The following is a 230,686-nucleotide window of genomic DNA, read 5'->3' as shown; positions in this document are numbered from 1 at the left end:
CGCTATCTACCGGAATATAAAGCCACGCGCGCCGAGGCGGGCGATTTTATGGCGCTGTGCAAAAACGCCGAGCTGGCCTGCGAAGTGACGCTGCAGCCGCTGCGTCGCTACAAGCTCGATGCGGCGATCCTCTTCTCGGATATTTTGACTATTCCGGATGCAATGGGGCTTGGGCTGTACTTTGAGGCCGGGGAAGGCCCGCGCTTCACCTCACCGATTACCAGCAAGGCCGACGTTGAAAAACTGCCGATTCCGGACCCGGAAGGCGAGCTGGGCTACGTGATGAACGCGGTGCGCACCATTCGCCGTGAGCTGAAGGGCGAGGTGCCGCTGATAGGTTTCTCCGGCAGCCCGTGGACGCTGGCGACCTACATGGTGGAAGGCGGCAGCAGTAAAGCCTTCACCGTGATTAAAAAGATGATGTATGCCGACCCTAAAGCGCTGCATCTGCTGCTCGATAAGCTGGCGCAGAGTGTCACGCTGTACCTGAACGCGCAGATTAAAGCGGGCGCGCAATCGGTAATGATTTTTGATACCTGGGGTGGCGTGCTGACCGGGCGCGACTATCAGCAGTTCTCGTTGTACTACATGCATAAAATCGTTGATGGTCTGCTGCGTGAAAACGAAGGCCGTCGCGTACCGGTGACGCTGTTTACCAAAGGCGGCGGTCAGTGGCTGGAAGCGATGGCGGAAACCGGCTGTGATGCGTTAGGTCTCGACTGGACAACAGATATCGCCGATGCGCGTCGTCGCGTTGGCCATAAAGTGGCGCTGCAGGGCAATATGGACCCATCCATGCTGTATGCGCCGCCGGCACGGATCGAAGACGAGGTAGCGACTATACTTGCAGGTTTCGGCCAGGGTGAAGGCCACGTCTTCAACCTCGGTCACGGCATCCATCAGGATGTACCGCCGGAACATGCAGGGGTGTTTGTGGAGGCAGTGCATCGCCTGTCCGAACAATACCACCGCTAAGGAGTCATTATGGATCTCGCGTCGCTACGCGCTCAGCAGCTTGAACTGGCCTCTTCAGTGATCCGCGAGGATCGCCTCGACAAGGATCCGCCGGATCTGATCGGGGGAGCGGACGTCGGGTTTGAGCAGGGTGGCGAAGTGACGCGGGCCGCGATGGTTCTGCTGAAGTATCCCTCTCTGGAACTGGTTGAATACACGGTGGCGCGGGTCGCCACCACCATGCCGTATATTCCCGGCTTTCTCTCCTTTCGTGAAACCCCCGCGCTGATGGCCGCCTGGCAACAGCTGTCGCAAAAACCGGATCTGCTGTTCGTCGACGGGCATGGTATTTCCCACCCACGTCGCCTGGGGGTCGCCAGCCATTTTGGTCTGCTGGTAGATGTCCCGACCATTGGCGTGGCGAAAAAACGTCTGTGCGGCAAGTTTGAGCCGCTCTCTGCCGAACCCGGTGCGCTCGCGCCGCTGCTGGATAAAGGCGAACAGCTGGCATGGGTCTGGCGCAGCAAAGCGCGCTGTAATCCGTTGTTTATCTCTACGGGTCACCGCGTGGGCATGGACAACGCGCTGGCGTGGGTGCAGCGCTGTATGAACGGTTATCGTTTGCCGGAACCGACCCGCTGGGCGGATGCGGTGGCATCAGAACGTCCGTCTTTTACGCGGCTTGCAGCAAAAACGCCCCATATCGGGTAAACTGCGGCTAATTTCCGTATTTGAGAACTCATCATGTTACAAAACCCGATTCACCTGCGTCTGGAGAAGCTGGAAAGCTGGCAGCACGTCACGTTTATGGCCTGCCTCTGTGAGCGCATGTACCCAAACTACGCCATGTTCTGCAAGCAAACTGAATTTGGCGATGGGCAGATTTATCGCCGAATTTTAGATTTAATTTGGGAAACGCTGACGGTAAAAGACGCGAAAATCAATTTCGACAGCCAGTTGGAAAAGTTTGAAGAGGCCATTCCTTCTGCGGATGATTACGATCTGTACGGCGTTTACCCGGCGATTGATGCCTGCGTGGCATTAAGCGAACTGATGCATTCTCGTCTTAGCGGTGAAACGCTGGAGCATGCGATTGAGGTCAGCAAGGCATCGATTACGACGGTTGCGATGCTGGAAATGACCCAGGCTGGTCGCGAAATGACCGATGAAGAGCTGAAAGAGAACCCTGCCGTTGAGCAAGAATGGGATATTCAGTGGGAAATTTTCCGACTTTTAGCCGACTGTGAAGAACGCGATATTGAGCTGATAAAAGGGCTTCGTGCAGACCTGCGCGAGGCTGGTGAGAGCAATATTGGTATAAATTTTCAGCAATGACACCATAAAACGTGATTTAACGCCTGATTTGTCGTGCCTGAAGGCTTCCCATCCGCCCCCGGTCTGGTCTACATTTGGGGGGCGAAAAAAAGTGGCTATCGGTGCGTGTATGCAGGAGAGTGCTTTTCTGGCATTTCCGTCGCACTCGATGCTTAGCAAGCGATAAACACATTGTAAGGATAACTTATGAACAAGACTCAACTGATTGATGTAATTGCAGACAAAGCAGAACTGTCTAAAACACAGGCTAAAGCTGCTCTGGAATCCACTCTGGCTGCTATTACTGAGTCTCTGAAAGAAGGCGATGCTGTACAACTGGTTGGTTTCGGTACCTTCAAAGTGAACCACCGTGCTGAGCGCACTGGCCGCAACCCGCAGACCGGTAAAGAAATCAAAATCGCCGCAGCTAACGTACCGGCATTTGTTTCTGGTAAAGCACTGAAAGACGCGGTTAAGTAATTCGCGTGGCAGTGAACAGTTTTATCGAAGGGGCGGTTTCGCCCCTTTTGTCCATCTGGCGTCATTTGCTTTGGCTTTCAGGTGTTCTGTTACTGTCAGCCTGTGGTAGCCATTCTGAGCTTCCTCCCTTCACGGCCAGCGGCTATGTTGGCGATCAGGGGGCGGTACGCATCTGGCGTAAAGATTCCAGCGACGATGTTCACTTGCTCTCGGTATTTAGTCCGTGGCGTAAAGGCGATACCACCACCAGTGAATACCGCTGGCAGGGTGATTCGCTCTCTCTGATAGAACTCAACGTATACAGTAAACCGTCGGAACATGTTCGGATACGCTTCGATGACCGGGGCGAACTGAGTTTCATGCAGCGTGAAGTCGACGGGCAAAAACAACAGCTTTCCAGCGATCAAATCGCGCTTTACCGCTATCGCGCCGATCAAATCCGCCAGACCAGCGATGCGCTGCGTCAGGGACGGGTGATATTGCGTCAGGGACGCTGGCATGCGAATAACACGGTGACGACCTGTGAAGGTGAAACGCTAAAGCCCGATCTGGAATCGTGGGCGATAAACCATATTGAGCGCCGCCAGCGCCATTCATCCGTAGAGGTGAGCGTGGCATGGCTGGAAGCGCCCGAAGGATCGCAACTACTGCTGGTCGCCAATGAAGATTTTTGTCACTGGCAGCCGAAAGAGAAAACATTTTAACGCCGGATGGCGACGCAAATGCGTCTTATCCATCCGTAGTCCGATTAGCGTAGCGCGATCAGGCATTAAGTCCTTTACCAGTGTCCCATTCCCATATGACCGCCACCGCGATAGTTACCGCCACCGCCGCATCCGCCGTAGCCCATTCCGGCACCACGTGGCACGCCTGCCTGCGCCAGCGCGACATCACGCTTAACGCGCTGCTCATCCAGAGACTGATTCAGAGCCTCCATTTCTTTTGCCACGGCATTAATTTTTGCCGTGTCTGGCGAACTGGCTGTTAACAAGGCGTTGTACTCATAACGTTTGGAGACCAACTGTTGGCGTAACGCGCTGGTCTGGGAGTAGTAATCATCATAAATTTTCTGCGCGGTAGCCTGCTGCTCGGTGGTCATTGGTATGCCGCCCCGTTGCTGCATACCATCCCCATATCCCCAATGATGTTGCGCCAGCGCCGGGGTGGAGCCCAGAGTGATAAGAGAGAGTGCAATCAGCGCCAGTTTGTTGTTCCGTTTCATTGTTCGTTCTCCTGTTGGTTAGCTTATATTCCCTTTTGCATCTTCCGTGCCAAAGCGGCAATCCAGGCCTTGCGGAGGTTGTTCTCGCCGTCTCGGTAGGAAAGCGAGTAAAAATGACTCGCCAGAATTCGCCTGCGGGTCATTTTTACCCGCTACTTTGTGTCTGAGGGCAGGGTTCTCAGGGAGAAAAAATGGCATGATTTCTGCTGTATACCGGCAACGAAGAAAGGAAACGGTGGGTAAAGGGAGAAGGTATGCGTCTTTATAAGGACACGGTGGCAAAGTGGTTGAGCAGACTCTTGCTGGCGGCAATCCTGACGTTGGTCGGCTGGTTTTCGATTATGACCATACGGGACTATGGTCGGGAAAGTGATGCCGCCCGACAAACGCTCCTGGAAAAAGGCAGTGTGTTGATTCGCGCCCTGGAGTCCGGCACGCGGGTGGGTATGGGGATGCGCATGCATCATGCCCAGCAGCAGACGCTGCTGGAGGAAATGGCCGTACAACCGGGTGTGTTATGGTTTGCCGTCGTCGATGAGCATGGCGTCATTATTACCCACAGCAATTCGGCGATGGTGGGTAAATCACTTTATTCGCCCGATGTCCTGCAGCAGCTACACCCCGCGGAACAAGAACGCTGGCGGAAAATTGAGATACCAATGGGGGAGGGGGAAACAACGCCGGCTCTGGAAATTTACCGCCAGTTCCAGCCGATGTATGGGCCCGGACGCCATGGCATGGCGCGTTGCGCCAGCAATGACGGGCAGCTTATCACCCCAACGCAGACCATTTTTATCGCTTTCGATGCCAGCGACCTGGCCGCGACTCAGGCCAGAGAGTGGCGAAATACGCTGATTGTTTTGTCTGCGCTGGCGGCTGTGTTGCTGGCAACCGTGCTGACGTACTTCTGGTATCAGCGCTATCAGCGCTCGTATAAAGAACTACAGGATGCGATGAAGCGCAAAGAAAAACTGATGGCGCTCGGGCATCTGGCGGCTGGCGTTGCACATGAGATTCGTAACCCACTTTCATCCATCAAAGGTTTAGCAAAATATTTTGCCGAACGAACACCGGCAGGCGGTGAGTCTCACGAGCTGGCGCAGGTGATGGCGAAAGAGGCGGACCGTTTAAATCGGGTGGTGAGCGAACTGCTGGAACTGGTGAAACCTGCACATCTGACGCTACAACACGTGGATCTCAACCAGGTCATCACTCATTCACTCAACCTGGTGAGTCAGGATGCGGCAAGCCGGGAAATCCAGCTACGATTTGCAGCCAATGCCACGCTGCCTGCCATTGAGGCCGATCCCGATCGGCTCACCCAGGTTCTGCTGAATCTTTATCTGAACGCCATTCATGCAATAGGCCGTCAGGGCACGATTACGGTTGAAGCGAGTGAAAGCAGCGCCGATCGCGTTAAAATCGTGGTGACCGATAGCGGGAAGGGGATTGCGCCGGAACAGCTGGAGGCTATTTTTACGCCTTACTATACGACCAAAGCTGATGGTACTGGTCTGGGACTGGCGGTAGTGCAGAACATTATCGAACAGCACGGCGGCACTATCCAGGTGGCAAGTATTGAGGGCAAAGGTACGGTCTTTACTCTCTGGCTCCCGACGAAAGCGAAACGACAGGATTAACAAGGATGACGCGCGGAAAAATCGATATTCTGGTAGTGGATGACGATATCAGCCACTGCACTATTTTACAGGCGCTGCTGCGTGGCTGGGGTTATGACGTCGCACTGGCTTATAGCGGGCGAGCGGCGCTGGAACAGGTGCGTGAACGCGTATTTGATCTGGTGCTGTGTGATGTTCGCATGGCGGAGATGGACGGTATCGCAACGCTAAAAGAGATTAAAGCCCTGAATCCAGCCATTCCGGTACTGATTATGACGGCTTTCTCCAGCGTGGAGACCGCCGTAGAGGCGCTGAAAACCGGGGCGCTGGACTACTTAATCAAACCGCTGGATTTTGACCGTTTGCAGGAAACACTGGAAAAGGCGCTGGCGCATACGCGGGATACGAGCGCTGAAGTGTTGTCAGCGTCGGCTGCGCAGTTTGGCATGATTGGCAGCAGTCCGGCGATGCAGCAGTTGCTCAATGAAATTGCGATGGTAGCGCCCTCGGACGCCACGGTGCTTATCCACGGAGATTCCGGGACAGGGAAAGAGCTGGTTGCCCGCGCACTACACGCCAGCAGCGCGCGCAGTGATAAGCCGCTGGTGACGCTGAACTGCGCGGCGCTGAATGAGTCGCTGCTGGAGTCCGAACTTTTTGGCCACGAGAAAGGGGCGTTTACCGGGGCGGATAAACGGCGGGAAGGGCGTTTTGTCGAAGCGGACGGCGGCACGTTATTTCTTGATGAAATTGGCGATATCTCACCGCTGATGCAGGTGCGTCTGCTGCGGGCTATCCAGGAGCGAGAGGTACAACGGGTTGGCAGTAACCAGACAATTGATGTTGATGTCCGGCTGATCGCCGCCACGCACCGTAATCTGGCCGAGGAGGTCAGTGCCGGACGTTTTCGCCAGGATCTCTACTACCGTCTGAACGTGGTCACCATAGAAATGCCCGCATTATGTCAACGTCGGGAAGATATCCCGCTGCTGGCCGAACATTTTCTCCAGCGTTTTGCCGCGCGTAACCGTAAAGCGGTGAAAGGCTTTACTCCGCAGGCGATGGATCTGCTTATCCATTACGACTGGCCGGGCAATATCCGTGAACTGGAAAACGCGGTGGAGCGGGCGGTGGTGCTGCTGACGGGCGAGTATATTTCCGAGCGCGAGCTGCCGCTGGCTATTGCCGCGACGCCAATAAAAACGGAATACAGTGGCGAGATCCAGCCGCTGGTGGAAGTGGAGAAAGAGGTCATTCTGGCGGCGCTGGAAAAAACGGGCGGCAACAAAACGGAAGCCGCCCGTCAGTTAGGCATTACGCGTAAAACGCTGCTGGCGAAAATTTCGCGTTAGCGCTGTTCGCGTTCGATGGCGCGCCAGCCGATGTCGTTACGGCTGAAGCTACCGTTCCAGCGGATGTCGGCCATCAGGGCGTAAGCGCGTTTCTGCGCTTCGGCGACGGTGTGGCCCAGCGCGGTGGCGCACAGTACACGGCCGCCGCTGGTCAACACGCGGTCGTCATCGGCGAGTTTGGTGCCCGCGTGGAAAACCTTACCGTCAGCCACTTCTTCCAGCGGCAGACCGTGGATCTCGTCGCCGGTGCTGTAGCTGCCCGGATAACCGCCCGCGGCGATCACCACGCCTAATGAAGCGCGTTCGTCCCACTCGGAGGTTTTCTCATCCAGCTTGCCGTCGCAGGCGGCCAGGCACAGATCCACCAGATCCGACTTCATGCGCAGCATGATCGGCTGGGTTTCCGGATCGCCAAAGCGACAGTTGAACTCGATTACCTTCGGGTTGCCCTGCTTGTCGATCATCAGGCCCGCATACAGGAAGCCGGTGTAGGTATTCCCTTCCGCCGCCATGCCTTTCACGGTTGGCCAGATGATGCGTTCCATGGTGCGCTGGTGCACTTCATCAGTGACTACCGGCGCCGGGGAGTAAGCCCCCATCCCGCCGGTGTTCGGGCCGGTATCGCCGTTGCCCACGCGTTTGTGGTCCTGGCTGGTGGCCATCGGCAGCACGTGTTCGCCGTCGACCATCACGATAAAGCTCGCTTCTTCGCCGTCGAGGAACTCTTCAATCACGATGCGGTGGCCTGCATCGCCAAAGGCGTTACCCGCCAGCATGTCCTGCACGGCGGCTTCCGCTTCTTCGAGCGTCATCGCGACGATAACGCCTTTACCGGCGGCCAGACCGTCGGCTTTGATGACGATCGGTGCGCCTTTCTCGCGCAGGTAAGCCAGCGCTGGCTCAACCTCGGTAAAGTTCTGGTACTCCGCCGTCGGAATCTGGTGACGGGCGAGGAAATCTTTGGTGAAGGCTTTGGAGCCTTCCAACTGTGCGGCGCCTTCGGTTGGGCCAAAGATCTTCAGACCTGCGGCGCGAAACGCATCAACCACGCCAATCACCAGCGGCGCTTCCGGGCCAACGATGGTCAGGTCAATCTTCTCGTTCTGGGCAAAGCTCAGCAGCGCCGGGATATCGGTTACGCCGATAGCCACGTTTTGCAGCGCGGGTTCCAGCGCGGTGCCCGCGTTGCCCGGTGCGACAAAAACGGTATCAACCAGCGGCGACTGCGCCGCTTTCCACGCCAGCGCGTGCTCGCGCCCGCCGTTGCCAATCACTAATACTTTCATCGTCTGCTCCGTGGATTAATGGCGGAAGTGGCGCATGTCGGTAAAGATCATCGCGATACCGTGTTCATCGGCAGCGGCAATGACTTCATCATCACGGATAGAACCGCCAGGCTGGATCACACAGCTCACGCCCACGGCGGCAGCGGCATCGATACCGTCGCGGAACGGGAAGAAGGCGTCGGAGGCCATCGCGGAGCCTTTCACTTCCAGACCTTCGTCAGCCGCTTTAATCCCGGCGATTTTCGCGGAGTAGACACGGCTCATCTGGCCTGCGCCTATGCCGATGGTCATATTCTCTTTGGCATACACAATGGCGTTGGATTTCACGAATTTCGCCACTTTCCAGCAGAACAGCGCATCGCGCAGCTCCTGCTCGGTCGGCTGGCGTTTAGACACCACGCGCAGTTCACCTTCGCCTACCATACCCAGGTCGCGGTCCTGAACCAGCAGGCCGCCGTTAACGCGTTTGAAGTCCAGACCCGGCACACGCTGTGCCCACTGACCACAGGTCAGTACGCGCACATTCTGCTTGGCAGCCGTGATCTTCAGCGCTTCTTCGGTCGCGGATGGGGCGATAATCACTTCCACGAACTGGCGGGAGATGATGGCCTGAGCGGTTTCGGCATCCAGCTCGCGGTTGAAGGCGATGATGCCGCCGAACGCGGAGGTTGGGTCGGTTTTGTACGCACGGTCGTAAGCGTCGAGAATAGTGGAGCTCACCGCCACGCCACACGGGTTGGCATGCTTGACGATCACGCAGGCTGGCTCGTTGAACTCTTTCACGCATTCCAGTGCCGCATCGGTATCGGCGATGTTGTTGTAGGAGAGCGCTTTGCCCTGCACCTGCTGTGCGGTGGCAACGGACGCTTCTTTCACATTCTCTTCTATATAGAAGGCTGCCTGCTGGTGGCTGTTCTCGCCGTAGCGCATATCCTGCTTCTTAATGAAGTTCAGGTTCAGCGTACGCGGGAAGCGACCGGCGGCTTCTTTGCTTTCACCGTGGTAGGCCGGAACCATGCTGCCGAAGTAGTTGGCAATCATGCTGTCGTAGGCGGCGGTGTGTTCGAAAGCTTTAATCGCGAGATCGAAACGGGTGTCGAGAGTCAGAGAGCCTTCATTAGCATCCATCTCTTTAATAATGGCGTCGTAGTCACTGCTCTTCACCACGATGGCGACGTCTTTATGGTTCTTGGCAGCAGAGCGCACCATGGTCGGGCCGCCGATATCAATGTTCTCTACCGCATCTTCCAGCGAGCAGCCTTCACGGGCTACGGTTTCGGCGAAGGGGTACAGGTTAACGACCACCATATCGATAGGGGCGATGTGATGCTGTTCCATGATCGCATCGTCCTGGCCGCGACGGCCGAGGATGCCGCCGTGGACTTTTGGATGCAGGGTCTTCACGCGTCCATCCATCATTTCCGGGAAACCGGTGTAATCGGAAACTTCGGTCACTGCCAGGCCTTTTTCTGCTAACAGGCGGGCGGTACCCCCCGTAGACAGCAGCTCCACACCGCGTGCGGAAAGTGCCTGAGCGAATTCGATGATACCGGCCTTGTCAGAAACACTGAGCAGAGCGCGGCGGACTGGACGACGTTGTTGCATGGTAAATCCCCTGGATTTGACTATTACAGAGAGCGTTAGGTGAATTCTTGGCTAAAAACTCAGCTAACGCCCCTCACGGGGCATCCTTGTTGTGCGGTGGCATTGTAACGAAAACGTTTGCGCAACGCTCGCGAATTTTTCTCTTTCCTTTAATTCGATTATTTCAGCTTTATATGATGAGGGATGAATCGAAGTGATGATCGCAAGAGAACCTCATTTTTGTGGATAACTCTGTGTGTAAATGGGTATAAGACGGGGTTCTGCTGTGGAATGCAGCAGTCAGTCATTTTTCTGTCATTTAAGGGTTGCGGGCTGAAGGAAACTCCCTATAATGCGCCTCCATCGACACGGCGGATGTGAATCACTTCACACAAACAGCCCGGTCGGTTGAAGAGAAAAACCTGAAAATGAGGGTTGACTCTGAAAGAGGAAAGCGTAATATACGCCACCTCGCGACAGAGCGCTAAGGCGCGTCGCAACTGCTCTTTAACAATTTATCAGACAATCTGTGTGGGCACTCGAGGATACGGATTCTTAACGTCGCAAGACGAAAAATGAATACCAAGTCTCTGAGTGAACACGTAATTCATTACGAAGTTTAATTCACGAGCATCAAACTTAAATTGAAGAGTTTGATCATGGCTCAGATTGAACGCTGGCGGCAGGCCTAACACATGCAAGTCGAACGGTAGCACAGAGAGCTTGCTCTCGGGTGACGAGTGGCGGACGGGTGAGTAATGTCTGGGAAACTGCCCGATGGAGGGGGATAACTACTGGAAACGGTAGCTAATACCGCATAATGTCGCAAGACCAAAGAGGGGGACCTTCGGGCCTCTTGCCATCGGATGTGCCCAGATGGGATTAGCTTGTAGGTGGGGTAACGGCTCACCTAGGCGACGATCCCTAGCTGGTCTGAGAGGATGACCAGCCACACTGGAACTGAGACACGGTCCAGACTCCTACGGGAGGCAGCAGTGGGGAATATTGCACAATGGGCGCAAGCCTGATGCAGCCATGCCGCGTGTATGAAGAAGGCCTTCGGGTTGTAAAGTACTTTCAGCGAGGAGGAAGGCGTTGTGGTTAATAACCACAGCGATTGACGTTACTCGCAGAAGAAGCACCGGCTAACTCCGTGCCAGCAGCCGCGGTAATACGGAGGGTGCAAGCGTTAATCGGAATTACTGGGCGTAAAGCGCACGCAGGCGGTCTGTCAAGTCGGATGTGAAATCCCCGGGCTCAACCTGGGAACTGCATCCGAAACTGGCAGGCTAGAGTCTTGTAGAGGGGGGTAGAATTCCAGGTGTAGCGGTGAAATGCGTAGAGATCTGGAGGAATACCGGTGGCGAAGGCGGCCCCCTGGACAAAGACTGACGCTCAGGTGCGAAAGCGTGGGGAGCAAACAGGATTAGATACCCTGGTAGTCCACGCCGTAAACGATGTCGACTTGGAGGTTGTGCCCTTGAGGCGTGGCTTCCGGAGCTAACGCGTTAAGTCGACCGCCTGGGGAGTACGGCCGCAAGGTTAAAACTCAAATGAATTGACGGGGGCCCGCACAAGCGGTGGAGCATGTGGTTTAATTCGATGCAACGCGAAGAACCTTACCTACTCTTGACATCCAGAGAACTTAGCAGAGATGCTTTGGTGCCTTCGGGAACTCTGAGACAGGTGCTGCATGGCTGTCGTCAGCTCGTGTTGTGAAATGTTGGGTTAAGTCCCGCAACGAGCGCAACCCTTATCCTTTGTTGCCAGCGATTCGGTCGGGAACTCAAAGGAGACTGCCAGTGATAAACTGGAGGAAGGTGGGGATGACGTCAAGTCATCATGGCCCTTACGAGTAGGGCTACACACGTGCTACAATGGCATATACAAAGAGAAGCGACCTCGCGAGAGCAAGCGGACCTCATAAAGTATGTCGTAGTCCGGATTGGAGTCTGCAACTCGACTCCATGAAGTCGGAATCGCTAGTAATCGTGGATCAGAATGCCACGGTGAATACGTTCCCGGGCCTTGTACACACCGCCCGTCACACCATGGGAGTGGGTTGCAAAAGAAGTAGGTAGCTTAACCTTCGGGAGGGCGCTTACCACTTTGTGATTCATGACTGGGGTGAAGTCGTAACAAGGTAACCGTAGGGGAACCTGCGGTTGGATCACCTCCTTACCTTAAAGAACCGACCTTTGCAGTGCTCACACAGATTGTCTGATGAATGATGAACTTCTGAATGTACTTTCGAGTGCATTAAGAAGTTTTGCTCTTTAAAAATCTGGATCAAGCTGAAAATTGAAACGACACACTGTGTCTGTTCTCCGTAATAAGAACAGATAAAAGGTGTGTTCGAGTCTCTCAAATTTTCGCAATCAGAAGTGAAACATCTTCGGGTTGTGAGGTTAAGCGACTAAGCGTACACGGTGGATGCCCTGGCAGTCAGAGGCGATGAAGGACGTGCTAATCTGCGATAAGCGCCGGTAAGGTGATATGAACCGTTATAACCGGCGATTTCCGAATGGGGAAACCCAGTGTGATTCGTCACACTATCGTTAACTGAATACATAGGTTAACGAAGCGAACCGGGGGAACTGAAACATCTAAGTACCCCGAGGAAAAGAAATCAACCGAGATTCCCCCAGTAGCGGCGAGCGAACGGGGAGCAGCCCAGAGTCTGAATCAGCATGTGTGTTAGTGGAACGGTCTGGAAAGTCCGACGGTACAGGGTGATAGTCCCGTACACAAAAACGCATGTGCTGTGAACTCGAAGAGTAGGGCGGGACACGTGGTATCCTGTCTGAATATGGGGGGACCATCCTCCAAGGCTAAATACTCCTGACTGACCGATAGTGAACCAGTACCGTGAGGGAAAGGCGAAAAGAACCCCGGCGAGGGGAGTGAAAAAGAACCTGAAACCGTGTACGTACAAGCAGTGGGAGCACCTTCGGGTGTGACTGCGTACCTTTTGTATAATGGGTCAGCGACTTATATTCTGTAGCAAGGTTAACCGTATAGGGGAGCCGAAGGGAAACCGAGTCTTAACTGGGCGTTAAGTTGCAGGGTATAGACCCGAAACCCGGTGATCTAGCCATGGGCAGGTTGAAGGTTGGGTAACACTAACTGGAGGACCGAACCGACTAATGTTGAAAAATTAGCGGATGACTTGTGGCTGGGGGTGAAAGGCCAATCAAACCGGGAGATAGCTGGTTCTCCCCGAAAGCTATTTAGGTAGCGCCTCGTGAACTCATCTTCGGGGGTAGAGCACTGTTTCGGCTAGGGGGTCATCCCGACTTACCAACCCGATGCAAACTGCGAATACCGAAGAATGTTATCACGGGAGACACACGGCGGGTGCTAACGTCCGTCGTGAAGAGGGAAACAACCCAGACCGCCAGCTAAGGTCCCAAAGTCATGGTTAAGTGGGAAACGATGTGGGAAGGCACAGACAGCCAGGATGTTGGCTTAGAAGCAGCCATCATTTAAAGAAAGCGTAATAGCTCACTGGTCGAGTCGGCCTGCGCGGAAGATGTAACGGGGCTAAACCATGCACCGAAGCTGCGGCAGCGACACTATGTGTTGTTGGGTAGGGGAGCGTTCTGTAAGCCGTTGAAGGTGGCCTGTGAGGGCTGCTGGAGGTATCAGAAGTGCGAATGCTGACATAAGTAACGATAATGCGGGTGAAAAACCCGCACGCCGGAAGACCAAGGGTTCCTGTCCAACGTTAATCGGGGCAGGGTGAGTCGACCCCTAAGGCGAGGCCGAAAGGCGTAGTCGATGGGAAACAGGTTAATATTCCTGTACTTGGTGTTACTGCGAAGGGGGGACGGAGAAGGCTATGTTGGCCGGGCGACGGTTGTCCCGGTTTAAGCATGTAGGCGGAGGTTCCAGGTAAATCCGGTACCTTTTAACGCTGAGGTGTGATGACGAGGCACTACGGTGCTGAAGTGACAAATGCCCTGCTTCCAGGAAAAGCCTCTAAGCATCAGGTAACACGAAATCGTACCCCAAACCGACACAGGTGGTCAGGTAGAGAATACCAAGGCGCTTGAGAGAACTCGGGTGAAGGAACTAGGCAAAATGGTGCCGTAACTTCGGGAGAAGGCACGCTGATAGGTAGGTGAAGTGATTTACTCATGGAGCTGAAATCAGTCGAAGATACCAGCTGGCTGCAACTGTTTATTAAAAACACAGCACTGTGCAAACACGAAAGTGGACGTATACGGTGTGACGCCTGCCCGGTGCCGGAAGGTTAATTGATGGGGTTATCCGTAAGGAGAAGCTCTTGATCGAAGCCCCGGTAAACGGCGGCCGTAACTATAACGGTCCTAAGGTAGCGAAATTCCTTGTCGGGTAAGTTCCGACCTGCACGAATGGCGTAATGATGGCCAGGCTGTCTCCACCCGAGACTCAGTGAAATTGAACTCGCTGTGAAGATGCAGTGTACCCGCGGCAAGACGGAAAGACCCCGTGAACCTTTACTATAGCTTGACACTGAACACTGGTCCTTGATGTGTAGGATAGGTGGGAGGCTTTGAAGTGTGGACGCCAGTCTGCATGGAGCCGTCCTTGAAATACCACCCTTTAATGGCTGGTGTTCTAACGTGGGCCCGTAATCCGGGTTGCGGACAGTGTCTGGTGGGTAGTTTGACTGGGGCGGTCTCCTCCCAAAGAGTAACGGAGGAGCACGAAGGTTAGCTAATCCTGGTCGGACATCAGGAGGTTAGTGCAAAGGCATAAGCTAGCTTGACTGCGAGAGTGACGGCTCGAGCAGGTGCGAAAGCAGGTCTTAGTGATCCGGTGGTTCTGAATGGAAGGGCCATCGCTCAACGGATAAAAGGTACTCCGGGGATAACAGGCTGATACCGCCCAAGAGTTCATATCGACGGCGGTGTTTGGCACCTCGATGTCGGCTCATCACATCCTGGGGCTGAAGTAGGTCCCAAGGGTATGGCTGTTCGCCATTTAAAGTGGTACGCGAGCTGGGTTTAGAACGTCGTGAGACAGTTCGGTCCCTATCTGCCGTGGGCGCTGGAGAATTGAGGGGGGCTGCTCCTAGTACGAGAGGACCGGAGTGGACGCATCACTGGTGTTCGGGTTGTCATGCCAATGGCACTGCCCGGTAGCTAAATGCGGAAGAGATAAGTGCTGAAAGCATCTAAGCACGAAACTTGCCCCGAGATGAGTTCTCCCTGAGACCTAGAGTCTCCTGAAGGAACGTTGAAGACGACGACGTTGATAGGTCGGGTGTGTAAGCGTAGCGATACGTTGAGCTAACCGATACTAATGAACCGTGAGGCTTAACCTTACAACGCCGAAGCTGTTTTGGCGGATTTGAAAAGACAGATTTTCAGCCTGATACAGATGACATTAACCGGCGAAAAGCGGGTTAATAAACAGAATTTGCCTGGCGGCTGTAGCGCGGTGGTCCCACCTGACCCCATGCCGAACTCAGAAGTGAAACGCCGTAGCGCCGATGGTAGTGTGGGGTCTCCCCATGCGAGAGTAGGGAACTGCCAGGCATCAAATAAAAGCGGAAGGCCCGGTCGAAAGACCGGGCCTTTTGTTTTATCTGTTGTCTGTCGGTGAGGGCTCTCCTGAGGAGGACAAATCCGCCGGGAGCGGATTTGAACGTTGCGCCGCAACGGCCCGGAGGGTGGCGGGCAGGACGCCCGCCATAAACTGCCAGGCATTAATTAAAGTGAAGAAGCCCATCCTGCCGGATGGGCTTTTTTGCGTCTGTGTGAAATGAAACCTGCCGGATGCGGCATCCCGCCTTATCCGGCCTGCCAAAGCGCATCAGGCAATCCCGCACCACGTAAAAACTTGCCCTGCTACCCGCGCACGAGATTGAGCAACGGGTAGGGGCGCCCAAGATCGTCCACCTCTGTACGTCCCGTCACGCTAAATCCCATCTTCTTATAGAATCCAACCGCTTGTTCATTCTGTTCGTTAACGGTAGTTGTTAGCGTGGAACTCATTGATAAAGCATGTTCAATCAGCAGCTTACCAACGCCACTACCACGCTCATCCGGATCGACAAACAGGGCATCTATATGCTGATCGGTCAGGAGCATAAAGGCGACTGGCTCATCCTGCTTTGTCACTGCAACCCATAGAGGGGCTTCTGGTAAAAAAGAACGTACCAGCTGTTCCAGTTCAACCCGATAATCCGCAGAGAGGAAATGGTGCGTGGCATCCACTGAGCGACACCAAATAGAAACTAACTTGTCTCCTTCGTCCTGACGCGAACGGCGGATGGTAAAGGTCATAGCATTCTCCTTTTTTCTTTACTGCACTATTCTACAGCAAGGAACCGTGAAACTTTCTCAACTTGAGGATGTAGGCTCGACATTCTGCTGATTCCTGGGTATCTTCAGCTATCTGGATGTCTAAACGTTTAAACGTATGTAGTGAGGTTATCAGGTTATGCCAATTCGCGTGCAGGACGAACTACCCGCCGTCAATTTCTTGCGTGAGGAAAACGTCTTTGTCATGACGACATCCCGCGCTTCCGGTCAGGAAATCCGTCCACTGAAGGTACTTATCCTCAACCTGATGCCGAAGAAGATTGAAACGGAAAACCAGTTCCTGCGTTTATTGTCTAACTCACCGCTACAGGTAGATGTTCAGCTATTGCGCATCGATGCCCGCGAGTCACGCAACACCCCAACGGAGCATCTGAATAACTTTTACTGTAATTTCGAGGATATCTGCGATCAGAACTTTGATGGACTGATCGTTACAGGGGCGCCGCTGGGTCTGGTTGAGTTTAATGATGTGGCTTACTGGCCGCAGATAAAACAGGTTCTTGAGTGGGCTAAAGATCACGTTACCTCGACGCTGTTTGTCTGCTGGGCGGTACAGGCCGCATTGAATATCCTTTATGGCATTCCCAAGCAAACTCGCACGGATAAACTCTCCGGCGTCTATGAGCATCATATTCTGCATCCTCATGCGTTGCTGACGCGCGGATTTGATGATGCATTTTTGGCCCCTCATTCGCGCTATGCCGACTTCCCTGCCGCACTTATCCGCGACTATACCGATCTCGAGATTTTTGCCGAAACGGAAGAGGGCGATGCCTATCTGTTCGCCAGTAAAGATAAACGCATTGCCTTTGTGACGGGTCATCCCGAGTATGACGCGCACACGCTCGGTAGCGAATATTTTCGAGACGTTGAAGCGGGCTTATCCCCGGAAGTACCCTATAACTACTTCCCGAAAGATGACCCACAAAACAAACCGCGGGCAACCTGGCGTAGCCATGGCAATCTGTTGTTTACCAACTGGCTCAACTATTACGTCTACCAGATCACGCCATATGATCTGCGTCACATGAATCCAACGCTGGATTAATCTTCTGTAGCAGACGATCCTTAAGCGTTTCAGCATGTTGAATCAGGCACCTTCGGGTGCCTTTTTTATTTCCGAAACGCACCTCACTGTGTAATTAAATTTTATTTATATTGTTATCAATAAGTTAATTGATAATTAATTTAAAAATGGAAATTGTTTTTGATTTTGAAATTTAAATGAGTAGTCTTAGTTGTGCTGAACGAAAACCGCACAACGATCCTTCGTTCGCATTGGGGATGTGTTTGGATCACTGACGAGGAACTACGCAATGAATCAACAGGCAACGACAACCGATGAACTGGTCTTCACCAGGCCGCGTGGCGAACAGGAGCAGCAAATCCTGACCGGAGAAGCGGTGGAGTTTCTGACTGAACTGGTGACAAGATTTACGCCTAAGCGGAATAAGCTTCTGGCTGCGCGGATCCAGCAGCAGCAGGATATTGATAACGGTAAGTTGCCTGATTTTATTTCGGAAACAGCTTCCATTCGTGAGGGCGACTGGAAAATTCGCGGTATTCCTGATGATTTACTGGATCGCCGCGTAGAGATTACCGGACCGGTTGAGCGCAAGATGGTCATCAACGCGCTGAACGCGAACGTCAAAGTCTTTATGGCTGACTTTGAAGATTCGCTGGCCCCTGAGTGGAGCAAAGTTATCGACGGGCAGATCAACCTGCGCGATGCGGTCAATGGCACCATTAGTTACACCAACGAAGCGGGTAAAATTTATCAACTTAAACCCAATCCAGCTTTATTGGTGTGTCGTGTGCGTGGTCTGCATCTGCCGGAAAAACACGTCACCTGGCGTGGCGAATCCATCCCTGGCAGCCTGTTCGATTTTGCACTCTACTTCTTCCACAACTACAAAGCGTTGCTGGCAAAAGGTAGTGGCCCGTATTTCTATCTGCCAAAAACGCAGGCCTGGCAAGAAGCTGCCTGGTGGAGTGAAGTGTTCAGCTATACAGAGGACCGCTTTAATCTGCCGCGCGGCACCATCAAAGCGACCCTGCTGATTGAAACGTTGCCCGCTGTTTTCCAGATGGACGAAATTCTGCACGCGTTGCGTGATCACATTGTGGGCCTGAACTGTGGCCGCTGGGATTACATTTTCAGCTATATCAAAACCCTGAAGAACCACCCGGACCGCGTGCTGCCGGACCGTCAGGTGGTGACGATGGATAAGCCATTCCTTAGCGCCTACTCGCGTCTGTTGATTAAAACCTGTCATAAACGCGGCGCGTTCGCGATGGGCGGCATGGCTGCGTTCATTCCCAGTAAAGATGCCGAGCGTAACAACCAGGTTCTGACCAAGGTAAAAGCAGATAAAGCGCTGGAAGCGAATAACGGTCATGACGGTACATGGATTGCCCATCCGGGCCTGGCAGATACCGCAATGACGGTATTCAACGACGTGCTCGGAGAAAACAAAAATCAGCTGTTTGTGACGCGTGAAGAAGATGCGCCAATTACCGCCGAACAGCTGCTGGCGCCCTGTGAAGGTGAGCGTACCGAAGAGGGTATGCGCGCCAATATCCGTGTCGCGGTGCAGTATATCGAGGCGTGGATCTCCGGTAACGGCTGCGTGCCGATTTACGGTCTGATGGAAGATGCGGCCACCGCCGAAATCTCCCGCACCTCCATCTGGCAGTGGATCCACCACCAGAAAACGCTCAGCAATGGCAAGCCGGTGACCAAACCGCTGTTCCGCCAGATGCTGGCCGAAGAGATGCTGGTGATTCAGGACGAACTGGGCGAGCACCGCTACAGCAGCGGGCGTTTTGACGATGCCGCGCGTCTGATGGAGCAAATCACTACCTCTGATGAACTGATCGATTTCTTGACCCTGCCAGGTTACCGCCTGCTGGCTTAACTCACCACATAACAATATGGAGCATCTGCACATGAAAACCCGTAATCAACAAATCGAAGAATTACAGAAAGAGTGGACTCAACCGCGCTGGGAAGGCATCACCCGTCCATATAGCGCGGAGGATGTGGTGAAATTACGTGGCTCGGTCAACCCGGAATGCACGCTGGCGCAGCTTGGTGCGGCGAAAATGTGGCGTCTGCTGCACGGTGAGTCGAAGAAAGGGTATATCAACAGCCTCGGCGCGCTGACCGGCGGCCAGGCGCTGCAACAGGCGAAGGCCGGTATTGAAGCGGTTTACCTTTCTGGCTGGCAGGTGGCGGCAGATGCCAACCTGGCCTCCAGCATGTATCCGGATCAATCGCTGTATCCGGCGAACTCCGTCCCGGCAGTAGTGGATCGGATCAACAATACTTTCCGTCGTGCGGATCAGATCCAATGGTCAAGCGGTATTGAGCCGAACGATCCGCGCTACGTGGATTACTTCCTGCCGATCGTTGCCGATGCGGAAGCGGGCTTTGGCGGGGTTCTGAACGCGTTTGAACTGATGAAATCGATGATTGAGGCTGGTGCAGCAGCCGTTCACTTCGAAGATCAGCTCGCATCAGTGAAAAAATGCGGTCACATGGGCGGTAAGGTGCTGGTGCCGACTCAGGAAGCTATTCAGAAACTGGTGGCGGCCCGTCTGGCTGCCGACGTGATGGGCGTGCCGACGCTGGTGATTGCGCGTACCGATGCTGACGCAGCTGATTTGATTACCTCTGACTGCGACGCCTACGACAGCGAGTTCATTACTGGCGAACGTACCTGCGAAGGCTTCTTCCGTACACATGCTGGTATTGAGCAGGCGATCAGCCGCGGTCTGGCCTACGCGCCGTATGCGGATCTGGTGTGGTGTGAAACTTCCACACCAGACCTCGAACTGGCGAAGCGCTTTGCCGATGCCATTCATGCGAAATTCCCAGGTAAACTGCTGGCCTACAACTGTTCGCCGTCGTTTAACTGGCAGAAAAACCTGGATGATAAAACCATTGCCAGCTTCCAGCAGCAGTTGTCGGACATGGGCTATAAATACCAGTTCATTACCCTGGCAGGTATTCACAGCATGTGGTTCAACATGTTCGACCTCGCGCACTCCTATGCGCAGGGTGAAGGCATGCGCCACTATGTTGAGAAGGTGCAGCAGCCAGAATTTGCGGCGGCAAAAGACGGTTACACCTTCGTGTCCCACCAGCAGGAAGTGGGTACCGGCTACTTCGATAAAGTTACCACCATCATTCAGGGCGGCGCCTCTTCCGTTACCGCGTTAACGGGTTCCACCGAAGAATCGCAGTTCTGATCAATGCCCGGTGGCGCTGCGCTTGCCGGGCCTACGAAGGGATGTAGGCCGGAAAAGCGCATGCGCCATCCGGCATGACGTTGTGCCGGATGGGAGATATCGATGACGCGTGGCCTGGAATTACTGATTGCTCAGACAATTTTACAAGGTTTCGACGCCCAGTACGGGCGTTTTCTGGAAGTCACCTCCGGCGCGCAGCAGCGTTTTGAACATGCCGACTGGCATGCGGTTCAGCAGGCGATGAAAAGCCGTATTCACCTTTACGATCATCATGTGGGTCTGGTGGTGGAACAGCTGCGCTGCATTACTGACGGCAAAAGTACCGACGCGGATTTTTTGCTCCGCGTGAAAGATCATTACACCCGGCTCTTGCCGGATTATCCGCGCTTCGAGATTGCGGAGAGCTTCTTTAACTCCGTTTACTGCCGGTTATTTGACCACCGCTCGCTGACTCCCGAGCGGCTGTTTATTTTTAGCTCTCAGCCAGAGCGCCGTTTTCGCACGATCCCCCGCCCGCTGGCGAAAGACTTTTTTCCCGATACCGGCTGGGAGTGGCTGCTCACCCGCGTTCTCAGCGATCTGCCTCTGCGTCTACCGTGGCAGAACAAACATCGTGATATCCACTACATCATCGAACACCTCACCGAAACTCTGGGTGCGGATGTGTTGCCGCGCTGTCATTTACAGGTGGCGAACGAACTGTTTTATCGCAATAAGGCCGCCTGGCTGGTCGGTAAGCTGATTACCCCTTCCGGGACGCTGCCGTTTTTATTGCCAATCCATCGGACTGACGAAGGCGAACTGTTTGTCGATACCTGTCTGACCACGACGGCGGAAGCGAGCATTGTGTTTGGCTTTGCCCGCTCCTACTTTATGGTTTACGCTCCGCTGCCCGCGGCGTTAGTGGAGTGGTTGCGCGAGATCCTGCCCGGTAAAACCACCGCTGAATTGTATATGGCGATTGGTTGTCAGAAACACGCGAAGACCGAAAGCTACCGCGAGTATCTGCTTTATCTCGCTGATTGCGATGAGCAATTTATCGAAGCGCCGGGGATCCGCGGCATGGTGATGCTGGTGTTTACCCTACCGGGCTTCGACCGGGTGTTTAAAATCATCAAAGACAAATTTGCGCCGCAAAAGGAGATGTCCGCCGCGCACGTCCGCGCCTGCTACCAGCTGGTGAAAGAGCACGATCGCGTCGGGCGCATGGCCGATACCCAGGAGTTTGAAAACTTTGTGCTGGATAAACGGCAAATCGACCCGGCGCTGATGGCGCTGCTACTACAGGAAGCGCCGGAAAAAATTACCGATCTCGGCGATCAGATTGTTATTCGCCATCTGTATATCGAACGGCGCATGGTGCCGCTGAATATCTGGCTGGAGCAGGTCGAAGGCCAGCAGCTGCGCGACGCGATAGAAGAGTACGGCAACGCCATTCGTCAGTTGGCCGCCGCCAATATTTTCCCGGGAGATATGCTGTTTAAGAACTTCGGCGTGACCCGCCACGGGCGCGTGGTGTTCTACGACTACGATGAAATTTGCTATATGACGGAGGTGAATTTCCGCCATATCCCACCGCCGCGCTACCCGGAAGATGAGATGAGCGCTGAACCGTGGTACAGCGTGTCGCCGGGGGATGTCTTCCCGGAAGAGTTTCGTCACTGGCTATGTGCCGATCCGCGCATCGGACCGTTGTTTGAGGAGATGCACGCCGACCTGTTCAGCGCCGACTACTGGCGAGGGCTGCAAACGCGGATCCGGGAAGGTCACGTGGAAGATGTTTACGCTTACCGTCGTCGGCAGCGGTTTAGCGTACGTTATGAAACCGACCGTAGGCCGGATAAGGCCCTTGCGTCGCCATCCGGCAATGTACGCCGCGCCTGATGGCGCTGCGCTTATCAGGTCTACAAATCAGTCCCAACCCTTGCTTATCTAAACCCGCCGTACGCCAGCGTGACTTCTTTCGCTGCTTTGATCGCCATTGCGCCAAACTCGGTCACGCGATCATCGGTAATGCGTGAAATTGGCCCGGAAATGGAGATGGCGGCGAACGGCTCACGGTGTTCATCATAAATGCACGACGCCACGCAGCGCAGGCCCAGCGCGTGTTCTTCATCATCAAAGGAATAGCCGCGCTTACGTGTCTGCGCCAAATCCTCTTTCAGATGGACCGGCGACACCAGCGTGGCATGGGTATACGCGTGTAGCCCTTTGCGGTGCAGCAGACCGGTAACCTGTTCTTCACTCAATTGAGATAAAAATGCCTTGCCCGCACCGGAGGCGTGCATCGGCAGCTTGCCGCCGATAGGCGCAGACATGCGCATCAACTGGGTGCACTGCACCTGGTCGATAATAATGGCCTGATGGTCGCTTTGATCCAGCACGGCCAGGTTTACCGTCTCACCCGAATCTTCCATTAGTTTGCGCAGAATGGGGTGCACAATCGCCAGCAGATTGCGGCTTTGCAAAAAGCTGCTGCCGACGATAAACGCATGCGCACCCACGGCCCAGTGGCCTAATTCGCCCACCTGGCGGACAAAACCTTGCTGCTGCATGGTAGTCAACAGACGGTGGGTTGTTGAGTTCGGCAGACCGGCCTGCTGCGCCAGCTCGGTTAGTGCCACGCTGCCGTTGGATTCCGCAATCCACTCCAGTAGCTTCAGACCCCGGGTCAAAGACTGAACCTGCCCGGTTGCAGGCGTAGTGGCAGCGGCGGGTTTTCTACCGCGTTTCGCGGGGACAGGGGCAACCATGGCGGACTCCTTTTCTGTATCGTGGAAATCATTTTCGTTTTATTCGATTATAATGCAAGAATTCCTGTACTGATCGGATGAGTGAAGCTGAACATGTCTCATGTTGGCCGTTGTTCTCTTTTCCGCCTCTCAGGTTTGTGCCAGTATGGCCTGTTGAGTTTTTTTCGGTCTGGTTGAGCGTTGTCGGGAGCGAGTGTGAGCAGCAAAGTAGAACAATTACGTCAGCAGTTAAATGAACGTATTCTGGTGCTGGACGGCGGGATGGGCACCATGATCCAGGGATATCGTCTGAGCGAAGAGGATTTCCGCGGCGAGCGCTTCGCCGACTGGCCTTGCGACCTGAAGGGCAACAACGACCTGCTGGTGCTCAGCAAGCCGGAGGTGATTGCCGCGATCCATAACGCCTACTTTGAGGCGGGCGCGGATATCATCGAAACCAACACCTTTAACTCCACGACTATCGCCATGGCGGATTACCAGATGGAATCCCTGTCGGCGGAAATCAACTTTGCGGCGGCGAAGCTGGCGCGCGCTGCGGCAGACGAATGGACGGCGCGCACGCCGAACAAACCGCGCTATGTCGCGGGCGTGCTTGGTCCAACCAACCGTACGGCCTCTATCTCGCCCGACGTCAACGACCCGGCATACCGCAACATTACCTTTGACCAGCTGGTGGCTGCCTACCGCGAATCCACCAAAGCGCTGGTGGAAGGCGGCAGCGACCTGATCCTGATTGAAACCGTCTTCGATACCCTCAATGCTAAAGCCGCTATTTTCGCGGTAAAAACCGAGTTCGAAGCGCTGGGCGTCGAGCTGCCGATTATGCTTTCCGGTACCATTACCGACGCCTCCGGGCGTACGCTTTCCGGCCAGACCACCGAAGCGTTCTATAACTCATTGCGCCACGCCGATGCGCTGACCTTCGGTCTGAACTGCGCCTTAGGCCCGGACGAGCTGCGCCAGTACGTGCAGGAGCTGTCACGCATTGCCGAATGCTACGTCACCGCGCACCCGAACGCCGGGCTGCCGAACGCCTTCGGCGAGTACGACCTCGACGCCGACACCATGGCGACACAGATTCGCGAATGGGCCGAGGCCGGTTTCCTCAATATAGTTGGCGGTTGTTGCGGCACCACGCCGGAACATATCGCCGCGATGAGCCGGGCGGTAGAAGGTTTACCGCCGCGCAAGTTGCCAGAAATCCCGGTGGCCTGCCGACTGTCCGGCCTTGAACCGCTGAACATTGGCGACGATAGCCTGTTTGTTAACGTCGGCGAACGTACCAACGTTACCGGTTCAGCGAAATTTAAGCGTCTGATCAAAGAAGAGAAATACAGCGAAGCGCTGGACGTCGCCCGCCAGCAAGTGGAAAGCGGCGCGCAGATTATCGACATCAACATGGATGAGGGGATGCTCGACGCCGAAGCGGCGATGGTGCGCTTCCTCAACCTGATTGCCGGCGAGCCGGACATCGCCCGCGTGCCGATTATGATCGACTCCTCGAAATGGGAAGTCATCGAAAAAGGACTGAAGTGCATTCAGGGTAAAGGCATCGTTAACTCCATCTCGATGAAAGAGGGGGTGGAGACCTTTATCCATCACGCGAAGCTGCTGCGTCGCTACGGTGCTGCGGTGGTGGTGATGGCCTTTGACGAACAGGGCCAGGCGGATACCCGCGAACGTAAAATTGAGATTTGCCGCCGGGCGTACAAAATTCTCACCGAAGAAGTGGGCTTCCCGCCGGAAGACATCATCTTCGACCCAAACATTTTCGCCGTCGCAACCGGGATTGAAGAGCACAACAACTACGCGCAGGACTTTATCGGCGCCTGTGAAGATATTAAACGCGAGCTGCCGCACGCGCTGATTTCCGGCGGCGTCTCTAACGTTTCCTTCTCGTTCCGCGGCAACGACCCGGTGCGTGAGGCTATTCACGCGGTATTCCTCTACTATGCGATTCGCAACGGCATGGACATGGGCATCGTCAACGCCGGACAGCTGGCTATCTATGACGACCTCCCGACCGAACTGCGCGACGCGGTTGAAGATGTGATCCTCAACCGACGTGAAGATGGTACCGAGCGTCTGCTGGAGCTGGCCGAGAAATATCGCGGCAGTAAAACCGACGACACCGCGAATGCCCAGATGGCGGAGTGGCGTAGTTGGGACGTGAAAAAGCGCCTTGAATACTCGCTGGTGAAAGGCATTACCGAATTTATCGAGCTCGACACAGAAGAAGCGCGCCAGCAGGCCGAACGCCCGATTGAGGTGATCGAAGGGCCGCTGATGGACGGCATGAACGTGGTCGGCGACCTGTTCGGCGAGGGCAAAATGTTCCTGCCGCAGGTGGTGAAATCAGCCCGCGTGATGAAGCAGGCGGTGGCTTACCTCGAACCGTATATCGAAGCCAGTAAAGAGAAAGGCTCCAGCAACGGCAAGATGGTCATCGCCACCGTGAAGGGCGATGTGCACGACATTGGCAAAAACATCGTTGGCGTGGTGCTGCAATGTAACAACTACGAAATCGTCGATCTTGGCGTGATGGTGCCCGCGGAGAAAATCCTCAGAACGGCGCGTGAAGTGAATGCCGATCTGATTGGCCTTTCCGGGCTCATCACCCCGTCGCTGGACGAAATGGTCAACGTGGCGAAAGAGATGGAGCGTCAGGGCTTTACCATCCCACTATTGATTGGCGGGGCGACCACCTCCAAAGCACACACCGCGGTGAAAATTGAGCAGAACTACAGCGGCCCGACGGTTTATGTGCAGAACGCCTCGCGTACCGTGGGGGTTGTTGCCGCGCTGCTCTCCGACACCCAGCGCGATGACTTTGTTGCCCGTACCCGTAAAGAGTACGAAACCGTGCGCATCCAGCATGCGCGTAAGAAACCTCGCACGCCGCCGGTAACGTTACAGGCCGCACGTGATAACGATCTGGCCTTCGACTGGGAAAGCTACACGCCGCCGGTCGCGCATCGTTTAGGCGTGCAGGAAGTCGAGGCCAGCATCGAAACGCTGCGCAATTACATCGACTGGACGCCGTTCTTTATGACCTGGTCGCTGGCCGGGAAGTATCCGCGCATCCTCGAAGATGAAGTGGTGGGCGAAGAGGCGAAGCGCCTGTTCAAAGACGCCAACGACATGCTGGATAAACTCAGCGCTGAGAAAACCCTGAACCCGCGCGGCGTGGTGGGGTTGTTCCCGGCTAACCGCGTGGGTGACGACATCGAGATTTACCGTGACGAGACGCGTACGCACGTTATCAGCGTGAGTCATCACCTGCGCCAGCAGACGGAAAAAGTCGGCTTCGCCAACTACTGCCTGTCTGACTTTGTCGCGCCGAAACTGAGCGGCAAAGCGGATTACATCGGTGCTTTCGCGGTGACTGGCGGTCTGGAGGAGGATGCGCTGGCGGACGCCTTCGAAGCGCAGCATGACGACTACAACAAGATTATGGTGAAAGCCATCGCTGACCGTCTGGCGGAAGCATTCGCGGAATATCTGCATGAGCGCGTGCGTAAAGTCTACTGGGGCTATGCGGCGAATGAGAACCTCAGTAACGAAGAGCTGATCCGCGAAAACTACCAGGGCATTCGCCCGGCGCCGGGCTACCCGGCGTGCCCGGAACATACCGAAAAGGCCACCATCTGGGAGCTGCTGGACGTCGAAGCACATACCGGGATGAAGCTCACCGAATCCTTCGCCATGTGGCCAGGGGCCTCGGTTTCCGGTTGGTATTTCAGTCATCCTGACAGCAAGTATTACGCCGTAGCGCAAATTCAGCGTGATCAGGTTGAAGATTATGCCTTCCGCAAAGGTATGAGCGTGGCGGAAGTTGAACGTTGGTTAGCGCCTAATCTGGGCTACGACGCCGATTGATTCACAAAACTGTCATCTTTCTTTACAACAAACAGGGCACTCAATGAGTGCCCTGTCTCTTTCTTACGTTTAAACCCTTATACTGAAAGAACGTTCATCGGCATTGCTTGCTGGATGGCTCATTTTTGTAGGCCTGATAAGCGTAGCGCCCTCATGCGGTATGTCATTGCGATGAACCTCAGGAACATATAACGATAAGGAGAACCTGATTCCGTGCTAACTCTGTTACACCTGCTTTCTGCTGTCTCTATGCTGGTTTGGGGCACACATATTGTGCGTACCGGCGTGATGCGCGTCTTTGGCGCCCGTTTGCGTACCGTACTCAGCCGTAGCGTTGAAAAGAAGCCGCTCGCCTTTTGTGCGGGTATCGGCGTGACCGCGCTGGTGCAAAGCAGCAACGCCACCACTATGCTGGTGACCTCATTTGTCGCCCAGGACCTCGTGGCGCTTACCCCGGCGCTGGTCATTGTGCTGGGCGCCGACGTGGGGACCGCGCTGATGGCGCGTATCCTGACCTTCGATCTCTCATGGTTATCGCCACTGCTGATTTTCATCGGCGTGATCTTTTTTCTTGGACGTAAGCAGTCCCGCGTGGGGCAACTGGGGCGGGTTGGCATCGGGCTGGGGTTGATTTTACTGGCGCTGGAGCTGATTGTGCAGGCGGTCACGCCGATAACCCAGGCTAACGGCGTACAGGTTATTTTCGCCTCGCTGACCGGCGATATTATGCTGGATGCGCTGATTGGCGCCATGTTCGCGGTGATCAGTTACTCCAGCCTGGCGGCGGTTTTGCTGACGGCAACCCTGACCGCTGCCAGCATTATCTCGTTTCCTGTCGCGTTGTGCCTGGTGATTGGCGCCAACCTTGGCTCTGGCCTGCTGGCGATGCTCAACAATAGCGCGGCTAACGCTGCTGCCCGTCGCGTGGCGCTAGGCAGCTTGTTGTTTAAGCTGGTGGGGAGTCTGATTATCCTGCCGTTTGTTCATCCGTTGGCGAATCTGATGGATGAGCTGCCACTGCCGAAATCTGAGCTGGTCATTTATTTCCATGTTTTCTACAACCTGGTACGTTGCATAGCGATGGTGCCGTTCGCCGAACCGATGGCGCGTTTTTGCAAACGTATTATCCGTGATGAGCCGGAACTGGACGCCCACCTGAAGCCTAAGCATCTGGACATCAGCGCACTGGATACCCCAACCCTGGCTCTGGCCAATGCCGCCCGTGAGGCCCTGCGTATTGGCGATGCGATGGAGCAGATGATGGATGGGCTAAAGAAGGTGATGCACGGCGAACCGCGTGAAGAGAAAGAGTTGCGCAGGATGGCGGACGATATCAACGTACTGTACACGGCGATTAAGCTCTATCTGGCGAGGATGCCAAAGGATGAACTGGCAGAAGAAGAGTCGCGCCGTTGGGCTGAGATTATCGAAATGTCGCTCAACCTTGAACAGGCGTCGGATATTGTTGAGCGTATGGGCAGCGAGATTGCCGACAAGTCGCTGGCAGCGCGTCGGGCATTCTCTGTCGAAGGGCTGAAAGAACTTGATGCACTGTACGATCAACTGCTCAGTAATCTGCAACTGGCGATGTCGGTATTCTTCTCTGGCGACGTGACCAGCGCCCGTCGTCTGCGCCGCAGCAAGCACCGTTTCCGCATCCTTAACCGTCGTTATTCGCATGCGCACGTGGATCGTCTGCATCAGCAGAACGTGCAGAGCATTGAGACCAGTTCCCTGCACCTGGCGTTGCTGGGCGATATGCAGCGTCTGAACTCACTGTTTTGCTCTGTGGCTTACAGTGTGCTGGAACAGCCGGATGAAGACGACGAGCGTGAGTACTAACGAGGACAGATGAAAGGTTGTCCGGTGGCGCTGATGCTTACCGGGCCTACGGATAACCGTCAATGTTGTCGTCTACCTTGATGCCGGATAAGGCGAAGCTACCATCCGGCATCAGACAACAAACCAACTAAAAGCAGTGGCCCGCCTCAACGGCAACCGCTTCTTCACCCGCTTTAAAGATATAGGTGGTGTTCGGACCGCCAAGCACGGATTGACCGTTGCTCACCTTGATCCAGTTCCCTTCTGGCAGACCAATCACCGTCAGTTCCGGCGCCACAACCAACAGCTCGCGAATACGCTGTTCACGCGTTTCGCCTTTATGGCCTTCCGGTAGCGCGTTGGTGAAGTGCGGGTTAATCTGCAGCGGGAAAAGACCCAGCGCATCAAAGCCTTTTGGATCGACAATCGGCATGTCGTTGGTGGTGCGGATGGTCTGGCAGGCAAGGTTGGAACCTGCGCTCCAGCCGATGTACAGCGCGCCGCGTTTGACGACATCGACAATCGGCGTCAGCAGTCCACGCTCGCGGCTCTCTTTCAGCAACTGGAAGGTGTTACCCCCGCCGACAATCACCAGTTCGGCGTTTTCAATGGCTGCAATCGGATCGGCAACGGTATGAATGCCAGTAACGTTAACGCCCATTGGCGCAAAGATGGCTGCCGTTTTCGCCGTGTACTCATCCCAGGTTTGCGTCACGCCGGCAAATGGAATAAACACCGCCGTGCGGCGACCATTCAGTTGCTCTGCGATCAGCGGCAGCGCATGTTCCATCCAGCCTTTGCCCGGCAGCGTCGAGTTACTCAATAAAAGCAGTTCCATCATTTCTCCATGTAATCAGAAAATTACAAACCGCGGTCATGCTACCACTATCGATCTAACGCCTTCCTGATATGGCTCACGATGTTGGAAGAGGAGACAGATGCTGAGACTATTTTTTAAGCGTCAATTCAATACCGAGCGCCTTCATCACTGCAAGCGTAGTTTTCAGCGTTGGGTTACCTTTCTCACTAAAAGAGCGATAAAGTTGTTCGCGGGATAATCCCGTTTCTGCCGCGATGTTCGCCATTCCCTTAGCGCGAGCCACCACGCCCAATGCTTTTGCAATGTACGCTGCATCGCCTGTTTCGAGGGCATCGGCCATAAAAATGGCAATTTCTTCATCATCGACCAGCGCAGTTGCGGGATCGTACTGCGTAAGTTTATTCATGGTGGAAGATCTCTTGATAATCCAGTGAACGGGCGAGCATTCTCCAACAGGTTTGACATCACCAGCTAAACCATGAGCCAAACGAAAAAGGCGTGTAGCAATGAGCGTTTTAGCTCTCCTGTCCCGTAAGTTTTTCTCCCAACGCTGGAAAACCATTGTCTGAAGAATTTCCATGAGTACGTTCCATGTATTTTATAAACTACATTCTGAATTGACAAGTTGAGACTAGAGAATAAAAAATGGGGAGTAAGGGGAAATGTTGGATGGAGGAAACAGGAAAGCGCCTCGCAATAATACGTAGTTTTTCAGGACGCTGCGGTTGATACGAGAAACGATAACAGGGGATAGGGGCGGCTTTGTGCCAGGAGCGGAAGTTGAAGATCAGGACCAAGAAAGAAGTTAGGCGGAATTTTTTTGGAGAAAATCCGCTCAGTATGAGTTCTGAAGAAAAAAACAGTGCATACTTTGAGCAATACATTCTTAGGATACCGATCTTCATCTGCATGGATTTTTTGACGTGATTGATTTCATAAGTTTTAACGACCGCTATAAACAACTCAGAACTTTATTACCACTTGCTAAAAATGTAGCTGAATATTTGATAGCAGGACTAAACATTCGCATCTTTGAACCCGCAAGCGCAGTTGAGGATGTTCTTATCGTTTACCACGGTGGTGGAGTCAACTCAGATGCTGGTTACGATATCCTTGCTCATCAGATAAGTCATCGTGGAGCTATTTGTACATGCCTCATAGATATCCGTGGACACGGGCGCTCATTGGGTAACAAAGGTAGCGTTTCTAATCCTGAGCAGGTCTGGCAGGATATCGACACTGTTCTTGAACATGTTCGCGTAAAGTTCCCCTGGGCCAGAGTTCACTTGCTTGGCCATTCAAGCGGAGGGGGGATGTTGATCAATTATTTTACTCGATTCACCCCCTCTCAACAAAGTGACAGCCTGATTTTACTTGCGCCTGAGTTTGGGCCTTTTGCGCCAGCTAAAATTTGCAGAAGAACAATGGTTCCATTCGCGTCTGTGAGCAAGTGGCCTTTCGTACTAAATGCGCTCAGTGTGGGATTACTATGCGGTAACCGTTATGCAGTTACTCTTAATTTTCCCAATGAGATTATGCTATTAAGACCTGAATTTGTTCAGCGATACAGCGTGAATATGGCGAATGCTTTGACGCCGCGTCAACCTGCAAGGCAAATTGCAGCATTGCCATTACCTGTAACTGTTCTGATAGCTGAAAAGGATGAGCTATTTGATGCAAGACAAATGTCAGAGTTTGTAGAAGGATGTGGTAATCCGAATTTACATAGTAGAATTATTGAGCACAGTAAGCATTTAGACTGCATCTTTGATATTAGTGAAGAAATTCTTCAACATTTGAATAGATGTACATCAAATTAAAGCATATCTTAAGAATTTAGTTCTGCTCAATACGTACTGATTATTATTGAAAACTATTCCCGTGTCCGCTTCTCGCTCTCAGCAGACCTTCAGCGTCAGGAACGTGACTGCAGTGTGCCAGAAGCGGACGTTGTTTTTGATAGCTATTAAGCTATGAATCACTGTTAACCTGTAAATGATAAAATGTTTTGGATTGCATCTTACTATTTCCTATATCTGATTGGTAATCATATAAATTAAAGAATAATTTTTGCCAGGGCAAAACCGATTGGGACTGCAACTAATATAGAGATACAGCCCGGTAAAAAGAATGGATGATTAATTATCTTAGAACCATTCCACCGTTTACTTAAAAATGAGCCAGTATCATCAGTTGCAATTGCAAATGCCGTTGTTGGGTAAATGTTAGTGAGATAAAGTGCACTAACAGCGACGAAACTGGCCAAAATGGCATCAACGCTAATACCAATAGAGGCGGCAATAGGCATCAATAAAGCACATGTTGCGCCCTGACTGAATAACATTGCGCTGGTACAGAAAAAAACTACCGCCAGTAGTCCCGGATACATACGTAACATATCACTGGCTTGTATTTTTATCTCATCGATATGTGCGCCAATAAGCGTACTGCTTAACCACACAATACCTAACACCACAACCAGTGATTCAGCACCAGATTTAAATATAGGTGTGTTCTTCAGTTCTTTCATATCAAGTTTACAGATAAAAACAATTAACGTAGAAACAACAAACATGGTGATGATTATTAGATCACGAGAATTAATTGCATGCCCAACAACCGATTTAAACAGCAACATACAAACTACAAATATAACACCCACCAAAAAAATGACTACCGAGGATTTAGCCCTTGCGGGAACTTCGTTGTTGACATGTTTATTTATAACAATTTTATTTTCTTGCATAACTTTTTTGCAAATGGGGTCATCAGCCAAATTTTCACCTTGTCTGCTGGCGATAAAAGCTGCAACCAGCATAGCAAAAAAAGCTGTGGGAAAAACAATCAACATAGCATCACCAAAACTGACTCCCATTACCTCTACAGTACCATACATAATTGCTGTAGCTGCAGAGATCGGTGAGGCTGTAATTCCTAACTGCGAAGCAACAACAGCAGAACTTAATGGTTGGCTGGGTCTAATACCGTTATCTTTTGCAACTTCCTGAATCACATTCATGACTGACATAGCGGTATATCCCGTACCGGAAAGTACCGTCAGGAAAAAGGTCACTGTTGGCGCAAGAATATTAAGGTAACCTGGATTGTTACGTAATAATTTCTCTGTCAGAGTTACTAAATAATCCATTCCGCCAGCCTGTTGCATTGCAGAGAGCGCTACAATGGTGGACAGAATAATGAGCATGACGTCGACAGGCGGAGTCCCCACAGGAACATCAAAAATAAAAACTGAAATTGCTAATCCAACCCCACCAGCAAACCCTACTCCAATTCCCCCCCAACGGGCGGCAACCATGATAGTCCCCAGCAATAAAACGATATGAAACATTACCATATAATTATCCTGTTTTTATTTTTATTTCACGCAAAGTGGATGCCAAGGTAATGAATTTTTACATTCATTACCTCAAGTCAAAAATAATTATTTATTAAATCGGGTTCCTACAAAATATTCATTTCTTTTTGATACCGCTTAATCACTGCTGTACTTTTTTGTGGGTCAGTCATATTCATTGGATCAAGCAAGTAATCTGCCTGTTCTGGTGTTAACAGATTTTCTGCTAACACGACCTGCTTTACACTGGTCTGCTGCTGAAATGCAGCTTTGGCGATTCTAGATCCTACCTGATAGCCAAATAATGTGGAGATGATAGTCGCAAGCGCTGTACTTTCCTCTGCATAACGGGCGCTCACTTTTTCGTTGATCGCAATATCCTTCAGGCATTTATCAATAAATAACGGTATCCCTTTACTTAATAATGAGCAGGATTCAAAGAGAACTTTCAACAACACAGGTTCCCACACGTTCAGATCAAGCTCACCGCCCTCCACAGCCATCGTCACAGTTACGTCATTACCAATCACCTGATACGCAATTTGATTTATCAATTCAGGTATTACAGGATTAATTTTTCCCGGCATAATTGAAGAGCCCGGTTGGACAGCAGGGACAATAATTTCATTAAACCCCGCTCTTGGTCCTGAACCTTGTATACGAAAATCGGTAGCCATTTTGGAGAGAAACGCAGCTATTTTTTTTAGCTGTGCGGAAAATTCAATATAAAAATCACCGTGCTGAAGACCGTCAAAGAAATCCGATTCTGGCGTGTATTTATCCCCAGTAATGATTTCCAGCCACTGATAAACTGCCGGGATATATCCTTCGTGAGTGGACAGGCCTGTACCTATAGCTGTCGCGCCCAATGGTAAAAACAATGCTTCTTCGCTTACTTCAGCCATTTTTGCTCTAAGTTTGCTGACCTGCGTGCGATAAGCGCCAAACTGCTGGCCAAACGTCATCGGCACTGCATCTTGTAAGCAGGTTCTCCCCAACTTCACCTTGTCAGAAAACAGAAAACTTTTTTCTGACAACACCGCTTCAAGTTCTTCTAATTGAATTAACAATTGATTTATATTCATACGGCTGGTCATTTTCATCGCCGCAGGGATGACGTCATTCGTTGACTGCCCCATGTTAACATGGGTATTTGGGTGAATCTCATCATATCCGCGTTTGCCAGTGATTAGCTCACTGGCCCGGTTTGCGACTACTTCATTCATGTTCATATTGGTTGAAGTGCCGCCTCCCCCCTGAAAAATATCAATAGGGAAATGGGCATCAAAATCGCCGGCCATTACCTCTTTCAACGCAGTAACGATGGCTGACGCTTTCTGTTCATCCAGCGCACCAATTTGTCTGTTAGCCTCTGCTGCCGCTTGCTTGATTGCGGCGATAGACCATAAAAAGTGTGGAATTTCTCCTGCTGTTTTTCCTGACACGGAGAAATTCAGCACCGCACGTTGTGTTTGAATACCATAGTAGGCCTCATCTGGCACCATTAGAGTTCCTAATAGATCTTTTTCTTCACGCATATCTGTTTCTCTTGTGTATTAAGGTTGCCTATACATTAATTTAGCGATGTAACAGATAGTTTGAAGTAGCTCAAAGAAAAAATACCATTTAAAAGTTAAATAGATACTATTAAAAAATTTAATACTAAAGGGTGAAAATGAAGGATATTAACTTTGATTTTAAGCAATTGCAGGCATTTTTAGCCGTGATAGACACTGGCTCATTTACAGCCGCAGCGAGGAAACTGAATGTGACTCAGTCATCAATTTCGCAGCAGGTTGCAAACCTGGAGCTCGGATTAAATACTGCTCTAGTCAACCGTTCACAGCGACCAATCCAGATGACGATAGCCGGACAAGCACTCTACCCGTTAGGAAAAAAAATTATTGATAACGGTGTCCACCTGCAAGAACGTATCAATGCAATAAGCGACGGACATATTTCAAATCTGAAAATTGGGTTTGTGGATTCAATTAGTAAAACCGTTGGCCTGGATATCCTGAAATTCCTGCAACCACAGGTGAAGCATATTTTTCAGGTGACTGGCACAGCATCCGGATTACTCCAGGCACTTAATAATGGGAATATTAATATTGCTGTAACCATGCTGTATACTGAAATGCCACCCAATGTTAGAATGTATCCTTTGATTGAGGAAGAGTTTCTATGTATTTGCCCCAAATCGTGGCCGGAAACAGAGCTGGAAGAATTATGTAAACAGCGGAACTACATTGCTTATACCCAAAATACGCCAACGGGAATCCAGACACTTAACTGGCTGAAATGGCAAAACTTTTCTCCTACCATTCAGTTTGAAATGGACAATGCTGATGAAATATTGAAACTAATATCCTGTGGTTACGGGTGGACGTTAACGACGCCGTTGTTCATTACTACTATTCCTGCTTTTTCTAACTTGCTGAAGATTATCCGGATCAAAAAGCGTAAAGAGCGTCGTAAAATTGTTCTGCTGTGCAAGAATGATGAGTTCTCAGTTTTTTATAAAAATCTGGCGTTTGAGATTCGTTCGATATTGGAAACGAAACTGGAGCAGGAGTTTTACAACCAACTGGATTTGGATGATAATTTGCCATCATAGATATGCACACGAACATAACTGTTCTCAAATCCAATATCTGCTCCTCGCTTACAGCGGACCTTCATCTCAGTTAGCTCGTCCGCTTCGTGCCAGGAGCGGACGTTTGAGCTCAATAAGCAAGGACGTTATATTTTGTCCTGATTGACGCGGGATGAAAGCTCCTGATGGCTCTCTTTTCGCTCGCTGTAACGATCTGCAAGATAACCGGTTTGTCCCTTAAGCAGCAGCGTGATTTTAAACAGCTCCTCGGCTACATCGACGATACGGTCATACCAGGACGAAGGTTTCATTCGTCCGTTTTCGTCGAACTCTTGCCATGCCTTGGCTACAGAGGACTGGTTGGGGATAGTGAACATCCGCATCCAGCGACCCAGAATACGCATCTGGTTCACGGCATTGAAGGACTGTGAACCGCCGCAGACCTGCATTACCGCAAGTGTTTTGCCCTGCGAAGGACGAACCGCGCCTTCACTTAAGGGTATCCAGTCAATCTGCGCCTTCATCACCGCGCTCATAGCACCGTGCCGTTCCGGAGAACTCCACACCATCCCGTCACACCATCTGACCAGACCGCGCAGCTCGGTGACTTTGGGATGCGTGTCCGGCGCATCATCCGGCAGGGGTAAACCGGAGGGGTTAAAGAGTTTCACCTCCGCGCCCATCGCCGTCAGCAGGCGACCCACTTCCTCCGCGGCAAAGCGGCTGTAGGAGCGCTCTCTTACTGAACCATACAGGATCAGAATTCTTGGTGGCTCCTGCAGATGCAGGCGTTCAGCGATGTCTTGATCAAAGCATTCCGTATTCAGGGCAGGAAATTGTTCCATTTTTCTCCTCCAGAGAGAGCAGATGATTTCAAAGTTAATATATATGATTTATCATATATGTATTCTAAAGTGAACGGAGAGGAAAATGCTACAACCTGTTCAGCTTTTCAAAATCCTGTCGGATGAAACACGGCTCGCCATTGTCATGCTTCTGCGGGAGTCTGGAGAACTGTGCGTGTGCGATATCTGTGCAGCTACAGCCGAATCACAGCCCAAAATATCACGCCATATGGCTATTCTTCGCGAGTCTGGGCTAGTTCTGGATCGTCGGGAAGGCAAATGGATTCACTATCGTCTGTCACCTCATATTCCTGCGTGGGCCGCTGAGACAATCACGACGTCCTGGCAGTGCCTTCGGGAAGATGTGCGGGAATGGTTGGCAAAGTCGGCCTGCACCTCTTGCTGAGGAAGGAAAACATATTCACATAATCATATGTAACGGAGTTTGAAATGTTTTTGGCAGGGAGTATATTTTTACTGACGCTGGTACTGGTGATCTGGCAACCCAGAGGTCTGAGTATTGGCTGGAGCGCGAGTATCGGAGCTGCGCTGGCGCTGGGTACCGGAGTCATCCATATCGCTGATATTCCCGTTGTCTGGAATATCGTCTGGAACGCGACAGCGGCATTTATTGCGGTCATCATCATCAGCCTGCTGCTCGATGAGTCCGGCTTCTTTGAATGGGCCGCACTGCACGTCTCCCGCTGGGGTAACGGACGTGGCCGCCTTTTGTTTACCTGGATAGTCTTGCTTGGGGCCGCTGTTGCTGCGTTGTTTGCCAATGACGGCGCCGCACTGATCCTGACGCCGATTGTAATTGCGATGCTGCTCGCACTGGGATTCAGCCAGGGCACGACATTGGCCTTTGTCATGGCCGCAGGATTTATTGCAGATACGGCCAGCCTGCCGCTGATAGTTTCCAATCTGGTGAATATCGTCTCGGCGGACTTTTTCGGTCTGGGCTTTACGCAGTATGCCTCCGTTATGATCCCCGTAGATGTAGCCGCGATTGCGGCCACTCTGGTCATGCTGCATCTCTTCTTCCGCAAGGACATTCCGGAGACGTATGACGTTTCGCTGCTGAAGACGCCTGCCAGTGTGATAAAGGATCCGGCAACGTTCAGGGCGGGCTGGATTGTCCTGTTATTGCTGCTTGTCGGTTTCTTTGTGCTGGAACCTCTGGGGATCCCGGTCAGTGCGATAGCGGCTACTGGCGCAGCAGTACTGTTTATAGTGGCGAAAAGAGGTCATGCCATCAACACCGGAAAAGTCCTGCGCGGTGCGCCATGGCAGATTGTTATTTTTTCGCTGGGCATGTACCTGGTGGTCTATGGCCTGCGCAATGCAGGACTCACGGAGTATCTGTCTGACGTGCTGAACCTGCTGGCAGAAAAGGGGTTATGGGCAGCAACGTTCGGCACCGGTTTCCTGACCGCGTTCCTGTCATCGGTGATGAACAATATGCCGACGGTGCTGATTGGCGCACTGTCGATTGACGGGAGTACGGCGACTGGCGTCGTCAAAGAGGCTATGATTTATGCCAATGTGATTGGCTGCGATTTAGGCCCGAAAATCACCCCGATTGGCAGTCTGGCAACCTTGCTTTGGCTGCATGTGCTTGCCCAGAAAAATATAACGATTACATGGGGATATTACTTCCGCACTGGCATTATCATGACTCTGCCCGTGCTGTTTGTCACTCTGGCCGCGCTGGCGTTGCGGTTCTCCATCACTTTGTAATGAGATACAGATATGAGCAACATTACCATCTATCACAACCCTGCCTGCGGCACTTCTCGTAACACGCTGGAGATGATCCGTAACAGCGGCAACGAACCGACGATAATTTATTATCTCGATACGCCACCGACCCGTGATGAGCTGATTAAACTTATTTCAGATATGGGAATTACGGTGCGTGCATTACTGCGTAAGAATGTTGAGCCTTATGAACACCTGGGTCTTGATGAAGAGAAATTTAGTGATGAGCAGTTGATTGATTTCATGCTTCAACATCCGATCCTGATTAATCGGCCGGTAGTCGTTACGCCGCTTGGCACTCGTCTTTGCCGCCCTTCAGAAATAGTGTTGGATATTCTACCGGAAGGCCAGAAACGAGCGTTTATCAAAGAGGATGGCGAGAAGGTCATTGACGAAACGGGGAAGCGGGTTAAGTAATCTGCCCACTTCAAAATATTGGACGCCTGTTAACGTTATGCGGGCGTCCGACTCACCCAGTATGTCCGCTCTGTGCCATAAGCGGACGTCAGACAAAAGTCACATCTTCCGCCCGCAAAAGCTCGAGTTATTTCTCATTGCTGTAACTGGAGAGGCGGCGCTCAAGGTTAGTCCGAACCTGCGGCCACTCATCATCAATTATGCTATACCGTATGGAAGTACGTTTTCGGCCATCAGGCATAATTCGTTCATTTCTGATGATGCTTTCCTGGACTGCGCCAATACGGAGAATGGCAGCCTGGGAGCGCTCATTCAATACATCAGTCGTAAACTGAACGCGAACACACTTCAGTTGCTCAAAGGCGTATCGCAGTAGTAACAGTTTACTCTCGGTATTTGCAGCTGTTTTTTGCCAGCTTTGTGAATACCAGGTATGACCAATTTCGAGCTTTCGGTTTTCTCTATCAATCTTCCAGAAACGTGTTGACCCAATGACGCGTTGGTCTGATGAGAGCGTTACAGCAAACGGCATGACTGTGCCTTCAGTTTGCCCCTTCAGGGCTTTCTGAATGTACGAATCAGCTGTGTCAGCAGACGGAACTACCGTAAATGGCAGGGACCAGAGTTCCCCATCCGCAGCCGCATCAATCAATAGCTGAGCATCTGTCTTAAGCAGAGGACGGAGCGTGACAAGAGATCCTTGCAATGTAGGCGTCATATTTGTGACCTTACAGTTATTTTGTGTCGATGGATAGGACTGCATAATCCTGTACCGAATGACTTACTATGCTCCGTTTACATTTAATAATCGACTAATCAAGAGGTGATTATCTGCTTACTGCTCATGATGGCAGCTTGTCCGCTCCGTGCCTGGAGTGGACTTTCCTCTTTTGTAAAACAAAGATATTGAAACGAAACCGTTTCATGATAAATCTATAAATATAATAAGACGAAAAGGAAGAACAAATGAAAATCAGACTTGCAGTACCTGAAGAGGCAGAGGAATGCTGGAATATAAGGAATCTTTCTATTCGGGAAGGATGTAAGCCAAGTTATTGTGCCAGGGTGCTTGAGGCCTGGACGCCTGAAGCTATGCCTGAACATTACAGAGTGGTTATTACGGAAAATCCTTTCTTTGTTGTCGAGCTGCCTGATGCAGGATTGGTAGCAACGGGATATCTGGATCTTACCCAAGGTAGCGTAGAAGCTATTTTTACATTGCCGGATTATTTTGGTAAAGGTTTTGCTAGCCTGATTATTGAAACGATTAAAGCTGAAGCGATTAAAAGAGGGGTGAAACAGTTAACCTTGACCTCAACGCCAAACGCGCAAACTTTCTACGAAAAGCATGGTTTTATGTTTATCAAGGAAACTACATCCCCATCAAGACTTGCCCAAACAGATCTGCGTTGCATGGATATGTCCATCGCATTATCAGCCTGAGTTTTCTTTTGTTCTGGCAGGAAAGCTCACCAACGGAAATCTAACCGCTACGAGGTCAGTACAGCAGCTTCGAAGCCTTGGGCTGACATAACTCATATGTTCAATGTCCGTTCCCCGCTCTAAACAGACCTTCAGAAAACGATACATAATGCCGACCACTAGACTTCGATCCCTTTCTGCTTCAGCTCTTTTCTGATAATACGCTTAATCCATGCTGCCAACGATTCATCGCCATCCTGCCGCTGTGCTTCTTCCATCGCTTTGCGAAGTTCCGGATCCAGACGGAATTGAAACGGAGGATTGCCTCTTCTTTCGTTCATGTGTGTTGACACATTAATTACACAAGAGTGGTGTGAGTATGTGTGATGACACATTACTCTCACACACCCAAAATGACAACGCCCCGAAAGTGCGGGAACACGATCAGGGCGTCTAACCACAACATTATACGAGGTAATGCTATGGCTGATGCTAATAGTACCACTAACGCCTGTTTTGCGTCTTCTTCTCCCATTCCGCAAGCCGATCTGCTTTATTTTCCACTCGCCGAGGCGTTCCGCCATCTTGATTGTAGCCGTCTTACTAGCGAAGAAAATCTGGCGCTATCGTTTGGCTGCGAAGAGGCGCTGGCAGGGCTGTACCAGACGCTGAATTTTATGGGCGAAAGCCTGCTGACCATGGCGGGTGAAGGCCAGGAACATTTTGCGTATGAGAGCGTATGCCAGTTAGGACACAGTCTGGTCAACATCAGCCAGTTGATTCCCGCACTGGCGCAGCTGGAAGCAAAAGCTGACCAGCAACTGTTTGTCAGCGACTCCCTAAACTAATCTGGAAAGCGCCTCGCAGACTTCTTCTTCGGGGCGTGACAGACCTGAAAAAGCGGCATAGTTTCAATCGCACATTTACACACTGTTCTTTTTTATCGCCCACAAGGTAGGGTATATTTCGCTTTTAATACACAAAATCATTCAAGTTGTATCAAGGCGGCAAGGGAACGAATCCCTGGGAGCATAGATTGCTATGTGACCTGGGGGAGTGAGGGCAGCCAACGCAGAGACAGCTTGAAGGATGAAGTGTATACAGGAGAAACTATGCTGCCCGACTCATCCATCCGATTAAATAAATACATCAGTGAAAGCGGAATCTGCTCGCGTCGCGAGGCGGATCGCTTTATCGAACAAGGGAATGTCTTCCTGAATGGTAAACGCGCCACCATTGGCGATCAGGTAAAGCCTGGCGACGTCGTAAAAGTGAATGGTCGGTTGATTGAGCCGCGTGAAGCGGAAGATCTGGTTTTTATCGCGCTGAACAAGCCAGTAGGGATTGTCAGCACCACCGAAGACAGCGAGCGCGACAACATTGTTGATTTCGTGAATCACAGCAAGCGTGTGTTCCCAATCGGTCGTCTGGACAAAGATTCCCAGGGACTTATCTTTCTGACCAACCACGGCGACCTGGTGAATAAAATCCTGCGTGCCGGTAACGATCATGAAAAAGAGTATCTGGTGACGGTAGATAAGCCGGTCACTGATGACTTTATCCGTGGGATGGGGGCCGGTGTGCCAATCCTCGGCACCGTCACCAAGAAATGTAAGGTGAAGAAAGAAGCGCCGTTTGTGTTTCGCATCACGCTGATTCAGGGGCTGAACCGCCAGATCCGCCGCATGTGCGAGCACTTTGGCTATGAAGTTACCAAACTTGAGCGTACGCGTATCATGAACGTTGGTTTATCCGGCCTGCCGCTTGGCGAATGGCGCGACCTGACGGATGACGAACTGATCGAACTCTTTAAGCTGATCGAGAACTCGTCCTCGGAAGCCAAACCGAAGGCGAAAGCGAAGCCAAAAACCGCAGGCATTAAGCGCCCGGTAGTGAAAATCGAAAAATCTGCGGAGAAAGAGAAATCGCGCCCGGCAGCAAACGGCAAACGCTTTACCTCGCCGGGGCGTAAGAAGAAAGGGCGTTAACGTCTGCCGCGCGTTGGCGTATTCGCTGACCAGGAAAACGATGCTTCCGCATCCGGTTTATAAGCCTGCTTTTTCTTTAACTGGCGGGCTTTTTTTGCTTCCGCTTCGCGCAAGGCCATCAGTTTATCGATGTACTCTTTCTTGATGCTGTTGGTCTCTGCGTTGGTCAGCAGCCGACCATGCGCTATGCGTGCGCGGTCGAGCAGCGTTTTCAGTTCACGCTGCTCGCGCTCGGTCATCTCTTTTTGGGTAATGCGGGGGAGTGCCATAGGGGTGCCCTCTGTTAGCCGATATCCTCAGTGTACGGCAAAGTGCAGAGGCTGGGTAGGCCGGATAAGGCGTTAGCCGCCATCCGGCGACGTGCGCGTATTATGCCTGCTAGCGCTTACACTTATCAGGCCTACAGCCGACAATTAGCGGCGTGCTTTCTCTTTAATCGGTTTACCGGACCAGTAACCCGCCAATAGCGAACCAGAAAGGTTGTGCCAAACGGAGAACAGCGCGCCGGGCAGGGCGGCAAGCGGGCCGAAATAGATTTTGCCCAGCGCAGCGGCCAGGCCTGAATTCTGCATGCCGACTTCGATAGCTAAAGTACGGCAGGTCGACTCGTCGAAACCAAACAGTTTTCCGCCCCAGTAGCCGCCGAGCAGGCCAATGGTGTTATGCAGGATAACGGCGATAATCACCACAAAGCCAACGGACGCAATGTGCGAAGCGGAGCCTGCCACGACGGCGCTGATGATCGCCAGGATGCACACCATAGAAAACGCGGGCAGAAACGGCTCGACGGCTTTTACGACGCGTGGGAACAGATGGTGAATGACCAGTCCCAGGGCAATCGGAATGACCACGATCTGCAGAATACTCAGCAGCATACCCATCACATCCACCTGAATATGCGCATCGACATACAGCCGTGTCAGCAGCGGTGTGGCGACGACGCCGACCAACGTTGAAACGGATGAAATAGTCACGGAGAGCGCTACATCACCTTTTGCCAGATAGATCATGACGTTAGACGCTGTTCCACTGGCGACGCTACCGACCAGCACCATGCCTGCGGACAGTTCCGGCGGCATATTAAAAGCCAGCGCCAAAATCCAGGCGGCGAGCGGCATCACCAGATAATGCAGGAAAATACCCGCGGCGACCGGCGCAGGACGTGAGAGTACACGTTTAAAGTCATCCACCTTCAAATGGACGCCCATGCCGAACATAATCAGCATCAGTAACGACGGCACGAATGGCCCGACAGGTGTAAAAGTGGAGGGCGTGTAATACGCAATAACAGAGAGCAGCAGCGCCCATAATGGGAACAGCCGCGTCAGAGTAGCGAGCATGTTATATTCCTTGCGATTGAAATGTGTTGTGTTGTTATAAAAAAGCCGGGTTCGAGCCCGGCTATAGTTATTGTTTATCGCGTGATGAAATATTATTCAAACAAATTATGGTGCAGCTTCTGTACCACCTGTTCGGCTTCGGTACCTGGCACCAGGAAGCACAGGTTATGGCTGGACGCGCCGTAGCAAATCATGCGGATGTTGAACGGCTCCAGTACGCCGAACACCTCTTTACCCACGCCGCAGGCTTTGGACAGGTCGTTGCCAATCAGCGCTACCAGCGCCAGGTCTTCTTCCACTTCAACCCGACACAGGGCAGACAGTTCCATCAGCAGAGACTGTGTTAACAGCGTATCGCCAGTAGACGTTGAACCGGTGGTATCCAGCGTCAGCGCCACGCTGACTTCCGATGTGGTAATTAAATCTACCGAGATGTTGTGGCGCGCCAGGATGCCGAACACTTCCGCTAAAAAGCCGCGAGAGTGCAGCATATTCAGGCTATGCAGCGTTAGCAGCGTTTGCTTACGGCGTAGCGCCAGGGCACGGAACAACGGTGGATTTTGGGTTTTATTGCATACCAGCGTACCGCCTGCTTTTGGATCCTTACTGGAGCCAACAAACACCGGGATATCGCTACGTACGGCAGGTAACAGGGTTGCCGGGTGCAGCACTTTCGCGCCGAAGGTCGCCATTTCCGCGGCTTCTTCGAAGGCGATTTCATCAATACGTTTAGCGGCTGGAACAACGCGCGGATCGGTGGTGTAAATGCCGGGAACATCGGTCCAGATATCGACGCGCGTTGCGTGCAGCGCTTCAGCCAGCAGGGCGGCCGTATAATCACTGCCGCCGCGTCCCAGCGTGGTAGTGCGGCCTTTGCTTTCGCTGCCGATAAAGCCTTGGGTAATCACCAGACCTTCACTCAGACGTGGGGCTAACTGAAGCGTTGCCAGTTCGGCCAGCGCCGCGACGTCGGGTTCTGCACGACCGAAACGATCGTTAGTGCGCATCACTTTACGTACGTCAAACCATTGCGCCTGGACGTTGCGCTCACGCAGGATCTCAACAAACAGGAGGGTAGACATCAGCTCGCCGTGGCTGACCAGTTCGTCGGTCAGCGCGGTTGAGGTCGCCAGTGACGCCGCCTCTGCCAGCGTGGTGATGTTTTCCAGCAGGCGTTCGATCTCTTCACGAATCACGTTTGGATAACGCAGGCGTTCCAGAATATTGAACTGAATTTGACGAATGGCGTCGAGTTTTTCGAAGCGCTCGGTTGGCTCCAGCCCTTCCGCCAGAGCAACCAGCAGGTTGGTAATGCCTGCCGATGCGGAGAGCACCACTAACCGGACGTTCGCATCAGAAAGCACCACATCAGCGCTGCGATTCATGGCATCAAAGTCCGCCACGCTGGTACCGCCAAACTTGGAGACAACTACATCAGTCATAACTACCTCGTGTCAGGGAGTGAATAGAGCGACCATGGCACATAAGGCAGAACGGAAACCGGTGCAGGCGCAAATGCAAATACCGTATTTATAAATAAAATGTGTAGCTTGCACTGTCAACGCTGGGATTATGCGGATTTTTCATGCTGCAACTGCGTTGAGTAACGGTACTAATAACAACGCTGATAACGGCTATACTTTTTAGCCTCGTTTGGCGGATGCCCTGGCAATGGCATTAAAACAATCACACTTTTCTGTGACTGGCGTTACAATCGATCTCAGTCACAATTCTCAAAATCAGAAGAGTATTGCTAATGAAAAACATCAATCCAACGCAGACCTCAGCCTGGCAGGCACTACAAAAACACTTTGAAGAGATGAAAGACGTTACTATCGCCGATCTGTTCGCGAAAGATAGCGATCGTTTCACCAAATTTTCCGCGACATTTGACGATCTGATGCTGGTGGATTTCTCCAAAAACCGCATTACTGAAGAGACGCTGGCCAAACTGCAGGATCTGGCGAAAGAGACCGATTTGGCAGGCGCCGTCAAGTCCATGTTCTCCGGTGAGAAAATCAACCGTACCGAAGACCGTGCCGTGCTGCACGTGGCGCTGCGCAACCGTAGCAATACCCCAATCATCGTTGACGGCAAAGATGTGATGCCGGAAGTGAACGCGGTGCTGGAGAAGATGAAATCCTTCTCTGAAGCGATCATCTCCGGAAGCTGGAAAGGCTATACCGGCAAAGCCATTACTGATGTAGTGAACATCGGTATCGGTGGTTCCGACCTTGGTCCGTTCATGGTGACCGAAGCGCTGCGTCCGTATAAAAACCATCTGAACATGCACTTTGTGTCTAACGTCGATGGGACGCACATCGCTGAAGTGCTGAAGAAAGTGAACCCGGAAACCACGCTGTTCCTGGTCGCTTCTAAAACCTTCACCACCCAGGAAACTATGACTAACGCCCATAGCGCGCGCGACTGGTTCCTGAAAACCGCCGGTGATGAAAAACACGTTGCCAAGCACTTCGCAGCCCTTTCCACTAACGCGAAAGCGGTCGGCGAATTCGGTATTGATACCGCCAATATGTTCGAATTCTGGGATTGGGTTGGCGGCCGTTACTCCCTGTGGTCAGCGATTGGTCTGTCGATCATCCTGTCCGTCGGTTTCGACAACTTCGTAGAGCTGCTGTCCGGCGCGCACGCGATGGACAAACACTTCTCCACTACCCCGGCGGAGAAAAACCTGCCGGTGCTGCTGGCGCTGATCGGTATCTGGTACAACAATTTCTTTGGTGCTGAAACCGAAGCGATCCTGCCGTATGACCAGTATATGCACCGTTTCGCGGCCTACTTCCAGCAGGGCAATATGGAATCCAACGGTAAATACGTGGACCGTAACGGCAACGCGGTGGATTACCAGACCGGCCCAATCATTTGGGGTGAGCCGGGGACTAACGGCCAGCATGCGTTCTACCAGCTGATCCACCAGGGTACAAAAATGGTGCCGTGCGATTTCATCGCCCCGGCTATCACCCACAACCCGCTATCGGATCACCATCCGAAACTGTTGTCTAACTTCTTTGCTCAGACTGAAGCGCTGGCGTTCGGTAAATCTCGTGAAGTGGTTGAGCAGGAATACCGCGACCAGGGTAAAGATCCGGCAACGCTGGAACACGTGGTGCCGTTCAAAGTGTTCGAAGGCAACCGCCCGACCAACTCCATCCTGCTGCGTGAAATCACGCCGTTCAGCCTGGGGGCGCTAATTGCGCTGTATGAGCACAAAATCTTTACTCAGGGCGCAATCCTGAACATCTTCACTTTCGACCAGTGGGGTGTGGAGCTGGGCAAACAGCTGGCAAATCGCATCCTGCCTGAGCTGAATGATGATAAAGAGATTACCAGCCATGATTGCTCGACTAACGGTTTGATTAACCGTTATAAGTCCTGGCGCGCCTGATGACGCTGCGCTTATCCGGCCTACAGGCACACATTTGTAGGCCGGATAAGGCGTTTAGCCGCCATCCGGCATTAATGCAATAAAAAAGCCGATATTAATATCGGCTTTTTTTATAAGATTGCTCCAGGATCTCGACATTTTTGCTTCACACCTTAATTGAGTTTAATCCTAAAATAATTAACTTAACGGAATTTGATTTCTGTCCTTTTCAGAATTTACGGATATTGTATTTCTGGTGTGTATATTTTAACTGATTGATTTTACTGTTTAATGCTATTAATTAATAATAGCAATCTACTTTCTTTTCTCATTGTCCTAAATTCCCGCCAGGCGTAATTTGCACACTTTGGCTTGTGTATACTCGATCTCGCCCGAAATTCTTTTGGGTAAATCTCCATTCATTAAATGAAGGGAATTTGTGATGAAAAAAGTTCTGTATGGCCTTTGGGCTATATCTGCGCTTGCGGCGACCTCTGTCTATGCTGCTCCCGTTCAGGTGGGTGAGGCTGCAGGGTCGGCTGCCGCGTCGGTTTCGGCAGGAAGTTCCTCCGCTACCAGCGTGAGCACCGTAAGTTCTGCGGTGGGGGTGGCCCTTGCGGCAACCGGTGGTGGTGATGGTTCTAATACCGGAACGACAACCACGACAACCACCAGTACCCAGTAATACCGGTACGTAGCCCCTAAATAATTCGCGTTGCAGGAAGGCGGCAAGTGAGTGAGTCCCCGGGAGCATAGATAGCTATGTGACCGGGGTGAGTGAACGTAGCTAACGCATCTGCAACGTGAAGTATGACGGGGATTAATTCTAACCACACTTCGGTGTGGTTATTTTGAATTGCCAAAAGCCTGCGGGATTTGTAGGCCGGGTAAGCGTTGCGCACCCGGCAATAATGCGGAGAAGTGTCGTGAAGCGACCAGCGCTCATATTGGTTTGCCTGTTACTACAGGCGTGCTCGGCCACCACCGAAGGGCTGGGCCATTCGCTGTGGGATAGTGTGTTTGGTACTCCCGGCGTTCAGATGACGGATGATGAAATCCAAAACATGCCCTACGCCAGCCAGTATATGCAGCTCAATGGTGGTCCACAGCTGTTTGTCGTACTCGCGTTTGCAGAAAACGGACAACAGAAATGGGTGACTCAGGATCAGGCCATTCTCGTCACGCAGCATGGGCGCATTGTGAAAACGCAGCTCGGCGGTGACAACCTGATTGAGGTGAATAATCTGGCAGCGGACCCGCTCATCAAACCCAATCAGATAGCCGATGGCGCAACATGGACCCGCACGATGGGCTGGACTGAACATCAGCAGGTGCGCTATGCCACCGCCCGCTCTGTTTTCACATGGGATGGCACTGACAGTATTCAGGTCGGCAGCGATGAAACGCCAGTACGCATCCTTGATGAAGAGATAACGACCGATCAAACGCGCTGGCATAACCGCTACTGGATCGATAGCGAAGGGCAAATCCGTCAGTCGGAACAGTATCTGGGGGCTAATTTCTTCCCGGTGAAAACCACGCTGATTAAGGCGGCAAAGTCATGATGAAACGAGCCGTAATGGCGCTGGTTTTTAGCCTGAGCGCACCCTCTGTTTTTGCTGCGGGCAATGTCAAAGTCATGATTGCAGGCAGCGCTGAACCCAAAATATTGACCGGTGCGGAGCGTCTGATCGATCTGGTTGGACAGCCGCGGCTGAGTAATAGCTGGTGGCCCGGAGCGGTCATCAGCGAAGAGCGGGCAACGGCGGCGGCAGAACGCCAGCAGCAGACACTACTGGCTCGTCTGGCAGCGCTGAGTGCTGAAGAAAGCGGTGACGATGCGGCGGCTATCAACGCATTACGCCAGCAAATTCAGGCGCTGAAGGTGACCGGCAGACAGAACATTAACCTTGACCCGGATGTGGTGCGCGTCAGCGAGCGAGGCAACCCGCCGTTGCAGGGCAACTACACGCTATGGGTTGGATCGCAGCCAACGGATATCACATTGTTTGGTTTGCTAAGCCGTCCGGGTAAACAACCGTTTGTGCCCGGGCGTGATGTCGCCACCTATCTCGATGGGCAAAGTCGGCTCAGCGGAGCGGATCGCAGCTACGCGTGGGTCATCTATCCCGATGGACGCTCGCAAAAAGTTCCTATCGCTTACTGGAACAAACGTCACGTTGAGCCGATGCCCGGCAGCATCATTTTTGTCGGACTCTCTGATGCCTTCTGGAGCAGTACCCCGGATGAAATCAATGCCGATATTCTTCACACCCTGACCCAGCGGATACCTGAATAATGAGAAAAACTTATCTGCTCAGCTTACTGGCGCTGGGCGTAAGCGTTGCCTGTCACGGTGAAACATGGCCTGCGCCTATTGGTCCATCCCAGTCCGATTTTGGCGGCGTGGGCCTGCTGCAAACCCCGACTGCACGTATGGCGCGTGAAGGGGAAATGAGCCTCAACTACCGGGACAACGATCAGTACCGCTACTACTCTGCGTCGGTGCAACTGTTCCCCTGGCTGGAAACCACGCTGCGCTATACCGATGTGCGTACTAAAAAATACAGCAGCGTGGAGTCATTTTCTGGCGATCAGACATACAAGGATAAAGCGTTTGATCTCAAGCTGCGGCTGTGGGAAGAGAGCTACTGGATGCCGCAGGTGGCCGTTGGCGCGCGGGATATTGGCGGGACGGGTCTGTTTGATGCGGAGTATATTGTGGCGAATAAAGCCTGGGGCCCGTTTGATTTCTCGCTCGGTCTGGGCTGGGGGTATCTTGGCACCAGCGGCAACGTCAGCAATCCGTTTTGCTCATACAGCGATAAATTTTGTCATCGCGATAACAGCTACAAGCAGGCTGGTTCTATTGACGGCAGTCAGATGTTTCATGGTCCGGCATCGTTATTTGGCGGCGTGGAATATCAGACACCCTGGCAGCCGCTGCGCCTGAAACTGGAGTATGAAGGCAATAATTACCAGCAGGATTTTGCGGGCAAGCTGGATCAAAAGAGCAAGTTTAACGTCGGCGCTATCTATCGCGTCACCGATTGGGCCGACGTTAACCTCAGCTATGAGCGCGGGAACACCTTTATGTTTGGGTTTACGCTGCGGACTAACTTCAACGACTTGCGACCAAACTATAACGATAACGCCCGTCCGAAGTATCAACCACAGCCGCAGGATGCGATTCTGCAACATTCGGTAGTGGCGAATCAGTTAACGCTGCTGAAATATAACGCCGGGCTGGCGGATCCCAAAATCCAGGTGCAGGGCGATACGCTGTATGTGACCGGCGAACAGGTGAAATACCGTGATTCGCGAGAAGGGATCGAACGCGCCAATCGGATCGTGATGAACGATCTTCCCGACGGGATCCGCACGATCCGGATTACCGAAAATCGCCTTAACTTGCCGCAGGTGACGACCGAAACGGATGTTTCCAGCCTTAAGCGACACCTGGAAGGTGAGCCGCTGGGTCATGAAACACAACTGGCGCAAAAACGCGTTGAGCCCGTGGTGCCGAAAACGACCGAGCAGGGTTGGTATATTGATAAGTCTCGCTTTGATTTTCATATCGATCCGGTGCTCAATCAGTCGGTGGGCGGCCCGGAAAACTTCTATATGTACCAGTTGGGCGTAATGGGAACTGCGGATTGGTGGGTGACCGATCATATGCTGACCACCGGGAGTTTGTTCGCCAACCTCGCCAATAACTATGACAAATTTAACTACACCAACCCGCCGCAGGATTCGCATTTACCACGCGTGCGTACTCATGTGCGCGAGTATGTGCAAAACGATGTCTACGTGAATAACCTGCAGGCCAACTACTTCCAGTCACTCGGAAACGGGTTCTACGGACAGGTTTACGCTGGTTACCTGGAGACCATGTACGGCGGGGCGGGAGCCGAGGTGTTGTATCGTCCGTTAGACAGCAACTGGGCGTTTGGCATTGACGCCAACTATGTGAAACAGCGTGACTGGCGTAGCGCGCAGGATATGATGAAATTCACCGACTACAGCGTGAAGACCGGGCATTTGACGGCTTACTGGAATCCTTCATTCGCCCAGGATGTACTGGTGAAAGCCAGCGTCGGCCAGTATCTGGCGGGAGATAAGGGTGGCACGCTGGAAATTGCCAAACGCTTCGACAGCGGTGTGGTGGTGGGCGGCTATGCGACCATCACCGACGCCTCGCCGGATGAGTACGGAGAGGGCGATTTTACCAAAGGGGTGTACGTTTCCGTGCCGCTGGATCTCTTCTCTTCAGGTCCAACCCGCAGTCGTGCGGCGATTGGCTGGACGCCGTTGACGCGTGACGGTGGGCAGCAGTTGGGACGTAAGTTTGGTCTGTATGATATGACCAGCGACAGAAGTGAGAACTTCCGTTAATGTTTGATCAACCGGTGCGCTTATCCGGCCTACATTGTCGGTCGGATAAGGCATTTATGCCGCCATCCGGCAACTTACAAACGACGCAATAATTTTGCCGGGTTGCCCGCGTACACGCCTTTCTCGGTAATCGATTTTGTCACCACGCTTCCCGCGCCGATGACTGCGCCATCGCAGATTGTGACTGCCAGAATGGTCGCCCCACTGCCGATCGAGACATCATTACCAATCGTAATTCTTCCCCAACTGGTGCGGTCGGCATTGGGTTTTCCTTGCCGAAACATATCGTTGGCGAACATCACGCCATGACCGATAAAACAGCGGGAACCGATGGTGACATATTCGCAGATGAAGGTGTGCGACTGAATTTTGCTATCTGCGCCAATCTGCGTGTTGCCCTGGATTTCAACAAATGGTCCGACAAAAACGTTGTCTTCCAGTATGCAGTCGTACAGGTTCGCCGGTTCATAAACCACCACATTCTCACCGCACGTGACGTTGCGGACAGCGGATTGACGAATATTCATCATTTATATCCTCTTAAATCTGCTTTTCCATAACGTACAAAATACTGGTCTGGGAGGCGGTAGTGAAAGCAGTTTCCTTCACAAGCGTCATCCCTTGCCGTTCATAGAACTGCCGTGCCTTAGGATTATCAGCCAGTACTTCAAGCCAGAGCCATTTTTCATCCTGCTCTTTGGCCTGGCGAATAACTTCGGCAAAAAGCTGCTCACCGTACTGTTTGCCCGTTGCATCTGGCATCAGGTAGATCTTATGTAGCAATGCCCCTGAACGCCCTTCTGGATCAATAGAGTGGCGGAGACTGTATTTGGCAAAGCCAACCGGCGCGTCGGCAAAGGCGATAAGCCAGAAGGTTCCGGGCTCGGCCAAACTGCTGGATATCGCTGGTAAGGAATATTCCTGCTCAAGATAAGCGTCGAGCTCGCTCGGGTTTTTCCACAAAGGCGCAAAGTGATGTCGATAGCTGGTAAAGCCCATTGCGCTTAGCAAGCTGGCATCGTCGACGGTTGCCATTTCAATCTTAAGCATTTCTATTCCGTTCAAGAAGTTAGTGTCAGAAGCATTGTTACACTATTATTGAGCTGCACAAAACATAAACAAAAAATGTAGATCTATGTCACATTTCTGCGTTATACAGGAACCTTGTTACTGAACAGGAGGGGCCGTTATGACGTCGTTATCTCGTCCGCGCGTGGAGTTTATCTCCACCATCTTGCAGACCGTGTTGAATCTGGGGCTGTTGAGTCTGGGCCTGATCCTGGTTGTATTCCTTGGGAAAGAAACGCTACACCTGGCGGATGTACTGTTCGCGCCTGAACAGACCAGCAAGTATGAGCTGGTGGAAGGGCTGGTGGTTTACTTTCTCTATTTTGAATTTATCGCGCTGATTGTGAAGTACTTTCAGTCAGGATTTCACTTTCCGCTGCGCTACTTTGTTTATATCGGGATCACCGCAATTGTGCGGTTGATCATCGTCGATCATAAAGCGCCGATGGATGTATTGATCTATTCTGCGGCGATCCTGCTATTGGTGATTACGCTGTGGCTGTGTAACTCTAAACGGCTGAAGCGAGAGTAAAAGACAACACGCCGCAATCCGGCTGCGGCGTGTTGTATGTCAGGGTTACTGCGCAGAGGCTGGCTGGGTTTTCTCTGCTGCGGGTTCCCACAGTTCTTCAAGTTCTTCCAGCGTTTTGCCTTTGGTTTCCGGCACGAACTTCCACATAAACAGCGCCGCCAGAATCCCCATACAACCGTAAATCCAGTAGGAGAAACCGTTGTGGAAATGGGAAACCAGCCACGAATTTTTGTCCATCATCGGGAAGGTCCAGGAGACGAAGTAGTTCGCCAGCCACTGAGCGGCGACGGCAATGGCGAGCGCTTTGCCACGAATCGCGTTCGGGAAGATTTCTGCCAACAGCACCCAACAAACCGGTCCCCAGGACATGGCGAATGCGGCGACGTAAAACAGCATCGACAGCAGCGCTATCAGCCCGGAAGCCTGGGTGTAAAACGCGGTGCCAAGGCTGAACATCCCAAGAGCCATACCCAATGCGCCAATTATTTGCAGCGGTTTGCGACCAAATTTGTCCACCGTCATGATTGCCAGTACGGTGAAGCTCAGGTTGATTACGCCGACAATAATAGTCTGCAAGAGCGCCACGTCGGTGCTGGCCCCTAACGTTTTAAACACTTCCGGAGCGTAGTACAGCACGACGTTAATACCGACAAACTGCTGGAAGATGGAGAGCATCACGCCGATGACGATAACGCCCACACCAAACATCAACAGGCGTCCGCCGGTCTTACGGCCATGCTCCAGTGACTGATTGATCTCCTGCATGGCCTGGGTGGCGAGGCTGTTGCCCATAATTTTGCGCAGAATGCCCTCCGCCTGCTCGTGTCTGCCACGCGCCATCAGCCAGCGCGGGCTTTCCGGTACGGTGTACAGCAGCAGTAAAAACAGCAGGGCGGGAATACTTTCGGAAGCAAACATATATCGCCAGCCATCGGTATTCAGCCAGTCAGCGTCACCGGAACGGGCAATGAAATAGTTAACGCAATACACCAGCAGTTGACCAAAAATAATGGCGAACTGGTTAAAGGAAACCAGTTTCCCACGAATATGCGCTGGAGCCAGTTCTGCAATATACATCGGTGAGAGCATTGAGGCTAAACCAACGCCAATACCACCAATGATGCGATAAATAACAAATTCGGGGACGTATCCGGCCAAATAAACAGGCACGGCATTATCTGGGTTAATCGTGGTAAATCCTAATTCTGGCCACGCAGAACCAATACCGGAAATAAAGAACAGCAGGGCGGCGATTTTCAGCGAGTCCCGGCGACCGAAGCGGTTACTGCAATAACCGCCCAGCGCACCGCCGATGATGCAGCCAATCAACGCGCTGGCAACGCAAAAGCCTAACAGCGAGTTGGCGGCGGATTCACTTAAATGTTGCGGGGCGACAAACACGGTATTTAAGGATTCTACCGTTCCGGATATGACGGCGGTGTCATAGCCGAATAATAGCCCTCCTAATGTTGCTACTAATGTAATCGAAAAAATATAACTGGAATTATATTGGGTGTTCATTCAGACCTGCCTTAGAGGATACAGCTCTTTTGATCAGTGACGTGATGGTGGATTTAACAGGCAGGGAAGACAATTATCATTTTTTACATTGCAATTATGTTTTGTCTTTTCTGTGATCTTAATTCTGTTTAATTTGTCTGTTTTCAAGTGGTAAATATAATTGCAGTGATGGGGGCCACGAAAGGAAATAATCGTAACAACAATGCAAAATAACATAAAAAAGGGCGCTCCGTAGAGCGCCGAATAACAGTCACAGGTTGGGATAACATAAGTTGAGGGTTGCAGTGGCATTGCCCGTTGCCGGGCAGGTACTTCGATAAAACTTAACCTTTCACACCACCCGCCGTCAGGCCGTTGACCAGCCAGCGCTGTGCCAGCAGGAACACCAGAGTGATCGGAATAGCGGAAAGTACAGCTGCGGCGGCAAAGTCGCCCCACAAGTAGTTCTGTGGATTGAGGTACTGCTGCATACCAACCGCAAGGGTGTAGCTGTTCACATCACGCAGCAGTAGTGACGCGACCGGTACTTCGGTAATAGCGGCAATGAATGACAGAATAAACACGACCGCCAGAATTGGTACGGAAAGCGGCAGCAGTACCAGGCGGAATGCCTGCCACGGCGTGGCGCCATCCAGCGCGGCCGCTTCTTCCAGCGAACCGTCGATGGTTTCAAAATAGCCCTTAATTGTCCACACATGCAGCGCGATACCGCCGAGATAGGCGAAGATCACGCCGCCGTGAGTGTTCAGGCCGATAAACGGAATGTACTGACCCAGGCGGTCAAACAAAGCATACAACGCGACCAGAGACAGCACCGCCGGGAACATCTGGAAGATTAGCATCCCTTTCAGCAGGGTCGCTTTACCCGGGAAGCGCATACGGGCAAAGGCGTAAGCACAGGTGGTGGAAAGCGTCACAATACCAATCGCGGTAATGGTGGCGACTTTCACCGAGTTCCACAGCCACAGCAGCACCGGGAACGGCGGCGGAGTGACGCGGCCATCCGCATGTTCTACGCTAAAGCCCAGCGCCAGTTTCCAGTGTTCCCAGGAAATATTATCCGGGATCAGGCTGCCGGTAGCGAAGTTACCTTCACGCAGCGAAATGGCGATGACCATCAGCAGCGGGAACATGATCGCCGCGATAAAAATCAGCAGCCCTAAGTGCGTTGCGAATAAACGTAACTTTTGTGATTTCGGTTGGACCATAGCCATTGTCGTTATCTCCCTTAATCAAACTTCATACGTGTGGCTTTCAGGTTCACGATGGCCAGTGCGCCAACCAGCAGGAAGATCAGGGTGGCAATCGCCGCCGCCAGACCGAAGTCCTGACCGCCGCCGCCTTCAAAGGCGATACGGTAGGTGTAGCTGACGAGCAGGTCGGTGTAACCGGCAGGCGTAGTGGTGCCAAGACGGTCCGGACCGCCGTTGGTCAACAGTTGAATCAGCACAAAGTTATTAAAGTTAAAGGCGAAGCTGGCGATCATCAGCGGCGTCAGCGGCTTGATCAGCAGCGGTAATGTAATTTTAAAGAAGTTCTGGAACGGACCCGCGCCGTCCATTGCCGAGGCTTCATACAGATCGTCAGGAATCGCTTTCAGCAGCCCCATGCACAGGATCATCATGTACGGATAACCCAGCCAGGTGTTTACGATGATAATCATCGAACGCGCAGTGGTTGGATCGCTAAACCAGGCCGGCTTGATACCAAACAGCGCGCTGAGCATCATGTTGATTTCACCAAAACTCTGGTTGAACAGCCCTTTGAAAATCAGAATCGAGATAAACGACGGTACGGCGTAGGGCAGAATCAGCAGGACGCGGTAAATCGCTTTGCCCTTCAGAGATTCCCACTGCACCAGACAGGCCAGCACCATACCTACAGCCACGGTCAGAATCACCGTCAGGACTGAGAACACTACCGTCCAGACAAAGATGGCGAAGAACGGTTTCTGGATGCCCTCGTCGGTAAATACGCGGGTGAAATTGTCCCAGCCGATGGTGACGGTATAGCCCGGGCTGAGTTTTTCAGTACCCCAGCTACCGTCTGCGTTAATGGCCTGATAATAACCAATATCGTTATTAGCGCGGTACTTCACGCCGCTTTGGTTGTTGGTGAGCGTCCCATCATCGGCCAGGGAGTAGAGCGGCTGCGTACCGGAGAACTGACGCAGTGAACTCATGATGACTTTGCTTTCGTCCGGCAGAATGGCTGTTAGCTGAGTCAGCGCCTGACGATTCTGGGTGATGATGCGCAGCGTCGCACGTTCGCCCGCTGGTAGCGCCTCGGTTTCTTTTAACTGCAGCTTCTGTTCGCCGCCAAATTTAAAGGCGTCGGAAACATAATTTTTTCCCGTTTCACCGTCGGTGAGGGCCAGTTGCCACTCATCACCCGCCGGATACAGGCCAAAGTTGTAAGTTTTACCTGCCTGATAAGAACGATCCATCAGGACTTGTTGAGCACGTTCAAAGGTCAGTTGGTTGGTGCTGCTGTAGTTGGTAAAAGCAATGGCGATGGTACAAATGAGCGGAAACAGGACAAACAGCCCCATACCGGCCACGCCAGGATAAACATAGCGCCAGGCATAGGCTTTACGGTTAGCGAAAATATACAGGCCAACAGAGCTTAAAATTAGCGTCATGATGGCAAACAGATACTCCCCCTGAGCGTACATCAAAACAACAAGGTAACCGACCAGCAGACCAAGCAGACCCATTACTGACCATTTCAGCATGTCGCTTTGCCACCAGTGTTTCTTTTTAATGACATCCATGGGGTTCAATCCTCAACAACAATGAAAACCTGTTGGTCAGCGTGCCTGATGGCGCTGCGCTTATCAGGCCTACATACGTTGTAGGCCGGATAAGGCATGTATGCCGCCATCCGGCACGTTCACAACTGTATTACTTGGTGATACGACCCTGCGCGTCTTTCAGCGCGGCATCGACGGTCTGACGACCGCTGGCGGCGTTGATCACTGCGGTACGCACGGCATACCAGAATGCGGACATCTGCGGGATGTTCGGCATGATTTCGCCTTTCTGGGCGTTATCCATGGTGGCCGCGATACGCGGGTCTTTCGCTAACTGTTCCTGGAAGGATTTCAGCGCAACCGCGCCCAGTGGTTTGTCCTTGTTCACTTCATCCAGACCCTGGTCGGTCAACAGGTAGTTTTCGAGGAACTCTTTCGCCAGTTCTTTGTTCGGGCTGGCGGCGTTGATACCCGCGCTCAGTACGCCAACGAACGGTTTAGACGGCTTGCCTTTGAAGGTTGGCAGCAGCGTAACGCCGTAGTTCACCTTGCTCTTATCGATGTTGGACCACGCCCACGGACCGTTGATGGTCATCGCGGTATCGCCTTTGTTAAAGGCCGCTTCGGCGATGGAGTAGTCGGTATCCGCATTCATGTGTTTGTTTTTGATCAGGTCGACCAGGAAGGTCAGGCCCGCTTTCGCGCCAGCGCTATCCACGCCCACGTCTTTCACGTCGTACTTGCCGTTTTCAAACTTGAACGCGTAACCGCCGTCGGCGGCAATCAGCGGCCAGGTGAAGTACGGTTCTTGCAGGTTGAACATCAGCGCGGATTTACCTTTCGCTTTCAGCCCTTTATCCAGCGCGGGAATTTCTTCCCAGGTTTTCGGTGGGTTCGGAACGAGGTCTTTGTTGTAAATCAGCGACAGCGCTTCCACGGCGATCGGGTACGCAATCAGTTTGCCGTTATAGCGTACGGCATCCCAGGTGAACGGATAGAGCTTGTCCTGGAACGCTTTGTCTGGCGTGATTTCAGCCAGCAGGCCAGATTGTGCGTAGCCGCCAAAACGGTCATGCGCCCAGAAGATGATGTCCGGGCCGTCGCCAGTCGCGGCAACCTGCGGGAACTTCTCTTCCAGCTTGTCCGGGTGCTCAATGGTAACTTTGATACCCGTGTCTTTCTCGAATTTTTTACCCACTTCAGCGAGGCCGTTATAGCCTTTGTCGCCGTTAATCCAGATGACCAACTTACCTTCTTCAATCTTGGCGAGAGCCGAGGCGGAAAACATCATCGTCGTTAATGCAGACAATGCGAGGATGCGTGCGCCAGTTTTGATATTCATAGTTCCCATCCTGTTTGGTGATTTTGCAGAGGTGGCTTAACGGGTACTAGTTTCTTTATACGGCAACCTCTTTCCATCCTCCTTACACCTACGCCCCACCCGTTCTTTATGTGATCTGTGTTACATAAATGTGAGTATTGCGCACTGGCGCACATAAAACCCCACCCATTTTTGCAAGCTGCATCACGAAATTCCTCTGAGGCTGGTGGTCCGGGTCTCAGACGCTGCGCTCTCATCCTCCCGCCTCCTCCCCCATAAAAAAGCTGGGGGGTGGAGGATTCACGCCCGTGAGGGATAACGCATAGTCAGTCCATCATGAATGTTGCTGTCGATGACAGGTTGTAACGAAGGGAGAAGGGCATGGCGAGCGTACAGCTGCGAAATGTAACGAAAGCCTGGGGTGACGTGGTGGTATCGAAGGATATCAATCTCGACATTCACGAAGGGGAGTTCGTGGTGTTTGTCGGACCGTCAGGCTGTGGTAAGTCGACCTTGCTGCGTATGATCGCCGGACTTGAAACCATCACCAGCGGCGACCTGTTTATCGGGGAGACCCGGATGAACGATATTCCGCCCGCCGAACGCGGTGTGGGCATGGTCTTCCAGTCCTATGCGTTATACCCCCATTTATCCGTCGCGGAAAACATGTCGTTCGGCCTCAAACTGGCCGGTGCGAAAAAAGAGGTAATGAACCAGCGCGTTAATCAGGTAGCTGAAGTTCTGCAACTGGCGCACCTGCTGGACCGTAAACCGAAAGCGCTTTCCGGCGGCCAACGTCAGCGTGTGGCGATTGGCCGTACGTTGGTTGCCGAGCCGCGAGTATTCCTGCTGGACGAACCGTTGTCGAACCTTGACGCCGCGCTGCGCGTCCAGATGCGTATTGAAATCTCCCGCCTGCATAAACGTCTTGGCCGCACGATGATTTACGTCACCCACGATCAGGTCGAAGCGATGACCCTGGCAGACAAAATTGTGGTGTTGGATGCCGGTCGTGTGGCGCAGGTCGGTAAACCCCTGGAGCTGTACCACTATCCTGCCGACCGCTTTGTCGCGGGCTTTATCGGTTCGCCAAAGATGAACTTCCTGCCGGTGAAAGTTACCGCAACGGCAATTGATCAGGTGCAGGTTGAATTACCAAACCGCCAGCAAGTCTGGTTACCTGTCGACAGTGCCCGCGTTCAGGTGGGCGCCAATATGTCTTTAGGTATCCGCCCGGAACATCTGCTGCCCAGCGAAATCGCCGATGTCACCCTCGAAGGTGAAGTCCAGGTGGTCGAACAACTTGGTCACGAAACACAAATTCATATCCAGATCCCCGCCATCCGTCAAAACCTGGTTTACCGCCAGAACGACGTGGTGTTGGTAGAAGAGGGTGCCACATTCGCTATCGGCCTGCCGCCAGAGCGTTGCCATTTGTTCCGTGAGGATGGCACTGCATGTCGTCGGTTGCACCAGGAGCCGGGCGTTTAAGGTCCCCATAAAAAAACGAAACGCAAAACCATTCGCAGTTTCAGAAGGTGGCAGCGTTTAAAGAAAAGCAATGATCTCAGGAGATAGAACGATGATTACTCTGCGCAAACTTCCTCTGGCGGTTGCTGTGGCAGCAGGCATTATGTCTGTTCAGGCAATGGCTGTGGATTTCCATGGTTATGCTCGTTCCGGTATCGGTTGGACGGGTAGCGGCGGCGAACAACAATGTTTCCAGGCAACAGGTGCACAAAGTAAATACCGTCTCGGTAACGAATGTGAAACCTATGCGGAAATCAAATTAGGTCAGGAAGTGTGGAAAGAAGGCGATAAGAGCTTCTACTTCGACACCAACGTCGCCTACTCCGTAGCACAGCAGAATGACTGGGAAGGAACTGATCCAGCCTTCCGTGAAGCCAACGTGCAGGGTAAAAACCTGATTGAATGGCTGCCAGGCTCTACTATCTGGGCTGGTAAGCGCTTCTACCAACGTCATGACGTGCACATGATCGACTTCTACTACTGGGATATTTCAGGTCCTGGCGCCGGTATTGAAAACATCGATCTGGGCTTCGGTAAACTGTCTCTGGCCGCGAGCCGTTCTCAGGAAGCGGGGGGTTCATACGCGTTCAGTAGCCAGAATATCTATGATCGTACCAAAGACACCGCCAACGACGTATTTGACGTTCGTTTAGCGCAGTTGGCAACGAACACTGACGGTATGTTGGAACTGGGTGTTGACTACGGTCGTGCGAATACGACAGATGATTACAGCCTGGCAGACGGCGCATCAAAAGATGGCTGGATGTTCACCGCTGAACATACTCAGAGCATGCTGAAGGGCTACAACAAGTTTGTTGTTCAGTACGCGACAGACTCCATGACCACGCAGGGTAAAGGTTTGAACCAGGGTTCTTACGGTTCTTCTTCCTTCACCATTACTAATCCAGATGGTAGTAAAACCAATTACGCCAATAACGTGATTAATAACAACGGTAGCCTGGTGCGTATTCTCGACCACGGCGCCATTTCCCTGGGCGACAAATGGGATCTGATGTACGTCGGTATGTACCAGAACCTCGATATGGATAACGATCTGGGTACCGAATGGTACACCGTCGGTATCCGCCCGATGTACAAATGGACGCCAATCATGAGCACCCTGATGGAAGTCGGCTACGACAACGTCAAATCTCAGCAGACTGGCGATCGTAACAGCCAGTACAAAATCACCCTCGCGCAACAGTGGCAGGCTGGCGACAGCATCTGGTCCCGCCCGGCAATTCGTGTCTTCGCAACCTATGCCAAGTGGGATGAGGAGTGGGGCTACGTCAAAAATGGAAACGACGTAACCAAATACGCAGCTGCAACGAACTCTGGTATCAGCACCACCAGCCGTGGCGACAGCGATGAGTGGTCCTTCGGTGCTCAGATGGAAATCTGGTGGTAATTCAGCACTAACCTGACGTAAAGACCGAAAGAGGGGCGTAAGCCCCTCTTGATTACGGTTTAGCGCGCTATTGCCTGGCCACCGCTGAACCCATGCTATCTGAGGTGATAACAATGAAAATGAAGAAAAGTCTCGTTGCCCTTTGTTTATCTGCAGGGTTATTTGCCAGCGCGCCTGGCATCAGCCTGGCCGATGTGAATATTGTTCCGCAGAACACTACCGCGGCGCCTGCTATTCCCACTGCAGCGTTGCAACAGCTAACCTGGACGCCTGTTGATCAATCCAAAACTCAGTCCACGCAGCTTGCGAGCGCGGGCCAGCGTTTGGATGTTGCTGGAATTACCGGTCCGGTCGCGGCCTGGAGCGTACCGGCCAATATTGGCGAGTTAACTCTGACGCTAACCAGTGAAGTAAACAAACAAACCAGCGTATTTGCGCCAAACGTCTTAATTCTTGATCAGAACATGACGCCATCTGCGTTCTTCCCCAGCAGCTATTTCACCTACCAGGAGCCCGGCGTGATGAGTGCCGATCGCCTGGAAGGCGTAATGCGTCTGACGCCAGCGCTGGGCCAGCAAAAGCTCTATGTTCTGGTCTTTACGACGGATAAAGACCTCCAACAGACCACGACCCTGCTTGATCCGGCAAAAGCCTATGCCAAGGGCGTCGGTAACGCCGTTCCCGATATTCCGGACCCGATCGCGCGTCATACCACCGATGGTCTGTTGAAATTGAAAGTCAAAACCAGCTCGTCCTCCAGTGTGTTGGTGGGGCCGCTATTCGGTTCTTCCGGCCCTGGCCCTGTCACTGTCGGCAATACCGCAGCGCCTGCAGTGACTTATGCGGCTCCGGCAGCAGCGGTTGCAGCTCCTGCGCCGCAGCCGGTGAAGAAAAGTGAGCCGATGCTGAACGACACCGAAACCTATTTTAATCAGGCGATTAAGGATGCCGTGGCGAAAGGCGATGTCGATAAAGCGCTGAAGCTGCTTGATGAAGCTGAACGTCTGGGATCCAAATCAGCCCGATCCACCTTTATCAGCAGTGTAAAAGGCAAGGGGTAAACATCTCCCCACATTGTTGATTTTGCAACAACTGGTGCGTCTCCTGGCGCACCTTTTTTTATCCTTCAGTGCGAATTGTTACGCTTATGTTGCTCTGTCGATCACTTAATTGTGTTTGCTCACCCCGTAATGCCTTTTCTGCGATACAATGCCTTTAGGTTATAAATCGGAGAGTAAGGCATGCCACACCCTGCGTTAACGCAACTGCGTGCGCTGCGTTATTTTGATGCGATCCCGGCGCTGGACCCGCAACTGCTCGACTGGTTGTTACTGGAAGATTCCATGACCAAACGTTTTGAGCAGCAGGGCAAAGAAGTCACCGTCACGTTGATTCGCGAAGCGTTCGTTGGGCAAAATGAGGTGGCTGAAGAACTGACGCTGCTGCCTAAAGAGTCCCGCTATTGGTTACGCGAAATCCTGTTATGCGCGGATGGTGAACCCTGGCTTGCCGGGCGTACCGTGGTGCCTGAATCCACCCTGTGTGGCCCTGAACTGGCCTTACAAAACCTGGGGAAAACACCGCTCGGACGCTACCTGTTTACGTCATCGACATTGACCCGAGATTTTATTGAGATTGGCCGCGATGCAGCGCTGTGGGGGCGTCGTTCCCGCCTGCGGCTGAGCGGTAAGCCGTTGATGCTTACCGAGCTTTTTCTGCCTGCATCGCCGTTGTACTGAGAGGAAGATAAAGATGGAGTGGAGTCTGACGCAGAATAAGCTGCTGGCGTTTCACCGCTTGATGCGTACGGATAAGCCAATCGGCGCCTTACTGCTGCTCTGGCCTACGCTGTGGGCATTATGGGTAGCAACCCCTGGTATGCCGCAACTGTGGATCCTGGCGGTTTTTGTCGCCGGCGTATGGTTAATGCGCGCTGCCGGATGCGTGGTGAATGACTATGCCGACAGGAAGTTTGACGGCCACGTTAAGCGTACCGCGAATCGACCGCTGCCGAGCGGGGCTGTCACCGAGAAAGAAGCCCGAACGCTGTTTGTCGTACTGGTATTGCTGGCCTTCCTGCTGGTATTGACGCTCAATACGATGACCATTTTGTTGTCCGTTGCGGCACTAGCGCTGGCGTGGGTTTACCCGTTTATGAAGCGCTATACGCATCTGCCGCAGGTGGTGCTGGGGGCGGCGTTTGGCTGGTCGATCCCGATGGCGTTCGCCGCCGTGAGCGAGTCTGTACCGCTGAGCTGCTGGCTGATGTTCCTCGCCAATATCCTCTGGGCGGTGGCCTATGATACGCAGTATGCAATGGTTGACCGCGATGATGACCTGAAGATCGGTATTAAATCGACCGCGATTCTGTTCGGCCAGAACGACAAGCTGATTATTGGTATTCTGCAGGTGGGCGTGCTGGTGCTGATGGCGCTGGTGGGCTGGTTAAACGGGTTGGGGCTGGGCTATTACTGGTCTCTGTTAGTGGCTGGGGCGCTGTTTGTGTATCAGCAGAAACTGATCGTCAACCGTGAACGTGACGCCTGCTTTAAAGCGTTTATGAACAATAACTATGTTGGTCTGGTGCTGTTCTTAGGCCTGGCAATGAGCTACTGGCATTTTTGAGTTTGGCTTAGCCTGCAAAATAAAAACCGGTCATTTCGACCGGTTTTTTTATGCTTACTCGCCTTGTGTGGCGCTCTCGATGGTCAGACGCACATCCGACGTGACCAGTTCGGCCAGCATCTGATAGATCTTCATCGTCTCTTCCGGTTCGGCATCTCCGGTATCGCTGATATATCCTTCGTCACGCAGCGTCAGCACCAGAGAGCTGAACACGGCCTTGTCGAAGAATTCCGGCGCGTTAATGCCATGCAGGACGGAAAGACGCTGTGCCACGGTGCGGCTCTCTTTCTCCAGCGTACCACGGTTGATAGATGGGTTAGCGCTCAGCAGCCAGAAGGTAATAGCGTAGCGCTGCAACGTCTCACGAGCACCCGCCGCCAGCAGCTGTAGCGTACGGGAGCGGGCCGGATTGATATGCAGTTCGTCATCGTCCAGGGTGATGAGTCCCTGGCGCTGCATTTCGCTGGCCAGTTCGTCGATCACGCCAGCGAGTTCGTCACGCTCCCAGCGCAGGAACAGCTCCGCTTTCAGCATTGGGTATAGCGCTTCAATATGCTGCAGCAGCGCGGCGCGTGAAATATGACGATGCTGGGTTACGATGGCCGCCATTAACGAAGGCAGAACCAGCATATGCGCAATGTTGTTGCGGTAGTACGTCATCAATACCGCCTGCTCACGCGGCAGAATGATGATGTCGCCAATGGTGTCTTTCTCGACCTCAAACTTGTTCATCTGCAAGGCATGGTCAATCAGTTCACTGGCGCTCTGCGCAGGAACCGTCGCATCCGGGGCATACGGTACGTTGCGCAGTAGACTCAGATAGCAATCGAGTTGTTCAGTCAACTGCTCACGGGTCAGAGAGCGCTGGCGGGAAGCCAGTAACGCGGTACAGCACAGGTTCATGGCGTTGGCCGCGCCTGCGTTGTTAATGCGTACCATCAGATCGGCGGCAATGTTATTTACCGTCGGCGTCAGCCAGGCAGGACGGATAGACTCAATAGGATCGATAGATTCACGCCACTCCGGCACGTGCTGGTTGAGGTAAGTCATCAACGGCATCGGCTCGCCAAAGTTAACGTAACCCTGACCCAGATTACGCAGCTTGCTTAAGCCACGCAGCATTTGCGGCAGGCTCTCTTTCTCTTTCGTCGCGCCCCGCAGCTCTTTCGCATACGTGCCCACTTCCATGACGTGCTCGTAGCCGATGTAGATCGGTACGAGGGTAATCGGACGCGTACCGCCGCGCAGCATCGCCTGAATGGTCATCGACAGCGTGCCGGTTTTCGGGTCAAGCAAACGACCAGTACGTGAACGACCGCCTTCGACAAAGTACTCAACCGAGTAGCCGCGGCTGAACAACTCGCCCAGGTATTCGCGGAAAACGGTGGAATAAAGCTTGTTGCCCTTGAAGGTACGACGAATAAAGAACGCGCCCAGACGGCGGAAGATCGGACCTGCTGGCCAGAAATTCAGGTTGATGCCTGCCGCGATGTGCGGCGGAACCAGACCCTGATGATACAGCACGTACGACAGCAGCATATAGTCCATATGGCTGCGGTGGCACGGAACATAGACGATTTCGTGGCCATCGTGCGCCAACTGGCGTACACGCTCTGCATTATGAACGTTAATCCCCTGATACAGACGGTTCCAGGTAAAGCCCAGAATACGGTCTGTCAGACGGATCATCTCGTAGGAGAAGTTGGCGGCAATCTCTTCCATCAGCGCTATCGCATTTTGCTGCGCTTTTTCGTGGGAGATTTTTTTACTGCGCGCTTCATCTTCTACCGCGCGCGCGATAGCTTTTGAGGCCAACAGCTTGTTAAACAGATCCTGTCGGGCAGGGAGGCGCGGACCGACTGCGGCCAGGCGCTGGCGTGCAAAGTGCATACGCGCTACGCGCGCCAATTTCTGGGCGATAATTTTATCTGTACCGTGTTCATCCGCCATACGACGCAGGGAAACCGACGGGGAGAAGCGGACAAAGCTGTCGCGACCCAGCCAGGACACAGCAAAGAATTTTTGTACGCCGTTCAGCATACGCAGCGGCGGGTTGACCTCGCCTTTTTCGCGCCCGGGCGCACGGCCAAACATCACCGAAACCGGCACCATCTGCACATCCAGGTCTGGATTGCTGCGATGCAAGTCGAGATAGTTATGGAATAGCTTAATAGACTCTTCTTTTGGCGTGTAATAGGTGAAGACACGTGGGCCGCCGTGAATAAACACGTAGCGCGGCAGTAGAGTTCCGTCTATCTCCAGCGGTTCCAGGGGATCCGGGAGATCGTGCGCCAGACATTGGGCGCGCAGCGTCAGCAAGTCTGCTTTGGAGTTGTACGGTAGGACGTACATAATGGGGCGAGAAGTATCGAGCCCCAATTCCGGTGCGGGTTCCGCCGGAATAGACTTGCTTTTTACCAGTACGCTTAATGGTAAATTCAGTAATTTGTAGTAAATTCGTGGCCAGCCGGACATAAACGATGTAAAGCCTCTGGTTAATAATGCAAATGCGCTGCAAGGATATCAGAAAGTTTAGTGAATTTCTGGTGTATCCGGTCATACTTCGCGCTGCTTTGCCACACCCTGAAACAAACGGGGTAACGTTACAATGACATTGACGCTAATAATGTAAAAAGGTTCTTTTTGATGGCCAATAATACCACTGGATTCACCCGAATTATCAAAGCTGCAGGCTATTCCTGGAAAGGTTTTCGCGCCGCATGGATTAATGAGGCGGCATTTCGTCAGGAAAGCGTTGCCGTTCTGCTAGGCGTTGCCATCGCCTGCTGGCTGGACGTCGACGCCATTACGCGCGTGTTGCTGATTGGTTCCGTGATGCTGGTGATGATCGTTGAAATTCTTAACAGTGCGATAGAGGCGGTGGTTGATCGTATCGGTTCCGAGTACCACGAACTGTCTGGTCGTGCGAAAGACATGGGGTCGGCGGCGGTATTGCTGTCGATTTTTGTCGCCCTGATCACCTGGGGCATCCTGTTGTGGTCGCATTTGCGATAAAGATTCCACAACTTCATCATTCTCCTGTTTTTTGTGCAGTTTGCGGTTCCAAAATCACCTTTAGCTGTATATACTCACAGCATAACTGTATATACACCCAGGGGGCGGAATGAAAGCGTTAACGGCCAGGCAGCAAGAGGTGTTTGATCTTATTAGAGATCACATTAGCCAGACAGGTATGCCACCGACGCGTGCGGAGATCGCGCAGCGTTTGGGGTTCCGTTCCCCAAACGCTGCTGAAGAACATCTGAAAGCGCTGGCGCGTAAAGGCGTGCTGGAAATTGTATCCGGCGCATCGCGTGGTATTCGTCTGTTGCAGGAAGAAGAAGAAGGTTTACCGCTTGTCGGGCGCGTTGCGGCAGGTGAGCCACTTCTGGCGCAGCAACACATCGAAGGCCATTATCAGGTCGATCCTTCACTGTTCAAACCGAACGCCGATTTTCTGCTGCGCGTCAGCGGTATGTCGATGAAAGACATCGGGATTATGGACGGTGATTTGCTGGCCGTGCATAAAACACAGGATGTGCGTAACGGTCAGGTTGTTGTCGCGCGCATTGACGACGAAGTGACGGTGAAGCGCCTGAAAAAACAGGGCAACAAGGTTGAACTCCTGCCAGAAAACAGCGAATTCAAACCCATTGTGGTCGACCTGCGCGAGCAAAACTTCACTATTGAAGGGCTGGCGGTAGGCGTCATTCGTAACGGGGAATGGCTGTAATACTCTGTTGAGTCCCTGTAGGCCGGATAAGACGTTTGCGTCGCCATCCGGCAACTCGCCCGGTGGCACTGCGCTTACCGGGCCAGGGCAACATCTTCCAGTACCTCTAACTTCTTTTCAGGCTCTATTTCATGCCTTTCTTTACCTCCTCCGACAAAGCACTCTGGCGTCTTGCCTTACCGATGATCTTCTCCAATATCACCGTTCCCTTGCTGGGATTGGTCGATACCGCGGTCATTGGTCATCTGGATAGTCCGGTCTATCTTGGCGGCGTTGCCGTTGGCGCCACCGCGACCAGTTTTCTCTTTATGTTGCTGCTTTTTTTACGCATGAGCACCACAGGTCTTACCGCCCAGGCATTTGGCGCGAAAAATCCGCAGGCACTGGCGCGTGCGCTGGTGCAGCCGCTAATGCTGGCGCTGGGGGCGGGGCTGCTTATCGCACTGTTTCGGACGCCGATTATCGATCTGGCTCTGCATATTGTCGGCGGCAGTGAAGCCGTACTGGAGCAGGCCCGACGTTTCCTGGAAATCCGTTGGTTAAGCGCCCCCGCCTCGCTGGCGAATCTGGTACTGCTCGGCTGGCTGCTTGGCGTTCAGTATGCACGGGCGCCGGTTATCCTGCTGATTGTCGGTAATGTTCTCAATATTGTGCTCGATTTATGGCTGGTGATGGGCCTGCATATGAACGTGCAGGGCGCGGCGCTGGCGACGGTCACCGCCGAATATGCCACCTTGCTGATCGGTCTGTTAATGGTACGCAAAGTCCTGCATATGCGCGGAATTTCGCTGGCAATGTTGAAACAGGCCTGGCGTGGCAATTTCCGCCGCTTACTGGCGCTTAACCGCGACATCATGCTGCGCTCGCTGTTGCTACAGCTCTGTTTCGGTGCCATTACGGTGCTGGGCGCGCGCCTGGGGAGCGATATCATTGCGGTAAATGCCGTTCTGATGACCCTGCTGACCTTTACCGCCTACGCGCTGGACGGGTTTGCCTACGCCGTTGAAGCGCATTCTGGTCAGGCCTATGGCGCACGGGATGGCAGCCAGTTACTGGATGTCTGGCGCGCAGCCTGCCGACAGTCCGGTCTTGTGGCGATTCTGTTTTCGCTGGTTTATGCCCTGTTTGGCGAGCACATTATAGCGTTGCTGACCTCGCTCCCGCAGATTCAACTGCTGGCCGATCGTTATCTTATCTGGCAGGTGATTTTGCCGCTGGTTGGCGTCTGGTGTTATTTGCTGGACGGTATGTTTATCGGCGCAACACGGGCTGCAGAAATGCGCAACAGCATGGCCGTTGCCGCCGCGGGATTCGCATTAACGTTACTGGCTTTACCGCTGCTGGGTAACCACGGTTTGTGGCTGGCACTCACTGTGTTTCTCGCCCTGCGCGGGCTTTCACTGGCCTTTATCTGGCGACGTCACTGGCGCAACGGGACGTGGTTCGTTGAAGCCTGACGGTTAAAAATTCTGAATAGTGAATCGAATGCCGAATCAGTGACTACACTTATTCTCACGTCCAGCAGAAAAGATAGCGGAGTTGGACGAGATACTCTGGCTATTCACAACCTAACGATGAGGATTTGATGATGAATAAAGACGAAGTCGGCGGCAACTGGAAACAGTTCAAAGGTAAAGTGAAAGAGCAATGGGGCAAACTGACCGACGATGATATGACGGTCATTGAAGGCAAACGTGACCAACTGGTCGGTAAAGTCCAGGAGCGTTACGGTTATGCAAAAGATCAGGCGGAGAAAGAAGTCACTGACTGGGAAACCCGCAACGATTACCGCTGGTAATTAGTCCCCTCCTGAGAGTACAAGGATGTACGCTCTCTGGCTTAGCGACCGACTTTCTTTTTCACCAGAATTGAGTGGTCATGCTGACATTCGCCTGGATGGCGACAGGCTTCAACCTCCACGCATGCCGGGCACAGCCCGTGAGCTTCAATCACGTTATGCCGCAGAGCAAAACCCATTTTTGCCGCCAGCATATGCATGATGTCTTCCACACCTTCCGCACACTCTTCTTTTACCACGCCACAGCGATCGCAAATAAACATCGCAGAACTGTGGGTCGGTTGATCGAACAGGTGACACAGCACGTAGCTGTTGGTCGATTCCACTTTATGTACAAAACCTTGTTCCAGCAGAAAATCGAGCGCACGATAAACGGTCGGTGGCTTGGCCTGCGGCTCGGTTTCCCGTAGCAGGTCGAGCAGGTCATAAGCGCTAATAGCGCCTTCCTGCAGGCTCATCAGGCGCAGCACTTCGAGGCGCTGTGGCGTTAGCCGCACGTTGCGTTGCGCACAGAGTTTTTCAGCTTGAGCCAATAACTCCTGCGTGGTGGTTTTGTCCATTTGGCGCCTCGATTTGTGTGAAAGGTTAATCCCTTACTTTATCATGTTCTGCTTAAAACGCCGAGATCCGCCGCTGTGTGCTATACCTGACGCATCGTATTCTGGAGAATCCACATGAAAAGACCCGACTGTATTCGCCACTGGCGAGAGGTGGAGGGGGCTGATGACTCCACCTACCCCGACAGCAATGAACTTTTTGCTATTGGCGCGCCGCTTGCCCGTAAACTGGGGTTAGGAAGACTAGGTATTCATCATGAACGCCTGCCGCCGGGGCGTCGCACATCTTATCCTCATGCCGAAAGCGATGAAGAAGAGTTTATCTATGTGCTGGAAGGTTATCCGGAAGCCTGGATTAACGGCTATTTATGGAAGCTCGAACCTGGCGACAGCGTCGGTTTTCCGGCAGGAACCGGGGTGTGCCACACCTTTATCAATAACACCAGTGAAGAGGTGCGCTTGCTGGTCGTGGGTGAGGCAAACAAAAAATATAATCGCATTTATTACCCGCTTAACCCGGTCTATGCCGCCACGCGCGAGGATCGCTGGGTTGACCATCCGCCGCAGTTTTTTGGCCCACATGACGGCAAGCCGGGGCGCAAATAACGCTCTGTGAGAATATGCTGTGCGAGCCACGATGATGGGGCGCACTATCGCATCGGTCTATGCTATAGTAGCGCCCCTTTTTTAACCGGATGCTTGAATATTCGCCATGCTGCCTGAATCTCAGTCTACCGCTTTTCCCGCTCATCGTTTTTCTATCGCGCCGATGCTCGACTGGACGGACAGACATTGCCGCTACTTTTTGCGCTTACTGTCCCGCCAGACGCTGCTGTATACGGAGATGGTGACCACCGGAGCGATCATTCATGGTAAAGGCGATTATCTGGCGTATAGCGAAGAAGAACATCCGCTCGCGTTGCAACTGGGCGGGAGCGATCCGGCTGCGCTGGCGCAGTGTGCGAAGCTCGCTGAACAGCGGGGCTATGACGAAATTAACCTCAACGTGGGTTGTCCTTCCGACCGCGTACAGAATGGCATGTTTGGCGCCTGTCTGATGGGGAATGCGCAACTGGTCGCCGATTGCGTCAAGGCGATGCGCGATGTGGTGTCGATTCCGGTGACGGTGAAGACCCGAATCGGCATTGATGATCAGGACAGCTACGAATTCCTGTGCGATTTCATCAACACGGTATCTGGCAACGGCGAATGCGAGATGTTCATCATTCACGCCCGCAAGGCCTGGCTGTCCGGGTTAAGCCCGAAGGAAAACCGCGAGATCCCACCGCTGGATTATGACCGTGTTTATCAGTTAAAGCGTGATTTCCCGCATCTGACGATGTCGATCAACGGCGGTATTAAATCGCTGGAAGAAGCGAAAAAGCATCTGCAGCATATGGATGGCGTGATGGTGGGGCGTGAAGCCTATCAAAATCCCGGAATTCTGGCGTCGGTCGACCGCGAAATTTTTGACGCCGCTACTCATGATGCCGATCCGGTCGCCGTGGTGCGTGCCATGTACCCATATATTGAGCGTGAACTGAGTCAGGGAACCTATTTGGGGCATGTGACGCGCCATATGCTGGGACTGTTTCAGGGGATCCCCGGCGCACGTCAGTGGCGTCGTTACCTGAGTGAGAACGCGCATAAAGCCGGAGCCGATATTAACGTCCTGGAACATGCTTTGAAGCTGGTGGCCGATAAGCGTTAGTTTCTCACTAAAAGTTAGTTAATTTCACCACACCCTGTGCGTTGTCACAGGGTTTTTTGTTTTATAAATCAGTGGATTAACTTTGGCATGTTTCTTGTAAAGGAATGGAGAGTATTTTATTTCGGGAGAGAGTCATGCTGGAACTACTTTTTGTGATTGGATTTTTTATCATGCTGATGGTCACCGGCGTCTCGTTGCTGGGGGTGCTGGCCGCGCTGGTGGTAGCCACCGTCGTCATGTTTTTGGGCGGGCTATTTGCCTTGATGATTAAACTGTTGCCCTGGCTGTTACTGGCCGTTGCCGTGGTGTGGGTGATCAAGGCGATAAAAGCGCCAAAAGTCCCACAGTATCAGCGCAATAACCGCCGATTTTACTAAGGTATTGAGTGGTCCGTCACAACCTGAAACATTGCCTTTAGAACCAAATAGGAATTGATTATCAAATCTGTCACTATTGCCTGGTTAACGAATTCATCGAGCTGTACCCTACATACAGCCGAACTAAAAAAAGAAAGGGCTTCCTGCGGGAAGCCCTAATTCTTTACGGGATCAGCAGACTCGATCCCTGCGTGGCGCGACTTTCCAGCACTTCATGGGCCCGTTGCGCGTCGTGTAGCGCAAATGTCTGACCAGGTGCGACATCCACTTTGATCACCCCGCTGGCAATCAGCGAGAACAGCTCATTGCTGGCTTCGGTTAATTCATGGTGGTTGGTGATGTAACCCTGGAGCGAAGGGCGGGTCACGTACAGCGAACCTTTCTGATTAAGAATCCCTAAATTTACACCGGTAACTGGTCCGGACGCGTTGCCAAAACTGACCATCAGTCCGCGGCGCTGCAGACAATCGAGAGAGGCTTCCCAGGTATCTTTCCCCACCGAGTCGTACACCACCCGCACTTTTTTACCGCCGGTGATCTCTTTTACCCGCTCAACAATGCTTTCTTCACGATAGTTAATTACCTGCCACGCCCCGGCCTGCTGCGCAATTTGCGCTTTTTGCGCATTGCCGACGGTGCCAATCAGTTTCGCTCCCAACGCTTTCGCCCACTGACAAGCGATCAGACCGACGCCACCTGCGGCTGCGTGGAATAAAAACGGTTCGTCAGGCTGGATTTCATAGGTTTTGCGCAACAGGTAAAAAACGGTCAGCCCCTTCAGAAACGAGGCGGCGGCCTGTTCAAACGAGATAGCGTTAGGCAGAATAGCGGCTTTATCAGCCGGCACGTTATGCACTGAGCTGTAAGCGCCAAGCGCAGACTGAGCATACACCACGCGATCGCCAGCTTTGATGTGCGTCACTTTGCTGCCAACTTTGCTGACCACGCCTGCGGCTTCGGTACCCAGACCGCTGGGCAGAGAAGGCGGCGGATAAAGACCACTGCGGATGTAGGTGTCGATGTAGTTGATCCCTATCGCTTTATTCTCGACCTGGATTTCGTTTTCCGCCGGGTCAACCGGCGTAAACTCCACAGCCTTGAGTACATCAGGCCCACCATGCTTGTGAAATTCAATACGTGTTGCCATGCTTCCTCCAAAAGAAATGTGGTAATCTTTCGACCCAATCATTATCTCGGTAACTCCATTCACTATGGCAGGAAATAAACCCTTCAACAAACAACAGACTGATGCTCGTGAGCGCGATCCCCAGGTCGCCGGGCTGAAAGTACCGCCGCACTCGATTGAAGCGGAACAGTCGGTGTTGGGCGGTTTAATGCTGGATAACGAACGCTGGGATGACGTGGCCGAACGCGTGGTCGCGGAGGATTTTTATACCCGCCCGCACCGGCATATCTTTACGGAAATGCATCGCCTGCAGGAGATGGGAAAACCCATCGATCTGATTACCCTGGCAGAGTCGCTGGAGGTTCAGGGCCAACTGGACAGCGTCGGCGGTTTTGCGTACCTGGCTGAGTTATCGAAAAATACGCCAAGTGCGGCCAACATCAGCGCTTATGCGGATATCGTCCGCGAACGTGCCGTTGTCCGTGACATGATTTCGGTCGCGAACGAAATTGCGGAAGCCGGATTCGATCCGCAAGGACGTTCCAGTGAAGACCTGCTGGATCTTGCGGAGTCTCGCGTCTTTAAAATCGCTGAAAGCCGCGCCAACAAAGACGAAGGCCCGAAAAACATTACCGATGTGCTCGACGCTACCGTCGCGCGTATCGAGCAGCTATTCCAGCAGCCGCACGACGGCGTCACCGGGGTGAACACCGGTTATGACGACCTCAACAAAAAAACCGCTGGTTTGCAGCCGTCAGACCTCATCATCGTCGCCGCGCGTCCGTCGATGGGTAAAACAACATTTGCAATGAACCTCGTCGAAAATGCGGCGATGTTGCAGGATAAGCCGGTTCTTATCTTTAGTCTTGAAATGCCCTCAGAGCAGATCATGATGCGTTCCCTGGCCTCGCTTTCACGCGTAGACCAGACAAAAATTCGTACTGGTCAACTGGATGACGAAGACTGGGCGCGAATTTCCGGAACAATGGGTATTTTGCTGGAGAAACGAAACATCTATATTGATGACTCCTCCGGCCTGACGCCAACGGAAGTGCGTTCGCGTGCCCGTCGTATCGCCCGTGAACACGGCGGTATCGGACTTATCATGATCGACTACCTGCAGCTGATGCGCGTGCCGTCGCTTTCCGACAACCGTACGCTGGAAATTGCTGAAATTTCCCGCTCGCTGAAAGCGTTAGCGAAAGAACTGCATGTGCCGGTGGTGGCGCTGTCGCAGCTTAACCGCTCTCTGGAACAACGCGCCGACAAGCGTCCGGTCAACTCAGATCTGCGTGAATCCGGCTCCATCGAGCAGGATGCCGACTTAATCATGTTTATCTATCGTGATGAGGTTTATCACGAAAACAGCGACTTAAAAGGCATCGCCGAAATTATTATTGGTAAGCAGCGTAACGGTCCGATCGGAACGGTTCGCCTGACGTTTAACGGACAGTGGTCGCGATTCGACAACTATGCGGGCCCACAATACGACGACGAATAAATCTCCGTCATCCTTCATGCTGCAGATGCGTTGACTTCGCCCGTTCACCCCGGTCACTTAGTTTACTAAGCTTCCGGGGATTCTCAGGCTTGTCGCCTTTCTGCAACACGAATGATTTAGGAGATTCTTTTATTAAGGAATACACATGCAAGCGGCAACTGTAGTTATTAACCGCCGCGCTCTGCGACACAACCTGCAACGTCTGCGTGAACTGGCTCCTGCCAGTAAACTGGTTGCGGTCGTGAAAGCGAACGCTTACGGCCATGGTCTGTTAGAGACCGCGCGAACGCTCCCCGATGCGGACGCTTTTGGTGTCGCTCGTCTTGAAGAAGCCCTGCGGCTTCGCGCGGGGGGCATCACGCAGCCTATCCTGCTACTGGAGGGATTTTTCGATGCCACCGATCTGCCGACTATCTCCGCGCAGCGTCTGCATACCGCCGTACACAACCTGGAGCAGCTCGAGGCCCTGGAGGCCGCAAAACTGGCTGAACCGGTCACCGTCTGGATGAAGCTCGACACGGGCATGCACCGCCTGGGCGTGCGTCCTGAGCAGGCCGAGGCGTTTTATCAGCGCCTGACGCAATGTGAAAATGTGCGCCAGCCGGTCAATATCGTCAGCCACTTTGCACGCGCGGACGAGCCTGAGTGTGGCGCGACTGAAAAGCAGCTCGATATCTTTAATAGCTTCTGTGAAGGCAAACCGGGGCAGCGTTCGATTGCCGCATCCGGTGGTATTCTGCTGTGGCCGCAATCTCACTTCGACTGGGCGCGTCCGGGGCTGATTCTGTACGGCGTCTCACCGTTGGAAAACCACTCTATCGGTGCCGATTTTGGCTGCCAGCCGGTGATGTCGCTAAACTCCAGCCTGATTGCGGTGCGTGAGCACAAAGCGGGCGAACCGGTCGGCTATGGCGGTACCTGGCAGAGCGAGCGCGACACGCGTTTAGGCGTGGTGGCGATGGGTTATGGTGATGGTTACCCGCGTGCGGCGCCGTCTGGAACACCGGTGCTGGTCAATGGTCGTGAAGTGCCGATCGTTGGTCGCGTCGCGATGGATATGATCTGCGTCGATTTAGGCCCTGAGGCACAGGATAAGGCCGGTGATTCAGTGATTCTTTGGGGTGAAGGTTTGCCCGTGGAACGCATTGCTGAAATGACGAAAGTAAGTGCTTACGAACTTATCACGCGCCTGACCTCAAGGGTGGCGATGAAGTATATCGACTAAGTTCATGATATGCCGGACAGGCGGAACGCCGCCATCCGGCAATATGCTCGCCAACTGCAACATCCTCTCGATCTTCTTCCGCTTCCGGTTTATTGTGTTCTTATCCTCTGCCTGTAAACCTGGAGAACCACCTCGTGTTTCAAAAAGTTGACGCCTACGCTGGCGACCCGATTTTATCGCTCATGGAGCGATTCAAAGAAGATTCACGTAGCGACAAAGTGAACCTCAGCATTGGTCTGTACTACAACGAAGACGGCATTATTCCTCAGCTTAAAGCGGTGACGGAGGCGGAAGCCCGACTCAATGCCCAACCGCATGGCGCTTCGCTGTATCTACCGATGGAAGGTCTGAACACGTATCGTAATACCATTGCGCCGCTGCTGTTTGGCGCGGATCATCCGGTTCTCCTGCAACAGCGTGTCGCAACCATTCAGACGCTGGGTGGTTCCGGGGCGCTAAAAATTGGCGCAGATTTCCTGAAACGCTATTTCCCTGACTCTGGCGTATGGGTCAGCGATCCAACATGGGAAAACCATATCGCGATTTTTGAAGGGGCTGGATTCGAAGTGAGTACTTACCCCTGGTATGACAATGAAACCAACGGGGTACGTTTCAATGACCTGCTGGCCACGCTGAATACCTTACCAGCGCGCAGCATCGTGCTGCTGCATCCGTGCTGCCATAACCCGACCGGTGCAGATTTAACCCCTGCGCAATGGGATGCCGTTATTGAGATTCTGAAATCGCGAGATCTGATCCCGTTCCTCGACATTGCCTATCAGGGCTTTGGCGGCGGAATGCAAGACGATGCTTACGCGATCCGCTCTATAGCCAGCGCCGGATTACCCGCTCTGGTCAGCAACTCATTTTCTAAAATTTTCTCTTTATACGGCGAGCGCGTCGGTGGGCTGTCTGTGGTATGTGAAGACGCCGATGCAGCAAGCCGCGTTCTGGGACAATTAAAAGCGACCGTACGTCGTAACTACTCCAGCCCGCCGAACTTTGGTGCGCAGGTGGTCGCTACGGTACTGGGTGATGACGCGCTGAAAGCCAGCTGGCTGGCGGAAGTCGAAGAGATGCGGACCCGCATCCTGGCAATGCGCCAGGAGCTGGTTAACGTGTTGAGCGCTGAAATTCCTGGTCGTAACTTTGACTATCTGCTGCAACAGCGCGGGATGTTCAGCTATACCGGGCTTAGCGCCGCTCAGGTCGATCGCCTGCGTGATGAGTTTGGTGTGTACCTGATTGCCAGTGGTCGTATGTGCGTGGCCGGATTGAATCACGCTAACGTGCAGCGCGTGGCGAAGGCCTTTGCTGCCGTTATGTAACAATCTGGTTTGCCGGATGGCGGCGTCAACGCTTTACCCGGCCTACAAGAGCATTGGTTTTTTTCGTTTGTAGGCCGGATAAGCGTAGCGCCATCAGGCATGCTTTTCTGTGTGATCGTGCTCTTTTTCTGTAACAAAACCAGAGAAAATCCTTCCTTTCCCTTCCCTCAGGGGGTAAGGTCAGATAGTTTTTTGACCAGTTGTTAATAAAAAAATGATAACTAACTGACTACTTAGGGAAAAATATGCGCAAGTTTACGTTGGCACTGAGTGCCGTTTGTTTATTGTTCACGTTAAATCAGCCTGCTCAGGCATTAGTTTCTTCTCCCTCGCAGCTCAATCCAGGCACCAACGTTGCAAAACTCGCCGAGCAGGCCCCCATTCACTGGGTTTCCGTGGCGCAAATTGAAAACAGTCTGACTGGACGCCCGCCGATGGCCGTCGGGTTTGATATCGATGATACCGTCCTTTTTTCCAGTCCGGGCTTCTGGCGCGGTAAGAAAACGTACTCTCCGGACAGTGAAGATTACCTGAAGAATCCGGCTTTCTGGGAGAAAATGAACAACGGCTGGGACGAGTTCAGTATTCCAAAAGAAGTGGCGCGCCAGTTAATTGATATGCATGTGCGTCGTGGCGATAGCATTTTCTTCGTCACCGGACGTAGCCCGACGAAGACTGAAACGGTATCGAAAACGCTGGCTGATAACTTTCACATCCCGGCCGCTAATATGAATCCGGTCATTTTTGCCGGCGACAAGCCGGGCCAGAACACCAAAACGCAGTGGTTACAGGATAAAAACGTGCGCATGTTCTACGGCGATTCTGACAATGACATCACCGCTGCTCGCGACGTGGGTATTCGCGGTATTCGTATTTTACGTGCTTCCAACTCCACCTATAAACCGCTACCCCAGGCTGGCGCGTTTGGTGAAGAGGTGATCGTAAATTCTGAGTATTAAAGGCGCAGGCTGCTGTTTGGTGGTTTTTTAAACAAATTTGCGTTACCGGCTTTTACCTTTTGCGGACTTGCTGCACACTGAATAAAAGATGTTCTCATTAGGCGAGTGCTGGTAAGGGGAATAAAGATGACGAATTCGGAGTTGCTGCAATACTGCATGGCTAAAACGGGCGCGGAGCAGAGCGTGCACAGTGACTGGAAAGCCACACAAATCAAAGTCGAAGATGTACTCTTTGCCATGGTAAAAGAGGTAGAAGAACGCCCGGCGGTCTCTCTGAAAACCAGCCCTGAACTGGCGGAATTACTGCGTCAGCAGCATAGCGATGTACGACCAAGCAGGCATCTGAATAAAGCGCACTGGAGCACGGTGTATCTGGACGGCTCGCTGCCGGATTCGCAGATTTATTATCTGGTTGATGCCTCTTATCAGCTGGCGGTAAACACGCTGCCGGAAGATAAACGTCGGATATTGGCGCAGCCCTGATCTGTTTTGCCGGATGCGGCGCAAGCGCCTTATCCGGCCTACAAGAAATTATGCATATTCTGTAGGCCAGATAAGTGTTGCGCAATTACAACAGCGGTTTGAGGAAGCGGGCCGTGTGTGAAGCTTCACACTCAGCGACCGTTTCTGGCGTGCCGGAGACCAGAATTTCCCCGCCGCCGCTACCGCCTTCCGGACCGAGATCGACAATCCAGTCAGCGGTTTTGATTACGTCCAGATTGTGCTCAATCACCACGATGGTGTTGCCCTGATCGCGCAACTGATGCAGCACGTCCAGTAACTGCTGAATATCCGCAAAATGCAGACCGGTGGTCGGTTCATCAAGGATATACAACGTCTGCCCGGTGCCGCGTTTTGACAGTTCGCGCGCCAGCTTCACGCGCTGCGCTTCGCCGCCGGAGAGCGTAGTGGCCGACTGGCCGAGACGGATATACGTCAGGCCCACGTCCATCAGCGTTTGTAGCTTACGCGCCAGCGCCGGGACGGCATCGAAGAACTCGCGTGCTTCTTCAATGGTCATATCCAGCACTTCGTGGATGGTCTTGCCCTTGTACTTAATCTCCAGCGTTTCGCGGTTATAGCGCTTGCCTTTACACTGGTCGCACGGCACGTAGATATCCGGCAGGAAGTGCATTTCAACTTTGATCACGCCGTCGCCCTGACAGGCTTCACAGCGTCCGCCGCGAACGTTAAAGCTGAAACGACCCGGCGTGTAGCCGCGCGCGCGGGACTCTGGTACGCCAGCAAACAGTTCGCGCACCGGCGTAAACACACCGGTGTAGGTTGCCGGGTTGGATCGCGGAGTACGACCAATCGGGCTTTGGTCAATGTCGATCACTTTGTCGAAATGTTCCAGGCCCTGAACATCGCGGTACGGTGCAGGTTCAGCCAGCGTGGCGCCGTTCAGCGCTGTCTGCGCAATCGGGAACAGCGTGTCGTTGATCAGCGTCGATTTACCCGAACCAGAAACCCCGGTAATGCAGGTGAACAGGCCAACCGGCAGCGTCAGGGTGACATCTTTCAGGTTGTTGCCGCGCGCGCCGGTAAGCTTCAGCACTTTTTCCGGATCGGCCGCCACGCGCTGTTTCGGTACTTCAATTTTACGCTTACCGCTCATGTACTGGCCGGTCAGCGACTCAGGCACCGCCATGATGTCGTCGAGCGTCCCTTCGGCAACCACCCGGCCGCCGTGAACGCCAGCGCCCGGGCCGATATCGATAACGTGGTCAGCGGCGCGGATCGCATCTTCATCGTGCTCGACCACAATCACGGTATTACCCAGATTACGCAGATGGATGAGCGTGCCCAACAGACGTTCGTTATCGCGCTGATGCAGACCAATAGACGGTTCATCCAGGACGTACATCACGCCGACCAGACCCGCGCCGATCTGGCTTGCCAGACGAATACGCTGGGCTTCGCCGCCGGAGAGCGTTTCCGCTGAACGCGACAGCGTCAGGTAGTTGAGGCCGACGTTGACCAGGAATTTCAGACGATCGCCAATCTCTTTAAGAATTTTCTCTGCAATCTTCGCTCGCTGACCGGCAAGCTTCAGGTTGTTGAAGAAATCCATCGCATGACCGATGCTCATGTCGGAAATTGCGGGCAGCGGCGTATTTTCAACAAATACGTGGCGGGCTTCCCGGCGCAAACGCGTCCCTTCACAGCTGGCGCACGGGCGGTTGCTGATGAATTTGGCTAATTCCTCGCGTACCGCGCTGGATTCCGTCTCTTTATAACGGCGCTCCATATTGTGCAATACGCCTTCGAACGGATGGCGGCGTACGGACGTATCGCCGCGATCGTTCATGTATTTAAATTCGATATTCTCTTTACCGGAACCGTACAGCACCACTTTATGCACGGCGGGGTTCAGGCTGGCCCATGGGGCTTCGACGTCGAATTTATAGTGTTCCGCCAGTGACTTAAGCATCTGGAAGTAGTAGAAGTTGCGGCGATCCCAGCCGCGGATAGCGCCACCGGCCAGCGACAGTTCCGGGTTTTGAATCACCCGGTCAGGATCGAAATACTGTTGTACGCCGAGGCCGTCACAGGTCGGGCATGCGCCCGCCGGGTTGTTGAATGAAAACAGACGCGGTTCCAGTTCGCGCATGCTGTAGCCGCAGATCGGGCAGGCGAAGTTGGCAGAGAACAGCAGCTCTTCCGCTTTCGGGTCGTCCATATCGGCAACCACTGCCGTACCGCCGGACAGTTCCAGCGCGGTTTCAAACGATTCCGCCAGGCGCTGGGTGAGATCGCCACGTACTTTAAAGCGGTCAATTACCACTTCAATGGTGTGTTTCTTTTGCAGCTCAAGCTTGGGCGGATCGGACAGGTCGCACACTTCCCCATCGATACGGGCGCGGATATAGCCCTGACCCGCCAGGTTTTCCAGCGTTTTGGTGTGCTCGCCTTTGCGCTCTTTAATTACCGGCGCCAGCAGCATCAGACGCTTGCCTTCTGGCTGCGACAGGACGTTGTCCACCATTTGACTCACGGTCTGCGCCGCCAGGGGAACGTCGTGATCCGGGCAGCGCGGTTCGCCAACGCGGGCAAACAGCAGGCGCAGATAGTCGTGAATTTCGGTAATCGTACCTACCGTGGATCGCGGGTTATGGGATGTCGATTTTTGCTCGATTGAGATGGCGGGAGACAGCCCCTCAATGTGGTCGACATCCGGCTTTTCCATCAGTGACAGAAACTGACGCGCGTACGCGGAAAGGGATTCAACGTAACGACGCTGTCCTTCGGCATACAAGGTGTCGAAAGCGAGCGAAGATTTGCCTGAGCCCGAAAGCCCGGTGACGACAATCAGCTTGTCGCGCGGGATGACGAGGTTGATGTTTTTGAGATTATGGGTGCGGGCGCCCCGAACTTCGATCTTATCCATTCATCTTTCCCGGATTAAACGCTTTTTTGCCTGGCTGCATGGTGCTACCGGCGATCACAAACGGTTAATTATGACACAACCTGACCTGAATGGATATACAGTATTGGAATGCAAAACGCAGGTGTCTGTGCAACAATGTCTATCCGGGGTTGTTTACTGGAATCGATCTCGCAACGTAGTAAAAGCGCTATTGGAAATGCTACAATCCCGCGCTTACACTTATTCAGTAACGTTTTTCAGGAGACACGATCATGGCCAGCAGAGGCGTAAACAAGGTGATTCTCGTCGGTAATCTGGGCCAGGACCCGGAAGTACGCTATATGCCGAATGGTGGCGCAGTTGCCAACATTACGCTGGCTACTTCCGAATCCTGGCGTGATAAAGCGACCGGCGAAATGAAAGAGCAGACTGAATGGCACCGTGTCGTGCTGTTCGGCAAACTGGCGGAAGTAGCCAGCGAATATCTGCGTAAAGGTTCTCAGGTCTATATCGAAGGCCAGCTGCGTACCCGCAAATGGACCGATCAGTCCGGCGTAGAAAAGTACACCACTGAAGTTGTGGTTAACGTTGGCGGCACCATGCAAATGCTGGGTGGCCGTCAGAGTGGTGGTGCTCCGGCAGGCGGCGGTCAGCAGCAGGGCGGTTGGGGTCAGCCTCAGCAGCCGCAGGGCGGCAATCAGTTCAGCGGCGGCGCGCAGTCTCGCCCGCAGCAGTCAGCTCCGGCAGCGCCGTCTAACGAGCCGCCGATGGATTTTGACGACGATATTCCGTTCTAATTTTTCTGCTTTATACGAAAAATTATGGCTACCTCAAAACAGGGGTAGCCATATGTGATTTTTTATCAGTTCAACACCATCGGCCAGTCTGGCGGTGTGTGGCTCATCACTTCAACCATCACATTTTCAATGTTCTTCCAGATTGCGGACATATCCACCAGGGTTATGCCGAGCAGCCCGGTTGCAAACCAGCAGGCGAAAACCAGTCCCAAACCGCTACTAATGACGGCCAGGCCAATATAATCTGATTTACGAAAACGGATATTGAGCGTGCTGGCTAAAAACATCAGCACCGCGCTGAGTAGCTGCCATCGCAGAAGAACCACGCCAGTTGTTATCGTTGCCATGAAAAAACGTCCTCAGAAAGTCTTGATGCCCATGACAGCGCGGGGGTGTTCACCGAGGGTGTAGTACTCTGGCTCTCGACGGGCAATAACACGAATGAAACATTGTTTCTGTTACATGAATTGTGTGAACTATATCACATTTGCTCGTTTGTTCACCAGTGTTAGAGGTTATTTTTGCAGGATAATAACCATGTTATTTGCATGGTTATTTTTAATAAAAAAAACGATAACAAATAATCTAATAAAAAGATGCATATGGATTACCTGTTATGTTTATCCTAAATTATTCGTTAAGAAATTTAATGAATTTCTTAAACACGACCAGGATAATGCTCATAAAAAATTACTACTTATTGATAATAATGTTATGAAATAAGCATAACTTTGAGTTTGCCTTACGGAAAAATAATATCAGCATCATCTATTATCAGACTTTTACATAGAGAAGTCTGTTGCTAATAATGATAGATTCATGCAACTTAATCAGTCAGTGTTTATAGCATCCCGCCTAATGGGTTCTGGCATATACGAAACAGGGAAATAGGGCTGACATGAATCACAGTGCGCGACGCAAGATGCTGAAGTTCTTCGGAACATTCATGGTGGTATTGCTCCCCGTGGTGCTGGCGTTATGGTTTGCTCACATCCGGGCGATGTCCGAAACCCGTAATCAACTCAGCTCTTTTGCTCAACTGGTGTTAAATAAAACGGAATTGGTGATCCTCCAGGCTGATTTAGCGCGTGATATGGCCCAGTTGTATCAGGGTAAGATGTGTACCCCTGCCCATCAGAAAAGTATGCTGAATATTATTCGTGGTCGTTTATATATCAGTGAGCTAATTTATGCGCAGGGCGATCATTTTTTGTGCTCTACGTCAATGATGCCGCGAGTCCCATATATTATGGCGACAGCCGACTATAAACGCGCGCCAGACGTCTTCATCTATTACTACCGCGACACCCCCTTTTTCGCTGGCTACAAAATGACGTACATGCAACGAGGAAACTACGTTGTCGTCATCAATCCATTATCTTACAGCGAAGTCATGTCTGATGATCCGGATCTGTCCTGGGGAGTATATGACACGGTAACGGACACCTTTTTCTCTGCCAGCGAAGGGGCGAATATTGCGCAGTTCTCGCCGCTGATAAGCGGTGAATCCTCAACATTCCAGCAGGGCGAGCGATTCTATACCATCGTACATTCAGAAAAACGCCCCATCGCGATTATTGTTTCGACCTCCGACGCTCGTGTGAATCAGATTTTCTATCATGAGGCGGCGTTAACGATCCCCTTTGGGATTATCTGCAGCATCCTGATACTGCTCATGTGGTGGCGTACGCGTCAGGAATACCTCTCTCCCCGCCGCTTATTAAAACGTGCGATCAAGAAACGTCAGCTTTGTCTGTACTATCAGCCGATCATTGACATCAAAAATGGACAATGTGTCGGGGCCGAGGCTTTGCTACGCTGGCCAGGCTGTAACGGCGAGGTGATGAGCCCGACGGAGTTTATTCCGCTGGCGGAAAAAGAGGGGATGATTGAGCAGATCACGGATTATGTTGTTGAGGAGGTCTTCAAAGATTTAGGGGCTTTTCTTTCGGCGAATCCTCAGTTGTATATCTCGATTAACCTCTCGGCCTCTGACTTTCATTCATCCCGACTGATTGCTCTGATTGCCGAAAAAAACCATGAGTACTCCGTGGCGGCCCAGCAAATTAAAGTTGAGATGACGGAGCGCGGCTTTATCGATGTACATAAAATGACACCCATCATCCAGGCGTTTCGGCAGGCCGGTTTTGAAGTGGCGTTTGACGATTTTGGCACGGGATATTCCAACCTCCATAATTTGTCAGCGTTGAATATCGATATCCTGAAGATCGACAAATCCTTTATTAGCACGCTGGCCACTAACAGCACCAGTCACTTGATTGCCGAACATATCATCGAGATGGCGCAAAGCTTAAACCTGAAGACGATTGCGGAAGGGGTGGAAACGGCGGAGCAAATCGGGTGGTTGCTTGAACACGGCGTACAGTATTGCCAGGGCTGGTATTTTGCGAAGGCGCTGCCGCCGCAGGAGTTCATGCATTGGATAAAACGCTCGCCCGCCATACTGACGCAGAGCGGGCAATAATTTTACAGGCGGTGGCGGTAATCGCTGGGAGTACGATCAAACTCTCGGCGAAATACGCGCGAGAAGGTTTGCTGCGATACATAGCCAAGATCCATCGCAATATCGAATATAGGCCGTTCGGTCGTCCGTAGTTCAACGGCGGCCAGCAGAAGCCGACGTTGGCGGATGTAGTCACCCAGCGTCTGACGCATCACCGTGCGGAACATTCTCTGCAAATACCACTTTGAGTAACCTGATTTTTTCGCAACCGCCTCAATGTTCAGCGGTTGATCGATATGTTCATCAATCCATTCAATAAGGGTCTGAATAATCTGCTGATGGGACATAGAGTTGCCTCTTTCTCAGTGTTCGATTCGTCGTTTTGTCTGTGGGCGAGTATAATTCCTCAAGTTAACTTGAGGTAAAGCGATTTATGGAAAAGAAATTACCCCGGATAAAAGCGTTGCTCACGCCAGGTGAAGTTGCAAAGCGTAGCGGTGTGGCGGTATCGACCCTGCATTTCTATGAAAGCAAAGGATTAATCAGCAGTATGCGCAACAGCGGCAATCAGCGTCGATACAAACGCGATGTGTTGCGTTATGTCGCGATTATCAAGATTGCCCAACGTATCGGCATTCCACTGGCCACGATCGGCGACGCGTTAGGTGTATTACCTGAAGGGCATTCGCTCAGTGCCAAAGAGTGGAAGCAGCTCTCTTCGCAATGGCGCGAGGAGTTAGACCGACGCATTCATACTCTGGTGGCGTTACGCGATGAGCTGGATGGGTGTATTGGCTGCGGCTGTTTATCCCGCAGTGATTGCCCGTTGCGTAACCCTGGCGATCAGCTTGGCGAGCAGGGGACCGGGGCGCGCCTGCTGGAAGATGATTGATTGGTTTAAAGTATGTGGCGGATATAACGGGTGTAAAACTAAAGCGCCACAGAGGGCGCTTTAGTTTGGTTCCGGTCTTTGTCTTTCACTCTATCCCGTTGGTTCACGGGAGGGTTTCCCCCGACATCAACACCCCTCAGTCGAGCACGTTTGGGGAGGTTCCGGTCTGTGTTGATAATGTAAGTGTAAGCCACCCCTCTCTATTTGCCAGTGAATTGATTGCTTTTTAGCCAAAAAATTTTCCGCATCTTCATGCATTTTTTTGCGCGAGCAGGCGTGAAAAATAAATGCAAATCTTGTAATAACTCAGCGAAATTTGTTGCCAGATTGCGCATTGACGATAACGTTTGCGCATCGTCTGGCTATTTCTTGCGCATTATAAGAAGAAATGAGTAAAAAGCGGCAAAGTTCAGTTGAAAACCAACGTATGATCGCTGGATAATCGTTTGCTTTTTTTTATCACCCGTTTTTTATGCGCGGAGCTAAACGTTTGCTTTTTTGCGACACCCCTATTGACGCAAAGCTGGCACATGGAGAAATCGTTTAGCAGGCAGTGGATTGTCCACCACGCATAATGACGAAAAAATAAACTCTCAGGGGATGTTTTCTATGTCTACGCCTTCAGCGCGTACCGGCGGTTCACTCGACGCCTGGTTTAAAATTTCGCATCGCGGCAGTACCGTTCGTCAAGAAGTCGTTGCCGGATTAACGACGTTCCTGGCCATGGTCTACTCCGTTATCGTGGTTCCGGGGATGCTGGGTAAAGCCGGATTCCCGCCTGCCGCTGTGTTTGTGGCAACCTGTCTGGTTGCGGGCGTCGGTTCTATTGTGATGGGCCTGTGGGCGAACCTGCCGTTGGCGATTGGCTGCGCCATTTCGCTGACCGCGTTTACCGCATTCAGCCTGGTGCTGGGACAACATATTAGCGTGCCTGTGGCGCTGGGCGCGGTGTTCCTGATGGGGGTTCTGTTTACCATCATTTCTGCGACTGGTATCCGTAGCTGGATCCTGCGCAATCTGCCGCAGGGCGTTGCGCACGGTACGGGGATTGGTATCGGCCTGTTCCTGCTATTGATTGCGGCCAATGGCGTTGGTCTGGTGATTAAGAACCCGCTGGACGGCCTGCCGGTTGCGCTGGGCGACTTCGATACTTTCCCGGTGATTATGTCACTGGTTGGTCTGGCGGTGATTATTGGTCTCGAAAAACTGAAAGTACCGGGCGGCATCCTGCTGACCATTATCGGTATCTCCATCGTCGGCCTGATTTTCGATCCGGCCGTACATTTCTCCGGTATTTTTGCCATGCCGTCGCTGAGCGATGAAAACGGCAACTCGCTGATCGGCAGCCTGGATATTATGGGCGCACTGAACCCGATCGTACTGCCGAGCGTGCTGGCGCTGGTTATGACCGCGGTCTTCGATGCGACCGGAACCATCCGCGCGGTAGCCGGACAGGCGAATCTGCTGGATAAAGACGGACAGATTATCGATGGCGGCAAAGCGCTGACCACCGACTCCCTGAGCAGCGTGTTTTCTGGTCTGGTAGGGGCTGCACCGGCGGCGGTTTACATTGAATCCGCAGCGGGTACGGCGGCAGGCGGCAAGACCGGCCTGACGGCGATCACCGTTGGCGTATTGTTCCTGCTGATCCTGTTCCTTTCTCCGCTCTCTTATCTTGTTCCTGTTTACGCAACGGCGCCTGCGTTAATGTATGTGGGGCTGCTGATGCTGAGCAACGTGGCGAAAATCGACTTTGCTGACTTTGTCGACGCGATGGCGGGTCTGGTCACTGCTGTATTTATCGTCCTGACCTGTAATATCGTTACCGGCATTATGATTGGTTTTGCTACCCTGGTCATTGGTCGCATTGTCTCTGGCGAATGGCGCAAACTGAACATCGGTACGGTGGTGATTGCTATCGCGCTGGTGGCCTTTTACGCGGGCGGTTGGGCTATTTGATTTTACGTCGATGACGCTCCTGAAAACGGGTGGCCCAGGCCGCCCGTTTTTATTTTCAGAACACACTCGTTGTCTTTTGCGATACTCTCAAGTAGATAGAATTAAGGCACGACGCCTTTATCATCAATCATAAGAAACATCGCAAACAGGGAACGCATGGAAATCTTTTTCACCATACTCATCATGACCCTTGTGGTCTCGCTGTCGGGGGTATTTACTCGCGTATTGCCCTTCCAACTCCCATTACCCCTTATGCAGATCGCCATCGGCGCCTTGCTGGCGTGGCCGACGTTTGGTTTGCATGTGGAATTCGATCCTGAGCTGTTTCTGGTGCTATTTATCCCGCCGCTGCTGTTTGCCGATGGCTGGAAGACGCCGACGCGTGAGTTTCTGGAGCACGGGCGAGAGATTTTCGGCCTTGCGCTGGCGCTGGTTCTGGTCACGGTGGTCGGGATTGGCTTTATGATTTACTGGCTGGTGCCGGGGATCCCTCTCATCCCTGCTTTTGCGCTGGCTGCCGTGCTGTCGCCAACCGATGCCGTCGCCCTTTCCGGTATTGTGGGTGAGGGGCGCATCCCGAAGAAAATCATGGGTATCCTGCAGGGCGAAGCGTTGATGAACGACGCGTCCGGCCTGGTCTCGCTGAAATTTGCCGTTGCCGTGGCGATGGGCACGATGGTGTTTACCGTCGGCGGCGCAACGCTTGAGTTCTTCAAAGTGGCGGTTGGCGGCATCCTGGCCGGTTTTGTCGTCAGTTGGTTATACGGACGCTCCCTGCGTTTTCTTAGCCGTTGGGGCGGTGATGAGCCGGCAACGCAAATCGTCCTGCTGTTCCTGCTGCCGTTTGCGTCTTATCTGATTGCGGAACACATCGGTGTTTCAGGCATTCTCGCGGCGGTTGCTGCCGGGATGACGATTACCCGCTCTGGCGTGATGCGCCGCGCGCCGTTGGCGATGCGTTTACGTGCTAACAGCACCTGGGCGATGCTGGAGTTTGTGTTTAACGGCATGGTCTTCTTGTTGTTAGGACTGCAGTTGCCGGGCATTCTGGAGTCATCTTTGGCGGCGGCGGAAGTCGATCCGAACGTTGAAATCTGGATGCTGTTTACCGATATCGTGCTGATTTATGCCGCGCTGATGCTGGTACGTTTTGGCTGGCTGTGGACCATGAAGAAGTTCAGCCTGCGCTTCCTGAAGAAAAAGCCGATGGAGTTTGGCTCCTGGACGACGCGTGAAATCCTGATTGCCTCCTTTGCGGGAGTTCGCGGGGCCATTACCCTCGCCGGTGTGCTCTCCATTCCTCTGTTGTTACCGGACGGGAGCGGCTTCCCGGCGCGTTATGAGCTGATCTTCCTCGCCGCGGGCGTGATTCTGTTCTCGCTGTTTGTCGGCGTGGTGATGCTGCCGATTCTGCTACAGCATCTGGAAGTTGCAGACCACTCGCAACAGCAAAAAGAGGAGCGCATTGCCCGTGCTGCCACGGCGGAAGTAGCGATTGTCGCGATCCAGAAAATGGAGGAGCGTCTGGCTGCGGATAGCGAAGAGAACATTGATAATCAGCTACTGACTGAGGTGAGTTCCCGTGTCATTGGTAACCTGCGTCGTCGCGCCGATGGGCGAAACGATGTAGAAAGCTCAATGCAGGAAGAGAACCTGGAGCGACGGTTCCGTCTGGCGGCGCTGCGTTCAGAACGCGCCGAGCTTTATCATCTGCGCGCCACGCGTGAAATCAGCAATGAAACGCTGCAAAAGCTATTGCACGATCTGGATTTGCTGGAAGCGCTGTTGATTGAGAACCAATAAAAGGAAGCTCGTTGTAGGCCGGATAAGGCGTTAAGCCGCATCCGGCATTTTACGACTCCTGCGTTAACCAAAACCCTTCGCAACATTTCAGCCATGCCTGGGCGCTGTGCGACAGATACACACCTTCGCGCCAAATCATGCCCAACTGCCAGCGTAAGTCGCTTTCCAGAGGGATCCAGCGCAGCGTTTGCTTATCCAACCGCTGGCAAATCGGCTCCGGTAAAATGGCGATCCCGACGCCGGCTTGCACCATTGCCGCCAGAAAATCCCACTGCCCGCTGCGCACAGCGATACGCGGTTTTACGTTGTGCTGGTTAAACAACTCAAGCAGTTGACGGCTCAACGCGAAATCTTCGTTGTAGATAAGCAGCGGATGCTCCGCCAGCGCTTCGGGGGAAATGGAGTCGCACGTTGTCCATTGACCGGAGCGGGGGACCAGCACGCAGAGCGGATGACTGAAAAGTGGTAAGGTCGCCAGACCGCTCTCTTCTTCAACCGGCAACGCGGTCATCGCAACATCCAGATCGCCGTTCATCACCGCCTGCTGGACGGTTAAACCGCCAAATTCAGACACTTTCAGTTCCACGCCGGGATAACGCTGGCGAAAAAGGCTGATGGGGCCAGCCATCAACATACCCACCATGGGCGGGATACCGAGGCGCAATATTCCCTTGTTGAGGTGATTAATGTCGCTGAGTTCTGCTTCGAGCTGGCGGAACTCGGCGAGGATCGCCAGGCCGCGTTCGAACACGACCTGGCCGGTATCGGTCAACAACAGCCGCCGTCCGTCGCGGATGAGCAACGTGCAATTAAGCTCGTCTTCAAGGTTCTTCAACATTTTGCTGATGGTGGGCTGGGTGACAAAGAGTTTCTCCGCTGCGCGGGTAAAGCTCTGCTGACGCACCACCTCAACAAAATATCGCAGCGTTCTGATATCCATGATTATTCCTTAAGACTATGCCTGCAATGATTTTAATTCATTTCAGTCCTGGACGGGGGCTCTCTATACTGGCGCTCTCTATTTTTTAAGGACATACCCTCATGGCTGTGGCGATAAGCCGCGTGACGCCTGCCGTTATTCATCGACTCCAGATCCCCGTTCAGGTTCTGTTGTACGCAGGTCTCTTTGTTTTTGCTCAATATCTTGTCTCCTGGCTGCATCTGCCGCTTCCTGCCAACCTGGTTGGGATGGTGCTGATGCTGGCGTTGATTGTCTGCCGGGTTATCCCGCTGAACTGGATCCGCGCAGGCGCTCGCTGGTTACTGGCTGAAATGCTGTTGTTTTTTGTCCCGGCGGTGGTCGCCGTCGTTAACTATACGCAACTGCTACTGGTTGATGGATGGCGTATTTTTGCCGTTATTGCGATAAGTACGATGATGGTGCTCGGCGCAACGGCATGGGTCGTGGATAAAGTGTATCGCTATGAAATGAGCAGGTTAAACCGTGAGTAATTTCCAGTTAAGCGTGCTGTGTTTGGTGATTACGCTGGGCATCTATTTTGCCAACAAGCGCCTGTATCGCCGCTTTCGTAAATTACCGCTGATGCCGTTAGTGCTTACTCCGGCGCTGTTGGTGCTGATGTTGGTCTTTGGACATATCTCCTGGCAAAACTATATTGGTGAATCGCACTGGCTGCTATGGCTGCTAGGTCCCGCAACCATTGCCTTCGCCGTTCCGGTTTATGACAACCTCGCCGTGATTAAACGTCACTGGATGTCGCTGACGGCGGGTGTGGTGACGGCGACACTGGTGGCGGTCACCAGTTCCGTCTGGTTGGCGCGCCTGTTTATGCTGCCTGATGAAATTCAGCGCAGTCTGGCGGTGCGGTCCGTTACTACGCCATTTGCGCTGGCGGCGGCAGAGCCATTGGGCGGTCAGCCGGATCTGGTGGCATTGTTCGTGGTCGTGACGGGCGTATTCGGGATGGCGGTCGGCGATGTGCTGTTTTTGCGGCTCTCTATTCGCGAAGGGATGGCGAAAGGCGCAGGTTTTGGCGCAGCATCGCACGGCGCAGGCACGGCTCGCTCATATGAGCTCGGCCAACAGGAGGGCGTAGTGGCTAGCCTGGTGATGATGCTTTCCGGCGTGGTGATGGTGCTGGTATCGCCGCTGGTCGCAAGGCTGATGTTCTGAGAAAGGCAGTAATCCTCCGGCCCGGAAGCCGGAGGAGAGGGAAGATTAGTGCGCGCGACCTTGTTCTACGCCGTACCCGGTCTGGGAACGGATGAACTGAGCACGGAACTGCGCGCGTTCGCGGTTACCTTCTTCTGAGTTATCGGTGGCAGAGAAGAACCAGATCCCGAGGAACGCTACGCTGATGGAGAACAGCGCCGGATATTCATACGGGAATATGGCTTTTTCGTGACCCAGGATTTGTACCCAAATTGTTGGGCCAAGCACCATCAGCACGACGGCCGTCAGCAGACCTAACCAGCCGCCCATCATTGCGCCACGCGTGGTCAGTTTTGACCAGTACATGGAGAGCAGAATGATGGGGAAGTTACAGCTGGCTGCGATAGCAAATGCCAGTCCCACCATGAAGGCGATGTTCTGGTTTTCGAACAGCACGCCGAGCACGATGGCAATCACACCCAGCACCAGTACGGTAATTTTCGACACCTTCAGCTCTTCGCGCTCGGTTGCGCCTTTGCGGAATACGTTGGCGTACAGGTCGTGAGAAACTGCCGATGCGCCCGCCAGCGTCAAACCAGCAACCACTGCCAGAATGGTGGCAAACGCTACTGCCGAGATGAAGCCGAGGAACAGGTTCCCGCCCACCGCATTCGCCAGATGTACCGCCGCCATGTTGTTACCGCCGATAAGCGCGCCAGCAGCGTCTTTATACACAGGGTTCGCGCCAACGAGCATGATCGCGCCAAAGCCGATGATAAAGGTCAGGATGTAGAAATAACCCATAAAACCGGTGGCATAGAACACGCTCTTACGCGCTTCGCGGGCATCGCTGACCGTGAAGAAACGCATCAGGATGTGCGGTAAGCCCGCCGTACCAAACATCAGGCCGAGACCTAACGACAGCGCGGAGATCGGATCTTTCACCAGCCCGCCCGGGCTCATAATGGCGGAACCTTTCGGGTGTACCGCCATCGCTTCGGTGAACAGATTGTTGAAGCTAAAGCCGACGTGCTTCATCACCATAAAGGCCATAAAGCTGGCGCCGAACAGCAACAGAACGGCTTTAATGATCTGTACCCAGGTTGTTGCCAGCATGCCGCCAAACAGGACGTACATCATCATCAATACGCCAACCAGCACGACGGCAATGTGGTAGTTCAGGCCAAACAGCAGCTCAATCAGTTTACCCGCGCCGACCATCTGCGCGATCAGATACAGCGCGACCACCACCAGGGAACCACACGCCGAGAGAATACGAATCGGACCTTGCTTCAGGCGATAAGAGGCCACGTCGGCAAAGGTGTAGCGACCAAGGTTACGCAGGCGTTCAGCAATCAGGAACAGGATAATCGGCCAGCCGACCAGGAAGCCGAGCGAGTAAATCAGTCCGTCATAACCGGAGGTAAAGACCAGCGCGGAAATCCCGAGGAACGATGCAGCAGACATATAGTCGCCCGCAATCGCCAGCCCGTTCTGGAAGCCGGTGATGTTACCGCCAGCGGTGTAGTAGTCATTACGCGAACGCACGCGTTTAGACGCCCAGTAGGTAATACCAAGCGTAAAGATGACGAAAATCAGGAACATGATAATCGCCTGCCAGTTGGTTGGCTGGCGTTGGACTGCTCCGCTTATAGCATCCGCCGCGTTTGCGGCGAAGGGCAGCGTGGCGGCAAGCGCCGTCAGGACTCTCTTCATGATGCTTTAACCTCGTGCAGAACCGCATTGTTCAGGCGATCGAATTCACCGTTTGCCCGCCAGATATAGATCCCGGTCAGGATGAAGGAGATAAGGATCACGCCGACCCCAATCGGAATCCCCCGGGTGACGCTGGTTCCCGCGTGCAGCGGAGTACCCAGCCAACCAGGCGCAAAGGCAATCAGTAAAATAAAGCTGATGTAAACTGCCAGCATGATGATGGACAGAATGGTGGCAAACCGTTGCCGTTTTTCAACTAACTCCCTGAAACGCGCACTGTCTTCTATCCGCTGATAAATATTGTCATTCATCACAGAGCTCTCCAGAGGTCCCCCTGCGTCTTTCGCGCTACAGGTTCGTTGGCCGCACTCGCCCACCCCAGTCACATAGTGAACTATGCTCCTGAGGATGTGCTCGCTTGCCGCCTTCCTGTAACACGAAATCCTTTGGGGGAGGGTTTTTATATTTCCCTCCCGCTCAGGGGAGGGGTAGGGATAGGATTTGTAGGCCCGATAAGCAGCGCGCCATCGGGCATTTCACGGTTATGGTTATGATGGCATCGCGATGGCCTGCTTCTCTTCGAGCAGTTTCTCAACGACGCCTGGATCGGCGAGGGTTGAGGTATCGCCCAGATTGCTGGTATCGCCCGCCGCGATTTTGCGCAGAATGCGGCGCATAATTTTGCCGGAGCGGGTTTTCGGCAGTGAATCGGTCCAGTGCAGCACATCTGGCGTTGCCAGCGGGCCAATTTCTTTACGCACCCAGTTGCGAACTTCGGCATACAACTCAGGCGACGGTTCTTCGCCGTGATTCAGCGTGACGTAGGCGTAGATCGCCTGGCCTTTAATATTATGCGGAATACCGACCACCGCGGCTTCGGCAATCTTCGGATGCGACACCAGCGCCGATTCGATTTCTGCCGTGCCCAGACGGTGACCAGAGACGTTTAGCACATCGTCCACACGTCCGGTGATCCAGTAATAACCATCTTCATCACGGCGTGCGCCGTCGCCGCTGAAGTACATATTTTTGAAGGTAGAGAAGTAGGTCTGTTCAAAACGTTCATGATCGCCAAACAACGTTCTCGCCTGGCCTGGCCACGAGTCAATAATCACCAGGTTGCCTTCGGTTGCGCCTTCCAGCGGATTACCTTCGTTATCGACAATCGCAGGCTGCACGCCAAAGAACGGACGGGTTGCGGAACCGGCTTTCAGCTCGGTGGCGCCCGGCAGCGGGGTGATCATGAATCCACCGGTTTCGGTCTGCCACCAGGTATCGACGACCGGACATTTTTCGTTGCCGATCTTCTTCCAGTACCACTCCCACGCTTCCGGGTTGATTGGCTCGCCAACGGAACCCAGGATGCGCAGCGACGAGCGGTCAGTACCTTCAATCGCTTTATCGCCTTCTGCCATCAGAGCGCGGATGGCGGTCGGCGCGGTATACAGAATATTGACCTGGTGCTTATCCACGACCTGCGCCATACGCGTCGGGGTAGGCCAGTTGGGCACGCCTTCGAACATCAGCGTGGTTGCGCCGCAGGCCAGCGGACCGTACAGCAGGTAGCTGTGCCCGGTTACCCAACCTACGTCAGCGGTACACCAATAGATATCGCCCTGATGATAGTCAAACACGTACTTAAAGGTGGTTGCGGCGTAGACCAGATATCCGCCGGTGGTGTGCAGCACGCCCTTCGGCTTGCCGGTTGACCCGGAGGTGTACAGGATAAACAGCGGATCTTCAGCATTCATCTCTTCCGGCTGATGTTCCGGGCTGGCTTTCTCGATAAGATCGGACCACCACAGGTCACGACCTTCCTGCCATTCCGTTTTTCCACCGGTACGTTTGAGAACGATAACGTGTTCGACGCTTTTCACGTTCGGGTTTTTCAACGCATCATCGACGTTCTTTTTCAATGGGATAGCGCGTCCGGCGCGCACGCCTTCATCGGCGGTGATCACCAGGCGAGAATTAGAGTCGATGATACGTCCGGCGACGGCTTCCGGGGAGAAACCACCGAAGATGACCGAATGCACCGCGCCAATACGGGCGCAGGCCAGCATGGCGACCGCCGCTTCCGGCACCATCGGCATATATATGGCCACCACATCACCTTTTTTAATGCCTAAATCCAGTAACGTATTGGCAAAACGACAGACGTCGCGATGCAGCTCGCGGTAGGTAATATGTTTGCTTTGGCTGGCGTCGTCGCCTTCCCAGATGATGGCGGTACGATCGCCATTTGCCTGCAGGTGACGGTCAAGGCAGTTCGCCGCCAGGTTTAGCGTGCCATCCTCATACCATTTAATAGAGACGTTGCCTGGCGCAAACGAGGTGTTCTTCACCTGGCTGTACGGCTTGATCCAATCAAGAATCTTTCCCTGCTCGCCCCAAAATGTGTCGGGTTCGTTAACAGATTGCTGGTACTTCGCTTCGTACTGCTCCGGATTTATCAGGCAACGATCCGCAATGTTTGCGGGAATAGCGTGTTTATGTATTTGGCTCATGGCTTTTGTTCTCCTTGTAGGATGTTAATAATATGTCGCATAAACGTTAAATGTAGGGGCTTTGCGAGTTTTGTTTAGTATTTGGGCGGCAGATCACGCAATAAACGAATTGTGCAAATTAGCGACAAACTGAATTTTGAAGAGAACTAGCAAAAATTGATTAATTCTCGCGATAACATGGGGTTATCTGAGAATTGTTGAAAAGGTGATCTGTCTCAGAATTAAACAAAAGAGTGAGCGGTTTGAGGGGGTAACTAACTCTAAAGTGGTATTTTACATACACTTACAATTGATTAAAGACAACATTTTCAGTGTGGTTTCTTGTTACAAATTGGGGGGAGCAATGTCATGACAGTATTCGTGTGGTTGCTGTTATGGAAAACAATAAAAGAACCGCCATTGCAGATAATGGCGTCATCTGGATGAGACCCCTATGGCAAGGACAAAATCACGCGTACGCCGTTTCTTCAGCCTGTTATTACCTTTATTATTTATCTCTGCTGTTCACGCTGAACAAACTCCTGTACCCGCAAAGACCGTCACCGTTGAAGCGAAGAATGAAACCTTCGCCCCTCAGCATCCCGATCAATACCTCTCCTGGAAAGCCACGTCTGAGCAATCAGCCCGTGAAGATGCGCTGGCAGAAGATCCGCGTCTGGTGATCCTGTGGGCGGGATATCCATTCTCGCGCGATTACAACAAACCGCGCGGGCACGCGTATGCGGTGACCGATGTACGTGAAACTTTACGTACCGGCGCACCTAAAACGGCAGAAGACGGCCCGCTGCCGATGGCCTGCTGGAGCTGTAAAAGCCCGGATGTGGCGCGTCTGATCCAGAAAGACGGTGAAGATGGTTACTTCCACGGTAAATGGGCGCGCGGCGGTCCGGAAATTGTTAACAACCTCGGTTGTGCAGATTGCCATAACACCGCGTCGCCGGACTTCGCCAAAGGCAAGCCTGAGCTGACACTGTCGCGTCCTTACGCTGAGCGCGCGATGGAAGCCATCGGCAAACCATTTGAGAAAGCTGGTCGCTTTGATCAGCAATCCATGGTCTGCGGCCAGTGCCACGTGGAGTACTACTTCGACGGTAAGAACAAAGCCGTTAAGTTCCCGTGGGATGAGGGTATGAAAGTCGAGAACATGGAGAAATACTACGACACCATCGCCTTCTCTGACTGGACTAACTCTCTGTCCAAAACCCCGATGCTGAAAGCGCAGCACCCGGAATATGAAACCTGGAGTGCGGGCATTCACGGTAAGAACAACGTGACCTGTATCGACTGCCACATGCCGAAAGTGCAAAACGCGGAAGGTAAGATCTATACCGATCACAAGATTGGTAATCCGTTCGATAACTTCGCCCAGACCTGTGCGAACTGCCATACCCAGGACAAAGCATCCCTGCAAAAAGTGGTCGCCGAGCGTAAACAGGCCATTCATGACCTGAAAATCAAGGTTGAAGATCAACTGGTACATGCGCACTTCGAAGCGAAAGCCGCATGGGATGCGGGTGCGACCGAAGCGGAAATGAAGCCGATTCTGGAAGATATCCGTCACGCACAATGGCGCTGGGACCTGTCTATCGCCTCACACGGTATTCACATGCATGCGCCGGAAGAAGGTCTGCGGATGCTGGGTAGCGCAATGGATAAAGCCGCCGACGCACGTACCAAACTGGTTCGTCTGCTGGCGACCAAAGGCATCACGCATGAAATCCCGTTACCGGATATCTCTACCAAAGAGAAAGCCCAGGCGGCGATTGGTCTGAACATGCAGCAAATCAATGCTGAGAAGCAGGACTTCATCAAAACGGTGATTCCGCAGTGGGAAGAGCAGGCGCGTAAAAACGGTCTGTTAAGCCAATAACCCCATTTCGCCCCGTAAGGGGCGGATAACTCAACGGAGTGAATATGAGCGTATTACGTTCGTTATTAACTGCTGGGGTGCTGGCGTCAGGCCTGTTCTGGAGCCTGAGTGGAATCACTGCCACGCCAACGCCGCAGGAGTCGGATCAACGCTGGACGGTTACTCAGCAGCGTAATCCGGATGCTGCCTGTCTGGATTGTCACAAGCCGGATACCGAAGGCATGCATGGTAAACATGCGCAAGTCATTAACCCGAACAACAAACTGCCGGTCACCTGCACCAACTGTCACGGCCAGCCGTCACCGAACCACCGCGAAGGGGTGAAGGATGTGATGCGCTTTAATGAGCCAATGTACAATGTGGAGCAGCAGAACAGCGTCTGTATGTCCTGTCACCTGCCTGAGCAGTTGCAAAAAGCGTTCTGGCCGCACGATGTCCATGTCACAAAAGTGGCGTGCGCCAGCTGTCACTCACTGCATCCGAAGCAAGACACGATGCAGACGCTAAGCGATAAAGGACGGATCAAGATTTGCGTTGATTGCCACAGCGATCAGCGTAACAATCCGAACTTTAACCCGGCGTCGGTTCCGTTGCTTAAGGAGCATCCATGAGTTGCTCTCGTCGCCAGTTTATCACCGGCGTCGGCGCGCTGGTGGCAGTGAGCGGGACGGCGGGACGCGTTGTGGCGAAGACGCTGAATATCAACGGCGTACGTTACGGAATGGTACACGATGAGTCATTATGCATCGGCTGCACGGCCTGCATGGATGCTTGTCGGGAAGTCAACAACGTACCGGAAGGCGTATCGCGTCTGACGATTATTCGCAGCGAGCCGCAGGGGACGTTTCCTGATGTGAAATATCGCTTTTTCCGCCACTCGTGCCAGCATTGCGACCATGCCCCCTGCGTTGACGTCTGCCCGACGGGGGCATCGTATCGCGATGCCGCCAACGGCATTGTGGATGTGAACCCTGATCTTTGCGTTGGCTGTCAGTACTGTATCGCCGCGTGTCCTTATCGCGTGCGCTTTATCCATCCGGTGAGCAAAACGGCGGATAAATGCGATTTCTGCCGGAAAACCAACCTGAAAGCGGGCAAACAGCCCGCCTGCGTTGAGTCATGCCCGACGAAGGCGCTGACGTTTGGTAATCTGGACGATCCCAACAGCGATATCTCCCGTTTGTTGCAGCAGAAAACCACCTACCGTTACAAGCTGGCGCTGGGCACAAAACCGAAGGTCTACCGCGTTCCCTTTAAATATGGGGAGGTGAGCCAATGACACCCGCTTCTGCATTTCATTTTGAATCACTGGTGTGGGACTGGCCCATCGCCATCTATCTGTTCCTGATTGGCATCTCCGCCGGACTGGTTACGTTGGCGATTCTGCTGCGTCGCTTCCATCCTGAGGCGGGCGGTTCGGACAGCACGCTGCTGCGCACCACGCTGGTGTTAGGGCCGGGGGCGATTATCTTCGGTCTGCTGATTCTGGTATTCCACCTGACGCGGCCATGGACCTTCTGGAAACTGATGTTCCACTACAGCTTCACCTCGGTGATGTCGATGGGGGTCATGCTGTTCCAGTTGTACATGGTGGTACTGGTGCTGTGGCTGGCAAAAATCTTTGAAAAAGAGGTGATTGCCCTGCAACAACGCTGGCTGCCGCGGTTAGGGATCGTGCAGAAAGCGTTGACGCTGATAACGCCGTTCCACCGTGCACTGGAGACGTTAATGCTGGTGCTGGCGGTTCTGCTTGGGGCGTACACCGGGTTTTTGCTCTCGGCGCTGAAGTCCTACCCGTTCCTGAATAACCCGATCCTGCCGGTCCTGTTCCTGTTCTCCGGGATCTCCTCCGGCGCGGCGGTGGCGCTGATCGCCATGGCGTTACGCCATCGTAGCAACCCGCACAGCACTGAAGCGCACTTTGTGCATCGCATGGAGGTCCCGGTGGTATGGCTGGAGATCTTCCTGCTGGCGGCGTTCTTCGTCGGCCTGGCGCTGGGCGATGACGGCAAAATGCGCGCGCTGGCTGCGGCGCTGGGCGGCGGATTCTGGACCTGGTGGTTCTGGCTTGGCGTGGCTGGGCTTGGGCTGATACTGCCGATGCTGCTAAAACCCTGGGCCAACCGCAGTTCGACGTTTCATGGCGTGCTGGCAGTCTGCGGCGCCAGCCTGACCGGCGTACTGCTGCTGCGCTTTTTCATTCTCTATGCGGGTCAGCTAACCGTTGCGTAAGGTGATATCTGGACGTTCTCCTTCCTGAAGCCGGTTTTCTGGCACTGTTATTAAGCCTCGGGGTCAACGTGTTGACCCCGCTTGCCGTGCTGGTGGGTGTCCGCCAGCGCTGGCAGGGCGTGATGCGCCTGGCAAGCGTGGGCGTATGGACGCAGTTTGCGCTGCTGCTGCTGGCTTTTGCCATTCTGGTATTCTGCTTTCTGACCAGCGACTTTTCGGTGGTCTATGTTGCTCAGCACAGCTACAGCCTGCTGCCGTGGGGATTAAAACTGGCGGCGGTGTGGGGCGGCCATGAAGGGTCGCTGCTGTTGTGGGTGCTGTTTCTTTCCGGCTGGAGCGCGCTGTTCGCTCTGTGCTATCGGCGTGATTCTGATCCACTGTTTCCGCTGACGCTCAGCGTCCTGTCGCTGGTGACGGCCCTGTTACTGCTGTTTGTGGTGGTCTGGTCCGATCCCTTCGTACGTATTTTCCCGCCTGCTATAGAAGGACGGGACCTTAACCCGATGCTGCAACATCTTGGGTTAATCCTCCACCCGCCGCTGCTGTACCTGGGTTACGGTGGTTTGATGGTAGCCGCGGGCGTGGCGCTGGCCTCACTGCTGCGCGGTGACTTTAACGCGCAGAGCGCCTGGGTGTGCTGGCGCTGGGCGTTGCCCGGCTGGTGTACGCTGACGCTGGGGATAATCCTCGGTTCCTGGTGGGCCTACTGCGAGCTGGGCTGGGGCGGCTGGTGGTTCTGGGACCCGGTCGAAAATGCCTCCTTATTACCCTGGCTCTCCGCCAGCGCGCTGCTGCATAGCCTGTTTGTCACGCGTCAGCGTGGGATCTTCCTCCACTGGTCGCTGCTGCTGGCGATCGTCACGCTGATCTTATCGCTGCTGGGGACGCTGATTGTGCGTTCCGGCATTCTTGTTTCGGTACATGCCTTTGCGTTGGATAACGTGCGCGCCGCGCCGCTGTTTGCGCTATTTAGCGTATTGAGCCTGGCGTCGCTGGGGTTGTACGCCTGGCGAGGCCAGCAAATTCGCCAGAATGCGCGTTTTGGCGGCTGGTCGCGCGAGATGCTGATTCTGGTCGCGCTATTACTTTTTTGCGCGGTGCTACTGATTGTGCTGATTGGTACGCTCTATCCGATGATTTACGGGTTGTTCGGCTGGGGACGGCTATCCGTTGGCGCGCCGTACTTTAACCGCGCCACGCTGCCGTTTGGGCTGCTGATGCTGCTGGTTATCGTGCTGGCAACGATCAGAAGCCGCAAAGTCTCTTTGCGTTGTCAGCTTCCGGCACTGCTGGCGCATGCCGGGGTATTGGTATTTGCGGCTGGGATCGTTTTTTCCAGCGGTAGTCGTCAGGAGATAAGCCTGAATTTGAGCCCTGGGCAGCAGGTCGCGCTTGCGGGCTACATTTTCCGTTTTGAGCGTCTCGACCTGGAAGCCAAAGGCAACTACACCAGTGAAAAAGCGCTGATCACGTTGTGGCAAAATGAGCAGCGTATCGGTAGCCTGCAGCCCGAAAGGCGCTTCTATGCCGCGCGTCGTCAACAGATGATGGAGCCGGGTATCCGCTGGAATTTGATGCATGACTGGTACGCGGTGATGGGCGAAAAAACCGGACCGGACCGTTACGCCATGCGCTTATACGTGCAGTCTGGCGTGCGTTGGATCTGGGGAGGGGGATTGTTGATGGTGTTTGGCGCGCTGCTGAGCGCATGGCGAGGGAGGAAGTATCCTGAGTTATTGCCTGATGGCGCTGCGCTTATCAGGCCTACGAGTGAAAAGCAGGGTAGGCCGGATAAGGCGTTCAAGCCGCCATCCGGCAAAACGATGTTACTTGTGGCTTTACTGATTTTTCTCCCTTTTGCCACCCATGCCCAGGTGGTGGACACATGGACGTTTGCCAACCTGCAGCAGCAGGAGAAAGCGCTGTCTATTGCCAGTCAGTTGCGCTGTCCGCAGTGTCAGAACCAGAACTTGCTGGAATCCAATGCGCCCGTGGCGGTCAGTATGCGCCATCAGGTTTACAGCATGGTTGCTGAAGGTAAAAGCGAAGCAGAAATCACCGCCTGGATGACCGAGCGTTACGGTGATTTCGTGCGCTACAACCCGCCGTTGAATGAGCAAACGCTGCTGTTGTGGGCGCTGCCGTGCCTGCTGTTATTGCTGGTGGGCGTGGTGGTCTGGCAGGTGAGGAAGCGTCAGCACGCAGAAGAGGATGAGCAATGAGCCAGGCCGAACATTCCACTGCGCCGTTACGTCCCATGCCCGTGAAGCGGCTGGCTGCTGCGGCGGTGCTGATGGTGGTGGCCTGCATCGGCGGTTACCTGTTAACGCCAAAATGGCAGGCGGCACGTCAGGAGCAGGCGCGTCTGGCAGACCCCTTACATGCTTTTTCTGATGAAAATATTCAGGAAAAACAGCTATTTTCTCTGCAATCGCAAATTCGTGCGAATCCGCAGGACGCAGTGAAATGGGCGCAACTGGGTGAGTACTATCTGTGGCAAAACGCGTATCATAATGCGCTGCTGGCCTACGAGCAGGCGCTGCGTATACGCGGTGAAAACGCCGAAATCTATTCCGCGCTGGCGACGGTGCTGTACTATCAGGCCGGGCAACATATGACGCCGCCCACCCGCGAGATGATTGATAAGGCTCTGGCGCTGGACCCGGCAGAGGTCACTGCGCTGATGCTGTTAGCTTCCGATGCGTTTATGCAGGCAGACTACGCCCAGGCTATCTCAGTGTGGCAAAAGGTTATGGATTTAAACTCGCCGAGGGTGAATCGGGCACAGCTCATTGACTCTATTAATATGGCGAAGTTGTTGCAGAATCGGCAAAAATAAATTTGTTTTATTTGTGATTTGTATCATTTTGCCTGTTTAAAAAACAGGCAAACGAACAAGCGAGCAAAAAAACTCATGCCCTGACTTCTTCATTTTTGAACATATTAAAATTCTTTTATAACAAAAAGTTATTCATCATTACCCCGATAAAATTGCATTTTTATGCAAATAATCAGCAAAAGGCCCTGTTCTCAGAGGGTTGCGCTGAATGCCATGCAGATGATAATGATAATAAGCGTTAAAAAACTCCATAAACGAACGCAACACAAATCATACCCTTTCAGTATGTACTATTCCCACACGCTGCATGTGGAATAGCGCTTCATCGAGGAAGTCCGTTGTTATGAAAAATTTGAAAGTCAGCCTGGCATGGCAGATTCTAATCGCTATGGTGCTGGGCATTCTGCTAGGGAGTTACCTGCATTACCATAGTGACAGCCGTGAATGGCTGATTGTTAACCTGCTGTCTCCGGCGGGCGATATCTTTATCCACCTGATCAAAATGATCGTCGTGCCGATTGTCATCTCTACGTTGATTGTCGGCATAGCCGGGGTGGGCGATGCCAAACAGCTGGGCCGTATTGGCGCCAAAACGATTATCTATTTCGAAGTGATCACCACCGTGGCGATTATCCTTGGTATCACGCTGGCGAATGTGTTCCAGCCCGGTACCGGGGTTGATATGTCGCAGCTGGCAACCGTCGATATTTCGAAATATCAGAGCACTACCGCAGAAGTACAGAGCCACGCGCATGGCCTGATGGGCACGATTTTGTCACTGGTGCCGACCAACATCGTCGCGTCGATGGCAAAAGGCGACATGCTGCCGATTATCTTCTTCTCGGTACTGTTCGGTTTAGGTCTGTCTTCTCTGCCGGCAACTCACCGCGAGCCGCTGGTTACCGTGTTCCGCTCGATCTCCGAAACCATGTTTAAAGTGACGCACATGGTGATGCGTTACGCGCCAGTCGGGGTTTTTGCGTTGATCGCCGTTACCGTTGCGAACTTCGGTTTTGCCTCCCTGTGGCCGCTGGCGAAGCTGGTGCTGTTGGTGCATTTCGCCATCCTGTTCTTCGCGCTGGTGGTGCTGGGGATCGTCGCGCGCATCTGCGGTTTGAGCATCTGGATCCTGATCCGCATTCTGAAAGACGAGCTGATTCTGGCCTACTCGACCGCCAGTTCTGAGAGCGTGCTGCCGCGTATTATTGAGAAGATGGAAGCCTACGGCGCGCCGGCGTCAATCACCAGCTTTGTGGTGCCGACCGGTTACTCATTCAACCTTGATGGCTCAACGCTGTACCAGAGTATCGCCGCTATCTTTATTGCGCAGCTGTACGGTATCGATCTGTCGCTGTGGCAGGAAATCGTGCTGGTGCTGACGCTGATGGTGACCTCAAAAGGGATTGCGGGCGTGCCGGGCGTATCGTTTGTGGTGTTGCTGGCAACGCTTGGCAGCGTGGGGATCCCGCTGGAAGGTCTGGCGTTTATCGCCGGTGTCGACCGTATCCTCGATATGGCGCGTACTGCGCTGAACGTGGTGGGTAACGCGCTGGCCGTGCTGGTTATCGCCAAGTGGGAACACAAATTTGACCGCAAGAAAGCGCTGGCTTATGAGCGCGACGTGCTGGGCAAATTTGATAAGACCGCTAATCAGTAATTAATGACAGATTGCCGGATGGCGCTTGCGCCGCCATCCGGCAATGCAAACCATTAGCCGTTGGCTAACTTATCAAACTCTTCGCAGCCGGTATCGAATCCTTCCATACAGCTCAGATTCAACCAGTGCAGCGCTTTCTGTTTATTCTTCTCGATAAAACCCTGCTCGCCGTTTAAGAACATCATCCCGGCCCAGTATTCGGAATACCCGGTGCGGGAAATGGCTGAACTACGCTTGAAATACCACGTCGCTTTCTCATCGTCAGCAGGAATACCGACGCCGTTGGCGTAAATCAGTCCGAGCAGCATTTGCGCGTCGACGGCGGAGTCATTTTCCAGATCCTCGGAGGCGTTTTGCAGCAAGGTAATGGCTTTGGGGTAATCGGTGCGGCCTGCCTGGGTGTTCACCAGAATACGCGCCAGCGTAATTTCTCCCGCCTTACTGCCCGCCTGCGTCGCTTTTTCCGCCAGCGTTTTGGCCTGAGGGTAATCCAGACTGACCGGATTGGTTATCTTAATTTGCGCCAGCAAAGCATATGCATCCGCATCACCGTTGTCGGCGGCTTTTTGCGCCCAGTATTCGGCTTTGCTTAAATCGCCTGAACTGAACCAGGTATCGGCGAGGAAATACTGCGCGCGTCGGTCACCTGCCTCTGCTGCCTGCAGATACTGGCTTCCGGGTTCAGTATCACTGGCATGGGCAAAGAATGTCACGAGGAACATCAATGCAAGAAGTTGTTTCATTTTGAGTTTTATTTAGGGTACGGAGTAGACAGTATAAAGAGATCGCGTGCATAAAAAAACGGCCTCCGAATGGAGGCCGTAGGCTCAGGCTTAACCCATCGCGCTTTCGCGCAGGCTGGCTTTCAGCTTGGTGTACTCATCAATAACATACTGTTCGGCAGCGCGCTGATCGGCAATGCGTTCAACGTTAACGGCACAGTATTTGTACTCCGGCGTTTTGGTAATCGGGCTTAAGTTCTCGGTTACCAGTTCATTACATGCCCCAATCCACCACTGGTAGGTCATGTAAATCGCGCCTTTGTTTGGACGATCGCTGACTGCCGCGCGGGTAATAACCCGGCCTTTACGTGAGTTAACCCACACCAGATCTTCATCCTGAATACCCAGACGCTCTGCGTCAGCGGTGTTGATCTGGGCATAGCCCGGCTCATCCGCCAGCGCGGCCAGCGCCGCACAGTTACCGGTCATCGAACGGCAAGAGTAGTGGCCGACTTCACGCACCGTCGACAGTACCATCGGGTACTCCGGGGTGAGTTTGTCGATTGGCGCTACCCAGTCGCAGGTGAAGAACTGCGCCAGGCCGTTCGGGGTGTCAAACTTCTCTTTGAAGAGGTAAGACGTACCCTGGTCGGCATCTGAGGTGTCGCGGCAAGGCCACTGGATATAACCCAGTTCGCCCATTTTCTCGTAAGTGGCGCCGTAGAAATCCGGGCACAGATGACGCAACTCGTCCCAGATTTCCTGGGTGTTGTTGTAGTGCATCGGGTAGCCCATACGGGTGGCGATTTCACTGATAATCTGCCAGTCCGTTTTCAGATCCCACTTCGGCTCAACGGCTTTGAAGAAGCGCTGGAAGCCACGGTCCGCCGCAGAGAAGACGCCTTCATGCTCGCCCCATGACGTAGACGGTAAAATAACGTCTGCGGCAGCGGCGGTTTTGGTCATGAAGATATCCTGCACGATGACCAGTTCCAGATCCTCAAAGCCTTTGCGCACTGCGGAGAGCTCAGCATCGGTCTGTAATGGATCTTCACCCATAATGTACGCCGCGCGCACTTCGCCATGCGCCGCACGGTGCGGCAGTTCGCTGATGCGATAGCCGGTATGCGCAGGCAGGCTTTCCACGCCCCAGGCTTTAGCGAATTTCTCGCGGTTTTCCGGGAATTTCACGTACTGATAGCCCGGATAGGTATCCGGCAGCGCGCCCATGTCGCATGCGCCCTGAACGTTGTTCTGGCCACGAACCGGGTTAACGCCTACGCTTGGCTTACCGAGGTTACCGGTCAGCATCGCGAGGCTGGTCAGTGAACGCACGGTTTCCACACCCTGATAGAACTGGGTTACACCCATGCCCCACAGAATTGCCGCGCTTTTCGCCGTGGCGTACATACGTGCAGCCTGACGAATATCGTGCGCGCTAACGCCCGTGATATCTTCGACGGACTCCGGCGTATAGCCTTCGACAATCTTGCTGTACTCTTCGAATCCTTCCGTACGGGAGGCGACGAACGCCTGGTCGTACAGTTTTTCTTCGATGATGACATGCCCCATGGCGTTGAGCAGCGCGATGTTCGAGCCGTTTTTCAACGCGATGTGCATGTCGGCAATACGCGCGGTTTCAATTTTGCGCGGATCGCAGACGATAATTTTCGCCCCGTTACGTTTAGCGTTAATCACGTGATTCGCCACGATCGGGTGGGAATCCGCCGGGTTATACCCGAAGATGAACACTAAATCCGTGTTATCAATTTCATTGATAGCATTACTCATTGCGCCGTTACCGACCGATTGGTGCAGACCTGCAACCGAAGGGCCGTGTCAGACGCGAGCGCAGCAGTCGACGTTATTGGTACCAATAACGGCGCGCGCGAATTTTTGCATTACATAGTTGGTTTCGTTACCTGTACCGCGAGATGAACCGGTCGTCTGAATAGCGTCCGGGCCGTACTTCGCTTTGATGGCGCTCAGGCGATCGGCGACGTAATTCAGCGCTTCATCCCAGGAAACAGATTCCAGTTTGCCGCCACGCTGGCGACGGATCATTGGGGTTTTCAGACGAGGGGTCAGGATCTGGGTATCATTAATAAAATCCCAGCCATAGTAGCCCTTCAGACACAGGGTACCCTGGTTGGTTTTCCCCTGCGCCGCCTCAGCCCGGACGATTTTGCCGTTATCGACCACCAGGTTGATTTTGCAACCTGATGCGCAATATGGGCAAACCGTGACGACTTTTTTCATCGGTCTCGCTCCAGTTAATCAAATCGCGCATACGCGCTTGTCGCTTTGCTTATGCATCTTTTATGCCATGTTTTTTTCAGGGGGCATTAGTCGATATTACGGGCGATTTTTGGTCAAAACTCTGACGAAAAACAGGCTGTCGTCATATTTGACGTGACGAATCTCCAATACGTGACGGTCCGGCAGTGTGACCGAGGTTATGTTTCCCGCACAACCTTGTGCCTTATCGCTGTCACTCTGTGCAGAATCAATCACACTCATTTAAGTTGGCCAGAAATGGGGAAAAACAATGAAGCCAGCCATACTGGTTGTGGATGATGACGAGGCTGTCTGCACGCTATTACAGGACGTGCTGAGCGAGCACGTCTTTGCAGTGAGCGCGTGCCATAGCGGACAGGAGGCGCTGCACTGCATTGAGACTCAGCCGGATATCGCTCTGGTATTGCTGGACATGATGTTGCCCGATATCAACGGTCTGATGGTGCTGCAGCAGGTGCAAAAGATGAGGCCCGGATTACCGGTAGTCATGCTGACGGGCTTAGGTAGCGAATCGGATGTGGTGGTCGGGCTGGAAATGGGCGCTGACGACTATATTGGGAAACCGTTCAATGCGCGGGTGCTGGTGGCACGGGTAAAGGCGGTGCTCAGACGCGTGGGCGTGTTGACGCCTGAAAGCGGCAGCCCGCAAACCACGGGGCTTTCCTTTAATGGCTGGCATCTGGATACCGCCGGTTGCCAGTTACATAATCCTCAGCAACTGAAGGTGGAACTGACGCAGGGTGAGTACAGCCTGCTGCTGGCGCTGGCGCAAAACGCTCGTCGGGTGCTCAGCCGCGAGCAATTGCTGGAACTGACGCGCAGCGACAGCGTTGAGGTATTTGATCGCACCATTGATGTGTTAATCATGCGGCTGCGGCGCAAAATAGAGAACAACCCGCACCAGCCAATGCTGATCAAAACCCTGCGCGGGCTGGGCTATGTGTTTGCCGCCGATGTGCAGCATCACGATAAGGCGGCGTGAGCGTCAGCCATCAGCCATAGTCGCTTTTAACTCTGCCAGCGTTTTCGCGCCATCTATCGCGTTAGCGCACAGCAAGCTTGCCCGCGCGCAGGCGTGCGCCAGTCTGATGCTGTCTGCCAGCGACCAGCGCTCATGACAGCCATACAAAAATCCGGCGCAAAACGCATCTCCTGCGCCGACGCTGCCGACAATCTCTTCTTGCGCCAGTAACTGTGACGGTATCCAGACGCCCGGCAGATCCGGTTCTTCACCCCAGGCGCCTTCCGGACAGTGAATCACCACCCGCTGGCGCACGCCTGCATCCAGCAGTTCGCGCGCGGCGGTAGCGATATGGGGAATATGCAGTTCGCCGTTGGGCTGGCGAATCTCCAGCCCGCTGAACTCTCCGGCCTCCAGCTCGTTAATCACCAGATAGTCGAGATGGCGCAGGGCCGGCATCACCAGAGGCTGGTAGCGCGGGTCGCCTTTGCGTGAGACCAGATCCAGGGAGGTTTCAAAGCCGTTCTCATGCATTTGCGCCAGTAGCCGTGCGCTACGCGTCCCGTACTCCTCATCCGGCATGTCCAGACTGTCGAGCAGCAGCAGATAGCCAAGATGGAAGATTTTCATCGAGGTATCCAGTTGCTCAAAGGCGGGTAAATCCAATAGTCGATTGGCGCCGGGCGAGTGAAAAAAAGTTCGTTGCCCGCTGGGGTCGGTCATCACCTGCGACATCGACGTGGGGGCGAAAGTGGTGCGCTGCACATGCTGGCGATTAACGTGATACTGCTCCAGCATCGCCATGATGTAGTCGCCGTCGCTGTCCTGACCGATTAACCCCACCGCCTGCAGCGGCAATCCGGTGTGCATTTTCGCCAGCGTCAGCAGCACGTTCAGCGGCGCACCACCCGTGGCGCGTTCGCTACGAGTGATTTCCGCCAGCCAGCCGCGTTCTGGCCATTGCACAATTTGATGGACATGATCGACCAGCATGTTGCCTGCGGCGATAACGCCTTTGCGTTCCATCAGACCTGCCCCGCGCTGCCAAAAATGCGCATTTGTTCTGAAACGGTATCGGTAATGGCCTCTTCAATAGCCAGCAGCAGTTCGGCAAACTCGTCGTACAGCGGCTGGCGATTGGCCATCCGTGACTCTACCGCTGTCAGCGCCGCCTGCGACATGCCGGTGTAGAAGTTGATTTTGTGAATGCCGAGTTCAATTGCGCGCTTGAAATCGTCATTGCTGATGCCGGAGCCGCCGTGCAGTACCAGCGGGATCGCCGCCTGCTGGCGAATAGCGTCCAGACGCGGGAAGTCGAGCACCGGTTCGCCTTTATATTTGCCGTGCGCATTGCCAATGGCGACCGCCAGCGCGTCAATTCCGGTTCTGTCGACGAAATCACGCGCCATCATCGGGTCGGTAAACAACGATTCGTCAGCATGACCATACAGCGCCCCGCCTTCATCGCCACCCACTGCGCCCAGTTCGGCTTCCACCGAGACGCCGATGGCGTGGCACATCTTCACCACTTCGCGGGTCTGGCGGATATTTTCTTCATACTCCAGCGTGGAGCCATCGAACATCACTGAACTGAAACCTAAGCGTAGCGCCCGCACCACTGACTCAAAGTGCAGGCCGTGGTCAAGGTTCAGCACCACCGGAATGTCGTGCCTGGCGGCTTCAAATTTGACCGCTTTGACCAGAGAATCCAGCGAGATATATTTAAAATGTACTTCGGCGATGTTGATAATGAAGGGCGAACGTTCCTGTTTAGCCGCGGCAAACAGGGCGCGCAGGAAATGTGAGTCCAGAACGTTAAACGCGCCTAAAGCATAGCGGTGCTCACGGGCATGGGCGAGGCCATCGGCGAGAGATATCAACGGCATAATGCGCTCCTTGGTTAGCGGAACAGGCGATATTCGTTACACAGCACCAGCTGCGCCGGTTCATCTTCTTCAATGTCGTTATAACGGGTGATAGGTTGCAGAAAATGGTTATCGTGGTCGTCGTCATTAACAGATGAGACCTCGCCAACCAGCACGTCGCCAAAACCTTTTTCCGCCCAGAAGCTGTGATACAGGCCCGGCGGCAGGCAGATGCTCTCCCCCGGCGTCAGGCGTAGTTGGCTGCCCGCGGCATGGGTTTGCCGACAGCCATCAATCACCACGTTCACGTCGCTGTCCTCTGTTTGCTCCCGGAGCCCCGCATTCCACAGTTCCACAATTAAATTACCGCCGCCACGATTGATAATGTCTTCACGTTTGCGCCAGTGAAAATGCATCGGCGTGACCTGCGCCTCGCGAACATGCATGATTTTCTCGGCGTAGCATTTCTCGTAAGGCATACCTTTCGGCGAACCATTACGCAGGGTGAACAGCGTTAACCCTTGCGCGGCGAAATTGTTGCCGCCAAATGCGGTGACATCCCAACCGAGCTTAAGGTCGAAAACTTCGCTCCAGGCAGAGGCATCAAGCTTGCGCCATTGGGTCGGCGGGAAACTGGCGAAAGGGGGGAGGTGCACATCGTGCAGAGAAAAAAACTGGCGCGTGTGGCCAAGGATTTCGTTTATTGCGGAGCGTTTCATCGCAGAATTCTCCTTAGAATAATGCCGGATGGCGCTGCGCTTCCCCGGCCTACAAATTGATACCGATCTTGTAGGCCGGAGAAGGCATTTTGCCGCTATCCGGCGTTGCTGTGGCGGGTTATTTCACCGTCCAACCTTTATAATTGGCAACGTTGTTTTTATCGATCATTGTTACCGGGATCAGCACGGGCTCTTTTGGGGCGGGTTTCCCCTGCAGTATGTCATAGCCGATTTCGACCGCTTTGGCAGCCATCACCTGCGGATCTTGTGCTGGCGTCGCCACAAATAATGAGTTTTCGCGCTTCAGCGCCTCTTCACCGTCTGGCGATCCGTCGACGCCGACAATAAAGAATTCGTTACGCTGTGCCTGTTTTGCCGCCAGATCGGCACCGATCGCCGTGGGATCGTTAATGGCGAATACACCGTCGATCTTCGGATTTGCCGCCAGCAGCGCGGTCATGATCTCCAGCCCGCCCTCGCGGCTGCCTTTGGCGTTTTGGTTATACGACAGCACTTTGATGTCCGGATGGCGTTTGAACTCGGTCTGGCAACCTTCCACACGGTTCTGGACGGCGGAAACCGGCGGTCCGTTGATGATGACGACGTTGCCTTTCCCTTTCAGACGGTCGGTAATGTATTTGCAGGCCATTTCACCCGCCTGAGTGTTATCGGAGGTGATGGTCGCGTCTGCGCCTTCCGCCGCCACGTCAACGGCTACCACCACAATCCCGGCGTCTTTCGCGCGTTTTACCGCCGGACCGATGCCTTTGGAGTCCGCGGCGTTAAGGATAATCATGTCGACTTTGGCGGCAATAAAGTTGTCGATCTGCGACACCTGTTGCCCGAGATCGTAGCCGCTGGAGACCAGCGTCACTTTGACGCTATCACCCGCCAGCTTTCGTGCTTCCAGCTCCGCGCCTTTGGTTATTTGCACGAAGAACGGGTTCGCCAGGTCGCCCACCGTAACGCCGATCGATTTCAGTTCTTTTGCCTGCACAAACGGAGCTGCAGCAAGCAGTGCGCCAGCACAGAGCGCGGTCACTAATGGCTTCAAACGCATACTCGTTTCCTCACGTAGGGTATTGTTGTTATACGCCTGATGGCGCTGCGCTTATCAGGCCTGCGAAGGGGTAGGCCAGTAAGCTTGTCTATGCACTTTGATGATGTCGGGTACGGTATTTGTCGATCAGCACCGCTATGATGATCACCGCCCCTTTGATCACCAGTTGCCAGAAATAGGAGACGCCCATCAGCGTCATGCCGTTGTTGAGCGTAGCGATGATCAGCGCCCCCACCAGCGTGCCGGTGATGGTGCCGATCCCGCCGACAAAGCTGGTGCCGCCGAGGATTACCGCCGCGATGGCGTCCAGCTCGTAACCCATACCTAAGTTGCCGTTGGCGCTGTACAGCCGCGAGGCGCTCATCACCCCCCCCAGACCTGAAAGCAAACCGCTGATGCCGTAGACGAACAGCAGCACCAGCCATACTTTGATCCCGGTTAAGCGTGCGGCCTGCATGTTGCCGCCGACCGCGTAGATATGAACGCCGAGCGTGGTGCGGCGCAGAATAAACCAGCACACCACCACCACCGCCAGCGCAATGACTACCAGCCACGGAACCGGGCCGAGATAGTTGTTGCCGATCCATTCAAAGCTGATGTTGGAGTTAATCACCGTGGTGCCATCGGCCAACAGATAGGCCGCGCCGCGCAGCGCGGTATAGGTTCCAAGCGTGACGATAAACGGCGGAAGCCCGGCAAAAGCCACCAGCGCACCGTTAAACAGCCCCAGCACCAGGCCGAGCATCAGCGCCGCCGGAATCGACAGCATGGCAAACTCAGGAATAAGAGAAACGACCATCGCCGCAACGGCGGTGGTGCCGAGAATCGAGCCAACTGAGAGATCGATCCCGCCGGTCAAAATGATGAAGGTCATGCCAGCCGCCAGCACGATGTTGATCGAGGCCTGGCGGGTAATATTCAGCAGGTTGCTTTCGGTGAAAAAGTTGGGCGCGATAAAGCCAAATACCGCCACAATCAGGATCAAAATCGGCAAGATACCGACTGTTTGCATCAGATCGCTCATCAGCATCTTTTTTGCGGTGGTGGATTTCGCCACCTGCTGGGGAGTGGTTGGATTATTCATGGGGCACCGCCTGATGATGGGAGTCGTTCACGCCGGTCGCCAGCGTCATAATATTTTCCTGGGTAATACTCTGTCCGTTCAGCTCGCCGGCAATGCTGCCTTCACGCATGACGTACACGCGATCGCTCATGCCAACGACTTCCGGCAATTCGCTGGAGATCATCAGGATCGCCACGCCTTTGCGCGCCATGTCGTTCATGATCCGGTAGATCTCGCTTTTCGCGCCAACGTCTACCCCGCGCGTGGGTTCATCGAGGATCAAAATGCGTGGGCCGATCGCCACCCAGCGCGAGATCAATAATTTTTGCTGATTGCCGCCGGACAGCCCACCTGCGCGTACCTGCGCGTGCGGAACGCGAATGTTGAGCAGTTTGATAGCGTCATCGGAAATGGCCTGCGCCTTTTTGCGATCGAGCATGCCCCAGTTGGCATCGCGCTCCAGCGTCGCCATGGTGATGTTCTCTGCTGCCGCCAGTTCTAAAAACAGCCCCTGTTCTTTGCGGTTCTCGGTCAGAAAGCCGATGCCGTGATCAATCGCCTCGCGCGGGGAGTGGATCACCACCGGTTCACCGTCTACTTCAATCATGCCGCCGACGGCTTTACGCACGCCAAAAATCAGTTGCGCCAGTTCGGAGCGCCCGGCGCCAACTAACCCGGCGAGGCCGACGATCTCCCCGGAGCGCACCAACAAGCTGCACGGCTGGACTTTATGACCGTCGGTCAGGTGGTGGACGTTGAGGCGCGCTTTACCTAAGGGAATATCGCGCTCTTTGTTGAACAGATCGCTTAGCGGACGGCCCACCATCATGCGCACCAGTTCAGGGGCGTTGAGCTTGTCGCGGGTCAGGCTACCGACGTATTGCCCGTCGCGCAGGACGCTGACGCGATCGGAAAGTTCGTACACTTCGGCCATGCGGTGGCTGATGTAAATAATCGCCATCCCTTCATCGCGCAGGCGCATGATCAGTTCGAACAGGCGGTGGGTTTCACGTGAGGAGAGGGCGGCGGTGGGTTCATCCATCACCAGAATGCGGCTGTTACGGTGCAGAGCGCGGGCGATTTCCACCTGCTGCTGTTCGGCGATGGTCAACGTCATCACGCGATCGCTGGCCTTAAACTGGGCGCCGAGTCGGTCGATGACTTTCTGCGACTGCAGCACCATCTCTTTACGCTGGACCAGACCGCCGCGCGACAGCTCGCTGCCAAGAAAGATATTTTCCGCCACCGTCAGGTTAGGCGCCAGCTGCATCTCCTGGTAAATCAGTGTGATGCCCGCGCTGAGCGCATCTTTTGGTCCACGAATGTGGAACGGCTGACCGTCAATCAGGATCTCGCCGCTGGTGGCGGTGTAGGCGCCCGCGAGGATTTTCATCAGCGTGCTTTTCCCCGCGCCATTCTCGCCCATCAGGGCATGAATCTCACCCGGCCAGACGGTTAAATCGACCCCTTTCAGCGCGTAAAATTTGCCAAACGCTTTGGCAATGTTGCGCATCTCCAGAACCGGTGTCCTGCTCATAGCGGATCTCCTGTGGGGTGGCCGATATCAGCAGTCCATCACAGGAATGTAAATGCAAAATGTCAGAAGCCGTTCATATTTGTCATATTGCGATTTTTCTTCACGGAGCGTGATATGCCGCAACCGGGACGTCACTTTTTCGCCAGTGCGCGCGGACGATTACTGTTCTTCAATCTGCTGGTGGTGGCGGTCACGCTGATGGTGAGCGGCGTAGCGGTGCTGGGGTTTCAGCATGCCAGTCAAATTCAGGAGCAGGTACAGCAGCAAACCGTTGATGACATGACCGGCAGCATGAACCTGGCGCGTGATACGGCGAACGTAGCAACGGCGGCGGTGCGACTGTCGCAGGTGGTCGGCGCGCTGGAATACAAAGGTGAAGCGGAGCGGTTGCAGGAGACCCAGCGGGCGCTGAAGCATTCGCTGCAACAACTGGCTGGCGCCCCGCTGGCGCAGCAGGAGCCGGTGCTGGTCGAGCGCATTATCCAGCGCAGCAATGAGTTACAAAGCAGTGTGGAAGGTATGTTGCAGCGCGGACAGCGGCGGCATCTGGAACGTAACGCGCTGCTCAGTTCGCTGTATCAGAATCAAAGCTATTTGCGCCATCTGCAAACGCTTACCGGCGCGCAGGATGACATGCTGCTGGGGCAAATAGACCGCTTGATCGTTGCCGCCATTGAGACTCCCACGCCGCGATCGGTAGTGAAACAACTCGACAGCGTGGTGAGCGCGCTGCCTTTACATCACTCCAGCCCGTTGATAAGCAGAATCCTCAACGATTTCAATCAGGAACTGCATAAGCTGGAGCCGCTTTCTTCCGCGCTGGAGCAGAGCGATCTGGCGATCAACTGGTATATGTTTCATATCAAAGCGCTGGTGGCGATCCTTAATAGCGATATTAATCAATATGCCTCGCAGGTGGCGCTGATTTCTGAGCAGCGGGTGGCGCAAAGCCATCAGGAACTGCAATCCGGCGCGTTGTTTATTATGGTGTTTGCGTTGCTGGCCGTAGTGATTACCGGTTTTGCCGGTTGGTATATCTATCGCAACCTCGGCTCTAACCTGACGGCAATTTCGCAGGCGATGACCCGGCTGGCGCACGGTGAATCGGACGTCAGCGTTCCGGCCCTGCAACGGCGCGATGAGCTGGGCGAACTGGCCCGCGCTTTTAGTGTCTTTGCCCGTAACACCGCTTCGCTGGAGCACACCACCCGATTACTTAAAGAAAAAACCAGCCAAATGGAAATCGACCGCACCGAGCGCCAGGAACTGGAAGAGGCGCTGCTGCACAGCCAAAAGCTGAAGGCGGTGGGGCAACTGACGGGCGGATTAGCGCATGATTTCAATAACCTGCTGGCGGTGATTATTGGCAGTCTGGATCTGGTGAACCCAGACTCACCCGATGCGCCGCGGGTCAATCGGGCGCTTAAAGCCGCCGAGCGCGGGGCGCTACTTACCCAGCGGCTACTGGCCTTTTCGCGCAAGCAATCTTTGCATCCCCACGCGGTGGAGCTGAAAACGCTGTTGGAAAACCTGGGCGAACTGATGCGTCATTCGCTCCCGGCCACGCTGACGCTGGAGATTGAAGCCCAGTCTCCCGCCTGGCCCGCGTGGATTGACGTCAGCCAACTGGAAAACGCCATTATCAATCTGGTGATGAACGCCCGTGACGCCATGGACGGGCAGGCGGGCACGATTAAAATCCGTACCTGGAACCAGCGGGTCACGCGCAGCGATGGGCGTAAGCAGGATATGGTGATGCTGGAGGTCGCCGACCAGGGCTGCGGGATGTCGCAGGAGGTGAAAGCTCAGGTCTTTGAACCGTTTTTCACCACCAAACAGACCGGCAGCGGCAGCGGGCTGGGGTTATCAATGGTCTACGGCTTTGTACGTCAGTCCGGCGGGCGTGTGGAGATTGAAAGCGCTCCCGGGCAGGGAACGACGGTCAGGTTGCAGCTTCCTCGCGCCGTAGTGCCGGTACAGGTTGAGGCAGAACCGATAGCGGAACACGCGGCTAATAGTGGCGAAAAACTGGTGCTGGTGCTTGAGGACGAGGCTGATGTGCGCCAGACGTTGTGTGAGCAATTACACCTGCTGGGCTACCTGACATTAGAAGCCGCCAACGGGGAACAGGCGATGCATATGCTGGCGGCTTCATCCGAGATTGATATTTTTATCAGCGACGTCATGCTGCCCGGTGGTTTAAGCGGCGTGGATGTGGTTAATCATGCCCAGGCACATTATCCACAGCTGAATATCCTGCTGATGAGCGGTCAGGATTTGCGTCCGGCCCATAACCCGGCGCTGCCGGATGTGGCGTTATTGCGTAAACCCTTTACCCGTACAGAACTGGCGCAAGCGCTGCGGCATTCGCGTAATTGAGATTCCTCCGCTACCCGCGCAAATTCGCTTTGATTACCGTGGGGCGAGTTTCTCGATGAGGCTGGTTTTATGCAACGCTCCGCGACATTCTTACTTTTCTCTCTGCTGATGATGACCACCGTTTCGGCGCAGGCGGATATTATCGATGATGCCATCGGCAATATTCAGCAGGCGATTAACGACGCATACAAACCGGACAACGGGCCGGATTATGATGACGCTCGTGATGAAAGCTGGCAGCGTCAGATGAGTGACGATCGGCGCAGGCAGTATGATAATCGCCGTCGCCAGTTTGAAGATCGACGTCGCCAACTGGATGACCGCCAGCGTCAGCTTGATCAGGAACGACGTCAGTTAGAAGACGAAGAACGCAGAATGGAAGAGGATTACGATCGTTAGCATCTAACTCCCCAATATGCGTGATAATTTTACTTCCGGTATGAAAGTTACCATTGAGCCCAACACACCAACTTAATGTAAATTAATGCACTTGAGCACAGTGCATCTATGCACTACAATCTCTTTATGCTTATGCAAAAGGTGTTGGCAATGGAATGTCTAAATCATTAAATATCAGAAATTTTCGGGATACATGGCTTGAAGATTTTTTTGAGCGGGCAACACCGCACAGAAAAATACCCGCGGATATTCACACCGCATTAGCCAGAAAGCTGGATATCATCAATGCGGCGGTTTCGCATCGGGATTTGCGCTCGCCGCCAGGGAATAGATATGAAGAGTTAACCGGAAAGTTACAGGAATATTCTTCAATAAGAGTAAATAAGCAGTACCGATTAATATTTAAATGGGTTAACGGTAAGGCCGAAGATGTGTACTTAGACCCACACATCTACTAGAAAAAATGTAAGGTAACGATATGAAACAGGCAACCAGAAAACCAACTACTGTGGGTGATGTCCTGCAATATGAATACCTGGAGCCGCTCGATCTGAAAATTAACGATCTAGCTGAAATACTGCATGTTCACCGCAATACGGTGAGCGCGCTGGTCAATAATAATCGCAAATTAACAACGGATATGGCATTTCGCCTGGCGAAAGCGTTTGATACCTCCGTTGATTTCTGGCGTAACCTACAGTCGGCGGTTGACCTGTGGGAAGTTGAAAATGATATGCGGGCGCAAGAAGAACTGAACCGTATTATGTCTGTTAAAGACTTTGTCGCGCAGCGAAATGTCGCCACTAAGAAAGTCGCCTGATAGGCTGCTTATAGGCCGGAGCGGGTGTTTCACCGCGTCCGGCAAATCTCGCTAATCCAGCACAATCTCCATCCCGTCATATCCTGCTTCGATGCCAGTCGGCAGCGGATTTTCCTTCAGCCACAGATCAAACTGATGGCTGATATGCGTCAGGATAACCCTTGGACAGCGGATAACCTCGTTCAGCGCGAGGACGGTATTGAGATCGCAATGATTGCGCGGCGGTTCGGCGCGCGGGGCATGGCTGCAGTCGATGATAATCACCTGCGGTGGGTTATTGTGGAGAAACTTCAGCGTCTTATCGGGAAGCCCGGCGGTGTCGGAGAGCCACGCCACGCGGCTGTGCGCGGTCTCGAACAGATAGCCAAACGTTAGCTTGGAATGGTTGAGCGGCAGCGGCGTCACCTGCAACCCTTGCAGGTCAAATACCACGAACGGCGCAACGGTATGGCTAAAATCGAGAATACCGGGATGCTTAAACAGATCGTCGCAACCCTGCTCATCCGGTGGGCCGTACACCGGGATGCTCGCCCCCACGCCCCAGCGCAACGGAAACAGTCCTTGCACATGATCCATATGATAGTGGGTCAGCAGAAACTGCTGAAAGCTGCCCGCTGGCCAGTCGTCCATCAGATGCGGGATCCCCGCGTCCAGCAGGGTTACCGCATGATTGAATTTGACCACCCCGCTACAGGGGCGTCGACGGTATTGCGCCTGTGAACGCGCCCGCTGACAGGCCGCGCAGTCGCAGCCAAATGCCGGCACCAGCTGCGCGCCGCCGGTTCCCGTCAGCGTAATGGTCAGACTCATGACTCCCCCTACAACGGTTTGGTGAAGCGAAAATGGCTCTGGGTATAGCCTTCGCGCTGGTAGAAACGGTGCGCGTTAAGGCGCTGGGTGCTGGTGGAAAGCTCGGTCATTTCTGCGCCTGCTTCGCGCGCGGTGGCTTCGGCCCAGGCCAGTAGCTGACTGCCTACCGTTAATCCTCGCGCCTGTGGCATCACCACCAGTTCCTGAATCTCGCCAATCCAGTTGGCGTGGTGCAGATGAAACTGCAGGTGCAGACCGATCAAGCCGACGACTTCTCCATCGAGCAGCGCCAATTGGTAGTGCATATTAGGATCTTGCAGATTCGCGGCGTATCCGGCGCTAAAGGCCTGGCGATCGAATTGTCCCTGCTTGAGTTCACAGATAAGCGCGTAAACCGCATCGGTATCGTAGAGCGTGGCGCGGCGTAATTCACAGACAGACATGTTTCTTCTCCTTGCGTCCCATCAGTGCGAGCAGTGTATCGACAGACTGTAGCAAACTGCCATCATTGTTGAGGACGTGGCAGTCATACGGCGCGTAGCGTGCCGCGCGTTCAAGGCGGGCGGCGATTTCCGTTTCACTCTCCCGCCCACGCGCCTGCAGACGCTGGCGTAGAATCGCCGGGGAAACCTGTAAGCAAATAGGAAGTAACGACGCGCCATAACGAGCCTGCGCCTGGGGCAGATGGGCGCGCGATCCGTTCACCACCACATCAAAACCGGTGTGCAGCCAGAGGTCAATCTCCACGCCGACGCCGTAGTAGAAGCCGTTTGCATACCAGCTCAGCGCCAGCAGATTCTGCCCGGCGCGGGTAAAAAATTCTTGTTCACTCAGCGCAATATGATTTTCATTCCCGGCGTTAGCGGCACGGGTGATGTATCGATGCGCCACCAGCAGTTGCGCGGGTTCCTGCAGGCGGAGTTCCGCCAGCAGGCTGTCCTTACCAGAGCCGGATGGCCCCATCAGCCAGATCAGTTTCCCCATAGTCAGAATACCCTTTTGCCCTGACGCCAGACGTGGTCGATATGGATGTTGCCGCCTTTGCGATGTGCCAGCACCAGATCCGCCCGTTTACCTTCGGCAACAACGCCGCGATCGTCGAGATTCAATGCCCGCGCCGGATTGCGGGTCACCAGACGAATCGCCTGCGGCAGTGTAAAGCGGTTGGCGTCGTCATCCGCTACGCGAAATGCCGCGTCGAGCAGGCTGGCGGGGTAGTAATCGGAGGAGAGAATATCCAGTAACCCCAGCTCAGCCAGCTTATGCGCCGCCACATTGCCGGAATGAGACCCTCCGCGCACGATGTTTGGCGCGCCCATCAGCACGTTCATTCCGTGCTGGCGCGAGGCTTCAGCCGCCGCGAAAGTGGTAGGAAATTCGGCGATTACGCTGCCAAGTTGGTGCGATTCCAGCACATGTTCGCTGGTGGCATCGTCATGGCTCGCCAGCGCGATATTACGTTCGCGGCAAAGCTGGGCGATGGCGTTACGATTGGGCTGCGACCAGCGTGCGGCGAGGGCCAACTGTTCTTCTTCATAGCGGGCCATCTGCTCGTCGGTGAGCGAATACTTGCCCTGATAATACTCGCGGTACTTTTCTCGATTGGCGAACTGGCGCTGGCCCGGCGAGTGATCCATCAGTGAAACCAGCGTCACCGGCTCGCGCCCGACCAGTTTTTCAAACAGCGGCAGGGTGGTGTGGTGCGGCAGTTCGCAGCGCAGATGCAGGCGGTGTTCGGCGCGATTGACCCCGCGTTTTTGCGTCTCTTCCACGGCGTTGATCATCTTCTCCAGATTTTCCAGCCGATCGCCGCCGTCGCGCACGTCGCCAATCGCCACCGCGTCCAGCACGGTAGTAATGCCGCTGGCGACCATTAGCGCGTCATGGCTGCTCATCGCCGAGTGGGCAGGCCAGTCGACCTTCGGGCGCGGGGTGAAGAATTTATCCAGATTATCGGTATGCAGCTCAATCAACCCTGGCAGCAGCCAGCCGCCTTCGCCGTCTAAAGCCTCCGGCAGACGGCTCTGGGTTTCGGCAAAGGCGCGAATAACCCCGCCCGCAATTTCCAGCGATCCTTGCACCACGTCATCTTCCAGAACCAGCTTTACATTGTTGATAATCATGCTGTTGTTCCCATCAGGTGCAGACGGTCCGCTACGCGGTCGCGCACGGTTTGATCGTGAAAAATACCGACAATGGCTGCGCCGCGGGCCTTCGCTTCTTCGATCAGCGCCACTACGGCAGCGCTGTTTTTGGCGTCCAGTGAGGCGGTCGGCTCATCAAGCAGCAGAATAGGGTAATCGACGATAAACCCACGGGCGATGTTGACGCGCTGCTGTTCACCACCGGAAAAGGTCGATGGCGCGAGGTGCCACAGGCGTTCTGGTACGTTGAGACGCGTTAACAGGCTGGCGGCTTTCGCGGCGCATTCTTCACGTGATACGCCGAGATCCAGCAGCGGCTGCATCACCACATCCAGCGCGGAAATTCTTGGGATCACGCGCAGAAACTGGCTTACCCAGCCGATGGTTGAACGGCGAACTTCCAGCACTTTGCGCGCCGGGGCCTGCACCAGATCGACCCATTCATCGCTGTGGCGAATGTGGATGTGCCCTTCATCCGGCAGGTAGTTGGCGTACAGCGAACGCAGCAACGTGGATTTACCGCTGCCCGAGTGACCGTGCAGCACCACGCATTCGCCGCTTTTCACTGCCAGAGTGGCGTTTTGCAGCACTGGCAGACGTACGCCGTTTTGCTGGTGGAGCACGAAGGTTTTACTGACATTTTCAACGCGAATCATTTTTGCCTCGAGATTTTTTGCCGGATGGCGGCTGCGCCTTATCCGGCCTACAAAAGTGCGATCCAGGTAGGCCCGATCAGCGCAGCGCCATCGGGCACAACAAAAAATCAGTTCTGCAATACGGACGACACCAATAACTGGGTATACGGATGATGCGGATCGTCGAGCACGCGGTCGGTTAACCCACTTTCCACCACCTGACCCTGTTTCATCACCAGCAAACGGTCCGCCAGCAGACGCGCCACGCCCAGATCGTGGGTGACAATCACCACCGCCAGATCCAGTTCCACCACCAGGCCGCGCAGCAGATCCAGCAGTTTGGCCTGTACCGATACGTCCAGCCCGCCGGTGGGTTCATCCATAAACACCAGCTTCGGGTGGGTGACGAGGTTACGGGCGATCTGCAGGCGTTGCTGCATGCCGCCGGAGAAGGTGGTCGGCAGGTCGTCGATACGTGAGGCGGGGATCTCCACCTCCTCCAGCCAACGCTGCGCGGTGGCGCGAATGTCGCCATAGTGGCGCGCGCCGGTGGCCATCAGGCGTTCGCCGATATTGCCGCCTGCGGAAACCTGACGGCGCAGGCCATCCAGCGGATGCTGATGCACCACGCCCCACTCGGTGCGCAGCAGACGGCGGCGGTCGGCCTCGTTCATGTCGTACAACGAACGGTTCTGATACAAAATTTCACCGTTCTGTGGCGTCAGACGTGAAGAGATTGATTTCAGCAGAGTGGTTTTGCCGGAACCGGACTCGCCGACGATACCCAGCACTTCGCCAGGCCACAGGTCAAACGAGACGTCGCTGAAGCCTTTGCCCGGCGCGTAGAGATGAGTCAGGTTGTTGACTGAAAGCAGCGGTTGCGTCATTTGCTGAGAGCCTCGCTCTGTTGGCGGCAGTAGTCGGTGTCGGAACAGACAAACATGCGTTTGCCGGTGTCATCGAGCACCACTTCATCGAGATAGCTGTGGGTAGAGCCGCAGATGGCGCAAGGCTCATCCCAGCTCTGCACGGTAAACGGGTGATCGTCGAAATCGAGGCTCTCTACGCGGGTGTAAGGTGGAACGGCATAGATGCGCTTTTCACGACCAGCGCCAAACAGTTGCAGGGCCGGCATCATGTCCATCTTCGGATTGTCGAATTTCGGGATGGGCGACGGGTCCATGACGTAGCGGTTATTGACCTTCACCGGATAGGCGTAGGTCGTGGCGATATGGCCGAAGCGGGCGATATCTTCATACAGTTTCACCTGCATGATGCCGTACTCTTCCAGCGCGTGCATGGTGCGGGTTTCCGTTTCACGCGGTTCAATAAAGCGCAGCGGCTCGGGGATTGGCACCTGGAAGATGATTATCTGATCTTCCACCAAGGGTGTTTCCGGGATGCGGTGGCGGGTCTGGATCAGCGTGGCGTCTTCGGTACGTTCCGTCGTCGCCACGCCCGTCACGCGTTTGAAGAAATTGCGGATCGACACGGCGTTGGTGGTGTCGTCCGCGCCCTGGTCAATCACCTTCAGCACGTCCGGTTCGCCAATCACGCTGGCGGTAAGCTGAATGCCGCCCGTGCCCCAGCCGTAGGGCATCGGCATTTCGCGTCCGCCGAACGGCACCTGATAGCCGGGGATGGCTACCGCTTTTAAAATGGCGCGGCGGATCATGCGTTTGGTCTGTTCATCAAGATACGCAAAGTTGTAGCCGGAGAGGTTAGCGGTCACGGGCGGCCTCCTGTTGCAGGCGTTTGAGCAGTTCCAGTTCGGCCTGGAAATCGACGTAATGGGGGAGCTTGAGGTGCGAAACAAAACCCGCCGCCTCGACGTTATCCGCATGCGCCAGCACGAACTCTTCGTCCTGCGCCGGTCCCGTGACCGTTTCATCGTATTCGGCCGCCTGTAAGGCGCGGTCCACCAGCGCCATCGCCATCGCTTTACGTTCGCTCATGCCGAACACCAGACCGTAGCCGCGGGTAAAATGGGGAGACTCGTTCTCTGGCGCGACAAAGCCGTTGACCATTTCACACTCCGTCATCAGCAGTTCGCCGACGTTCACCGCAAATCCCAGCTCTTCCGGTACGGTTTCCAGCGCGACGTAGCCGCTGCGGATCTCGGCGGCAAACGGGTGGTTGCGTCCGTAACCGCGTTGGGTGGAGTAGGCCAGTGCCAACAGATAGCCCTCGTCGCCGCGCATCAGCTGTTGCAGGCGTGAGGCACGCGAGCACGGGTAAACCGGCGGCGTGCGAGTGATATCATCGGGTGCGTCGCCGTTATCTTCTTCGCGTTTTGCCAGCCCCTGGTTTGCCAGCAGGGAAAAGACGTGCGGGGAGGCATCCTGCGTGTTATCCGCGCAGCGCAGCGGCGGCGTTTCACCATTGGCCAGCAGGGTAAAATCCAGCAGGCGATGGGTGTAATCGTAGGTTGGACCTAACAGTTGCCCGCCGGGAATGTCCTTGTAGACCGCGGAGATTCGGCGTTCAAGGCGCATTTCCGCACTGTTTACCGGTTCGCTGACCGCCACCTTTGCCAACGTCGTGCGATAGGCGCGCAGCAAAAAGATGGCTTCGACGTTATCGCCGCTGGCCTGCTTTAGCGCCAGCGCCGCCAGTTCGCGGTCGGCGATGCCGCCTTCGGTCATCACCCGGTCGACCGCCAGGTTCATCTGCTGTTCGATTTGCGCGACACTCAGTTCGGCAATGGTCTCCTCGCCCCGGCGTCGGTTTTCCTGCAGGGCGTGGGCGTTGGCTATCGCCTTTTCGCCCCCTTTGACGGCGACGTACATCAGCACACCTCCACATGAGTCGTTCGCGGAATAGCCAGCAGGCGTTCGCCACAGGTGAGGATCAGATCGACTCCCAGCGGGAACGGATGCGGGCGTTCGGTGAGTTCGTGAATCAGGCATTCCGGCAGCTGCGGCGCGATCATGCGTTCCTCGGCGATACCGGCGCCGGTCAGACGCAGCATGCGTCCGCCGCTTAAGCCAGAGACCTGAACAATCAGCGTGGCGCTGGTCTCTGGCGCGACGGCGGAACCGGCGGAGAGGGCGTTTAGCTGTTCGCTGCTGATGTGTTCGTCGGCGACGGCAAAAGCCGCCAGCTGTGGCTGATCCACCAGCGGCGCGTTGGTATGAAAACGCAGATTCTGCCGGGCAATATCGTTATCCATTGACGGCGCCAGCCAGACCGGCGTGTCGCCATCAACCAGCGTCAGCAGCACGCTGGTGGTTGCCAGGCCCAGCGGCTGCCAGCCATGTTTCAGTTGATGCAGGGCGACGATCACGCCCGGTTCACTCATGGCTTTCAGCAGACGACGAAAGCTCTGCTGCGCATCCTGAACGGGTAAATTAAAAGCGGTTTGTAAGGTCATGCGTTATCTCCGCGTACCAGCGTGAAGAAGTCGACCCGGCTGGCGTTGATTTCGGCACGGCGTGCGCTAATCAGCGCATCGCGTTCCGCTTCCAGCGGGACAATCAAGGTTTCCATTAAGCTTTGGAAATGCGTTTGTTCCTGCAGCAGGGCGTCAATTACCGCGCACTGCTCGGCATGGTGTTTGTTACGTCCCAGCAGGTAGCTGTAACCCAGCGTGCCGCTCGTCAGGCGCACCACCGCGCGGGTGAGCGTGGTGTCGCCAGCAAAGAAGCGATTGCCGGTACCGCCCATGCGGGCCTGGATTTGCATCAGTCCGCATTCCGGTGCGCGGATAAGTTCATAGTCCGGCGTCAGTTTGAGCGCGTTGATGCGGGCGTTCAGCGCATCGGCATTGCTGTAAGCCAGCGCGCGCATCCAGCGCTGGCGGGTGGCGGTATCGAAATGCATTCAGTGCTCCATAGTGAATTCGATCATGTCGGCGCGGGTCAGGCTGACGGAGTATTCCGCCGCCTGCTCTTCGCCTTCACGGTGGTTCAGGGTGCGCACGCACAGCAGCGGCGCCATGTTGGGGATTTCCAGCACCTTGCTCTCTTTGGCCTGGGCCCGGCGGGCGCTGATGCGCGTTTGCGTGCGCAGGAGCGTCAGACCGGACTGTTCGCGTAAGTAGTCATGCAACGAACCGTTGTTAAAGCCCTGCATAAGCGGCCACAGCGTGAGGTCGGAAAAATAGTGGTCGATTTGGCACAGGGCGATGCCGTTAACCCGGCGCAGAGTACGCAGGTGAATAACGTTGTCGCCTTCGTTAATGCTGAGCGCATCGGCAATATGGCTGGAGGCCGGGCGCAGCACCGCCAGCAGTTTTTCGCTGGTGGGGTGGCTACCCTGGTCCAGCAGGTTCTGACTGAAACGCGCCTGGGCATTGAGCGGGTAATCAAACGGGCGCATCAGCACCAGCACGCCGACGCCCTGGCGACGTTGAACCCAACCGCGCTCAACCAACTGGTCAATGGCGCGGCGCAGGGTATGGCGATTCACCTCGTAGCGCGCGGCAAGCTGCTGCTCGGCGGGCAGATAGTCCCCGCAGCGATAATGTTGACGAAGCTCCTGCTCAAGTCTCGCGGCAATTTCCTGATAACGCGTTGGATAACTGGTCGGATGTGTAGACAAGTGCATAGCAATCAATGCCTCGTTAATCAGATAAAGTGCTTACGCAAACGCTGGGAAAGGAAATCCAGCAGGCTGACGGTGACGATGATTAACACCATCAGGGCGCAGGTTTGCTGGAACTGGAAGCCGCGGATCGCCTCCCATAAGGTCACGCCGATACCGCCTGCGCCCACCATGCCGACCACCGTGGCCGAGCGAACGTTGGACTCAAAACGGTACAGCGAGTAGGAGATCAGCAGCGGCATCACCTGCGGCAAAACGCCGTAGAGGATCTCTTCAATTTTGTTGGCCCCGGTGGCGCGAATGCCTTCTACCGGGCCCGGTTCAATGGCTTCTACCGCTTCGGAAAGCAGCTTGGAGAGCACCCCGGTAGTGTGGATAAACAGCGCCATCACCCCGGCGAACGGACCTAAGCCGACGGCGACCACGAACAGCATGGCGAAGACCATTTCGTTGATGGCGCGGCAGGCGTCCATCGCTCTGCGCATCGGCTGGTAAATCCACCACGGCACGAGGTTATCGGCGCACATCAGGCCGAAAGGAATCGACAGCACCACGGCGAGGGCGGTACCCCAGACGGCGATTTGCAGGGTGACGGCCATTTCACCGAGATAGTCCTGCCACTGGCTGAAGTCCGGCGGGAAGAAGTCGGCGGCGAAGGTCGCCATATTGCCGGAATCCTGGATCAGCGTGAGCGGAGCCATTTCGGCACCTTTCCACGAGACCACCAGTACGGCGAGAAGAATGGCCCAGCTCAGTAGCGAGAACCAGCTACGTTTGGGCGGGGCGACGGTGATGGTTTGCATGTTTAGCTCCGTTGGTACGTGTGTTTGCGTGGTAGGCCGGATGGCGCTGCGCTTATCCGGCCTACAATCCGGTCTACAAATCACTGCACCGCTTTGGTGACGCTGGTCATAGCGCCCAGCGCGGCGGTCAGACGGTCCAGATCGTCGAGCTGCGCTTTCAGTGCCGAGGTTTTGTTGGCTTTCTGTTCCTCGCTCAGCCCTTTGTTGTCCTTCACGCCCTGCATCTCTTTAAACAGCGCCAGTTGACGAATTGGCACCAGTTGCAGGTCGCTGGAGGCACGGAACGGCGCCCAGCCCAGGCGTTCAAGTACGGTTTTCTGTTCCGGCGTTTTGCCGTAGTTCATAAAGAAGTCGTACACCTTGTCCTTGGTGGTTTCGGAGAGGTTTTTACGCCAGACGATCGGATCGCCCGGGATCAGCGGTGACTTCCAGATCACCTTCAGCTCTTTCAGTTTTTCCGGTGCGGAAGTTTTCAGTTTGTCGAGGTTTTCGGTGTTGTTGGTGGCGACGTCGACCTGCTTGTTGGCAACGGCCAGCGCGTTGGTTTCGTGTCCGGCGTTAACGGTGCGTTTGAAATCACTGGCGGAGATGTTGTTTTTGGCGAAGACGTAGTAACCGGGGACAAGGAAGCCTGACGTGGAGTTGGGATCGCCGTTGCCGAAGGTCAGATCTTTACGTTTGGCGATCAGATCGTTCAGGTTGTTGATCGGACTGTCTTTGTTGACGATCAACACGCTCCAGTACCCCGGGGATCCGTCGGCGGCGACGGTCTGGGCAAACACTTGTCCGTTAGCGCGATCCACCGCTTCCATTGCCGAGAGGTTGCCGTACCAGGCGATATCGACTTTGTTAAAGCGCATTCCCTGGATGATCCCGGCGTAGTCCGGGGCGAAGAAGGCGTTCACTTTTACACCCAGAGACTTTTCCATGTCCTTCAGGAACGGTTCCCACTGCGGCTTCAGGTTTTGCTGTGATTCGGTCGAAATAATGCCAAAGTTCAGCGCTTTTTCCTGCTCTTCGGCATGGACCGGGCTGAGCAGGGTGCTGAGACTAAACATGCTGGTAAAGGCCAGCGCGGCAACTGTCTTATAGCTCATTTCCATTCCTCATTGTGGGGATGTCAGGCAGCCTGCGCGTTCTGTTCGACGCGGTTCATGCTGCGGTAGAGATGGTCAAAACGATCGTTATCAAAATGCTGGCTGCTGCCGTCAAAGAAGACATTGCCCTGGCGCAGCGCGACGATGCGTTCGCAATAGCGCAGGGCGTAATCCACCTGGTGCAGCGTGACGACCACGGTGATGCCGTCGGTCTGATTAATGTCGCGCAGGGTATCCATTACGATGCGTGCGGATTCCGGGTCCAGCGAGGCAATCGGCTCGTCGGCCAGGATCACTTTGGCCTGCTGCATCAGCGCCCGGGCGATAGCGACGCGCTGCTGTTGCCCGCCCGAAAGCGTGGAAACGCGCTGATACGCAAAGTGCGCCATGCCAACGCGGGTCAGCGCCTGGAGCGCGCGCTGTTTCTGCTCCTGACTGAACCAGCTAAAACAGGTGCGCCAGAATGGCGTGCTGCCGAGCGCGCCAATCAGGACGTTCTCCAGTACCGTCAGACGGTTAACCAGATTGAACTGCTGGAAGATATAGCCGGTGTGGGCGCGGCTTTGGCGGATATCGCGTGCCAGCCGACCTTCGTGTTGGACGGTGCGACCCAACAGCTCAACATGGCTACCGGGCGATTTATCCCCGGTGATCAAACCGCTTAAATGACGTAAAAGGGTGGATTTGCCGGAGCCAGACGGCCCAAGCAGAGCCACCATCTCACCGGAACAGATGCTCAGATCAACCGCATTGAGCGCCTGATGCTGGTTGAAGGATTTGGAGAGTTTCTCGACGCGGATAATCGTTTGCATGATGCGGCCTCCCTAAAAAAGTGGCCCCATCGTGGCGGATCAATGTGACGTTTTCGTTAAGGGATAGTTACTCAACGATGAAGAGTTGAGCGATTTTTGATGACAGTACGGGAGGACAAGCCTCCCGTTGGATTACTCGGTAGGTTGCTGCTGTTTGACGACGTTGATCATCCACGGTACGCCATACTGGTCGCTCACTTTACCAAAACCGTGGGCCCAGAAGGTTTCCTGCCAGTCCATTTCGATTTTTCCGTTTGCCGCGAGGTTATCAAACCAGCGCTTGCCTTCGTCGACATTTTGCGTGTCGAGCACCAGCGTAAAGCCAGAGTAGTGGGCATTTCCATCGGGGGCGCTATCGCTCATCATAATGTCGCTGCCCGCAACGCGCAGGTTGGCGTGGGCGATAGCGGTATCGGGGAATTTCATTCCTGAAGGGCAACCTTCTTCACTGTCCTGCGCCGATTTGGGCATTTCACCGAAGTTGATTTTGTAGAGCAGCTCGGCGCCTAATGTTTTTTGGTAGTAGGCGATGGCGTCTGCGCAGTTGCCTGCAAAGGAGATATAGGGACTTAACGGCATGATCTTTACCTCAGGTAAAAGAAACCCGTTAAGTGTAGTTAGCGTCTGCAAAAATAAACCAGGCGGGAAGTATGAGCTTCCCGCCTGGCAGATGAGCTGACACAGGCCTGATTAGCGCAGCGCCATCAGGCAATTTGCATCAGTTCTTTTTCACAAACTCTGATTTCAATTTCATTGGGCCAAAGCCATCGATTTTGCAATCGATGTTGTGGTCGCCTTCCACCAGACGAATGTTTTTTACTTTGGTACCAATCTTCAGCATTGAAGAGCTACCTTTTACCTTCAGGTCTTTCACTACGGTAACGCTGTCGCCGTCGGCCAGCAGGTTGCCGTTAGCATCTTTAACGATAAGTTCGTCGCTGTCCTGAGCCGGTTCAGCATCGTTCCATTCGTGAGCGCATTCCGGGCAGATGAACATGCCGTTATCTTCGTAAGTGTATTCGGAGTTGCATTGTGGGCAGTGTGGTAATGACATGTGGATTTCCTCAAAAGTCAGCAGGGGCAAATGCGCCCAAAAAATGGCAGATTGCCGAAAAAGGCCGCAATTATACATAAAATCCCTGCTTTTGTCGGGACTACTGCGCGATAAAGCAAAATGATCTGCTGTAAAGATCCTTTGCTTTCACAGCAATGAAGTATGGCGCAATATTTTTTAAGGGAAATTGCTACGCCAGGCTATTTAAGATAAGGTGAGGCGAAATAACTGATATTTATAGGTAACACCGCTTACGGGTGTCTACGTCCTGATGGTTGAATATCTCCTGCCCCCTTAATTTTAGTAGGGGAATTCAGCGGGTATTCTTTAAAACTGAACTACGCTGTTTATCTTTCTTACTTATTACATAAGTGAGAGGCATCAGGCCAGCGGTTATATGCCAAATTTATTTTAATAATATCAATTGGTTGTTTCGATTTTAATTATTTCCACACGTAATTATAAAAGCCGAAAATCTATAAATAAAACGATTAGGCTAAATAAAAGTAATGCCATTTGCGTTAAGGAAAAATTTTCCATGCACACACAGACAATATATGAATTAAGTCAGGAAGCTGAACGCTTGCTGATGCTCTCTCTTGAACATCTCCGGCAATTACAAAAATTGCCCATCACGTCGTTGGATGATGTCGCGCTGCAACATGGAGAGCATAGCAGACAGGTTGTTCAGCCCCTGCATTTCAGCGCGCGTGGTATGGATGCCCAGCAGGCGACGCTCAATAATGAGCTGCGCAAGATTACGCGTCTGGAAATGGTGCTGGCCATCGTTGGCACCATGAAAGCGGGAAAATCGACGACGATTAACGCGATTGTCGGCACAGAAGTTTTACCTAATCGTAATCGTCCGATGACGGCGTTACCGACGCTTATTCGCCATACGCCGGGGCAGAAAGAGCCGGTGCTGCATTTTTCGCATGTCGCGCCGATCGAAGCCTTAATGAAGGTTTTACAGCAGCGCATGCGGGCATGCGATCGCCAGCGTCTTACGCAGACGCTGGAAATTGATAAGGATATGAACGTCCTGCTGCAGCATATTGAAAACGGCGTGGCATTTGAACGGTATTATCTTGGCGCACAGCCTATTTTCCATTGTCTTAAAAGCCTGAATGACCTGGTGCGTTTGTCAAAAGCGCTGGAGGCTGATTTTCCTTTTGCCGCCTATGCCGCGATTGAGCATATTCCGGTTATCGAGGTCGAATTTGTCCATTTGGCCGGACAGGCAAGCTATCCGGGGCAATTAACGCTGCTGGATACGCCGGGGCCGAACGAGGCCGGACAACCGCACTTACAAAAAATGCTGAATGAACAGCTGGCGCGGGCTTCTGCGGTCCTGGCGGTAATGGATTACACCCAACTGAAGTCGATTTCTGATGAGGAAGTCCGTCGGGCGATTATGGCGGTCGGGAAAACCGTGCCGCTGTTCGCGCTGGTCAACAAATTCGATCAGAAAGACCGCAACAGTGATGATGAAGAGCAGGTGCGGGCTTTGATTTCCGGCACGCTGATGCAAGGCGGAATCACCCCTGAACGGATCTATCCGGTTTCCTCGATGTGGGGCTATCTGGCGAACAGAGCGCGTCATGAGCTAACCACCCGCGGGCGGTTGCCGGATCATCAGGTGCAACGCTGGGTACAGGATTTTGCCGAAGCGGCGCTGGGCAGGCGCTGGCGTACCACCGATCTTGAGGATACGGAGCACATCCGTCATGCCGCCGATTTACTGTGGGAAGATTCGTTGTTTGAGCAGCCGATCCAGAACGTGATTCATGCCGCTCACGCCAATGCTTCGCTGTATGCGTTACGTTCCGCGTCGCATAAGTTATTGAACTATGCGCAAAGCGCGCACGAATATCTGGAGTTTCGCGCCCACGGATTAACGGTGGCCTATGAAAAACTGCGGCTGAACATTACGCATATTGAAGAGGATATGCAGCAGTTACAGGTGTGCCAGGGGCGAGTGAGCGATGAAGTTAACCATGAAGTAGAACTGGCGCTGGCATCTGCCGCGACCTATCTCAATGAGCAACAGACTGAGATTCTGTGCGGCATCAATACGTTTTTTGTCAAAGAAAACGTCCTGATGATGTCACCGCACGGCCAGGGATCAGGCGCTATAACGGCTGAAATGGCGGGTGAAATGCTGGTGCTGCATGACGAAGGGCAGGCGAAAATCGTCTTAGATAAAATGCGCTCGTCCTGTGAAGGGGTATTGCTGGCAGCCCAGGAGAGTATTAGCCGGGATTTAGCGCTACGTTTTGAACAGCTTGAGTCGACCCTGTCCCGGGCACTCAATGACGCTATGCGGCCTATTGAATTGCGGGTGAAAGAGGAGCTGAATCACGCCGGATTTCGTGCGCGGATCCGTTTTCCGGCCTTTCATGCGGCGATGTTTAATTTTAATACCCGCCAGCTATTTAATGAGGCTATTGAACAGGATATTCCGGCGGAAAATACGTCGTCTACTGGCGGTGTGGTGCGTGACACTTTCTCCCGTTGGCTGAACCAACCCAACTGGGGATGGAATGATTACGTCGAAACAAAAACGCGTTATCTCATTGATATGGGCGCGCTGCACAAGAGCCTTGTGCATTACGTTACCCAGTTTTGCCAACAAATTCGTAAAGCTTTAGTTGCTCAGGTCGATATTTCCGTTACGGCAGGCATGGCCACGTTTTTTGCTGATTTTTCGCAGTGTCTGGCGCAATTACAGGCGAGCCTGCGTGAGAGCCTGACCCTGCGCCAGCAAAATGAGTCTGCGGTGAATGCGTTGAATGAACAATTACAGCATCGTATTACGACGGCGGCATGGCTTTATGAAGATTCCCGCTTGCTGCGCGACGATATCAACACCCTTTTTGCAACTGAGCACACATGACTAACGTGTTACTGGAAGGCCCCGGGCGGTCGCTGGAGTGTGTCTACCCGAAGTTTATGGTCGATCTGGTTCAAGGAGATGAAACCAAACGTTCCGGCGGTTTTCTGCAACAGCAGCAGCGGCTGCGTGCGCGCCTGACGCAGGAGGTGCTATCCCAGACGCAACTTCGGGCGTGGGTGATGGCGGGAGTGTCCAGCGAGCATCTGGTGATGCGTCTGAAGCTGGTGGAGAAGTTGGCGGGCATGATCGACCCGGGCCATCTGGCGCTGGTGCGCGTCGCCGAACGGCTAATGTTTTTGCAACAGACCGAACATCCGCGGGGGCTGTCCACCCCCGGTCTCATACAGCAGATAAATTCGCTTACGGACTGGTTCACTCAACGCGGCGCGTATAAAGAGAAGGCATTGACGCAACGCGGCCTGACGGTTCAGGCGGGCGAACACAGCGAGCAAATTTTTACCCGGTGGCGGGCTGGGGCGTATGACGGCTGGTCGTTACCCGGACGCTGTTTTGTCGCGCTGGAAGAGCTGCGCTGGGGAGCTTTCGGTGACGCCTGCCGATTAGCGAATGCCGATGTGGTCTCAATGCTTAAAGACAATCTGCGCATCATGGCTGCTCAGACGCTGGCAGACAGCGTGAATGCGGCGCCCGCTACGCGTCATTATTATCATCATTGGCTCAGCGCGCCGACGGTTGGCGGCTCGGGCGAGCACAACGATATGTTGAGTTGGTTAGGCGACTGGTGTGATGCGCAGCGCCATCCGGTGAGCTGGTCGGTGACGCAGCGATGGCAGAATGTGGCGTTGGGAATGCCGCGATTGTGTTCGGCGAAACGGCTGGCTGATGCGATGGTTGAGGAGATTTTTGCACCGTCCCCACTCATCAATTGAGCAGGGACGGTCAGTGGGGCTAAGGCAGAGTTAGTGGTGCAGAGAGTCTGCCGGGGTAGCCACCGTCTCGTTGGCGACCAGGTTTTTATTAAAGCGTTTGGCATACAGCGCGGTGATAATTGGCACCAAAATGGCGGTGACAATCACGCTGGCGGCGACCAGCGCTGTGGCGGAGGCGGCAACCGGTTCAAACGCCGGGTTAATCTGGGCGATAATCACCGGGTTTGCCACAGCAGCGCCTGCCGCAGAAGAGGCTGCCACACCTGCCGTACCGTTCCCGCCACCGATAACGCGGTCAGCAATAATCAGCGGGATACCGGTGATAACGATAACCGCGACGCCCAGCAGAATACCCAACAGACCGGTATCAACGATGACGCTCAGGTTAATGGTGTTGCCCAGCGCAAAGCCGAAGAACGGGATCAGCACCGGCGTGGCTTTGCTGAAGAAAGAACGCAGATCGTGATCCAGATTACCCAGCGTAAAGCCAATCAGGAACGGTAATACCGCGCCGATAAAATGGTGTGGCTCGAAGGAGGCCAGGCCTGCTGAACCAAGGATCACCATCGTCATCAACGGACCGGATTCCAGAGACATCAACACAAATGCGCCGGACTCTTCTTTCGTTCCGTACTGGTTCATCAGGCTGGCGTACAGACCACCGTTGGTCATATCCATCGCAGAAACAATTGCCAGTACCGAAAGTCCCGCAAAGAACCCGGTTTGAATACCGGTATCAGGAATAAATGACGCGGCTATCATTGCCACTACCCACGCCACGGCTATTTTGGTGATAACCAGCGTACCGGACTTACGTAATACTGTACCGGTTGCCCGTAAATCAATAGATGCGCCAATACAAAAAAACCACACCGCCAGAATAGGCACCGTTCCGCTGATCATACCTTTGGTAAACGAACCGAAATACGCGCCGGTATCGGGAGCCAAGGTATTTAACACTGCGCCTAATAACAGGGGAATCAACATCATTCCGCCGGGGATGCGTTCAATCGTGGCTTTAATTTTCATAAACGTCCTCATATCTTGTCGCAGGCACTATATGCGCAAGGAGTTAAAAATTAATAAATTCAAATAGTTAATAAAATTTCTTAACAAAGGTAATCGCTATCTCTTTGTTTTATAGAATCTAACGCGGCATACGTTGAGCATGTTTCTGCTCCCAGGGATATTGCGTCTGGAATTAGTTTGCATTCACGGGAACGTTGATTCAATCAAAATAAAACGATGTTTTAGTTATCTTCATCACATATTCCGCGCAAAAGTTCTCAAACGCTGTAATTATTAAAAAAGCTGTGATCTTTTTGTGAAGGGATTAGGTGATTTTTTTGCTAGCAGAATAATAGTGACCGCTGTGATTGTTGGCGCAATAAAGCGATTTATTCTTGTATTTAATTGTCAGTAAATCGCAAGCATGACATGTAAAAAAGTTGACTCAGAATGACCTTATTTACGCAGGTTGACGAAATGAAATACCATGTGTGAAGTTGATCACAAATTTAAACACTGTTAGGGTAAAGAGGTCATTAACCGCCCAATCAGGCGTCAACAGGTTCGGTTGTACTGCTCGTTTCCAGCCAGTGTAAGTAAACCTGCTACGCTTGTTACAGGGATTGCGTCTGTGCATTCCCCGCTCGGCGATGACCTTAGCGCATGTTGCGTTAGGAGCGTCGAACTGTGCGCGACAGGGCTAAGTCTAAGAGGACTGGTATGCTAAAAAGGAAAAAAATAAAACCCATTACGCTGCGCGACGTCACCATCATTGATGACGGAAAATTGCGAAAAGCCATTACCGCGGCGTCGTTAGGTAATGCGATGGAGTGGTTTGATTTTGGTGTTTATGGGTTTGTTGCTTACGCATTAGGTAAAGTGTTCTTCCCGGGGGCTGACCCCAGCGTGCAGATGGTTGCCGCGCTCGCCACCTTCTCTGTTCCCTTTCTGATTCGACCGCTTGGCGGATTGTTCTTCGGTATGCTCGGCGATAAATACGGTCGTCAGAAGATCCTCGCTATCACCATTGTGATTATGTCGATCAGTACCTTCTGTATCGGTCTTATTCCCTCGTATGCCTCGATTGGTATCTGGGCGCCGATTCTGCTGTTGCTGTGTAAGATGGCACAGGGATTCTCGGTCGGCGGAGAGTACACCGGGGCGTCGATTTTTGTCGCGGAATATTCGCCTGACCGTAAGCGTGGATTTATGGGTAGCTGGCTGGACTTCGGTTCGATCGCCGGGTTTGTGCTGGGTGCGGGCGTGGTGGTTCTGATTTCAACCATTGTCGGCGAGGCAAATTTCCTTGAGTGGGGCTGGCGTATTCCGTTCTTCCTGGCGCTGCCGTTAGGGCTGATTGGTCTGTATCTGCGTCATGCGCTGGAAGAGACGCCGGCGTTCCAGCAGCACGTTGATAAACTGGAACAGGGCGACCGCGAGGGCCTGCAGGAAGGTCCGAAGGTTTCGTTTAAAGAGATTGCGACCAAACACTGGCGTAGCCTGCTGGCGTGTATCGGTCTGGTGATTGCCACCAACGTTACCTATTACATGCTGCTCACCTATATGCCGAGCTATCTGTCGCATAACCTGCATTACTCTGAAGACCACGGCGTGTTGATTATTATCGCCATCATGATTGGTATGCTGTTTGTGCAGCCGGTGATGGGTCTGCTCAGTGACCGCTTTGGTCGTCGCCCGTTTGTGATTATGGGCAGTATTGCGCTGTTTGTGCTGGCTATTCCGGCATTTATCCTGATTAACAGTAATGTCATCGGCCTGATTTTTGCCGGGCTGCTGATGCTGGCGGTGATCCTCAACTGCTTTACCGGGGTGATGGCGTCAACGTTACCGGCGATGTTCCCGACGCATATTCGTTATAGCGCGTTGGCGGCGGCATTTAATATCTCGGTCCTGGTTGCGGGTCTGACGCCGACCCTGGCTGCCTGGCTGGTGGAAAGTTCGCAGAATCTGATGATGCCTGCTTACTACCTGATGGTGATTGCGGTGGTTGGTTTAATTACCGGTATCACCATGAAAGAGACCGCAAATAAGCCACTGAAAGGGGCGACGCCTGCCGCTTCGGATATTCAGGAAGCGAAAGAGATCCTTGGTGAGCACTACGATAACATCGAGCATAAAATCGAAGATATCGATCAGGAAATTGCGGAATTGCAGCTTAAGCGTTCGCGTCTGGTGCAGCAGCATCCGCGTATTGATGAGTAATCAGCTTTCAGGCCTGCGGGTAGCGTTGTACTTAGTAGGCCGGATAAGGCGCCAACTGCCATCCGGCACATTATGTTGATCTATCACAGCGACTTAAGGTTGGCTTAATATCCTTCAGGCAAACTCTCCTCCATAGTTTCGGAGGAGAGTGTCATGAAAACCCGCATTTATGAAAGTTTAACTGCCCTGTGTAGCGTGCTGATCGTCAGCAGCTTTTTGTACGTATGGGTGAGTTCTTACTGAGCTTTCGCTAATTCCACCCAGGCGCGAGTGCCGCTCGTTCCCTGACGATTCTGCAAATAGAAATGCCCGTGATGTAGCTGGGTGATCCGACTGACAATGCTCAGCCCCAGCCCAATGCCGCCAAAACGGCTGTCCATCCGCACAAACGCTTTGCTTAACTCCCCGCATTTACTTTCATCAATGCCTGGACCTTCATCTTCGACGGCCATGACGGCATCATGTTCGGTATTCAGGCCGATCGTAATAGTAGTGCCTTCCGGGCTGTAACGGTGGGCGTTCTCTACCAGATTGCGCAGCAGCATGCGTAACAGCGTTGCGTCGCCACGTACGACAACGTCCGCCGCGCTTTGCGGGAGGAGCAGCGTCTGCTGGCGCTGGTCCAGCATGGTGCTGAGTTCGTCATAGGAGGGCAGAATCACGTCCTCCAGCAGTTTGACATGTTGGTAGCTTCCGGCCGAAAACGACTGCCCGACGCGGGCGAGTTGCAGCAGTTGCGACACGCTGTCCATCATTTGGTCAAGGCGGGCAATTAACGGCGAAACGTCGACTTTATGGGTTTTGGATAATAATTCCAGATGCAGGCGAACGCCTGACAGCGGCGTGCGCAGTTCGTGGGCGACATCGGCGGTAAATAAGCGTTCGTTTTCGATAGTGGTGGTCAGCCGCGTCACCAGCTCGTTGAGCGCTGAGACGACCGCCTGTATCTCAACGGTTGAACTGTGAATTTCAATGGGGGCCAGGTTATCGGCTGCCCGCGCTTCTAACTCTTTTTGCAGATCCGCCAGCGGGCGAGTAATACGTCGCACTGCCTGATAGCAAATCAGCAGCGTCAGGCTGACCATAAAGATGCCGGGGACGATCAGGCTGGCGATGGCCTCGCGGATCTCATGCATGATGTGGCGATCGTTGTTACGGTTATCGCGCAGCGCCTGCTCGAATAACTGTATTTGCTCAGTACTTTCGTGCCACAACCAGAAGGTGCTAATCAGCTGAAAGACCAACAGAATTAGACCTATCGTCAGTATTAACCGTTGGCGAAGAGGGAGCGGTCGTTTTAGATATTGCAGCAGCTTCACTTAGCTTTCCTCAGTGGCGACCAGCATATAGCCAAATCCCCTGACCGTGCGGATACGTGATTTCCCCACTTTATCGCGCAGATTATGGATGTGGACTTCCAGCGTATTGGTCGACGGTTCGTTATCCCAACTGTAGATGTCGTTATACAGAATTTCCCGGTGAACCGGACTGCCAGCCTTGAGCATCAGGCGCGACAGGAGCGCGTATTCTTTCGGCGTTAAGATAATCTCTTGCCCGTCCATCCACACCTGGCGACGACCGATATTCAGCGTCAGGTTACTGACAATTAACTCACTTTCACCCTGATTGTTATGACGACGCAGCAGCGCCCGGATGCGGGCGTGCAGTTCTTCCAGCGCGAACGGTTTGACCAGATAGTCATCTGCGCCCACGTCCAGCCCGCTGACCCGGTCTTTCACCGTATCGCGGGCGGTGAGGATAAGCACAGGTACGGTGTATTTTTTCTGCCTGATCCGGTTCAGGAAGTGCAGACCGTCTTCATCCGGTAAGCCGAGATCCAGAACCACCAGACTGTAATGTCCGGTCTCCAGGCATTGTTCCGCTGCCCGGGCGGTTGATACGCCGTCGCAGGCATAGCCTTCTGTTTGCGCGGCGAGTATCAGTCCCTGTAATAACAACGTATCGTCTTCAACAATCAGAATTTTCATTCGCTTAGCCTCCCCGGCAGGGTTGCAGAATATCATCTGCCGCCTGATATTTCTGTGTTTGCACGCCCGTTAATCCCAGCAGAGTCGAGAACAGATTATCCTGTGAGAAATCTTCTGAGCTTGCCCGTTTTTGCAAACATGTCTGAGAGACCTGATAGCGTTGCTGATAATCTTCTGAGAGCCACAGCAGCATCGGCACATGTTTTTGCGTATCTGGCGCAATCGAATACGGCAGGCCGTGCAAATAGACGCCATTTTCCCCTAAGGATTCACCGTGATCGGAAAGATAGACCAGGCTGGTGGTGAAATTATCCTGATGCTCTTTCAGTATATTGATTGCTTTATCAACAATATAGTCAACATAAAGAATCGTGTTGTCATATGTATTGACCAGCTGTTGCTGGGAACAGGTCTGGATCTCGTTGGTGTCGCAGGTTGGCGTAAATTTCTTGAACTGCGCAGGGTAGCGGTTGTAATAGGTCGGACCGTGGCTGCCGATGGTGTGCAGCACAATCACGCCGTCGCCTTGCAGATTATTAATGTACTCTTCCAGCCCGTGGAACAGGACGTCATCATAGCATTCACCATCAATACACTGTCCCGGCAGGTTCAGCTTAGTCATATTCTGGTGCGGCACCCGATCGCAGGCTCCTTTACATCCTCCGTCGTTATCATTCCACAGCACGTTAATTCCCGCCCGCTGGATGATGTCGAGTACGCCTTCCTGATGCTGCGCCAGTTCTTCATCATAGTGCGCGCGCGGCATATCGGAGAACATGCAGGGTACAGATACCGCCGTGGCCGTACCGCAGGACGTCGTGCGCGGGAAATAGACCACATTATCTTTTTCCAGTAGCGGGTTGGTCTGGCGCGCATACCCGGACAGGGAGAAATTGTCGCCGCGGGAGGTCTCGCCGAGAACCACAATCGTCAGGTTTTTACGCTTTTCTTTTACCATCAATGGATTGCGATGCGCATCTTCGCCAATGCGTACCAACGGCAGGTGGGCCAGCCTCTGGTGCGAATACCATGATGACGTCGCCACAATGCTGTTGGATGGGCTGAGGGATTTCACCAGTTCTTTGTTGTTGCGAAACAGTGAGGCGTAATCTTTATAGAAGAACGCGGCGACCAGCACGATCAGCAACGCGGAGATCAGAATGTTCGCGCCACGGAACAACACGCTGCGCAGCACTGGAGTAATAGGCTTGATTCTTATCCAGCAGGCAATGAGCGCGGCCAGAATACCGCTCACCCCGAGCGTAATTACCATTCGCGGTGTCATCAGGGCGAAGGTTTCGGCGGGCGTGGTGTCCATCATATTGGCGATCATCGAGCGGTCGATGATGATGCCGTAGGTCATGATGAAATATTGAGCCGATGCGCCAACCAGAATGAAAACGCACGCCACCAGGCGGTTAAGCCACAGGAATGAGGCCAGCGTCAGCACGATGTTCATAACGCTGAAAGCGACGACCGGCATTGATAAAAACACCAACACGTTGCGCACAGAATCCAGGGGCAGGTCTTGCAGTACTTGTTTATAGAACGCAATGTTCAGAAAAGTCGCAAGATAAAATGAGAGCAGCAGAAGCCAGCTGATTAACCCGAGAGTGGGCCTTTTAAACAGGTGCTTTAACATTAAGGGGGATTCCATCGACTAAGTGGTGCAGATCCTCTCAAAGTAAAATTAAGCCAACCTTAAGTTCTTAAGATTGGCTTTTTGCAGGATGGCGGCTATTCACCAGTGCCGCTGGCGTTAACTATTTTTGACCGGGGCATCTAATGGATAGGGGTTTTTATGGATCCGGTTGTAGTTAAGTGCGTACAGCGCGGTAATAATCATCAGCGTGACGAACGACCACATCACCTCTTTGGCGCCAGAACCGATCACTGCCCAGATGCAGTAGACAAAGGCGATAAAGGTCACCGCCAGATACAGCGGGCGTGCTTTGCCGAAGTGACCATGACCGAGCAGCAGCAGCGCAGCGCAGGTGTACAGATATGGCACCAGCGTGAAGATGACCGAAACCGAAGAGACCAGACCAAACTCTTTTGCGGCGTTCGGCGACATGCTGCTGAACTGGAAAATGGTCATCAGGATACCGACGATAATTAACCCGGCCACCGGGGTACCGGCTTTGTTAACGCGGGCAAAAATCGGCGGGAACAGCCCGTCATCGGCCGCCGCTTTGGCGGTTTGTCCGGCCAGCAGCGTCCATCCGCCCAGTGAACCAAGACATCCGGCAGCGGCGCAGAAGGAGACGATCGCGCCAGCGGTGTCGCCCAGCGCCATTCTTGCGGCATCACCGAACGGCGAGGCCGAAACACGCAGCGCAGCGTTAGGGATCATCCCCATAATCGCCGTTGTGGAGAGCACGTAACAAACGGCGGCAATCAGCACCCCGCCAATGGTGGCGATAGGCACGTTACGTTTGGGGTTTTTAACCACGCCTGCCGCGACGGAGGCACTTTCCACCCCGATAAATGACCATAAGGTCACGTTCAGGGTGCTTTGAATTGCGCCGAAGGTATTCATACCGCTGACGTTCCAGGCCGCCATATAGGTTTCACCGCGGAACCAGAACCAGCCGAAGACGGCAATCCCAACAATCGGCACCAGCGCCAGCACCGTTGCGACGGCCTGTACACGGGTGATCATTTTCGGGCCGACAATGTTCAGCAATACGAAGATCCACAGCACCACGACACAGGTCAGCGTCAGGACCAGCGGATCTTTTAAGATGGGGAAAAAGTAGCTCAGGTAACCGACGCCAATGACCACCATGGCGATGTTACCAATCCAGCAGGCCAGCCAGTACAGGACGTTAGTCTGGTAGCCTAAAAAAGGACCGAAACAGCGGCGGGCATAAGCATAAGAACCACCGGGACTGGAGTCTAAGGACGACATTTTTGCGTACACCATCGACAGTGCCAGAGCACCGATAATCGTGACCAACCATCCGTAGATTGCAATCCCGCCAGTTGACGCAAGGTTTGCGGGTAGCAGGAATACACCGGAACCCATAATATTCCCCGACACCATAAGGGTGACGGGGATTAAGCCCACTTTGTGAGCATCAGCATCCGTCGACATATTTTTAAACTCCTGATAAGGATAAATGACGGACTTATCATACCTCTTCAAAAGACTATTTTATGATGACGGAGCTGGGGTATCGCTAATGCTGATATTATTATGGCTTATCGCTAACTGATTAAAACTCAGGCAGCGGATGGCTCCCGATGTTGACTAACATAATGCAGCGGCGTCATCCCATAGAACTCTTTGAATACGGAAATAAAGTATGAGGTACTGTTATATCCGCACAGTTGAGAGACCTGGGAAATATTTTTCTCGTCCATCAGGAGTTGATTGACGGCATAACGCATGCGACATGTGGTAATTATTTGACTATAACTTGTATTTTCACTTTTGAGCTTCTTCTTTAACAGGCTGGGACTCAGGCATAGGCAACTGGCGACCATGCTTAAATTCCAGTCTTTGTGTATGTCGCTCTCAATAATGTGATAAACGCTGTCGCTGATACGACTACGCAACATATGCATGAGCAAAGAAATAAATTTTTTGCTGTCAAGAAAGCGCGATAACACCGTGAACAGTAGTGAGCGTGTGCGCTCTCTTTCACCTTCGTCCACTGTTTCCATTACGCTATGTTGGGCGGCCACCCGGAAGACATCCGGCGTCAGACTGGTAGCGGTGATCACTGGGTTAGCACTCCGCTGCCAGAATGGGATCTGTGAAAGGTCCTTATTTAAAAAACGCAGATAGTCTTTAATGATATCGCGGCTGATATGTACGACCAGTGCGTTATTAAGTGATGAGAAATCGATAATATTGTTATCACACGCCACCAATGCCATATGATTAGCTTTTAAACTGATGGCTTCTTTACCGTTAATCCTTAACCAAACATCCTTCTCCGTTAATACGACAACACACGCTTCTTTGCTGCAAAGTCTCATACCCAAACTCCAGGAATATGACATAAACTACCGTAACTCACCATTGGGCAAGAAATAACCGGCAAATGAAATTGTGTGATGAATCAAGACAGGCGATAAAATAGCGATATTTAGATTAATTACAATATCTGTAGGGATTATTGCCGTGTACATAAATTTTTACGCAAGTGGCAACGTGCAATTTTCGTATAAAAAAAGCGCGGGGTGGTCCCGCGCAAAAAGGTATGACAATGTTATTGTTTTGCAGCAATACTCAGGAATTACTCAAGCATGACATGTCATCCTTCAAATCGGACTATCTCAAAAAGACATTATGCTTTCACGCACATGACGTGATACACACCGTCAATAATTTCCGTTCCTTCGGTTTCATGTTCAAATCCAGGGAAATGGTGGTCCCAGGACTGCAACGAACGTAGATAACTAATCTGCGGGCTATTAGCGTCGCCAAAGTTTTCACCGGACAACAGCATCGGAATTCCTGGTGGGTAAGGAATCACGGAGTTTGCTGCTATACGGCCCTGCAGATTTTCAATGGCCACCATCTCAACGTTATCGCTGACAATCGCGTTATAGGCTTCACGCGGTGTAATTTCAGCAACAGGCAGGCCGGAGTAGGCTGCATTGAGACGGCTGCCAGGGTTGTTCTCTTTCAGCCAGGCAAACATGGTGTCGCCAAGATCGTGAATGCCCATGTTTGCGTAAGTGTCTGGATATTCCTCAACCAGTTCAGGCATTACCTGTGCCAGCGGAGTATTCGCATCGTAGTGATGTTTGAAAGAGCACAACGTGTTGATCAGTGTGCCCCATTTCCCACGGGTAATCCCCATTGAGAACAGGAACATAATCTGGAAGTCGGTGGTACGCGTCGGCACGATACCGTGACGGCCAAGCCAGGCGGTGACCAGAGCAGCAGGAACACCTGTCTCTTCCAGTTCGCCATCGTCGCCCATACCCGGTGCCAGAATGCTGACTTTAATCGGGTCCAGCATGCTCCAGTTATCCGGCAGATCTTTAAACCCGTGCCAGGATTCGCCAGGACGCATTACCCAGCAGTTCTGGTCAGTGGTCAGGAGTTGGGTTGGCGCATCGGCAAAGTCATAGGTTTTGCCGGTCTGCGGATCGGTTACCACTTCTTTGTTCCACGGTTTGAAGAACCAGTCGCCTTCGGCGGTGAATTCTTTGTACAGCCGCGCCATGGCCTGACGGAAATCGACTGCTTCGTCAATCACTTCCTGGGTGAGCGACAGGCCGCTGTTACCGTCCATCATGGAAACCGCCACATCGTTTGATGCGCAGATGGCATACAGCGGAGAGGTGGTGGCGTGCATCATGTACGCCTGGTTAAAGCGGGAGAAGTTCACGGCCCCACGACCTTCACGGACGTGAATATAAGATGCCTGAGAGAGCGCATTCAGCAGTTTGTGAGTCGAGTGGGTGGCAAAAACGGTAGGGCCGTTATGATCGCCCGGCGCGCCACGCATGGCGTAGTGGTCGGCATAAATTGGGTTAAAGCGGGCATAGCCGTACCAGGCTTCATCGAAGTGGATACGATCGCTGGTTTGCGCGAGCAGGTCCTGCGCCTCTTTTGCGTTGTAGCAAACGCCGTCATAGGTACAGTTAGTCACGACGCTGTATGACGGTTTTTGTCCGGCTTTGCCTTTTGTCAGTGGGCTTTCACTGATTTTTTTCTGCAATGTTTCAGGCTGCATTTCCTGCGGGTAGATAGGCCCGATAATGCCGTAGCGGTTGCGGCTAGGCACCATGTATACCGGTTTTGCCCCGGTAAGGATCAGCCCCTGTTCAATCGATTTATGGCAGTTGCGATCCAGCACCACGACGTCGTTGTCGGTCATACAGGCTTGCATGATGGTGCGGTTAGAGCCGGAAGTCCCGACCACCACGGACCAGGAGCGGTCAGCGCCAAACACCCGGGCGGCATATTTTTCGCTCTCGCCAAATGCGCCAGTATGATCCAGCAGTGAACCCAGGGAGGTGCGTTCGATACCCATGTCGGTACGGAATAAGTTTTCGCCGTAGTAGTCATGATAGAAACGACCGGCTGGGGTTTTGGTAAAACCGACGCCGCCCTGGTGGCCAGGCGCCGCCCAGGAATATTCATGGATGTCGCTGTATTTCATCAGCGCGCTGAACAGCGGCGGCAGAAGCTGCTGGCGGTAACGAGTCATCGCCGCCACGGCGCGCCCGGCGATAAAGTCTGCGGTATCTTCCAGAATCCAGGCGAATTCATCGACAAGCTCCAGCAGGTCGCGATCCAACGATGCGGTGGCTTTTTCGCGATCGCCCAGCAGGAAAACAGGAACGTTTTGCTGGCGCTCGTGGAGCTTGCCGATCAATTGCCTGACATTCAGATGCTCATCTTGTTGTTCCATTTGATAGCTGAACATCAGGCAATCAATGGCTTCATTTGCGGCGAGGATGGCGTAACCATCGTCGAATGAGGTGGACTTAATGACGGTAACATTCTGGCGGCTTAATGCGTCAGCCAGACGTTCGACAGCGCTACCGACCCAGGTGTCCTGATGCAGAAACTCACTTTCAACAATTAATACTTTCATCATCTTTTACCCGGTTGTGGAAAGGTTGCAATTTATGGATTGCAGACACACCGTATGAATGTGACGCAGGCAAGTATTATCCTGAGAAAATGGGCTGTAAAGCGGGTAAAAAATAGTCTGTTTTGTATTTTATATGTTTTTAAACAATGAGTTATGCTGTGTTGAAGACGGATTTTAACCGCCGTTTATCGACAGGGGGACTATTTTTTTGGCTGATACTGATATTGCTGAATGGCAAGCATGCAGGCCGGATGTGCATCAGCAACATCCGGTAATGATTTCATTCAGTTGGCGGTGATTAACCCATAATGGCGCAGTTGCTTGCAATGCATTCTCGCCAGTAAAATCACGGTGGTTAAGGCCCCAAGCAGGGCGCAAAACATATCGGATTGGGTATCCCATGGGTCGCCCTGCGTGCCGAGAAAATCATCAGCTCCTTGACCCATTGCCAGCGCCGCCCACCATTCGATCAGCTCATAGGTCGCGCTAATCGCCAACGCCACGCAGCAGACTAAAAATGCCAGCATTTTTCGGCCACGGACAATATTACCGCGCACTAAAATCTCTCGTGCCGTCAGCGCTGGCACCAGCCCCTGAAAGAAGTGACCCAGCTTGTCATAGGGATTGCGACTAAGATCCAGCCATTCCTGAACCTGAAAACCGACGGGGACTTTGGCATAGGTATACATACCGCCGACCATCAGAATGATGGCGTGAAAGAAAATTAGCGTGTAGAGCAGCGGCGTCAACGGGTAGCGCTTTACGGTAGTCAGCAACAACGGTACGACGATAATGACCGGCGTGACTTCCATCAGCCAGGTGATTTTCTCAGTGGCACAGATGCCGGTGTAGATAAGGATCAGCGCCAGAATCAGCGCGCCAGACTGCAAAATCATGGGGTTCAGTGTGCGGAGCATTATGAATTCACACGTAATGGAAAAGATTACTATTCCCTGTGAACAGCAAAAATTCAACGCCAGTAAATGGGGGGATTAAGGTGGCCCGGGGGGATCGCTGGACTGACGCCAAAAGTTTAGTGTCAGTCCAGTGCCGGGCCGAATAGGTTACTTCGCGCAGTTAGCGCATTGTTTGCTGACGATTTGCTGGAAGAAATCGTTGCCTTTATCATCGACCAGGATGAACGCCGGGAAATCTTCTACTTCGATTTTCCAGATAGCTTCCATACCCAGCTCCGGGTATTCCACGCATTCCAGATGCTTAATGCTCTGCTGCGCCAGTACCGCTGCCGGTCCGCCGATGCTGCCTAAGTAGAAACCGCCGTGTTTGTGGCAAGCGTCTGTCACCTGCTGGCTACGGTTGCCTTTTGCCAGCATGATCATGCTGCCGCCGTGTGACTGCAACAGGTCAACATAGGAGTCCATACGACCTGCGGTAGTCGGGCCTAAAGAGCCGGACGGATAACCCGCTGGCGTTTTTGCCGGGCCCGCGTAGTAGATCGGATGATCTTTCACGTACTGCGGCAGACCTTCGCCGGACTCAATACGCTCTTTTAGCTTCGCGTGGGCGATGTCACGACCAACAATAATCGTGCCGCTCAGTGACAGGCGGGTAGAAACCGGGTACTGCGAAAGCTGGGCGAGGATCTCTTTCATCGGACGGTTAAGGTCTACCTTAACCACTTCGCCTTCGCCAGCCTGGCGCAGAGATTCGGGAATGTACTGACCTGGATTATGTTCCAGTTTTTCAATCCAGATCCCTTCGCGGTTAATCTTGGCTTTAATGTTACGGTCCGCGGAGCAGGAAACGCCCATACCTACCGGGCAGGACGCGCCGTGGCGAGGTAGACGGATCACGCGGATGTCATGTGCGAAGTATTTTCCGCCAAACTGAGCGCCGAGGCCGAGTTTCTGTGCCTCGATCAGCAGTTCCTGTTCCAGTTGCAGATCGCGGAACGCCTGGCCGTGGGCATTGCCTTCAGTCGGCAGCGCATCATAGTAGTGTGTGCTGGCCAGCTTCACCGTTTTAAGGGTGCTTTCCGCTGACGTGCCGCCAATGACGAATGCAATATGGTACGGCGGGCAAGCTGCGGTACCCAGCGTGCGCATTTTTTCCACCAGGAAGTTTTTCAGTTTTCCGGGAGTCAGCAGCGCTTTGGTTTCCTGATACAGATAGGTTTTGTTGGCTGAGCCACCACCTTTGGCCACGCACAGGAATTTGTATTCATCACCGTCCACGCTGTACAGATCGATTTGCGCAGGCAGGTTGGTGCCGGTATTCACTTCTTTGTACATATCCAGCGCCGCGTTTTGCGAGTAGCGCAGGTTATCTTCAATATAGGTATTAAATACGCCTCTGGAGAGCGCGGCTTCATCGCCGCCGCCGGTCCACACGCGCTGGCCTTTTTTACCCATGATGATGGCCGTACCGGTGTCCTGGCAGGTTGGCAATACGCCTTTGGCGGCGATTTCGGAGTTTCTCAGGAACTGCAGCGCCACGTACTTATCGTTTTCGCTGGCTTCGGGATCATGGAGAATTGAGGCGACTTGCTGTTGGTGTTCAGGGCGGAGCATAAAGGAGGCATCGTGGAAGGCTTGCTGAGCCAGTAGCGTAAGTGCTTCAGGGGCTACTTTCAGGATAGTCTCGCCTTCAAACTCGCCGACGCTGACGTGATCGGATGTCAGCAGGTAGTACTCAGTTTTGTCTTCCCCCAGTGGGAAAGCCGCCTGGTAAGTGAATTCAACTTTTGACATTTGCTTCCAGCCTTTTCATTTTTATCAGGAATTTAGAAATTCACTGTGTCTTAAGAGTGGCGTGCCGTACCAACGCGGACGGCACGCGAACTGTGATTACAGGAAACCGTACATTGCGGCGAATATCCAACCAAAGACACAGGATACGCTTACGCCGATCAAGCCAGGCAGAATGAAGCTGTGGTTGATAACGAAGCGGCCGATGTGGGTGGTACCGGAACGGTCAAACTGAATAGCAGCCAGATCGCTCGGGTAGGTCGGCAGAATGTAGTAACCGTAACATGCCGGCGCCGAAGCAACGATGTACGCTGGATCAACTCCGATTGCCAGCGCGACCGGAACAATCGCCGCCAGCGCCGCTGCCTGGGAGTTTACAAACTTGGATACCAGCAGCAGAACAATTGCATAGGCCCACGGATACTCTTTCACCATATTACCCAGCACACCTTCGATTTCCGTCATGTGCGCACCGAACATTGTTTCGGCCATCCAGGCAATACCGTACACCGCCACAATCGCGATCATACCGGAACGGAAGACTTCGTTTTTAGATATTGAAGCGGGATTGGTCTTCGTCAGGATAATAATCAGCGCACCGGTCAGCAGCATGAACATCTGGATAACCAGTACCATGGACAGCGGTTTGCCGCTGAAGGTAGGGCGCAGCTCAGAGAATGCGCCGAGCACAGCAACCACGGCGATAGCGGCGAGGAAGATCCACATGGCCAGCCAGTTGCTTTTCGGCAGTTTTTTATCTAACAGCGTGGCGGTGTCGCCATAAACATAGTTGTGGTTTTCAGGTACGGAAATAAACTTCTGGAATTCTTCATCTTTATCCAGATCTTTACCACGGAACCAGCTGAAAATACCGATAGCCAGTATACCCAGCAGGGTAGACGGGATGGTGATGCTGAGCAGGTCGAGGAATTCGAGATGTTTGCCTTCAAACGTCACATTACCCAGCATGGCGACCAATGACACCACGGCTACGGAAACCGGGCTGGCGATAATACCCATTTGCGCACCGATAGAACTCGCCGCCATTGGACGTTCCGGGCGAATATTATTCTTAATGGCAACGTCATAAATGATTGGCAGGATGGTGTATACCACGTGGCCTGTACCACAGAGAATCGTCAGGGTGCAGGTAACAAACGGCGCGACGATAGAAACGTATTTTGGGTTACGGCGCAGCAACTTTTCAGCGATTTGCAGCATAACGTCAAGGCCGCCGGAGGCTTGCAAGGTTGCCGATGCGGCCACCACGGCAATAATAACCAGCATAACGTCTACAGGTGGTTTACCCGGCTGGAGATGGAAAACGAAAACCAGAATGACCAGGCCGATACCGCCTAATAAGCCCAGTGCGATACCGCCCTTTCTGGCACCATAAAACAAACATATTAATATTATGAGAAGTTGTATACTAAATAACATTTTATTTACCCTCGCGAAAAACCCAGTCAATTTTTTGAAAAATGGATCTGTGGCACATTCTTTTTTGCCAGAATAAGCATCAAAAAATGGTCAGTATTCGATATGTCCGTATTTGCGATTAATGTTCAAATGTCTTGCTAGAATGTTTTTTTAAAGTTATGGCGATATTTAGTTTTTTTCTGTGGCGTTGAACAGAGGAGAAAATCCTCAGGCGATGGGAAGCAGAACTGGGCATAGAGAGCTGCGGTTGACGCTGTAATTTATCTGTTTTGCGTTTTCCGCTATGACATGAACCACGGACAGAATGAGTGAGTGGGTTATTTGTGTGATCACGGTCACGCCATTTCATTATGTAATGAGATCGGCGTACGGATACTTTTATTTGCTCACAAAAATGTACGGTGTCCATGGTACGTAGCATGGTCTCCATTGCTACCAGTCCAGATTTTGTATGTCTGGTTAATTTCAGACTAATCCTTTATGGGTAAAAATACACACTCTGCGAGTCAGATAATACTTAATTAACTTTTGTTAGCGATTTTGAAATTAAAAACAGTGTGATGTTTATCAATATTGAAATATAGCTTTTGACATGCTGTGTACAAATATATTTGATCTAACGCAAATTGATAATGCTTCTGCTTCAGCCAGTAAAATAGGGATTTTTCATTATTTTAATAATTGTTACTTTCAAATAACAAATAATCCCAAAATGTATTTATTGGCAATATTGTTTAAGCAATGAGTATTGCTCTGCCTGAACACGGTAACGATAAACAGGTCTACCGGTCACGCCATAGTGGATGCTGGTAAATAAGATGTGACAATTAACCAGCCAGATAAGGTATTTACGGCAAGATACGCGGGAGATATTGACCTCATTGGCCAGCTCATCCGTAGAGAACTCCTGATCCTGGTGCTCATCAATCCACTGGCACAGCGTACGTAATGTTTGTGGCGTTAGCCCTTTGGGTAAGCGGCGTACTTCCTGCTCATTGGAGGAGCTGCCGTGAATAAGTTGGTCAAGCTCAGACTGTTCATAGTACTGATGCTTTTCCATCTCTGTTTTCTTATGTAGCCAGCCGGTTAGCGCTTCTTCAAAACGGGAAGCCTGGAAAGGTTTGATCAGGTAGTCAACGACACCATAGTGCAGAGAGTCTTTGATGGTGGTCGCGTCAGCGGCGGAAGAGATGACAATAACATCACACTTGCAGCCTTTGCTGTGCAGAACGGGCAGCAGATCCAGACCGTTTTCTTTTTGCATGTAAATATCCAGCAAAATCAAATCGATATGATGACCGCTATGAAAGATGATCTCTTTGGCTTTCTCCAGCGTAGAGGCTGTTCCGCAGCAATGAAAACCGGAGAGTTGCGCGACATAACGACGATTTAATTCCGCTACCATTGCATCGTCATCGACAATTAAGACATTGATCATCTGCTGGCCCTCTCACCATTCCACGGTAACTGTACAAAAAATTGGGTGAAGACCCCAGGTTCAGACTCGACGGAAATATTGCCGCCAACACTTTCAACCTGCTGTTTCACAAGTGCTAAACCGACGCCTCGTTCGGTTCCTTTTGACGAGACGCCCTTCTCAAAGATGTGCTCAATGTGTTCAGGGGCGATCCCTGGACCATCGTCATTCACTTCGCAATGCAACCAGCCGTGTCGATAGTGCAAGGATACGCTGATCTCGCCACCGGGTTCTTGACCTAGCGCCTCCAGGGCGTTTTCAATCAAATTCCCCAAAACGGTAATCAGCACCGCTACCTGATCTTCATTGCTGTTTTCCGGCAATTGGCTTTCATTGCTAATGACCAGACTATGACCTAAATCAGATGTGCGATTAATCTTACTGAGTAAAAATCCAGCGATCACCGGAGATTTTATTTTTCCTAACAGTGAGCCAATCTCTTCCTGATAATTGTTCGCGGTCTTCAGGATGTAATTTTCAAGCTGCTTATAACTTTTCAGGTGCAATAATCCCAGAATCACGTGCAATTTGTTCATGAATTCGTGGGATCGTTCACGAAGTGCGTCGGCATAGTTAACCATACCGTCCAGGCGTTGCATCAGTTTCCGAACTTCAGTTTTATCGCGGAACGTTGAAATGGCCCCGATGATTTTTCCGTTGCTGAGTACCGGAACAGTATTAATTAAGAGTAGCCGATCTTTCACCGTGATCTCTTCATCGCGGCGTGGCGTTCCATCGCGTAGTACCTGCGAAAAATCGACCACCTGTGACCACGCGTGGCTGAGCGTTGAGAGCTGGGCATCATCTTGGGATTTGTGGTAATCAAGCAGTTCCTGCGCCGCCTGGTTTATCAGCGTGACCTCACCACACTCGTCAACGGCAATGACACCTTCCTTTATAGAGTGCAGCATCGCCTGGCGTTGTTCGAACAGATTGGAGATTTCATACGGCTCCAGGCCAAACAGAATGCGCTTAAGGACTTTGACGAATACCCATGTGCCGAGTAACCCAACCAGAACGCCAAACAAGATGGACCAGAAGATACTGCCGCGACTGTTATTGATCTGCTCAGTCACTCTGCTTAGCTCAAGGCCGATCGCCACCACGCCAATCTGTCGGTGATGCTCATCATAGATAGGGGTAAACACGCGCAGAGCTTTAGCCAGAAAGCCGCGATTAATGGCAACATTCTCTTTGCCCTGCAGAGCCAGCAAAATGTCATCGCCTTTAAATGGCTGACCGATTCGCTGCGCTTCGGGATGGGAGTAACGAATGCTTTGCATATCGGTGACGACGATGAATAAAAAATCGTTGCTCTTATTCACTGCCTGAGCTATCGCCTGAATACCGCTTTCCTCGGGTTTTTTCATTAACCCTTGGCGGATCTCCGGCGAGTTTGCCAGCGTCCGCGCGACCGCAAGCGCTTTATCCGCTAATGCATCGCGTGTCATGTTGCTGATTTGCGAAAAGTAAATCAGATGAACAACAAGCAGCACTGAGAAGAGTACTGCACTGACCATGAGGATCACGGTAGTGCCGAGCTTCATTGGGCGTTTGCGTATAGCAGTACGTTGCAGAGAGTGTCTCATCACGGTCCTGGAATCACGGTTTGTGCGGGTATTATCGCCCGACGGCATGCGTAATTCAAAGGTGGTAAGGAATGTGGGCTTAGGCTGCCAATACTTCTTCTATATATAGAGTGTTCTGGGCCGGTTCTCTCCATTTTTCAGTAATGCGTACCGGTAGTTTTTTGACGATTGTGGATAACTCTGTGCGTAAATGGGTATAAGACGGGGTTCTGCTGTGGAATGCAGCAGTCAGTCATTTTTCTGTCATTTAAGGGTTGCGGGCTGAAGGAAACTCCCTATAATGCGCCTCCATCGACACGGCGGATGTGAATCACTTCACACAAACAGCCCGGTCGGTTGAAGAGAAAAACCTGAAAATGAGGGTTGACTCTGAAAGAGGAAAGCGTAATATACGCCACCTCGCGACAGAGCGCTAAGGCGCGTCGCAACTGCTCTTTAACAATTTATCAGACAATCTGTGTGGGCACTCGAGGATACGGATTCTTAACGTCGCAAGACGAAAAATGAATACCAAGTCTCTGAGTGAACACGTAATTCATTACGAAGTTTAATTCACGAGCATCAAACTTAAATTGAAGAGTTTGATCATGGCTCAGATTGAACGCTGGCGGCAGGCCTAACACATGCAAGTCGAACGGTAGCACAGAGAGCTTGCTCTCGGGTGACGAGTGGCGGACGGGTGAGTAATGTCTGGGAAACTGCCCGATGGAGGGGGATAACTACTGGAAACGGTAGCTAATACCGCATAATGTCGCAAGACCAAAGAGGGGGACCTTCGGGCCTCTTGCCATCGGATGTGCCCAGATGGGATTAGCTTGTAGGTGGGGTAACGGCTCACCTAGGCGACGATCCCTAGCTGGTCTGAGAGGATGACCAGCCACACTGGAACTGAGACACGGTCCAGACTCCTACGGGAGGCAGCAGTGGGGAATATTGCACAATGGGCGCAAGCCTGATGCAGCCATGCCGCGTGTATGAAGAAGGCCTTCGGGTTGTAAAGTACTTTCAGCGAGGAGGAAGGCGTTGTGGTTAATAACCACAGCGATTGACGTTACTCGCAGAAGAAGCACCGGCTAACTCCGTGCCAGCAGCCGCGGTAATACGGAGGGTGCAAGCGTTAATCGGAATTACTGGGCGTAAAGCGCACGCAGGCGGTCTGTCAAGTCGGATGTGAAATCCCCGGGCTCAACCTGGGAACTGCATCCGAAACTGGCAGGCTAGAGTCTTGTAGAGGGGGGTAGAATTCCAGGTGTAGCGGTGAAATGCGTAGAGATCTGGAGGAATACCGGTGGCGAAGGCGGCCCCCTGGACAAAGACTGACGCTCAGGTGCGAAAGCGTGGGGAGCAAACAGGATTAGATACCCTGGTAGTCCACGCCGTAAACGATGTCGACTTGGAGGTTGTGCCCTTGAGGCGTGGCTTCCGGAGCTAACGCGTTAAGTCGACCGCCTGGGGAGTACGGCCGCAAGGTTAAAACTCAAATGAATTGACGGGGGCCCGCACAAGCGGTGGAGCATGTGGTTTAATTCGATGCAACGCGAAGAACCTTACCTACTCTTGACATCCAGAGAACTTAGCAGAGATGCTTTGGTGCCTTCGGGAACTCTGAGACAGGTGCTGCATGGCTGTCGTCAGCTCGTGTTGTGAAATGTTGGGTTAAGTCCCGCAACGAGCGCAACCCTTATCCTTTGTTGCCAGCGATTCGGTCGGGAACTCAAAGGAGACTGCCAGTGATAAACTGGAGGAAGGTGGGGATGACGTCAAGTCATCATGGCCCTTACGAGTAGGGCTACACACGTGCTACAATGGCATATACAAAGAGAAGCGACCTCGCGAGAGCAAGCGGACCTCATAAAGTATGTCGTAGTCCGGATTGGAGTCTGCAACTCGACTCCATGAAGTCGGAATCGCTAGTAATCGTGGATCAGAATGCCACGGTGAATACGTTCCCGGGCCTTGTACACACCGCCCGTCACACCATGGGAGTGGGTTGCAAAAGAAGTAGGTAGCTTAACCTTCGGGAGGGCGCTTACCACTTTGTGATTCATGACTGGGGTGAAGTCGTAACAAGGTAACCGTAGGGGAACCTGCGGTTGGATCACCTCCTTACCTTAAAGAACCTGCCTTTGTAGTGCTCACACAGATTGTCTGATGAAAAGTGAATAGCAAGGCGTCTTGCGATTGAGACTTCAGTGTCCCCTTCGTCTAGAGGCCCAGGACACCGCCCTTTCACGGCGGTAACAGGGGTTCGAATCCCCTAGGGGACGCCACTTGCTGGTTCGTGAGTGAAAGACGCGCACCCTGATATCTCAAAACTGACTTGCGAGTCATGTTTGAGATATTTGCTCTTTAAAAATCTGGATCAAGCTGAAAATTGAAACGACACACTGTTTCATTTCTCCGTAAACAAGAAATGAAAAGCGGTGTGTTCGAGTCTCTCAAATTTTCGCAATCAGAAGTGAAACATCTTCGGGTTGTGAGGTTAAGCGACTAAGCGTACACGGTGGATGCCCTGGCAGTCAGAGGCGATGAAGGACGTGCTAATCTGCGATAAGCGCCGGTAAGGTGATATGAACCGTTATAACCGGCGATTTCCGAATGGGGAAACCCAGTGTGATTCGTCACACTATCGTTAACTGAATACATAGGTTAACGAAGCGAACCGGGGGAACTGAAACATCTAAGTACCCCGAGGAAAAGAAATCAACCGAGATTCCCCCAGTAGCGGCGAGCGAACGGGGAGCAGCCCAGAGTCTGAATCAGCATGTGTGTTAGTGGAACGGTCTGGAAAGTCCGACGGTACAGGGTGATAGTCCCGTACACAAAAACGCATGTGCTGTGAACTCGAAGAGTAGGGCGGGACACGTGGTATCCTGTCTGAATATGGGGGGACCATCCTCCAAGGCTAAATACTCCTGACTGACCGATAGTGAACCAGTACCGTGAGGGAAAGGCGAAAAGAACCCCGGCGAGGGGAGTGAAAAAGAACCTGAAACCGTGTACGTACAAGCAGTGGGAGCACCTTCGGGTGTGACTGCGTACCTTTTGTATAATGGGTCAGCGACTTATATTCTGTAGCAAGGTTAACCGTATAGGGGAGCCGAAGGGAAACCGAGTCTTAACTGGGCGTTAAGTTGCAGGGTATAGACCCGAAACCCGGTGATCTAGCCATGGGCAGGTTGAAGGTTGGGTAACACTAACTGGAGGACCGAACCGACTAATGTTGAAAAATTAGCGGATGACTTGTGGCTGGGGGTGAAAGGCCAATCAAACCGGGAGATAGCTGGTTCTCCCCGAAAGCTATTTAGGTAGCGCCTCGTGAACTCATCTTCGGGGGTAGAGCACTGTTTCGGCTAGGGGGTCATCCCGACTTACCAACCCGATGCAAACTGCGAATACCGAAGAATGTTATCACGGGAGACACACGGCGGGTGCTAACGTCCGTCGTGAAGAGGGAAACAACCCAGACCGCCAGCTAAGGTCCCAAAGTCATGGTTAAGTGGGAAACGATGTGGGAAGGCACAGACAGCCAGGATGTTGGCTTAGAAGCAGCCATCATTTAAAGAAAGCGTAATAGCTCACTGGTCGAGTCGGCCTGCGCGGAAGATGTAACGGGGCTAAACCATGCACCGAAGCTGCGGCAGCGACACTATGTGTTGTTGGGTAGGGGAGCGTTCTGTAAGCCGTTGAAGGTGGCCTGTGAGGGCTGCTGGAGGTATCAGAAGTGCGAATGCTGACATAAGTAACGATAATGCGGGTGAAAAACCCGCACGCCGGAAGACCAAGGGTTCCTGTCCAACGTTAATCGGGGCAGGGTGAGTCGACCCCTAAGGCGAGGCCGAAAGGCGTAGTCGATGGGAAACAGGTTAATATTCCTGTACTTGGTGTTACTGCGAAGGGGGGACGGAGAAGGCTATGTTGGCCGGGCGACGGTTGTCCCGGTTTAAGCATGTAGGCGGAGGTTCCAGGTAAATCCGGTACCTTTTAACGCTGAGGTGTGATGACGAGGCACTACGGTGCTGAAGTGACAAATGCCCTGCTTCCAGGAAAAGCCTCTAAGCATCAGGTAACACGAAATCGTACCCCAAACCGACACAGGTGGTCAGGTAGAGAATACCAAGGCGCTTGAGAGAACTCGGGTGAAGGAACTAGGCAAAATGGTGCCGTAACTTCGGGAGAAGGCACGCTGATAGGTAGGTGAAGTGATTTACTCATGGAGCTGAAATCAGTCGAAGATACCAGCTGGCTGCAACTGTTTATTAAAAACACAGCACTGTGCAAACACGAAAGTGGACGTATACGGTGTGACGCCTGCCCGGTGCCGGAAGGTTAATTGATGGGGTTATCCGTAAGGAGAAGCTCTTGATCGAAGCCCCGGTAAACGGCGGCCGTAACTATAACGGTCCTAAGGTAGCGAAATTCCTTGTCGGGTAAGTTCCGACCTGCACGAATGGCGTAATGATGGCCAGGCTGTCTCCACCCGAGACTCAGTGAAATTGAACTCGCTGTGAAGATGCAGTGTACCCGCGGCAAGACGGAAAGACCCCGTGAACCTTTACTATAGCTTGACACTGAACACTGGTCCTTGATGTGTAGGATAGGTGGGAGGCTTTGAAGTGTGGACGCCAGTCTGCATGGAGCCGTCCTTGAAATACCACCCTTTAATGGCTGGTGTTCTAACGTGGGCCCGTAATCCGGGTTGCGGACAGTGTCTGGTGGGTAGTTTGACTGGGGCGGTCTCCTCCCAAAGAGTAACGGAGGAGCACGAAGGTTAGCTAATCCTGGTCGGACATCAGGAGGTTAGTGCAAAGGCATAAGCTAGCTTGACTGCGAGAGTGACGGCTCGAGCAGGTGCGAAAGCAGGTCTTAGTGATCCGGTGGTTCTGAATGGAAGGGCCATCGCTCAACGGATAAAAGGTACTCCGGGGATAACAGGCTGATACCGCCCAAGAGTTCATATCGACGGCGGTGTTTGGCACCTCGATGTCGGCTCATCACATCCTGGGGCTGAAGTAGGTCCCAAGGGTATGGCTGTTCGCCATTTAAAGTGGTACGCGAGCTGGGTTTAGAACGTCGTGAGACAGTTCGGTCCCTATCTGCCGTGGGCGCTGGAGAATTGAGGGGGGCTGCTCCTAGTACGAGAGGACCGGAGTGGACGCATCACTGGTGTTCGGGTTGTCATGCCAATGGCACTGCCCGGTAGCTAAATGCGGAAGAGATAAGTGCTGAAAGCATCTAAGCACGAAACTTGCCCCGAGATGAGTTCTCCCTGAGACTTAGAGTCTCCTGAAGGAACGTTGAAGACGACGACGTTGATAGGTCGGGTGTGTAAGCGTAGCGATACGTTGAGCTAACCGATACTAATGAACCGTGAGGCTTAACCTTACAACGCCGAAGCTGTTTTGGCGGATTTGAAAAGACAGATTTTCAGCCTGATACAGATGACATTAACCGGCGAAAAGCGGGTTAATAAACAGAATTTGCCTGGCGGCTGTAGCGCGGTGGTCCCACCTGACCCCATGCCGAACTCAGAAGTGAAACGCCGTAGCGCCGATGGTAGTGTGGGGTCTCCCCATGCGAGAGTAGGGAACTGCCAGGCATCAAATAAAGTGAAGAAGCCCATCCTGCCGGATGGGCTTTTTTGCGTCTGTGTGAAATGAACGTATTTTGTAGGCCTGATAAGCGCAGCGCATCAGGCAATCCCGCACCACGGAAAAACTTGTCCTGCTACCCGCCCCAATATCGTCCACCGCTGTACGTCCCGTTACGATGAATCCCATTTTTATATAGATCCCTGGCGTCTGCTTACTGAAGTTGGCTGTTAACGGCGAGATTGAGTTTACGTGGGGTGTTTGTGAGAGGTGGCGGGTCAGAAATAGGGTAAAACGATCGACTGGAAGCTATCAGAAACTACAAAAGCAAAAACCCGCCTTTTGGGCGGGTTCTTTAAATAGTGGTGCCCGGACTCGGAATCGAAAATTTCTTTTATCATATTGATATTAATATAATTTATTTGGTTTGATTAAAAATGTACCCTCAATTATACCCGCAGTCCCTTTTGATATCGAAAGGGAATCACACTCGGGATCAGGCTGAGAGCACAGAAGGAAAGTACCTGGCTATTATATCGTTAATTCTGTCAATCAGTTCCAGCCTTTTGAAAGTGATGTGTGCAGATCCCTTCTTAAAGTATTTAATGATGAACATCTCGTCTTCATAGCGCTCTTTACCCTGAACGGACTGGATGTGACCATCCAGACGAATAGTGATGTTTTCCCGGTTGTCGGGGATCGGTTTGCCGCTGAACAGGTGTAGCATTCTTTCCAGATCGGCAAGTCGATCGGCCTGTTGCCCGCTGTTCAGATGAAGCCCCCACCGGTCCCACCTCACCAGATTGTTGACGATAATTTTACTGCCAAATTTACAGGGTGAGTTGGTTTTGTAATCCCAGCTCAGTCCCCTGAAGACGTTGATCACCCCTCGCTCAAACACCTCATCCTTATTCTGGTGCAGTTGTTCGAATGTACTCAGGATATTCGCTTCACTGATTTCCGGAAAATTATCATATTCCAGTGATCGGTACCATGTGTCCCGGGCCTGCGCATCCATCAGACTCAGCATCCCGGAACGTTGCATCAGGTCACGCCAGATTTCTCGATCGAGATTGCGGGTGATGGCTTTCATTGCTGCTTCCGGTTTTTCCATCAGCCAGCAGCCACAGCGAAAATTCTGTTTCATCGCCCAGTCCAGGGCGGTTTTGCCGCCAATGCCTGCTGTCAACACTGAGATTTCTGCCAGTTGCCGGATAAGCGTTTCGGTTTGTTGCAGTGCTGCATTCCGTACCGTCACAACGTGTTGGATACTGGTGGAGCAGATAACGTCCGTATGCCCGGTGACCACTTCCGGACGGGAGATTGTGATGTCTGACATTATCGGTTTTCCTTTTGGTTTATAAACGAAAACGCCAGCTGTATTCAGGCTGGCGTCAGGGGAATGAAGTATGGTGAGTGATATTCACCGGTTCTGGTGCAGAAGCTGCAGATGACGAAGAGCACGGACATTCTTCCGGGCCTGTTCGATGCAGGGCAACAGTGCTGCTGAATCCGTTCTATCCTCATCGTTGTCAAAGATAATTCCCGATTCGCAGTCGATATTGTCCTGTAGCCACGCAATCAGAATATCCAGTGCGGTTTCCGTGGTTAATGATTTCATGTTGTTCCTGGTTACCAATCGAAAGTGGGCTGGTCCGGCAGACATTCAGCGCTGACATCCAGATGAATGAGACTGACGCCATAACGTTGGATGAGTGTGACAACCAGACGACGGAACGTTTTTGACAACCCCAGGCGTTTAAGCCGCAGAACCGGATATGACCACGCATCGGTACGTAACAGATATCCGCTACCTGTGAAATGAATCCATTCTGATTCACCGAAGTCACTGGTCTGGTGTGACAGCGAGTACAGCCAGGCGTTATCCTTTTCCGTGATATGTGCGGTACTGCAGCGTATGCCGGCAAGGGTTGCAAACGGTGGTAGTGTGCAGGTTGACTGTTGGTCGGATTCCTCCATCACGCGGAGTGAATAACCGTTTTCAGCGACCTTGTTAATCAGTTCAGTGAGATTAACACCATCGACATCAACGACAATTCGCCCCATGTTCAGTGCCTGCACATTAATGCTGTCGGCTTCCAACGTCAGGGCCAGTTTCATTGTTTCGCCTCCGGATGCTTCCCCTGGGTAATGTTATTTACCGTTCTGTAGTTATCGCGGGTCATCAGGCCGGTTGCCCTGCGAGCCCGGAGAATATCAATACTGTTTATTAACTGAGAGCGGGTACAGGCGCTGAATCCCGGCTGGTCGGTACGTACCAGTGCGTATTTTTCAACGAGAAAGTTCACCGCATCACACAGTGAAATGCCAGCTTCAATATGCTGCTCAATCACACGTTCATCGGCGAACGGTGTGTCATTCAGCGTAAGGCCGTAATGCTGGTCCAGCAACCGGGACAGCAGTGTCTGCCAGATGGTGACGGGAGACGGGCAGCGCGATGCCTCCCGTACGTGTGTGTCGGGTAATGTTTTCATACTGAAGATTTTCCTGATATGCAGAGATGAAAAATGGAAAAGTGGCGTGGTGAAAACACCAGGCCGGAGCAGAAGATTATTCTGATGATTTACTTTTTCGTTTCGGGCGTCGGATAAACAGCCAGATAAACGTAACCACAGGAGCCGAAGGTGTCGGCTTCGCAGGTTAAATCGTTGTGGTACAGGGTAACGCAGTGGGCATGGTGGGGGCTGAGTTCACCGGTGGTCAGCATCGATTCCATCTGGCGGATAAAGTGCGGGAATGTTTCATCCAGCTTCCGGCATTCGATGTCACTGAACTTGCCGGTGATGCTGGCCCGGTCAGCCAGATAATGCAGTCGGTTGCCTTCCTGCACCAGACGGGCTCCCAGGCGCAGTGTAATCTCCCGCTGCAGGCCCCTGGTAGGGTTGCTCATTACAGTTCTCCACTATTGTCAGTTCAGGGTGATGCTCATCAGGCAGGTATAGGGCCCATTACGGTCCTGGCGGCGTTCGGCGTATACCGCGAGGACTCCGGCGATATCCGGAACGTCCCTGCCGGTGTAATGACAGACGCTACCGTGCCACTGGTATTTGCCGGTGCAGTAGCGAAAGATTCGGGACTCAGGATGCTGGCGGTATATCGTCATTGCCCTGCGTTTACTGATAATTTTCATGTAATACCTCAAAGCAGACCGTGTTCTGCGAACGAATAGATTTGCCTGCCACCAACAATCAGATGGTCAGGGACACGGATATCCACCAGCTGAAGCACCTGAACCAGTCGCTGCGTGAGGGTTTTGTCGGCCTGGCTAGGTGTCGTCTCGCCGGAAGGATGGTTATGCGCGAGTATCACCGCCGCCGCGTTGAAGTGCAGAGCACGTTTGACCACCTCCCGGGGATGCACCTCGGTGCGGTTAATCGTGCCGGTGAAGAGCGTTTCATGGGCAATCAACTGATTCTGGTTGTCCAGATACAACACCCGGAACTCTTCCCGCTCAAGCGCGGCCATATGCAGTCGCAGCCATTCACGTACGGCGTGGGTAGAGGTGAAGGCTACGCCGGGTTCATGCAGGTGGCGGTCCAGAGCCCTGAGCGCCCGCTGAATGAGACGCCGGTCCTGTGGCGTCATCTCGCCGGGTAAAAAGGAAAGCTGTTTCATCTGTTGCTCCTTCGGTCAGTCGATAATACGCAGAATGGCGTGAGCCTCTGGATGTTGCATGGCATACTCCCGCAGGCGGTAATAGTGTGCGGTCATCGCGTCACATTCGGTGCGACAGGCATGGTGGCTATACGCAATCAGGCAGACAGCAATACCTGCTGCTTCTGCACTCATTTGGGCATCGTTACCGTTCAGGCAGTTAAACAGACGCCATGTCTCATCGTTGTCAGGCTCGGGGGACATAAATGCGCCGCCATTGCTGAGGGTGTAGAACGACCAGATACCACCGCTGTAGCCCTCACAGAGGCGGTCCATCCAGGCGAAGATATGCGGCTCCAGGAGTAGCCACTGCGGGATAGCGCCAAAGTACTGTGGCCAGAAATCGATACGCTGTTCATCGGGGACCGGCGTGACGGTCAGTTCAAATTCGGGTTGGTTAGCGGGTGCGAGGTCGTGCTGCGTCTGTGTTGTCATGGGTATGTCTCCGTCAATAAAAACGCCAGCGGCGATGGCTGGCGTATGGGGATATAAAGTGTGTTCGGGGAGGTGAATGCGGGTAAATGCTTCGCGATCAGCGGGTGGCCGTGTCTGTACGGATGCCTGAGGTGCGGATATAGCGGTTAAGACCTTCACCGGCATCCGGCTCAAAGTTCCATGCCCGCCAGACCATCCGGCCTTCAGTATCACGAACCACCAGACGGAAGTGACTGCCCTGGTCGTCTTCGAGTGTGATATTGCTGTACGTGGTAGTGACCGCTTGCGCTTGTCTCCGGGTGAAAGGCCCCGGTGGCAGCAACACGGATTGGGTCATTTTCGGGCTCCTGATAAAAGAAAACCCCGGCAGCCTGCTAGCTGTCGGGGTGGATTTGCTGGGGAAGATACTACTATCAGTCGTTGCTGCAGTCTCCGAGAGTGGACAGAACTTTCTCAGCGTTCTTCCGGTCCGCAGTGAAGGTCCCTGCTTTGTGGTCATTGACGTAGACGTCGAACTGCCCGGCCTCAGAGATATTGCTGATGAAGTCAAACCAGGCGTTATCGCCGTTACGCCAGCCCAGGCTGGACGGAATAATGTACTGCTGGTGATCCATCACTACGGTGATAGTGGTGTCGTCATCGTGCGAACTGACCGTCTTGTCATCGGCAAGGGTAAGAAAAACAGAATGCTGATAGAAACCATTCTGGTCCGGGTTCCCTGTGCAGTTGATGGTAAACGTCTTCCCGCTGGCTTCGGTCACACTGTATTCCGTATTGCCCTGACCGTAACCCTGCTGCCAGAACCCCGGGATCGCAGAGGCATTAAAGCTCGCGAGCAGTACACACGCCAGCATAAATCTACTTAGTGAACGTATTGTCATTTCTCTCTCCTTTATCGTTATTTTTATTCCTGGTTCTCAGGGTTTGAGGGTATCAGCAGTCGACCCATCAGTTTGCCGTCATGGGCGTACTCAAAGTATCTTTCTTTGGTATACGGGTCCGTCACCTCCTGGTATTCCAGTTTGATGTTATCGGCAATACACAGCGCATTCATCAGTGGCTGGACGGTTTTTTCCTGCATATCCACGAGGTAGTAGTAACTGCCACCCTCGCAGCCATCGGGCGACTGGTGGGTACGTAAAACCTGCAAGGTGGGACCGGATAAGTAGTCAACCTGTGACCATTCTTCGCTGACATCATCCTGGTGGCTGACCACATCACTGAAACGCGGTGGGGTTAGATCCTTAAATTTGCTGATGGCCTTCAGGTCATCACTTCTGTTATCGCATGCGCTGAGAAACAGCGTGGTGGCAACCAGCACCAGCAGAGGCAGTGTTTTACGTTTCATTATTTTTTTCCTGAAATCAGACGAACCACTTTGGCAAAGACATAAATGCCGACGAAAATACCCACCGGCACGCCGACGAACGGTGTCAGTGCGACACTGGCCGCACCGGCTGCCCCTCCGCCCGTCAGCAGTGCGGCAACGGTGGCAAGGGTCAGGGCCGTGAGGCTGTCGGACACCCCGGTTTTGTTCAGAATGATGACGATGACAACAATGGCGATAATGGCAATAAATGGCATAGGCTCTCCCTGCGGATGAGTTGAGATAGACCTGCACTATTCCGGTGGGCTGTCGGCCGGAACAAACGCAAGCAGCGACTGCTGGATAAAGCGAAAATGGGGTAAGGCCTGAATAAACACCGGGTCTTCAACCAGACTGCACAGACTGTCGTTGCGGCGAAAAGACTCCTGCAGGGGTTGAACCAGATGGATTTCATCCAGGGTGAATACGGCGATATGTCCGTCGTGCTCTGCCACCAGATACCAGGCCTGCTGGTGGATAAGTAACCGGCAGGGAGCCAGCCGCTCACAGCGCTGCCCCTCGGCAATCAGCGTCACCCGCCTGCGCCCGGTAATGGCCTGAATCAGTCGCCAGAAAGACAATGCGCCTGATGGCGAAGGAGCCGGACTGGCGGGTGCGATTACGCAGGGAGACTCATCGCACATCAGCAGTGCGTTTACCAGACGACGGTCAAAGCCAGGGAAAAGACCGGCCATCCCGCTGCGGTGGGCAAAGATAAGCACGTCGGGCACCATCTGCGTCTCACTGCCCGCAGTACGTAAGCGGCAATATCCGGACTGATACTCCAGGTCCAGATACATCAGCCGCTCACGAAAATCACGCCGCAGCGTGCGCACCGACACACCAAACTCAGCGGCCAGCTTACGCACACTCAGTGTTTCCCCTGCCACCAGACGGCTGATTATCAGTGACAGCCTGACAGCCAGCCGGTCATGGCGGCGTTCTGCCTGTGTCATGAGACGTTCTCCGTGAAAGTTAACTGACTGAAAATGATGTGATTACTTTAAAGAGGGGGTCGGACAGGGTATGGACATCACAGAAACTATTTTTCATTTCTGCAAAAGCCAGAGGCAGCGGGGGTTACAGGCCATTCACTCAGTGAGTGAGGACCGCCAGCACGGTGCGATGCGGACAGGTGGTGTCCGATATTAACAAAGCGGCAACATTAAACGGTCACTGCAGTTGCGTGAGCATCGCTTCCGCCATCACCCACAGTGCCCGGTTAAGTTTCACGTCCCCGTCGATACCGCGAACGGCACGGGTATGTGACCGTCCTCCTTTGGCATTACGGCCACTGAGCCCACCCTTAATCAGGTTCTCCTGAATACGCTGGTACGTGGTCCACAGGTCGCTACTCTCATCTTGCCAGCGGCGCGGGGAGAGGATCTGCGACTCAGTCACCGGCTGGTGGTCCTCACCAAAGCGGTACGTCAGCGCGGCTTTTGCCAGTGCCTGCTGCGCAGGTGGTGGCAACAGCAACGACTGCATCGCATCCAGCTTCTCCTCCACCCGGTCAAAAATGCCCAGCACTTCATAGGCCCCCTCAATCACCTGACTCACTACATCGCCTTTGTGCGGCACACGCACCTCGCCAAATGACTCACCGCAGACGAGCCCGTTCTGACAAACCGCACGAAATAAACCCGGCAACATCTGGTACGAACTGGTGCCATCATGGGAGTTGAGCAGGATAATTTCTGGTACCTGTTTACCGGTAATCTGCCCCTCCCGACGAAGGCGTAGCATGTGTTTTGTGTGCTCGCGTCGACCCGGGTCGCGTACCCGGGTCTGACAGGCAAAGAACGGCTGGAAGCCTTCTCGCTGTAGGCTGTCGAGCAGGGAGATGGTGGGTATATAGGTGTAGCGTTCACTACGGGATTCATGTTTGTCCTCACTGAATACACTGGGCACCACGCGAAACAGCTCTTCGCGGGTTAACGGGCGGTCGCGACGGATAAGATTTGCTGCGCCAAAGCGCGAAGCCAGACGGGTCATAAGCAGACTCCTCATAACGGGAAAACAAATAAAAGGGATCCCCGTCGCATCTGCGACAGGGGCAGGGAAGTAACAGGGATGGGTTAAATACTCAGAAGAAGAAATCCCAGACGGCGCGGGCCACTGACACCACCGTGGTGCGCACGGCCTGAATGACAGCCCGTACCGGGGCGGGTATCAGGGGAAAGGCACTGATGCTATCGAGTACGGCCCCGATGGTTTCACCAAAATCGCTACGAGCCTGTTCCCGGACTACCGTCGTGCGAAAGGAAGACTGGAGTTGCGACACCACCGGGCTGGTGGCCTCACGTGGCAGGCACTTAATCATTCGCTCGGCCATCACCCGCAGTCCCCACTGAAGACGGACCGACACGGCACACACCGGATGTACGGGCTGGAACAGCTCATGCAGCAGACAGATTTTACGGCTGATATTCTGCTTCTGCGCCGTGGACAACGGTCCCCCACCGCTGGTGGGTTCGGCCTTATCCGACTGGCTGATAACAAACAGCACCTTATGCCGGTATACCTCTCCAATCACCTGATGATAAAAATGTTCATCCACCGCCAGCGCCCGGTCATCGGCCTTAATCAGCCACAGAACCAGGTCGAGCCGGGGAAGCTGTTCACGGTACAGCCCCGCATACTCAGTATCGCGTGCACCACTCTCCCCCACGCCGGGCAGATCCACCAACGTCATATAGCGCTCGCCAACCTGCAGGCGAAATCGCAAAGGTTCACGGGTACAGGCCGCCACATCGCTGACCGGCGACACCTCACCGGCAAACAGAGCATTGCAAAGGCTACTCTTTCCCGCCCCAGTTTTACCCATAATGCCAATCACTGGTTCGTAGTGGGTTAACTGATTTATCTGCTGCAATATACGTTCAGACACCCACTGCGGCAGGCCGGAAAGCGAATGGTTTAATGGCTGCAAACCTTGCTGATTAATCATGACAACTCCTGCAATAAATAAAACTAAAAACGGCAGTACCGCGAAGTTCTGCCGTTATGCTGGTATGTTCATGAAAATGATATATATCTGAATATAGTTTGAATGATGATTTTCTATTGAATCATCCTAAATACTTCCAGTACTCGTAAGGAAGGTTAATGGTGGCTTTAGGAGGGTATAGCTGATTAGGTAAGGCTTTATCGATGTGCAAAGCAGCGATAAAAATAAACCCTTCCTGAAAGGGAAGCACTGGAATCCATGAAAGATAAGCGGAATTAAGATGTCTTTTTTTTCTGCGCATATATTCATCAATTCCTGCATTGCAAAAATCAACAGTTCGAACATGGCAAAGTGACTGAATGTCAAATAAGTAAGACTCAACAACAAATAATGGAATTTCTATTTGAATCAGGTCATAGCCAAACTTCTCACCAGATTTTTTATTTACGCACAAATAAACATAGCGTGATATACAATCACCCTCGGGCATATAGGATTTAATTTTATTCTCAATTCTCTCCATAAACCCACTATTGCAAGAGTCCCATTCAGATATTGCCGGAAGGAAAAAGCTTTCAACAGGATTTGGGTGAACATTGAATATAAGCTTTTCAGACAGAGAGTGAAGATATTTAAAAGTAGAGTCATCTTTATGCTGCTGCGTTTCGAAGTGACGAACCTCATGATAAAACATGCTAAAAAGCCTGCTTTCAACCTCCTGAGTAATTCTATTTTGATATGTCACAAAATCAAGAATAGGTGCAGTGGACCGTAATAACTCACATATTACCTTAGAACGTGACATGCCATTGGATTCGGCATACCTGTCGATTGAATTAATCGTTAAATCATCATCGGTGTTAAATGTAATTCTCTTTACCATAACTGTTATGCACTTTGTTGATTGTGCATAACAACCTATCACAGAGGCCAGTAAAGCGCCAGATCGCACTGCAATACTTCAGATTTCGCGTACACATTTCTTCCTGTGTAAGGCCACCATGTGAACCTACGATAGAATCCTTGAAACCATCAGTTCTTACTGAATTAAGGTTAATTAGTATTATCACCCGGAGTTAACCGTTCCCCTCCTGTAATCAATACTCATCCCTGTATAAAAAATACATCACACATCTATCTATTGAACCCCGTTTAGTTTGAGGATAGATCATGAAAGAACCCTACAATGCCAACCCTAATTACCCTATGCATCGTTTTCTTCTCGAAGATATAAACCACCACCTGGATGAAATGTTTGAGCGTTATTCCCGCTTACTGGCTTTTCGTATGGATTTTGGCTGGAAACAAGGGAGTGAACGCTCGCAGCGTAATCTCATGGATGAGATGGAGGGCGAGATACAGCACCTGATGGACGTGGCAATTGGCCGAAAGATGGTTATTGGGTACTACTGGGTAATTGAATACAGACAGCGTAAGGGGTTGCATGTGCATGCCATGCTTTATCTTGATGGGCAGAAGCATCGGAAATTCTATCCAACTTCGCGTGCGATAGGGGAAGAATGGCGCAGATTGACTGACGATGAAGGTCTCTTTCATCTGTGTTCCAAGAAAAAGCATTTCGTTGCGAGTTCCGGAACGATAGTGGATCACCGCAATAGGCAAGCAGTTGATGAACTACGTTACGTAATTAGTTATTTAGCCAAATCTGAGCAGAAGTCACGAGGGGTTATTGCAGGTATGAATGCTATACCACCACGAAGCCGTAGAGGCAGGCCCAGGAAGGAGTAGCGACAGGTAAACGTTAAGCTGAAGTTTTTTTACAACAGAAGCCATTGATGTGGAGGAGCTGACGGTAATGATTGGTTTACTAGCAGCTCCGGTTATTCATCTTTAACCGGAACACATCAACATGTATACAAAACCTGCACTACTTGAAGATCAATTCATTGATATGAAATTCATTACCCAGCTTACTGGCCTGAGCGATAAATGGTTCTATAAGCTGATACAGGATGGGGCATTCCCTAAACCGATTAAATTGGGCAGAGCTTCCCGTTGGTTAAAAAGCGATCTGGAAGAATGGTTATATTACCGTATCTACGAATCCCGTAATTAATTACTTTGGAACGATATTTGTCTTGGCCAAGATAATGCCCCCTTCAACGTATTTACAACAGATGCTTCGTGTATTTTAAAACGTAGCGACAAGCGTTGCAGCATAGTAGCAATATCAGCGGGAGGGAGCATGCAGTAAAGCACGCTCTGTAATTACCTCTAACGGATTTCACCTGATTTATGCATTGTTCGGCTTTGTTGAATAAATCGAACTTTTGCTGAGTTGAAGGATCAGATCACGTATCTTCCCGACAACGCAGACCGTTCCGTGGCAAAGCAAAAGTTCAAAATCACCAACTGGCCCACCTACAATAAAGCCCTCATCAACCGTGGCTCCATAACTTTCTGGCTGGATGATGAAGCTATTCAGGCCTGGTATGAGTCAGCAACACCTTCTTCACGAGGCAGACCTCAGCGCTATTCTGACCTTGCCATCACGACTGTGCTGGTCATTAAACGCGTATTCAGGCTGACCCTGCGCGCTGCGCAGGGCTTTATTGATTCCATTTTTTCTCTGATGAACGTTCCGCTACGCTGCCCGGATTACAGCTGTGTCAGCAGGCGGGCAAAGTCGGTTAATGTCAGTTTCAAAACGCCCACCCGGGGTGAAATCGCACACCTGGTAATTGATTCCACCGGGCTGAAGGTCTTCGGTGAAGGCGAGTGGAAAGTCAAAAAGCATGGCCAGGAACGCCGCCGTATCTGGCGTAAGCTGCATCTCGCCGTTGACAGTAAAACATATGAAATCATCTGCGCTGACCTGTCGCTGAACAACGTTACGGACTCAGAGGCCTTCCCCGGGTTAATCCGGCAAACCCACCGGAAAATCAGGTCAGCCGCCGCCGATGGCGCTTACGATACCCGGCTCTGTCACGATGAACTGCGGCGTAAGAAAATCAGCGCGCTTATCCCGCCCCGAAAAGGTGCGGGTTACTGGCCCGGTGAATATGCAGACCGTAACCGTGCAGTGGCTAATCAGCGAATGACCGGGAGTAATGCGCGGTGGAAATGGACAACAGATTACAACCGTCGCTCGATAGCGGAAACGGCGATGTACCGGGTAAAAGAGCTGTTCGGGGGTTCACTGACGCTGCGTGACTACGATGGTCAGGTTGCGGAGGCTATGGCCCTGGTACGAGCGCTGAACAAAATGACGAAAGCAGGTATGCCTGAAAGCGTGCGTATTGCCTGAAAACACAACCCGCTACGGGGGAGACTTACCAGAAATCTGATTTATTCAACAAAGCCAGGCCCTGTTTACACAATTAAATAAATCGAGCCCGACCAACAATTTTGATGTTAACAGCAGGATTATTGAGGGGCAATCAATGTGTTCTTCGGTAGCGATTACGGTAGTGAACGGCGCTCTACTGTACGGGCTGAGCGGGACCTGCTGTCTGAATGGTATCTGCGCCATATACTGAGAGTTTTGCCGGAATGGCCTTCCAACCTGTTGATGAACTCTTGCCATGGAACGTAGCACTTACCAATAAATAACCGTAAATACGGCGTTCGGGTAATGCTAACGATAATAGTATATCAATTAATCATTAGTTTAAAAGCTTGTTCAACTGCATACATCATTAGCGTTTAAGCCAGTGAACAGGAAGTTTACTGGCTTAATTACAGTAATATAGTGTATCGCTATGCTCACTGAGTCTTAGATCTCCACCGTCGGTCTAATATTCGCACTCCTGCTAACAACCGGTAATCAAATCGTCCTCCGGTATTGAAAGTTAATACACAAATCAGGATGATGGAGGCTCATACTGGTACAGCGCGACCACTTATGCAGGCGTCTCTGTCAGGTTTGTTGCCCGGATCACCCGCATCAGGGACAGGGCTGTTCAGTTATCCGCAGGAGAAAATATGTCACTCAAGGCTATCGCCGCCGAACTCGGGATCTCTGTCACCACAGTCAGCCGGGCGCTTGGCGGATTTTCGGACGTTTCCGCTTCGACCCGTGCACGTGTAGAAGCGGAAGCTCGGCGTCGTGGTTATCGCCCGAATACCCTGGCAAGACGTCTCAAAACCGGTAAAACCGATGCGGTCGGCCTGGTCTTCCCTGAACATGCTGTACTGTTCAGCAGTAGTGTGTTTGTGGATATGGTCAGTTGTATCAGCCGGGAACTGGCCCGCCATGATATTGACTTACTGCTGATAGCCGATGATGAACGGGCTGACAGCCACAGCTATATGCGTCTGGTCGAAAGCCGCCGGGTTGATGCCCTTATCGTGGCGCACACGATGGATAATGACCCGCGTCTTACACACCTGCAGGAGGCCGGTATTCCGTTTCTGGCACTCGGTCAGGTGCCGTCCGGTCTTCCCTGTGCCTGGTTTGACTTTGATAACCATGCAGGAACCTGGCAGGCCACACAGCACCTGATTGCCCTGGGCCATCAGCGAATTGCCCTGCTGAGTGAGGACAACTCCCGTGCCTATGTCACTGCACGACGTCAGGGATGGCGCGATGCCCTGAGTGAACATGGTCTGCCTGAGACCTGGCTACGCCGGGTCTCTCCCACCCGACGCTCAGGTTTCCAGGCAGTGACTGAGTTAATGTCACTTCCGCTTCCCCCGACGGCCATTATTACCGACAGTGACCTGATCGGTGATGGCGCGGCCATGTCGCTGCAGTTATCCGGTCATCTGTCCGGAGAGGATGCCGTCTCTCTTGTGGTTTATGATGGTCTGCCGCAGGACAGTATTATTGAACAGGATGTGGCTGCAGTTCTTCAGTCAACACGACATCGCGTCGGTCGTCAGATTGCCGACATGATACGCCAGCTGGTCACGAATGTTTCACCTGAAATGCTACAAGTACTCTGGCAGCCGGAATTTCATCCTGGCAAGACAACGCTTGCTCCCTCCGCCTGATTTTTAATCCCGCTCACAAATCCGAATCGTTTCGGTTGCTATCCGAAACGATTCGGATCAACAGTAAGGCATACACGAAAACGGAGATGTCTTATGGAACCGATGTACCGCAGGCTGACCAGTCCCCACTCAGACCTGATTATTAAAACCCACCCGTATGCAGAGATTGTCTGGTGGGGATCCACCCTGAAACACTTTTCACCGGATGATTGTATCAGCCTGGAAAGGCCGGTTGCGAATGGTCGTCTGGATACCGACACCCCACTGACGCTGATGGCCGAAAACGGCGCGGGACTTTTTGGCTCGCCGGGGCTGGAGGGACACCGCAACGGGCTGGATGCGTCCCCTGTGTTCCGTACCATCAGCGTGGTACAGGCCGGAGAATCACTCACCCTGACCAGTGAGGATGCAGTGGCGGGTCTGCGCATGGTCAGTGAACTGGTGCTGACATCGTCCGGTGTGCTGAAGATGCGTCATGCCCTGACGAACCTCCGTGAAGGGGACTGGCAGGTGAACCGTTTCGCCATCACGCTCCCTGTGGCTGAAAGGGCAGAGGAAGTCATGGCCTTCCACGGACGCTGGACTCGTGAGTTTCAGCCGCACAGGGTCCGTCTCACACATGACGGTTTTGTGCTGGAGAACCGCCGGGGCCGCACGTCCCATGAGCATTTTCCGGCACTGATTGCCGGTGCCCCCGGTTTCTCAGAACAGCAGGGCGAGGTGTGGGCCGTACATCTGGGCTGGAGTGGCAACCATCGCATGAAATGTGAGGTCAAAACTGACGGACGGCGTTACCTCCAGGCGGAAGCACTGTGGATGCCCGGAGAAAAAGCCCTGAAGAAGGATGAGACCGTGTACACGCCGTGGCTGTACGCCAGCTATTCCCCGGAGGGGCTCAATGGTATGAGTCAGCAGTACCACCGTTTTCTGCGCGATGAAATCATCCGTTTTCCTGAGCAGAAACCCCGTCCGGTGCACCTCAATACCTGGGAAGGTATTTATTTTGACCACGACCCGAACTACATCATGCAGATGGCCGGACGTGCGGCAGCGCTTGGCGTTGAACGTTTCATTATCGACGACGGCTGGTTTAAGGGGCGCAATGATGACCATGCGGCTCTGGGCGACTGGTATCTGGATGAACAGAAGTATCCGGACGGACTGATGCCGGTGATTAACCATGTGAAATCACTCGGCATGGAGTTCGGTATCTGGGTGGAACCGGAAATGATTAACCCGGACTCTGACCTCTTTCGCCGCCATCCTGACTGGATACTGTCAATGCCGGGGTACACACAACCAACCGGGAGACATCAGTATGTTCTCAACCTGAACATTCCTGAGGCCTTTGCTTACATTTATGAACGCTGTTTATGGCTGCTGGGCGAACACCCAGTTGACTATGTGAAATGGGACATGAACCGCGAGCTGGTCCAGGCCGGGCATGAAGGTCGGGCGGCGGCGGACGCGCAGACCCGTCAGTTTTACCGGCTGCTGGATCTCCTGCGCGAACGTTTTCCCCGTGTTGAGTTTGAGTCCTGCGCTTCCGGCGGTGGACGTATCGACTTTGAGGTTCTGACCCGCACGCACCGCTTCTGGGCTTCTGACAACAATGACGCCCTGGAGCGCTGCACCATACAGCGTGGCATGAGTTACTTTTTCCCGCCGGAGGTTATGGGGGCACACATCGGTCATCATCGCTGCCATGCCACCTTCCGGCAGCACAGCATTGCCTTTCGCGGTCTGACGGCCCTGTTCGGTCATATGGGACTGGAGCTGGATCCGGTAACGGCCGGAGAAGAGGAATCCGCCGGTTACCGCCGCTATGCCTCGCTCTACAAAGAATGGCGGCAGCTTATCCACACGGGCACCCTATGGCGGGTGGATATGCCGGATGCGGCGACACAGGTGCAGGGGGTGGTCAGCCCGGATCAGTCGCAGGCGCTCTTCCTGGTGAGCCAGCTTGCCATGCCGGATCACACCCTGCCGGGTGCTCTACGTTTTCCGGGGCTGGCACCACAGGCCCGTTACCGGCTTCGTGTTGTTGACCATCCGGATATTCAGCTGGTCGGTGAAGGCGGGCATACCATGCGCAGGCTGCCCGGCTGGATGAACCAGACCTCCGACATCAGTGGGGAATGGCTGGCGCAGGCCGGTATTCAGCTTCCCGTACTGGATCCGGAAAGCGCCATGCTGATTGCCCTTGAACGTTTGGCATAAAAGGACCGGAGCCGGTCACGGCTCCCTGCACTCAGTCCCGTGAGGATAACAATAATGAATACTGTCAGTACTCATAAAAACCCCGATTTCTGGATATTTGGTCTGTTCTTTTTTCTCTACTTTTTCATCATGGCAACCTGTTTCCCGTTTCTGCCCGTCTGGCTGTCAGACATTGTGGGGCTGAGTAAAACGGATACCGGGATTGTTTTTTCATGCCTCTCCCTGTTTGCCATCAGCTTCCAGCCGCTGCTGGGGGTCATCTCAGACCGTCTTGGCCTGAAAAAACACCTGATGTGGATCATCAGCCTGCTGCTGGTCCTGTTTGCACCGTTCTTTCTGTACGTTTTTGCGCCGCTGCTGCGGTTCAACATCTGGGCCGGAGCACTGAGCGGCGGGATTTTTATCGGCTTCGTTTTTTCTGCGGGAGCCGGTGCCATCGAAGCCTATATTGAACGTGTCAGCCGCAGCAGCGGATTTGAATACGGTAAGGCCCGGATGTTCGGCTGTCTGGGCTGGGCGCTGTGTGCCACCACGGCAGGGCTGCTTTTCAACGTGGATCCGTCCCTGGTATTCTGGATGGGGTCCGGCTGCGCATTGCTGCTGGTCCTTCTGGTGGCGCTGGCGCGTCCCGGAACCAGTCAGACAGCGATGGTCATGAATGCGCTGGGTGCCAACTCGCCCGTGATTTCCGCCGGAATGGTGTTCAGTCTGTTTCGTATGCGTCAGATGTGGATGTTCGTGCTTTACATGATTGGGGTGGCCTGCGTCTATGACGTGTTTGACCAGCAGTTTGCCACGTTCTTCCGTGCATTTTTTGACACGCCGCAGGCGGGGATCCGGGCATTTGGTTTTGCCACCACGGCTGGCGAGATTTGCAATGCCATCATCATGTTCTGCTCCCCCTGGATAATCAACCGCATTGGTGCCAAAAACACACTGCTTGTCGCGGGTCTGATTATGACCATCCGCATCACAGGGTCGGCCTTTGCCACCACGGCTACTGAAGTGGTGAGCCTGAAAATGCTGCATGCCCTTGAAGTCCCATTCCTGCTGGTTGGTGCGTTCAAGTATATCACCGGCGTGTTTGATACCCGGCTGTCGGCCACCATTTATCTGATTGGCTTTCAGTTCTCCAAACAACTGGCGGCGATATTCCTCTCAACCTTTGCAGGTCACCTGTATGACCGCATGGGGTTCCAGAACACCTATCTGGTTCTGGGCGGTATTGTCCTTGCGGTCACCGTGTTATCGGCTTTCACCCTGAGCAGTACCCGTAAAACGGCTGCCCCGTCAGCAGAAACCGCTACAGCACAGACGGAGGTTCGCTTATGAAACAGCGTCTTGCCTCTGCACAGGTTGCACTTGATACACTCCGCGCCCGTCGTGGTGATACCTGGTACCCGGTTTTTCATCTGGCTCCACCTGCCGGATGGATGAATGATCCGAACGGGCTTATTTATTTCAGCGGTCGCTATCACGCATTCTTTCAGCACCATCCGGCAAGTGAACATCAGGGGCCGATGCACTGGGGACATGCCACCAGTCCGGACATGCTGCACTGGCAGCATGAGCCGGTTGCGCTGGCACCCGGTGATGAATATGACCGGGATGGCTGTTTTTCCGGCAGCGCAGTGGACGACAACGGCGTGCTGTCGCTTATCTACACCGGTCATCTCTGTCTGGAGGATCGGGGGGATGACAGCATCATCCGCGAAGTCCAGTGTCTGGCAACCAGCCGTGACGGCATTCACTTTGAGAAGCAGGGCTGCGTGCTGACGCCACCGGAAGGCATCATGCATTTCCGTGACCCGAAGGTCTGGCGGGAAGGGGGATACTGGTGGATGGTTATCGGCGCGCGGGATACCTCTGACACCGGTCAGGTGCTGCTGTATCGCGGCACATCCCTGCGGGACTGGCGCCAGGAACGGGTTCTAGCGCAGTCGGCAGCCGGAGAAAGCTATATGTGGGAATGTCCGGACTTTTTCCGCTGTGGCGACCATCACTGGCTGATGTTCTCCCCGCAGGGGATGACGCCCGGCGGATACCGGTTCCGCAACCGCTTTCAGAGCGGAGTTTTACCGGGTCACTGGCAGCCGGGGGCCGCCTTTGCCCTGAGCGGGGCATTTGAAGAACTGGATCACGGTCATGATTTTTATGCCCCGCAGTCCCTGGTCGCGGAGGACGGACGGCGCATCATCATGGCCTGGATGAATATGTGGGACTCCCCGATGCCTACAAAGCGTGAGGCCTGGGCCGGATGTCTGACCCTGCCGAGGGAACTTTTTGAACGCCATGGTCGTCTGTGTCAGCGTCCGGTTCGCGAAGCCGAATCCCTTCGCGGGACGTGCCAGCCGTTACACCCTGTAAGGCTCAGTGGCACGCAGTTGCTGGCTGAGGACGCACAGGCCGTGGAACTGGTGCTGACGTGGCATACCCTCGACAGTCAGGCAGAGCATTACGGCATCCACCTGGGAGACGGGCTCCGGCTGTATGTGGATAACCAGGCAGGACGGCTGGTGCTTTGGCGTCACTACCCGGATGAGGGGCTGGACGGTTACCGCAGTATCGCGCTGCCTGGCGCAGAATATCTGACGCTACGGGTTTTCCTGGACCGTTCATCGGTGGAAGTGTTCGTTAACGATGGCGATGCCACCCTGTCCAGCCGTATTTACCCGCAGCCCGGAACCCGCCGGTTGTCGCTATATGCAGCTCACGGCGAGGCTGTGCTGACGGACGGCTCACTGTGGACGCTGGCCTGAAATAATTCCACTGCCGTCGGTGACGGCAGTACTTTCGGTTCACCCGTAATGAAGGAAAGCACAATGGGATTACTGGGCAGGATTAAACAACTGATAAGTGAAAATGAGAAACCGGCGGAAGTCACCAGCGTGATGGCACCGCTGTCCGGTGAAATTGTCCCTCTGGACACGGTTCCGGATGCTGTGTTTGCCGGGAAAATAGTGGGGGATGGTATTGCTATCCGTCCTTCCGGCGGCGATACCTTGATGGCTCCTGTCAGCGGCACTATCGGTAAAATACTGGAGACAAACCACGCGTTTTCCATCCGCACCGACAGTGGCACTGAACTGTTCGTGCACTTCGGTATTAACACAGTTGACCTCAGGGGAGAGGGTTTCCGGCGTATTGCCCAGGAAGGCCAGCTGATCAGCACCGGTGACCCCGTCATCGGGTTTGACCTTGCGTTACTTCAGCAGAAAGCACAGTCCACGCTGACACCGGTGATTGTGGCGGACTCTGACCGTGTCCAGGAGATAACCCTGTTCTCCGGCCCGGTCATCGCCGGAGAAACACCGGTTTTTGATATCAGCAGCCAGTAAGCGCCATGAGTGACAATATCGCCAGCGGGCAGCTGGTATCAGGGAAAGCCGCACAACTACAGTGAAAGCAAAGTCGATATGGCTGAACAACTCAACCGAAAACTGAAAGGCTGGGCCATGTTCTATCAGTTCGTTGATTTTAAGGCCAAAGTCTTCAGTTATATCGACCGTGTCGTGTTCTGGAAGCTGGCTCACTGGCTGGCCCGCAAATACCGTACAGGTATCGCTTCCCTGATGAGGTGGTGGTGTAAATCACCGAAACCGGGTCAGAGCAAAACGTGGGTTTTATTTGGTAAAACCAATCACGGCAAGCTCAGCGGCGAAATACTGTACCGGTTGGTGGGGCAAGGCAAGAAGCTGTTCCGCTGGCGGCTACCCGAAGGTAATCCCTATCTGAGGACGGAGACCAGAAACACGTATACATCGCGCTTTACAGAAGTGGCAATGGCGTTCGCCAGCATTTAAATGGAGAGCCGGATGCGCTGAAAGGTGCACGTCCGGTTCGGGGAGGAGAGGCAGGGAAATAGTCCGACTACGCCCTGCCTCTTACTCTACTCTGGACAGGCAAGCGTTGGGCTTACCTTGCTGTTGTTCTCGATCTGTTCGCAAGGAAACCTGAGGGTTGGGCAATGTCATTCTCACCGGACAGCAAGCTGACATCAAAGCGCTGGAAATTGCGTGGGAAGCTTGCGGTAAACCCGCCGGAGTGATGTTCCACAGTGACAGTAATAATGCCGGTGTCAGTCTTTACCACCACTCAGTTTGCCGTTTAACCCGATTGGTGTGATTACTGATGCAGTGAAGACCTTTCCGCATCACATCACTACAAATATTGATTTTTAATTGTTGGATTCGCACCAGATTTCACCTCTGTAGGGTATTCAAAAATGCTCAGTTATTACTGATGCCTAAACTGCAGCGTTGCGGGCAGGTAGCGTTGTAGCGTTTCGGGCGTATCGCCCTCGATCAATTGGCTTATCAGATCATAGCAGTGCCAGGCCAACTGGCGGTTATCCTGCTGTACGGTATCGATACGCAGCGACAGCGAATCATAAAGATAGTGATCGTCAAAGCTCGTCAGATGGATATCTGAGTCGAGTAAATGGTGCTGGCTCATATAGCGCAGTACCCCTTCGAGCAGTCCACAGGCGGCAGTGAACAGCGCCTTAGGCGGCCGCCCAAGTCGCGCGCAGAGTGCGGCGAACATCTCATAGCCTGAGCTCGGGTGGTAGTTACCGTTAATCACCCATTCCGGGCGCAGTGCAATACCCGCCTGAGCCAAACCCTGCGTGAAGCCGGTCAGACGATCGCGTGAAGGCGACAGACGCGACTGACCGCCTAAAAACCAGAACTCATCGCTATGCTTAGGTGCAATGCGGGAAATCAGTTCCGCCGTTGGGGTAATCGAATCAGTCATCACCAGCGGCAGCAGGCTTTCATTAGGACAACGGTCAAACAGCACTACTGGCAGTTGTTGGCTGAGCTTAAGATAGTCGGCATCGTTGTGCATACATGAAGCGACGATCAGACCGTCAACCTGGCGGGAAATCATGTTATTGACCACCACGCTCTCCTGACCGGGGTTTTCATCAGTACAAGAGATCAATAGCTGGACGCCTGCTTCGCGGCACAGCATTTCCAGCTCATGTGAAAAGACCGCAAAGCCGTGGTTGGTGATCTCCGGCACCACCAGTCCGATGGTGTGGCTGCGGTTGTCGCGCAGCGAGCGGGCGTGAATGCTTGGCTGATAGTGCTGCTCACGGGCAATCGCCAGTACTCGCTCACGCGTTTCCTGCGCCACACGCAGCTCCTTACCACGACCGTTCAGTACTAGGCTGGCGGTCGCTTTTGAGACGCCAGCCTGTTCGGCGATATCTTTAATGGTTACGCGTTTAGTTTTCATTACGACGCCATGAGCTTGAGGCAAAACGCTTATTCTACCATGCAAGTTCGCAGCGGCCAGTAGCAGAATGCGTCCGGTGTGATGCCAGAGAACATTAGCTGCCCTGAACAGGCCGGGAAGTAGCGGCAGCTCATCACTCCTTCGCCGCCGTTGATGAAAATCTCCACGCTAGACTGGTCGATGAAAATATGCAGCGAGCGGACGTCTCCGCGCCAGTAACGATAATGCTTCTCGTCGCTGGCCAGACTGGGTCGGGCCAGGCGGATCCCGCTGGCATCGCGTTCAAGGATTAATGCGCCGTCAAAATCGAGGCTCAAAATATCGTCCCCAGTGGTTTGTAGAACGATTTCCATCGGTGCCAGCGGCAGGGAGTTCCCTGCCCAGCCGTGCGCTTCGCCGCGCAGGGCGCTCAGCTCTCGTAGAGGACGTTGGTATAGCTGACCATCGATAAACTCCAGCTCACGCAGGCAGGTCATCTGATGGATCCAGCCGTTGGTGAGGGTCGGTTGAAGCATCTCTTCGCCCTCCGGCACGCCCATCCAGCCGACCAGCAGACGGCGGCCATCACTGGTAAGCATGGTTTGCGGGGCGTAGAACTCAAACCCTGCGTCCAATTCGTGCAGTTCGCCATGCTCGAAGGCCGCGCGGTGGTAGTCGAAATCGCCGCTCATCCACACTGCCGGGTAGGTGTTGAGATAGCGCTCTTTCTCACGAGGCACGCCCTGCGGGCAGCAAATCAGGACATGCTGGTCGCCGAGGGCAAACAGGTCCGGGCATTCCCACATATAGCCCGCGTCGTCCAGGCCATTGATGCCATAACCGGCGATTTCGCCCTGACTCGTCCACTCATGAAGGTCCGCTGAGCTGAATAACAACACCTTGCCACGCTTTTGCAAATCCTGTGCGCCCAGCACCATGTACCAGCGACCTTCGTGCTGCCAGACTTTCGGGTCACGCACGTGGCCGGTATAGCCCTCCGGCAGCGGTAATACCGGGCCGAGTTTGGTAAACGTGCCGTCGGCATTTTCCGTCGCCAGGCACTGCCACGCGGTTCGGCTGCCGTCGTCAAATTTTACGTTGCCGGTATAGCACAGGGTGAGCGTGCCCTGACTATCCACGGCGCTTCCGGAGTAGCAGCCGTTGCGGTCATACTCTTCATCCGGCATGAGCGCGATCGGCTCATGTTGCCAGTGCAGCAGGTCGGCAGAGCTCCAGTGCCCCCAGCACTTGAACTTATGATCGCAGGCGAGCGGGTTCCACTGATAAAACAGGTGATAACGTCCGGCAAATTCAATAAAGCCGTTGGGATCGTTCATCAGCCCGGTCACCGGCGCATGGTGCCAGCGGGGATAGTGGCTGTCGGCCAGCGCGCGCGGCTGGCCCTGCATAACAGCCTGCAAAATCGCAGGCAGGCGTGATGGATGTGACATTATTCAGCGTCCGTTTTGTATTTCAGTACCAGGGAGACGACAAAGGCGACGCCAAAGGCGATAACCATCCCGATAATGTAGTTCAGCAGCGAGCTGGCCTGCACGATAGCCATGCCAGGGATAGCCGTCAGGCCCACCGCGGTCATGTAAACATGCATGGATACCACCCACGCGCCGCCCACCGCGCCGCCAATCAGGGCTGCGATAAACGGTTTTACAAAGCGTAAGTTAATACCAAAAATCGCCGCTTCGGTGATGCCGAGCATGGCAGAAAACGCCGAGGGCAGGGTAATGGCTTTGATTTTGGCATCTTTCGTTTTGAACCACACCGCCAGACAAGCACCGCCCTGAGCGACGTTGGCCATCGCCCAAATCGGCAGCAGGAAGTTGACGCCGATGGATGGGTTGCCCAGCAGTCCCGCTTCGATGGCGTGGAAGCTGTGGTGAATACCGGTAATGACGATAACCGAATAGAGACCGCCAAACAGCAGTCCGGCCAGCCAACCGGCGTGGGTAATCAGGGTGCTAAGGACAAACGAAATACCGTCGCCAAGCGCGCGACCAGCCGGGCCGATAATCAGCAGGGCGATAAAACCGGAAATGATCACCGTCAGGAACGGCGTCAGGATCAGATCCAGTGCATCGGGGATCACGCGACGCAGCTGTTTCTCAACGATGCTCATAAACCACACCGCCAGCAGCACCGGGAACACCGTGCCCTGATAGCCGATCATGGCAATCTCAAGGCCGAAGAAGTTCATGGTGTGGAAACCGGCGGCCACACCCCAGGCGTTGGTGAGCGCCGGGTGAGTCAGGATGCCGCCAAGCGTCGCGCCAAGATAAGGATTACCACCGAACTCGCGGGCGGCGGTGAAGCCAATCAGGATCGGCAGAATAATAAACGCCGCTGAGCTGCACATATCCAGCATGATGTAGATGGCGTTACCCGGGTCGACCCAGCCGTACGTTTTAACCATCCCCAGAAGGCCCATCAACAGGCCGGAGGCGACGATAGCCGGGATGATCGGCACAAAGATGTTCGACAACAGGCGGGCAATGCGCTGGAAAGGATTCAGTTTTTTCGCCGCAATGTCGGCAGCTTCCGATTTGCTGGATTCGCCAATCCCTGCCGCCTGGATAAAGGCGGCGTAGACTTTGTTCACCACCCCGGTGCCGAAGATAATCTGCATCTGTCCGGCGTTACGGAAACAGCCCTTCACCCCATCAATTTTGCCGATGGCCTGCTGATCGGCCAGTGAGTCATCGACCAGCACCAGGCGCAGGCGTGTGGCACAGTGCGCGGCGCTGGCGATATTTTCCTTGCCTCCCAGAAGCGGAAGTAGCGAGCGGGAAATCTGTTCAAAATCCATAGTACCCTCTGAATGCGTATTGATTTTCGAGTTGTCGTCCCGTGGTAGCCGGAGCGCATTCTCTTCGTTGTTATTGTGTCCGGGGCGACGAAACGTATTTTGTCGCCCCGGCGGTTACTGTCGCCAGGTGTTAACCATCAAAACCAGGTTTCCATCTGCATCCCGAACGACCATTCGCCGCCCGATTTAAAACCACTGCTGCCCAGCGCGTCATCGCTGGCGTAATTATTGAGTTTTTTGCTCCAGTCCATCCACGAGGTGTAAAGACGGATTTCAGGACGGCTGAAGAAATCGCCGATGTCGCCAACCTTAAAGGTCGGGGCGAAGGTGAGCTTGTAGAAGCTGCCGTTTACCGCATGGCGATCGTTATAACCTTCAGGTTTGAGATCCATATACTGGTAACTGCCTTCATAAGCGAGGGCGAAGTTTTGATTGATCTCCTGGATCAGACGCATGTTGAGGGTTGCCCACTGGTAGCTGTCGCCATCGACATAACGGTCTTTACTGGTTTGTGCCAGTATCGCCGGGGCGATAAACCAGTTCTTGCTCAGTGGCGTGGTGCCGTAGCTGGCGAAGCGCCAGGTGTTAGCCCCCGAGCGTAACGCGCCGTCAGAGCCGACACCTTTAACTTCGGCACCCAGTCCGTGACCGTAGAGCAGGGCGGTTTTGCTGGCACCTTCACGCAGGCCGTAAAAACTGTCGTTGTGCAACCCGAGCAGCGCATGTACACCGGTATTTGCCGCATCGCCTTTGACCGGATTACCGTTGGTATCCTGGCGTTCGTCGTTGTCTTTTGCCCGCATCCCGCTGACCATCATCTGCACCGGCCCGATGAAATTGTTCATGCTGACGATGTAGTTCTGCACACTGTTGCTGGTATCAGCAATATCGCCGAAGTTACGCCCGTAAAGAGAGAAGTTGCTGCGAACGCTGTCGTTCCACCTGACATCGTAAATACCGCCGCCGGTACCGGCGAGGAACACGACATCCGAGTCGATCCAGTGAATGTCAAAGTTATCCCGGTCAAAGCGTTTCCCGGCCCACAGGGTGGAGCCTTTAAACGGCCCGTCGAAGGTGGGCAAGTTGCCCAGTTCAACAAAGGCCTGACGCACGTTCAAATCACTGGTGCTCGCCGTCCAGTCGTTATAAGTGGTTTGACCGTCGGCGACCATGACTTTGAAGCGGGTTGTTGCCCCGTTATCCAGGGTCTGCTTATGTTCAAGATTCATTTCAACATAGGTATCGGCCTGGTTTCCCAGGCGGCCAATAGCCCCACCGGTTTCCCCTGCTGGCGTCATGTAGGCTCCGGATTTGGTGCTGGCGCCGGAGTCATTCATTATCACGCCGGAGCGGGCGTAGCCGTGGAACTCAAACCCGCTTTTCTCATCGGCTTTTTTCTCCAGTTTGGCGGTACGCTGAGCCACTTCCTGAGTGCTGTCCTGGGTTTTTTGTTGCTGTGTCGTGAGCTGCTGTACTTTCTTCTCTGCCGACTCTGCGCGGGTTTCTGCCGTTTGCGCTCTGTTTTCGGCATCCTGTAAGCGTTTTTCCAGCGCAATTAAACGGGCTTCGATACTGCTGAGATCCGTTTGTGCATGGGCTGAGGCGGCGCCGGTTAGCAAAGCGATAAGAACCGCGAGTGTGCTTTTTCTGAACATATTGATTGCATCCCAAAAGGAAAATAAAAAATTGTGTGTTTTTACTAAACCGGTTTAGTTGCAATGTTAAGCACGACATTTAACATTTTGAAATTGATTTTGCTAAACCGGTTTAATAAGTGTGATGGATGCAACAAAGTGGACCGCGTACGACGGTATTTAGGATCAAATCTGGCGGTGTAGATCGCGCTGGTATGGCAGGGCAGTCATCGCGCCTTTCGCCAGGGTTGCCAGGGCACCGCAGGTTTGCGCCAGAGCGAGCGTTGGCTCCAGGGCATTGATATCCGCCGGCATCCCGTTGGCAGCAAGGCTGGCAAGCAGTCCGGCGACAAACGCATCGCCCGCACCGGTGGTATCCACGCTGACAACCGGTTTAGCGCTGAAATGGATAAACTGCTGCTGGAATGCGGCGATGACGCCCGCTTTACCCTGAGTCACCAGCAGTAATTCAGGCTGATAACGCTCAGTGATGCTGGCGATCCCCTGCGCGATATCATTACTCCCGCTGATGAGTATCAGCTCTTCTTCGGACAGTTTCACCACGTTCGCCAGACGCAGGGCGCGGTCGAGACAGGCGTGCAACAGGTTCTGATCTTGCCAGAGATCCAGGCGGATATTAGGGTCAAAGCTCACCCGGCCACCGGCACGTTTGATGTTCTCCATAGCCGCGAAGGTAGCACTGCGGCTGGGCTCGGCGCTGAGCGCGATGGAGCAGATGTGCAACCACTGTCCGGCGGCAAACTGTGGCAGGTCTTCTTCAGCCAGGAACAGGTCAGCGCTGGGGCGTACCATAAAGGTAAAGGTGCGTTCACCTTGGTCATCAAGGTCGACCACCACAGTGGACGTGCGGTGATGATCGTCAAGATACATATGGCTGACGTCGACCTGCTCCTGTTGCAGGGTATGACGCATGTAGCGGCCAAACGGGTCACCGCCGACGCGGCCGATAAATCCGCTGTTGCCGCCAAGGCGGGCAACCCCTACCGCCACGTTAGCCGGCGCGCCTCCAGGGCACTGTAGCAAGCGCCCTTCACTCTCCGGTAGCAGGTCCACCACTGCGTCGCCCAGAACCCAAACTTTTGCTTTCATGCTAAAACCCTCCAAGGCTAAACTTAATTAAACCGGTTTAGCATATTAAATCACAGTGAATGAGTGGGGGAAAGTTCCAGCCGGAAAAGCACTGCTCAGGGCATAAAAACGTGAGCCGCCTTACGAAATAGAATTGATTCGACAGCTGTGAAGACTTACGTCCTGGACACAAATGGATCCTGGATAAATTACCATGCAACTTGATGAAATTATCATGTTTTATCTTATTTACAGATAAATCAAAGGGCTTTTAACACCACACTTCTTGGCATAATGGTTAAGTGTAGTAATGCTCGCTCTGGATGGGTTTGCTTCTATGCTGCGCAGGTATTTGTAAGAAATACCCATTCTACTGGCGAGTTGTTGTCGCATCAGGCCAGCGAAACTGCGCAATTTCATCAGCGTTTCTGGAGGGTTTCCTTTAAAACTTCATCGACAAAACCGCTTTTTACCGTAGATACAGTAAGTGCCTCTTCTCTGCCATTATCCCAGCATCCAAGGTTACCGGGTTCTGATGTAGTCTGCCGATATGCAAGAAATGCAACGGCATCATGCTGGTTATGATGCTGTTTAATCTTCATTGTCACATGGACTATTCAGGGAGCGACAAGCGCTCCCACATGAAAACAGAACCACTCGTTTCATTTACGTGCTTCCTCAAAAGTAATCTCATACCCAATACTTCTGATTTAGTAGGGTTCTGATCATATCATGCAGCTCGATTGCGCTCAATTTGACGGTTTTCATCTTTACACAATGCTCGGTTATGATACTTTGTGATAGGCATGACAAGATCTGGCCGTAATTTTTTAGAAGTGAGTTTGCCCGCCACTTCACGGGACAGCATACATCCGGATAAAACCGGTAACAGGAAAGGCTCCACGCTGCATACGGAGGAAACAGAATTAATGAATGATAAATTGCCGCCCTGCGCTGATACCAGGGTGGAACGTGTCCGTCTTAAAGATGGGGATTACTTTTTCCCTGCTGAACCCGCCATAAAAGCGGATTCTTTGCGGACAAAATCGCTCCTTCATCGTTTTAACCACACCGATCCTGCTCATATTGATTCCCGCCTGCTACTGATGAAAGAGTTGCTGCCTGAATGTGGGGAAGGGGTATCTGTCACCACGTCTTTCCACTGCAGCAGGGGGTATAACATTCGTAAGCGTCGTCTCAGCACCGTCTGGCAGATCCTGAAATTCCTGAGAGGATAGTGGACACCAAATATGGTGGACACTATCCATGAAATCATTAACCACAGTGCGTAAAAAAAGCCCTAATTATCCCGTTGAGTTCAAAATCAAAATGGTTGAACTCTCGCATCGACCAGATATCCGAGTCTTTGCGTTTGCCAGCGAGGATAAGGAGTACCAACCGTTACTCGATGATATTCTGGATGGTCCAATGGTTGGGCGTTTTGATACTGAGGAAGCCGGAAAGGCTTTGATCGATGGTGGATTGATTGAGCGTTTGATGTCAACTATCATGCCCTTTATCACTTCAGAGGCCCCTCTACCCGATACGCATCTACGTCGGGAAACAACCTGGTATTATCCACTGGAAGCTATTCGCGAAACTGGGTGATGCTGCCAACTTACTGATTTAGTGTATGATGGTGTTTTTGAGGTGCTCCAGTGGCTTCTGTTTCTATCAGCTGTCCCTCCTGTTCAGCTACTGACGGGGTGGTGCGTAACGGCAAAAGCACCGCCGGACATCAGCGCTATCTCTGCTCTCACTGCCGTAAAACATGGCAACTGCAGTTCACTTACACCGCTTCTCAACCCGGTACGCACCAGAAAATCATTGATATGGCCATGAATGGCGTTGGATGCCGGGCAACCGCCCGCATTATGGGCGTTGGCCTCAACACGATTTTCCGCCATTTAAAAAACTCAGGCCGCAGTCGGTAACCTCGCGCATACAGCCGGGCAGTGACGTCATCGTCTGCGCGGAAATGGACGAACAGTGGGGATACGTCGGGGCTAAATCGCGCCAGCGCTGGCTGTTTTACGCGTATGACAGGCTCCGGAAGACGGTTGTTGCGCACGTATTCGGTGAACGCACTATGGCGACGCTGGGGCGTCTTATGAGCCTGCTGTCGGCCTTTGAGGTCGTGGTATGGATGACGGATGGCTGGCCGCTGTATGAATCCCGCCTGAAGGGAAAGCTGCACGTAATCAGCAAGCGATATACGCAGCGAATTGAGCGGCATAACCTGAATCTGAGGCAGCACCTGGCACGGCTGGGACGGAAGTCGCTGTCGTTCTCAAAATCGGTGTGATGTAGCCCCCTGAAACACCAGACAGTAGCTGTATCTCCAGATAAGAGATAGGCTTGAATATATGTCTAACACTAACACCAATATTGAGATGACCGGGATCCTGTTAGGGCAAGAAGTCCGTAAACGTAAAACTCCTCAGGAGAAGATCGCCATTATCCAGCAGACGATGGAGCCGGGTATGAATGTCTCCCATGTCGCCCGCCTGCATGGTATCCAGCCCAGCCTGCTGTTTAAGTGGAAGAAGCAATATCAGGAAGGCAGCCTCACCGCCGTTGCGGCTGGAGAGGAAGTCGTTCCTGCTTCTGAGCTTACTGCTGCTCTGAAGCAGGTCCGGGAGCTTCAGCGCCTTCTGGGCAAGAAGACGATAGAAGTTGAGATCCTAAAAGAAGCCGTGGAGTACGGTCAGTCGCGAAAATGGATAGCGCACGCGCCCTTGTTGCCAAAGGACGGGGAATAGCCATGGTCAGCCGGACCATGGGCGTGTCGCGTGCGCAACTGTCACTGCGGATTAACCGTTCTGCCGACTGGCAGGACAGGCGCTGTAACCGGCGTAATGAAGAAGCAGACGCAGAAATACTGTCGGCTATCCTCAACATTATCAGCGATATGCCGAGTTATGGTTATCGACGCGTGTGGGGCATCCTGCGCAAGCAACGTCGCACAGAGGGACAGCCACCTGTGAATGCCAAACGGCTTTACAGGATAATGAGCGAGCATAACCTGTTGTTGTTGCATCACAAACCAGAGCGACCGAAGCGTGAACATAAGGGCAAGATAGCGGTGGCAGAAAGCGATATGCGCTGGTGTTCAGATGGCTTCGAGTTCGGCTGCGACAACGGCGAAAAACTGCGGGTAACGTTCGCGCTGGACTGCTGCGACCGTGAGGCCATAGACTGGGCAGCAAGCACGGGAGGCTATGACAGTTCGACCGTGCAGGATGTGATGCTGAGGTCGGTGGAAAAGCGCTTCGGCGACAGGCTGCCGGAAACACCAGTGCAGTGGCTGACGGACAACGGTTCAGCATATACCGCGCATGAAACGCGGAGGTTCGCCAAAGAGCTGAATCTGGAGCCATGTACAACAGCGGTGAGCAGCCCGCAGAGCAATGGCATGGCCGAACGGTTCGTGAAGACGATGAAGGAAGACTATATCGCGTTCATGCCGAAACCGGATGTGAGAACAGCCCTGCGGAACCTTGCAGCGGCGTTCACGCATTACAATGAAAATCACCCGCATAGTGCGCTGGGATATCACTCTCCGAGAGAATACCGGCGGCAGCGGGCATCGTTAACTTAAGATACAAAAGCTGTCCGGAAATGGCGGGTCAAGATCAGTTCTCAAAATCGGTGGAGCTGCATGACAAAGTCATCGGGCATTATCTGAACATAAAACACTATCAATAAGTTGGAGTCATTACCATGGGGATGATAGATATACATCCCCATTACGACGAAATAAGCGTTTATGCTTTGTTGATTAAATCGATAATACGATCGCCTTCTGTATCTTCTTGCGCAAATCGGCTAAAGATGCTGCCATCGTTTTGTGTACCCACCTTGATAGGTTCCTTGCAATCTTTGTGGAAGATTCTTTTCCCTTTTTTTGTGACAACCACACCTGACATATCGGCGTGCTGCTCTTTATCGTAAACAATATATTCATAGGGGCCTTTGACGACACGTATCCAGTAAAGCGAGCCACCGGCGATCATCTGAGAATTATAGTAGGCGTTAACCCCCGGTTGATTAGTGACAAGATTCAGCTCAGCAGTCGGAGCAGACTGGGTTCCCAGGGCATATCCCGCGCTATCCTGCGCAATAAAGGCGCTGGCGTATTTATTATTGGTGAGCAGGCATTCCAGCGTTAATTGTTCCTGATCCTCCGCACTGTAAGACGCAGCTAAAGCTGTCTGGCTGAGTGACATACAGACAATGGTCAACGCCGCAATTCGTAGAGTTAATTTCACGTTCCTTACTCCTTTATAAACTGACATGTTTAAGATTAGTGGCCGTTCTTTACTTGTTTGCAGGTATCCAGCCAGCCAGCTGTATCAATTTTGCCGTTCGCTAGGTATTTTTGCTGATTCTGCCAATGAGCAGCGAGGAACGGCTTAAGACCGGAAAGACGTTTATTCAGCATCAGCATCTGATTGAACACGTTCACTTCGCCTTTTAGCCCTGCTTGCCCATACAGGGTGCCGGAATCCACCAGACTGCTGGCGTAGTAGCTCGTTAGCTGCTGTAGACGATCGGTTTGTTCCGCCAGCTTATTTTTGCGGATGGCACAGTTGGCATCGCTGCTGTCTTTATCTTTGCACAGCAGCTCATAATTGTGATTGAGGAAGTCAAGGAAACGACCATCGTCCTGTAATTTGGTACAGAGAAAAGAGCCCAGATTCAGGCTGGCGCGGATAGACTGTGCTCTTTCTTCTTGCTGCTGCTGGTTGCTGGCACGAAGTTGGTTTTCCAGATCTTTCAGCTTTTTCTTCAGCTCGCTGTCTTCAACGCCAGAAGCCAGGCTACCTAACGCTTTCGCCGTATCATTGGACCCGGATTTGCTGCTCTCTGCGCCCGTTTTATCATCACCGAGAGTCGACCAGTTTTTCTCAAGAAGTTTGACCCGGTCCGTTGAGGTAATTGCCTGGGAAACCAGCACCAACCGCAGGCCCATTGTTTTACTGGTAAAAGGCTGGGCATTATCGTAATAGTTAATTTCTTTACGGCTAGCGCTGCGGATATCCGACTCACTGGACATCACGCTGCCGCCACGCACCACAAAACCGCCAGCCTGGCCATGCAATCGATTAATTTTATTGAGGTAGAAGGGGGTAAACATCATCTCAGAGACGTTGCCTAACATATCGTACAGGCCGAGCGGGTTAGGATTTAACAGACCGATGAGCTGAAGTTTCCCGTTTGAGGACTGCGAACCGGAATACCACTCATAATTTTTGATGTCGTCCATCGGATAACGGGAATCACGAAACTGTGCGGTATCCACTTTCAGACCGCCGCGCGCGGCAAACTCCCACTCTACTTCGGTGGGCAGTCGTAAAAAACCTGGTTTGTTATCTTCTTTCGGCAGCTTGTCGAGCGCGTTTGCGCGTAACCACTGGTTATATTTATCGGAGAAATTAACGGCCTCAAACCAACTGATGCTGGTTTGAGGGAGGCTAAGTTTACGCGATGGTGTCGGGCAAGTATCGGAAGTTAATGCCTGATATTGCAATGCCGTCAGCTCATATTTCGCCATTAAATAATAACGGCCTTTATTTTGGGGCGTTTCAGTAAAGCTACCGGCGATAAACGTGGGATAACTGTGTTCCACAAAGCCCCATTCACCGCCATCTTCCCCTAAGGTGATGGGAATATCATCCAGAGGACCGGCTACTGGAATTTCTACCCGACGAAATACCATCGAACCTTCGCAGGGCATAGGCAAAATCACGTCATCGCTATCTGGCTTCGGATTATAGGTTTTCTCTGCCCACGGTTCTGCCAGCGCGGGGGAGATCTTCACCAGCAGGGCTAGCGCCAGGCAGCGCGATAATGTGGAAGGAGTAAAGGCCATGAACGATCTCCGCTAAAATAGATGCTTAGGGCAAATTAAAAAAATAAGGGTTATGCCTCGCGCAGGCTCTGCGCAGGTTCAATATGGATCGCGCGCCAGGCACCGATACCGGCAACCAGCGTCGCCACAACCAGCGTCAGTAAGAGGGCGATAAGGCCGTGTAAGGGCGTTATCTTGCAAATCATCTGACCGGTGGCCTGGCTTGTGGACAGCGCCCGGTTAAATATCTGGCTGGCTAAAAAATAGATGCCAAAACCGCCGATATAGGCCATCAGGCTGAGCAAAGCGCCCTGACTAATGACGTAAACGCCTACGGCTGGTCGCGTGAAGCCCAGCAGACGAAGTACAGCAATATGCTTACGTTTACGATCGACATTGGCGATAAACGAGCCGATTAACGAGGCGATACAGCCAATGAGCGCGGTGATGGCGATCGTGTTAAAGATGATGCCCAACACACGGTTAATGCTTTTTACATTCTCAATATCCGCCAGCCGACTGGTGGTTTCGATGCGTTGGGCGCGCAAATCGCGTTCAAGGCTGGCGACATGGTCAATATCGCGTGCGTACAACCTTGCGCGGGCGTAGCGCGGCGCGTTACCGTTAAGCTGAGCGCCGCTGGCGACCCCTAACGCTGTTACCGCATAGCCATCGCGAAAATGTTCAAGAGCCATTAATAACGCAGGGCGGGTAAAGATAGCGGGGCGATTAAAATAGGTGGCTGGCAAAATCCCCACCACGGTCACGCGCTTACGTCCCCATTCGCGGCGTTCATCGAGCATACGACTCACGCGTAGCGTGAGCGTATCACCGGTTTTCACCGCCAGCTTGCGTGCCGCTTCCTGAGTAATAACAACTTCATGGTCATGATGGAGCACCTGCGTGCCGAGCAAAGGATCGCCAGCCTCTGTCGGAATGACTTCCGCATTTTCAATAAAATGTGTGCTGTCCGTCTGCAAGTCAGTCAGCGTATTGAGCGAGCGCGTTTGCCCGATGGCGAAGCCGACATCAGGCCGCTGCCGTAGCTGCGTGATCCAGTGCTGATCGTAGCTTCCGCTGCTCAACATGCGGATCTCCAGATTGCGGGGATCGTTGGCCAGATCGTTTTGTAACTGGTTCACAATGCCAAAGCGCAGGCCAAAAAGGAGCAGTAAAGGGGCGATGACCGCAACAAGAGAGGAGACGATGCAAAAAGAGATGATGCGATCGTGCCACAGGTCTTGCATTGCAAGGCGACCGAGCAGTCTTGCACGATTAAAGGACAAAGTAAGTACCTCCCCGTTCGCTCTGTGATGACGCCGTCAGCGATTCTGGCTGCGCAGCTAAACAGGGTAAATTGAAGTGTTTGACCAGAGGCCAGTCATGGCAAACGACCAGCGCCATCATGTCTTCCTGACGGACTAGTTCGATAAACAGGCTAAATAATTTCTGGGCATTGTAGGGATCGAGCGCCGCCGTCGGTTCATCTGCCAGTACCAGCGCCGGGCGATGTAATATCGCGCGCGCAAAAGCGGTGCGCTGCCGTTCGCCAAAGGAGAGCTGGGTAGGATATTTTGCCAGTAGTGGCGACAGTTTTAGCGTGTCGATGACCCTATCCAGCATGGTGCTGTCAGGGCGGGCTCCCAGCAGCTGGCACGGCAAGAGAATATTATCTTTGACGTTCAGGTAGGGAAGGAGGCCACCGTTTTGTAATACAAAGCCAAGTTCGCGTGCCCGAATCGCAGCGAGTGTATTATGTCGCTCGCCCAGAAGCAACGCGGCAATATCCTGCTGCTGTGTCCCTTTGCTGAGCGTGTAACGCCCAATTTTGCTGGGATGCAACACTAAACCAATGGCTTCCAGAAGCGTGCTTTTACCGCAGCCGCTTTCACCCGTTACCGCCACCACCTCGCCTGGCCGCAGCGAAAGCTGCGGCAGGTAAACACGGTGAGCCTGATGATCCTGACCACGAACCACGCACAAGTCTTCAATGTGCAGCATCAGGGCATCATTTCCAGTGGGATGGGATACACGCGATCGCGCGGATCGCTACCTTGCGCCAGCTCGACCCAGCGGTCGACATCTGCATTATATTTTTGATAGTGACGCAGCTTGGATGACAGTGTGCGGATAAATTTCTCCTGTGACAGCCCATCCCAGCTTTTCCACGTTTCTTCATCGAGATTCAGCACATCGCTTTTGTAGGGAAGATCGGCCAGATACTCGCCCAGCACGCCAAGATCGCCGATGCTCGCGCTGTCTTGCTGTTTCAACTGGTTAGGATCGGTCCCCATTGTTGCCGCAACGGTGCGCAGTTGTTCAAACATCTTAGTGGGCGAGATCATCCCTTCATTAGCGGCTTTCAGAATCTGGCTGACGGCATCGCTTAAATCGCTCAGCTGTCCCTTGGTTAAGAGCACGCGAACATCTGTTGTGGGGATGTTCTGCTTAATCAGATCGCGATCGCTAATCCAGGCCTGGAACACCAGCGGGGCCTGGGTGCTGTTGCGTTTGCCCAAATAGGCTAACTGCATCGCATGCCCGATTAACGCCGTATCCTGGAGCAATTTCTGCTCCGCCGTGAGCTTTTGCCCCTCATCTTTGGCATACAGCGCGCTGCCAATGGCGGCATCCCCCATATAGGCGGCTTTCACCTGTTCCGTAATGGCTGACGCCAGGGCATCAACCTGCTGACCGAACATTTTGATATCGCCTGCATTCACCGCCTGATAAAGGTTAGATTGCGTGCTATCAAAATTGGAGAGATCGCGGTACTGGCTCTCGGCTTTGGTATGGTTTGCTTTGCCGCTGGCGGTTTTCAGGTGCAACGTATAAATAGCAATGCCGCGGTTACCGGCTTCCAGACGGAGCTGGCTTGCATCAAGGCCGGTTCCTGAAAGTTTATTGCTGCCCTCAATCGCGCCAGCATCGGTAATCAGCACCATATAGCGGGCGCCGAATGGACTCCAGTCAATGTCATCAATAGCTGATAACACGCCGGAATAGGCATCCTCGTCGTATAAAGAGCTTGAGACCTTCGCTTCTTTAAGATCGGCGACTTTCTGCAGAAAATCCGCGCCGTCCTTGACCTGGTTAGGGTCGGCGAAAATGCGGGTGTTATATTCAAGTCCCGGTACGGCTTTGGTATTTGAACGATAAGAGACCAAACCAAACTTGACCTGCCCATCCAGATGCTCTTGTTTAATTTTGTCGTAGATCTTATTGACCGCCTCTTTAGTGCGCTCAATATACGGCCCCATTGAAATGGTTGAATCGATAACGAACACCACCGAAGCGTTAAAGCCTTTCAACTGGTTTACGTCGTTATCTTGTTTTGCCGCTGCGTTATCATCCGCCTTGCTGACGGAGGCCACGTTGAGCAGGCGCGTATAGAAGCCATCTTCGGTCATGACCTCTTCGCCGCTCAGGATTGGCAGCAGATAAAATTGCTTTTGCAGATCGACAAAATATTCCGGCTCCTGGGCCTGAATACCTTCAGCGTGGCCGTCACGCTTCAATTTGGCGCGCAGCGGCGCCACCAGAGAGACAGGATCGGGGGCAGAAAGAATGTTATCCAGACTTTCTTTCTCTTTGAAAAAGAGTAACCGATCGCGGTTGGCCGGGTTGGTAAACGCCAGCGTCAGCTGCATTTTCCAGTCTACGGTACAGGATTTCGGCAACCAGCCAAGGGTTTTGCCATAGCTATCCGGCCCGACTTTAAGCCAGCTTTGCCCCTTAGCCTCTTCCTTTTGATAAACATAAAGGCTGCTAAAGGCAGGCTGAAGCTGCCCATTTTCATCCCCGGCGTTGTCGCTAAGCTTACAGCCTGGCGTCGTCAGGATGCGCTGGTATAGCGTTTTCTTCCCTTCCTGAAGCAGCGGTTTATCGCCCTCGGCGGCAAAGAGGTGCCCGCTGAACAACAGGCCGCATAAGGGCAGCGCCAGACGGCAAAAAAAAGTCCGGGTCATTTTGCTAGCTCCTCAAGGCGCTGCTTAGCCGTTTGGTTCTCGGGTTCTGATTGCAGTACCGTTTCGTACCAATAGGCCGCGGTATCTTTATCCGCCTCTTTGAAACATTCGCTTGCCTGATGGTATTTCGGATCGTACTCACCGGCGTAAATCAGGGCGATTTTGGTATCGCCGCCCTGCGCGCGATTTGCGTACAGGCGCTGGGCGACGCCGCATTTCTTCGCCTCTTTCGCTGACTGGATAATGGCCAGCAGTTTATCGCTATCGAGTTTTTCCTGAACGCACGTCTGCACGAATTCAAGCTCGCTCAGCGTGTCTAAACTCTGTGCGGAACAGCCAGCCGGGGCTTTAGGCTCGGTGTTCGTCGCTTCAGGGGCGGCGGCGGCGGCGGGGGCTTGCTGAGCTTGTACCGCCGGGACCACCTCCTGACCTTTGTCCCGGCTCATGAACCACCAAAGCGCGCCAGCAATCACCACTAAAAGCAGGATGGCGGCGATGATGAGCGGGAGGCGGGAAGCCGCAGGTTTTTGTTGCGGCTGCGGCTTGGCATGAATGGTCGGCGCAATGGTTTCAGATTCTGCGACGGGCGCTTCTACGATGGCCGCTGGTGCGGAGTCGGTTTCTGGGGTTGCCAGCATACTGCTGCTGCTGTAATTACCCGTCGCGCCCCTGGCTTCAGAAGAGAGCAACTCATCACGCACCAATTGGAGGGTGGTATTGCGCACTTCTCCTGAAGCCAGCTTGATCTGAATCTGGACCTGGCTTGCGTTTGCCAGCAAAGGGTCAAGTAGAGTAGGGCCGATACGAAAGCCGCTGCCGTTGGCCAGGGAGTAACCGCCGTTGACAGTAAACCAGTGCTGTGCAGGGCTCCAGCTGCCATCGGGCTGCAGATAGTTCTGCTCGTTATTACAAAGCGTAAAGGTCAGATCGGGCAGCACCGCAGTTTCGCCGCGCAGGCGAACCATCAATTGTGCGGTACCCGGCTCTGCCGGTTGGCAGGCGATGATTTTAGCTAGCATGGCATGTTCTCTTGTTTCAATTGGCTGATAATTTGACCAAGTTGGCGATTATGTTCGACGGAAATATCGCGCGTGGCGCTATGACCAGCGTTATCAAGTACGACGCTCATCAGGGCGGATAGCCAGTCTCCCAGATAAGAGACACCCGGCTGCGGCGCAACGGCGGCGAGCTGCGGCAGCTCGTCGTTCATCAGCGGTTTCTGGCGCACGAAGACTTTATTTTTCTCGCCAACATAGCTGTTGGGCACCTTTTCAGGCGGTAGAGTGAGATAACCAAACCAGGCGATAAAATCACGCATAGTCAGTTGGGCGCGCAGAACCTGGCGTGCCATAAGATGTTCACGCCGCGTACCCGCTTGCTCCTGACCCGCCAGCGCGCGTTTCAGCGTGCCTTCCAGATCGAGGCGCGTGGCTGCGGTGATCAATTCTTCGCTGAGATGATTAATCAGTTCGCTGTTCATCCCCAACTGACGCCACTGCGGCGCTTGCTGCGGCAGTTCACGCAAATGCGCGACCCAGGCTTTAAACGCCTGATGGGCGAAATCATCGTCCTGGCCGACTCTTTCCTGGGCAGTTGACGCTGGCGCGTCAACCACGGCGATTTCAGCCGGTGCGTCGGCGAAGGGATCGCTGCCAAACGGGTTATCACCGAAGGGGTTGTTGCCAAATGGGCTGGCGGTAAACGCGTTTGCCGCCAGGCTGTCGCCATCGTTTGACGGTTCCGGGTTGCGGTCGCGAATGCTTAAATAGATGTTATTAAGCTCCTGCGTCGGCAGATCCAGACGATTAATTAGCTCTCCCATACTGTGGGAGCAGGCGGACAGCCCCTGCCATAGCTCTTTCGCGATGGCCTGTTTTTTCACGAGCTGCCCGTCGCCGTCTTTTTCGTACCAGCGGCCCAGGCGGCGATTGCCGGTCTCCTCGCGACACTGCTCAAGTTGTTGCTGCAAACGTGCCAGCTTGAATTCCAGATGCGCGACGCCGCGCAGCGCTTTGGTTAAGCGTCCCATGCCGCCATCGTTGAGCTCGAGCATCGCGTGCCAGGCTTTGCTCGGCTCGGTGACGTGTTGCAGCACGTTTTTAGCGCTAATGAAGGTGCTGCCCATTTCGTCGAGCTTCTGGCGATAGCGCTCGGTGATGCACGCTTCCTTGTTTCGCTCCTGTTCTGTACCGTCTTTTAGGTCGATGAACGGATTATCCAGCCCCGGTTTTCGCACCAGGAAACAGTTATTAAACGCCTGGCCGGGCGCCCATTGCTGCAGCCAATCATATTGGGCGAAACGCTCCAGCAAGGTCATGTGCAGCATACCTTCCCAGCCTTCTTTTAACTGTTCGGTGGTGAGTTGCAGACTGCTGTTGATGCGCATATCGCACATGGTGATGGCCCAGAACAGCCCAGGGTTACGGCCCTGACGTTCTTCGGCGCTTTTACCCTGCGTTTTTTCTACCCAGCGGTTTAATACCGGACCAACGTCAGCAACATCGCTCTGTTTGGCGGAGCTGGCGCACACGACCAGCGCGTTCATCTCCTGATTATCGGTGTAACGTTCAAACAGATAGGCGACTTTACCGCGCAGCAGAAGCTGGCAAATGGGATTAAGCCCCTCTCTACCGGCCTCTTCCAGTGCGGTAATTTTAAGACGCCCGCGATACCCAGGGAAGTCAAGCAGATCGACCTGCTCCACGACGCTGTCGGCCTCGACTTCCGCTAACGGGAAGATAAGCTCGGTGGTTAACGCTGCCAGTTCCGCCTGGGTTAAGCTGGCGCTGCCGATTTGCTGCTCCTCTTTCCAGTAGCGGATCTCCACGTGGCGATCCTGGCTGGAGCCTAGCCGGTTAAGGCTGTCGACGTTCATAATGCTGCCATTACTGTGATCGATAAGCGTCTCCAGCGGGGCGAACACCGTCCGGGCATGATTGAGTTTGGTCAGCACATTGGCTAATGAACGATAGGTCTCGGTGAGGGCCGGCAGTTCTCCCCACAATAAAGAAAATAGCTCTGCGCGTTCACCAGGACTCAGCGCAGGGGCAATTTTCAACACCTGCGGCCAATAGGCGTGTTCAAGTTTTTCAACCGATTTTCTGAACGAGGCGTTCAGGTAATCCCATAAGGCAACCACATCTTCCTGGCTCACGCCGTTATAGCTTTTTGTTTGTGTGGCGCGTTGCAGGAAGGGGCGCAGTCGCTCTTCAACCCTGGCTTCATCAAGTTGAAAGCTCAGCTGCTCGTGGTTGAAATCATTAAACCAGGCGTTTGCCAGAATTTTGGCCAGATCGATTTCACTGAACAGGCGCAGAGGCACAGGATAGCCCGCAGGCGCGGCGGGGGCCTGGAGGGTGAAGCGGGTGACCAGGCCGGTGGCCTCTTTACCGCCGCCGACGGGATTCACTTCTTTGATAAAGTCGACGCGCCGTTCGCCATAAAGGGCTTCCAGTGAACCATTGCTGCCAGCTGCCAATGCGGAGATGAGATAGGATTTCCCGGCCTGAGAAATGCCGAAAAAACCGACGGTCATTGGCGTTCTGGCGACCAACGTCAGGCTATTGGCCTGGTTACGCGTGCGGAGCAAGCTAAGGTTGAGTTTATCCGCCTCGTTGTCGAGGCGACGTGAACCGGAACGCACTGCATCAACCCAGCCAAGTGCGTCCTGACAGCCCTGAGCGATAGCTGCCCAACCCTGAGTGAGAGATTTTTGATCGCTATTCATTATTTTTTAACACTCCCGCTATCGAGCCAGTGTCGGCTATCAATGAGCCCCGTATCGGGCATAGTATTGAGTTCCAGATCTACATCACGCTTGCTGAATGACTTATCGGTGTTGCTGGTGATATCCGCAATCATCAGCCGATCGCTGATTAAGCCCAGTTGGCGCGCCCGTTTGCCTTTGTCGATAGCCAGTCTCACTTTCAGGTACGGTGAACCGTTATCCACGGAGAAGGCGGCGGAAAACTTCTTACGGCCTTCTTCGCTAAAACGTAAGGTATAAAGCGGTGCGGCGGCCCAACGTTCGGCATCCAGTTGACGATAACCCAGCCGCAAATCGCCACGCATGATGATACTTTGCGTGGTGTTCTCGCCATTTTCGTCGGTGAATGTCGGCAGTTTTATCTGCCCGTTCTCCGATTCGATATGGCGATAAACGATATCGGCACTGCGAATCAGGTTATCCATATCAATGGTGCCAATATGGCGAATCGTTGAGTAAGGCTTCAGCGCCGAGGTACGGAAATGGAAGTTAGGAATGCTGTGATTTGCGCACAGTTGCGTGAGCATCGCGCCAACGGAGGCGGTGCTCTTCGGATCGTCGATATGGCCATTTTTATGGAACGGATACCAGGTGCCGGTCTGATAACCGTGCAGCGGTAAAATACGCCCCGGCGGCAACGGCAGGTTGCGACGGATAATTGCCTGAATGCCCGGCAGCTGCGAAGGGCGGCCCGTCAGCAGTAGCAGGTCGCAATGATAATAGCTCAGCACTTCGCACAGCGCGGTTAGCACTTTATCAATGTTGAACTTACCCGAGCACAAATCGTTATGCACTCTGGCGAGCGGCAGAGTGAGCATTACCTCCGCCAGTTTGAAATCGGTCGGACCACCAGCTTTTTGTACTTCGCGGCGAACAAAGCTCTCGACTTCATCACGCAGAGAACCTACCGGCAGTAGATCGCCGACACGTTGGTTAATCACGATATGCGTTTGCTCGTCCAGCGGATCGAATTGCTCGTATTTACCCAGAATGTGCAACGCGAGGGGAACGAAGAGTTGCAGGGTGAGCTGCTGGCGCAGCACGGATTCCGCCGCGCTAATATTTTGCGAGCCGCACAGTTGAGACATCAGCGTCTCAACGGATATGACCCCCGTTTCACGCAGCGCCTGCTCAAAGGCTGGAAGCACATAGGACTGGATGACATCCAGCAGAATATCGTCGCCGGCAATTTTAAAACTGTCGCGAAAACGCTGCTGCGGGATGATATGGACGTTAGCGCCGCCCCCACTATGACCATTGCGATCGAGATGATAATCGGTGATGACCAGATCGGTGGTGCCGCCGCCGATATCGATAGATGCGATGGATATTCTTTCACGTTGCGTGCTGTCGGGTCGGCTAAGGGCGTCGAAAAACGACTCCGGGTGACCGGCAAAGTTTTGGTTTATCTCGGTGTAGAGATAAACCAACTGCGCGCAAGACGCTTCATCCCACTCGACCCTGATTTTCGGCAGCGGAATTTTAATGTTTGTCTGACTATGATCTTCTTGCTCATCCTCATAAGGATCGTTTTCGCCGTTGTGCCAGCGTAGCGCTTTCCAGACTAAACCGACCGCCTGACGCATACGGTCATCCAGTACGCAACGTTCAGCCATCGGCATACCGGGCGGCACGGTCAGAATAATATGGCGTAGCTGACGCGGAATACCTGCGTGTCCCTGACGTATGCGTTGTTCCGGGCTATTAATCTGACTAATCGCCTGGGTTAATACTTCCGCGAGCATAAAGGTCATCAGCGAGCTGCGGGAATAGCGTGGCGTAAAGACCGGGATGCGATCCATCTCATCTTCGATGGTGTGTAACGCCTCGCCCCGTTCATCGATCAGATTCGCGAACGGCGCAGCGGTGGCGAGTGGATTACTGTCCTGCACGTAGCTACCGTTGAATCGCCAGCCCTGACCGTAATATTTTTCATCCCAAAGATAACGTTTAGGGCTGGAGAGGCCGGTTGAACCTTCGCTGCCTTTTCGGCGCGCCGCTAAACGACCCGCTTCTCCGCCGATACGAGCGATCGTCGGCCACTGGAAGGCATCGTGGCGGCCGCTACGCACCGAGCAGTGATCTTTGCCGAAGAAGGCCTGTGAAAATTCGACCCGGCTTTCAAAGGGTTCGGTATAAACATGTTCCGGCGCGCTAAGATCGCGCAATTTGAGCACATAGTTGTGCTGCATACCTGAACCTGATTGCCCATGATCTTCAATGAGAATACCGCAGGTGCGTGAGTTACCGACATCGAGGATCAAATCAACGGGAATAGGCTTGATAGCGTTAGTTTCCCGATTGGCGATGACCCTGAACTGCGGCAATTCAATGATGGGGGCGGTCTGACTTTGCAAACCTTCGACGGGAATCGCCATCAGTGAAAGAAGGTTAAGGTAGTGCGCCAGCGGATACTGCTGGTTAAGCTCCTGCTCGCGTTCGTCGATATCCCGGCCTTTGCTCGCCTCTTTAAATACCTCTTTCAGCCAGTCGACAATCCACTCTTGCGTGAGATACCAGTTGAGGGCATAGGTGGCTGTCGCCACCGCAAAGGTTGCCCCGGCATTGACATCTTCCTGGTTCGGGCTGAGGTCGGCGGCGGCCTGCTGTTTGGCCATTACGCGAGTATCGATAGCCAACGTCATTCGATGGCTATGCCCATCCATATCAGGCTTGTCCAGCTTGACGATACGAAAACGCGCCCAGTTTAGCGGCCCTTCCTGATAGACGTCAGGCGGGCTGAAACGGAGTAGGGGAAGCGGCAACCATGTCCCGTCAAACAGCTTAAGACTCTGCTCAACGGGAATATCGTACTGGCTTTTAGCCTTCTCGATATTTGCCGGGCTGGGCTGATAAAAATAGTAATCACGCTGTTCGTTGTAGATTAAACGGGTCAATACGCCATTGGCTAATTTAACAAATTCACCGGCGGGCAAACGTCCTGGAGACAAACCAAAATCCATAAACTGGATCCCGGAGTCGCCTACCAGGGTTACTTGACGATCAAAAGATACAATCTCGGGCAACATAGTTATCTCGTCCCTGTTCAGGAATTAGGTTGAAGCATACGAATCGGGAAGGTTTTTTCCCCATCGTTGCTGCCAATACAATCGGCATGACCCGCGGAAGGTGATTTGCACTCGATGGTCGGCACAATAAAGTTTGAGCCATCGCTGCAGGTCATTTGCTCAGGGTTGGTAATGTTGAGCGCCCCCTGCTGCACGTTACCGTTGGCTGGGCCACGGCACGTTACGCCGCTGGACTGGCGGACGCTGACGGTGCCGTTGCCCTGGTCAAAATTATATTGCAGCTGGAGCGGGCGTCCGGTGTGCTTGTCCTGAATACCGCCATTCACGCGCCATTCGCCGTTAAGAAACTTCGCCGGGCCGTCCGGCAGGGTGGCCGGGAGGGTTAACGGTTCGCCCTGCGGCGCAACGAGCGGCGGGGCGGTTACCGGAGTCACGCCCGGAGGCGTCTGCTCGTCGTGGGTATCCTGTACGCCGGACGGCAGTGGCGGTTCTACGCTGGCTTCATTTGCGTTAGCCGGCGGCGGCGTCGCATCGCCGTCTACCGCTCTGTCAGATGTGTCGGCAGGCATCGCGGGCACCGTTGAATCCAGCGCAGGATGCGCGTCCGCGGTTGACCCTTCCACAATGCCGGGTACGGCGCGAGCGCCAACGGCGGTTTCTGACCCCCTGATCGCCACGTCATGGGTGCTGGTGGCCGGGTGCGTAGCCACAGGTTCAGCGGTGACCGTGGTTTTATCCGCAGAAAGACCAGGGAGGCCCGGTAGGGAAAGAGAAGGAGCGCAGCCGCGGAGCAGCCCTAACAGCAGCGCCAGCAGCAGTAACGCCAAAAGTAGCCATAGCAACCAACGCCAGCGCCAGCGGCGCGTTCGAACATCAACAAAGGGCGCGGGAGCGGGTTCGACGGTTTTTTCCGTGGCGCTGGCCTGCGGCGGAACGGCCGCGAGGGCGGCGGCGGGAACGGACGATGAACTCAGCCAATGCATCGGGTGACGTTGTTCCCCTTCCGGGTGGACAAACCCCCAAAAGGTGATCACCAGCGTTCCATTAACGAGATAGACAAACTCATAATCGGGGAAATGGGTCACAGATTTAAGCAACTGGGCAAAGACCCGACGATCGCCGCCGGTTCCGCTTTGCTCCGCGTTGAGCAACTGTTCGCTTAGTGACTGCACTGCCATTTGAAACGCATTAAATTGCTGGCGCGCCGATTCTCGCTCCGCTTCGCTTGCGCCGCTCCACGGGATAACATCGCCGGGAAAACTGCTGTACCAGTCGGTTCTGTCACCGCCCTGATCGTTTTGCGGGATAGCCAGATGACGGGCCAGATCGCGCCCTGCATCAAGACGATAGATGGCTTCGCGTAGCTGGAAGGCCATCTTGAAAACAGGATAGCCCGTTTCACCCAGCGCCTTGAATGAAGAGTTATTTCCGGTACGAAGTAGTGGTCCCTGAATCGAATTTCGCATTATCTAACCCTTAAAGGCTGTAATTTGACTAAAGCCACAGTGGTGCAGGCTAATTTTTGGTCGCGCCGGGCGTCCATTTGAAACCCCAGCCATAGTGCTTATCCATCGACTCGCGGTCGGGGAAGAAACGGTCAAGGCGTTCAACCTGAATATTGCCATCGACATTTTTGAGCCTGGCGATGGCGGCGACATTATTACGCTGGTCGCTATCCGTGAGCATGGATGTAATCGGCTGCTGTTCGGGGACATAGAGGGTGACGGAGGCGTTTGTCCCTTGCCAGTTATCGGTGCCAGCGTAAATGAAGCTATAAATCAGCACCTCATCAATGTCCTGCCAGTGGCTGCCGTTGACGAAAAGCCATTCGCCATCCACGTCATTGCCTTCACGCAGATCTTCCTGCAGCAGCAGATACGGTGGCTGGTCATAGTTGCCGGGCAAATGACTCAGCGCCTCAGCGCCGCTGATTTCACCGTTTTTTAAGCGCACAAAGGCGGCAATATCGAGATCGACAGGCTCTTTGTGGTCCCCCTGCTTCCACTGCAGATTGATTTTTATCCGGCCAAAATCCTGACGTTTCTCAAGCTTCACGCTGGGATTGGTGTCAGTTAATTCGGTATGGGTTGGTGTAACAACGGGGAGCGTCACGGCCGGGCGATGTGTAAACCACCACCAGACACCGACGAGTAGGAGCAGCAGTAGCAATAATGCCAGCCAAGGAAGAAAACCGCGGCACCAGGGGATAACCACTACCGTATGGAGGGGCGCCGCTGTGCTGGCTGTGGCCCAATTGACCAACACCGGTTCGCCGCCGACGCTATAGCCGTCGAGGTGGTGTGATTGGGTGAGTAGCGTTTGCAACGCATGTGCTGACTTATCTTCGCCGCGCGCGGCCAGCTGGCTGATTAACCCCGCCAGAATGTCCTGATATTGCTGACGTTTATTCTCAACAGTCAGCCGTTCGGCGTCATTCAGTGCGGAAAAAGGTTTAGCCAGCCCCTGACGTGCTGTCCACCACTCCAGGCGTCCTTCGGCATTGCGACGCGCGGTGGCATACAGCAGCGCCAGTGAAGGGGGAAGATGACGATGTATGATACCGACCGTATCTTCATAGGTTGTCAGCGTTGCTTCATGAATCGGCGCGGCAGTTGTTAATCGTTGCATAAGCAAATCATTATTGTTGTGGGTGATATGCATGAGGTGTGTATCATCGCATCTCAGACAGCCGGAACGTTTTCTGCGCTTTTAGCGGAGCGTATTTGCTTCTTCGAGAACTTTTATTTTGTGCTTGGCTTCGGCGACCTTTTTCTCAATCGCTGAAATTTCGCTGGCGCTCGTTGCCGTTTGTGACTGGCGCTGCAGCTCCTGCAATTTGGCAATTTCCTGCTGGCGTTCGCGGCTTTGGATCTTGCTTGATTTCAGTTTTGCGAGAGTCTGCGACAGATCCGAACGCACGGCATTTAGCCTTGCTTGTTCATCTGCCAGCTTTTGATTTAAGGTCTGCTGTCTGTTTTGGGTATAATCCTGCTGTTGCTTGGCCGATTCATTTTGATATTGGCTCAGGCGAACCTGCTGTTCTTTTTGATCAACCTGCTGACGATAACCACCCGACGTGGCGCAGCTCAGTTTGGTAATAAAGCTTGGATCTTGTGCGTGTAAATCACAGTCCTGGGGAGACGTAGTACAACCCGTAAGGACAAGGGCGGCAAGAAGTGCGTATTTTCTCATCAAATAATCCATCATTAGCGTCGAATAACGCTGCTTTAAGCAGTCTTAAACCGGCCGATAATGCTATCGGCCGAAAGGGTTAACCAAGGGAGATCGCCTGGCGCTGTTCATACAGCTCGTTGGTTTCTTGTTCCAGAGCAGCAATTTTGCTATTGAGATTGGCATATTCTTTGTTCAAATTTGCCAGCTTGCTTTTCTCTGCACTTGTGGTGGTCGTTTGACCTTGTAAAGCGACCTTATAGGCAGATTCTTTATCCTTCATGCCTTTCATGGTCTCTTTCATCTTGCTGATGTTGGCATCAATTTGCGCCAGCTGGGTTTTCGCACCGGCTTTATCAAATCCAGCTTTATCTTTTTGGATGCTGATTTTGGTTAAGGTGGCCTGGTTTTCGCTAATAACTTGTTTCATCGCCAGCGTCGATTTTTCAACCGCTGCGGTATCTTTGCTGATGTCGTTATCCATTGCCTGCAGACGATCGGCGGTGGAGGCATAATCTTTTTTCAGTCCGTCAAGATAGTAGTTAGCGGTCATACCTGCAGCACAGCCAGCAGCGCCACCAATTGCAGCGCCGGCAAGCGCTTTCTTCGAGTCACCTGCTAGCGCCCCTACTAACGCGCCGAGAGCTGCGCCGGATACGGCGCCTACGCCACAACCTTGTGCACCAGAAGCGCTAAAGAACTGTGATTGTTCTGTGGTGGTAAGGCGAGGATCCGGCTTTGTCCCAGACAGGAGAGAGCTTCCGGTATTGGCACAGCCTCCAAGTAACAATGCTGCGGAAATCACGATGCATGTGGTAGTTCGGTTAAATGTATTCACAATCTTTTTCCTTAAAAATAATTAAGTAACGACAAGCAAGCTGTATCAACTAAAAATTTAGAATTAGTAATGATTTTGTCCGACATTACTGATTATTGTATTAGTTATAAGATGTCAAAAGAGCTATTCAAAGAGTATTTAAATAATAAGCAATAAATTAATTGCAATGTGTTATTATGTGTTCGTAGGTATCCCGCACTGACAGCTTATGCAATTTTGTGTTTTCGTATCACTTTATGTTGGCCTTGCTGCTGAAACACATCTTTTTCAAAAATAATCGACATTTTCGAATTCGTAGGCCTTACCATGAAACATGGGAGGATATCTCCACATAAAATATACATTCCGTGAATATATCTCAACGTCAGAAATTTTTCCAGTGTGTACAATTAGAGTGTTGATTCAACTGATTAATCTTTATTAAACACACTAAAGATCATGCCAGAAATGCCGATAAATCACATGTGTGCTGTTGTCTTTATTTGTGAAGTAGGTAGGGTTACAGTTCTTGTTTTCACTGATGTAATCTGTATTTGATATCTTAATGTAATGTAGTTTTTTATTAATTGCAGTGTTGGTAATGCTGCCAACTTACTGATTTAGTGTATGATGGTGATTTTAAGGTGCTTGCGTGGCTTCCATTTCCATCAGATGTCCTTCCTGCTCCGCTACTGAAGGCGTGGTGCGTAACGGCAAAAGCACTGCCGGACATCAGCGCTATCTCTGCTCTCATTGCCGTAAAACATGGCAACTACAGTTCACTTACACCGCCTCTCAGCCCGGTACGCACCAGAAAATCATTGATATGGCCATGAATGGCGTCGGATGTCGCGCCAGTGCACGCATTATGGGCGTTGGCCTCAACACGGTTTTACGTCACTTAAAAAACTCAGGCCGCAGTCGGTAACCTCGCGCATACAGCCGGGCAGTGATGTGATTGTCTGCGCTGAAATGGACGAACAGTGGGGCTACGTCGGTGCTAAATCACGTCAGCGCTGGCTGTTTTACGCGTATGACAGGATACGGAGGACGGTTGTGGCGCACGTCTTCGGTGAACGCACTCTGGCCACACTGGAGCGTCTTCTGAGCCTGCTGTCGGCCTTTGAGGTCGTGGTATGGATGACGGATGGCTGGCCGCTGTATGAATCACGCCTGAAGGGAAAGCTGCACGTTATCAGCAAGCGTTACACTCAGCGCATTGAGCGACATAACCTGAATCTGAGACAACATCTGGCAAGGCTGGGACGGAAGTCACTGTCGTTCTCAAAATCGGTGGAGCTGCATGACAAAGTCATCGGGCATTATCTGAACATAAAACACTATCAGTAAGTTGGAGTCATTACCTCGGTATGGTGTCCCAGTATTCCGGATTTTCATAAAAGCTGAGCTTCTCAGGTGAATTCGCAATATAATCTAGTTTTTCAAGATATTTCTTTGAAAAATGATTTCTTGGGTGAAGGTGATCAATATGAAACACCTCGGTTGGATTCATTTCAGGGAACAGAAGATGCAATAGTGCGCGGCAACGACCTTCGCCATATCTGATATTGAGAAGGCTTTCGATGTATTCGTCGTCAAATCTGAGGTCTTTATTCGAGCCTTTATATCTGTCAATAATCTTTTCAAGAGGAAAGTGAATATCTGAAAGACTATTTTTCATTACATCTCTGATACTCGTGAGTAGCGCATCTGCCTGGCTTCCAAAGATCCCTTTCAGAAGTACCATGTAAAACCACTGGCTAATTACTGAGCGTTCATTGTGGTTTTTATTCAGGAGGTTAATCGTTGTATATAATGGATGTCCACTGGTTTGCTTTTTGTAAAGCCAGTAGACCACAGGAATGACTGCATTTTTAGATATCAAAGACTGTGGATTGATGCCGAATCGCCTGATAAGAATAAAGGTCTCCTTGATACAGGATTTTATTTCAGACCATTGTTGTTGTATCTTACCGACCTCCTCTGAAGTGAAGTTTTTTACTTTGAACCGGACGTCAGAGTCAATAAGCATCAGGCTGGTTTTTAAGAACCAGTCTCTTTCAATATAAAAACCCATTTCATTATTCTGATAAATGTTTTTTGTCAGTTCATCCAGTTCTTTTCTGAAATCACCCTGCCAGTGCGCTACCGCTATTGACATCAGTAAGTCGGAGAACTCAAGTTTTGTCCCCCCGCTGTTCGTGCGGATGAAAACATCCAGCACATGATCAATGTCCTGACTGCTCTCATTGAAGTAGTGGATAAGATTCTCAGTTCTTATCTTGGTATAAAGTTTAAGCAGAGTTTTTCTGGAAAATTCACTGGAAATGAGTCCTCTTTTTTCGAGTTCTGGTACGACAACGTTAAATAAAATATCATCAGGGGAATCATACTGCTCGTATTTGAATATTTCGTGCAGGCAGAACCAGTGATGTTTGTTGTCTGTAAGTGAATCAGTGTATTGCTTGTCGGTCAGGAACCTGAAGTTATACTTCATCATGAGCTCATCGTCTGAATTAAGTGGCGCTGTTAAATCGACGTAAAGCTTTCTTGGCGGCAGGATGCGATCATCCTGTGCCGAAGGCCACCACACCCGGGGCTGTTTATACGCATACGTTCCACACAATCCAATATATAATGATGTGAGACGCTGCTGACCATCAATCACCGCCTTGAAATCATGAAATCCAGCATTTGTTGCTACGCAGGGGTTTTCTTCATTAAATCGCTGACAGTATTCTTTCAGGAATTCATAGAATTTGTAATCGTTTTTAATACTGGCACTACGGATATCCCACATCATGAAAGAGTTTATCGGGTAGTCTCGCATGATGGAATCAAACAGCAGACATATCTGACTGCTGCTCCAGACGAACTTCCTCTGAATTGCAGGCAGAAGATAGTGGCGTAAATTAATTGAATCTATCGCTTGTTTTATCGTTATTGCTTTTTCATACTGGCCAGCCATCATAAACCTCATATGTTATATTAGCTGGCCTATTTTAATTTATTGCGTGTCGGTAGTACAGTCTTTGCACAAACTAATTTATGCAATGGAAAAGCTGACGGCTCGGTTTGTGTTTTTCATTCGGGTAGACTCGCATTGCGGATGCACAAAGTGATGAAACCTGTCTTGCTATATTTTTACCGAAGTTAACAAGAAGGCCGTGCTTTATTTTTTCACCCTCTGTCCTGATGCTGATGATAAAGCTGAACTGATATACGATTACCTCAATGAGGTCATTGCCAAATGTTATAATGGCGGCGTTGTTTATTTCATTTTCATAATCCCTCAGGTCAGTGTTAAGTCTTGCTGTTGCATCTACAAGTGCGTATTCTTTATCGATAATCATAATTTTCTCACTTTTCATGTTAATGTGATTTAATCATCACTAATAATATGTTGTGATTTTAATTACGATTATTCGTCTGTTTACTCCCGTAATGCATTATCTGATGAATAATGTTCATGTGGGGTAAGGCTTCCATAAAGTCAGACTGTTCAATCAGCGAAATGAGTGTGTTATCGATCTCAAACGTTGTATCCGGTAATACCTCAACCAGCCTGATTCGGGACAGGGAAATAACGAACACGCCCGATGACGTACATCCGGCAAGAAACCACTCCGCATGGCTGCAAAGCAGACGATAGGGATGAACGGTATGGCTGACGTTTTCGTCGGTTCTGATACGCACCTGGGTCTGGTTGAGTATGGCGAGCGTCAGTCTGCTGAAATCACCAAAGAGCGTGGGTTTCTGGCGCGGCTCCGGGAGCATAATCCGGTAGGGTGAAGGGTGCTCCCCGTCAAGCAGAAGGCTCAGCAGTTTGGCGTCCATCGCGGGTAACAGACGGTCAAGATGCAGCAACCTCGCCAGTATCTTCATATCCCGTTCCGTGCGGCGACGAAAGTAATGCGAAGCGAGCTGATATACGCCGTTGTTCTGTTCAATATCAAGATAGGTGAGGCGGACGTTAAAATCCCGCCGCAGCGTGCGCGTCGTCACCCCAAATTCTTCTGCCAGCGTCCCGATATGCAGCTTTTCACCCTGAAACAAACGGCTCAGGATGATGGAAAGGCGGGTTGCCAGTCTGTCATGTTCGTTTTCTTGTGTTATCAGCGTCATACATCATTTCCGAATTTAGCCGGGAAATAATGCCAGCAGTAGCGGACAGGATTTGTCCGCCCTCTGAAGTTTTTTAAAGTCTGAATACCTTAAATGTAAGTGCTAAACGTCAGTATTCTCAGGTGAATAAAGATGCTTCTGGCGCATGTAGGCAATAAAAATGCAGGATGGTAGCGTCACCCGGTATGCGGGACCGGCTAAATCTATCAGTAGCCAGAGAGAACTGAGCACCCAGCCCACGGGACCGGCAAAAGCGCCCATGGTACGCGTCAGCATGGCATTTCCTGCAACGGTCAGCCCTCTGCCTAACAGGGCTTTCGCCACACCATTTGTGACAACAAGTGCCATCTGATAGGCCGCAAACCCGGATGTTTTTATCCCCGCCTGGATTGCCATGGTCAGCAACTCCGGCGTGGGGTTGCTGTAGCCTGTCTGCAATTCTTCCGCCACGGTCTTTAGCTGGTCAGGCGTCATCTTCTCAAGACTTTTCTCCAGGATCTTCATCAGCAGATTCATTTCAATGGTTTCAACACTGGATTTGTTGTTGTAGTTCACCTTCATTTTATCGCAGGCATCGGTCAGAATTTCCCGGTACAGCACCCCTTTACCCCAGCGGAGCAGCGTGGCAAAGCTGTTCGCCCCAAACGTCTGAACCTCGGCGGCAATGGCATCCCAGTAGCGCGGGTGGTTGGGCTTGTGTTTTTTATACTGAGGATCATAGGTCAGCGTTTCCGTGATGCGTGCCAGTCCGTCTTTCGGATCGCAGATAAGCACAGAAACCAGTAAATCCAGATCGTCACGATGACAGTGGCGCAGAAACTCAAGGTCGGGGTCGTGTCGGTAGGTAGCCATATTTCACCTCATTGCAGATATTGGACCTGACAGTTTAAGGAAGCCCCCGGACAGGGTTTGTCCGCCTGAAAAACAAAAAAGTAAAAAAAAACCTGCCCGAAAGCAGGTTTCTGTTCACCGGATGGAGGTATAACGCGTCGGGATTACTTTCCGCGCCATTCCTTTTCCACTTTATCCGCAAAGGCATCGCACTGCCGGGCATATTCCGGGTTATAGAGCAGCTCCGACTGCGAAAGCTGCATGGCGGTCATGCTGCCGTTACGGGCGTTCGATTCGAGCCAGGTTCTGCCATAGGTTTGGTTCATCACCTGAAGTACCCTGTTGAATACCGGTCCGTTGAAGCGGGCATTGAGATTAACGCCTTTTACCTGAAGGCCGCTGTCACTGGTCTGGGTCAGGCGGGTGGAGTACATCGCGCAGAAGGTCGAGTTGGTTATCATCTGAGCGTCAGCCTGCTCGTCGGCGAACGCGCTGTGGCTGAAGGCGGAAAGCAGAATTGTGGCGGTTAACAGTTTTAAAATTTTCATCATGTTCCCTTATGGATTGAAAAGCGGAGACAGCCTGCCATACAGGGTGGTCAGGAGATGTCCGGCAGAGAAAAAAGTCAGGGTTTCAGCGAGGGAGCCAGTCGCCAGCGGTGAGGGCCAGCGGATTCGAGCACAAAGGCCAGTTGAGCGAGGTCCCGTCTTGCGGTCCGGGGAGATACGTCAAACTGCCGGATGATGTAGCGAACAGATATTGTCTGACCGTAAAACAGCACCATGGTCAGCCGGATGAGCCGTTCTCCCTGTCCGGTAGCGTGTTGCCTGCGACGATTAACGTTCATCGTTGCCATACGCGCCATCGGTCCCCTTTCTGAAAAGAATCGAGGTGTCTGGCAAGCCAGATATCAGGGCATGAATTGCCGGTAACGCAGCGGGCAGTAAACCGGTGGCAGTTAAAGTCGAGCAGGCTGTAGGGATAGCGCTGACCCACTGCCGCCTTTGCCCGTTCAGCGGCCCGCGCACAACCCTGAGGCGTCAAATCCATACAGTCTGTATACACCGAGATAGCGGAGTTCCAGCCATCGAGCCGGTCAAGAAACCCTTTAGCCTTACTTTTGATAACGGTTCCATCGCCATCAAGATGAACAATATCGCCGTTACCTACATAGATACCGCTGTGTGCGGCAAGGCCAAAAAGCAGTTCGCACTGCACGATACCACCGTAAGCCGGTTCATCGACGCAGGAGAGAATGCAGTTATCGATAAATGAATCCACGAAGTTCAGCAGCAGAAGCCGGTACATAACAATCAATTCCTTACTACGGGGGAGAGGGGGGATGCGGGGGAAACGTAGTGAACACTCAGCTTTCCCACAACGTACGGACCGTGAAAACCCCCATATCGTGGTAAGCCATAAAGTTACTTTCCCACAGCGACCAGAACTCACGGGCGTCGACATGAGAGATATCGCCACAACGGGAAAGCCACGTGTATTGTTGCGTCCAGCTCACATCGACATCTTTTTCAAGCTCAGGCCATGGATGCCCTGCATAGTGAAAATCGGTGACGTAATCGAGCTGCCAGTCTTCTCCGGCAGGGATGAGGCGTATTTCGACCGGATGCCAGCCGCCCTTTTCCGGTGAGTATTCAGGGTCACGAAAGTTAATGGTTAATCCGGTGATGGGGTGACGATGGGGCGGTTTTTGCGCAACGATACCCAGAAGCAGTTGGGTGAACGACCGGGAGAGCGGCAGCACATAGCCGCCCTGCAATATTACGGGTGATGACATAGTGAATTTCCTGATTTTTGGTTAACAGAACACAGAAAAAGCGGGGTTAGTCCTGGCTGAGCGTAGCAAGCTGCGTCATACGATGCTGCCAGTCGGCATAGCAGCGGTGCATAAAGAGTCTGCTGCTGTCCGCTTCGATAAGGCAGATATCCGGACTTCTGAGCACAGCAGCAAGAAAAGCTGCGTTATTGGTGCTGCCCTGACCAAACAGTGGGCGAAATACACGGGATGGAAAGCTGTCTGGCTGCTGTTCCAGAATGGCGTGAATCGCATCAAGCGCTATCCATTCACGGGAGAACAGGCCCCCTTCGCCATTGGCGGTTAAGCGCAGGGCAAGACTCCCGGTTTCACCCTCTTTACCCAGCTCATACGTCAGCAGTCCTTTACTGTGGGGGCTGATTTTCTCGGCTTCCCCCATGTAGAACACGGTATAGCTTTCGGTGACGGCGGCTTCGGTAGCGATTTTTTTCTTACTCATGGTTCAGCGCCTCAATCAGGTTCCGGAGTTGAGTGATAACGGTCGTGTCCGGGAACACCAGATAGATACCCTGTCCGTTATCGCAGACGATACCGAGCAGGAGATACCAGCCATCATCAAGTGCGGTGACGTATTCCGGGTTAGCCAGTGCCACTGCCAGCAGCGGGTCTTCGGGGAGGGTGTCATCGTGGTTGAGATGCCAGAGCAGGGTTCCCGTTTCGTTCCAGAAGGTGGTAAACAGGTCGATATCATCGACAGGGCCAAGGATTTCATTGCTGAGGGCCGCCAGTGCGGAGGCGGGCAGGTTGAGAAGGGGAAGACTGGTGGGGGTCGTGAGTTTAAACATGATTATCTCCATAAATGATTGATTCATATTGATAATATGTTTTCAAATGACTTTTAGTTACATTTTATTTACGTTGTTTGCTTTTTCTGGATTATGCCCTTAAATTTAGTTCTAACCTGGCATTAAATCCCGTTTTTTTTAGATTTTTAGCGTTTTATAAAGAAATTAGCATGTGCTGTTTTAACTGAAAATGAGAGAAGGCTTGCGCACAATTGCTATTGATTTTCTTACTTATTTTCTCAATCACAAAACGCCTTAAATAGTTCAAAAAACAATCAACACCCCATAATCGATATTATTTATGGGGAGAAACGACGTTTAAGCCTGAAAGTGGGGGAGTGGCACTTTCAGGAGATTAAGGAGGCAAACAGGCCTCTTTAACGCGTGTTTTTCTCACCAAAATGTCAGAGTCGGTGATTTGCACTTCAGTATTTCTGCCAATACTATTCGCTTCATGTGCTGGCCAGCATCTAACTCAATACCCTTAATTTGTATTAATTGAGCGAGATGTATGCATTATGAAACCCGATAGTTCTTTAAACCTAATAACGCTGACAATGAAACAGAATGATGTTGATTCTGTGGATGGTCGCTTTTGTAAGTCAGCGCAAAACATCAAAACCAGCGTTGACGTTGATGATTGCTGTGTTGAACCAATGGCCCGACATCGCAGCCCAAAGAATCAAAGAGAGGCATTCACTAAAGCTTTTTTTGATGAGTGTAAAACCCGTGCAATACAAACTGGCCGGACTATCGAAGCCAGCGATACAAAATGTACCGGGCTTAAGGCTATATTCCACTCATCCGGACGCATTAAGTTTATTGTCCGCAAAAGTATTCGCGGAAAGAATGTTTACGTTTCCGTAGGAAGTTACCCTGAATTTTCCATTAATAACGCAAGGGAGCATGCCTTTAAAATAATTCAGGAGCTTAAGGCTTCCATTGAGACTTATGGTGAGCGTTTTCTTACTCACAGTAAAATGACGTTTAATGAGCTTGTGGATGAGTATGAGAAAAGCGTACTCAGCACGGGCGTTAAGCGTTCAGCTAACACCGATCTTTCTAAGATCCGTAAATACCTGCGCCCTCTTCTCGGTGCCAAAAAGCTGGCAGGTATGACGGAGGCAGATATTCTGAGCTATCTGCATAATCTCGATCTCAAGCCAGCCACCCGCAATCGCCATCTGGCGCTCATTAAAGCGGTGTTTACCAGGGCAATACGCATGGGATACATCAGCCGCTCTCCGGCGCTTTATATCAAAGCGCTGCCTGAAGTAACGTCAGATCGCCGCGCCATGGATGACTCCCAGCTTCAGCGCTGGATGGAAGTCTGTGAGTGCTGGCGTAATGGTAAACCCGATCATGAAGGCCTTGCTCTGCTCATGTTCCTTGCCCTGACGGGGCTGCGTCTGGGGGAAACCCGTCATCTTCGTCTTGAGGATGTGGACTGGAGTCGCAAGGTTATCACCCTGCGCCATACTAAAAACGGCAAACTCCGCCGTGTACCGGTATGTGATAAGGCTTTCGTTCTTCTGACAGAACAGCGTCAGCATCTGGGGGATGAAGGCTGGGTATTTCCGGGCAAGGGGACCGACAATCCGGTTGCTGAGCCGCGTCGCCTGCAAAAACGGCTTTGTGAGGCTGCGGGTATTCCTCCGTTCACCATCCATGAGATGCGTCATACCTTTGCGACAAAGCTCATTGAGAGCGGGGCAGACATTCACACCGTCAAAGACTTACTGGGTCACAGCACAATCAAAGTAACAGAACTTTACTTGCACGCCTCCCCGGCACGTTATCACGAAGTTGTTAACCGGGCGATGGGCTAACAACTGGCACTCAACGACATGACTTTTAACCAGGATTCCGATGCCACCCGTTTTCTGACGGTGGCGTATTTTGATGGTAATGCACATGAATAAAAAAGTGACAACTAATGTTCCTCCGGTTTCCGGGATTAAGCGTATTCGCGCTTTTGCTGACCGTGATAAAAATTTCACCAAAATGTCGGAGGCAATTATCAGGCGTGCTGAAAACGCTGAAGTCGGTGAAGATGATATCGCTTCACTCGGTCTTAGTGATGGGCTGCCACGGCATTATGTGAATACGGCTGATGGCCTTTTCTACATCGGTGGACAGAAACCTGTGCTGGTTTGCGGTACGCCAGTTGTGCCTGTCGCCCTGTTTTGCGGGAAAGATAAGGAGTCCAGTCTTGGGATTCGCCTGATGACCGGTAACGGGCTGGGTAAGTATGTTAAGGCCCTGGTGCGCTTTGAGGATATTGTTCAGAGCGGTGCTCAGGTAGTAGGCAAACTGGCAGATCGTGGATTTTGTGTTGGCTCCTCTCCACAGCAGTTTGCCCTTTTTGACCGTTTTCTTCAGCGCTGCCGGAGTTTACCGCTGCCTGTCTATCTGATGGCAGATGCGATGGGATTCGTTTCGGAGGATATGGCCTTTTTACATGGTCATGAGCCCGTTGTGACCTCTCTGACCGGGTTTGATTATCTGCTGCCGGGATTCCGCGTGCGTCCCGGACTGCACAAAGGTGGGGCTCTGGAGGAGTGGATTAACCTCATCCGGGAAAATGTCCATGGCTGGGCGCAGACCTTTGCGCTGAGTGCGTCCTTTGCTTCGATGCTTCTGGTTCCTGCCGGTATGGATGTGGGCATGTTTCATTTTCACGGCGTATCCACCACCGGTAAAACGCTTCTCCTGATGCTGGCTGCATCGGTCCATGGTGATGGCAGCGAGCCGGGCAGTGGGGGGAATGTAAATATTATTCGCTGGAATACCACGCCTAACGCGATGGAGCGCCTTCTCGCTGACTATTCCGGTCTGGTCGCCTGCGTCGATGAACTGGGTGCGAGTAATCATAAGCAACTTTCCTCACTGCTTTACAACATTACGTCAGGTACGGCAAAAGAGCGCCTGAACCGTGGCCTGACGGCAGATGAGCCGTTTAAATGGCGCATGTTTATTCTCTCCACCGGTGAGATGTCAATCTCCGAAAAGCTGGCTGAACAGAAAGCCGTGTTACAGGGAGGGCAGGAGCACAGGGCCATCAGTATGGAACTGTTGCCTGAGGATGCTCAAAAACCGGATGAACCGGTATCAGAAACACGTGCCCGTGCAGATGCACTGAAGACGGGGCTGGCAGAGGCTTATGGTCATGCCGGGCCTGCATTTATCGGCAAACTGTTATCCGGGAAAAATACGGCTGGCGGTCTTCGCACCTACGCAGAGTTTTCATCCTGGCTCCAGGAACAGACAGATGATTGCTGTAACGCACTGGAAGAGGCCCTGAGGGATGAGGGGCGTGATATTACCCGCGTTCAGCGGCGCGGACTGAAAAGATTTGCGCTGGTATGGCTGGCAGGAGAGAAGGCGCTGAAATATGGCCTTTTACCTTTCGAAAGCGATGCGGTGGCTAAATCCGTTATATCCGCTGCACGACGCTGGCTGGATGATAACCAGAATCAGTATAACCCGGTGCGTAACATGCTGGAGGAGCTTCAGCTGACGCTGGTGACAAAAAGCAGCAGGCACTTTATCACCCTGCGTGACGAACATGCCCGATGCCCGGGAGATATGTGGGGATTCGTCCATTACAAAACCGGCGACTTCCTGATTTATGAATCGGTGTTTGAAAAGCTCTGTTCTGAAAAGGGACTTAAGACCGTTGATGTGGCCAGACCGTTAGAGCGTTCCGGTTATCTGCTTGGCGAAAGTGCCGGACACTATAAAAAAAGAGCGCTGAAGACGATGGCGCAGTCTTACTACCAGGTCAAAAAAGCGTTTCTGAAATGCAATGTGATGACCGAATTTTAACCCTGAATAAAACCATTTTGACTGAATAACAACGAATAGAAGGTGATGTATGATTTTTGAATCAGACCAGTACTATGACGGTTTTCCTCACGCTATCAGCAGCGAAAATGAAGAAAAAACCTCATTCAATGATTACGCTCTGGTTAACACACTGGCGGAGTGCCTGTATCACGACATTTCTCGTGAAATCTTCGATGGCAGTGAGCCGGCGCTCCGGGCCGTCATTGCCAACGGTAAGATTAAATTCCTGGCTCGTTATACGCTTCAAGGGGCCTGCTATTATGAACCCCTCGGCACATTTCCACGTATGCCCGTTAACGTCGCGCGTGAACGAGCACGTGAACTCTATAACAGATTTGATGATCACCGGGTGCCGGATGAAGAATATGGGGCCATCCCGTTCTGACTGATGGCTGAACAGTAAAAAAAAGCAGGGGCACTTGCCTCTGCTTTTCTGTTATCACAAGGACGGTAGCTGAGCCGTTATCCTTTCCGCCAGTAACTGACTGGTGTTCTGTAAGCGCTGAGGATGAAGATGCGCATACCGTTGTGAAGACTGACTGCTGCGGTGCCCCAGTTGAGCCTGAACGTCATACAGTGTTCCGCCGTAGGACACGATGAGGGCGGCAACCGAATGGCGACAGGTATGAATACATACTTCTTTGTCGAAAATCCCCGCCCGACGAACGATACGCTGAAAGGCCTTAACCGGGTTACTCAGCGGCATCCCCGGTTTTTTGCCTATAAACAACCACGGATTTCCCCGCTGCGTTGGCAGCGTTCTGATTACGTCCATCGCCAGTGAGTTAAGGTGAACAATCCGTCCATAGCCATTCTTGGTTTCAGGGAGCCACAGGGTGCGTTTAACCGGGTTAACATGCTCCCACTTAGCCAGACGCAGCTCATCACGACGAAGGCCGGTCAGTAACAGCAGTTTGACATAGCGGGCAGCTACAGGGCTGGTATCGTTATCGGCGGAGAGAAAAATACGACGAATTTCGTCCTCGGTAAAATAACGCTGTCGGGCGTTGTTCTCCCTGAGTAGCTGTACCACCCTTGCCGGATGAACAGAGGTCATGCTTTGCCTTCCGGCCCATGTAAAGACGGCTTTAATGAGTACGATGACACGGTTACAGGTAGCCGCTGACAGGGAAGTACTTAACGTCTGCTGAAGGCGCAGAATGCTCGCTGGTGTGATATCGCTCAGCAGCCTCTGACCAATGGCGGGACGGATATGATCGCGGTAGCGCTGAACATCCTTTCCCCAACTGCGTTTAGCGGATTTTGCCCATGGCAGATAATGCTGATTAAAGAGTTCATCGAACGTCAGCTCCATTCTCTTGTTTTCACGCTCCTGCTTAGGGTCAGTGCCGGTGGCAAGGGAACGTTTGTGTTCTATGGCAATCTGACGAGCAAGATTGACGTCCACTTCAGGCCAGTGACCAATGGCGATGGCGCGTTTTCGTCCATGATAAAGGTAGCGTAGCAAAAACTTTTTACGACCTTCTCTTCTGCTGACCAGACACTTGAGGCCGGAAATCTCGGTGTCGCTGTATTCGGCATCGGTACTGCGTGCATCGGATGTGTTAGGGGGCAGGGATTTAATGAGCTGATTAGTAAAACGGAAGCGTTTCGGGCTGGACATATAACCTCCTGTGACTGGTGTAAAGAACGTCAGGGTTGACCCATCCCCGGCACGGCGTTGCTAATGGCTGAGTTGATTTTCTGGCGTGGCGAAGGGAATGCTGGTGCCACATGGTATGAATGAAGACGGGAAATGCAGAAAGAGCAGGCTTTACGGTCTGCTTCTGGTCTTAAGGGGAAAGATTGCCGTTGGGGAAGAGTTCACAGAAATAATATGTGTTTCAGTCGGATATAATTACATGTGATAAGGGCAAAGAGCATGCTTTGCTAAAATTTGACATGTTGAAGTCCACTCTTTTTAACGATGTCGTTATGGACGACATGGCGAGTCTTGCTTAGATAATTAATCAAAATACTGTGACTTTGGACCCACGTTTACCACATTTCGAGCACTTGAGCCGAGTTTTAAGGTCTTCTAGGGAAGGTGCGAACAAGTTCCTGATATGAGATCATCATATTCATCCGGAGCGCATCCCAGAGGGACATCATGAGCCATCAACTCACCTTCGCCGATAGTGAATTCAGCACTAAGCGCCGTCAGACCCGAAAAGAGATTTTCCTCTCCCGCATGGAGCAGATTCTGCCATGGCAGAATATGACCGCTGTCATCGAGCCGTTTTATCCCAAGGCGGGCAATGGCCGACGGCCCTATCCGCTGGAGACCATGCTGCGTATTCACTGCATGCAGCATTGGTACAACCTGAGCGACGGTGCCATGGAAGATGCCCTGTACGAAATCGCCTCCATGCGCCTGTTTGCCCGATTATCCCTGGATAGCGCCCTGCCGGATCGCACCACCATCATGAATTTCCGCCACCTGCCCGAGCAGCATCAACTGGCCCGTCAATTGTTCAAGACCATCAATCGCTGGCTGGCCGAAGCAGGCGTCATGATGACCCAAGGCACTTTGGTGGATGCCACCATCATTGAGGCACCCAGCTCTACCAAGAACAAAGAGCAGCAACGCGATCCGGAGATGCATCAGACCAAGAAAGGCAATCAGTGGCACTTTGGCATGAAGGCCCACATTGGTGTCGATGCCAAGAGTGGCCTGACCCACAGCCTAGTCACCACCGCGGCCAACGAGCATGACCTCAATCAGCTGGGTAATCTGCTGCATGGAGAGGAGCAATTTGTCTCAGCCGATGCCGGCTACCAAGGGGCGCCACAGCGCGAGGGGCTGGCCGAGGTGGATGTGGACTGGCTGATCGCCGAGCGCCCCGGCAAGGTAAGAACCTTGAAACAGCATCCACGCAAGAACAAAACGGCCATCAACATCGAATACATGAAAGCCAGCATCCGGGCCAAGGTGGAGCACCCATTTCGCATCATCAAGCGACAGTTCGGCTTCGTGAAAGCCAGATACAAGGGGTTGCTGAAAAACGATAACCAACTGGCGATGTTATTCACGCTGGCCAACCTGTTTCGGGCGGACCAAATGATACGTCAGTGGGAGAGATCTCACTAAAAACTGGGGATAACGCCTTAAATGGCGAAGAAACGGTCTAAATAGGCTGATTCAAGGCATTTACGGGAGAAAAAATCGGCTCAAACATGAAGAAATGAAATGACTGAGTCAGCCGAGAAGAATTTCCCCGCTTATTCGCACCTTCCCTAAAAATATCCCCTTCCTGGCGGTGGATAACCCGGCGGATTCTGCTGTGGAAGCCGTACGTGCGCTACGAACCAGTCTGCATTTCGCTATGATGGAGACTGAGAATAACATTCTGATGATCACCGGTGCGACGCCAGACAGTGGTAAAACATTTGTCAGTTCAACTCTGGCAGCGGTGATCGCCCAGTCCGATCAAAAAGTGTTATTTATTGATGCCGACTTACGCCATGGTTATTCGCATAACCTGTTTACCGTGAGTAATGCACATGGCTTGTCGGAATATCTGGCAGGTAAAGATGAGCTCAACAAAGTGATCCAGCATTTTGGCAAAGGAGGCTTTGATGTGATTACTCGCGGTCAGATGCCACCTAACCCGTCTGAACTGCTGATGCGCGATCGGATGCGTCAATTACTGGAATGGGCGAACGACCATTACGATCTGGTGATTGTCGATACGCCGCCGATGCTGGCGGTGAGCGATGCTGCGGTCGTGGGGCGCTCTGTCGGCACCAGCCTGCTGGTTGCGCGTTTTGGCCTGAACACCGCCAAAGAGGTGAGCTTGTCAATGCAGCGTCTGGAACAGGCAGGCGTCAATATTAAAGGCGCTATCCTCAATGGTGTGATTAAACGCGCCAGCACCGCTTACAGTTACGGCTATAACTATTACGGTTATAGTTACTCCGAGAAAGAGTAAAACTGAAAGTGGCCGGATGCGGCGTGAACGCCTTTTCCGGTCTACGCATTAGACAGTTCTTCGTTTGTCATCAGCCTCAGAGCATTCAGGTAGCTGAATGCTCTTTTTTATGTGCGCCGGGCATGGCGCGTAGCGCCGTGACTGGCGCTGTTCTTCAACTATGGTGGCTGAAGAACGACTAAGAGGTGAAGGTCCTCCACACACCCGGTGAGGGGAAGTGTTAGCGGAAGGCAAGGGTGTTCATCGCGAGGTGAAATCTGAAGGAAGCCGGATGCAAAATGCTGGCCTGACGAACAGGAAGCGGTTAAGGCGGCACAGCGGGGTAAGGTGGCGTAAATCACCAAAGCCCGATACTCACACGGAACGCTGTGACGTACAGCCGACAGGCATAAGCAGGAAAGTCGCGCGAATTACCCCGGGAGATCTGCCGCTCTGCCAGTGTGCTACCGGCGTCGTGAGGCGCCGGGATGGGGCGACAGAAGTCAGCCGACGCCGTAGTAGTGCTGCAAAACCGACAGCGCGAAGGGCTGAACATGATTAACCGTGATTAGGACATTCGAACCCGATGATGATTAATGAAGCACAAGTGCAGGCAACTGCGGCCAGCGGCAGAGGAGACGGACGGTATTCGTCAGGGCTGCATGATGGCGCTGAAACCAGCACGGCAGCGGATGGGCAAACGAAAGCGGAAGTGCCGCTGACAATGGAAGCGGTGATAACGAGAGAAAACCTGATGCTGGCTTATCAGCGCGTGGTGGAAAACAAAGGCGCGGCGGGGGTGGATAACCTCAGCGTGGCGGAGTTGAAACCGTGGCTGAAGAAGAACTGGCGCAGTGTCAGGCAGGCATTGACTGACGGAAACTACCAGCCGCGGGCCATACGCAGAATGGACATCCCGAAGCCGGATGGCGGCGTGAGAACCTTAGGCATCCCGACGGTGGTGGACAGGCTTATCCAGCAGGCGATAGCGCAGCAGTTAAGCGCCATCGTGGACAAAAGCTTCTCAGACTCCAGCTACGGTTTCCGGCCGGGGCGCAACGCATGGCAGGCGGTGCAACAGGCACAGCGTTACATACGGGGCGGCAAACGGTGGGTGGTGGATATGGATCTGGAGAAGTTCTTTGACCGGGTGGATCACAGACTCCTGATGACGCGTCTGTCCAGAACGATAAAGGACAGGCGGGTGCTGAGACTGATACGCCGCTACCTGAAAGCGGAAATAGCCCGGGACGGGCAAAGGGAGAAACGGCAGGAGGGCATGCCGCAGGGCGGCCCACTGTCGCCGTTACTGTCGAACATCCTGCTGGATGAACTGGATAAAGAACTGGAGCGTCGTGGACACAGCTTCTGCCGCTACGCAGACGACTGCAACATCTATGTAAGCAGCCGGAAAGCGGGCGAACATCTGCTGGATGAAATCAGGGGGTTCGTGGAGAACAAACTGAAGCTGAAGGTGAATGAGAAGAAGAGCGCGGTGGCGCGACCATGGGAGCGCAAGTTCCTCGGGTACAGTGTGACACGGCACAAACAGGCAAAGCTGAAAATAGCCCCGGTGAGCGTGAGCAGGCTGAAGGAGAAAGTCCGCAGTCTGACCACGGGAAACCGGAGCAAATCAGTGAAAGCGACAATCAATGTCCTGACGCCAGTGCTGCGTGGATGGATAAGCTACTTCAGGCTGACGGAAGTCAGAGGAGTACTGGAGGAGCTGGACGGCTGGATCAAACGGAAACTGCGATGCCTGTTGTGGCGGCAGTGGAAGAGACCGGGAACCCGGGCGAGGAACCTGCAAAGAGCGGGACTGAGTAAGGACAGGGCAATGATCTCAGCGTACAACAACCACGGGCCATGGTGGAGCTCGGGGGCCAGCCATATGAATCAGGCGATAAAGAATGCGTGGTTCAGGAGGCAGGGTCTGATATCACTGCTGGAACAGCAGAGGCAGTTCCAGAGTTAACATGAACCGCCGTATGCGGAACCGCACGTACGGTGGTGTGAGAGGACGGCGGGAGTGATCCCGCCTCCTACTCGATGCATTACAAACTGCACGCCGGTATGCGTGCTTCATTCACGATTTGCGTAAAACCGGCCAACGAACACATGCCCTGCGCATTTCGCTCTTCACATCCTGCCAGGGTCAGTTTCACCTCTCCGGGCGGCGTATTTAATGACAGCGGCGTTTTATCACGCATCTGCTGTAAAGTCTGGAAGACCAGCGAAACCTGAATCCACTGGCTGTTATCGCTTAGCCGACGCCAGCGTTCAAACACCAGTTCACCACCTGGCGGCGTGTTATCCGGCTGACCTGGAAGCGTCCAGTTGAGCTCCAGTGCGCCGCCGAGATTTGCCAGATTAGTATCGTGTCCGGCGATAAACAGCACTGAAGTGGGTAATATCACACCATACGCCTGTTTTTGCGGTGGATGGGGCGTCAACGCTGTCATGATCAAATCCAACAACGGGGTGGCGCGGCTGCGGGCAACCTCCGGCGTGCGTTGTAGTAAATAAAATTGCGCGTTATGCAAACTTAGCAAGGTGTTCCACTGGTGTGAATCAGTGATCCTTCCCCACCCCGGCTCCGGCATTCCCTGTGCCTGTTGCAGGAGAAATATCTCCGTCAGCATTGATGCGAGGCTTACCGCACCGGTTAATGAGACATTGTCGGCGCTCACCTTGAGTTCCGATGGTAATGCCTGCGTTAATGAACAGCTTTCGTCCTGTTTCTCACGGTTAAGGCACAAGTTTGATTGCGGAAAATTAAGCACCCGTTCCAGTTCGCGAAACGCCGTTTGCCGATGCCCGGTAAAGTCAGCAATTGACCCTCCTGCCCTGCTGAGGATCGCGTCAGTCACGTTCGCGTTATCCAGTTGGCAAACGCCAGTTTTTAGAGGATTAAATAACGGATCGGGACTGGACGTATCTGCCTGGGTATGTACGGTTATTGCACAGTCAGGTGCCAGCCCGGCGGCGAAGGCTTCGCCTGTTTTACGGGTACGCTCGTCGACATCAGCAATAATCGCGACCTGACCAGGCTGCGGGCAGCCCTTTTTCGTCAGCAATCCGTCGGCTACCAGACGCTGGCGTTGGTAATGTCCGAGATAAGCGATTAGCTCACCACCGCGCGGTGTCAGCCAACCCAGTTTTACCGGCCAGGTTGGCCATGCGTCTGGGGTGACATCCTGCATCAGTTGCGTGGCCTTGGTTGGGGCACGCACACCATGACGACTGACAATCACCACACTTTCCAGCTTCAGCTCCGGCTCACTCTGAGCGAATGCAGATTGCGGGGTTAACGGAATCAGAAGAGATAAAAATGGGATCAAGATCGCTTTCATCGATATGTTTCCGCTTTTCATATCCGACATTATTGATTGCCTGATACGACGCTAATGCGCCGCATCAGACTTACGTTCGTTAACTTTTCAATCGCGGGTCCAGTCATACCAACACAAGGGTGGAGAGCGAACACATCAACAAAATGCCGACGAACCAAAGTAAATACCACATTGTTCCTGCTCCTTAGTACAGCTCGTTTTCGTTACGGCGGAGAGTTTCTGTCGTCATGCGCCCCCACATTTTGTAGTAGCTCCAGAGAGTGTAGAGCAACACAATGGGCAAAAATATCAGCACGATTACCAACATAATACTCAGCGTCAGCTGACTGGAAGTGCTGTCCCACAACGTCAGGCTGGAGATTGGACTCACGCTTGACGGCATGACAAAGGGGAACAGCGTGATGCCTGCCGTGAAAACCACGCCTAATTGCATCAATGATGCCATCAGAAATCCCCAACCCGGGCGACCACGATAAATCGCCATCACGGTCAGCAATGGGCAGAAGAACCCCAGCAGCGGGAAGATCCACAAAACGGGCGATTCGACGAAGTTATTCATCCAGGCACCAGGTAGCACTGTCACCAATTTCATTAACGGATTGGAAGGACCGGTAGCATCCTGGGCGAGCAGGACAAAGCCATCAATACCGACCCACAGCCAGCAACCCGCCAGCAAAAAGCACAGCATCACCAACAGTGCACCTGCACAATTAACGTGTGACTATCTTAGTGAAGATTTTTATGTAGAGTCAAGTAATGAAAGGATTGATGTAATTACTCATGGCAACCAAGATGTTCAGTTAGGTTGCTTCAGATATTCAAAAATTTCCGAACCACACAAATGGGTGACTGATATATCTGTAAATAAGAACTTAATAAATAATACGGTATGGATCCAAGTTGAATCAAGTGTGGTTAGTCAGGAGGCTGCATATTTAGCACCTCAACCTAAAAAACCTTTGATAGTAATTAGGTTGATAGATAAATTTTCTGGTGGTTTGGATGATGCCTTCAAAACATCAATAGAACCTGATTACCTTTCGAATTCTGAAGAGCATTTAAAGTTGGCGGCAAAAGTTATCAATGGAGAAACTGAAAACAGGCTGCCAATAATCTATGTCAGTTCGAAATATTTTTACAATGAACTGAATCGCCACGGATAATCTAGACACTTCCGAGCCGTTGATAATACTGGTTTTCATATTCTGTCGGTGACATCTGTTCGCTAGAACCATGCCGACGCTTACTGTTATAAAACATTTCGATGTAATCAAAAATATCACTGCGGGCTTCTTCCCGCGTTCCGTAGATCTTTTTCTTTATCCGTTCACGTTTCAACAACTGGAAAAAACTTTCTGCAACCGCATTATCATGGCAGTTACCGCGACGGCTCATGCTACCCTCCAGGCCGTGTGATTTCAGGAACGACTGCCACTCATGGCTTGTGTACTGACTGCCCTGATCCGAATGAACCAGCACCTGTTTTTCGGGATTACGCCGCCATACAGCCATCAGCAGTGCGTTCAGGACAATGTCCTTTGTCATCCGGGATTGCATGGACCAGCCGATAATTTTGCGTGAGAACAGATCAACAACAACGGCAAGATACAGCCAGCCTTCGTGGGTCCTGATGTAGGTTATGTCCGTTACCCAACGCTCATCAGGAGCATCCGGATTGAACTGTCGCTGGAGCCTGTTGGGTGACACGATACTGGCCTCGCCTTTACGTGCCCGCGGGATTCGGTATCCGACCTGAGCCTTTATTCCGACACGTTTCATCAGTCTCCAGACTCTGTTTACTCCGCACTGTTGCCCGCTGTCACGCAGATCCAGATGGATTTTGCGATAACCATAGACGCATCCCGATTCCAGCCAGAACTGTTTAATCTGTCCTGTCAGTCTCAGGTCTGCCTGATGGCGTTGTGAATGCGGCTGCTGAAGCCAGGCGTAAAAACCACTGGGATGAACATCCAGCACCCGACAGAGCAGGCGAACAGGCCAGCAACAGGAGTTGTCACGGATAAAGGCGTACCTCAGTCGGACAGCTTTGCGAAGTACGCCGCGGCTTTTTTTAATATGTCCCGTTCGTCGGTAACCCGTTTCAGCTCTTTCTGGAGACGGCGGATCTCGGCCTGAGCATCTGACTGTTCTTTATTAGTGGAAGAATCCGGACCGTACTTCTTTATCCAGGCATAAAGGCTGTGGGTGGTGATATCGAGACGTGTTGCAACGCTGGCAACAGAATAACCGCGATCAACAACCTGTTTGACTGCTTCAGTTTTAAACTCTTCGGGATAACGCTTACCGCTCATGGGCACCTCTCTTTAAGCCATCTTAAATGACTCTGAGGTGTCTGTTAAACCCGTGGCGATTCATTCTTTAATTTCCAACAACCCTCAAACCATGGAAGCAAATTCGCGTCAAACTCATTTGAAAAGAGCACTTAATGGCTACAGGAGTATGGATAAGGCAACGTCAAGGCAGCTTAAGGAACTTGGGTTTGAGTTGTCTGAGGAAGGTAAACATTGGAAGATAGTATATAATGGTGATTCCAGATACTCTTACATTCTTCCTAAAACAGGGAGCGACTATAGAGGATCTTTGAATGCTATTTCTGATATAAGTAATATTATTTTCTAACAAAATCTAGCCCCTTTATAAGGGGCTGGATTAAGTCTATTTTAAATCGGTAATACACATTGTTTAATGTAAGTATTACAGTTCAAAGTTTATGTTCAGGTAAGGAATTCCGATGGGGCTGAGTCATTTTTTAATGACGTGGAAAGCGGGGGATTTTGCTGATGCGAAGAATCATAAGGTGAAAAACAGGAATATTACAGGTGGAGTAGATGGTGGAAACACCCGACTGACAAGGGGAGTTGATAACGCTGAGTTCTTCCCCCTTGCCTGAAGAGGAGTCTCCCCGGTCTTCCCCCGGGGATGATGGCAGGTAATTTGTTGTTAAATAAAGTAAATTATGAAATCCCCCATTTCCCCCGTATTCTCTGCTTCATTATGAATAATCTTAGAGAAAGGAACCCTAAAGGACCGTAGAAAGACCGTAGCTGTGAGGTGAGGGAAGGCACATCAGAGGGTGTTGAGGTGTCTAAAAGTAACGAACATCTGCGAAAATGGCGAGAAATCCAGCAAACAAATAACGTGTTGCAACGACCAGAAATCTACCGTAGCCAGAAAAGGAAAAAGCCCCGCTTTGCAGCGAGGCCTTATGAATATTGGTGCCCGGACTCGGAATCGAACCAAGGACACGGGGATTTTCAATCCCCTGCTCTACCGACTGAGCTATCCGGGCAACGGGGCGCATTAAACCGTATTCGCGCCTGCCAGTCAATCAAATTTCAGGAAAAGCGGTTCAACCGCTTAATATTACGGCAATCTGTGCATTTGTGCCTGAAGTTTGCACAAATCTTCCAGATCGCCACGATGCCGACAGGTCATGCTAAGCGCAAGAAGGGCAGTATGGCAAAAGAGTGTTTCACTGCATCTTAATCACACGCTGACCAGGGCGGTTAACCGATTAATTCGCACCACCGTGGCGATGGCACGTTTTCAACGACTGATGGCGTTATGCTTACTCACACCGGCCAGGACGGGCTTGTTCGCTTAGGTTAGCGCGCCGCCCATACGGCACTGGGCAAAGCGCAGAATATCTTCCGCCAGACGGTGTGCCGTTTCGACATCAGCATGGCTACGATTCACCAGCATGCGGCTCAGACATCCCTCCAGCACCAGCTCCATCTGTTTGGCGACCATAGCCGGGTCGTCAACTTCCAGCGTAGTCAGTAGCTCATGAGTGAAGTCATGCGCTGCTTTTTTTTGTTGGTCGGCTAACTGGTGGATTGGATGTCCAGGATCGGGATAAAACGTGCAGGCGGCAATGAACAGGCAGCCAGGATAGCGATTATTGCTCACGCATTCGGACAGCGCGCTGTAGCGTGCCAGTAATTTTTGTTCCGCGCTCAGGGTCTCATCCAGCAAAAGCTGACGCCGCCAGATATCCACCCGCTGGCTGAGGTAACGTAACGCATCATACAGGATGGCCTCTTTATCTGGCCAAAAGCGCTGTAGTTCATCAAGCGGATAATCGATACGTTCGGCCACCATTTCCAGCGTGGTATTGGCTATCCCTTGAACCTCAAGTAATTTCAGGGCTTCTCCCAGGACATCTTCACGTTGCACGGTATTCTCCTCCGTATTTCCTTTTGCAAGTGTCGCTCACGGTTGACGATCGCGCAAATGTGCGCTGAAGGTCGCTGCATCCATAAATCCCGTTACCCGAGCCTCCGGATGCTCTTTACCCTCGGCATCAAAAAACAGGATAGTTGGCAAACCTAAAACCTGTAGATGTTTCAGGAGAGCGACATCCTTGGCATTGTTTGCAGTTACATCCGCCTGTAAAAGCACCGTGTCGCCTAGTGCTTGCTGAACCTGCGGATCGCTGAAGGTGTACTTCTCAAACTCCTTACAAGCCACGCACCAGTCGGCATACAAATCCAACATGACGGGCCTGCCTTTGGCTTGCGCCAGCGCCTGATTTAACGCCTCTACCGAGGCCACCGGCGTAAAGTTAAGGTGTGTCTGGGTTTGAGCATGCGGCATGCCAAACGCCCAGTCCTGCAATGGACGTACACTGACAAGCGCTGCGGCTAACAGGACAATCTGCACGATACGCATCCAGGCGTGCTTTGCCTGCAGGCTGGTAATGAATGCCCAGCTAAAGAACGCGACGCCCAACAGTGACCACAGGCGCACGCCCCATTCGTCGCCAATGATGCGTTCAAGCAAGAAGACGGGAAGCGCCAGGATGACGAAGCCGAAAGCGGTTTTAACATGTTCCATCCATGGACCGCTTTTAGGCAGCAGGCGGTTGCCAAAGACGGTAATCAACATCAGCGGCAAGCCCATCCCCAGCGCGTACAGATACAGCGTACCGCCTCCCAGCCACATATTTCCGCTCTGAGCGATATACAGCAAAATCGCGCTTAGCGGCGCGGTTGTGCAAGGAGAACAGATGAGACCCGCAATCGCCCCCATCGCAAAAACGCTACCGGGAGAGCCGCCTTGCTGGCGGTTACTCAGCAACGTGAGGCGCGTTTGCAATGAGGAAGGGAGTTGCAGCGTGAACAGGCCGAACATAGACAGAGCCAGCAGCGTAAAGATGATGGCAAGACCGATCAGAACATAAGGATGCTGTAATGCCGCCTGAAACTGTAATCCGGCGGCGGCAACAACCAGACCCAGCGCAGTATAGGTGAGCGCCATTCCCTGGACGTAGATAAACGTCAGCAGCAGCGCCCTACCGGTTGATAACCGTTGCTTGCCGCCCAGCACGATGCCGGAAATCAGCGGATACATCGGCAGTACGCAGGGCGTGAAAGCGATGCCAATGCCGATTAGCAATGCCCACAGCGCGGAAAAGGGGAGCTGGGCTGCGGGCTGTGGTTTCTCTTCCGGGGCCTCAGTGACAGGTGCGGTAGCCGGAGCCCCCCCGACAGCGGCTGACACTTCACTTAAGGGGACAGTTTTAGTTTCCGGCGGATAGCAAAAACCGGCGTCGGCACAGCCCTGGTACGTGACCGTTAATGTTGCGCCAGTTGCGGCCTGATTAACTGTGACCGGAATATTCAACTGTTTACGGTAAATCTCACTTTTGCCGTAAAACTCATCTTCATGCCAGACGCCAGGCGGCAGTTTTACCTCGGCAATATCGGCCTGAGATGGTGTAATGCTTATCTGTTTGCGATAGAGATAGTAGCCATCTTTGACCTGCCATGAGAGGTTCAGATCGTGTTGGTTTTGCTGAAAATCAAAAACAAACGCCCGATCGGCAGGAACAAACTGCGAGCGGCCGGGCGCGTCAAATAATCCGGCAAAGGTAGATGTGCTGCATAGCAGCAGGATCAGCGTAAGGATGCGTTGAGCCATGAGCGGTAATCAAAGTCTCCGTGAGTGACGGGTAAAACCAGAAGTTCAGGTGTTTGATACGGGTGATGTGACTTCAGGCAATCGAGAAGGGCTTGCTGGTGCGTGACAGTGGTTTTTAAAATCATCTGGACTTCATATTCCTGCTCCAGTTTACCTTCCCAATAATAGAGGGAGGTTGCACCGGGCAGAAGTGTCACGCAGGCTGCCAGCTTTTCCGCCAGCACTTTTGCAGCCAGATCCTGGGCGGTTGCTTCATCCGGAGCAGTACAGAGCACCACAACGGTATCGGGGATGGAAATATCCTGACTCTTTACATCAAGCATAAACACCTCGAAAGAACAGAGTAACCAGCTAAAGAGTGGTCACTATACAACGGACGAGGGAAGGATGTTAGCTAAAGCGGGGTGAGGAGGAGGAACTGCAGGGCGCACGGGCACCCTGCAGAAAAAACTTACAGCATGAAGCTACCCAGCAAGAAGCCGAAGCAGACAGCCAGAACTACACCCAGAGTACCCGGGATGAAGAACGGATGGTTAAA

The 230,686-nt window shown here is 53.0% G+C and carries 205 protein-coding genes, 2 tRNA genes, 6 rRNA genes and 7 pseudogenes (2 of these 220 only partly in view); 99 read left to right on the top strand and 121 right to left on the bottom strand.

Annotated elements, in window-relative coordinates; all coding sequences use genetic code 11:
• The 5 genes from hemE to AC534G_RS23925 all read left to right on the top strand — a co-directional run.
• On the top strand, positions 1 to 975 hold the 3' portion of the coding sequence (hemE, locus tag AC534G_RS23945; protein ID WP_042314226.1) for a uroporphyrinogen decarboxylase. It extends 90 nt beyond the left edge of the window; 975 of the gene's 1,065 nt are visible here — the last part of the coding sequence; its start codon lies off the left edge, out of view; the stop codon is at positions 973 to 975.
• 9 nt (positions 976 to 984) lie between these two features.
• Positions 985 to 1,665, top strand: a complete 681-nt coding sequence (gene nfi, locus AC534G_RS23940) for a deoxyribonuclease V (RefSeq protein ID WP_038636148.1) — start codon at positions 985 to 987, stop codon at positions 1,663 to 1,665.
• 33 nt (positions 1,666 to 1,698) lie between these two features.
• Positions 1,699 to 2,289, top strand: a complete 591-nt coding sequence (locus tag AC534G_RS23935; RefSeq protein ID WP_042314221.1) for a YjaG family protein — start codon at positions 1,699 to 1,701, stop codon at positions 2,287 to 2,289.
• A gap of 186 nt (positions 2,290 to 2,475) precedes the next feature.
• Positions 2,476 to 2,748, top strand: a complete 273-nt coding sequence (gene hupA / locus AC534G_RS23930) for a nucleoid-associated protein HU-alpha (RefSeq protein WP_001044509.1) — start codon at positions 2,476 to 2,478, stop codon at positions 2,746 to 2,748.
• Positions 2,749 to 2,759: 11 nt separating this feature from the next.
• Entirely contained in the window at positions 2,760 to 3,452 is a 693-nt protein-coding gene (locus AC534G_RS23925) for a DUF1481 domain-containing protein (protein ID WP_110498769.1), read from the top strand.
• A 74-nt stretch (positions 3,453 to 3,526) separates the two neighbouring features.
• On the opposite strand, the gene zraP is transcribed toward AC534G_RS23925, so the two are convergent.
• Positions 3,527 to 3,970 carry a zinc resistance sensor/chaperone ZraP gene (zraP, locus tag AC534G_RS23920; RefSeq protein WP_069325391.1) on the bottom strand — a complete coding sequence of 148 codons (444 nt, stop codon included), beginning with the start codon at positions 3,968 to 3,970 and terminating at the stop codon, positions 3,527 to 3,529.
• A gap of 254 nt (positions 3,971 to 4,224) precedes the next feature.
• On the opposite strand from zraP, the gene zraS reads away from it, so the two are divergent.
• Together zraS and zraR are read left to right on the top strand one after the other, a co-directional pair.
• Positions 4,225 to 5,610 carry a two-component system sensor histidine kinase ZraS gene (gene zraS / locus AC534G_RS23915; RefSeq protein ID WP_110496269.1) on the top strand — a complete coding sequence of 462 codons (1,386 nt, stop codon included), beginning with the start codon at positions 4,225 to 4,227 and terminating at the stop codon, positions 5,608 to 5,610.
• Positions 5,611 to 5,615: 5 nt separating this feature from the next.
• Positions 5,616 to 6,941, top strand: a complete 1,326-nt coding sequence (gene zraR / locus AC534G_RS23910; RefSeq protein ID WP_038636160.1) for a sigma-54-dependent response regulator transcription factor ZraR — start codon at positions 5,616 to 5,618, stop codon at positions 6,939 to 6,941.
• On the opposite strand, the gene purD is transcribed toward zraR, so the two are convergent.
• Both purD and purH read right to left on the bottom strand, forming a co-directional pair.
• On the bottom strand, positions 6,938 to 8,227 hold the full coding sequence (gene purD / locus AC534G_RS23905; RefSeq protein ID WP_110496267.1) for a phosphoribosylamine--glycine ligase: 1,290 nt from the start codon (positions 8,225 to 8,227) through the stop codon (positions 6,938 to 6,940). The genes zraR and purD overlap by 4 nt on opposite strands.
• A 15-nt stretch (positions 8,228 to 8,242) precedes the next feature.
• Positions 8,243 to 9,832: a bifunctional phosphoribosylaminoimidazolecarboxamide formyltransferase/IMP cyclohydrolase gene (gene purH / locus AC534G_RS23900; protein WP_110496265.1), complete on the bottom strand. Its 1,590-nt coding sequence runs from the start codon at positions 9,830 to 9,832 to the stop codon at positions 8,243 to 8,245.
• A 620-nt stretch (positions 9,833 to 10,452) separates the two neighbouring features.
• Here purH and AC534G_RS23895 point away from each other — a divergent pair.
• From AC534G_RS23895 to rrf (AC534G_RS23885), 3 genes are all read left to right on the top strand, one after another.
• Positions 10,453 to 11,992, top strand: a 16S ribosomal RNA gene (locus AC534G_RS23895).
• A gap of 225 nt (positions 11,993 to 12,217) precedes the next feature.
• A 23S ribosomal RNA gene (locus AC534G_RS23890) occupies positions 12,218 to 15,122 on the top strand.
• A gap of 98 nt (positions 15,123 to 15,220) precedes the next feature.
• A 5S ribosomal RNA gene (gene rrf, locus AC534G_RS23885) occupies positions 15,221 to 15,336 on the top strand.
• The 16S, 23S and 5S rRNA genes sit together here, the layout of an rRNA operon.
• A gap of 312 nt (positions 15,337 to 15,648) precedes the next feature.
• On the opposite strand, the gene AC534G_RS23880 is transcribed toward rrf (AC534G_RS23885), so the two are convergent.
• Positions 15,649 to 16,086: an acetyltransferase gene (locus tag AC534G_RS23880; protein WP_110496263.1), complete on the bottom strand. Its 438-nt coding sequence runs from the start codon at positions 16,084 to 16,086 to the stop codon at positions 15,649 to 15,651.
• Between the two features lie 157 nt (positions 16,087 to 16,243).
• Here AC534G_RS23880 and metA point away from each other — a divergent pair, with 157 nt between their 5' ends.
• From metA to aceK, 4 genes are all read left to right on the top strand, one after another.
• A complete protein-coding gene (metA, locus tag AC534G_RS23875; protein ID WP_042313076.1) occupies positions 16,244 to 17,173 on the top strand; it encodes a homoserine O-acetyltransferase MetA in 930 nt (309 codons plus the stop codon).
• A gap of 268 nt (positions 17,174 to 17,441) precedes the next feature.
• Positions 17,442 to 19,043 (top strand): malate synthase A, encoded by a 1,602-nt coding sequence (aceB, locus tag AC534G_RS23870; protein WP_110496261.1) that lies wholly within the window; start codon positions 17,442 to 17,444, stop codon positions 19,041 to 19,043.
• Positions 19,044 to 19,074: 31 nt separating this feature from the next.
• Positions 19,075 to 20,379, top strand: a complete 1,305-nt coding sequence (gene aceA, locus AC534G_RS23865) for an isocitrate lyase (RefSeq protein ID WP_038636179.1) — start codon at positions 19,075 to 19,077, stop codon at positions 20,377 to 20,379.
• Between the two features lie 102 nt (positions 20,380 to 20,481).
• Complete coding sequence (aceK, locus tag AC534G_RS23860; protein ID WP_110496259.1) at positions 20,482 to 22,263, top strand: bifunctional isocitrate dehydrogenase kinase/phosphatase; 1,782 nt, start codon at positions 20,482 to 20,484, stop codon at positions 22,261 to 22,263.
• A gap of 44 nt (positions 22,264 to 22,307) precedes the next feature.
• Here aceK and iclR read toward each other — a convergent pair whose 3' ends face one another.
• Positions 22,308 to 23,132, bottom strand: coding sequence for a glyoxylate bypass operon transcriptional repressor IclR (iclR, locus tag AC534G_RS23855; protein WP_038636184.1), 825 nt, complete (start codon positions 23,130 to 23,132; stop codon positions 22,308 to 22,310).
• 195 nt (positions 23,133 to 23,327) lie between these two features.
• Between iclR and metH the strand changes: the two genes are divergently transcribed.
• Positions 23,328 to 27,011 (top strand): methionine synthase, encoded by a 3,684-nt coding sequence (gene metH, locus AC534G_RS23850; protein WP_110496257.1) that lies wholly within the window; start codon positions 23,328 to 23,330, stop codon positions 27,009 to 27,011.
• 213 nt (positions 27,012 to 27,224) lie between these two features.
• Positions 27,225 to 28,853, top strand: coding sequence for a Na/Pi cotransporter family protein (locus AC534G_RS23845; protein ID WP_038636190.1), 1,629 nt, complete (start codon positions 27,225 to 27,227; stop codon positions 28,851 to 28,853).
• Between the two features lie 127 nt (positions 28,854 to 28,980).
• On the opposite strand, the gene pepE is transcribed toward AC534G_RS23845, so the two are convergent.
• Complete coding sequence (gene pepE / locus AC534G_RS23840) at positions 28,981 to 29,670, bottom strand: dipeptidase PepE (protein WP_110496255.1); 690 nt, start codon at positions 29,668 to 29,670, stop codon at positions 28,981 to 28,983.
• A gap of 109 nt (positions 29,671 to 29,779) precedes the next feature.
• Positions 29,780 to 30,058: an addiction module antidote protein gene (locus AC534G_RS23835; RefSeq protein ID WP_038636193.1), complete on the bottom strand. Its 279-nt coding sequence runs from the start codon at positions 30,056 to 30,058 to the stop codon at positions 29,780 to 29,782.
• 517 nt (positions 30,059 to 30,575) lie between these two features.
• On the opposite strand from AC534G_RS23835, the gene AC534G_RS23830 reads away from it, so the two are divergent.
• Entirely contained in the window at positions 30,576 to 31,472 is an 897-nt protein-coding gene (locus tag AC534G_RS23830; RefSeq protein WP_110496253.1) for an alpha/beta fold hydrolase, read from the top strand.
• Positions 31,473 to 31,708: 236 nt separating this feature from the next.
• On the opposite strand, the gene AC534G_RS23825 is transcribed toward AC534G_RS23830, so the two are convergent.
• Together AC534G_RS23825 and AC534G_RS23820 are read right to left on the bottom strand one after the other, a co-directional pair.
• A complete protein-coding gene (locus tag AC534G_RS23825) occupies positions 31,709 to 33,007 on the bottom strand; it encodes an anaerobic C4-dicarboxylate transporter (RefSeq protein WP_038636199.1) in 1,299 nt (432 codons plus the stop codon).
• Between the two features lie 107 nt (positions 33,008 to 33,114).
• Positions 33,115 to 34,545, bottom strand: coding sequence for an aspartate ammonia-lyase (locus AC534G_RS23820; RefSeq protein ID WP_038636202.1), 1,431 nt, complete (start codon positions 34,543 to 34,545; stop codon positions 33,115 to 33,117).
• Positions 34,546 to 34,682: 137 nt separating this feature from the next.
• Here AC534G_RS23820 and AC534G_RS23815 point away from each other — a divergent pair, with 137 nt between their 5' ends.
• Complete coding sequence (locus AC534G_RS23815; protein WP_110496251.1) at positions 34,683 to 35,624, top strand: LysR family transcriptional regulator; 942 nt, start codon at positions 34,683 to 34,685, stop codon at positions 35,622 to 35,624.
• Positions 35,625 to 35,749: 125 nt separating this feature from the next.
• Here the strand turns inward: AC534G_RS23815 and arsH are convergent, their stop codons facing one another.
• A complete protein-coding gene (gene arsH / locus AC534G_RS23810; RefSeq protein WP_085049572.1) occupies positions 35,750 to 36,448 on the bottom strand; it encodes an arsenical resistance protein ArsH in 699 nt (232 codons plus the stop codon).
• Between the two features lie 85 nt (positions 36,449 to 36,533).
• Here arsH and AC534G_RS23805 point away from each other — a divergent pair, with 85 nt between their 5' ends.
• Genes AC534G_RS23805 through arsC form a run of 3 tightly spaced genes read left to right on the top strand, consistent with a single transcriptional unit; the run spans position 36,534 to position 38,626 of the window.
• The gene (locus AC534G_RS23805) at positions 36,534 to 36,854 is read left to right on the top strand and encodes a transcriptional regulator (RefSeq protein WP_038636209.1); all 321 of its coding nucleotides are present in this window, start codon (positions 36,534 to 36,536) and stop codon (positions 36,852 to 36,854) included.
• A gap of 44 nt (positions 36,855 to 36,898) precedes the next feature.
• Complete coding sequence (locus AC534G_RS23800; RefSeq protein ID WP_038636211.1) at positions 36,899 to 38,188, top strand: arsenic transporter; 1,290 nt, start codon at positions 36,899 to 36,901, stop codon at positions 38,186 to 38,188.
• Positions 38,189 to 38,200: 12 nt separating this feature from the next.
• Positions 38,201 to 38,626, top strand: coding sequence for a glutaredoxin-dependent arsenate reductase (arsC, locus tag AC534G_RS23795; RefSeq protein ID WP_038636213.1), 426 nt, complete (start codon positions 38,201 to 38,203; stop codon positions 38,624 to 38,626).
• Between the two features lie 127 nt (positions 38,627 to 38,753).
• Here arsC and AC534G_RS23790 read toward each other — a convergent pair whose 3' ends face one another.
• Positions 38,754 to 39,344: a GNAT family N-acetyltransferase gene (locus AC534G_RS23790; protein ID WP_038636215.1), complete on the bottom strand. Its 591-nt coding sequence runs from the start codon at positions 39,342 to 39,344 to the stop codon at positions 38,754 to 38,756.
• A gap of 248 nt (positions 39,345 to 39,592) precedes the next feature.
• Here AC534G_RS23790 and AC534G_RS23785 point away from each other — a divergent pair, with 248 nt between their 5' ends.
• The gene (locus tag AC534G_RS23785; RefSeq protein WP_069325171.1) at positions 39,593 to 40,069 is read left to right on the top strand and encodes a GNAT family N-acetyltransferase; all 477 of its coding nucleotides are present in this window, start codon (positions 39,593 to 39,595) and stop codon (positions 40,067 to 40,069) included.
• Between the two features lie 158 nt (positions 40,070 to 40,227).
• Here AC534G_RS23785 and AC534G_RS23780 read toward each other — a convergent pair whose 3' ends face one another.
• A complete protein-coding gene (locus AC534G_RS23780; protein WP_006688333.1) occupies positions 40,228 to 40,389 on the bottom strand; it encodes a hypothetical protein in 162 nt (53 codons plus the stop codon).
• A gap of 141 nt (positions 40,390 to 40,530) precedes the next feature.
• Between AC534G_RS23780 and AC534G_RS23775 the strand changes: the two genes are divergently transcribed.
• Positions 40,531 to 40,896 carry a hypothetical protein gene (locus AC534G_RS23775; RefSeq protein ID WP_038636218.1) on the top strand — a complete coding sequence of 122 codons (366 nt, stop codon included), beginning with the start codon at positions 40,531 to 40,533 and terminating at the stop codon, positions 40,894 to 40,896.
• Between the two features lie 264 nt (positions 40,897 to 41,160).
• Positions 41,161 to 42,036, top strand: a complete 876-nt coding sequence (rluF, locus tag AC534G_RS23770) for a 23S rRNA pseudouridine(2604) synthase RluF (RefSeq protein WP_110496247.1) — start codon at positions 41,161 to 41,163, stop codon at positions 42,034 to 42,036.
• Here rluF and AC534G_RS23765 read toward each other — a convergent pair.
• The 3 genes from AC534G_RS23765 to lysC form a co-directional block, all read right to left on the bottom strand.
• Complete coding sequence (locus AC534G_RS23765; protein WP_003826541.1) at positions 42,033 to 42,305, bottom strand: YjbD family protein; 273 nt, start codon at positions 42,303 to 42,305, stop codon at positions 42,033 to 42,035. The two genes, rluF and AC534G_RS23765, sit on opposite strands and share 4 nt — an antisense overlap.
• Before the next feature lie 144 nt (positions 42,306 to 42,449).
• The gene (gene panS, locus AC534G_RS23760; RefSeq protein WP_069325174.1) at positions 42,450 to 43,376 is read right to left on the bottom strand and encodes a ketopantoate/pantoate/pantothenate transporter PanS; all 927 of its coding nucleotides are present in this window, start codon (positions 43,374 to 43,376) and stop codon (positions 42,450 to 42,452) included.
• Positions 43,377 to 43,468: 92 nt separating this feature from the next.
• A complete protein-coding gene (lysC, locus tag AC534G_RS23755) occupies positions 43,469 to 44,818 on the bottom strand; it encodes a lysine-sensitive aspartokinase 3 (protein ID WP_038636225.1) in 1,350 nt (449 codons plus the stop codon).
• A gap of 314 nt (positions 44,819 to 45,132) precedes the next feature.
• Between lysC and pgi the strand changes: the two genes are divergently transcribed.
• The 5 genes from pgi to AC534G_RS23730 all read left to right on the top strand — a co-directional run bounded on the left by pgi (position 45,133) and on the right by AC534G_RS23730 (position 51,156).
• Complete coding sequence (gene pgi / locus AC534G_RS23750; RefSeq protein ID WP_110496245.1) at positions 45,133 to 46,782, top strand: glucose-6-phosphate isomerase; 1,650 nt, start codon at positions 45,133 to 45,135, stop codon at positions 46,780 to 46,782.
• Positions 46,783 to 47,203: 421 nt separating this feature from the next.
• Positions 47,204 to 47,446, top strand: a complete 243-nt coding sequence (yjbE, locus tag AC534G_RS23745; protein ID WP_003826562.1) for an exopolysaccharide production protein YjbE — start codon at positions 47,204 to 47,206, stop codon at positions 47,444 to 47,446.
• 241 nt (positions 47,447 to 47,687) lie between these two features.
• Positions 47,688 to 48,326, top strand: coding sequence for a YjbF family lipoprotein (locus AC534G_RS23740; protein WP_038636229.1), 639 nt, complete (start codon positions 47,688 to 47,690; stop codon positions 48,324 to 48,326).
• Positions 48,323 to 49,060 (top strand): capsule biosynthesis GfcC family protein, encoded by a 738-nt coding sequence (locus AC534G_RS23735; RefSeq protein ID WP_110496243.1) that lies wholly within the window; start codon positions 48,323 to 48,325, stop codon positions 49,058 to 49,060. Before AC534G_RS23740 ends, AC534G_RS23735 begins: the two co-directional genes overlap by 4 nt.
• The gene (locus tag AC534G_RS23730) at positions 49,060 to 51,156 is read left to right on the top strand and encodes a YjbH domain-containing protein (protein WP_110496241.1); all 2,097 of its coding nucleotides are present in this window, start codon (positions 49,060 to 49,062) and stop codon (positions 51,154 to 51,156) included. Before AC534G_RS23735 ends, AC534G_RS23730 begins: the two co-directional genes overlap by 1 nt.
• Positions 51,157 to 51,230: 74 nt before the next feature.
• On the opposite strand, the gene AC534G_RS23725 is transcribed toward AC534G_RS23730, so the two are convergent.
• Together AC534G_RS23725 and AC534G_RS23720 are read right to left on the bottom strand one after the other, a co-directional pair.
• Positions 51,231 to 51,683, bottom strand: a complete 453-nt coding sequence (locus tag AC534G_RS23725; protein WP_069325179.1) for an acyltransferase — start codon at positions 51,681 to 51,683, stop codon at positions 51,231 to 51,233.
• A gap of 13 nt (positions 51,684 to 51,696) precedes the next feature.
• Complete coding sequence (locus AC534G_RS23720; RefSeq protein ID WP_110496239.1) at positions 51,697 to 52,206, bottom strand: GNAT family N-acetyltransferase; 510 nt, start codon at positions 52,204 to 52,206, stop codon at positions 51,697 to 51,699.
• A 139-nt stretch (positions 52,207 to 52,345) separates the two neighbouring features.
• Here AC534G_RS23720 and psiE point away from each other — a divergent pair, with 139 nt between their 5' ends.
• On the top strand, positions 52,346 to 52,756 hold the full coding sequence (gene psiE, locus AC534G_RS23715) for a phosphate-starvation-inducible protein PsiE (protein ID WP_003031674.1): 411 nt from the start codon (positions 52,346 to 52,348) through the stop codon (positions 52,754 to 52,756).
• A gap of 45 nt (positions 52,757 to 52,801) precedes the next feature.
• Here psiE and xylE read toward each other — a convergent pair whose 3' ends face one another.
• From xylE to malE, 4 genes are all read right to left on the bottom strand, one after another.
• The gene (xylE, locus tag AC534G_RS23710) at positions 52,802 to 54,277 is read right to left on the bottom strand and encodes a D-xylose transporter XylE (RefSeq protein WP_110496237.1); all 1,476 of its coding nucleotides are present in this window, start codon (positions 54,275 to 54,277) and stop codon (positions 52,802 to 52,804) included.
• Positions 54,278 to 54,600: 323 nt separating this feature from the next.
• On the bottom strand, positions 54,601 to 55,491 hold the full coding sequence (gene malG / locus AC534G_RS23705; RefSeq protein ID WP_038636242.1) for a maltose ABC transporter permease MalG: 891 nt from the start codon (positions 55,489 to 55,491) through the stop codon (positions 54,601 to 54,603).
• A gap of 14 nt (positions 55,492 to 55,505) precedes the next feature.
• Positions 55,506 to 57,050 carry a maltose ABC transporter permease MalF gene (gene malF / locus AC534G_RS23700; RefSeq protein ID WP_038636244.1) on the bottom strand — a complete coding sequence of 515 codons (1,545 nt, stop codon included), beginning with the start codon at positions 57,048 to 57,050 and terminating at the stop codon, positions 55,506 to 55,508.
• 130 nt (positions 57,051 to 57,180) lie between these two features.
• On the bottom strand, positions 57,181 to 58,371 hold the full coding sequence (gene malE / locus AC534G_RS23695) for a maltose/maltodextrin ABC transporter substrate-binding protein MalE (protein WP_110496235.1): 1,191 nt from the start codon (positions 58,369 to 58,371) through the stop codon (positions 57,181 to 57,183).
• 360 nt (positions 58,372 to 58,731) lie between these two features.
• Between malE and malK the strand changes: the two genes are divergently transcribed.
• From malK to ubiA, 5 genes are all read left to right on the top strand, one after another.
• On the top strand, positions 58,732 to 59,841 hold the full coding sequence (malK, locus tag AC534G_RS23690) for a maltose/maltodextrin ABC transporter ATP-binding protein MalK (protein ID WP_038636246.1): 1,110 nt from the start codon (positions 58,732 to 58,734) through the stop codon (positions 59,839 to 59,841).
• A gap of 91 nt (positions 59,842 to 59,932) precedes the next feature.
• Entirely contained in the window at positions 59,933 to 61,288 is a 1,356-nt protein-coding gene (locus tag AC534G_RS23685) for a maltoporin (RefSeq protein ID WP_038636248.1), read from the top strand.
• A gap of 113 nt (positions 61,289 to 61,401) precedes the next feature.
• Positions 61,402 to 62,349 (top strand): maltose operon protein MalM, encoded by a 948-nt coding sequence (gene malM, locus AC534G_RS23680; protein ID WP_038636250.1) that lies wholly within the window; start codon positions 61,402 to 61,404, stop codon positions 62,347 to 62,349.
• Positions 62,350 to 62,529: 180 nt separating this feature from the next.
• A complete protein-coding gene (gene ubiC / locus AC534G_RS23675; protein ID WP_038636252.1) occupies positions 62,530 to 63,027 on the top strand; it encodes a chorismate lyase in 498 nt (165 codons plus the stop codon).
• A gap of 13 nt (positions 63,028 to 63,040) precedes the next feature.
• Positions 63,041 to 63,913, top strand: a complete 873-nt coding sequence (ubiA, locus tag AC534G_RS23670) for a 4-hydroxybenzoate octaprenyltransferase (RefSeq protein ID WP_003826589.1) — start codon at positions 63,041 to 63,043, stop codon at positions 63,911 to 63,913.
• A 54-nt stretch (positions 63,914 to 63,967) separates the two neighbouring features.
• On the opposite strand, the gene plsB is transcribed toward ubiA, so the two are convergent.
• A complete protein-coding gene (plsB, locus tag AC534G_RS23665; protein WP_038636254.1) occupies positions 63,968 to 66,388 on the bottom strand; it encodes a glycerol-3-phosphate 1-O-acyltransferase PlsB in 2,421 nt (806 codons plus the stop codon).
• A 171-nt stretch (positions 66,389 to 66,559) separates the two neighbouring features.
• Here plsB and AC534G_RS23660 point away from each other — a divergent pair, with 171 nt between their 5' ends.
• From AC534G_RS23660 to AC534G_RS23645, 4 genes are all read left to right on the top strand, one after another.
• The gene (locus AC534G_RS23660) at positions 66,560 to 66,928 is read left to right on the top strand and encodes a diacylglycerol kinase (RefSeq protein WP_003826594.1); all 369 of its coding nucleotides are present in this window, start codon (positions 66,560 to 66,562) and stop codon (positions 66,926 to 66,928) included.
• 109 nt (positions 66,929 to 67,037) lie between these two features.
• The gene (lexA, locus tag AC534G_RS23655; RefSeq protein ID WP_003826596.1) at positions 67,038 to 67,646 is read left to right on the top strand and encodes a transcriptional repressor LexA; all 609 of its coding nucleotides are present in this window, start codon (positions 67,038 to 67,040) and stop codon (positions 67,644 to 67,646) included.
• A gap of 131 nt (positions 67,647 to 67,777) precedes the next feature.
• On the top strand, positions 67,778 to 69,103 hold the full coding sequence (dinF, locus tag AC534G_RS23650; RefSeq protein WP_069325186.1) for an MATE family efflux transporter DinF: 1,326 nt from the start codon (positions 67,778 to 67,780) through the stop codon (positions 69,101 to 69,103).
• Between the two features lie 131 nt (positions 69,104 to 69,234).
• Positions 69,235 to 69,444: a CsbD family protein gene (locus AC534G_RS23645; RefSeq protein ID WP_006688302.1), complete on the top strand. Its 210-nt coding sequence runs from the start codon at positions 69,235 to 69,237 to the stop codon at positions 69,442 to 69,444.
• A gap of 41 nt (positions 69,445 to 69,485) precedes the next feature.
• Here AC534G_RS23645 and zur read toward each other — a convergent pair whose 3' ends face one another.
• Positions 69,486 to 70,004 carry a zinc uptake transcriptional repressor Zur gene (zur, locus tag AC534G_RS23640; protein ID WP_038636258.1) on the bottom strand — a complete coding sequence of 173 codons (519 nt, stop codon included), beginning with the start codon at positions 70,002 to 70,004 and terminating at the stop codon, positions 69,486 to 69,488.
• A 114-nt stretch (positions 70,005 to 70,118) separates the two neighbouring features.
• Here zur and AC534G_RS23635 point away from each other — a divergent pair, with 114 nt between their 5' ends.
• The 3 genes from AC534G_RS23635 (at position 70,119) to pspG (ending at position 72,089) form a co-directional block, all read left to right on the top strand.
• Positions 70,119 to 70,607, top strand: a complete 489-nt coding sequence (locus AC534G_RS23635; RefSeq protein ID WP_038636260.1) for a cupin domain-containing protein — start codon at positions 70,119 to 70,121, stop codon at positions 70,605 to 70,607.
• A 106-nt stretch (positions 70,608 to 70,713) separates the two neighbouring features.
• Positions 70,714 to 71,712 (top strand): tRNA dihydrouridine(20/20a) synthase DusA, encoded by a 999-nt coding sequence (gene dusA, locus AC534G_RS23630; protein ID WP_110496233.1) that lies wholly within the window; start codon positions 70,714 to 70,716, stop codon positions 71,710 to 71,712.
• A 134-nt stretch (positions 71,713 to 71,846) separates the two neighbouring features.
• Positions 71,847 to 72,089, top strand: a complete 243-nt coding sequence (gene pspG / locus AC534G_RS23625; protein WP_016155352.1) for an envelope stress response protein PspG — start codon at positions 71,847 to 71,849, stop codon at positions 72,087 to 72,089.
• 163 nt (positions 72,090 to 72,252) lie between these two features.
• Here pspG and AC534G_RS23620 read toward each other — a convergent pair whose 3' ends face one another.
• Positions 72,253 to 73,236, bottom strand: coding sequence for a quinone oxidoreductase (locus AC534G_RS23620; protein ID WP_038642960.1), 984 nt, complete (start codon positions 73,234 to 73,236; stop codon positions 72,253 to 72,255).
• A gap of 64 nt (positions 73,237 to 73,300) precedes the next feature.
• Here AC534G_RS23620 and dnaB point away from each other — a divergent pair, with 64 nt between their 5' ends.
• The 5 genes from dnaB to AC534G_RS23595 all read left to right on the top strand — a co-directional run bounded on the left by dnaB (position 73,301) and on the right by AC534G_RS23595 (position 78,711).
• Positions 73,301 to 74,716 (top strand): replicative DNA helicase, encoded by a 1,416-nt coding sequence (dnaB, locus tag AC534G_RS23615; RefSeq protein ID WP_003826610.1) that lies wholly within the window; start codon positions 73,301 to 73,303, stop codon positions 74,714 to 74,716.
• Between the two features lie 145 nt (positions 74,717 to 74,861).
• On the top strand, positions 74,862 to 75,941 hold the full coding sequence (alr, locus tag AC534G_RS23610) for an alanine racemase (protein WP_110496231.1): 1,080 nt from the start codon (positions 74,862 to 74,864) through the stop codon (positions 75,939 to 75,941).
• A 134-nt stretch (positions 75,942 to 76,075) separates the two neighbouring features.
• Complete coding sequence (tyrB, locus tag AC534G_RS23605) at positions 76,076 to 77,269, top strand: aromatic amino acid transaminase (RefSeq protein ID WP_069325109.1); 1,194 nt, start codon at positions 76,076 to 76,078, stop codon at positions 77,267 to 77,269.
• A gap of 245 nt (positions 77,270 to 77,514) precedes the next feature.
• On the top strand, positions 77,515 to 78,228 hold the full coding sequence (gene aphA / locus AC534G_RS23600; RefSeq protein WP_038636269.1) for an acid phosphatase AphA: 714 nt from the start codon (positions 77,515 to 77,517) through the stop codon (positions 78,226 to 78,228).
• Positions 78,229 to 78,354: 126 nt separating this feature from the next.
• Positions 78,355 to 78,711, top strand: a complete 357-nt coding sequence (locus AC534G_RS23595; RefSeq protein WP_038636271.1) for an MmcQ/YjbR family DNA-binding protein — start codon at positions 78,355 to 78,357, stop codon at positions 78,709 to 78,711.
• Between the two features lie 85 nt (positions 78,712 to 78,796).
• Here the strand turns inward: AC534G_RS23595 and uvrA are convergent, their stop codons facing one another.
• A complete protein-coding gene (gene uvrA, locus AC534G_RS23590) occupies positions 78,797 to 81,619 on the bottom strand; it encodes an excinuclease ABC subunit UvrA (RefSeq protein ID WP_110496229.1) in 2,823 nt (940 codons plus the stop codon).
• A 251-nt stretch (positions 81,620 to 81,870) separates the two neighbouring features.
• Here uvrA and ssb1 point away from each other — a divergent pair, with 251 nt between their 5' ends.
• The gene (gene ssb1, locus AC534G_RS23585) at positions 81,871 to 82,395 is read left to right on the top strand and encodes a single-stranded DNA-binding protein SSB1 (protein ID WP_069325111.1); all 525 of its coding nucleotides are present in this window, start codon (positions 81,871 to 81,873) and stop codon (positions 82,393 to 82,395) included.
• 65 nt (positions 82,396 to 82,460) lie between these two features.
• On the opposite strand, the gene AC534G_RS23580 is transcribed toward ssb1, so the two are convergent.
• Positions 82,461 to 82,742 (bottom strand): YjcB family protein, encoded by a 282-nt coding sequence (locus tag AC534G_RS23580; protein WP_038636276.1) that lies wholly within the window; start codon positions 82,740 to 82,742, stop codon positions 82,461 to 82,463.
• Between the two features lie 551 nt (positions 82,743 to 83,293).
• Between AC534G_RS23580 and pdeC the strand changes: the two genes are divergently transcribed.
• Positions 83,294 to 84,880, top strand: a complete 1,587-nt coding sequence (gene pdeC / locus AC534G_RS23575) for a cyclic di-3',5'-guanosine monophosphate phosphodiesterase PdeC (protein ID WP_110496227.1) — start codon at positions 83,294 to 83,296, stop codon at positions 84,878 to 84,880.
• A 2-nt stretch (positions 84,881 to 84,882) separates the two neighbouring features.
• On the opposite strand, the gene soxS is transcribed toward pdeC, so the two are convergent.
• Complete coding sequence (gene soxS / locus AC534G_RS23570) at positions 84,883 to 85,206, bottom strand: superoxide response transcriptional regulator SoxS (protein WP_005132611.1); 324 nt, start codon at positions 85,204 to 85,206, stop codon at positions 84,883 to 84,885.
• A gap of 86 nt (positions 85,207 to 85,292) precedes the next feature.
• Here soxS and soxR point away from each other — a divergent pair, with 86 nt between their 5' ends.
• From soxR to AC534G_RS23555, 3 genes are all read left to right on the top strand, one after another.
• Positions 85,293 to 85,751 (top strand): redox-sensitive transcriptional activator SoxR, encoded by a 459-nt coding sequence (gene soxR, locus AC534G_RS23565; RefSeq protein WP_003826630.1) that lies wholly within the window; start codon positions 85,293 to 85,295, stop codon positions 85,749 to 85,751.
• A 609-nt stretch (positions 85,752 to 86,360) separates the two neighbouring features.
• Positions 86,361 to 87,710, top strand: coding sequence for a guanine/hypoxanthine transporter GhxP (gene ghxP / locus AC534G_RS23560; protein WP_038636284.1), 1,350 nt, complete (start codon positions 86,361 to 86,363; stop codon positions 87,708 to 87,710).
• Between the two features lie 156 nt (positions 87,711 to 87,866).
• Positions 87,867 to 89,513 carry a Na+/H+ antiporter gene (locus AC534G_RS23555; RefSeq protein WP_038636287.1) on the top strand — a complete coding sequence of 549 codons (1,647 nt, stop codon included), beginning with the start codon at positions 87,867 to 87,869 and terminating at the stop codon, positions 89,511 to 89,513.
• A gap of 49 nt (positions 89,514 to 89,562) precedes the next feature.
• Here the strand turns inward: AC534G_RS23555 and AC534G_RS23550 are convergent, their stop codons facing one another.
• Positions 89,563 to 90,453, bottom strand: coding sequence for a LysR family transcriptional regulator (locus AC534G_RS23550; RefSeq protein WP_038636290.1), 891 nt, complete (start codon positions 90,451 to 90,453; stop codon positions 89,563 to 89,565).
• 101 nt (positions 90,454 to 90,554) lie between these two features.
• On the opposite strand from AC534G_RS23550, the gene AC534G_RS23545 reads away from it, so the two are divergent.
• Both AC534G_RS23545 and AC534G_RS23540 read left to right on the top strand, forming a co-directional pair.
• A complete protein-coding gene (locus AC534G_RS23545) occupies positions 90,555 to 90,965 on the top strand; it encodes a CidA/LrgA family protein (protein WP_038636293.1) in 411 nt (136 codons plus the stop codon).
• Complete coding sequence (locus tag AC534G_RS23540; protein WP_038636296.1) at positions 90,958 to 91,647, top strand: LrgB family protein; 690 nt, start codon at positions 90,958 to 90,960, stop codon at positions 91,645 to 91,647. Before AC534G_RS23545 ends, AC534G_RS23540 begins: the two co-directional genes overlap by 8 nt.
• A gap of 45 nt (positions 91,648 to 91,692) precedes the next feature.
• Here the strand turns inward: AC534G_RS23540 and actP are convergent, their stop codons facing one another.
• The 3 genes from actP to acs form a co-directional block, all read right to left on the bottom strand.
• Positions 91,693 to 93,342: a cation/acetate symporter ActP gene (gene actP, locus AC534G_RS23535; protein WP_110496225.1), complete on the bottom strand. Its 1,650-nt coding sequence runs from the start codon at positions 93,340 to 93,342 to the stop codon at positions 91,693 to 91,695.
• The gene (locus AC534G_RS23530; protein WP_006688274.1) at positions 93,339 to 93,653 is read right to left on the bottom strand and encodes a DUF485 domain-containing protein; all 315 of its coding nucleotides are present in this window, start codon (positions 93,651 to 93,653) and stop codon (positions 93,339 to 93,341) included. The genes actP and AC534G_RS23530 overlap by 4 nt, the downstream gene beginning before the upstream one ends.
• A 237-nt stretch (positions 93,654 to 93,890) precedes the next feature.
• The gene (gene acs / locus AC534G_RS23525) at positions 93,891 to 95,849 is read right to left on the bottom strand and encodes an acetate--CoA ligase (protein ID WP_199981211.1); all 1,959 of its coding nucleotides are present in this window, start codon (positions 95,847 to 95,849) and stop codon (positions 93,891 to 93,893) included.
• Positions 95,850 to 96,282: 433 nt separating this feature from the next.
• Here acs and nrfA point away from each other — a divergent pair, with 433 nt between their 5' ends.
• From nrfA to gltP, 7 genes are all read left to right on the top strand, one after another.
• Positions 96,283 to 97,719, top strand: coding sequence for an ammonia-forming nitrite reductase cytochrome c552 subunit (gene nrfA, locus AC534G_RS23520; protein ID WP_038636304.1), 1,437 nt, complete (start codon positions 96,283 to 96,285; stop codon positions 97,717 to 97,719).
• A 44-nt stretch (positions 97,720 to 97,763) separates the two neighbouring features.
• A complete protein-coding gene (nrfB, locus tag AC534G_RS23515) occupies positions 97,764 to 98,330 on the top strand; it encodes a cytochrome c nitrite reductase pentaheme subunit (protein ID WP_038636307.1) in 567 nt (188 codons plus the stop codon).
• Positions 98,327 to 98,998 carry a cytochrome c nitrite reductase Fe-S protein gene (gene nrfC, locus AC534G_RS23510; protein ID WP_038636309.1) on the top strand — a complete coding sequence of 224 codons (672 nt, stop codon included), beginning with the start codon at positions 98,327 to 98,329 and terminating at the stop codon, positions 98,996 to 98,998. Before nrfB ends, nrfC begins: the two co-directional genes overlap by 4 nt.
• Entirely contained in the window at positions 98,995 to 99,951 is a 957-nt protein-coding gene (gene nrfD, locus AC534G_RS23505) for a cytochrome c nitrite reductase subunit NrfD (RefSeq protein ID WP_006688269.1), read from the top strand. The genes nrfC and nrfD overlap by 4 nt, the downstream gene beginning before the upstream one ends.
• 8 nt (positions 99,952 to 99,959) lie before the next feature.
• Positions 99,960 to 102,173, top strand: a complete 2,214-nt coding sequence (gene nrfF / locus AC534G_RS23500) for a heme lyase NrfEFG subunit NrfF (RefSeq protein ID WP_110496223.1) — start codon at positions 99,960 to 99,962, stop codon at positions 102,171 to 102,173.
• Positions 102,170 to 102,790, top strand: coding sequence for a heme lyase NrfEFG subunit NrfG (gene nrfG / locus AC534G_RS23495; protein ID WP_085049645.1), 621 nt, complete (start codon positions 102,170 to 102,172; stop codon positions 102,788 to 102,790). The genes nrfF and nrfG overlap by 4 nt, the downstream gene beginning before the upstream one ends.
• A 343-nt stretch (positions 102,791 to 103,133) precedes the next feature.
• Positions 103,134 to 104,447 carry a glutamate/aspartate:proton symporter GltP gene (gltP, locus tag AC534G_RS23490; RefSeq protein ID WP_038636320.1) on the top strand — a complete coding sequence of 438 codons (1,314 nt, stop codon included), beginning with the start codon at positions 103,134 to 103,136 and terminating at the stop codon, positions 104,445 to 104,447.
• 53 nt (positions 104,448 to 104,500) lie between these two features.
• Here the strand turns inward: gltP and yjcO are convergent, their stop codons facing one another.
• Both yjcO and fdhF read right to left on the bottom strand, forming a co-directional pair.
• A complete protein-coding gene (yjcO, locus tag AC534G_RS23485) occupies positions 104,501 to 105,190 on the bottom strand; it encodes a Sel1 family TPR-like repeat protein YjcO (protein ID WP_110496219.1) in 690 nt (229 codons plus the stop codon).
• Between the two features lie 90 nt (positions 105,191 to 105,280).
• Complete coding sequence (gene fdhF / locus AC534G_RS23480) at positions 105,281 to 107,428, bottom strand: formate dehydrogenase subunit alpha (protein ID WP_079225655.1); 2,148 nt, start codon at positions 107,426 to 107,428, stop codon at positions 105,281 to 105,283.
• A 289-nt stretch (positions 107,429 to 107,717) separates the two neighbouring features.
• Between fdhF and AC534G_RS23475 the strand changes: the two genes are divergently transcribed.
• Positions 107,718 to 108,449: a response regulator gene (locus tag AC534G_RS23475; protein ID WP_110496217.1), complete on the top strand. Its 732-nt coding sequence runs from the start codon at positions 107,718 to 107,720 to the stop codon at positions 108,447 to 108,449.
• A gap of 3 nt (positions 108,450 to 108,452) precedes the next feature.
• On the opposite strand, the gene AC534G_RS23470 is transcribed toward AC534G_RS23475, so the two are convergent.
• The 6 genes from AC534G_RS23470 to AC534G_RS23445 all read right to left on the bottom strand — a co-directional run bounded on the left by AC534G_RS23470 (position 108,453) and on the right by AC534G_RS23445 (position 114,672).
• Positions 108,453 to 109,457, bottom strand: a complete 1,005-nt coding sequence (locus AC534G_RS23470; RefSeq protein ID WP_110496215.1) for a carbohydrate kinase family protein — start codon at positions 109,455 to 109,457, stop codon at positions 108,453 to 108,455.
• Entirely contained in the window at positions 109,454 to 110,314 is an 861-nt protein-coding gene (locus AC534G_RS23465) for a ketose 1,6-bisphosphate aldolase (RefSeq protein WP_496594471.1), read from the bottom strand. Before AC534G_RS23465 ends, AC534G_RS23470 begins: the two co-directional genes overlap by 4 nt.
• Before the next feature lie 14 nt (positions 110,315 to 110,328).
• Positions 110,329 to 111,012: a D-lyxose/D-mannose isomerase gene (locus tag AC534G_RS23460; RefSeq protein ID WP_085049648.1), complete on the bottom strand. Its 684-nt coding sequence runs from the start codon at positions 111,010 to 111,012 to the stop codon at positions 110,329 to 110,331.
• A gap of 118 nt (positions 111,013 to 111,130) precedes the next feature.
• A complete protein-coding gene (locus AC534G_RS23455; RefSeq protein ID WP_042312943.1) occupies positions 111,131 to 112,072 on the bottom strand; it encodes an ABC transporter substrate-binding protein in 942 nt (313 codons plus the stop codon).
• Between the two features lie 88 nt (positions 112,073 to 112,160).
• Complete coding sequence (locus AC534G_RS23450) at positions 112,161 to 113,156, bottom strand: ABC transporter permease subunit (RefSeq protein ID WP_038636347.1); 996 nt, start codon at positions 113,154 to 113,156, stop codon at positions 112,161 to 112,163.
• Positions 113,149 to 114,672 carry a sugar ABC transporter ATP-binding protein gene (locus tag AC534G_RS23445; protein WP_069325124.1) on the bottom strand — a complete coding sequence of 508 codons (1,524 nt, stop codon included), beginning with the start codon at positions 114,670 to 114,672 and terminating at the stop codon, positions 113,149 to 113,151. Before AC534G_RS23445 ends, AC534G_RS23450 begins: the two co-directional genes overlap by 8 nt.
• A gap of 114 nt (positions 114,673 to 114,786) precedes the next feature.
• Here AC534G_RS23445 and AC534G_RS23440 point away from each other — a divergent pair, with 114 nt between their 5' ends.
• The 4 genes from AC534G_RS23440 to AC534G_RS23425 all read left to right on the top strand — a co-directional run bounded on the left by AC534G_RS23440 (position 114,787) and on the right by AC534G_RS23425 (position 118,270).
• Positions 114,787 to 117,051 (top strand): hybrid sensor histidine kinase/response regulator, encoded by a 2,265-nt coding sequence (locus AC534G_RS23440; protein ID WP_110496211.1) that lies wholly within the window; start codon positions 114,787 to 114,789, stop codon positions 117,049 to 117,051.
• Positions 117,052 to 117,120: 69 nt separating this feature from the next.
• Positions 117,121 to 117,450, top strand: a complete 330-nt coding sequence (yjdP, locus tag AC534G_RS23435) for a DDRRRQL repeat protein YjdP (RefSeq protein ID WP_110496209.1) — start codon at positions 117,121 to 117,123, stop codon at positions 117,448 to 117,450.
• A gap of 155 nt (positions 117,451 to 117,605) precedes the next feature.
• The gene (locus AC534G_RS23430) at positions 117,606 to 117,908 is read left to right on the top strand and encodes a type II toxin-antitoxin system RelE/ParE family toxin (protein WP_038636359.1); all 303 of its coding nucleotides are present in this window, start codon (positions 117,606 to 117,608) and stop codon (positions 117,906 to 117,908) included.
• A 20-nt stretch (positions 117,909 to 117,928) separates the two neighbouring features.
• Positions 117,929 to 118,270, top strand: a complete 342-nt coding sequence (locus AC534G_RS23425) for a HigA family addiction module antitoxin (protein ID WP_038636361.1) — start codon at positions 117,929 to 117,931, stop codon at positions 118,268 to 118,270.
• 51 nt (positions 118,271 to 118,321) lie between these two features.
• On the opposite strand, the gene phnP is transcribed toward AC534G_RS23425, so the two are convergent.
• The 16 genes from phnP to AC534G_RS23345 form a co-directional block, all read right to left on the bottom strand.
• On the bottom strand, positions 118,322 to 119,080 hold the full coding sequence (phnP, locus tag AC534G_RS23420) for a phosphonate metabolism protein PhnP (protein ID WP_110496207.1): 759 nt from the start codon (positions 119,078 to 119,080) through the stop codon (positions 118,322 to 118,324).
• A gap of 8 nt (positions 119,081 to 119,088) precedes the next feature.
• Positions 119,089 to 119,523: an aminoalkylphosphonate N-acetyltransferase gene (gene phnO, locus AC534G_RS23415; RefSeq protein ID WP_069325128.1), complete on the bottom strand. Its 435-nt coding sequence runs from the start codon at positions 119,521 to 119,523 to the stop codon at positions 119,089 to 119,091.
• On the bottom strand, positions 119,510 to 120,064 hold the full coding sequence (phnN, locus tag AC534G_RS23410) for a ribose 1,5-bisphosphokinase (RefSeq protein ID WP_110496205.1): 555 nt from the start codon (positions 120,062 to 120,064) through the stop codon (positions 119,510 to 119,512). Before phnN ends, phnO begins: the two co-directional genes overlap by 14 nt.
• 2 nt (positions 120,065 to 120,066) lie before the next feature.
• Positions 120,067 to 121,203, bottom strand: coding sequence for an alpha-D-ribose 1-methylphosphonate 5-triphosphate diphosphatase (gene phnM, locus AC534G_RS23405; RefSeq protein WP_038636374.1), 1,137 nt, complete (start codon positions 121,201 to 121,203; stop codon positions 120,067 to 120,069).
• Positions 121,200 to 121,880, bottom strand: a complete 681-nt coding sequence (phnL, locus tag AC534G_RS23400; RefSeq protein WP_042312926.1) for a phosphonate C-P lyase system protein PhnL — start codon at positions 121,878 to 121,880, stop codon at positions 121,200 to 121,202. Before phnL ends, phnM begins: the two co-directional genes overlap by 4 nt.
• Before the next feature lie 107 nt (positions 121,881 to 121,987).
• Positions 121,988 to 122,746 carry a phosphonate C-P lyase system protein PhnK gene (gene phnK / locus AC534G_RS23395; RefSeq protein ID WP_038636380.1) on the bottom strand — a complete coding sequence of 253 codons (759 nt, stop codon included), beginning with the start codon at positions 122,744 to 122,746 and terminating at the stop codon, positions 121,988 to 121,990.
• Complete coding sequence (phnJ, locus tag AC534G_RS23390) at positions 122,743 to 123,534, bottom strand: alpha-D-ribose 1-methylphosphonate 5-phosphate C-P-lyase PhnJ (protein WP_230592289.1); 792 nt, start codon at positions 123,532 to 123,534, stop codon at positions 122,743 to 122,745. The genes phnK and phnJ overlap by 4 nt, the downstream gene beginning before the upstream one ends.
• Positions 123,535 to 123,580: 46 nt before the next feature.
• Positions 123,581 to 124,648: a carbon-phosphorus lyase complex subunit gene (locus AC534G_RS23385; RefSeq protein WP_110496203.1), complete on the bottom strand. Its 1,068-nt coding sequence runs from the start codon at positions 124,646 to 124,648 to the stop codon at positions 123,581 to 123,583.
• On the bottom strand, positions 124,648 to 125,232 hold the full coding sequence (gene phnH / locus AC534G_RS23380; RefSeq protein WP_042312920.1) for a phosphonate C-P lyase system protein PhnH: 585 nt from the start codon (positions 125,230 to 125,232) through the stop codon (positions 124,648 to 124,650). The genes AC534G_RS23385 and phnH overlap by 1 nt, the downstream gene beginning before the upstream one ends.
• Positions 125,229 to 125,681 (bottom strand): phosphonate C-P lyase system protein PhnG, encoded by a 453-nt coding sequence (phnG, locus tag AC534G_RS23375; protein ID WP_110496201.1) that lies wholly within the window; start codon positions 125,679 to 125,681, stop codon positions 125,229 to 125,231. The genes phnH and phnG overlap by 4 nt, the downstream gene beginning before the upstream one ends.
• Positions 125,682 to 126,407, bottom strand: coding sequence for a phosphonate metabolism transcriptional regulator PhnF (gene phnF / locus AC534G_RS23370; protein ID WP_110496199.1), 726 nt, complete (start codon positions 126,405 to 126,407; stop codon positions 125,682 to 125,684). It abuts the gene before it with no gap.
• A gap of 20 nt (positions 126,408 to 126,427) precedes the next feature.
• Positions 126,428 to 127,207 (bottom strand): phosphonate ABC transporter, permease protein PhnE, encoded by a 780-nt coding sequence (gene phnE / locus AC534G_RS23365; protein WP_038636402.1) that lies wholly within the window; start codon positions 127,205 to 127,207, stop codon positions 126,428 to 126,430.
• 80 nt (positions 127,208 to 127,287) lie between these two features.
• Positions 127,288 to 128,304 (bottom strand): phosphonate ABC transporter substrate-binding protein, encoded by a 1,017-nt coding sequence (phnD, locus tag AC534G_RS23360; protein ID WP_110496197.1) that lies wholly within the window; start codon positions 128,302 to 128,304, stop codon positions 127,288 to 127,290.
• 23 nt (positions 128,305 to 128,327) lie between these two features.
• Entirely contained in the window at positions 128,328 to 129,116 is a 789-nt protein-coding gene (phnC, locus tag AC534G_RS23355; protein WP_038636408.1) for a phosphonate ABC transporter ATP-binding protein, read from the bottom strand.
• Positions 129,117 to 129,248: 132 nt separating this feature from the next.
• On the bottom strand, positions 129,249 to 129,695 hold the full coding sequence (gene yjdN, locus AC534G_RS23350) for a VOC family metalloprotein YjdN (RefSeq protein ID WP_038636411.1): 447 nt from the start codon (positions 129,693 to 129,695) through the stop codon (positions 129,249 to 129,251).
• A 139-nt stretch (positions 129,696 to 129,834) separates the two neighbouring features.
• On the bottom strand, positions 129,835 to 130,170 hold the full coding sequence (locus AC534G_RS23345; protein ID WP_003031835.1) for a zinc ribbon domain-containing protein YjdM: 336 nt from the start codon (positions 130,168 to 130,170) through the stop codon (positions 129,835 to 129,837).
• Between the two features lie 538 nt (positions 130,171 to 130,708).
• Here AC534G_RS23345 and crfC point away from each other — a divergent pair.
• Complete coding sequence (gene crfC, locus AC534G_RS23340; protein WP_110496195.1) at positions 130,709 to 133,066, top strand: clamp-binding protein CrfC; 2,358 nt, start codon at positions 130,709 to 130,711, stop codon at positions 133,064 to 133,066.
• On the top strand, positions 133,063 to 133,956 hold the full coding sequence (locus AC534G_RS23335; RefSeq protein WP_496594470.1) for a diguanylate cyclase regulator RdcB family protein: 894 nt from the start codon (positions 133,063 to 133,065) through the stop codon (positions 133,954 to 133,956). Before crfC ends, AC534G_RS23335 begins: the two co-directional genes overlap by 4 nt.
• Positions 133,957 to 133,986: 30 nt before the next feature.
• Here AC534G_RS23335 and kdgT read toward each other — a convergent pair whose 3' ends face one another.
• Positions 133,987 to 134,985 (bottom strand): 2-keto-3-deoxygluconate transporter, encoded by a 999-nt coding sequence (kdgT, locus tag AC534G_RS23330; RefSeq protein ID WP_003841132.1) that lies wholly within the window; start codon positions 134,983 to 134,985, stop codon positions 133,987 to 133,989.
• A 699-nt stretch (positions 134,986 to 135,684) separates the two neighbouring features.
• On the opposite strand from kdgT, the gene proP reads away from it, so the two are divergent.
• Complete coding sequence (gene proP / locus AC534G_RS23325) at positions 135,685 to 137,187, top strand: glycine betaine/L-proline transporter ProP (protein ID WP_038636419.1); 1,503 nt, start codon at positions 135,685 to 135,687, stop codon at positions 137,185 to 137,187.
• Positions 137,188 to 137,340: 153 nt separating this feature from the next.
• Positions 137,341 to 137,430 carry an LpxT activity modulator PmrR gene (pmrR, locus tag AC534G_RS23320; protein WP_038636421.1) on the top strand — a complete coding sequence of 30 codons (90 nt, stop codon included), beginning with the start codon at positions 137,341 to 137,343 and terminating at the stop codon, positions 137,428 to 137,430.
• Here the strand turns inward: pmrR and pmrB are convergent.
• From pmrB to AC534G_RS23265, 11 genes are all read right to left on the bottom strand, one after another.
• On the bottom strand, positions 137,424 to 138,506 hold the full coding sequence (gene pmrB / locus AC534G_RS23315; RefSeq protein ID WP_038636424.1) for a two-component system sensor histidine kinase PmrB: 1,083 nt from the start codon (positions 138,504 to 138,506) through the stop codon (positions 137,424 to 137,426). The genes pmrR and pmrB overlap by 7 nt on opposite strands.
• A complete protein-coding gene (pmrA, locus tag AC534G_RS23310) occupies positions 138,507 to 139,175 on the bottom strand; it encodes a two-component system response regulator PmrA (RefSeq protein ID WP_038636427.1) in 669 nt (222 codons plus the stop codon). It lies immediately after the preceding gene.
• A gap of 4 nt (positions 139,176 to 139,179) precedes the next feature.
• Positions 139,180 to 140,817 carry a phosphoethanolamine transferase EptA gene (eptA, locus tag AC534G_RS23305; RefSeq protein WP_069325136.1) on the bottom strand — a complete coding sequence of 546 codons (1,638 nt, stop codon included), beginning with the start codon at positions 140,815 to 140,817 and terminating at the stop codon, positions 139,180 to 139,182.
• Between the two features lie 117 nt (positions 140,818 to 140,934).
• Positions 140,935 to 142,272 carry an arginine/agmatine antiporter gene (gene adiC / locus AC534G_RS23300; RefSeq protein ID WP_038636433.1) on the bottom strand — a complete coding sequence of 446 codons (1,338 nt, stop codon included), beginning with the start codon at positions 142,270 to 142,272 and terminating at the stop codon, positions 140,935 to 140,937.
• A gap of 128 nt (positions 142,273 to 142,400) precedes the next feature.
• Positions 142,401 to 143,162 carry an AraC family transcriptional regulator gene (locus tag AC534G_RS23295; protein WP_110496191.1) on the bottom strand — a complete coding sequence of 254 codons (762 nt, stop codon included), beginning with the start codon at positions 143,160 to 143,162 and terminating at the stop codon, positions 142,401 to 142,403.
• Between the two features lie 311 nt (positions 143,163 to 143,473).
• The gene (adiA, locus tag AC534G_RS23290; protein WP_110498768.1) at positions 143,474 to 145,741 is read right to left on the bottom strand and encodes an arginine decarboxylase; all 2,268 of its coding nucleotides are present in this window, start codon (positions 145,739 to 145,741) and stop codon (positions 143,474 to 143,476) included.
• A gap of 284 nt (positions 145,742 to 146,025) precedes the next feature.
• Positions 146,026 to 146,658, bottom strand: coding sequence for a DUF2238 domain-containing protein (locus tag AC534G_RS23285; RefSeq protein ID WP_087856515.1), 633 nt, complete (start codon positions 146,656 to 146,658; stop codon positions 146,026 to 146,028).
• 147 nt (positions 146,659 to 146,805) lie between these two features.
• Positions 146,806 to 148,452: a class I fumarate hydratase FumA gene (gene fumA / locus AC534G_RS23280; RefSeq protein WP_038636444.1), complete on the bottom strand. Its 1,647-nt coding sequence runs from the start codon at positions 148,450 to 148,452 to the stop codon at positions 146,806 to 146,808.
• A gap of 96 nt (positions 148,453 to 148,548) precedes the next feature.
• The gene (gene dcuB / locus AC534G_RS23275; RefSeq protein WP_003031873.1) at positions 148,549 to 149,889 is read right to left on the bottom strand and encodes an anaerobic C4-dicarboxylate transporter DcuB; all 1,341 of its coding nucleotides are present in this window, start codon (positions 149,887 to 149,889) and stop codon (positions 148,549 to 148,551) included.
• 718 nt (positions 149,890 to 150,607) lie between these two features.
• Positions 150,608 to 151,327 carry a two-component system response regulator DcuR gene (gene dcuR, locus AC534G_RS23270; RefSeq protein ID WP_038636447.1) on the bottom strand — a complete coding sequence of 240 codons (720 nt, stop codon included), beginning with the start codon at positions 151,325 to 151,327 and terminating at the stop codon, positions 150,608 to 150,610.
• Complete coding sequence (locus AC534G_RS23265) at positions 151,324 to 152,955, bottom strand: sensor histidine kinase (RefSeq protein ID WP_038636450.1); 1,632 nt, start codon at positions 152,953 to 152,955, stop codon at positions 151,324 to 151,326. The genes dcuR and AC534G_RS23265 overlap by 4 nt, the downstream gene beginning before the upstream one ends.
• 569 nt (positions 152,956 to 153,524) lie before the next feature.
• On the opposite strand from AC534G_RS23265, the gene AC534G_RS23260 reads away from it, so the two are divergent.
• From AC534G_RS23260 to rrf (AC534G_RS23245), 4 genes are all read left to right on the top strand, one after another.
• Positions 153,525 to 155,064, top strand: a 16S ribosomal RNA gene (locus AC534G_RS23260).
• 85 nt (positions 155,065 to 155,149) lie between these two features.
• Positions 155,150 to 155,225 (top strand) — tRNA-Glu (locus AC534G_RS23255).
• A 210-nt stretch (positions 155,226 to 155,435) separates the two neighbouring features.
• Positions 155,436 to 158,340: ribosomal RNA gene (locus AC534G_RS23250) — 23S ribosomal RNA — on the top strand.
• A gap of 98 nt (positions 158,341 to 158,438) precedes the next feature.
• Positions 158,439 to 158,554, top strand: a 5S ribosomal RNA gene (rrf, locus tag AC534G_RS23245).
• A 488-nt stretch (positions 158,555 to 159,042) separates the two neighbouring features.
• Here the strand turns inward: rrf (AC534G_RS23245) and AC534G_RS23240 are convergent.
• The 16 genes from AC534G_RS23240 to AC534G_RS23165 form a co-directional block, all read right to left on the bottom strand.
• Positions 159,043 to 159,885 (bottom strand): DUF4942 domain-containing protein, encoded by an 843-nt coding sequence (locus AC534G_RS23240; protein ID WP_001548928.1) that lies wholly within the window; start codon positions 159,883 to 159,885, stop codon positions 159,043 to 159,045.
• 84 nt (positions 159,886 to 159,969) lie between these two features.
• Positions 159,970 to 160,167 carry a DUF957 domain-containing protein gene (locus tag AC534G_RS23235; protein WP_115799768.1) on the bottom strand — a complete coding sequence of 66 codons (198 nt, stop codon included), beginning with the start codon at positions 160,165 to 160,167 and terminating at the stop codon, positions 159,970 to 159,972.
• 11 nt (positions 160,168 to 160,178) lie between these two features.
• Positions 160,179 to 160,667 (bottom strand): DUF5983 family protein, encoded by a 489-nt coding sequence (locus AC534G_RS23230; protein WP_115799767.1) that lies wholly within the window; start codon positions 160,665 to 160,667, stop codon positions 160,179 to 160,181.
• Positions 160,664 to 161,041: a TA system toxin CbtA family protein gene (locus AC534G_RS23225; protein WP_000854726.1), complete on the bottom strand. Its 378-nt coding sequence runs from the start codon at positions 161,039 to 161,041 to the stop codon at positions 160,664 to 160,666. Before AC534G_RS23225 ends, AC534G_RS23230 begins: the two co-directional genes overlap by 4 nt.
• Before the next feature lie 89 nt (positions 161,042 to 161,130).
• Positions 161,131 to 161,457 (bottom strand): type IV toxin-antitoxin system antitoxin YafW, encoded by a 327-nt coding sequence (gene yafW / locus AC534G_RS23220; RefSeq protein WP_001548930.1) that lies wholly within the window; start codon positions 161,455 to 161,457, stop codon positions 161,131 to 161,133.
• 18 nt (positions 161,458 to 161,475) lie between these two features.
• Entirely contained in the window at positions 161,476 to 161,697 is a 222-nt protein-coding gene (locus tag AC534G_RS23215; protein WP_000691994.1) for a DUF987 domain-containing protein, read from the bottom strand.
• Positions 161,698 to 161,705: 8 nt separating this feature from the next.
• A complete protein-coding gene (locus AC534G_RS23210) occupies positions 161,706 to 162,182 on the bottom strand; it encodes a JAB domain-containing protein (protein ID WP_000811693.1) in 477 nt (158 codons plus the stop codon).
• Between the two features lie 15 nt (positions 162,183 to 162,197).
• The gene (locus AC534G_RS23205) at positions 162,198 to 162,656 is read right to left on the bottom strand and encodes an antirestriction protein (RefSeq protein WP_115799766.1); all 459 of its coding nucleotides are present in this window, start codon (positions 162,654 to 162,656) and stop codon (positions 162,198 to 162,200) included.
• A 97-nt stretch (positions 162,657 to 162,753) separates the two neighbouring features.
• Positions 162,754 to 162,993: a DUF905 domain-containing protein gene (locus tag AC534G_RS23200; RefSeq protein WP_000194654.1), complete on the bottom strand. Its 240-nt coding sequence runs from the start codon at positions 162,991 to 162,993 to the stop codon at positions 162,754 to 162,756.
• 76 nt (positions 162,994 to 163,069) lie between these two features.
• Positions 163,070 to 163,537 (bottom strand): YfjT/YkfB family phage-associated protein, encoded by a 468-nt coding sequence (locus tag AC534G_RS23195; RefSeq protein WP_115799765.1) that lies wholly within the window; start codon positions 163,535 to 163,537, stop codon positions 163,070 to 163,072.
• Between the two features lie 23 nt (positions 163,538 to 163,560).
• Complete coding sequence (locus AC534G_RS23190; RefSeq protein WP_000824224.1) at positions 163,561 to 164,004, bottom strand: YfjS/YafY family lipoprotein; 444 nt, start codon at positions 164,002 to 164,004, stop codon at positions 163,561 to 163,563.
• The gene (gene ypjK / locus AC534G_RS23185) at positions 164,004 to 164,240 is read right to left on the bottom strand and encodes a protein YpjK (RefSeq protein WP_001115854.1); all 237 of its coding nucleotides are present in this window, start codon (positions 164,238 to 164,240) and stop codon (positions 164,004 to 164,006) included. Before ypjK ends, AC534G_RS23190 begins: the two co-directional genes overlap by 1 nt.
• Positions 164,241 to 164,276: 36 nt before the next feature.
• Positions 164,277 to 164,978 (bottom strand): DeoR family transcriptional regulator, encoded by a 702-nt coding sequence (locus AC534G_RS23180; protein ID WP_001548933.1) that lies wholly within the window; start codon positions 164,976 to 164,978, stop codon positions 164,277 to 164,279.
• A 217-nt stretch (positions 164,979 to 165,195) separates the two neighbouring features.
• Positions 165,196 to 166,017 (bottom strand): DUF932 domain-containing protein, encoded by an 822-nt coding sequence (locus AC534G_RS23175; RefSeq protein WP_115799764.1) that lies wholly within the window; start codon positions 166,015 to 166,017, stop codon positions 165,196 to 165,198.
• Positions 166,018 to 166,108: 91 nt separating this feature from the next.
• Positions 166,109 to 166,972, bottom strand: a complete 864-nt coding sequence (locus AC534G_RS23170; protein WP_115799763.1) for a GTPase family protein — start codon at positions 166,970 to 166,972, stop codon at positions 166,109 to 166,111.
• Between the two features lie 121 nt (positions 166,973 to 167,093).
• The gene (locus tag AC534G_RS23165; protein WP_175188263.1) at positions 167,094 to 167,924 is read right to left on the bottom strand and encodes a YagM family protein; all 831 of its coding nucleotides are present in this window, start codon (positions 167,922 to 167,924) and stop codon (positions 167,094 to 167,096) included.
• A 218-nt stretch (positions 167,925 to 168,142) separates the two neighbouring features.
• Here AC534G_RS23165 and AC534G_RS23160 point away from each other — a divergent pair, with 218 nt between their 5' ends.
• The 11 genes and pseudogenes from AC534G_RS23160 to AC534G_RS23110 form a co-directional block, all read left to right on the top strand.
• Positions 168,143 to 168,721: a YagK/YfjJ domain-containing protein gene (locus tag AC534G_RS23160; RefSeq protein WP_115799762.1), complete on the top strand. Its 579-nt coding sequence runs from the start codon at positions 168,143 to 168,145 to the stop codon at positions 168,719 to 168,721.
• Positions 168,722 to 168,842: 121 nt separating this feature from the next.
• Entirely contained in the window at positions 168,843 to 169,049 is a 207-nt protein-coding gene (locus tag AC534G_RS23155; RefSeq protein WP_053266270.1) for a helix-turn-helix transcriptional regulator, read from the top strand.
• Positions 169,050 to 169,271: 222 nt separating this feature from the next.
• Positions 169,272 to 170,240, top strand: a complete 969-nt coding sequence (locus AC534G_RS23150; RefSeq protein ID WP_232582347.1) for an IS5-like element IS903B family transposase — start codon at positions 169,272 to 169,274, stop codon at positions 170,238 to 170,240.
• Between the two features lie 138 nt (positions 170,241 to 170,378).
• A pseudogene (locus AC534G_RS23145) lies at positions 170,379 to 170,545 on the top strand (transposase domain-containing protein); the annotation flags it as partial.
• Between the two features lie 372 nt (positions 170,546 to 170,917).
• Positions 170,918 to 171,928 carry a substrate-binding domain-containing protein gene (locus AC534G_RS23140; RefSeq protein WP_000053329.1) on the top strand — a complete coding sequence of 337 codons (1,011 nt, stop codon included), beginning with the start codon at positions 170,918 to 170,920 and terminating at the stop codon, positions 171,926 to 171,928.
• A gap of 93 nt (positions 171,929 to 172,021) precedes the next feature.
• On the top strand, positions 172,022 to 174,148 hold the full coding sequence (locus AC534G_RS23135; RefSeq protein WP_115799779.1) for an alpha-galactosidase: 2,127 nt from the start codon (positions 172,022 to 172,024) through the stop codon (positions 174,146 to 174,148).
• A 54-nt stretch (positions 174,149 to 174,202) separates the two neighbouring features.
• The gene (locus tag AC534G_RS23130) at positions 174,203 to 175,480 is read left to right on the top strand and encodes an MFS transporter (protein WP_001099191.1); all 1,278 of its coding nucleotides are present in this window, start codon (positions 174,203 to 174,205) and stop codon (positions 175,478 to 175,480) included.
• Positions 175,477 to 176,907, top strand: coding sequence for a glycoside hydrolase family 32 protein (locus tag AC534G_RS23125; protein WP_000813683.1), 1,431 nt, complete (start codon positions 175,477 to 175,479; stop codon positions 176,905 to 176,907). The genes AC534G_RS23130 and AC534G_RS23125 overlap by 4 nt, the downstream gene beginning before the upstream one ends.
• 63 nt (positions 176,908 to 176,970) lie before the next feature.
• On the top strand, positions 176,971 to 177,486 hold the full coding sequence (gene crr / locus AC534G_RS23120; protein ID WP_115799780.1) for a PTS glucose transporter subunit IIA: 516 nt from the start codon (positions 176,971 to 176,973) through the stop codon (positions 177,484 to 177,486).
• A 54-nt stretch (positions 177,487 to 177,540) separates the two neighbouring features.
• Positions 177,541 to 177,951, top strand: a pseudogene (locus AC534G_RS23115) (group II intron maturase-specific domain-containing protein); the annotation flags it as partial.
• Positions 177,952 to 178,031: 80 nt separating this feature from the next.
• Positions 178,032 to 178,219, top strand: a pseudogene (locus AC534G_RS23110) (DDE-type integrase/transposase/recombinase); the annotation flags it as partial.
• A gap of 165 nt (positions 178,220 to 178,384) precedes the next feature.
• Here AC534G_RS23110 and AC534G_RS23105 read toward each other — a convergent pair.
• The 6 genes from AC534G_RS23105 to AC534G_RS23080 form a co-directional block, all read right to left on the bottom strand.
• Positions 178,385 to 179,389, bottom strand: a complete 1,005-nt coding sequence (locus tag AC534G_RS23105; protein WP_003029591.1) for a LacI family DNA-binding transcriptional regulator — start codon at positions 179,387 to 179,389, stop codon at positions 178,385 to 178,387.
• A 29-nt stretch (positions 179,390 to 179,418) separates the two neighbouring features.
• Positions 179,419 to 180,819 (bottom strand): sucrose-6-phosphate hydrolase, encoded by a 1,401-nt coding sequence (locus AC534G_RS23100; protein WP_003029589.1) that lies wholly within the window; start codon positions 180,817 to 180,819, stop codon positions 179,419 to 179,421.
• Positions 180,819 to 182,189, bottom strand: coding sequence for a sucrose-specific PTS transporter subunit IIBC (locus tag AC534G_RS23095; protein ID WP_000345204.1), 1,371 nt, complete (start codon positions 182,187 to 182,189; stop codon positions 180,819 to 180,821). The genes AC534G_RS23100 and AC534G_RS23095 overlap by 1 nt, the downstream gene beginning before the upstream one ends.
• A 137-nt stretch (positions 182,190 to 182,326) precedes the next feature.
• Positions 182,327 to 183,844, bottom strand: a complete 1,518-nt coding sequence (locus AC534G_RS23090) for a carbohydrate porin (protein ID WP_003029587.1) — start codon at positions 183,842 to 183,844, stop codon at positions 182,327 to 182,329.
• Positions 183,845 to 184,009: 165 nt separating this feature from the next.
• Positions 184,010 to 184,933 carry a fructokinase gene (cscK, locus tag AC534G_RS23085; protein ID WP_003029584.1) on the bottom strand — a complete coding sequence of 308 codons (924 nt, stop codon included), beginning with the start codon at positions 184,931 to 184,933 and terminating at the stop codon, positions 184,010 to 184,012.
• A gap of 228 nt (positions 184,934 to 185,161) precedes the next feature.
• Positions 185,162 to 185,281: a hypothetical protein gene (locus AC534G_RS23080; RefSeq protein WP_352145210.1), complete on the bottom strand. Its 120-nt coding sequence runs from the start codon at positions 185,279 to 185,281 to the stop codon at positions 185,162 to 185,164.
• A 560-nt stretch (positions 185,282 to 185,841) separates the two neighbouring features.
• Here AC534G_RS23080 and AC534G_RS23075 point away from each other — a divergent pair.
• The 5 genes and pseudogenes from AC534G_RS23075 to AC534G_RS23055 form a co-directional block, all read left to right on the top strand.
• Positions 185,842 to 186,150 (top strand): maltose acetyltransferase domain-containing protein, encoded by a 309-nt coding sequence (locus tag AC534G_RS23075; RefSeq protein WP_003029582.1) that lies wholly within the window; start codon positions 185,842 to 185,844, stop codon positions 186,148 to 186,150.
• 28 nt (positions 186,151 to 186,178) lie between these two features.
• Positions 186,179 to 186,520: a hypothetical protein gene (locus AC534G_RS23070; protein ID WP_232582349.1), complete on the top strand. Its 342-nt coding sequence runs from the start codon at positions 186,179 to 186,181 to the stop codon at positions 186,518 to 186,520.
• A gap of 50 nt (positions 186,521 to 186,570) precedes the next feature.
• Positions 186,571 to 187,217, top strand: a protein-coding gene (locus tag AC534G_RS23065) for an IS1 family transposase (RefSeq protein WP_232582350.1) whose coding sequence is annotated in 2 segments (ribosomal slippage) — positions 186,571 to 186,820 and positions 186,820 to 187,217 — 648 coding nt in all. Because the reading frame shifts where the segments join, the coding sequence is not laid out codon by codon here.
• Positions 187,218 to 187,305: 88 nt separating this feature from the next.
• Positions 187,306 to 188,513, top strand: a protein-coding gene (locus tag AC534G_RS23060; protein ID WP_097340295.1) for an IS3 family transposase whose coding sequence is annotated in 2 segments (ribosomal slippage) — positions 187,306 to 187,627 and positions 187,627 to 188,513 — 1,209 coding nt in all. Because the reading frame shifts where the segments join, the coding sequence is not laid out codon by codon here.
• A gap of 38 nt (positions 188,514 to 188,551) precedes the next feature.
• Positions 188,552 to 188,620: pseudogene (locus tag AC534G_RS23055) on the top strand (IS1 family transposase); the annotation flags it as partial.
• A gap of 59 nt (positions 188,621 to 188,679) precedes the next feature.
• Here the strand turns inward: AC534G_RS23055 and AC534G_RS23050 are convergent.
• The 12 genes from AC534G_RS23050 to AC534G_RS22995 form a co-directional block, all read right to left on the bottom strand.
• A complete protein-coding gene (locus tag AC534G_RS23050) occupies positions 188,680 to 189,183 on the bottom strand; it encodes a hypothetical protein (RefSeq protein ID WP_097340292.1) in 504 nt (167 codons plus the stop codon).
• Between the two features lie 35 nt (positions 189,184 to 189,218).
• On the bottom strand, positions 189,219 to 190,787 hold the full coding sequence (locus AC534G_RS23045; RefSeq protein WP_045269751.1) for a formylglycine-generating enzyme family protein: 1,569 nt from the start codon (positions 190,785 to 190,787) through the stop codon (positions 189,219 to 189,221).
• 50 nt (positions 190,788 to 190,837) lie between these two features.
• Positions 190,838 to 192,052, bottom strand: coding sequence for an ABC transporter permease (locus AC534G_RS23040; RefSeq protein WP_025999345.1), 1,215 nt, complete (start codon positions 192,050 to 192,052; stop codon positions 190,838 to 190,840).
• A complete protein-coding gene (locus AC534G_RS23035) occupies positions 192,042 to 192,767 on the bottom strand; it encodes an ABC transporter ATP-binding protein (protein WP_031521485.1) in 726 nt (241 codons plus the stop codon). The genes AC534G_RS23040 and AC534G_RS23035 overlap by 11 nt, the downstream gene beginning before the upstream one ends.
• A complete protein-coding gene (locus AC534G_RS23030) occupies positions 192,767 to 194,734 on the bottom strand; it encodes a vWA domain-containing protein (RefSeq protein ID WP_017901259.1) in 1,968 nt (655 codons plus the stop codon). Before AC534G_RS23030 ends, AC534G_RS23035 begins: the two co-directional genes overlap by 1 nt.
• Positions 194,731 to 195,753, bottom strand: coding sequence for a hypothetical protein (locus tag AC534G_RS23025; protein ID WP_496594469.1), 1,023 nt, complete (start codon positions 195,751 to 195,753; stop codon positions 194,731 to 194,733). Before AC534G_RS23025 ends, AC534G_RS23030 begins: the two co-directional genes overlap by 4 nt.
• Complete coding sequence (locus tag AC534G_RS23020; protein ID WP_097340293.1) at positions 195,747 to 198,461, bottom strand: putative virulence factor; 2,715 nt, start codon at positions 198,459 to 198,461, stop codon at positions 195,747 to 195,749. The genes AC534G_RS23025 and AC534G_RS23020 overlap by 7 nt, the downstream gene beginning before the upstream one ends.
• Entirely contained in the window at positions 198,461 to 201,529 is a 3,069-nt protein-coding gene (locus tag AC534G_RS23015) for a virulence factor SrfB (RefSeq protein ID WP_023288355.1), read from the bottom strand. Before AC534G_RS23015 ends, AC534G_RS23020 begins: the two co-directional genes overlap by 1 nt.
• A gap of 17 nt (positions 201,530 to 201,546) precedes the next feature.
• The gene (locus tag AC534G_RS23010; RefSeq protein ID WP_166783742.1) at positions 201,547 to 202,995 is read right to left on the bottom strand and encodes an SrfA family protein; all 1,449 of its coding nucleotides are present in this window, start codon (positions 202,993 to 202,995) and stop codon (positions 201,547 to 201,549) included.
• Between the two features lie 49 nt (positions 202,996 to 203,044).
• Positions 203,045 to 204,157, bottom strand: a complete 1,113-nt coding sequence (locus tag AC534G_RS23005) for a tellurite resistance domain protein (RefSeq protein WP_225710581.1) — start codon at positions 204,155 to 204,157, stop codon at positions 203,045 to 203,047.
• A gap of 81 nt (positions 204,158 to 204,238) precedes the next feature.
• Positions 204,239 to 204,721 carry a hypothetical protein gene (locus AC534G_RS23000; RefSeq protein ID WP_031521492.1) on the bottom strand — a complete coding sequence of 161 codons (483 nt, stop codon included), beginning with the start codon at positions 204,719 to 204,721 and terminating at the stop codon, positions 204,239 to 204,241.
• Positions 204,722 to 204,800: 79 nt separating this feature from the next.
• Positions 204,801 to 205,538 (bottom strand): coiled-coil domain-containing protein, encoded by a 738-nt coding sequence (locus tag AC534G_RS22995; RefSeq protein ID WP_031521493.1) that lies wholly within the window; start codon positions 205,536 to 205,538, stop codon positions 204,801 to 204,803.
• A 631-nt stretch (positions 205,539 to 206,169) separates the two neighbouring features.
• Here AC534G_RS22995 and AC534G_RS22990 point away from each other — a divergent pair.
• Positions 206,170 to 206,867, top strand: a protein-coding gene (locus tag AC534G_RS22990) for an IS1 family transposase (protein WP_094106546.1) whose coding sequence is annotated in 2 segments (ribosomal slippage) — positions 206,170 to 206,419 and positions 206,419 to 206,867 — 699 coding nt in all. Because the reading frame shifts where the segments join, the coding sequence is not laid out codon by codon here.
• A 16-nt stretch (positions 206,868 to 206,883) separates the two neighbouring features.
• Here AC534G_RS22990 and AC534G_RS22985 read toward each other — a convergent pair.
• The 10 genes and pseudogenes from AC534G_RS22985 to AC534G_RS22940 form a co-directional block, all read right to left on the bottom strand.
• Positions 206,884 to 208,488: pseudogene (locus tag AC534G_RS22985) on the bottom strand (DUF262 domain-containing protein); the annotation flags it as partial.
• Between the two features lie 70 nt (positions 208,489 to 208,558).
• Positions 208,559 to 208,870 carry a hypothetical protein gene (locus AC534G_RS22980; protein WP_115463705.1) on the bottom strand — a complete coding sequence of 104 codons (312 nt, stop codon included), beginning with the start codon at positions 208,868 to 208,870 and terminating at the stop codon, positions 208,559 to 208,561.
• A 58-nt stretch (positions 208,871 to 208,928) separates the two neighbouring features.
• Positions 208,929 to 209,642: a helix-turn-helix transcriptional regulator gene (locus AC534G_RS22975; RefSeq protein ID WP_023205801.1), complete on the bottom strand. Its 714-nt coding sequence runs from the start codon at positions 209,640 to 209,642 to the stop codon at positions 208,929 to 208,931.
• A 102-nt stretch (positions 209,643 to 209,744) separates the two neighbouring features.
• Positions 209,745 to 210,494: a YaaW family protein gene (locus AC534G_RS22970; protein WP_000257250.1), complete on the bottom strand. Its 750-nt coding sequence runs from the start codon at positions 210,492 to 210,494 to the stop codon at positions 209,745 to 209,747.
• A 143-nt stretch (positions 210,495 to 210,637) separates the two neighbouring features.
• Positions 210,638 to 211,024: a hypothetical protein gene (locus AC534G_RS22965; RefSeq protein WP_223229455.1), complete on the bottom strand. Its 387-nt coding sequence runs from the start codon at positions 211,022 to 211,024 to the stop codon at positions 210,638 to 210,640.
• 74 nt (positions 211,025 to 211,098) lie between these two features.
• Positions 211,099 to 211,338, bottom strand: a complete 240-nt coding sequence (locus tag AC534G_RS22960; protein ID WP_000113424.1) for a DeoR family transcriptional regulator — start codon at positions 211,336 to 211,338, stop codon at positions 211,099 to 211,101.
• A complete protein-coding gene (locus tag AC534G_RS22955) occupies positions 211,317 to 211,781 on the bottom strand; it encodes a lecithin retinol acyltransferase family protein (protein ID WP_000286078.1) in 465 nt (154 codons plus the stop codon). Before AC534G_RS22955 ends, AC534G_RS22960 begins: the two co-directional genes overlap by 22 nt.
• 58 nt (positions 211,782 to 211,839) lie before the next feature.
• A complete protein-coding gene (locus AC534G_RS22950; RefSeq protein WP_000098181.1) occupies positions 211,840 to 212,268 on the bottom strand; it encodes a DUF2787 family protein in 429 nt (142 codons plus the stop codon).
• Positions 212,269 to 212,314: 46 nt separating this feature from the next.
• Entirely contained in the window at positions 212,315 to 212,746 is a 432-nt protein-coding gene (locus AC534G_RS22945) for a hypothetical protein (RefSeq protein ID WP_050010015.1), read from the bottom strand.
• Positions 212,739 to 213,092, bottom strand: coding sequence for a hypothetical protein (locus AC534G_RS22940; RefSeq protein ID WP_023293476.1), 354 nt, complete (start codon positions 213,090 to 213,092; stop codon positions 212,739 to 212,741). Before AC534G_RS22940 ends, AC534G_RS22945 begins: the two co-directional genes overlap by 8 nt.
• 557 nt (positions 213,093 to 213,649) lie before the next feature.
• Between AC534G_RS22940 and AC534G_RS22935 the strand changes: the two genes are divergently transcribed.
• From AC534G_RS22935 to AC534G_RS22925, 3 genes are all read left to right on the top strand, one after another.
• Entirely contained in the window at positions 213,650 to 214,921 is a 1,272-nt protein-coding gene (locus tag AC534G_RS22935) for a site-specific integrase (RefSeq protein WP_023892871.1), read from the top strand.
• 85 nt (positions 214,922 to 215,006) lie between these two features.
• Positions 215,007 to 216,920 (top strand): DUF927 domain-containing protein, encoded by a 1,914-nt coding sequence (locus tag AC534G_RS22930; RefSeq protein ID WP_023892872.1) that lies wholly within the window; start codon positions 215,007 to 215,009, stop codon positions 216,918 to 216,920.
• Between the two features lie 49 nt (positions 216,921 to 216,969).
• Positions 216,970 to 217,326: an Arm DNA-binding domain-containing protein gene (locus AC534G_RS22925; RefSeq protein WP_029403623.1), complete on the top strand. Its 357-nt coding sequence runs from the start codon at positions 216,970 to 216,972 to the stop codon at positions 217,324 to 217,326.
• A gap of 54 nt (positions 217,327 to 217,380) precedes the next feature.
• Here AC534G_RS22925 and AC534G_RS22920 read toward each other — a convergent pair whose 3' ends face one another.
• Complete coding sequence (locus AC534G_RS22920) at positions 217,381 to 218,565, bottom strand: tyrosine-type recombinase/integrase (RefSeq protein ID WP_250671479.1); 1,185 nt, start codon at positions 218,563 to 218,565, stop codon at positions 217,381 to 217,383.
• 486 nt (positions 218,566 to 219,051) lie between these two features.
• On the opposite strand from AC534G_RS22920, the gene AC534G_RS22915 reads away from it, so the two are divergent.
• From AC534G_RS22915 to ltrA, 3 genes and pseudogenes are all read left to right on the top strand, one after another.
• A complete protein-coding gene (locus tag AC534G_RS22915) occupies positions 219,052 to 220,032 on the top strand; it encodes an IS5-like element IS5 family transposase (protein ID WP_250671717.1) in 981 nt (326 codons plus the stop codon).
• A gap of 148 nt (positions 220,033 to 220,180) precedes the next feature.
• Positions 220,181 to 220,873: pseudogene (locus AC534G_RS22910) on the top strand (polysaccharide biosynthesis tyrosine autokinase); the annotation flags it as partial.
• A gap of 565 nt (positions 220,874 to 221,438) precedes the next feature.
• Positions 221,439 to 222,827 (top strand): group II intron reverse transcriptase/maturase, encoded by a 1,389-nt coding sequence (gene ltrA / locus AC534G_RS22905; protein WP_250671718.1) that lies wholly within the window; start codon positions 221,439 to 221,441, stop codon positions 222,825 to 222,827.
• Positions 222,828 to 222,906: 79 nt separating this feature from the next.
• On the opposite strand, the gene appA is transcribed toward ltrA, so the two are convergent.
• From appA to cydB, 3 genes and pseudogenes are all read right to left on the bottom strand, one after another.
• Positions 222,907 to 224,205 (bottom strand): bifunctional acid phosphatase/4-phytase, encoded by a 1,299-nt coding sequence (gene appA / locus AC534G_RS22900; RefSeq protein WP_016239723.1) that lies wholly within the window; start codon positions 224,203 to 224,205, stop codon positions 222,907 to 222,909.
• Positions 224,206 to 224,308: 103 nt separating this feature from the next.
• Positions 224,309 to 224,377, bottom strand: coding sequence for a cytochrome bd oxidase small subunit, CydX/CbdX family (locus AC534G_RS22895; protein WP_160387805.1), 69 nt, complete (start codon positions 224,375 to 224,377; stop codon positions 224,309 to 224,311).
• Positions 224,378 to 224,389: 12 nt separating this feature from the next.
• A pseudogene (cydB, locus tag AC534G_RS22890) lies at positions 224,390 to 224,905 on the bottom strand (cytochrome d ubiquinol oxidase subunit II); the annotation flags it as partial.
• Positions 224,906 to 225,050: 145 nt separating this feature from the next.
• Here cydB and AC534G_RS22885 point away from each other — a divergent pair.
• The gene (locus tag AC534G_RS22885) at positions 225,051 to 225,368 is read left to right on the top strand and encodes a hypothetical protein (protein ID WP_250671719.1); all 318 of its coding nucleotides are present in this window, start codon (positions 225,051 to 225,053) and stop codon (positions 225,366 to 225,368) included.
• 1 nt (position 225,369) lies between these two features.
• Here AC534G_RS22885 and AC534G_RS22880 read toward each other — a convergent pair.
• A protein-coding gene (locus AC534G_RS22880) for an IS3 family transposase (protein WP_113380507.1) occupies positions 225,370 to 226,517 on the bottom strand; the annotation gives its coding sequence in 2 pieces (ribosomal slippage) (positions 225,370 to 226,280 and positions 226,280 to 226,517; 1,149 coding nt in all).
• Positions 226,518 to 226,554: 37 nt separating this feature from the next.
• On the opposite strand from AC534G_RS22880, the gene AC534G_RS22875 reads away from it, so the two are divergent.
• Entirely contained in the window at positions 226,555 to 226,845 is a 291-nt protein-coding gene (locus AC534G_RS22875; RefSeq protein WP_370606899.1) for a hypothetical protein, read from the top strand.
• Between the two features lie 594 nt (positions 226,846 to 227,439).
• Here the strand turns inward: AC534G_RS22875 and AC534G_RS22870 are convergent.
• The 5 genes from AC534G_RS22870 to dcuA all read right to left on the bottom strand — a co-directional run.
• Positions 227,440 to 227,515, bottom strand: a tRNA-Phe gene (locus AC534G_RS22870).
• A gap of 311 nt (positions 227,516 to 227,826) precedes the next feature.
• Complete coding sequence (locus tag AC534G_RS22865; protein WP_006686267.1) at positions 227,827 to 228,402, bottom strand: transcriptional regulator; 576 nt, start codon at positions 228,400 to 228,402, stop codon at positions 227,827 to 227,829.
• Between the two features lie 36 nt (positions 228,403 to 228,438).
• Positions 228,439 to 230,148, bottom strand: coding sequence for a protein-disulfide reductase DsbD (locus AC534G_RS22860; protein ID WP_129694864.1), 1,710 nt, complete (start codon positions 230,146 to 230,148; stop codon positions 228,439 to 228,441).
• Positions 230,124 to 230,471, bottom strand: coding sequence for a divalent cation tolerance protein CutA (cutA, locus tag AC534G_RS22855; protein WP_003025447.1), 348 nt, complete (start codon positions 230,469 to 230,471; stop codon positions 230,124 to 230,126). Before cutA ends, AC534G_RS22860 begins: the two co-directional genes overlap by 25 nt.
• A 128-nt stretch (positions 230,472 to 230,599) precedes the next feature.
• A protein-coding gene (gene dcuA, locus AC534G_RS22850; RefSeq protein ID WP_038636462.1) for an anaerobic C4-dicarboxylate transporter DcuA crosses the window boundary here: on the bottom strand, positions 230,600 to 230,686 show its 3' end. Its footprint extends 1,215 nt past the window's final position; only the last 87 of its 1,302 coding nucleotides appear in the window; its start codon lies off the right edge, out of view; its stop codon occupies positions 230,600 to 230,602.

It is taken from the genome of Citrobacter sp. CRE-46 (assembly GCF_059615875.1).
This window is presented reverse-complemented; position numbering and strand designations above follow the sequence as displayed.

Coding starts and splice junctions, on each gene's coding strand:
- nfi (WP_038636148.1), top strand. CDS start 985: ATGGATCTCGCGTCGCTACGCGCTCAGCAGCTTGAACTGGCCTCTTCA.
- AC534G_RS23935 (WP_042314221.1), top strand. CDS start 1,699: ATGTTACAAAACCCGATTCACCTGCGTCTGGAGAAGCTGGAAAGCTGG.
- hupA (WP_001044509.1), top strand. CDS start 2,476: ATGAACAAGACTCAACTGATTGATGTAATTGCAGACAAAGCAGAACTG.
- zraP (WP_069325391.1), bottom strand. CDS start 3,970: ATGAAACGGAACAACAAACTGGCGCTGATTGCACTCTCTCTTATCACT.
- zraS (WP_110496269.1), top strand. CDS start 4,225: ATGCGTCTTTATAAGGACACGGTGGCAAAGTGGTTGAGCAGACTCTTG.
- zraR (WP_038636160.1), top strand. CDS start 5,616: ATGACGCGCGGAAAAATCGATATTCTGGTAGTGGATGACGATATCAGC.
- purD (WP_110496267.1), bottom strand. CDS start 8,227: ATGAAAGTATTAGTGATTGGCAACGGCGGGCGCGAGCACGCGCTGGCG.
- purH (WP_110496265.1), bottom strand. CDS start 9,832: ATGCAACAACGTCGTCCAGTCCGCCGCGCTCTGCTCAGTGTTTCTGAC.
- AC534G_RS23880 (WP_110496263.1), bottom strand. CDS start 16,086: ATGACCTTTACCATCCGCCGTTCGCGTCAGGACGAAGGAGACAAGTTA.
- metA (WP_042313076.1), top strand. CDS start 16,244: ATGCCAATTCGCGTGCAGGACGAACTACCCGCCGTCAATTTCTTGCGT.
- aceB (WP_110496261.1), top strand. CDS start 17,442: ATGAATCAACAGGCAACGACAACCGATGAACTGGTCTTCACCAGGCCG.
- aceA (WP_038636179.1), top strand. CDS start 19,075: ATGAAAACCCGTAATCAACAAATCGAAGAATTACAGAAAGAGTGGACT.
- aceK (WP_110496259.1), top strand. CDS start 20,482: ATGACGCGTGGCCTGGAATTACTGATTGCTCAGACAATTTTACAAGGT.
- iclR (WP_038636184.1), bottom strand. CDS start 23,132: ATGGTTGCCCCTGTCCCCGCGAAACGCGGTAGAAAACCCGCCGCTGCC.
- pepE (WP_110496255.1), bottom strand. CDS start 29,670: ATGGAACTGCTTTTATTGAGTAACTCGACGCTGCCGGGCAAAGGCTGG.
- AC534G_RS23835 (WP_038636193.1), bottom strand. CDS start 30,058: ATGAATAAACTTACGCAGTACGATCCCGCAACTGCGCTGGTCGATGAT.
- AC534G_RS23825 (WP_038636199.1), bottom strand. CDS start 33,007: ATGGTAATGTTTCATATCGTTTTATTGCTGGGGACTATCATGGTTGCC.
- AC534G_RS23820 (WP_038636202.1), bottom strand. CDS start 34,545: ATGCGTGAAGAAAAAGATCTATTAGGAACTCTAATGGTGCCAGATGAG.
- AC534G_RS23815 (WP_110496251.1), top strand. CDS start 34,683: ATGAAGGATATTAACTTTGATTTTAAGCAATTGCAGGCATTTTTAGCC.
- arsH (WP_085049572.1), bottom strand. CDS start 36,448: ATGGAACAATTTCCTGCCCTGAATACGGAATGCTTTGATCAAGACATC.
- AC534G_RS23805 (WP_038636209.1), top strand. CDS start 36,534: ATGCTACAACCTGTTCAGCTTTTCAAAATCCTGTCGGATGAAACACGG.
- AC534G_RS23800 (WP_038636211.1), top strand. CDS start 36,899: ATGTTTTTGGCAGGGAGTATATTTTTACTGACGCTGGTACTGGTGATC.
- arsC (WP_038636213.1), top strand. CDS start 38,201: ATGAGCAACATTACCATCTATCACAACCCTGCCTGCGGCACTTCTCGT.
- AC534G_RS23790 (WP_038636215.1), bottom strand. CDS start 39,344: ATGACGCCTACATTGCAAGGATCTCTTGTCACGCTCCGTCCTCTGCTT.
- AC534G_RS23785 (WP_069325171.1), top strand. CDS start 39,593: ATGAAAATCAGACTTGCAGTACCTGAAGAGGCAGAGGAATGCTGGAAT.
- AC534G_RS23780 (WP_006688333.1), bottom strand. CDS start 40,389: ATGAACGAAAGAAGAGGCAATCCTCCGTTTCAATTCCGTCTGGATCCG.
- AC534G_RS23775 (WP_038636218.1), top strand. CDS start 40,531: ATGGCTGATGCTAATAGTACCACTAACGCCTGTTTTGCGTCTTCTTCT.
- rluF (WP_110496247.1), top strand. CDS start 41,161: ATGCTGCCCGACTCATCCATCCGATTAAATAAATACATCAGTGAAAGC.
- AC534G_RS23765 (WP_003826541.1), bottom strand. CDS start 42,305: ATGGCACTCCCCCGCATTACCCAAAAAGAGATGACCGAGCGCGAGCAG.
- panS (WP_069325174.1), bottom strand. CDS start 43,376: ATGCTCGCTACTCTGACGCGGCTGTTCCCATTATGGGCGCTGCTGCTC.
- lysC (WP_038636225.1), bottom strand. CDS start 44,818: ATGACTGATGTAGTTGTCTCCAAGTTTGGCGGTACCAGCGTGGCGGAC.
- pgi (WP_110496245.1), top strand. CDS start 45,133: ATGAAAAACATCAATCCAACGCAGACCTCAGCCTGGCAGGCACTACAA.
- yjbE (WP_003826562.1), top strand. CDS start 47,204: ATGAAAAAAGTTCTGTATGGCCTTTGGGCTATATCTGCGCTTGCGGCG.
- AC534G_RS23735 (WP_110496243.1), top strand. CDS start 48,323: ATGATGAAACGAGCCGTAATGGCGCTGGTTTTTAGCCTGAGCGCACCC.
- AC534G_RS23730 (WP_110496241.1), top strand. CDS start 49,060: ATGAGAAAAACTTATCTGCTCAGCTTACTGGCGCTGGGCGTAAGCGTT.
- AC534G_RS23725 (WP_069325179.1), bottom strand. CDS start 51,683: ATGAATATTCGTCAATCCGCTGTCCGCAACGTCACGTGCGGTGAGAAT.
- AC534G_RS23720 (WP_110496239.1), bottom strand. CDS start 52,206: ATGCTTAAGATTGAAATGGCAACCGTCGACGATGCCAGCTTGCTAAGC.
- psiE (WP_003031674.1), top strand. CDS start 52,346: ATGACGTCGTTATCTCGTCCGCGCGTGGAGTTTATCTCCACCATCTTG.
- xylE (WP_110496237.1), bottom strand. CDS start 54,277: ATGAACACCCAATATAATTCCAGTTATATTTTTTCGATTACATTAGTA.
- malG (WP_038636242.1), bottom strand. CDS start 55,491: ATGGCTATGGTCCAACCGAAATCACAAAAGTTACGTTTATTCGCAACG.
- malF (WP_038636244.1), bottom strand. CDS start 57,050: ATGGATGTCATTAAAAAGAAACACTGGTGGCAAAGCGACATGCTGAAA.
- malE (WP_110496235.1), bottom strand. CDS start 58,371: ATGAATATCAAAACTGGCGCACGCATCCTCGCATTGTCTGCATTAACG.
- malK (WP_038636246.1), top strand. CDS start 58,732: ATGGCGAGCGTACAGCTGCGAAATGTAACGAAAGCCTGGGGTGACGTG.
- AC534G_RS23685 (WP_038636248.1), top strand. CDS start 59,933: ATGATTACTCTGCGCAAACTTCCTCTGGCGGTTGCTGTGGCAGCAGGC.
- malM (WP_038636250.1), top strand. CDS start 61,402: ATGAAAATGAAGAAAAGTCTCGTTGCCCTTTGTTTATCTGCAGGGTTA.
- ubiC (WP_038636252.1), top strand. CDS start 62,530: ATGCCACACCCTGCGTTAACGCAACTGCGTGCGCTGCGTTATTTTGAT.
- ubiA (WP_003826589.1), top strand. CDS start 63,041: ATGGAGTGGAGTCTGACGCAGAATAAGCTGCTGGCGTTTCACCGCTTG.
- plsB (WP_038636254.1), bottom strand. CDS start 66,388: ATGTCCGGCTGGCCACGAATTTACTACAAATTACTGAATTTACCATTA.
- AC534G_RS23660 (WP_003826594.1), top strand. CDS start 66,560: ATGGCCAATAATACCACTGGATTCACCCGAATTATCAAAGCTGCAGGC.
- lexA (WP_003826596.1), top strand. CDS start 67,038: ATGAAAGCGTTAACGGCCAGGCAGCAAGAGGTGTTTGATCTTATTAGA.
- dinF (WP_069325186.1), top strand. CDS start 67,778: ATGCCTTTCTTTACCTCCTCCGACAAAGCACTCTGGCGTCTTGCCTTA.
- AC534G_RS23645 (WP_006688302.1), top strand. CDS start 69,235: ATGAATAAAGACGAAGTCGGCGGCAACTGGAAACAGTTCAAAGGTAAA.
- zur (WP_038636258.1), bottom strand. CDS start 70,004: ATGGACAAAACCACCACGCAGGAGTTATTGGCTCAAGCTGAAAAACTC.
- AC534G_RS23635 (WP_038636260.1), top strand. CDS start 70,119: ATGAAAAGACCCGACTGTATTCGCCACTGGCGAGAGGTGGAGGGGGCT.
- dusA (WP_110496233.1), top strand. CDS start 70,714: ATGCTGCCTGAATCTCAGTCTACCGCTTTTCCCGCTCATCGTTTTTCT.
- pspG (WP_016155352.1), top strand. CDS start 71,847: ATGCTGGAACTACTTTTTGTGATTGGATTTTTTATCATGCTGATGGTC.
- AC534G_RS23620 (WP_038642960.1), bottom strand. CDS start 73,236: ATGGCAACACGTATTGAATTTCACAAGCATGGTGGGCCTGATGTACTC.
- dnaB (WP_003826610.1), top strand. CDS start 73,301: ATGGCAGGAAATAAACCCTTCAACAAACAACAGACTGATGCTCGTGAG.
- alr (WP_110496231.1), top strand. CDS start 74,862: ATGCAAGCGGCAACTGTAGTTATTAACCGCCGCGCTCTGCGACACAAC.
- aphA (WP_038636269.1), top strand. CDS start 77,515: ATGCGCAAGTTTACGTTGGCACTGAGTGCCGTTTGTTTATTGTTCACG.
- AC534G_RS23595 (WP_038636271.1), top strand. CDS start 78,355: ATGACGAATTCGGAGTTGCTGCAATACTGCATGGCTAAAACGGGCGCG.
- uvrA (WP_110496229.1), bottom strand. CDS start 81,619: ATGGATAAGATCGAAGTTCGGGGCGCCCGCACCCATAATCTCAAAAAC.
- ssb1 (WP_069325111.1), top strand. CDS start 81,871: ATGGCCAGCAGAGGCGTAAACAAGGTGATTCTCGTCGGTAATCTGGGC.
- AC534G_RS23580 (WP_038636276.1), bottom strand. CDS start 82,742: ATGGCAACGATAACAACTGGCGTGGTTCTTCTGCGATGGCAGCTACTC.
- pdeC (WP_110496227.1), top strand. CDS start 83,294: ATGAATCACAGTGCGCGACGCAAGATGCTGAAGTTCTTCGGAACATTC.
- soxS (WP_005132611.1), bottom strand. CDS start 85,206: ATGTCCCATCAGCAGATTATTCAGACCCTTATTGAATGGATTGATGAA.
- soxR (WP_003826630.1), top strand. CDS start 85,293: ATGGAAAAGAAATTACCCCGGATAAAAGCGTTGCTCACGCCAGGTGAA.
- ghxP (WP_038636284.1), top strand. CDS start 86,361: ATGTCTACGCCTTCAGCGCGTACCGGCGGTTCACTCGACGCCTGGTTT.
- AC534G_RS23555 (WP_038636287.1), top strand. CDS start 87,867: ATGGAAATCTTTTTCACCATACTCATCATGACCCTTGTGGTCTCGCTG.
- AC534G_RS23550 (WP_038636290.1), bottom strand. CDS start 90,453: ATGGATATCAGAACGCTGCGATATTTTGTTGAGGTGGTGCGTCAGCAG.
- AC534G_RS23545 (WP_038636293.1), top strand. CDS start 90,555: ATGGCTGTGGCGATAAGCCGCGTGACGCCTGCCGTTATTCATCGACTC.
- actP (WP_110496225.1), bottom strand. CDS start 93,342: ATGAAGAGAGTCCTGACGGCGCTTGCCGCCACGCTGCCCTTCGCCGCA.
- AC534G_RS23530 (WP_006688274.1), bottom strand. CDS start 93,653: ATGAATGACAATATTTATCAGCGGATAGAAGACAGTGCGCGTTTCAGG.
- acs (WP_199981211.1), bottom strand. CDS start 95,849: ATGAGCCAAATACATAAACACGCTATTCCCGCAAACATTGCGGATCGT.
- nrfA (WP_038636304.1), top strand. CDS start 96,283: ATGGCAAGGACAAAATCACGCGTACGCCGTTTCTTCAGCCTGTTATTA.
- nrfB (WP_038636307.1), top strand. CDS start 97,764: ATGAGCGTATTACGTTCGTTATTAACTGCTGGGGTGCTGGCGTCAGGC.
- nrfC (WP_038636309.1), top strand. CDS start 98,327: ATGAGTTGCTCTCGTCGCCAGTTTATCACCGGCGTCGGCGCGCTGGTG.
- nrfD (WP_006688269.1), top strand. CDS start 98,995: ATGACACCCGCTTCTGCATTTCATTTTGAATCACTGGTGTGGGACTGG.
- nrfG (WP_085049645.1), top strand. CDS start 102,170: ATGAGCCAGGCCGAACATTCCACTGCGCCGTTACGTCCCATGCCCGTG.
- gltP (WP_038636320.1), top strand. CDS start 103,134: ATGAAAAATTTGAAAGTCAGCCTGGCATGGCAGATTCTAATCGCTATG.
- yjcO (WP_110496219.1), bottom strand. CDS start 105,190: ATGAAACAACTTCTTGCATTGATGTTCCTCGTGACATTCTTTGCCCAT.
- AC534G_RS23475 (WP_110496217.1), top strand. CDS start 107,718: ATGAAGCCAGCCATACTGGTTGTGGATGATGACGAGGCTGTCTGCACG.
- AC534G_RS23465 (WP_496594471.1), bottom strand. CDS start 110,314: ATGCCGTTGATATCTCTCGCCGATGGCCTCGCCCATGCCCGTGAGCAC.
- AC534G_RS23460 (WP_085049648.1), bottom strand. CDS start 111,012: ATGAAACGCTCCGCAATAAACGAAATCCTTGGCCACACGCGCCAGTTT.
- AC534G_RS23455 (WP_042312943.1), bottom strand. CDS start 112,072: ATGCGTTTGAAGCCATTAGTGACCGCGCTCTGTGCTGGCGCACTGCTT.
- AC534G_RS23450 (WP_038636347.1), bottom strand. CDS start 113,156: ATGAATAATCCAACCACTCCCCAGCAGGTGGCGAAATCCACCACCGCA.
- AC534G_RS23445 (WP_069325124.1), bottom strand. CDS start 114,672: ATGAGCAGGACACCGGTTCTGGAGATGCGCAACATTGCCAAAGCGTTT.
- AC534G_RS23440 (WP_110496211.1), top strand. CDS start 114,787: ATGCCGCAACCGGGACGTCACTTTTTCGCCAGTGCGCGCGGACGATTA.
- yjdP (WP_110496209.1), top strand. CDS start 117,121: ATGCAACGCTCCGCGACATTCTTACTTTTCTCTCTGCTGATGATGACC.
- AC534G_RS23430 (WP_038636359.1), top strand. CDS start 117,606: ATGTCTAAATCATTAAATATCAGAAATTTTCGGGATACATGGCTTGAA.
- AC534G_RS23425 (WP_038636361.1), top strand. CDS start 117,929: ATGAAACAGGCAACCAGAAAACCAACTACTGTGGGTGATGTCCTGCAA.
- phnP (WP_110496207.1), bottom strand. CDS start 119,080: ATGAGTCTGACCATTACGCTGACGGGAACCGGCGGCGCGCAGCTGGTG.
- phnO (WP_069325128.1), bottom strand. CDS start 119,523: ATGTCTGTCTGTGAATTACGCCGCGCCACGCTCTACGATACCGATGCG.
- phnN (WP_110496205.1), bottom strand. CDS start 120,064: ATGGGGAAACTGATCTGGCTGATGGGGCCATCCGGCTCTGGTAAGGAC.
- phnM (WP_038636374.1), bottom strand. CDS start 121,203: ATGATTATCAACAATGTAAAGCTGGTTCTGGAAGATGACGTGGTGCAA.
- phnL (WP_042312926.1), bottom strand. CDS start 121,880: ATGATTCGCGTTGAAAATGTCAGTAAAACCTTCGTGCTCCACCAGCAA.
- phnK (WP_038636380.1), bottom strand. CDS start 122,746: ATGACGCAACCGCTGCTTTCAGTCAACAACCTGACTCATCTCTACGCG.
- phnJ (WP_230592289.1), bottom strand. CDS start 123,534: ATGATCCGCCGCGCCATTTTAAAAGCGGTAGCCATCCCCGGCTATCAG.
- AC534G_RS23385 (WP_110496203.1), bottom strand. CDS start 124,648: ATGTACGTCGCCGTCAAAGGGGGCGAAAAGGCGATAGCCAACGCCCAC.
- phnH (WP_042312920.1), bottom strand. CDS start 125,232: ATGACCTTACAAACCGCTTTTAATTTACCCGTTCAGGATGCGCAGCAG.
- phnG (WP_110496201.1), bottom strand. CDS start 125,681: ATGCATTTCGATACCGCCACCCGCCAGCGCTGGATGCGCGCGCTGGCT.
- phnF (WP_110496199.1), bottom strand. CDS start 126,407: ATGCACTTGTCTACACATCCGACCAGTTATCCAACGCGTTATCAGGAA.
- phnE (WP_038636402.1), bottom strand. CDS start 127,207: ATGCAAACCATCACCGTCGCCCCGCCCAAACGTAGCTGGTTCTCGCTA.
- phnD (WP_110496197.1), bottom strand. CDS start 128,304: ATGAGCTATAAGACAGTTGCCGCGCTGGCCTTTACCAGCATGTTTAGT.
- phnC (WP_038636408.1), bottom strand. CDS start 129,116: ATGCAAACGATTATCCGCGTCGAGAAACTCTCCAAATCCTTCAACCAG.
- yjdN (WP_038636411.1), bottom strand. CDS start 129,695: ATGCCGTTAAGTCCCTATATCTCCTTTGCAGGCAACTGCGCAGACGCC.
- AC534G_RS23345 (WP_003031835.1), bottom strand. CDS start 130,170: ATGTCATTACCACACTGCCCACAATGCAACTCCGAATACACTTACGAA.
- crfC (WP_110496195.1), top strand. CDS start 130,709: ATGCACACACAGACAATATATGAATTAAGTCAGGAAGCTGAACGCTTG.
- AC534G_RS23335 (WP_496594470.1), top strand. CDS start 133,063: ATGACTAACGTGTTACTGGAAGGCCCCGGGCGGTCGCTGGAGTGTGTC.
- kdgT (WP_003841132.1), bottom strand. CDS start 134,985: ATGAAAATTAAAGCCACGATTGAACGCATCCCCGGCGGAATGATGTTG.
- proP (WP_038636419.1), top strand. CDS start 135,685: ATGCTAAAAAGGAAAAAAATAAAACCCATTACGCTGCGCGACGTCACC.
- pmrR (WP_038636421.1), top strand. CDS start 137,341: ATGAAAACCCGCATTTATGAAAGTTTAACTGCCCTGTGTAGCGTGCTG.
- pmrA (WP_038636427.1), bottom strand. CDS start 139,175: ATGAAAATTCTGATTGTTGAAGACGATACGTTGTTATTACAGGGACTG.
- eptA (WP_069325136.1), bottom strand. CDS start 140,817: ATGTTAAAGCACCTGTTTAAAAGGCCCACTCTCGGGTTAATCAGCTGG.
- adiC (WP_038636433.1), bottom strand. CDS start 142,272: ATGTCGACGGATGCTGATGCTCACAAAGTGGGCTTAATCCCCGTCACC.
- AC534G_RS23295 (WP_110496191.1), bottom strand. CDS start 143,162: ATGAGACTTTGCAGCAAAGAAGCGTGTGTTGTCGTATTAACGGAGAAG.
- adiA (WP_110498768.1), bottom strand. CDS start 145,741: ATGAAAGTATTAATTGTTGAAAGTGAGTTTCTGCATCAGGACACCTGG.
- AC534G_RS23285 (WP_087856515.1), bottom strand. CDS start 146,658: ATGCTCCGCACACTGAACCCCATGATTTTGCAGTCTGGCGCGCTGATT.
- fumA (WP_038636444.1), bottom strand. CDS start 148,452: ATGTCAAAAGTTGAATTCACTTACCAGGCGGCTTTCCCACTGGGGGAA.
- dcuB (WP_003031873.1), bottom strand. CDS start 149,889: ATGTTATTTAGTATACAACTTCTCATAATATTAATATGTTTGTTTTAT.
- dcuR (WP_038636447.1), bottom strand. CDS start 151,327: ATGATCAATGTCTTAATTGTCGATGACGATGCAATGGTAGCGGAATTA.
- AC534G_RS23265 (WP_038636450.1), bottom strand. CDS start 152,955: ATGAGACACTCTCTGCAACGTACTGCTATACGCAAACGCCCAATGAAG.
- AC534G_RS23240 (WP_001548928.1), bottom strand. CDS start 159,885: ATGTCAGACATCACAATCTCCCGTCCGGAAGTGGTCACCGGGCATACG.
- AC534G_RS23235 (WP_115799768.1), bottom strand. CDS start 160,167: ATGAAATCATTAACCACGGAAACCGCACTGGATATTCTGATTGCGTGG.
- AC534G_RS23230 (WP_115799767.1), bottom strand. CDS start 160,667: ATGAAACTGGCCCTGACGTTGGAAGCCGACAGCATTAATGTGCAGGCA.
- AC534G_RS23225 (WP_000854726.1), bottom strand. CDS start 161,041: ATGAAAACATTACCCGACACACACGTACGGGAGGCATCGCGCTGCCCG.
- yafW (WP_001548930.1), bottom strand. CDS start 161,457: ATGAGCAACCCTACCAGGGGCCTGCAGCGGGAGATTACACTGCGCCTG.
- AC534G_RS23215 (WP_000691994.1), bottom strand. CDS start 161,697: ATGAAAATTATCAGTAAACGCAGGGCAATGACGATATACCGCCAGCAT.
- AC534G_RS23210 (WP_000811693.1), bottom strand. CDS start 162,182: ATGAAACAGCTTTCCTTTTTACCCGGCGAGATGACGCCACAGGACCGG.
- AC534G_RS23205 (WP_115799766.1), bottom strand. CDS start 162,656: ATGACAACACAGACGCAGCACGACCTCGCACCCGCTAACCAACCCGAA.
- AC534G_RS23200 (WP_000194654.1), bottom strand. CDS start 162,993: ATGACCCAATCCGTGTTGCTGCCACCGGGGCCTTTCACCCGGAGACAA.
- AC534G_RS23195 (WP_115799765.1), bottom strand. CDS start 163,537: ATGACAATACGTTCACTAAGTAGATTTATGCTGGCGTGTGTACTGCTC.
- AC534G_RS23190 (WP_000824224.1), bottom strand. CDS start 164,004: ATGAAACGTAAAACACTGCCTCTGCTGGTGCTGGTTGCCACCACGCTG.
- ypjK (WP_001115854.1), bottom strand. CDS start 164,240: ATGCCATTTATTGCCATTATCGCCATTGTTGTCATCGTCATCATTCTG.
- AC534G_RS23180 (WP_001548933.1), bottom strand. CDS start 164,978: ATGACACAGGCAGAACGCCGCCATGACCGGCTGGCTGTCAGGCTGTCA.
- AC534G_RS23175 (WP_115799764.1), bottom strand. CDS start 166,017: ATGACCCGTCTGGCTTCGCGCTTTGGCGCAGCAAATCTTATCCGTCGC.
- AC534G_RS23170 (WP_115799763.1), bottom strand. CDS start 166,972: ATGATTAATCAGCAAGGTTTGCAGCCATTAAACCATTCGCTTTCCGGC.
- AC534G_RS23160 (WP_115799762.1), top strand. CDS start 168,143: ATGAAAGAACCCTACAATGCCAACCCTAATTACCCTATGCATCGTTTT.
- AC534G_RS23155 (WP_053266270.1), top strand. CDS start 168,843: ATGTATACAAAACCTGCACTACTTGAAGATCAATTCATTGATATGAAA.
- AC534G_RS23140 (WP_000053329.1), top strand. CDS start 170,918: ATGTCACTCAAGGCTATCGCCGCCGAACTCGGGATCTCTGTCACCACA.
- AC534G_RS23135 (WP_115799779.1), top strand. CDS start 172,022: ATGGAACCGATGTACCGCAGGCTGACCAGTCCCCACTCAGACCTGATT.
- AC534G_RS23130 (WP_001099191.1), top strand. CDS start 174,203: ATGAATACTGTCAGTACTCATAAAAACCCCGATTTCTGGATATTTGGT.
- AC534G_RS23125 (WP_000813683.1), top strand. CDS start 175,477: ATGAAACAGCGTCTTGCCTCTGCACAGGTTGCACTTGATACACTCCGC.
- crr (WP_115799780.1), top strand. CDS start 176,971: ATGGGATTACTGGGCAGGATTAAACAACTGATAAGTGAAAATGAGAAA.
- AC534G_RS23105 (WP_003029591.1), bottom strand. CDS start 179,389: ATGAAAACTAAACGCGTAACCATTAAAGATATCGCCGAACAGGCTGGC.
- AC534G_RS23100 (WP_003029589.1), bottom strand. CDS start 180,819: ATGTCACATCCATCACGCCTGCCTGCGATTTTGCAGGCTGTTATGCAG.
- AC534G_RS23095 (WP_000345204.1), bottom strand. CDS start 182,189: ATGGATTTTGAACAGATTTCCCGCTCGCTACTTCCGCTTCTGGGAGGC.
- AC534G_RS23090 (WP_003029587.1), bottom strand. CDS start 183,844: ATGTTCAGAAAAAGCACACTCGCGGTTCTTATCGCTTTGCTAACCGGC.
- cscK (WP_003029584.1), bottom strand. CDS start 184,933: ATGAAAGCAAAAGTTTGGGTTCTGGGCGACGCAGTGGTGGACCTGCTA.
- AC534G_RS23080 (WP_352145210.1), bottom strand. CDS start 185,281: ATGGGTATTTCTTACAAATACCTGCGCAGCATAGAAGCAAACCCATCC.
- AC534G_RS23075 (WP_003029582.1), top strand. CDS start 185,842: ATGAATGATAAATTGCCGCCCTGCGCTGATACCAGGGTGGAACGTGTC.
- AC534G_RS23070 (WP_232582349.1), top strand. CDS start 186,179: ATGAAATCATTAACCACAGTGCGTAAAAAAAGCCCTAATTATCCCGTT.
- AC534G_RS23045 (WP_045269751.1), bottom strand. CDS start 190,787: ATGGCCTTTACTCCTTCCACATTATCGCGCTGCCTGGCGCTAGCCCTG.
- AC534G_RS23035 (WP_031521485.1), bottom strand. CDS start 192,767: ATGCTGCACATTGAAGACTTGTGCGTGGTTCGTGGTCAGGATCATCAG.
- AC534G_RS23030 (WP_017901259.1), bottom strand. CDS start 194,734: ATGACCCGGACTTTTTTTTGCCGTCTGGCGCTGCCCTTATGCGGCCTG.
- AC534G_RS23025 (WP_496594469.1), bottom strand. CDS start 195,753: ATGCTAGCTAAAATCATCGCCTGCCAACCGGCAGAGCCGGGTACCGCA.
- AC534G_RS23020 (WP_097340293.1), bottom strand. CDS start 198,461: ATGAATAGCGATCAAAAATCTCTCACTCAGGGTTGGGCAGCTATCGCT.
- AC534G_RS23015 (WP_023288355.1), bottom strand. CDS start 201,529: ATGTTGCCCGAGATTGTATCTTTTGATCGTCAAGTAACCCTGGTAGGC.
- AC534G_RS23010 (WP_166783742.1), bottom strand. CDS start 202,995: ATGCGAAATTCGATTCAGGGACCACTACTTCGTACCGGAAATAACTCT.
- AC534G_RS23005 (WP_225710581.1), bottom strand. CDS start 204,157: ATGCAACGATTAACAACTGCCGCGCCGATTCATGAAGCAACGCTGACA.
- AC534G_RS23000 (WP_031521492.1), bottom strand. CDS start 204,721: ATGAGAAAATACGCACTTCTTGCCGCCCTTGTCCTTACGGGTTGTACT.
- AC534G_RS22980 (WP_115463705.1), bottom strand. CDS start 208,870: ATGATTATCGATAAAGAATACGCACTTGTAGATGCAACAGCAAGACTT.
- AC534G_RS22975 (WP_023205801.1), bottom strand. CDS start 209,642: ATGACGCTGATAACACAAGAAAACGAACATGACAGACTGGCAACCCGC.
- AC534G_RS22970 (WP_000257250.1), bottom strand. CDS start 210,494: ATGGCTACCTACCGACACGACCCCGACCTTGAGTTTCTGCGCCACTGT.
- AC534G_RS22965 (WP_223229455.1), bottom strand. CDS start 211,024: ATGATGAAAATTTTAAAACTGTTAACCGCCACAATTCTGCTTTCCGCC.
- AC534G_RS22960 (WP_000113424.1), bottom strand. CDS start 211,338: ATGGCGCGTATGGCAACGATGAACGTTAATCGTCGCAGGCAACACGCT.
- AC534G_RS22955 (WP_000286078.1), bottom strand. CDS start 211,781: ATGTACCGGCTTCTGCTGCTGAACTTCGTGGATTCATTTATCGATAAC.
- AC534G_RS22950 (WP_000098181.1), bottom strand. CDS start 212,268: ATGTCATCACCCGTAATATTGCAGGGCGGCTATGTGCTGCCGCTCTCC.
- AC534G_RS22945 (WP_050010015.1), bottom strand. CDS start 212,746: ATGAGTAAGAAAAAAATCGCTACCGAAGCCGCCGTCACCGAAAGCTAT.
- AC534G_RS22940 (WP_023293476.1), bottom strand. CDS start 213,092: ATGTTTAAACTCACGACCCCCACCAGTCTTCCCCTTCTCAACCTGCCC.
- AC534G_RS22935 (WP_023892871.1), top strand. CDS start 213,650: ATGAAACAGAATGATGTTGATTCTGTGGATGGTCGCTTTTGTAAGTCA.
- AC534G_RS22930 (WP_023892872.1), top strand. CDS start 215,007: ATGAATAAAAAAGTGACAACTAATGTTCCTCCGGTTTCCGGGATTAAG.
- AC534G_RS22925 (WP_029403623.1), top strand. CDS start 216,970: ATGATTTTTGAATCAGACCAGTACTATGACGGTTTTCCTCACGCTATC.
- AC534G_RS22920 (WP_250671479.1), bottom strand. CDS start 218,565: ATGTCCAGCCCGAAACGCTTCCGTTTTACTAATCAGCTCATTAAATCC.
- AC534G_RS22915 (WP_250671717.1), top strand. CDS start 219,052: ATGAGCCATCAACTCACCTTCGCCGATAGTGAATTCAGCACTAAGCGC.
- ltrA (WP_250671718.1), top strand. CDS start 221,439: ATGATGATTAATGAAGCACAAGTGCAGGCAACTGCGGCCAGCGGCAGA.
- appA (WP_016239723.1), bottom strand. CDS start 224,205: ATGAAAGCGATCTTGATCCCATTTTTATCTCTTCTGATTCCGTTAACC.
- AC534G_RS22860 (WP_129694864.1), bottom strand. CDS start 230,148: ATGGCTCAACGCATCCTTACGCTGATCCTGCTGCTATGCAGCACATCT.
- cutA (WP_003025447.1), bottom strand. CDS start 230,471: ATGCTTGATGTAAAGAGTCAGGATATTTCCATCCCCGATACCGTTGTG.